Origin of the sequence: Leisingera sp. ANG1, from assembly GCF_000203975.2 — a bacterium.
In the GTDB taxonomy this organism is placed as follows: Bacteria; Pseudomonadota; Alphaproteobacteria; order Rhodobacterales; family Rhodobacteraceae; genus Leisingera.
In genome coordinates this window covers 1-224,029 of record NZ_AFCF02000001.1, presented here as the reverse complement: position 1 = coordinate 224,029, position 224,029 = coordinate 1, and the positions used below count along the sequence as shown (strand labels likewise).

General features: G+C 63.2%; 217 protein-coding genes, 10 tRNA genes and 1 other RNA gene (1 of these 228 cut by a window edge). 111 read left to right on the top strand and 117 right to left on the bottom strand.

Annotated elements, in window-relative coordinates; genetic code table 11:
* On the top strand, positions 1-2,077 hold the 3' portion of the coding sequence (locus GC1_RS01125) for a methyl-accepting chemotaxis protein (RefSeq protein ID WP_052260465.1). The gene continues 128 nt to the left of window position 1, outside the view; only the last 2,077 of its 2,205 coding nucleotides appear in the window; the start codon falls outside the window, past its left edge; its stop codon occupies positions 2,075-2,077.
* A 76-nt stretch (positions 2,078-2,153) separates the two neighbouring features.
* On the opposite strand, the gene aroB is transcribed toward GC1_RS01125, so the two are convergent.
* Both aroB and GC1_RS01115 read right to left on the bottom strand, forming a co-directional pair.
* On the bottom strand, positions 2,154-3,260 hold the full coding sequence (gene aroB / locus GC1_RS01120) for a 3-dehydroquinate synthase (protein WP_029204947.1): 1,107 nt from the start codon (positions 3,258-3,260) through the stop codon (positions 2,154-2,156).
* Complete coding sequence (locus GC1_RS01115; RefSeq protein WP_019297501.1) at positions 3,260-3,850, bottom strand: shikimate kinase; 591 nt, start codon at positions 3,848-3,850, stop codon at positions 3,260-3,262. Before GC1_RS01115 ends, aroB begins: the two co-directional genes overlap by 1 nt.
* An 81-nt stretch (positions 3,851-3,931) precedes the next feature.
* Between GC1_RS01115 and GC1_RS22655 the strand changes: the two genes are divergently transcribed.
* The 7 genes from GC1_RS22655 (at position 3,932) to GC1_RS01085 (ending at position 12,938) form a co-directional block, all read left to right on the top strand.
* On the top strand, positions 3,932-4,081 hold the full coding sequence (locus GC1_RS22655) for a hypothetical protein (protein ID WP_019297500.1): 150 nt from the start codon (positions 3,932-3,934) through the stop codon (positions 4,079-4,081).
* Positions 4,071-5,588: a hypothetical protein gene (locus GC1_RS01110; protein ID WP_019297499.1), complete on the top strand. Its 1,518-nt coding sequence runs from the start codon at positions 4,071-4,073 to the stop codon at positions 5,586-5,588. The genes GC1_RS22655 and GC1_RS01110 overlap by 11 nt, the downstream gene beginning before the upstream one ends.
* A gap of 1 nt (position 5,589) precedes the next feature.
* A complete protein-coding gene (locus tag GC1_RS01105; RefSeq protein ID WP_019297498.1) occupies positions 5,590-6,531 on the top strand; it encodes a site-specific tyrosine recombinase XerD in 942 nt (313 codons plus the stop codon).
* A 77-nt stretch (positions 6,532-6,608) separates the two neighbouring features.
* Positions 6,609-7,919, top strand: a complete 1,311-nt coding sequence (locus tag GC1_RS01100) for an HlyC/CorC family transporter (protein ID WP_019297497.1) — start codon at positions 6,609-6,611, stop codon at positions 7,917-7,919.
* A 13-nt stretch (positions 7,920-7,932) separates the two neighbouring features.
* Positions 7,933-9,567, top strand: a complete 1,635-nt coding sequence (locus GC1_RS01095; RefSeq protein WP_019297496.1) for a membrane protein — start codon at positions 7,933-7,935, stop codon at positions 9,565-9,567.
* A gap of 108 nt (positions 9,568-9,675) precedes the next feature.
* Positions 9,676-12,105: a GcvT family protein gene (locus GC1_RS01090; protein WP_019297495.1), complete on the top strand. Its 2,430-nt coding sequence runs from the start codon at positions 9,676-9,678 to the stop codon at positions 12,103-12,105.
* A gap of 251 nt (positions 12,106-12,356) precedes the next feature.
* A complete protein-coding gene (locus GC1_RS01085; protein ID WP_019297494.1) occupies positions 12,357-12,938 on the top strand; it encodes a nucleotidyltransferase family protein in 582 nt (193 codons plus the stop codon).
* A gap of 95 nt (positions 12,939-13,033) precedes the next feature.
* Here the strand turns inward: GC1_RS01085 and GC1_RS01080 are convergent, their stop codons facing one another.
* From GC1_RS01080 to GC1_RS01035, 10 genes are all read right to left on the bottom strand, one after another.
* Positions 13,034-15,262 carry a Hint domain-containing protein gene (locus GC1_RS01080; RefSeq protein ID WP_019297493.1) on the bottom strand — a complete coding sequence of 743 codons (2,229 nt, stop codon included), beginning with the start codon at positions 15,260-15,262 and terminating at the stop codon, positions 13,034-13,036.
* Positions 15,263-16,047: 785 nt separating this feature from the next.
* Positions 16,048-16,137: transfer RNA gene (locus tag GC1_RS01075), tRNA-Ser, on the bottom strand.
* 80 nt (positions 16,138-16,217) lie between these two features.
* Positions 16,218-16,970 carry an alanyl-tRNA editing protein gene (locus tag GC1_RS01070; protein ID WP_019297492.1) on the bottom strand — a complete coding sequence of 251 codons (753 nt, stop codon included), beginning with the start codon at positions 16,968-16,970 and terminating at the stop codon, positions 16,218-16,220.
* Positions 16,930-19,386 (bottom strand): DUF3772 domain-containing protein, encoded by a 2,457-nt coding sequence (locus GC1_RS01065; RefSeq protein WP_019297491.1) that lies wholly within the window; start codon positions 19,384-19,386, stop codon positions 16,930-16,932. Before GC1_RS01065 ends, GC1_RS01070 begins: the two co-directional genes overlap by 41 nt.
* Positions 19,383-20,417, bottom strand: coding sequence for a cysteine synthase A (locus tag GC1_RS01060; RefSeq protein WP_019297490.1), 1,035 nt, complete (start codon positions 20,415-20,417; stop codon positions 19,383-19,385). Before GC1_RS01060 ends, GC1_RS01065 begins: the two co-directional genes overlap by 4 nt.
* Positions 20,418-20,485: 68 nt before the next feature.
* Positions 20,486-21,610 (bottom strand): NUDIX domain-containing protein, encoded by a 1,125-nt coding sequence (locus GC1_RS01055; protein ID WP_019297489.1) that lies wholly within the window; start codon positions 21,608-21,610, stop codon positions 20,486-20,488.
* Between the two features lie 29 nt (positions 21,611-21,639).
* A complete protein-coding gene (locus GC1_RS01050; RefSeq protein ID WP_019297488.1) occupies positions 21,640-22,080 on the bottom strand; it encodes a TrgA family protein in 441 nt (146 codons plus the stop codon).
* Between the two features lie 30 nt (positions 22,081-22,110).
* A complete protein-coding gene (locus GC1_RS01045) occupies positions 22,111-23,316 on the bottom strand; it encodes an SAM-dependent methyltransferase (protein ID WP_019297487.1) in 1,206 nt (401 codons plus the stop codon).
* Between the two features lie 82 nt (positions 23,317-23,398).
* Positions 23,399-24,823 carry a cryptochrome/photolyase family protein gene (locus GC1_RS01040; protein WP_019297486.1) on the bottom strand — a complete coding sequence of 475 codons (1,425 nt, stop codon included), beginning with the start codon at positions 24,821-24,823 and terminating at the stop codon, positions 23,399-23,401.
* A 24-nt stretch (positions 24,824-24,847) separates the two neighbouring features.
* A complete protein-coding gene (locus GC1_RS01035) occupies positions 24,848-26,071 on the bottom strand; it encodes an aminotransferase class V-fold PLP-dependent enzyme (RefSeq protein WP_019297485.1) in 1,224 nt (407 codons plus the stop codon).
* A 261-nt stretch (positions 26,072-26,332) separates the two neighbouring features.
* On the opposite strand from GC1_RS01035, the gene GC1_RS01030 reads away from it, so the two are divergent.
* On the top strand, positions 26,333-26,713 hold the full coding sequence (locus GC1_RS01030; RefSeq protein ID WP_019297484.1) for a VOC family protein: 381 nt from the start codon (positions 26,333-26,335) through the stop codon (positions 26,711-26,713).
* A 57-nt stretch (positions 26,714-26,770) separates the two neighbouring features.
* Here the strand turns inward: GC1_RS01030 and GC1_RS01025 are convergent, their stop codons facing one another.
* From GC1_RS01025 to GC1_RS01015, 3 genes are all read right to left on the bottom strand, one after another.
* The gene (locus GC1_RS01025; RefSeq protein WP_019297483.1) at positions 26,771-28,411 is read right to left on the bottom strand and encodes a BCCT family transporter; all 1,641 of its coding nucleotides are present in this window, start codon (positions 28,409-28,411) and stop codon (positions 26,771-26,773) included.
* A gap of 292 nt (positions 28,412-28,703) precedes the next feature.
* The gene (acuI, locus tag GC1_RS01020) at positions 28,704-29,696 is read right to left on the bottom strand and encodes an acryloyl-CoA reductase (protein WP_019297482.1); all 993 of its coding nucleotides are present in this window, start codon (positions 29,694-29,696) and stop codon (positions 28,704-28,706) included.
* Positions 29,697-29,796: 100 nt separating this feature from the next.
* A complete protein-coding gene (locus GC1_RS01015; RefSeq protein WP_019297481.1) occupies positions 29,797-30,891 on the bottom strand; it encodes a dimethylsulfoniopropionate demethylase in 1,095 nt (364 codons plus the stop codon).
* Between the two features lie 199 nt (positions 30,892-31,090).
* On the opposite strand from GC1_RS01015, the gene GC1_RS01010 reads away from it, so the two are divergent.
* From GC1_RS01010 to GC1_RS00985, 7 genes are all read left to right on the top strand, one after another.
* Positions 31,091-31,819, top strand: a complete 729-nt coding sequence (locus GC1_RS01010; RefSeq protein ID WP_019297479.1) for a FadR/GntR family transcriptional regulator — start codon at positions 31,091-31,093, stop codon at positions 31,817-31,819.
* Between the two features lie 13 nt (positions 31,820-31,832).
* Positions 31,833-32,084 carry a hypothetical protein gene (locus GC1_RS01005; RefSeq protein ID WP_019297478.1) on the top strand — a complete coding sequence of 84 codons (252 nt, stop codon included), beginning with the start codon at positions 31,833-31,835 and terminating at the stop codon, positions 32,082-32,084.
* Positions 32,085-32,210: 126 nt separating this feature from the next.
* Positions 32,211-32,560: a transfer-messenger RNA gene (gene ssrA / locus GC1_RS22055) on the top strand.
* An 85-nt stretch (positions 32,561-32,645) separates the two neighbouring features.
* Positions 32,646-33,200: a nuclear transport factor 2 family protein gene (locus GC1_RS01000; RefSeq protein WP_237754545.1), complete on the top strand. Its 555-nt coding sequence runs from the start codon at positions 32,646-32,648 to the stop codon at positions 33,198-33,200.
* A gap of 131 nt (positions 33,201-33,331) precedes the next feature.
* A complete protein-coding gene (locus GC1_RS00995) occupies positions 33,332-34,147 on the top strand; it encodes a chromate resistance protein ChrB domain-containing protein (RefSeq protein WP_019297476.1) in 816 nt (271 codons plus the stop codon).
* Positions 34,144-35,415, top strand: a complete 1,272-nt coding sequence (gene chrA / locus GC1_RS00990; protein ID WP_019297475.1) for a chromate efflux transporter — start codon at positions 34,144-34,146, stop codon at positions 35,413-35,415. The genes GC1_RS00995 and chrA overlap by 4 nt, the downstream gene beginning before the upstream one ends.
* Before the next feature lie 118 nt (positions 35,416-35,533).
* On the top strand, positions 35,534-36,010 hold the full coding sequence (locus GC1_RS00985; protein WP_019297474.1) for an SspB family protein: 477 nt from the start codon (positions 35,534-35,536) through the stop codon (positions 36,008-36,010).
* A gap of 74 nt (positions 36,011-36,084) precedes the next feature.
* Here the strand turns inward: GC1_RS00985 and GC1_RS00980 are convergent, their stop codons facing one another.
* Complete coding sequence (locus tag GC1_RS00980; RefSeq protein WP_019297473.1) at positions 36,085-36,657, bottom strand: hypothetical protein; 573 nt, start codon at positions 36,655-36,657, stop codon at positions 36,085-36,087.
* Positions 36,658-36,858: 201 nt separating this feature from the next.
* On the opposite strand from GC1_RS00980, the gene fumC reads away from it, so the two are divergent.
* The 4 genes from fumC to GC1_RS00960 are packed head-to-tail and all read left to right on the top strand — an operon-like array spanning position 36,859 to position 38,895.
* A complete protein-coding gene (fumC, locus tag GC1_RS00975) occupies positions 36,859-38,253 on the top strand; it encodes a class II fumarate hydratase (protein WP_019297472.1) in 1,395 nt (464 codons plus the stop codon).
* Entirely contained in the window at positions 38,253-38,429 is a 177-nt protein-coding gene (locus tag GC1_RS00970) for a DUF4169 family protein (RefSeq protein ID WP_019297471.1), read from the top strand. Before fumC ends, GC1_RS00970 begins: the two co-directional genes overlap by 1 nt.
* Positions 38,426-38,644 carry a ribbon-helix-helix domain-containing protein gene (locus tag GC1_RS00965; protein ID WP_019297470.1) on the top strand — a complete coding sequence of 73 codons (219 nt, stop codon included), beginning with the start codon at positions 38,426-38,428 and terminating at the stop codon, positions 38,642-38,644. Before GC1_RS00970 ends, GC1_RS00965 begins: the two co-directional genes overlap by 4 nt.
* Before the next feature lie 23 nt (positions 38,645-38,667).
* Positions 38,668-38,895 (top strand): hypothetical protein, encoded by a 228-nt coding sequence (locus GC1_RS00960; protein WP_019297469.1) that lies wholly within the window; start codon positions 38,668-38,670, stop codon positions 38,893-38,895.
* 48 nt (positions 38,896-38,943) lie between these two features.
* On the opposite strand, the gene GC1_RS00955 is transcribed toward GC1_RS00960, so the two are convergent.
* The 3 genes from GC1_RS00955 to GC1_RS00945 form a co-directional block, all read right to left on the bottom strand.
* Complete coding sequence (locus tag GC1_RS00955; protein WP_019297468.1) at positions 38,944-40,299, bottom strand: cytochrome P450; 1,356 nt, start codon at positions 40,297-40,299, stop codon at positions 38,944-38,946.
* Positions 40,296-41,564 (bottom strand): hypothetical protein, encoded by a 1,269-nt coding sequence (locus GC1_RS00950; protein ID WP_019297467.1) that lies wholly within the window; start codon positions 41,562-41,564, stop codon positions 40,296-40,298. Before GC1_RS00950 ends, GC1_RS00955 begins: the two co-directional genes overlap by 4 nt.
* A 91-nt stretch (positions 41,565-41,655) precedes the next feature.
* On the bottom strand, positions 41,656-42,408 hold the full coding sequence (locus tag GC1_RS00945) for a cytochrome c biogenesis CcdA family protein (RefSeq protein ID WP_019297466.1): 753 nt from the start codon (positions 42,406-42,408) through the stop codon (positions 41,656-41,658).
* Positions 42,409-42,502: 94 nt separating this feature from the next.
* Between GC1_RS00945 and GC1_RS00940 the strand changes: the two genes are divergently transcribed.
* Positions 42,503-42,736: a sulfurtransferase TusA family protein gene (locus GC1_RS00940; RefSeq protein ID WP_029204941.1), complete on the top strand. Its 234-nt coding sequence runs from the start codon at positions 42,503-42,505 to the stop codon at positions 42,734-42,736.
* A 179-nt stretch (positions 42,737-42,915) separates the two neighbouring features.
* On the opposite strand, the gene GC1_RS00935 is transcribed toward GC1_RS00940, so the two are convergent.
* The 6 genes from GC1_RS00935 to purC form a co-directional block, all read right to left on the bottom strand.
* The gene (locus GC1_RS00935; protein WP_019297464.1) at positions 42,916-45,900 is read right to left on the bottom strand and encodes an Rne/Rng family ribonuclease; all 2,985 of its coding nucleotides are present in this window, start codon (positions 45,898-45,900) and stop codon (positions 42,916-42,918) included.
* Positions 45,901-46,488: 588 nt separating this feature from the next.
* Positions 46,489-47,826: a sigma-54-dependent transcriptional regulator gene (locus GC1_RS00930; RefSeq protein ID WP_019297463.1), complete on the bottom strand. Its 1,338-nt coding sequence runs from the start codon at positions 47,824-47,826 to the stop codon at positions 46,489-46,491.
* A 30-nt stretch (positions 47,827-47,856) separates the two neighbouring features.
* Positions 47,857-49,629: an ATP-binding protein gene (locus GC1_RS00925; RefSeq protein WP_019297462.1), complete on the bottom strand. Its 1,773-nt coding sequence runs from the start codon at positions 49,627-49,629 to the stop codon at positions 47,857-47,859.
* A 36-nt stretch (positions 49,630-49,665) separates the two neighbouring features.
* Complete coding sequence (purQ, locus tag GC1_RS00920) at positions 49,666-50,334, bottom strand: phosphoribosylformylglycinamidine synthase subunit PurQ (protein WP_019297461.1); 669 nt, start codon at positions 50,332-50,334, stop codon at positions 49,666-49,668.
* On the bottom strand, positions 50,334-50,564 hold the full coding sequence (purS, locus tag GC1_RS00915) for a phosphoribosylformylglycinamidine synthase subunit PurS (protein WP_019297460.1): 231 nt from the start codon (positions 50,562-50,564) through the stop codon (positions 50,334-50,336). The genes purQ and purS overlap by 1 nt, the downstream gene beginning before the upstream one ends.
* Positions 50,565-50,665: 101 nt before the next feature.
* Positions 50,666-51,427 carry a phosphoribosylaminoimidazolesuccinocarboxamide synthase gene (gene purC, locus GC1_RS00910; RefSeq protein WP_019297459.1) on the bottom strand — a complete coding sequence of 254 codons (762 nt, stop codon included), beginning with the start codon at positions 51,425-51,427 and terminating at the stop codon, positions 50,666-50,668.
* A gap of 274 nt (positions 51,428-51,701) precedes the next feature.
* On the opposite strand from purC, the gene GC1_RS00905 reads away from it, so the two are divergent.
* Both GC1_RS00905 and bmt read left to right on the top strand, forming a co-directional pair.
* The gene (locus GC1_RS00905) at positions 51,702-52,019 is read left to right on the top strand and encodes a DUF1476 domain-containing protein (protein WP_019297458.1); all 318 of its coding nucleotides are present in this window, start codon (positions 51,702-51,704) and stop codon (positions 52,017-52,019) included.
* 250 nt (positions 52,020-52,269) lie between these two features.
* A complete protein-coding gene (gene bmt, locus GC1_RS00900; protein WP_019297457.1) occupies positions 52,270-53,292 on the top strand; it encodes a betaine--homocysteine S-methyltransferase in 1,023 nt (340 codons plus the stop codon).
* A gap of 77 nt (positions 53,293-53,369) precedes the next feature.
* Here bmt and GC1_RS00895 read toward each other — a convergent pair whose 3' ends face one another.
* On the bottom strand, positions 53,370-53,648 hold the full coding sequence (locus GC1_RS00895; protein ID WP_019297456.1) for an acylphosphatase: 279 nt from the start codon (positions 53,646-53,648) through the stop codon (positions 53,370-53,372).
* 73 nt (positions 53,649-53,721) lie between these two features.
* On the bottom strand, positions 53,722-54,801 hold the full coding sequence (locus GC1_RS00890) for a PA0069 family radical SAM protein (RefSeq protein ID WP_029204940.1): 1,080 nt from the start codon (positions 54,799-54,801) through the stop codon (positions 53,722-53,724).
* A gap of 222 nt (positions 54,802-55,023) precedes the next feature.
* Between GC1_RS00890 and GC1_RS00885 the strand changes: the two genes are divergently transcribed.
* Positions 55,024-55,722 (top strand): corrinoid protein, encoded by a 699-nt coding sequence (locus GC1_RS00885; protein ID WP_019297454.1) that lies wholly within the window; start codon positions 55,024-55,026, stop codon positions 55,720-55,722.
* A gap of 1 nt (position 55,723) precedes the next feature.
* Positions 55,724-56,434 (top strand): DUF1638 domain-containing protein, encoded by a 711-nt coding sequence (locus GC1_RS00880; protein WP_019297453.1) that lies wholly within the window; start codon positions 55,724-55,726, stop codon positions 56,432-56,434.
* A gap of 60 nt (positions 56,435-56,494) precedes the next feature.
* Here GC1_RS00880 and GC1_RS00875 read toward each other — a convergent pair whose 3' ends face one another.
* Positions 56,495-56,905, bottom strand: a complete 411-nt coding sequence (locus tag GC1_RS00875) for a SufE family protein (RefSeq protein WP_019297452.1) — start codon at positions 56,903-56,905, stop codon at positions 56,495-56,497.
* A gap of 134 nt (positions 56,906-57,039) precedes the next feature.
* Here GC1_RS00875 and GC1_RS00870 point away from each other — a divergent pair, with 134 nt between their 5' ends.
* Positions 57,040-57,549 (top strand): hypothetical protein, encoded by a 510-nt coding sequence (locus tag GC1_RS00870; RefSeq protein ID WP_019297451.1) that lies wholly within the window; start codon positions 57,040-57,042, stop codon positions 57,547-57,549.
* A gap of 71 nt (positions 57,550-57,620) precedes the next feature.
* Here the strand turns inward: GC1_RS00870 and rnd are convergent, their stop codons facing one another.
* Positions 57,621-58,778 carry a ribonuclease D gene (gene rnd, locus GC1_RS00865; RefSeq protein ID WP_019297450.1) on the bottom strand — a complete coding sequence of 386 codons (1,158 nt, stop codon included), beginning with the start codon at positions 58,776-58,778 and terminating at the stop codon, positions 57,621-57,623.
* Between the two features lie 231 nt (positions 58,779-59,009).
* On the opposite strand from rnd, the gene GC1_RS00860 reads away from it, so the two are divergent.
* On the top strand, positions 59,010-59,195 hold the full coding sequence (locus GC1_RS00860) for a hypothetical protein (protein WP_019297449.1): 186 nt from the start codon (positions 59,010-59,012) through the stop codon (positions 59,193-59,195).
* On the opposite strand, the gene purN is transcribed toward GC1_RS00860, so the two are convergent.
* From purN to GC1_RS00845, 3 genes are all read right to left on the bottom strand, one after another.
* Positions 59,192-59,788 (bottom strand): phosphoribosylglycinamide formyltransferase, encoded by a 597-nt coding sequence (purN, locus tag GC1_RS00855; RefSeq protein ID WP_019297448.1) that lies wholly within the window; start codon positions 59,786-59,788, stop codon positions 59,192-59,194. The two genes, GC1_RS00860 and purN, sit on opposite strands and share 4 nt — an antisense overlap.
* Entirely contained in the window at positions 59,785-60,831 is a 1,047-nt protein-coding gene (purM, locus tag GC1_RS00850) for a phosphoribosylformylglycinamidine cyclo-ligase (protein WP_029204939.1), read from the bottom strand. Before purM ends, purN begins: the two co-directional genes overlap by 4 nt.
* Positions 60,832-60,955: 124 nt before the next feature.
* Positions 60,956-61,936, bottom strand: coding sequence for an MBL fold metallo-hydrolase (locus GC1_RS00845; RefSeq protein ID WP_019297446.1), 981 nt, complete (start codon positions 61,934-61,936; stop codon positions 60,956-60,958).
* A 119-nt stretch (positions 61,937-62,055) separates the two neighbouring features.
* Here GC1_RS00845 and GC1_RS00840 point away from each other — a divergent pair, with 119 nt between their 5' ends.
* Both GC1_RS00840 and GC1_RS00835 read left to right on the top strand, forming a co-directional pair.
* Complete coding sequence (locus GC1_RS00840) at positions 62,056-62,991, top strand: LysR family transcriptional regulator (RefSeq protein WP_019297445.1); 936 nt, start codon at positions 62,056-62,058, stop codon at positions 62,989-62,991.
* A gap of 37 nt (positions 62,992-63,028) precedes the next feature.
* Positions 63,029-63,104, top strand: a tRNA-Ile gene (locus tag GC1_RS00835).
* A gap of 103 nt (positions 63,105-63,207) precedes the next feature.
* On the opposite strand, the gene GC1_RS00830 is transcribed toward GC1_RS00835, so the two are convergent.
* Together GC1_RS00830 and GC1_RS00825 are read right to left on the bottom strand one after the other, a co-directional pair.
* On the bottom strand, positions 63,208-63,912 hold the full coding sequence (locus GC1_RS00830) for a hypothetical protein (protein ID WP_019297444.1): 705 nt from the start codon (positions 63,910-63,912) through the stop codon (positions 63,208-63,210).
* Positions 63,912-64,175, bottom strand: a complete 264-nt coding sequence (locus GC1_RS00825; RefSeq protein ID WP_019297443.1) for a spike base protein, RCAP_Rcc01079 family — start codon at positions 64,173-64,175, stop codon at positions 63,912-63,914. The genes GC1_RS00830 and GC1_RS00825 overlap by 1 nt, the downstream gene beginning before the upstream one ends.
* Positions 64,176-64,535: 360 nt before the next feature.
* On the opposite strand from GC1_RS00825, the gene GC1_RS00820 reads away from it, so the two are divergent.
* Entirely contained in the window at positions 64,536-65,720 is a 1,185-nt protein-coding gene (locus GC1_RS00820) for a hypothetical protein (protein ID WP_019297442.1), read from the top strand.
* A 108-nt stretch (positions 65,721-65,828) separates the two neighbouring features.
* Here GC1_RS00820 and GC1_RS00815 read toward each other — a convergent pair whose 3' ends face one another.
* Positions 65,829-67,148, bottom strand: a complete 1,320-nt coding sequence (locus GC1_RS00815; protein ID WP_019297441.1) for an ATP-binding protein — start codon at positions 67,146-67,148, stop codon at positions 65,829-65,831.
* A 73-nt stretch (positions 67,149-67,221) separates the two neighbouring features.
* Here GC1_RS00815 and GC1_RS00810 point away from each other — a divergent pair, with 73 nt between their 5' ends.
* From GC1_RS00810 to GC1_RS00795, 4 genes are all read left to right on the top strand, one after another.
* Positions 67,222-68,139, top strand: coding sequence for an MBL fold metallo-hydrolase (locus tag GC1_RS00810; protein ID WP_019297440.1), 918 nt, complete (start codon positions 67,222-67,224; stop codon positions 68,137-68,139).
* A 69-nt stretch (positions 68,140-68,208) separates the two neighbouring features.
* Positions 68,209-68,283: transfer RNA gene (locus GC1_RS00805), tRNA-Asn, on the top strand.
* A gap of 138 nt (positions 68,284-68,421) precedes the next feature.
* A complete protein-coding gene (locus GC1_RS00800; protein ID WP_029205094.1) occupies positions 68,422-69,126 on the top strand; it encodes a GntR family transcriptional regulator in 705 nt (234 codons plus the stop codon).
* A gap of 137 nt (positions 69,127-69,263) precedes the next feature.
* Positions 69,264-69,338 (top strand) — tRNA-Asn (locus tag GC1_RS00795).
* Between the two features lie 150 nt (positions 69,339-69,488).
* Here GC1_RS00795 and dmdD read toward each other — a convergent pair.
* A complete protein-coding gene (dmdD, locus tag GC1_RS00790; RefSeq protein ID WP_019298514.1) occupies positions 69,489-70,295 on the bottom strand; it encodes a methylthioacryloyl-CoA hydratase in 807 nt (268 codons plus the stop codon).
* A 56-nt stretch (positions 70,296-70,351) separates the two neighbouring features.
* On the bottom strand, positions 70,352-72,103 hold the full coding sequence (locus GC1_RS00785; RefSeq protein ID WP_019298515.1) for an acyl-CoA dehydrogenase: 1,752 nt from the start codon (positions 72,101-72,103) through the stop codon (positions 70,352-70,354).
* Positions 72,104-72,215: 112 nt separating this feature from the next.
* On the opposite strand from GC1_RS00785, the gene GC1_RS00780 reads away from it, so the two are divergent.
* Positions 72,216-73,241, top strand: a complete 1,026-nt coding sequence (locus GC1_RS00780) for an AraC family transcriptional regulator (protein ID WP_019298516.1) — start codon at positions 72,216-72,218, stop codon at positions 73,239-73,241.
* Between the two features lie 14 nt (positions 73,242-73,255).
* On the opposite strand, the gene GC1_RS00775 is transcribed toward GC1_RS00780, so the two are convergent.
* On the bottom strand, positions 73,256-74,485 hold the full coding sequence (locus tag GC1_RS00775; RefSeq protein WP_019298517.1) for a cytochrome P450: 1,230 nt from the start codon (positions 74,483-74,485) through the stop codon (positions 73,256-73,258).
* Positions 74,486-74,646: 161 nt separating this feature from the next.
* Between GC1_RS00775 and GC1_RS00770 the strand changes: the two genes are divergently transcribed.
* The 3 genes from GC1_RS00770 to GC1_RS00760 all read left to right on the top strand — a co-directional run bounded on the left by GC1_RS00770 (position 74,647) and on the right by GC1_RS00760 (position 75,805).
* The gene (locus GC1_RS00770; RefSeq protein ID WP_019298518.1) at positions 74,647-74,994 is read left to right on the top strand and encodes a TfoX/Sxy family protein; all 348 of its coding nucleotides are present in this window, start codon (positions 74,647-74,649) and stop codon (positions 74,992-74,994) included.
* A 129-nt stretch (positions 74,995-75,123) separates the two neighbouring features.
* Positions 75,124-75,294 carry a YqaE/Pmp3 family membrane protein gene (locus GC1_RS22050; RefSeq protein ID WP_019298519.1) on the top strand — a complete coding sequence of 57 codons (171 nt, stop codon included), beginning with the start codon at positions 75,124-75,126 and terminating at the stop codon, positions 75,292-75,294.
* A complete protein-coding gene (locus tag GC1_RS00760; RefSeq protein ID WP_019298520.1) occupies positions 75,287-75,805 on the top strand; it encodes a DUF4112 domain-containing protein in 519 nt (172 codons plus the stop codon). The genes GC1_RS22050 and GC1_RS00760 overlap by 8 nt, the downstream gene beginning before the upstream one ends.
* Before the next feature lie 56 nt (positions 75,806-75,861).
* Here GC1_RS00760 and ndk read toward each other — a convergent pair whose 3' ends face one another.
* Complete coding sequence (gene ndk / locus GC1_RS00755) at positions 75,862-76,284, bottom strand: nucleoside-diphosphate kinase (RefSeq protein WP_019298521.1); 423 nt, start codon at positions 76,282-76,284, stop codon at positions 75,862-75,864.
* A 198-nt stretch (positions 76,285-76,482) separates the two neighbouring features.
* Here ndk and GC1_RS00750 point away from each other — a divergent pair, with 198 nt between their 5' ends.
* From GC1_RS00750 to GC1_RS00730, 5 genes are all read left to right on the top strand, one after another.
* Positions 76,483-76,761 carry a hypothetical protein gene (locus GC1_RS00750; protein ID WP_019298522.1) on the top strand — a complete coding sequence of 93 codons (279 nt, stop codon included), beginning with the start codon at positions 76,483-76,485 and terminating at the stop codon, positions 76,759-76,761.
* A gap of 81 nt (positions 76,762-76,842) precedes the next feature.
* Positions 76,843-78,690 (top strand): ABC-F family ATP-binding cassette domain-containing protein, encoded by a 1,848-nt coding sequence (locus GC1_RS00745; protein WP_019298523.1) that lies wholly within the window; start codon positions 76,843-76,845, stop codon positions 78,688-78,690.
* On the top strand, positions 78,687-79,307 hold the full coding sequence (locus GC1_RS00740; protein ID WP_019298524.1) for a MarC family protein: 621 nt from the start codon (positions 78,687-78,689) through the stop codon (positions 79,305-79,307). Before GC1_RS00745 ends, GC1_RS00740 begins: the two co-directional genes overlap by 4 nt.
* Before the next feature lie 44 nt (positions 79,308-79,351).
* Entirely contained in the window at positions 79,352-79,933 is a 582-nt protein-coding gene (locus GC1_RS00735; RefSeq protein ID WP_019298525.1) for a retropepsin-like aspartic protease family protein, read from the top strand.
* A 116-nt stretch (positions 79,934-80,049) separates the two neighbouring features.
* Entirely contained in the window at positions 80,050-80,466 is a 417-nt protein-coding gene (locus GC1_RS00730) for a globin domain-containing protein (protein ID WP_019298526.1), read from the top strand.
* A 33-nt stretch (positions 80,467-80,499) separates the two neighbouring features.
* Here GC1_RS00730 and GC1_RS00725 read toward each other — a convergent pair whose 3' ends face one another.
* From GC1_RS00725 to GC1_RS00715, 3 genes are read right to left on the bottom strand one after another with little or no spacing between them, the layout of a single operon-like run.
* A complete protein-coding gene (locus GC1_RS00725) occupies positions 80,500-81,204 on the bottom strand; it encodes a CHAP domain-containing protein (RefSeq protein WP_443136558.1) in 705 nt (234 codons plus the stop codon).
* A 12-nt stretch (positions 81,205-81,216) separates the two neighbouring features.
* A complete protein-coding gene (locus tag GC1_RS00720) occupies positions 81,217-81,675 on the bottom strand; it encodes a DNA polymerase III subunit chi (RefSeq protein ID WP_019298528.1) in 459 nt (152 codons plus the stop codon).
* A gap of 6 nt (positions 81,676-81,681) precedes the next feature.
* Positions 81,682-83,157, bottom strand: coding sequence for a leucyl aminopeptidase (locus tag GC1_RS00715; RefSeq protein ID WP_019298529.1), 1,476 nt, complete (start codon positions 83,155-83,157; stop codon positions 81,682-81,684).
* Between the two features lie 201 nt (positions 83,158-83,358).
* Here GC1_RS00715 and lptF point away from each other — a divergent pair, with 201 nt between their 5' ends.
* From lptF to GC1_RS00680, 7 genes are all read left to right on the top strand, one after another.
* Positions 83,359-84,486 (top strand): LPS export ABC transporter permease LptF, encoded by a 1,128-nt coding sequence (gene lptF, locus GC1_RS00710; RefSeq protein WP_019298531.1) that lies wholly within the window; start codon positions 83,359-83,361, stop codon positions 84,484-84,486.
* Positions 84,483-85,586, top strand: coding sequence for an LPS export ABC transporter permease LptG (lptG, locus tag GC1_RS00705; protein ID WP_019298532.1), 1,104 nt, complete (start codon positions 84,483-84,485; stop codon positions 85,584-85,586). Before lptF ends, lptG begins: the two co-directional genes overlap by 4 nt.
* The gene (locus tag GC1_RS00700; protein WP_193386804.1) at positions 85,570-87,750 is read left to right on the top strand and encodes an LPS-assembly protein LptD; all 2,181 of its coding nucleotides are present in this window, start codon (positions 85,570-85,572) and stop codon (positions 87,748-87,750) included. The genes lptG and GC1_RS00700 overlap by 17 nt, the downstream gene beginning before the upstream one ends.
* Positions 87,735-88,994, top strand: coding sequence for a peptidylprolyl isomerase (locus tag GC1_RS00695; protein WP_019298534.1), 1,260 nt, complete (start codon positions 87,735-87,737; stop codon positions 88,992-88,994). The genes GC1_RS00700 and GC1_RS00695 overlap by 16 nt, the downstream gene beginning before the upstream one ends.
* Positions 88,991-89,962: a 4-hydroxythreonine-4-phosphate dehydrogenase PdxA gene (gene pdxA, locus GC1_RS00690; RefSeq protein WP_019298535.1), complete on the top strand. Its 972-nt coding sequence runs from the start codon at positions 88,991-88,993 to the stop codon at positions 89,960-89,962. The genes GC1_RS00695 and pdxA overlap by 4 nt, the downstream gene beginning before the upstream one ends.
* An 84-nt stretch (positions 89,963-90,046) precedes the next feature.
* On the top strand, positions 90,047-90,889 hold the full coding sequence (gene rsmA, locus GC1_RS00685; protein ID WP_019298536.1) for a 16S rRNA (adenine(1518)-N(6)/adenine(1519)-N(6))-dimethyltransferase RsmA: 843 nt from the start codon (positions 90,047-90,049) through the stop codon (positions 90,887-90,889).
* A 39-nt stretch (positions 90,890-90,928) separates the two neighbouring features.
* A complete protein-coding gene (locus tag GC1_RS00680) occupies positions 90,929-91,696 on the top strand; it encodes a pyridoxine 5'-phosphate synthase (RefSeq protein WP_019298537.1) in 768 nt (255 codons plus the stop codon).
* Between the two features lie 80 nt (positions 91,697-91,776).
* Here GC1_RS00680 and GC1_RS00675 read toward each other — a convergent pair whose 3' ends face one another.
* The 3 genes from GC1_RS00675 to prfA form a co-directional block, all read right to left on the bottom strand.
* A complete protein-coding gene (locus GC1_RS00675) occupies positions 91,777-92,454 on the bottom strand; it encodes a DUF4167 domain-containing protein (RefSeq protein ID WP_019298538.1) in 678 nt (225 codons plus the stop codon).
* Positions 92,455-92,668: 214 nt separating this feature from the next.
* Positions 92,669-93,520 carry a peptide chain release factor N(5)-glutamine methyltransferase gene (gene prmC / locus GC1_RS00670; RefSeq protein WP_019298539.1) on the bottom strand — a complete coding sequence of 284 codons (852 nt, stop codon included), beginning with the start codon at positions 93,518-93,520 and terminating at the stop codon, positions 92,669-92,671.
* A gap of 2 nt (positions 93,521-93,522) precedes the next feature.
* A complete protein-coding gene (gene prfA, locus GC1_RS00665; protein ID WP_019298540.1) occupies positions 93,523-94,578 on the bottom strand; it encodes a peptide chain release factor 1 in 1,056 nt (351 codons plus the stop codon).
* 60 nt (positions 94,579-94,638) lie between these two features.
* Here prfA and GC1_RS00660 point away from each other — a divergent pair, with 60 nt between their 5' ends.
* Positions 94,639-94,938 carry a hypothetical protein gene (locus tag GC1_RS00660; protein ID WP_019298541.1) on the top strand — a complete coding sequence of 100 codons (300 nt, stop codon included), beginning with the start codon at positions 94,639-94,641 and terminating at the stop codon, positions 94,936-94,938.
* A gap of 210 nt (positions 94,939-95,148) precedes the next feature.
* Here GC1_RS00660 and GC1_RS22290 read toward each other — a convergent pair whose 3' ends face one another.
* The 5 genes from GC1_RS22290 to GC1_RS00640 form a co-directional block, all read right to left on the bottom strand.
* A complete protein-coding gene (locus GC1_RS22290; RefSeq protein WP_152612390.1) occupies positions 95,149-95,553 on the bottom strand; it encodes a hypothetical protein in 405 nt (134 codons plus the stop codon).
* A gap of 329 nt (positions 95,554-95,882) precedes the next feature.
* Positions 95,883-96,311, bottom strand: coding sequence for a DUF1499 domain-containing protein (locus tag GC1_RS00655; protein WP_443136557.1), 429 nt, complete (start codon positions 96,309-96,311; stop codon positions 95,883-95,885).
* Between the two features lie 87 nt (positions 96,312-96,398).
* A complete protein-coding gene (gene speB / locus GC1_RS00650) occupies positions 96,399-97,346 on the bottom strand; it encodes an agmatinase (RefSeq protein ID WP_019298543.1) in 948 nt (315 codons plus the stop codon).
* The gene (gene speB / locus GC1_RS00645) at positions 97,339-98,307 is read right to left on the bottom strand and encodes an agmatinase (RefSeq protein WP_019298544.1); all 969 of its coding nucleotides are present in this window, start codon (positions 98,305-98,307) and stop codon (positions 97,339-97,341) included. Before speB (GC1_RS00645) ends, speB (GC1_RS00650) begins: the two co-directional genes overlap by 8 nt.
* A 75-nt stretch (positions 98,308-98,382) precedes the next feature.
* Positions 98,383-99,549: a M20 aminoacylase family protein gene (locus GC1_RS00640; RefSeq protein ID WP_019298545.1), complete on the bottom strand. Its 1,167-nt coding sequence runs from the start codon at positions 99,547-99,549 to the stop codon at positions 98,383-98,385.
* A 63-nt stretch (positions 99,550-99,612) separates the two neighbouring features.
* Between GC1_RS00640 and mazG the strand changes: the two genes are divergently transcribed.
* On the top strand, positions 99,613-100,428 hold the full coding sequence (mazG, locus tag GC1_RS00635) for a nucleoside triphosphate pyrophosphohydrolase (protein ID WP_019298546.1): 816 nt from the start codon (positions 99,613-99,615) through the stop codon (positions 100,426-100,428).
* A gap of 77 nt (positions 100,429-100,505) precedes the next feature.
* Here mazG and GC1_RS00630 read toward each other — a convergent pair whose 3' ends face one another.
* Positions 100,506-101,060, bottom strand: a complete 555-nt coding sequence (locus GC1_RS00630; protein ID WP_019298547.1) for a hypothetical protein — start codon at positions 101,058-101,060, stop codon at positions 100,506-100,508.
* A gap of 268 nt (positions 101,061-101,328) precedes the next feature.
* Between GC1_RS00630 and GC1_RS00625 the strand changes: the two genes are divergently transcribed.
* On the top strand, positions 101,329-102,270 hold the full coding sequence (locus tag GC1_RS00625; RefSeq protein ID WP_019298548.1) for a nucleoside hydrolase: 942 nt from the start codon (positions 101,329-101,331) through the stop codon (positions 102,268-102,270).
* Positions 102,267-102,716: a GNAT family N-acetyltransferase gene (locus GC1_RS00620; protein ID WP_019298549.1), complete on the top strand. Its 450-nt coding sequence runs from the start codon at positions 102,267-102,269 to the stop codon at positions 102,714-102,716. The genes GC1_RS00625 and GC1_RS00620 overlap by 4 nt, the downstream gene beginning before the upstream one ends.
* A gap of 3 nt (positions 102,717-102,719) precedes the next feature.
* On the opposite strand, the gene GC1_RS22045 is transcribed toward GC1_RS00620, so the two are convergent.
* Positions 102,720-103,271, bottom strand: coding sequence for a GNAT family N-acetyltransferase (locus tag GC1_RS22045; protein WP_237754543.1), 552 nt, complete (start codon positions 103,269-103,271; stop codon positions 102,720-102,722).
* Positions 103,272-103,468: 197 nt separating this feature from the next.
* Between GC1_RS22045 and GC1_RS00610 the strand changes: the two genes are divergently transcribed.
* On the top strand, positions 103,469-103,744 hold the full coding sequence (locus GC1_RS00610) for a glycine zipper 2TM domain-containing protein (RefSeq protein ID WP_019298551.1): 276 nt from the start codon (positions 103,469-103,471) through the stop codon (positions 103,742-103,744).
* A gap of 341 nt (positions 103,745-104,085) precedes the next feature.
* Here GC1_RS00610 and GC1_RS00605 read toward each other — a convergent pair whose 3' ends face one another.
* From GC1_RS00605 to GC1_RS00585, 5 genes are all read right to left on the bottom strand, one after another.
* Positions 104,086-104,616, bottom strand: a complete 531-nt coding sequence (locus tag GC1_RS00605; RefSeq protein ID WP_019298552.1) for an AAA family ATPase — start codon at positions 104,614-104,616, stop codon at positions 104,086-104,088.
* A 169-nt stretch (positions 104,617-104,785) separates the two neighbouring features.
* On the bottom strand, positions 104,786-105,412 hold the full coding sequence (locus tag GC1_RS00600; RefSeq protein ID WP_019298553.1) for a DUF2306 domain-containing protein: 627 nt from the start codon (positions 105,410-105,412) through the stop codon (positions 104,786-104,788).
* 53 nt (positions 105,413-105,465) lie between these two features.
* Positions 105,466-106,740 carry a phosphopyruvate hydratase gene (gene eno, locus GC1_RS00595; RefSeq protein ID WP_019298554.1) on the bottom strand — a complete coding sequence of 425 codons (1,275 nt, stop codon included), beginning with the start codon at positions 106,738-106,740 and terminating at the stop codon, positions 105,466-105,468.
* 173 nt (positions 106,741-106,913) lie between these two features.
* Positions 106,914-107,807: a DMT family transporter gene (locus GC1_RS00590; protein WP_019298555.1), complete on the bottom strand. Its 894-nt coding sequence runs from the start codon at positions 107,805-107,807 to the stop codon at positions 106,914-106,916.
* 195 nt (positions 107,808-108,002) lie between these two features.
* Entirely contained in the window at positions 108,003-108,416 is a 414-nt protein-coding gene (locus GC1_RS00585; protein WP_019298556.1) for a Fur family transcriptional regulator, read from the bottom strand.
* Between the two features lie 352 nt (positions 108,417-108,768).
* Here GC1_RS00585 and GC1_RS00580 point away from each other — a divergent pair, with 352 nt between their 5' ends.
* Complete coding sequence (locus tag GC1_RS00580) at positions 108,769-110,085, top strand: DEAD/DEAH box helicase (RefSeq protein ID WP_029205083.1); 1,317 nt, start codon at positions 108,769-108,771, stop codon at positions 110,083-110,085.
* A gap of 234 nt (positions 110,086-110,319) precedes the next feature.
* Here GC1_RS00580 and GC1_RS00575 read toward each other — a convergent pair whose 3' ends face one another.
* Both GC1_RS00575 and GC1_RS00570 read right to left on the bottom strand, forming a co-directional pair.
* Positions 110,320-111,024, bottom strand: coding sequence for an endonuclease/exonuclease/phosphatase family protein (locus GC1_RS00575; protein WP_019298558.1), 705 nt, complete (start codon positions 111,022-111,024; stop codon positions 110,320-110,322).
* A 156-nt stretch (positions 111,025-111,180) separates the two neighbouring features.
* A complete protein-coding gene (locus GC1_RS00570) occupies positions 111,181-112,599 on the bottom strand; it encodes a protein adenylyltransferase SelO (protein WP_019298559.1) in 1,419 nt (472 codons plus the stop codon).
* Between the two features lie 57 nt (positions 112,600-112,656).
* Between GC1_RS00570 and GC1_RS00565 the strand changes: the two genes are divergently transcribed.
* Both GC1_RS00565 and GC1_RS00560 read left to right on the top strand, forming a co-directional pair.
* Positions 112,657-113,076, top strand: a complete 420-nt coding sequence (locus GC1_RS00565) for a cupin domain-containing protein (RefSeq protein ID WP_019298560.1) — start codon at positions 112,657-112,659, stop codon at positions 113,074-113,076.
* Between the two features lie 44 nt (positions 113,077-113,120).
* The gene (locus GC1_RS00560) at positions 113,121-114,023 is read left to right on the top strand and encodes a fatty acid desaturase (RefSeq protein ID WP_019298561.1); all 903 of its coding nucleotides are present in this window, start codon (positions 113,121-113,123) and stop codon (positions 114,021-114,023) included.
* Between the two features lie 81 nt (positions 114,024-114,104).
* Here the strand turns inward: GC1_RS00560 and GC1_RS00555 are convergent, their stop codons facing one another.
* Complete coding sequence (locus tag GC1_RS00555; RefSeq protein WP_019298562.1) at positions 114,105-115,214, bottom strand: anhydro-N-acetylmuramic acid kinase; 1,110 nt, start codon at positions 115,212-115,214, stop codon at positions 114,105-114,107.
* A gap of 143 nt (positions 115,215-115,357) precedes the next feature.
* Here GC1_RS00555 and tyrS point away from each other — a divergent pair, with 143 nt between their 5' ends.
* A complete protein-coding gene (gene tyrS / locus GC1_RS00550; protein WP_019298563.1) occupies positions 115,358-116,614 on the top strand; it encodes a tyrosine--tRNA ligase in 1,257 nt (418 codons plus the stop codon).
* 297 nt (positions 116,615-116,911) lie between these two features.
* On the opposite strand, the gene GC1_RS22650 is transcribed toward tyrS, so the two are convergent.
* Positions 116,912-117,049: a hypothetical protein gene (locus GC1_RS22650; protein WP_019298564.1), complete on the bottom strand. Its 138-nt coding sequence runs from the start codon at positions 117,047-117,049 to the stop codon at positions 116,912-116,914.
* 46 nt (positions 117,050-117,095) lie between these two features.
* Here GC1_RS22650 and GC1_RS00545 point away from each other — a divergent pair, with 46 nt between their 5' ends.
* Positions 117,096-118,010 (top strand): GNAT family N-acetyltransferase, encoded by a 915-nt coding sequence (locus GC1_RS00545; protein WP_019298565.1) that lies wholly within the window; start codon positions 117,096-117,098, stop codon positions 118,008-118,010.
* A gap of 100 nt (positions 118,011-118,110) precedes the next feature.
* A complete protein-coding gene (locus GC1_RS00540; protein ID WP_019298566.1) occupies positions 118,111-118,866 on the top strand; it encodes a 3-hydroxyacyl-CoA dehydrogenase in 756 nt (251 codons plus the stop codon).
* Positions 118,867-119,107: 241 nt separating this feature from the next.
* On the opposite strand, the gene GC1_RS00535 is transcribed toward GC1_RS00540, so the two are convergent.
* Complete coding sequence (locus tag GC1_RS00535; protein ID WP_019298567.1) at positions 119,108-119,464, bottom strand: winged helix-turn-helix transcriptional regulator; 357 nt, start codon at positions 119,462-119,464, stop codon at positions 119,108-119,110.
* Positions 119,465-119,559: 95 nt separating this feature from the next.
* On the opposite strand from GC1_RS00535, the gene GC1_RS00530 reads away from it, so the two are divergent.
* Together GC1_RS00530 and GC1_RS00525 are read left to right on the top strand one after the other, a co-directional pair.
* Positions 119,560-119,847: a putative quinol monooxygenase gene (locus GC1_RS00530; RefSeq protein ID WP_019298568.1), complete on the top strand. Its 288-nt coding sequence runs from the start codon at positions 119,560-119,562 to the stop codon at positions 119,845-119,847.
* Between the two features lie 150 nt (positions 119,848-119,997).
* Positions 119,998-120,552, top strand: a complete 555-nt coding sequence (locus GC1_RS00525) for a sugar O-acetyltransferase (RefSeq protein WP_019298569.1) — start codon at positions 119,998-120,000, stop codon at positions 120,550-120,552.
* Positions 120,553-120,697: 145 nt separating this feature from the next.
* On the opposite strand, the gene GC1_RS00520 is transcribed toward GC1_RS00525, so the two are convergent.
* The 3 genes from GC1_RS00520 to GC1_RS00510 all read right to left on the bottom strand — a co-directional run bounded on the left by GC1_RS00520 (position 120,698) and on the right by GC1_RS00510 (position 123,854).
* Complete coding sequence (locus tag GC1_RS00520; protein ID WP_082020203.1) at positions 120,698-122,506, bottom strand: ABC-F family ATP-binding cassette domain-containing protein; 1,809 nt, start codon at positions 122,504-122,506, stop codon at positions 120,698-120,700.
* A 69-nt stretch (positions 122,507-122,575) separates the two neighbouring features.
* Positions 122,576-123,316: a GNAT family N-acetyltransferase gene (locus tag GC1_RS00515; RefSeq protein ID WP_019296532.1), complete on the bottom strand. Its 741-nt coding sequence runs from the start codon at positions 123,314-123,316 to the stop codon at positions 122,576-122,578.
* 64 nt (positions 123,317-123,380) lie between these two features.
* Positions 123,381-123,854 carry an outer membrane protein assembly factor BamE gene (locus tag GC1_RS00510; RefSeq protein ID WP_029204843.1) on the bottom strand — a complete coding sequence of 158 codons (474 nt, stop codon included), beginning with the start codon at positions 123,852-123,854 and terminating at the stop codon, positions 123,381-123,383.
* A 101-nt stretch (positions 123,855-123,955) separates the two neighbouring features.
* Between GC1_RS00510 and GC1_RS00505 the strand changes: the two genes are divergently transcribed.
* The 8 genes from GC1_RS00505 to GC1_RS00470 all read left to right on the top strand — a co-directional run bounded on the left by GC1_RS00505 (position 123,956) and on the right by GC1_RS00470 (position 131,155).
* Complete coding sequence (locus GC1_RS00505) at positions 123,956-124,492, top strand: YceD family protein (protein WP_019296534.1); 537 nt, start codon at positions 123,956-123,958, stop codon at positions 124,490-124,492.
* Between the two features lie 224 nt (positions 124,493-124,716).
* Positions 124,717-124,923, top strand: coding sequence for a 50S ribosomal protein L32 (gene rpmF / locus GC1_RS00500; RefSeq protein ID WP_008558107.1), 207 nt, complete (start codon positions 124,717-124,719; stop codon positions 124,921-124,923).
* Positions 124,924-124,960: 37 nt separating this feature from the next.
* The gene (plsX, locus tag GC1_RS00495; protein WP_019296535.1) at positions 124,961-126,073 is read left to right on the top strand and encodes a phosphate acyltransferase PlsX; all 1,113 of its coding nucleotides are present in this window, start codon (positions 124,961-124,963) and stop codon (positions 126,071-126,073) included.
* Between the two features lie 18 nt (positions 126,074-126,091).
* Positions 126,092-127,063, top strand: coding sequence for a beta-ketoacyl-ACP synthase III (locus tag GC1_RS00490; protein WP_019296536.1), 972 nt, complete (start codon positions 126,092-126,094; stop codon positions 127,061-127,063).
* A 101-nt stretch (positions 127,064-127,164) separates the two neighbouring features.
* On the top strand, positions 127,165-127,467 hold the full coding sequence (ihfA, locus tag GC1_RS00485) for an integration host factor subunit alpha (protein WP_008207184.1): 303 nt from the start codon (positions 127,165-127,167) through the stop codon (positions 127,465-127,467).
* Positions 127,468-127,483: 16 nt separating this feature from the next.
* Positions 127,484-129,670, top strand: coding sequence for a MerR family transcriptional regulator (locus GC1_RS22760; protein WP_019296537.1), 2,187 nt, complete (start codon positions 127,484-127,486; stop codon positions 129,668-129,670).
* Positions 129,671-129,860: 190 nt separating this feature from the next.
* A tRNA-Pro gene (locus GC1_RS00475) sits at positions 129,861-129,937 on the top strand.
* A 138-nt stretch (positions 129,938-130,075) separates the two neighbouring features.
* Positions 130,076-131,155: a 2'-deoxycytidine 5'-triphosphate deaminase gene (locus tag GC1_RS00470; protein WP_019296538.1), complete on the top strand. Its 1,080-nt coding sequence runs from the start codon at positions 130,076-130,078 to the stop codon at positions 131,153-131,155.
* Positions 131,156-131,306: 151 nt separating this feature from the next.
* Here GC1_RS00470 and GC1_RS00465 read toward each other — a convergent pair whose 3' ends face one another.
* Complete coding sequence (locus GC1_RS00465) at positions 131,307-131,840, bottom strand: Lrp/AsnC family transcriptional regulator (RefSeq protein WP_036762093.1); 534 nt, start codon at positions 131,838-131,840, stop codon at positions 131,307-131,309.
* 71 nt (positions 131,841-131,911) lie between these two features.
* Here GC1_RS00465 and GC1_RS00460 point away from each other — a divergent pair, with 71 nt between their 5' ends.
* Positions 131,912-133,069, top strand: a complete 1,158-nt coding sequence (locus tag GC1_RS00460) for an MFS transporter (RefSeq protein ID WP_019296540.1) — start codon at positions 131,912-131,914, stop codon at positions 133,067-133,069.
* Here the strand turns inward: GC1_RS00460 and GC1_RS00455 are convergent.
* The 10 genes from GC1_RS00455 to GC1_RS00410 form a co-directional block, all read right to left on the bottom strand.
* The gene (locus GC1_RS00455; RefSeq protein ID WP_019296541.1) at positions 133,062-133,259 is read right to left on the bottom strand and encodes a hypothetical protein; all 198 of its coding nucleotides are present in this window, start codon (positions 133,257-133,259) and stop codon (positions 133,062-133,064) included. The two genes, GC1_RS00460 and GC1_RS00455, sit on opposite strands and share 8 nt — an antisense overlap.
* Before the next feature lie 82 nt (positions 133,260-133,341).
* Positions 133,342-134,019 (bottom strand): SMC-Scp complex subunit ScpB, encoded by a 678-nt coding sequence (gene scpB, locus GC1_RS00450; RefSeq protein ID WP_019296542.1) that lies wholly within the window; start codon positions 134,017-134,019, stop codon positions 133,342-133,344.
* Positions 134,019-134,813 carry a segregation and condensation protein A gene (locus GC1_RS00445; RefSeq protein ID WP_019296543.1) on the bottom strand — a complete coding sequence of 265 codons (795 nt, stop codon included), beginning with the start codon at positions 134,811-134,813 and terminating at the stop codon, positions 134,019-134,021. Before GC1_RS00445 ends, scpB begins: the two co-directional genes overlap by 1 nt.
* Positions 134,806-135,810, bottom strand: coding sequence for a beta-N-acetylhexosaminidase (gene nagZ / locus GC1_RS00440; RefSeq protein ID WP_019296544.1), 1,005 nt, complete (start codon positions 135,808-135,810; stop codon positions 134,806-134,808). Before nagZ ends, GC1_RS00445 begins: the two co-directional genes overlap by 8 nt.
* A 154-nt stretch (positions 135,811-135,964) precedes the next feature.
* Positions 135,965-137,164, bottom strand: a complete 1,200-nt coding sequence (locus GC1_RS00435) for an SPOR domain-containing protein (RefSeq protein WP_019296545.1) — start codon at positions 137,162-137,164, stop codon at positions 135,965-135,967.
* Between the two features lie 118 nt (positions 137,165-137,282).
* Positions 137,283-139,028 (bottom strand): arginine--tRNA ligase, encoded by a 1,746-nt coding sequence (gene argS / locus GC1_RS00430; protein ID WP_019296546.1) that lies wholly within the window; start codon positions 139,026-139,028, stop codon positions 137,283-137,285.
* A gap of 165 nt (positions 139,029-139,193) precedes the next feature.
* The gene (locus GC1_RS00425; RefSeq protein ID WP_019296547.1) at positions 139,194-139,532 is read right to left on the bottom strand and encodes a YciI family protein; all 339 of its coding nucleotides are present in this window, start codon (positions 139,530-139,532) and stop codon (positions 139,194-139,196) included.
* On the bottom strand, positions 139,529-139,828 hold the full coding sequence (locus tag GC1_RS00420) for a YciI family protein (protein ID WP_019296548.1): 300 nt from the start codon (positions 139,826-139,828) through the stop codon (positions 139,529-139,531). Before GC1_RS00420 ends, GC1_RS00425 begins: the two co-directional genes overlap by 4 nt.
* A gap of 144 nt (positions 139,829-139,972) precedes the next feature.
* Positions 139,973-140,365 (bottom strand): GFA family protein, encoded by a 393-nt coding sequence (locus tag GC1_RS00415; protein WP_019296549.1) that lies wholly within the window; start codon positions 140,363-140,365, stop codon positions 139,973-139,975.
* Between the two features lie 399 nt (positions 140,366-140,764).
* Complete coding sequence (locus GC1_RS00410; RefSeq protein ID WP_019296550.1) at positions 140,765-141,916, bottom strand: deoxyguanosinetriphosphate triphosphohydrolase; 1,152 nt, start codon at positions 141,914-141,916, stop codon at positions 140,765-140,767.
* A 91-nt stretch (positions 141,917-142,007) separates the two neighbouring features.
* On the opposite strand from GC1_RS00410, the gene GC1_RS00405 reads away from it, so the two are divergent.
* Positions 142,008-142,331, top strand: a complete 324-nt coding sequence (locus GC1_RS00405) for a HesB/IscA family protein (RefSeq protein WP_019296551.1) — start codon at positions 142,008-142,010, stop codon at positions 142,329-142,331.
* 112 nt (positions 142,332-142,443) lie between these two features.
* On the opposite strand, the gene GC1_RS00400 is transcribed toward GC1_RS00405, so the two are convergent.
* From GC1_RS00400 to GC1_RS00390, 3 genes are all read right to left on the bottom strand, one after another.
* On the bottom strand, positions 142,444-143,361 hold the full coding sequence (locus GC1_RS00400; protein WP_019296736.1) for a DMT family transporter: 918 nt from the start codon (positions 143,359-143,361) through the stop codon (positions 142,444-142,446).
* A complete protein-coding gene (locus tag GC1_RS00395; protein ID WP_019296737.1) occupies positions 143,361-144,422 on the bottom strand; it encodes a DUF6902 family protein in 1,062 nt (353 codons plus the stop codon). The genes GC1_RS00400 and GC1_RS00395 overlap by 1 nt, the downstream gene beginning before the upstream one ends.
* Positions 144,423-144,519: 97 nt before the next feature.
* The gene (locus GC1_RS00390) at positions 144,520-145,188 is read right to left on the bottom strand and encodes a DUF6749 family protein (RefSeq protein WP_036762177.1); all 669 of its coding nucleotides are present in this window, start codon (positions 145,186-145,188) and stop codon (positions 144,520-144,522) included.
* A 361-nt stretch (positions 145,189-145,549) separates the two neighbouring features.
* Here GC1_RS00390 and xth point away from each other — a divergent pair, with 361 nt between their 5' ends.
* Positions 145,550-146,356: an exodeoxyribonuclease III gene (gene xth, locus GC1_RS00385; protein ID WP_019296739.1), complete on the top strand. Its 807-nt coding sequence runs from the start codon at positions 145,550-145,552 to the stop codon at positions 146,354-146,356.
* Positions 146,357-146,464: 108 nt separating this feature from the next.
* On the opposite strand, the gene GC1_RS00380 is transcribed toward xth, so the two are convergent.
* Positions 146,465-147,631, bottom strand: coding sequence for an FAD-dependent monooxygenase (locus tag GC1_RS00380; RefSeq protein WP_019296740.1), 1,167 nt, complete (start codon positions 147,629-147,631; stop codon positions 146,465-146,467).
* 104 nt (positions 147,632-147,735) lie between these two features.
* Positions 147,736-148,158 (bottom strand): RNA polymerase-binding protein DksA, encoded by a 423-nt coding sequence (dksA, locus tag GC1_RS00375; RefSeq protein ID WP_036762180.1) that lies wholly within the window; start codon positions 148,156-148,158, stop codon positions 147,736-147,738.
* Positions 148,159-148,333: 175 nt separating this feature from the next.
* Between dksA and GC1_RS00370 the strand changes: the two genes are divergently transcribed.
* The 4 genes from GC1_RS00370 to GC1_RS00355 all read left to right on the top strand — a co-directional run bounded on the left by GC1_RS00370 (position 148,334) and on the right by GC1_RS00355 (position 152,149).
* A complete protein-coding gene (locus tag GC1_RS00370) occupies positions 148,334-149,173 on the top strand; it encodes an AAA family ATPase (protein ID WP_019296742.1) in 840 nt (279 codons plus the stop codon).
* 194 nt (positions 149,174-149,367) lie between these two features.
* The gene (locus tag GC1_RS00365; protein ID WP_019296743.1) at positions 149,368-150,729 is read left to right on the top strand and encodes a DUF2927 domain-containing protein; all 1,362 of its coding nucleotides are present in this window, start codon (positions 149,368-149,370) and stop codon (positions 150,727-150,729) included.
* Between the two features lie 48 nt (positions 150,730-150,777).
* The gene (locus tag GC1_RS22645) at positions 150,778-150,945 is read left to right on the top strand and encodes a hypothetical protein (protein ID WP_019296744.1); all 168 of its coding nucleotides are present in this window, start codon (positions 150,778-150,780) and stop codon (positions 150,943-150,945) included.
* A gap of 19 nt (positions 150,946-150,964) precedes the next feature.
* Complete coding sequence (locus GC1_RS00355; RefSeq protein ID WP_019296745.1) at positions 150,965-152,149, top strand: vWA domain-containing protein; 1,185 nt, start codon at positions 150,965-150,967, stop codon at positions 152,147-152,149.
* Positions 152,150-152,355: 206 nt separating this feature from the next.
* Here GC1_RS00355 and GC1_RS00350 read toward each other — a convergent pair whose 3' ends face one another.
* Entirely contained in the window at positions 152,356-152,724 is a 369-nt protein-coding gene (locus GC1_RS00350) for a hypothetical protein (protein WP_019296746.1), read from the bottom strand.
* Positions 152,725-152,909: 185 nt separating this feature from the next.
* On the opposite strand from GC1_RS00350, the gene GC1_RS00340 reads away from it, so the two are divergent.
* The 5 genes from GC1_RS00340 to GC1_RS00320 all read left to right on the top strand — a co-directional run bounded on the left by GC1_RS00340 (position 152,910) and on the right by GC1_RS00320 (position 158,125).
* Positions 152,910-154,376, top strand: a complete 1,467-nt coding sequence (locus GC1_RS00340) for an alkaline phosphatase D family protein (protein WP_019296748.1) — start codon at positions 152,910-152,912, stop codon at positions 154,374-154,376.
* A 213-nt stretch (positions 154,377-154,589) separates the two neighbouring features.
* Entirely contained in the window at positions 154,590-155,339 is a 750-nt protein-coding gene (minC, locus tag GC1_RS00335; RefSeq protein WP_019296749.1) for a septum site-determining protein MinC, read from the top strand.
* Complete coding sequence (minD, locus tag GC1_RS00330; RefSeq protein ID WP_019296750.1) at positions 155,339-156,187, top strand: septum site-determining protein MinD; 849 nt, start codon at positions 155,339-155,341, stop codon at positions 156,185-156,187. Before minC ends, minD begins: the two co-directional genes overlap by 1 nt.
* A 2-nt stretch (positions 156,188-156,189) precedes the next feature.
* Positions 156,190-156,453: a cell division topological specificity factor MinE gene (gene minE, locus GC1_RS00325; RefSeq protein WP_019296751.1), complete on the top strand. Its 264-nt coding sequence runs from the start codon at positions 156,190-156,192 to the stop codon at positions 156,451-156,453.
* A gap of 220 nt (positions 156,454-156,673) precedes the next feature.
* On the top strand, positions 156,674-158,125 hold the full coding sequence (locus tag GC1_RS00320; RefSeq protein WP_019296752.1) for an HD-GYP domain-containing protein: 1,452 nt from the start codon (positions 156,674-156,676) through the stop codon (positions 158,123-158,125).
* Here GC1_RS00320 and GC1_RS00315 read toward each other — a convergent pair.
* Both GC1_RS00315 and GC1_RS00310 read right to left on the bottom strand, forming a co-directional pair.
* Entirely contained in the window at positions 158,122-159,294 is a 1,173-nt protein-coding gene (locus GC1_RS00315) for a threonine/serine ThrE exporter family protein (protein WP_019296753.1), read from the bottom strand. The two genes, GC1_RS00320 and GC1_RS00315, sit on opposite strands and share 4 nt — an antisense overlap.
* Before the next feature lie 93 nt (positions 159,295-159,387).
* Positions 159,388-160,332, bottom strand: a complete 945-nt coding sequence (locus tag GC1_RS00310) for a hydrogen peroxide-inducible genes activator (RefSeq protein WP_019296754.1) — start codon at positions 160,330-160,332, stop codon at positions 159,388-159,390.
* A 94-nt stretch (positions 160,333-160,426) separates the two neighbouring features.
* Between GC1_RS00310 and GC1_RS00305 the strand changes: the two genes are divergently transcribed.
* Both GC1_RS00305 and GC1_RS00300 read left to right on the top strand, forming a co-directional pair.
* Entirely contained in the window at positions 160,427-161,389 is a 963-nt protein-coding gene (locus GC1_RS00305; protein ID WP_019296755.1) for a sodium-dependent bicarbonate transport family permease, read from the top strand.
* 57 nt (positions 161,390-161,446) lie between these two features.
* The gene (locus GC1_RS00300; protein WP_019296756.1) at positions 161,447-162,133 is read left to right on the top strand and encodes a M48 family metallopeptidase; all 687 of its coding nucleotides are present in this window, start codon (positions 161,447-161,449) and stop codon (positions 162,131-162,133) included.
* 68 nt (positions 162,134-162,201) lie between these two features.
* On the opposite strand, the gene GC1_RS00295 is transcribed toward GC1_RS00300, so the two are convergent.
* The 4 genes from GC1_RS00295 to GC1_RS00280 form a co-directional block, all read right to left on the bottom strand.
* Positions 162,202-162,615, bottom strand: coding sequence for a hypothetical protein (locus GC1_RS00295; RefSeq protein ID WP_019296757.1), 414 nt, complete (start codon positions 162,613-162,615; stop codon positions 162,202-162,204).
* Between the two features lie 188 nt (positions 162,616-162,803).
* Positions 162,804-163,346, bottom strand: coding sequence for an RSP_2648 family PIN domain-containing protein (locus GC1_RS00290; RefSeq protein WP_019296758.1), 543 nt, complete (start codon positions 163,344-163,346; stop codon positions 162,804-162,806).
* A 5-nt stretch (positions 163,347-163,351) separates the two neighbouring features.
* The gene (locus tag GC1_RS00285) at positions 163,352-164,566 is read right to left on the bottom strand and encodes an RSP_2647 family RNA methyltransferase (RefSeq protein ID WP_019296759.1); all 1,215 of its coding nucleotides are present in this window, start codon (positions 164,564-164,566) and stop codon (positions 163,352-163,354) included.
* Positions 164,567-164,649: 83 nt separating this feature from the next.
* Complete coding sequence (locus tag GC1_RS00280; RefSeq protein WP_029204864.1) at positions 164,650-165,318, bottom strand: DUF6778 family protein; 669 nt, start codon at positions 165,316-165,318, stop codon at positions 164,650-164,652.
* Between the two features lie 245 nt (positions 165,319-165,563).
* Between GC1_RS00280 and GC1_RS00275 the strand changes: the two genes are divergently transcribed.
* Positions 165,564-166,694 carry a hypothetical protein gene (locus GC1_RS00275; RefSeq protein ID WP_019296761.1) on the top strand — a complete coding sequence of 377 codons (1,131 nt, stop codon included), beginning with the start codon at positions 165,564-165,566 and terminating at the stop codon, positions 166,692-166,694.
* A gap of 22 nt (positions 166,695-166,716) precedes the next feature.
* On the opposite strand, the gene GC1_RS00270 is transcribed toward GC1_RS00275, so the two are convergent.
* Together GC1_RS00270 and GC1_RS00265 are read right to left on the bottom strand one after the other, a co-directional pair.
* Positions 166,717-166,989, bottom strand: a complete 273-nt coding sequence (locus GC1_RS00270; RefSeq protein WP_019296762.1) for a hypothetical protein — start codon at positions 166,987-166,989, stop codon at positions 166,717-166,719.
* Positions 166,970-169,777 (bottom strand): glutamine-synthetase adenylyltransferase, encoded by a 2,808-nt coding sequence (locus tag GC1_RS00265; protein WP_019296763.1) that lies wholly within the window; start codon positions 169,775-169,777, stop codon positions 166,970-166,972. Before GC1_RS00265 ends, GC1_RS00270 begins: the two co-directional genes overlap by 20 nt.
* A 476-nt stretch (positions 169,778-170,253) precedes the next feature.
* Between GC1_RS00265 and GC1_RS00260 the strand changes: the two genes are divergently transcribed.
* The 4 genes from GC1_RS00260 (at position 170,254) to GC1_RS00245 (ending at position 172,555) form a co-directional block, all read left to right on the top strand.
* Positions 170,254-170,709, top strand: a complete 456-nt coding sequence (locus GC1_RS00260; RefSeq protein WP_019296764.1) for a DUF2852 domain-containing protein — start codon at positions 170,254-170,256, stop codon at positions 170,707-170,709.
* Positions 170,710-170,785: 76 nt separating this feature from the next.
* Positions 170,786-171,217, top strand: coding sequence for an RDD family protein (locus GC1_RS00255; RefSeq protein ID WP_019296765.1), 432 nt, complete (start codon positions 170,786-170,788; stop codon positions 171,215-171,217).
* Positions 171,218-171,347: 130 nt separating this feature from the next.
* Positions 171,348-172,172 carry an arginyltransferase gene (locus tag GC1_RS00250; protein WP_019296766.1) on the top strand — a complete coding sequence of 275 codons (825 nt, stop codon included), beginning with the start codon at positions 171,348-171,350 and terminating at the stop codon, positions 172,170-172,172.
* Positions 172,172-172,555: a VOC family protein gene (locus GC1_RS00245; RefSeq protein WP_019296767.1), complete on the top strand. Its 384-nt coding sequence runs from the start codon at positions 172,172-172,174 to the stop codon at positions 172,553-172,555. The genes GC1_RS00250 and GC1_RS00245 overlap by 1 nt, the downstream gene beginning before the upstream one ends.
* Positions 172,556-172,706: 151 nt before the next feature.
* Here the strand turns inward: GC1_RS00245 and GC1_RS00240 are convergent, their stop codons facing one another.
* The 3 genes from GC1_RS00240 to GC1_RS00230 all read right to left on the bottom strand — a co-directional run bounded on the left by GC1_RS00240 (position 172,707) and on the right by GC1_RS00230 (position 177,217).
* A complete protein-coding gene (locus tag GC1_RS00240; protein ID WP_019296768.1) occupies positions 172,707-175,061 on the bottom strand; it encodes a TRAP transporter large permease in 2,355 nt (784 codons plus the stop codon).
* A gap of 15 nt (positions 175,062-175,076) precedes the next feature.
* Positions 175,077-176,003 (bottom strand): TRAP transporter small permease subunit, encoded by a 927-nt coding sequence (locus GC1_RS00235; RefSeq protein WP_019296769.1) that lies wholly within the window; start codon positions 176,001-176,003, stop codon positions 175,077-175,079.
* A 131-nt stretch (positions 176,004-176,134) separates the two neighbouring features.
* Positions 176,135-177,217 carry a TRAP transporter substrate-binding protein gene (locus tag GC1_RS00230; protein ID WP_019296770.1) on the bottom strand — a complete coding sequence of 361 codons (1,083 nt, stop codon included), beginning with the start codon at positions 177,215-177,217 and terminating at the stop codon, positions 176,135-176,137.
* A 282-nt stretch (positions 177,218-177,499) separates the two neighbouring features.
* Here GC1_RS00230 and GC1_RS00225 point away from each other — a divergent pair, with 282 nt between their 5' ends.
* From GC1_RS00225 to GC1_RS00215, 3 genes are all read left to right on the top strand, one after another.
* Entirely contained in the window at positions 177,500-178,927 is a 1,428-nt protein-coding gene (locus GC1_RS00225) for a cache domain-containing protein (RefSeq protein ID WP_029204865.1), read from the top strand.
* Positions 178,928-178,983: 56 nt separating this feature from the next.
* On the top strand, positions 178,984-179,628 hold the full coding sequence (locus GC1_RS00220) for a response regulator transcription factor (protein WP_029204866.1): 645 nt from the start codon (positions 178,984-178,986) through the stop codon (positions 179,626-179,628).
* 68 nt (positions 179,629-179,696) lie between these two features.
* Positions 179,697-180,665: a LuxR C-terminal-related transcriptional regulator gene (locus GC1_RS00215; RefSeq protein WP_019296773.1), complete on the top strand. Its 969-nt coding sequence runs from the start codon at positions 179,697-179,699 to the stop codon at positions 180,663-180,665.
* Positions 180,666-180,668: 3 nt separating this feature from the next.
* Here GC1_RS00215 and GC1_RS00210 read toward each other — a convergent pair whose 3' ends face one another.
* Positions 180,669-181,817, bottom strand: a complete 1,149-nt coding sequence (locus GC1_RS00210) for a lytic murein transglycosylase (protein ID WP_019296774.1) — start codon at positions 181,815-181,817, stop codon at positions 180,669-180,671.
* 265 nt (positions 181,818-182,082) lie between these two features.
* On the opposite strand from GC1_RS00210, the gene GC1_RS00205 reads away from it, so the two are divergent.
* The gene (locus tag GC1_RS00205) at positions 182,083-183,072 is read left to right on the top strand and encodes an MBL fold metallo-hydrolase (RefSeq protein ID WP_019296775.1); all 990 of its coding nucleotides are present in this window, start codon (positions 182,083-182,085) and stop codon (positions 183,070-183,072) included.
* 67 nt (positions 183,073-183,139) lie between these two features.
* Here GC1_RS00205 and GC1_RS00200 read toward each other — a convergent pair whose 3' ends face one another.
* Positions 183,140-183,991 carry a HalD/BesD family halogenase gene (locus GC1_RS00200; RefSeq protein ID WP_019296776.1) on the bottom strand — a complete coding sequence of 284 codons (852 nt, stop codon included), beginning with the start codon at positions 183,989-183,991 and terminating at the stop codon, positions 183,140-183,142.
* A 403-nt stretch (positions 183,992-184,394) separates the two neighbouring features.
* Here GC1_RS00200 and GC1_RS00195 point away from each other — a divergent pair, with 403 nt between their 5' ends.
* On the top strand, positions 184,395-186,146 hold the full coding sequence (locus tag GC1_RS00195; RefSeq protein WP_019296777.1) for an acetolactate synthase 3 large subunit: 1,752 nt from the start codon (positions 184,395-184,397) through the stop codon (positions 186,144-186,146).
* 85 nt (positions 186,147-186,231) lie between these two features.
* Positions 186,232-186,792: an acetolactate synthase small subunit gene (ilvN, locus tag GC1_RS00190; protein ID WP_019296778.1), complete on the top strand. Its 561-nt coding sequence runs from the start codon at positions 186,232-186,234 to the stop codon at positions 186,790-186,792.
* Positions 186,793-186,821: 29 nt separating this feature from the next.
* Here ilvN and GC1_RS00185 read toward each other — a convergent pair whose 3' ends face one another.
* Positions 186,822-187,175, bottom strand: coding sequence for a hypothetical protein (locus tag GC1_RS00185; RefSeq protein WP_019296779.1), 354 nt, complete (start codon positions 187,173-187,175; stop codon positions 186,822-186,824).
* Positions 187,176-187,410: 235 nt separating this feature from the next.
* On the opposite strand from GC1_RS00185, the gene GC1_RS00180 reads away from it, so the two are divergent.
* Positions 187,411-188,208, top strand: coding sequence for a helix-turn-helix domain-containing protein (locus GC1_RS00180; protein ID WP_019296780.1), 798 nt, complete (start codon positions 187,411-187,413; stop codon positions 188,206-188,208).
* A 2-nt stretch (positions 188,209-188,210) separates the two neighbouring features.
* Here the strand turns inward: GC1_RS00180 and GC1_RS00175 are convergent, their stop codons facing one another.
* Positions 188,211-188,981 (bottom strand): DUF2189 domain-containing protein, encoded by a 771-nt coding sequence (locus tag GC1_RS00175; protein ID WP_019296781.1) that lies wholly within the window; start codon positions 188,979-188,981, stop codon positions 188,211-188,213.
* A 245-nt stretch (positions 188,982-189,226) separates the two neighbouring features.
* Complete coding sequence (gene prfB, locus GC1_RS00170) at positions 189,227-190,354, bottom strand: peptide chain release factor 2 (RefSeq protein WP_019296782.1); 1,128 nt, start codon at positions 190,352-190,354, stop codon at positions 189,227-189,229.
* Positions 190,355-190,578: 224 nt separating this feature from the next.
* Here prfB and GC1_RS00165 point away from each other — a divergent pair, with 224 nt between their 5' ends.
* Positions 190,579-192,576 carry a Hint domain-containing protein gene (locus GC1_RS00165; RefSeq protein WP_019296783.1) on the top strand — a complete coding sequence of 666 codons (1,998 nt, stop codon included), beginning with the start codon at positions 190,579-190,581 and terminating at the stop codon, positions 192,574-192,576.
* Here the strand turns inward: GC1_RS00165 and GC1_RS00160 are convergent.
* The 3 genes from GC1_RS00160 to GC1_RS00150 form a co-directional block, all read right to left on the bottom strand.
* On the bottom strand, positions 192,570-195,071 hold the full coding sequence (locus tag GC1_RS00160; protein ID WP_019296784.1) for a penicillin-binding protein 1A: 2,502 nt from the start codon (positions 195,069-195,071) through the stop codon (positions 192,570-192,572). The genes GC1_RS00165 and GC1_RS00160 overlap by 7 nt on opposite strands.
* A gap of 166 nt (positions 195,072-195,237) precedes the next feature.
* A complete protein-coding gene (locus GC1_RS00155) occupies positions 195,238-196,464 on the bottom strand; it encodes an N-acetylmuramoyl-L-alanine amidase (protein ID WP_019296785.1) in 1,227 nt (408 codons plus the stop codon).
* A 92-nt stretch (positions 196,465-196,556) separates the two neighbouring features.
* Positions 196,557-197,702, bottom strand: coding sequence for a pyridoxal phosphate-dependent aminotransferase (locus tag GC1_RS00150; protein WP_019296786.1), 1,146 nt, complete (start codon positions 197,700-197,702; stop codon positions 196,557-196,559).
* Between GC1_RS00150 and GC1_RS00145 the strand changes: the two genes are divergently transcribed.
* Positions 197,701-199,080 (top strand): M48 family metalloprotease, encoded by a 1,380-nt coding sequence (locus GC1_RS00145; RefSeq protein ID WP_019296787.1) that lies wholly within the window; start codon positions 197,701-197,703, stop codon positions 199,078-199,080. The two genes, GC1_RS00150 and GC1_RS00145, sit on opposite strands and share 2 nt — an antisense overlap.
* Positions 199,077-199,841 carry a DsbA family protein gene (locus tag GC1_RS00140; RefSeq protein WP_019296788.1) on the top strand — a complete coding sequence of 255 codons (765 nt, stop codon included), beginning with the start codon at positions 199,077-199,079 and terminating at the stop codon, positions 199,839-199,841. Before GC1_RS00145 ends, GC1_RS00140 begins: the two co-directional genes overlap by 4 nt.
* A 90-nt stretch (positions 199,842-199,931) precedes the next feature.
* On the opposite strand, the gene ispG is transcribed toward GC1_RS00140, so the two are convergent.
* The 3 genes from ispG to hemA all read right to left on the bottom strand — a co-directional run bounded on the left by ispG (position 199,932) and on the right by hemA (position 203,738).
* On the bottom strand, positions 199,932-201,053 hold the full coding sequence (gene ispG / locus GC1_RS00135) for a flavodoxin-dependent (E)-4-hydroxy-3-methylbut-2-enyl-diphosphate synthase (RefSeq protein WP_019296789.1): 1,122 nt from the start codon (positions 201,051-201,053) through the stop codon (positions 199,932-199,934).
* 104 nt (positions 201,054-201,157) lie between these two features.
* On the bottom strand, positions 201,158-202,384 hold the full coding sequence (locus GC1_RS00130) for a helix-turn-helix domain-containing protein (protein WP_019296790.1): 1,227 nt from the start codon (positions 202,382-202,384) through the stop codon (positions 201,158-201,160).
* 130 nt (positions 202,385-202,514) lie between these two features.
* Positions 202,515-203,738 carry a 5-aminolevulinate synthase gene (gene hemA / locus GC1_RS00125; protein WP_029204868.1) on the bottom strand — a complete coding sequence of 408 codons (1,224 nt, stop codon included), beginning with the start codon at positions 203,736-203,738 and terminating at the stop codon, positions 202,515-202,517.
* A gap of 400 nt (positions 203,739-204,138) precedes the next feature.
* On the opposite strand from hemA, the gene GC1_RS00120 reads away from it, so the two are divergent.
* The 4 genes from GC1_RS00120 to GC1_RS00105 all read left to right on the top strand — a co-directional run bounded on the left by GC1_RS00120 (position 204,139) and on the right by GC1_RS00105 (position 207,440).
* The gene (locus GC1_RS00120; RefSeq protein ID WP_019296792.1) at positions 204,139-205,530 is read left to right on the top strand and encodes a M20/M25/M40 family metallo-hydrolase; all 1,392 of its coding nucleotides are present in this window, start codon (positions 204,139-204,141) and stop codon (positions 205,528-205,530) included.
* A gap of 212 nt (positions 205,531-205,742) precedes the next feature.
* Positions 205,743-206,621: an alpha/beta fold hydrolase gene (locus tag GC1_RS00115; RefSeq protein ID WP_019296793.1), complete on the top strand. Its 879-nt coding sequence runs from the start codon at positions 205,743-205,745 to the stop codon at positions 206,619-206,621.
* 125 nt (positions 206,622-206,746) lie between these two features.
* Complete coding sequence (locus tag GC1_RS00110) at positions 206,747-206,968, top strand: hypothetical protein (protein WP_019296794.1); 222 nt, start codon at positions 206,747-206,749, stop codon at positions 206,966-206,968.
* A 55-nt stretch (positions 206,969-207,023) separates the two neighbouring features.
* Positions 207,024-207,440 (top strand): nuclear transport factor 2 family protein, encoded by a 417-nt coding sequence (locus tag GC1_RS00105; RefSeq protein WP_019296795.1) that lies wholly within the window; start codon positions 207,024-207,026, stop codon positions 207,438-207,440.
* A 45-nt stretch (positions 207,441-207,485) separates the two neighbouring features.
* On the opposite strand, the gene GC1_RS00100 is transcribed toward GC1_RS00105, so the two are convergent.
* From GC1_RS00100 to GC1_RS00085, 4 genes are all read right to left on the bottom strand, one after another.
* Positions 207,486-207,562: transfer RNA gene (locus GC1_RS00100), tRNA-Asp, on the bottom strand.
* Positions 207,563-207,628: 66 nt separating this feature from the next.
* Positions 207,629-207,705 (bottom strand) — tRNA-Asp (locus GC1_RS00095).
* Between the two features lie 81 nt (positions 207,706-207,786).
* A tRNA-Asp gene (locus GC1_RS00090) sits at positions 207,787-207,863 on the bottom strand.
* A gap of 200 nt (positions 207,864-208,063) precedes the next feature.
* A tRNA-Val gene (locus GC1_RS00085) sits at positions 208,064-208,139 on the bottom strand.
* Positions 208,140-208,377: 238 nt separating this feature from the next.
* On the opposite strand from GC1_RS00085, the gene GC1_RS00080 reads away from it, so the two are divergent.
* On the top strand, positions 208,378-209,082 hold the full coding sequence (locus tag GC1_RS00080) for a hypothetical protein (protein WP_019295884.1): 705 nt from the start codon (positions 208,378-208,380) through the stop codon (positions 209,080-209,082).
* Between the two features lie 32 nt (positions 209,083-209,114).
* On the opposite strand, the gene GC1_RS00075 is transcribed toward GC1_RS00080, so the two are convergent.
* The 4 genes from GC1_RS00075 to GC1_RS00060 form a co-directional block, all read right to left on the bottom strand.
* Positions 209,115-209,684 carry a histidine phosphatase family protein gene (locus tag GC1_RS00075; RefSeq protein ID WP_019295885.1) on the bottom strand — a complete coding sequence of 190 codons (570 nt, stop codon included), beginning with the start codon at positions 209,682-209,684 and terminating at the stop codon, positions 209,115-209,117.
* A gap of 116 nt (positions 209,685-209,800) precedes the next feature.
* Positions 209,801-209,875 (bottom strand) — tRNA-Val (locus tag GC1_RS00070).
* 12 nt (positions 209,876-209,887) lie between these two features.
* Complete coding sequence (locus tag GC1_RS22040) at positions 209,888-210,445, bottom strand: HU family DNA-binding protein (protein ID WP_019295886.1); 558 nt, start codon at positions 210,443-210,445, stop codon at positions 209,888-209,890.
* A 133-nt stretch (positions 210,446-210,578) separates the two neighbouring features.
* Complete coding sequence (locus tag GC1_RS00060; protein WP_019295887.1) at positions 210,579-211,034, bottom strand: Lrp/AsnC family transcriptional regulator; 456 nt, start codon at positions 211,032-211,034, stop codon at positions 210,579-210,581.
* Between the two features lie 133 nt (positions 211,035-211,167).
* Between GC1_RS00060 and GC1_RS00055 the strand changes: the two genes are divergently transcribed.
* On the top strand, positions 211,168-212,223 hold the full coding sequence (locus GC1_RS00055; protein WP_029204783.1) for a Glu/Leu/Phe/Val family dehydrogenase: 1,056 nt from the start codon (positions 211,168-211,170) through the stop codon (positions 212,221-212,223).
* 318 nt (positions 212,224-212,541) lie between these two features.
* On the opposite strand, the gene lon is transcribed toward GC1_RS00055, so the two are convergent.
* The 4 genes from lon to tgt all read right to left on the bottom strand — a co-directional run bounded on the left by lon (position 212,542) and on the right by tgt (position 218,338).
* Positions 212,542-214,953, bottom strand: a complete 2,412-nt coding sequence (gene lon, locus GC1_RS00050) for an endopeptidase La (RefSeq protein ID WP_019295889.1) — start codon at positions 214,951-214,953, stop codon at positions 212,542-212,544.
* Between the two features lie 236 nt (positions 214,954-215,189).
* Complete coding sequence (locus GC1_RS00045) at positions 215,190-215,849, bottom strand: hypothetical protein (protein WP_019295890.1); 660 nt, start codon at positions 215,847-215,849, stop codon at positions 215,190-215,192.
* A gap of 133 nt (positions 215,850-215,982) precedes the next feature.
* Entirely contained in the window at positions 215,983-217,068 is a 1,086-nt protein-coding gene (locus GC1_RS00040) for an alkene reductase (protein WP_019295891.1), read from the bottom strand.
* A 139-nt stretch (positions 217,069-217,207) separates the two neighbouring features.
* Complete coding sequence (gene tgt / locus GC1_RS00035) at positions 217,208-218,338, bottom strand: tRNA guanosine(34) transglycosylase Tgt (protein ID WP_019295892.1); 1,131 nt, start codon at positions 218,336-218,338, stop codon at positions 217,208-217,210.
* Positions 218,339-218,408: 70 nt separating this feature from the next.
* Between tgt and rimK the strand changes: the two genes are divergently transcribed.
* The 3 genes from rimK to GC1_RS00020 all read left to right on the top strand — a co-directional run bounded on the left by rimK (position 218,409) and on the right by GC1_RS00020 (position 221,247).
* Positions 218,409-219,815, top strand: coding sequence for a 30S ribosomal protein S6--L-glutamate ligase (gene rimK / locus GC1_RS00030; RefSeq protein WP_019295893.1), 1,407 nt, complete (start codon positions 218,409-218,411; stop codon positions 219,813-219,815).
* A gap of 266 nt (positions 219,816-220,081) precedes the next feature.
* Positions 220,082-220,972 carry an SPFH domain-containing protein gene (locus GC1_RS00025; protein WP_029204784.1) on the top strand — a complete coding sequence of 297 codons (891 nt, stop codon included), beginning with the start codon at positions 220,082-220,084 and terminating at the stop codon, positions 220,970-220,972.
* Entirely contained in the window at positions 220,972-221,247 is a 276-nt protein-coding gene (locus GC1_RS00020) for an NfeD family protein (protein ID WP_029204785.1), read from the top strand. The genes GC1_RS00025 and GC1_RS00020 overlap by 1 nt, the downstream gene beginning before the upstream one ends.
* 48 nt (positions 221,248-221,295) lie before the next feature.
* On the opposite strand, the gene GC1_RS00015 is transcribed toward GC1_RS00020, so the two are convergent.
* A complete protein-coding gene (locus GC1_RS00015; protein WP_019295896.1) occupies positions 221,296-222,051 on the bottom strand; it encodes an outer membrane protein in 756 nt (251 codons plus the stop codon).
* Between the two features lie 239 nt (positions 222,052-222,290).
* Between GC1_RS00015 and GC1_RS00010 the strand changes: the two genes are divergently transcribed.
* Together GC1_RS00010 and GC1_RS00005 are read left to right on the top strand one after the other, a co-directional pair.
* Positions 222,291-222,653, top strand: a complete 363-nt coding sequence (locus GC1_RS00010; RefSeq protein WP_019295897.1) for an SUF system Fe-S cluster assembly protein — start codon at positions 222,291-222,293, stop codon at positions 222,651-222,653.
* 110 nt (positions 222,654-222,763) lie between these two features.
* A complete protein-coding gene (locus tag GC1_RS00005) occupies positions 222,764-223,987 on the top strand; it encodes a glycerophosphodiester phosphodiesterase family protein (RefSeq protein WP_019295898.1) in 1,224 nt (407 codons plus the stop codon).
* Positions 223,988-224,029 lie beyond the last annotated feature (42 nt).

Below are 224,029 nucleotides of genomic sequence, written 5' to 3'. Positions count from 1 at the left end.
GGACACTACCGAAGCAGGCGAGGTGCTGGAACATATGAGCAGCCTGGTTCACAATCTGCAGCTGGAACGCGGGCTGAGCGCAAGCTACCTTGAAAGTGCCGCCAGCTCCCCGCCGGAGAAGCTGGTCAAGGTGCGCCAGGCGAATGATGCCAAGATGGCCGCCTATCTGGAGGAGATCAGCCTGGTCGACATGGAGCTTCTGCCACCGGAATCCGTTGAGGCGATCGCGTTTGCGAAATCCGAGCTGGCCCGCAAGAAGGACATCCGCCAGAAGATCGACACCCATTCGCTGAAGCTGAAGGCACTGATTTCCTATTACACGGACCTGAACGCAGCGCTGATCCAGACCGGCCTGGCGATGGCCAAGGGCATTGATAATCCCAAGATCTCGCAGGAAGCCGTGGCACTGTCCTTCTTCATGCAGGCAATTGATGCGGCGGGACTGGAACGTGCAGCGGGCGCCGTGGGGTTCAAACACGGCTGGAAACCTCAGGACCGCGAAGAATTCTTTGCCGACCACGAATTGTTCAAGGAACGCCTGCGCGCTTTCAAGAACTTTGCAACCGCAGAGGACAGGGACGCCGTCAAGAATCTGTTCAGCGATCCTGCCATGAAGAAATTCGACGAAATGCGCGAAGCCATCCTGCATGGCAACGGCGGCGAAGGCGTCACGGCTGAGGACTGGTTTGCCGCAGCCACCAAGGCGATCGAGGTGCTGCAGAAAAAGGAAATGCTTCTGATCGAGCACCTGGAACGCGACATGGCGGCCTTTGATGCACACAACAAGCTGATGCTGATCGAGATGGCCATATTTGCGGCCGTCATGCTGGCGGGCGTTCTGCTGCTCAGCCTGGTCATCGCCCGCAACATGACCAAGGGGCTGGCTGTCCTGAACGTGGCGCTGCAAAAGCTCGGCTCCGGCGAGACTGAGGTCGAGGTCCCCGGTGCAGACCGCCGTGATGAGATCGGCGAGGTCGCCCGCAACGTTGTGGACCTGCGCACCGTCACCCAGCGCAAGCAGGAAGAACGCGTGCAGGAAGAGAAGGAGCGCCGCGAGGAGATTCTGACCGTCACCCGCAGCATCGGCGAAGCTCTTGCCGACCTGCAGCACAAGCGGCTGGACAACCCGATCGAGGCGCATTTCCCGGTCGAATTCAAATCTATCCGGATGGATTTCAACGACTCGCTGAATGCGCTGAGCGCTGCGGTCTCCACGATTGCGGAACTCACCAGCAGCGTCGACGAAAGCACCAAGTCGATTGCCGAGGCCTCGATGGACCTGGCCCACCGCACCGAGGCGGAATCGGCCACGCTGGAAAAAACCACCCACGCCATGGGCGAGCTGACCGGCAACGTGCAGCGCTCCGCCGAAAACGCCGGCCGCGCCGAAGAACTTGCAGACAGCGCCCAGAACGGCGTCAAATCCTGCGACGCGGTGGTGAAGGACACCATTACCGCCATGGACAAGCTTCAGGAATCCTCGCAGGAGATTTCCCAGATCACCAAGGTGATCCAGGACATCGCCTTCCAGACCAACCTGCTGGCGCTGAATGCCGGGGTCGAGGCCGCCCGCGCAGGCGAAGCAGGCCGCGGTTTTGCGGTTGTCGCCTCCGAGGTGCGGATGCTGGCACAGCGCTGTGCCGACGCGGTGCAGCAGATCGACGAACTGACTGCGCGCAGCTCCGAACAGGTCAAGAACGGTGCGGAATTGGTGGATCAGGCCGGTCAGGCGATGGCCACCGTGAACCAGCAGGTTGGCGAGATTTCCTCCCTGGTGGTGGAGATCGCCGGCAACATGAAGGAGCAGTCGGCGCAGATGGGCGACGTCAACACCGCCGTGGGCGAGCTGGAGATGATGGCACAGCAAAACGCTGCCATGGCCGAACAGACCACTGCAGCGACGACCTCCTTGTCCGAACAGGCACAGGAACTGCGGGAGCAGGTGACTCAGTTCACTGTCGGAAACGCCACAGCCGCCCTGCCCGCGCCCGCTGCGCATCCGCCCCTCGCCATCGACTTCGATGCGGAGGACGACGGCTGGGACCAGGACATCATCGAAAGCAGCACCGCCGCCTGAGCAGGCATTTGCAGCCATCAAAAAAAAAGGGCAGCCTCAGCGGCTGCCCTTTGACTTTTGCACTCTGTGCCCCGGTTCAGGCACCTGCGCTGCGCAGCACCTCCAGCACCGCGTCCGGCGGCACATCACCGGTCACAAACGCCTCGCCAATGCCGCGCGCCAGGATGAACCGCAGCTGGCCGGCCACCACTTTCTTGTCCTGCCCCATCAAATCCAGCAGAGCCTCTGCCCCGGGCAAGTCGCCCGGAATGTCGGCTAGGTCGGTCTTCATCCCCATCGCCTTCAGATGCGCCCGCACCCGGCTGGGATCCTCCTGCGAGCACAGGCCCAGCTTCGACGACAGCTCAAACGCCAGCGCGCAGCCAATCGCAACGCCCTCGCCATGCAGCAGCCGGTCCGAATAGCCCGTCGCTGCTTCCAGCGCGTGGCAAAAGGTATGACCCAGATTGAGCAGCGCCCGGTCGCCCTGCTCGGTCTCGTCCCGCACCACGATGTCCGCCTTCATCTGAACCGAACGGGCCACCGCCTCGACCCGTGCAGCCACATCGCCTGCGGCCAGCGCAGGCCCGTTCTGTTCCAGCCAGGCAAAGAACGCCGCATCGCCCAGCAGCCCGTATTTCACCACTTCGCCATAGCCGGACAGGAAATCCCGCGCGGTCAGGGTTTCCAGCACCGAGGTATCCGCCAGCACCAGCGACGGCTGATGGAAGGCACCGATCAGGTTCTTGCCCTGCGGCGCGTTGATGCCGGTCTTGCCGCCCACCGAACTGTCGACCTGCGCCAGCAGCGACGTCGGGATCTGCACGAACCGCACCCCCCGGCGCAGTACTGCCGCGGCAAAACCCGCCAGGTCGCCGATCACTCCGCCGCCGAAGGCCACAACCACGTCGCCGCGCTCCACCTTTTGCTCCAGCAGCCATTCCACCGACCGGGTGAACTGCGGCCAGCCCTTGGTCGCCTCTCCCGGCGGCAGCGCCAGCGCGGTCATCTCAACACCCGCAGCCGCCAGCCCGGCACGCAAGGTGTCCAGGTGTTTCTCCGCCACGGTTTCATCCGTCAGCACCGCCACCTGCGGGCGCTTCAGCAGCGGCTTGATCCGCTCCCCCGCCTGCGCCAGCAGGCCGGGACCGATCACCACATCATAGGCGCGTTCGCCCAGCGGCACATGAACCGTGCGCTCCATCAGTTCCACTCCAATACATCAGGGCGTGCCTTCAAGGCGTCCAGCACGCGGTCCACCATGGTCTCGATCGAGGCCTGCCCGTCCGAGACCACCGACACATCGGCCTTGGAATACAGCGGCACCCGCTGGTGATACAGGTTGCTGAGTGTCGCACGCGGGTTGGCAGTGCGCAGCAGCGGCCGGGTATCGCGGTGGCGCACCCGGTTCCACAGCACCTCAAGGTCGGCATTCAGCCAGACCGAGACACCTTTTGAAGTGATCACCTGCCGGTTTTCCTCTGCCAGAAAGGCGCCGCCGCCGGTGGACAGCACGCCGCGCTCCTCCTCCAGCAGCCGCGCGATCACCTGGCGCTCCTTCTGGCGGAAAAACGGCTCGCCGTCGCGGGCGAAAATCTCTGGGATGGTCATGTTGGCGGCAGCTTCGATCTCGTGATCGCTGTCCAGGAAAGGGGCGTTCAGCCGCGCCGCCAGCGCCCGGCCCACGGCGGTCTTGCCCGCCCCCATCATGCCCACCATAACGATGGTCTTCTTCAGTTTCCCCGGCACCGGCGCTGCTGCCTTCTGGCCGCTGATTTGCTCTTTTTCGCTCATTCTTCAGTGAATGACGTGATCTTGCCGAAAAGGGAATATATAACTTGGGCAAAAGAGCAGGAAACAGGCATTGGATGCACTATGGGGCGATTGATTAAGTATTTGGTCTACTTGCTGGTTCTGGCTGCTATCGGGCTGGTGGGCTATGCCTATGTCGGTCCCTGGTTCGGAGCCGATTTCAGCGCGCCCGCCACCGAGGTGCGCAAGCCGGTGGTGCTGAATGCGGATTAAGGCGGCTGCCGCCGGGGTGATGCTGGCAGGCAGCGCGCTTGCCAATGAGCCGCTGGCGGCAATTGACTGGCTGAACCAGCCGCAGCCCAGGGACGCCCTGCCCGGCACCGTGCTGCTGGAGCCGCCTGTTGCGGGCACTGCTGCACTGCCGCGGGTGTCCGTCACCCCGCTGGAAGCTTTGCTGCCGCCGATCGGGCTGGTGCCGGCCGCGGCCACCGGCCTGCCGGCAGACCTGTGGCGCGGCAGCGCGGCCGATGACATCACTCATCTGATCGAAACCGTGCCGGTGCGCGGCAGCCCGGCAATGCAAGCGCTGCTGTTCACCCTGCTGCTGTCCGAGACCCGCCCGCCCGCGGCCACGGGCGACCAGATCCTGCTGGCCCGGCTCGACCGGCTGCTGGCGCTGGGGGCGACGGACCCGTCGCAGGCGCTGGTGGAACACGCAGGCCCCACGGACAGCAAGGACCGTTTCGCCCGCTGGTTCGATGCAACCCTTCTGACCGGCAGCGAGGATGCGTCCTGCGCGGCCCTCACCGCCTCACCGCATCTGTCGGACAGCTATGCCGCCCGGATCTTCTGCGCGGCACGCCGCAGCGACTGGCCCACGGCGGCGCTGATGCTGGAAACCGCCCACGCGCTGGACCTGCTGCCCAAGGAGCAGATGGACCTGCTGGACCGGTACCTGAACCCGGATCTGTTTGAACTGGCACCGCCGCTGCGCCGCCCTGCTGATCCGGACCCGCTGACCTTCCGGCTGTTTGAAACCATTGGCGAGACCATGCCCACGGCACCGCTGCCGCCCGCCTTCGCCGCCGCCGATCTGCGCGACATTGCAGGCTGGAAGGCCCAGCTGGAAGCCGCAGAGCGGCTGGCCCGCGCCGGTGCGCTCAACCCGAACCAGTACCTCGGCCTGTTCAGCGCCCGAAAACCCGCCGCCTCCGGCGGCATCTGGGACCGGGTCTCAGCGGTGCAGCAGCTGGAGAACGACCTGAACGCCGGGAATACGGAAGCTATCGCAAAATCCCTGCCCCGTGCCTGGGACGCGATGCAGGAGGCCGGAACCGAAACCGTCTTTGCCGACATCTTTGCCGAGCAACTGGCACGGGCGAAACTCACAGGCCCGGCTGAGGAGCTGGCCTGGCGCATCCGCCTGCTCTCGCCCGCATATGAGCTTGCCGCCCACGACGCGAAAGCCTCCGGTGCGGCAGACCATTTCCTGGCCGCCCTCGCTCAGGGCCGTCCCGGAGATGCCGCCGCGCCGTCGCCGCTGGCAGAAGCAATCGCGCTGGGGTTTGCCGCGGGCTCATCCGCGCCGCCATCTATCCGCCAACTGCTGGACAACGGCCAGCTGGGCGAGGCGATCCTGCGCAGCATGGTGCTGTTTGCCCAAGGCGCCGACGGCAACCTTGGCGATCTGACCACTGCACTGGCCGCCTTCCGCGCCGTCGGGCTGGAGGACACCGCCCGCCGGGCCGCCCTGCAACTGATGCTTCTGGAGCGCGGCTGACATGGCTGCTCCGCATGACAATTTCCAGTGGATCTCCACCTTCCTCGACGCCCAGGCGGCAGAAACCGGCGCCTCGCAGAACACGCTTTTGGCCTATGGCCGCGACCTCAAGGACCTGACCGCCTGGTTGGAGCACCGCAAGCTCAGTTTCCTAAGCGCCTGCCAGGATGACATTGAGGCCTATCTGATCAACTGCGACGCGCAAGGTTTGGCCCGCTCCACCCGCGCCCGGCGGCTGTCGGCGGTCAAACAGATCTACCGTTTCGCGTTTGAAGAAGGCTGGCGCGAGGACAACCCCGCCATTCAGATCCGCGGCCCGGGGCGGGAAAAGCGCCTGCCCAAAACGCTGGAAGTGATCGAGGTCGACCGCCTGCTGGACGCCGCCCGCCAAACCGGCCGGACTGAAGCCGACCGGTTGCGCAACACCTGCCTGATGGAACTGCTTTACGCCACCGGCATGCGGGTCACGGAACTGGTCTCACTGCCGGTATCCGCCGCCCGCGGCGACCCGCGGATGCTGCTGATCCTGGGCAAGGGCGGCAAGGAACGCATGGTGCCGTTGTCGCCGCCTGCACGCGAAGCACTGGCGCAATGGCTGCTGGTGCGCGACGAGACTGATGCTGAGCGTGAGACCAAGGGCCATCCGCCCTCGCGATTCCTGTTCCCCTCCCGCGGCAAATCCGGCCACCTGACCCGTCACCGTTTCTACCTGCTGATCAAGGAACTTGCGGTGACCGGCGGCATCTCCCCGGACAAGGTGACACCGCACACTCTGCGCCACGCCTTTGCCACACACCTCTTGGCAAACGGCGCCGACCTGCGCGCTATCCAGGCGCTGTTGGGCCACGCCGACATCGCCACAACCGAGATTTACACCCATGTGCTGGACGCCCGGCTGCAGGAACTGGTGCTGGAACACCACCCGCTGGCCAAGCGCAGCTGACCGCAACGCTTGAAGCGGCGGGGCTAAGACCCCATAAATACGGCAAACCTTCAACAGACCGGACATCTGAACCCCTCATGGACACTGCCTCCACCGTTCTCGACAGCGCCTTCTGGACCACTGCCGGGGCCATCGTGCTGCTCCTTGTCTTTTCAGGCTTCTTTTCAGGCTCGGAAACGGCGCTGACCGCCGCGTCGCGCGGCAAGCTGCGCGCCCAGGCCGACAAGGGCTCTCGCGGGGCTCAGCGCGCGCTGGTCATCACCGAAGACAATGAGCGCCTGATCGGTTCGGTCCTGCTGGGCAACAACGTTGTCAACATCCTCGCGGCCTCGCTCGCCACCGCGCTTTTTACCCGGATCTTCGGCGAAGGCGGTGTCGCAATGGCAACGCTGGTAATGACCCTGCTGGTGCTGGTCTTTGCCGAGGTCCTGCCCAAGACCTACGCCATTTCCAACGCCGAGAAGGCCGCCTCGGCGGTGTCGGCGCCGATCAGCCTCCTGGTCATGATCCTTTCGCCGGTCGTGGGCGCGGTGCGGCTGTTCGTGCGCGGCGTGCTGAGCGTCTTCGGCGTGCAGATCGATCCGGACAGCCACATCATGGCTGTGCGCGAGGAAATCGCGGGCGCCCTGCAGCTGGGACATTCCGAAGGCGTGGTCGAAAAGGAAGACCGCGACCGTATCCTGGGCGCGCTTGACCTCTCTGACCGCTTTGTCGAGGAGATCATGCTGCACCGTTCCAATATCGAGATGATCGACGCAGATGCTGAGCCCGAAACCATCCTGGAACAGTGCCTGCACAGCCAGCACACCCGTCTGCCGGTGTTCCGCGGCGAGCAGGAGAACATTATCGGTGTGGTTCACGCAAAGGACCTGTTCCGGGACATGTATGAGCAGGCCGGCGGCGCAGGCGGAGATTCCGACCAGCTGAAATCCTTCGACGTCGCCCAGGTCGCCAAGGCGCCGTATTTCATTCCCGAAACCACCACCCTCGACGAGCAGATGCGCCAATTTCTTCGGATGCGCTCCCACTTCGCGCTGGTGGTGGATGAATACGGCGCCCTGCAGGGCCTGATCACGTTGGAGGACATCCTGGAGGAGATCGTCGGCGAGATCACCGATGAATTCGACCCGGCTGAGGAAAGCGTTGCCAGGAAGACCGCCGACGGCTCCTATCTGGTCGAAGGCGCCACCACCATCCGCGACCTGAACCGGGCCATTGAATGGAACTTGCCGGATGACGAGGCCAATACCGTTGCGGGCCTGGTGATCCACGAGGCGCAGATGATCCCGGTCAAGGGCCAGGTGTTCTCCTTCCACGGCTTCCGGTTCGAAGTCACCGCGCGCGAAGGCAACCGCGTGACCGAGCTGAAGATCCGGCCGCTCTCTTGACGGGAGAACACCGATGACTCGCGCGGCAGTGCTGGCCTGGGGCTGGTTCGACAGCATCGTGCTGGAACTGTTCCGGCAGCTGCGCTGGTCCTTCCTGCCGCCGCTCTTGATCTATTTCGCCTATGGCGCACAGGGTATCAGCACCGTCGCCGCCTCGTTCTACGTCAAGGAATACCTCGACCTTTCCGCCGCCTTTCTGGCCGGGCTGGCGTTCTGGGTCGGGCTGCCCTGGGCGCTGAAAATGCCGCTCGGCCATCTGGTCGACCTGATCTGGCGCTGGAAGTACCTGCTGATCCTCGCGGGCGCCGCGCTGATGGGTGCCAGCTACGCCATTCTGGCTGCAATGGTACTGCACCCGGACATGATGGGCACACTGATGCCGCTCAATGCCTGGTATGTCACCGCCGCCCTGCTCGCGCCCTGCGGTTTCGTGCTGCAGGACGTGGTGGCCGATGCGATGTCGGTAGAGGCTGTGCCGCATGTTGACGCACAAGGCAATCCCTTGCCCGAGGCTGAGACCAAATCCCTGCACACCACCATGCAGACCTTCGGCCGCATCGCGCTGATTGGCGGCTCCAGCGCCGCTGCCGCGTTGAACGTCGCCCTGTTCGACGGTGCCGATGCCCTGCCGCAAGCGGACAAAGGCGCGCTCTACGGTTTTGTCTTCACCCTCGCCCTTTTGATCCCGGTTATTTCGCTGTCCGGCGTGGCGCTGGCGATCTGGCAGAAATGGCGCAAGGCCGCCGCTCTGCGCCGCGAAGGCCTGGCCGAAGCAGAAATCCGCAGCCGCATCGAACTCCCGCGAGAGCCGGTCAGCCCGAACCACTGGTATTTCATTGGCGGCGGCGCCTTTGTCGCGCTGTCGCTCACCGTGGGCCTCGGCGATGTGCCCTACTCGCAGGAAATCGTCTTTGCCGGATCCATGGCCATCGTGCTGTTCCTGATGCGCCAGCTGGTCGCAGTTCTGCCCACCGACCACGCCCGTGCCCTGATCGGCACCGCCATCATCATCTTTGTCTACCGCGCCACGCCCTTGCGCGGCCCCGGCGCCACCTGGTTTGAGATTGACGTGCTGGGCTTTGACCAGCAGTTTCTGTCGGTCCTGTCCCTGATCACCTCGCTGCTGACACTGGCCGGCATGCTGATCTTCCGCCCGCTGATGGCCAGCCGCCCCATCGCCTGGATTGTTGCTTTCCTGGCGATCACCGAGGCCGTCCTCAGCCTGCCCAACATCGCGCTTTATTACGGCGCCCACCACTGGACCGCAGCGATGACCGGCGGCTTGGTCGATGCCCGCTTCATCGCCATTGTCGACACCGCAGTGGAATCGCCGCTGGGCCAGGTCGCGATGATCCCGATGCTCGCCTGGATCGCCCGCAACGCGCCCTCGGGGCTCAAGGCCACCTTCTTTGCGGTTATGGCCTCCTTCACCAACCTGGCGCTTTCGGCCTCCAGCCTCGGCACCAAATACCTGAACGAGATCTTTGTGGTGACCCGCGAAGTCACAGATTCGGCAGGTGCTGTCACAACCCCTGCCGACTATTCACAGCTCGGCATGCTGCTGATCACGGTTGGCGTCATTCTGCTGGCCGCCCCGCTGACGGCAATTTTCCTCATCCAGAACAGCCGCTTCCGCACGTCTGAATAACCCTGGGCGGCGCAGACGGCCTGGAAGCGGCATACCGTGCCGTTTTTCTTCTGGACTACTGTTCACTTCTGTACAGAATGCGGGAAACACCTACTCAGGGAGGCCCACATGAAAACCACCACCCGCGTGGCAGTGATCGGCGGCGGCGTCGTCGGCTGCTCTGTCCTCTACCACCTGACCAAGCTCGGCTGGTCCGATGTCATGCTGATCGAACGCTCGGAGCTGACCAGCGGCTCCACCTGGCACGCGGCGGGCGGTTTCCATACCCTCAACGGCGACACCAACATGGCGGCGCTGCAGGGCTACACCATCAAGCTCTACAAAGAGCTGGAAGAGATCACCGGCATGTCCTGCGGCCTCCATCACGTCGGCGGCGTCACCCTGGCTGAAACCCAGGAACGTTTCGACATGCTGAAGGCGGAGCGCGCCAAGCACCGCTTCATGGGGCTGGAAACCGAAATCGTCTCCCCCGAAGAAATCAAGAAGATCGCCCCCGTCACCAACACCGACGGCATTATCGGCGGCCTCTACGACCCGCTCGACGGCCACCTCGACCCCTCAGGCACCACCCACGCCTACGCCAAAGCCGCGCGCATGGGCGGCGCCACGATCGAGACCCACTGCAAGGTGATCGAGACCAACCAGCGCCCGGACGGCACCTGGGATGTGGTCACCAACAAGGGCACCGTGCACGCCGAACACGTCGTCAACGCTGGCGGCCTCTGGGCGCGCGAGGTCGGCGCCATGGCCGGTGTCTACTTCCCGCTGCACCCGATGGAGCACCAGTATATCGTCACCGACGAGGTGCCGATGATCGCCGAGATCATCGACGGCGGCGGCGAGCATCCGCATGTGATGGACCCGGCCGGCGAAAGCTACCTGCGCCAGGAGGGCCGCGGCCTCTGCATCGGATTCTACGAGCAGCCCTGCAAACCCTGGGCGGTCGATGGCACGCCGTGGGACTTCGGACATGAACTCTTGCCCGATGACTTCGACAAGATCGAGGACAGTATCGCCTTTGCCTACAACCGCTTCCCGGCGCTGGAGGCGGCAGGCGTCAAATCGGTGATCCACGGCCCCTTCACCTTTGCGCCCGACGGCAACCCGCTGGTCGGCCCGGTGCCCGGCATGCGCAACTACTGGTCCGCCTGCGCCGTGATGGCCGGCTTCTCCCAAGGCGGCGGCGTCGGGTTGATGCTGGCCCAGTGGATGGTCGAGGGCGAATGCGAGCGCGACACATTTGCCATGGACTGCGCCCGTTTCGGCGACTGGATCACCCCGGGCTACACACGGCCGAAAGTCATTGAAAACTATCAGAAACGCTTCTCCATCGCCTACCCGAACGAGGAACTTCCCGCCGCCCGCCCGTTCCGCACCACCCCGATGTACGACATCTTTGACGGCATGGGCGCGGTCTGGGGCGCGCAATACGGCATGGAGGTCCCGAACTACTTCGCGACAGGCGACGAGCCGCGGTATGAGACCCCGTCTTTCCGCCGCTCCAACGCCTTTGCGGCCACCGCGCGCGAAGTCAAAGCGGTGCGAGAAAACGTCGGCATCAACGAGGTCCACAACTTCGGCAAATACCTGATCAAAGGCGCTGGCGCCCGCGCCTGGCTCGACCGCATCATGGCGGGCCGGGTGCCGCAGCCGGGCCGCCTGTCGCTGACACCGATGCTGTCCCCCAAGGGTCGCCTCATTGGCGATTTCACCATCTCCTGTCTTGGAAAATCCGGGGCGGAAGAAGAATTCCAGCTTACTGCCTCCTACGGCTCGCAGGCCTACCACATGCGCTGGTTCCTGCAGAACCTGGACGCGGGCGTCAGCCTCGAAAACATCTCCGACACCCGCAACGGTTTCCAGATCGCAGGCCCCAAGGCACGCGAGGTCCTGCAAGCCTGCACCCGCCAAGACATCTCGGACATGCGCTTCATGGATGTCCGCCACCTGACCGTGGGCATGGCCGACTGTATCGTGCAGCGGGTCAGCTATACCGGCGATCTGGGGTATGAGATCTACTGCGACCTGCCCAGCCAGCGCTCCCTGTGGGATGCCCTGTGGTCCGCTGGCCAGCCGCACGGCATGAAACCCTTCGGCATGCGGGCAATGATGTCGCTGCGCCTGGACAAGTTCTTCGGCTCCTGGCTGCGGGAATTCTCCCCCGACTATACAGCGGCGGAAACCGGTCTCGACCGTTTCATCTCCTTCAAGAAAGAGGCGGATTTCATCGGCCGCGCCGCGGCTGAGGCCGAACGCGATGCAGGCCCCGCCCGCCAGCTCTGCGCCTTTGAGGTCGCGGCGGACGACGCCGATGTGGTCGCCTATGAGCCGATCTGGCTCGACGGCGCTGTGGTAGGCTTCTGCACCTCCGGCGGCTATTCACACCACGCGCAGAAATCCATCGCGCTGGGGTTTGTCCCCACGGGGACAGCCAGGGAAAACCTGGAAGTGGAAATCGAAATCCTCGGCAAGATGTACAAGGCCCGCCTCATCACTGAGCCGCTATTCGACGCCGACGGCGCCCGGATGCGCGGCTGAGCCCCAAAAGCATTGAATTCAGGTCAGCCCGCCTGACCTGAATCCACCCCGTTGCCACGGCAGCGCACGCTGACGCCACGAAACCCGCGCAATACATAGGTCAGCGCCGGCACCCGAATGTTTCGCGCGCGAAACATTTGGTCAACCCTGCTGACCTATGCGGCTTTCACTGGCCGCCGCCCTTCTTCTTTGCAAAAATACTCCCGCCGGAGGCATCCGCCATTGCGGCCTAAAACCAAGGACCGGGTTGCATGACTGCCATCGCCATTCTCCTGCTCGCTGCCGGCGCGTCCTCCCGGATGCAAGGCCGCGACAAATTGATGGAAGAGGTGGACGGCCAGCCCCTGCTCACCCTGATGTGCCGCCGCGCCGCGCTGACCGGCCTGCCGGTCTACGTCACTCTGCCAGGCCCATCCCACCCGCGGGCGGCAGCAACTGGCGACGCAACCCAGGTTCCGGTGCCGGACGCGGCAGAAGGCATGTCCGCCTCGATCCGCCGCGGCACCGCCGCGCTGCTGGATGGTACGCAGGCGGTGATGATCCTGCCCGCCGACATGCCGGAGATCACAGCCCAGGACATGCTGCACCTGGCGGCGCATTTCGGCGGCCCCGACAGCCCCGTCCTGCGCGCCACTGCGGAGGACGGAACACCCGGTCACCCGGTGCTGTTCCCGCGGCGCTGTTTCGAGGTGCTGCAGTGCCTGCAGGGCGATCAGGGCGCCCGCAGCATCCTGACGGCAGAGACCGTCCGGACAGTTCCCCTGCCCGGCCGCCACGCACTGACGGATCTCGACACACCGGAAGATTGGGCCGCCTGGCGCCAGCAGCGCTGACACTCCCACAAAAGCAGAGAAGGCAGGGCACAAGACCCTGCCTTCCTGCGCTACGCTCTTACCCGCCGCCTCCCCCAAGACGACAGCTGCACCTTTCAGTGCACAAGCAGATGCGCCTCGTGTTTGCGCAGAGACCGGCGCGCCGCGGTATAGCCTTCACGGCCTTTTTGCGACTTCAGTTCCGGGAACAGCTCGAACAGCTCGTTGCGCTGTGCGTTGTCCAGGCCGCGCAGCGACTGGTCACCAGGCTGGAAGCTCTCGGTCCAGGCACCATCGGACAGCACAACCTCATGCTGGTCGAACATGAAGTGGATATAGGTGATGGCAGAGGTTTCCACGACGTCCACGCCCGCCAGCCCGATCAGGTGCTTGGCCGCAACCAACACTTCGCGGTCCTCGAAATAGAGCGCGGTCTTGTCATTGGCGACCAGCACCCGGTGGTTGGGGCTGACCATCATGTCACGCTCCGGCAGCCCGTTGCCCAGTGCACCCTGACGGATCAGAACCGGCTGCAGATGCGCGGCCCCCTTCATGTCGGCGGCCTCCAGCGAGCGGGCGCCGATCCAGCGGATTTCCTGGATACCGTTGTCGCGGGTGATCACCCGGTCGCCGGCCTGCAGGTCCTCGACCTTGCGCTCGCCCTGCGGGGTTGCAATCAGCGTGCCCGGCGTGAAGCAGGGAATGATCTGCTCAATCTCGCCAAAGGTCATCGTGCCGGTCACGGCGCCATCTTCATCAAGGAAGTTGACGGTGCCTGAGAGGCTGTTGCCATCCGGATCCTCGGTGACATCCGTCAGCTCAAACGGGCCGGAACCGCGCAGGTCCAGGGTGTCGAAGTCGTCCCCGTCAGAGCCGCCGTCAACAATATCGCCTGCAGTGCCGCCGATGAACGTATCGCGGTCGGCGCCGCCAATCAGAGTATCCGCGCCATGGCCGCCGGTGATCACGTCATTGCCGGAGCCGCCGCGCACGATGTCGTCGTCGATGCCTGCGTCGATGGTGTCATTGCCCGAGCCGCCGCGGATGTCATCATCGTCATCCTGGCCAAAGATCACGTCATTGCCTGACCCGCCGTTGATGGTGTCCATACCGTTGGTGGGATCGGGGTCGGCCGGGCGGCCATCGCTGCCGTCGTCGGTAATGTTAAGCCCGTCCGGGAAGGCCGGATCCAAGCCGCCATAGATGGTGTCATCGCCGCCGCTGCCGGTCAGGACATCGGAGCCTTCACCGCCAATCAGAAGGTCATTGTCGGCGCCGCCGTCGATGGTGTCGTCGTCGATGCCGCCGTCGATCACATCCATGCCGGTGCCGCCATCGATCAAGTCGGCGTCATCGCCGGTCGAGATGGTGTCGTTCCCGGCACCGCCGAACACGGTGTCCATGTCATCAAACGGATCTGCATCCGCCGGGATGAACGGGATATCGGGATCGGTGCCGGTGTAACCCGGAAATCCGCGGTCCGGGAGCAGCACGCCGCTGTCCTTGGAGGTGTCGATTACATCGTCGCCGTCGCCCCCGTCCACGGAGTCAGAACCGTCGCCGCCGTCGATGGTGTCATCGCCGCCGCCGCCCAGAATGGTGTCATCGCCCTCGCCGCCGGTCAGGCTGTCGTCACCCGGCACCACAGGATCCTGCGGCTCGGAGGAATAGTCGTAGTGCGCGGTGTCCAGGGTGGTGCCGGAGGTGCCGAGATCAATGATCAGCTTGACGTCATTGAAATCCCGGTCGCCCAGATTGTGCAGATCCTCGAACCCCAGCTGCACGGAGCCGTTCGGGAATTGGTAGATTCCCTTGGTGTGGTCCAGACCATCCGGGTTCAGGTCCGCATTGTCGCCGTAACCCGAGGAGTAGTAGGTGCCATGCGGGCTGACAATACCAACGCCAACCACCGCACCAGCAGGCGCGTCGTAGGTGTAGGTCTCGCCCACGTCTGCACTGGCATTCTGCGACAGCACCACAATGTTGCTGATCGCTCCGGTTGCCGGGTCGATGGTGTAGGCAAAGACCTCATTCTGAAAGGCCGAGCTGGTCGACGAGATCGTGATCTTCACCGGCTCATAGACGCCGGAGACGCCATCGCCGAGGATCAGGTCGTCGCCGCTGCCGCCATCGACGGTATCGCTGCCCGAACCGGCATAGACGCTGTCATTGCCGCTGCCCGCGATGATGACATCATCATCCGGCCCCGCCGACGGGTCGATCGCATCCGCGTTGTCGACCATGTCGCCTTCGGGATCACCGGTATAGGCGCCGTCAATCAGGTCATTGCCTGCGGTGCCTTCTACAATTCCGTCCAGCTCCGGATTCGGATTGTTGTCACTCATTTTCTTCACCCTCTCCTCGCCGGACTGGACCCAAGCCCCATCGTTCGGACCAGCCGGGCACTCACGCGGAATGCCGTTATCAAAACACCAGCCCATGCAGGCAGAGGGCCAGACCGCGCATGCGCTCTGGATTGCGTGCCAAGCAGCACGCAGCCGGTTTTCAGAAGCTTTTCGGATCAGTGGAGTGCGCGCTTCGCGGCACAAAGACTTAAATTAAATTTTAGCAGTCCACCACAGTCCAGCAGCTTGCAGAACGTGCCCCCCCAATGGGCTAAACCATCCATACTTTAGCCTCAGCGGGCCACAAAGCCAAAAAATTGCCTAAAATTCCCCGCATTGCGCCGCTGCGCTTTGAAAATGCGGTCTGAACCGGTCCAGTTTTCCGCCGACTGTTTCCATTTCCCGGGCCAAATTGCTGCCCTTGGGGAAGAAACACGCCTGCAAGGCGCTATAACGGCTGTTTTGGAGGCCCCTGGGTTTCCGAAATCGAAACATGGAGATTTTGAGGCAAGCCATCGGCCCTGTGCCGCATTCTTCCTCATCCGCAGCGGGATTAACGCTAAGTTCACGAACAATCACGGAAATCGCACTGCTTTGTTTCGCGTTTCAGCAAAACATGCCTCCGCGGCACACGAATCAAACAGGTAAAACGGCCAGCTGCTGCAGCCTGGGGCGCAAGAAGATATTGCCGGGGAATTTATTTAAACCGGATACAGTCCGCAAAGCGCAGTGCGCGGGCGCACAGCGTGCGTCGCAGCGCATATCCGGGTGCCATTTTGGGATTATGGCGGAGAGACAGGGATTCGAACCCTGGAGACGGTTTCCCGCCTACACACTTTCCAGGCGTGCGCCTTCGACCACTCGGCCACCTCTCCGTTGAGGGGGCTTTTGAAGGATCAGCCGGGGAATTGCAAGGGCTGAAACTGCAAAAACTTCACTTACCCCCAAAACTTTTTCAGGCCTCCAGATGCAGGTACACGCGGCGGTTCTGTTTGCCCTTTTTCTCAACCTTTCCAAGGCGGATGCGGCCGATTTCGCCGGTGCGCTTCACATGGGTGCCGCCGCAGGGCTGCAAGTCGATCTGTTCGTCTTCCGTGCCGATCCGCACCAGACGCACCTGCCCTGCCCCGCGCGGCGGCGAGACCGACATGGTCTTGACCAGCTGCGGGTTGGCATCCAGTTCGGCGTCGGTGATCCAGTCCTCTGTCACTGCGAGATCGCGGTCGATCAGCGCTTGCAGCTGGTCCTGCAGCGCCTGCTTGTCCTCCGGCGCCTCCGGCATGTTGAAGTCAAGCCGCCCCTTTTCTGCGCCGATCGAGCCGCCAGTCACTTCCAGCGGAATCACCACGGACAGGAGATGCAGCGCCGTGTGGATCCGCATGTGGCCATAGCGGCGGTCCCAGTCGAGCGTCTGGGTCACGGTGGTGCCCACGGCAGGCAGCACCTCCCCTTCATGCGGAACCAGAATAATCGCGCCATCCTCGCCCTTGACCGTGGTTGCGATGGAGCATTGGCCGTCCGCCCACAGGAGCTGGCCGCTGTCGCCGGGCTGGCCGCCGCCGGTGGCATAGAACAAGGTCCGGTCCAAAACGATCCCGCCCTGGTCGGAATGGGCCAGCACCTCCGCCTCGGTCATCCGGGCATAGGCATCCTTGCGGAACAGCGGTTCACTTGTCGGCATCGGCATCTCCATCGGAATCAGCATCATCTCCTGCGTCCTGCTGCAGATCATCCAGATCCGGCTTGGGCGGAGCGGAAGCGGAGGCCGCCGCAGGCTGCCCCGCAGCGGACGGCTTGGACGGCGTCAGCGCCTCTGGATTGCGGATCCAGATGTCGCGCTGCATGAAGGGGATCTCGATCCCCTCCTCCTGGAACCGCTTGGAGATTTCATAGTTCATGTCGGATTTCACCGACAGCACCCAGTTCACATCGCGCAGGATCGCCCGGATTTCGAAATCAATGCTGTCAGCGCCGAAGCCCTGGAACACCACATAGGGCGCCGGATTGAGCAGCACCATCGGATGCGCCTTGGCAATCTCGGTAAGAATGGCCTCGACTTTGCGGGGGTCGGTGCCATAGGCAACGCCGACCGGCACGATCACCCGGCCCACGGTATTGCCGCGGGTGTAATTGGTGACGGTCCCGGAGATCAGGTCCGAGTTCGGCACGATCACGTCAGAGCGGTCAAAGGTCTCAATCCGGGTTGAACGCACGGAAATGTCGCGCACATAGCCCATCAGGCCGCCAACCTCGATCCAGTCGCCCTTGGAAATGGGACGCTCAATCAGCAGGATGATGCCGGAAACGAAGTTCGACACGATGGTCTGCAAGCCGAAACCGATGCCAACCGACAGCGCACCGGCAACGATGGCGAGGGAGGACAGGTCGAGGCCGGCCATGGAAATGGCGATCACCGCCGACAGGAAGATGCCGACATAGCCGAGGCCCGAGGTGATGGCGTTCTGGCCGCCCGGGTCGATCTTGGTCTTGGGCAGCAGTGAGTTGCGCAAGGACCCCTGGATCAGCCGGGTCAGCGCGTAACCGGCGGCAAAGACCACGGCAAAGGTCAGGAAGGCGGTGGGCGATATACGGGTATCACCGATCTGGAAACCTTCAAGGAAGCGCGACCACAGTTCGGTCATATCCGCCACCCGCGCGCCCCAGATCAGCGCCAGAAGCGGCAGTGCCAGAGCGGCCAGCAGGAAACCGATCATCACCGCAAAGAGAGAATCCCGCGCCTCGGACCCCTTGCCCGACAGCCAGCCGTAGAGATCGCCCAGGAACCGCTGGAAAACCAGCAGCGCGGCCAGCAGCGCCAGGGTTGAAACCGCCGGGTAGATCAGCGCCTCGGCGGCATTCACATAGCCAAGCGCAGCCAGCAGCGGTGAAATGAACCCCAGCAGATAAGAGGCGCGGCGCACCAGTGTAAGAATGCGGTTGGCCCCGGCAGCGATGGCGCCATCCTCTTCGGCGTCCGAAGTTTGCTTCTGGCGCCGTTTGGCGCCGATGCGGTGCAGCCGCAGCATCACCAGCGCCGCCGCCGTGATCAGCGGGAAGCTGGCAACTGCATGGACGGAGGTGGGAATGGTTTCGATATTCTCCAGATTCACCAGCGCGTCCTGAAGCACCAGGATCACCGCCAGGATATCCACCATCAGCCGGGTTTCATTGAGCCGCCCCTCCTGCACCGGCACCAGATCATTTTCGAGCCGGCTGGAGAACAGCTGGTTGCCCAGCCAGTGGAACGACAGGATCAGCAGTGCCCAGCCCGGGACGTAATCCAGCAGCAGCGAACCGCGGCTGCCGAGGATGCCCGACAGTTCCACCGCGGCGGCCAGGCAGATGATGCCGATGAAAGGCAGGATGACTTCGAGCAGGGACACGATAAAGCCCCAGACGCCGCGGCCGCTGCTGCCGAACTGGCGCAGGTAATCGCCCGCCGCATGGGCCCAGGGACGTCCGCGCAGCAGCAGAAATGCCGCAATTGCCAGCAGCAGTAGCAGTGCCGGCAGGCTGTTGCTGACCCGCTCGGCGGTGGTGGCGCTGCCGATCCTGGAGGCGGTTTCATTCCAGATGGAGCTGACCGACCGGCTGAGCGTGCGCAGGGCGCCGGGCCAGTGTTCGGGGTTCAGCGGCGAGGGGCCGCGCTCCAGCAGCTTGCGGGTGCGGCGCTCGCGGATGATCTTGTCGATTTCAGAGATCAGGCCGTTGGCGCGGCTGTAGGCCTCCTCGGAAACGATGCGCGGCACTTCGAGGTCGCGCAGCTGTGTTTCCAGCGTGGCACGCAGCCGGGCGATATCTTCCGGCTCGCTCTCGCCCTCTTCCGGCGCCTTGCCAAGGGCGCTGAGCTGTCCCTGAAGCGTCCGGATGCGATCGGCGTTCTTGGTGCGCCCTTCCAGGAACCGCTGGCGGTAGCTGGTCAGCTCCTTGCGCAGCATCTCAAATGCGGCGCTGGAGGCGCGGCTGGCGTCAATCACCTCTTCCGCGCGGCTCGCGGTCTTGAGCCAGTCCTGGTAGTAGGCGCGGGATTCAGCCGTGAACTGGGCCAGCGCAGGCAAAGCGAGGCCGGCCGCAAAGGCCAGCCCCAGCAATGCAGTCCGCAATGCGGTCAGAATGGGTGTCATACGTCCTCAAAAACACCGGGGATCGAGGCGGGCGTGTGGGTCATCCACTCCGGCACCGGCAGGTTCTTTTCACGCAGGAAGTCCGGATTGAACAGCTTCGACTGGTAACGGGTGCCGTAGTCGCACAGCACGGTGACAATGGTCTTGCCCGGTCCCATATCCTTGGCCATGCGCACCGCACCGGCGATGTTGATCGCGGTGGAGCCGCCCAGCACCAGGCCTTCGTCGTGCAGCAGGTCAAAGACGTAAGGCACGGCTTCGGCATCGGAAATCTGATAGCTGAAATCCGGGGTGAAGCCTTCGAGGTTCTTGGTGATCCGGCCCTGGCCGATGCCCTCGGTGATGGAGCTGCCTTCGGAGGCCAGCTCTCCCTTGGTGTAGTAGGAAAAGAGCGCCGCCCCCATCGGGTCGGCCAGTGCGATTTTCACGCCCTTGGGCTGCAGCGCCTCAGCCACGCCCGCGATGGTGCCGCCGGAGCCAACGGCGCTGACGAAACCATCGACCTTACCACCGGTCTGTTCCCAGATTTCCGGGCCGGTGGTTTCCACATGGGCCTGGCGGTTGGCCACGTTGTCGAACTGATTGGCCCAGATCGCGCCGTTCGGTTCGGTCTTGGCCAGTTTTTCCGCCAGACGCTGGGAATAGCGGACGTAGTTGTTGGGGTTCTTGTAGGGCGCCGCGGGCACCTGGACCAGCTGGGCGCCCGCCAGGCGCAGCATGTCCTTCTTTTCCTCGGACTGGGTTTCCGGGATCACAATCACCGTCTTGAAGCCCATCGAAGCGCCGACCAGCGCGAGGCCAATACCGGTGTTGCCGGCGGTGCCTTCGACAATGGTGCCGCCCGGCTTCAGATCACCGCGGGCGATGGCGTCGCGGATGATGTAGAGCGCGGCGCGGTCCTTGACCGACTGGCCCGGGTTCATGAATTCCGCCTTGCCCAGGATCTCGCAGCCGGTCTCTTCGCTGACGCGGTTCAGGCGGATAAGAGGTGTATGGCCGACGGCATCAGCCAGATCGCGTGCAATGCGCATGGTATCCCTTTCGATCGTTCCCCCATGGTGTATCCAAGCGGTCCGTCGATCACAAGGCGGGAAGCGGGTCAGCTATTGCCTTTGCGCAGCCGTTCACGGTGCCGTGACAGCCACAGCGCAGCCGTCATCAGCGGCATGTCCTGATAGGCCTGCGCGTCAATCCCCGCCATCAATTCATCATAACCGAGGATCCGGCTGCGGATATCCTCGCCCTCGCCCGCAACGCCGCCGCCGCCCGAGACATCAGAAAGGTCGGATATACCTATGAAAATATGGATATATTCCGCTAGCGCCCCGCTGGATGGGTAGCCCCGCGCAACGGTTTCCAGATGCTTGACTGTAACGCCCGCCTCCTCCACCGCTTCGCGCACCGCGGTTTCCTCAGCCGTTTCGCCCGGGTCGATCACCCCGGCAACCGGCTCCCACATCCAGGGGTGCGCGTCGCCCATGATGAAGGGCGGTGCGCGGAATTGTTCCACCAGCAGAACCTGGTCACGCACCGGGTCGTAGGGCAATACCACCGCTGCGTGGCCCGCCATGGAGGCGCAGCGGTTCATCACCGGGCTCATGCTGCCATCGAACCGGCGGAATTGAAGGTCCATCTCCTCCGTCGCGAAGAAGTTCAGATAGGCGCGTTTATGGTTGTGCACGATCACGTCGCGGGACAGGTCGTGCTCCCCGTCGCCGGGCCGGGCCTGCCCGGCCAGCCAGGCAGCGGCCCGGCGGCGGACGGAAGGGAAGCAGCGGGCCACCTCTTCGGCGCTCATCCTGCCGTGATAGGCCATGACTTCTTCTGCTGCGCGCAAAGACAGCGCGCCCCACTGAGCCACCCATGCAGCCAGGTCCCAAGGCTCGGCCGTCTGCCACAGGCCAGGCTCTGGAAAATACACCTCCGCCCCGGCAGGTTTGCCATCTGCCAGCTGCACGGTGACAGGCTTCAGGGCATAGCCAAAGCCGCCTTCGTAAAAGTTGAGCGCGTCCAAGTCGGCAGGTGACAGCCCCTGCACCAGAACACCATCCGCGATAGCGCCATCGCGCTCCTCGATTGCGGGAAACGGCTGCCCGGCCACCTGATACACACCGTGACCGGGCAGTTTCGCGGATTGCGCATTCAGGGCGTCCCCGCTGCGGCCCAAAACCAGCTCAAGCAAAGGGATATGGCGCAGCGTGCCAAAGAAAAACAGATCAGCCACGATTAATAACCTATTGTTAGATAAAGATTTCAGCGCCAGCGGCGGGAAGCGTTTTCAGTGGCGAGGCCAGCAAGAACGCCACCGACCACCAGCGGAATCAGCACTGACGGCACAGCGATAACAAAGAAGTATTCCAGCGCAATCACGAAAATGGCCGACAAGGCTTCAAACGGGCCGTCATAGCGGTGCCGCATGGCAAGGCGGAACATTTCCCAGGTGCCCTGAACGAACAGGGCCCACAGCACCATCACTGCCATACCAGTTAGGCCATTGTTGATAGCGGGCACCAGGCCACCCCCTGCCCGCCGGCCCATGAATATCCAGCCGCACAGCAGGCCCAGCAGCACATTCACATGAACGAAATATCCGAAATCCGTGCCCTCGGGCATTTGCGGCATGACCAGGAAGGAAACGAGAAACGCCAGTAAAGCCAGAGACAAAGCGGCAGTCAGGCGGGCTCCGGTGGGCATGTGTGGTCAGGTTCCGTGGCACGAGATCAGTCAGCGATGAGCAACTGTAATCTGCGTCACATCGCAATTTCCAGTCTTAAAGGCAGCCGCGCAGGAAGTGAGGTAAAAGTTCCACATCTTGTGGAAACGCTCATCAAACCCCAGGCCTGCGATCTGCTCCCAGCGGGCATTGAAAGTCTCGTGCCAGCGTCTGAGCGTCAGATCATAGCTGTTGCCGAATTCAATTGACTTCACAACTCCAAGGCCTGCCCTTTCCACCTGACCGCGCAGCACAGCCGGGGATGGCAGCATGCCGCCGGGGAAGATGTGTTTCTGGATGAAATCAACCCCCTTGCGGTAAATCTCCCATCTGCGGTCGGCGACGGTGATGATCTGCAGGGTGGCCTTGCCGCCGGGTTTCAGCCGGTCGCGGATGGCACCGAAGTAAGCAGGCCAGTATTTCTCTCCCACCGCCTCGAACATCTCGATCGAGGCGATGCCGTCGAATTGGCCGCGGCAGTCGCGGTAGTCCTGCAGACGCAGCTCCACCTGGCCGGAAAGCCCGGCTTTTTCAATACGTTGCCGGGCAAACCTTAACTGTTCCTTACTGATTGTCAGGCCGGTCACTTTCAACCCGCGCTCCCTGGCGGCGTATTCGGCAAAGCCGCCCCAGCCGCAGCCGACCTCCAGCACGTGATCGCCGGGCTGCACCCCCATCTGATCCACCAGCGAGGCGTATTTTGCGGTTTGCGCCGCCTCCAGGCTGTCCTGGCCGCTGCGGAACAGGGCGCTGGAATAGGTCATCGTGTCATCCAGCCACAGCCGGTAGAAATCATTGCCCAGGTCATAGTGATAGGAAATGTTCTTCTTCGCCTGGCGCTTGTGGTTGCGGTGCAGCCAGAAGCGGAAACGTTCGTAAGCCCGCGCCAGCCCCTGACCCGGGAACCCGTCATAGACGGTATCCGCGCCCATATGCACCAGGTCCATAAAGGCCTGCAGGTCCGTGGTGCTCCACCAGCCCTCCAGATATGCGTCGGAGAATCCCAGGTCGCCCTCACGGATCAGGCGGGCAAAACAGTCGGGATGGTGGATGATCAGGTCTGCAGCCGGACCTGGGTTCCGGCCCTTGGCGGTGAAAATGCGCCCGTCCGGCAGCTGGATATCCAGCTGCCCAACCTCCATGGCCTTCACTTTGGCAAACACTGCCGGAAAATAGCGCGGCAGGTCTTTCTGGCCCTCAACGGACGTGAGCTTCATTCGCTTCCCCCTGTGCAGGATACGGGCGTGCTACAAGGAAAAAGCTAGGCCGGAGGGGGCTTTGAGGCAAGAAAACTGTGTGTTAGCGGCTGTCACGATTGTCGTGATAAGCCGTGAGCGCGCGGTCCCGGCCAGCCTGCAGGCTGATGATTGGCTCTACCCGCGCCATCTCCGGTGAGAGGTCCCAGGACCGCGGAGCGGCGTCGTAGAAATCCAGCGCGGTTTGCGGAGGCTTGCCCTGGCCTTCGGCAATCCAGCGGCTGGTGTAGGCGCCGGAGGGGTCGAATCTGTCCAGCTGGCCCGACGGGTTGAACACGCGGAAGAAAGGTGCCGCATCGGGGCCGGAGCCAGCTACCCATTGCCAGCCCATGGCGTTGGAGGCCGGGTCCCAGTCCACCAGCGTGTCCGCGAACCACTCCATGCCAATTTTCCACTGCGTCATCAAATGCTTGGTCAGGAAACTTGCGACGATCATGCGGGCGCGGTTGTGCATCTTGCCTGTCACATAGAGCTCCCGCATGGCGGCATCGACAAAGCCGTATCCGGTCTGGCCACGCTGCCAGGCCTGCACTTGCGGCGTAACTTCCTGCGACCAGGGGAAATCCTGCCACTCCTCGCGCCAGCTGGCGGTCAGGATATGCGGCGAGTGGTACATCAGGTGGTAAGCAAACTCGCGCCAGACCACCTCTTTCAGGAAGGTCTCAGCCCCCTGGCTGGCCTGCTCCATCGCTGCCCGGCCCCGGTGCCACAAACGATGCGGGCTGATTTCCCCCCAGGCGAGGTTTTCCGACAGGCCGGAGGTTGCATCCTCACCCGGAAAGTCGCGGCGGTCTTTGTAGGCAGACACCTTGTCTTGCAGGAATTCGTCCAGGCGGTCCTGCGCTGCCGCCTCGCCCACGCGGCAATACCGGGCCACAACCTCGGCGCCGCGGCGCATGGCGGCGCCCATGTTCCATGCAGAGAGGTCATCACTGGCCGGCCATCTGTCCGGCGCGGGCAGTTTACCCGGCGCAGGCAGCAGGCTGTCCACGCCGCGCACCCGCACGGATTTCCAGAACGGGGTGAAGACCTTGTACTTGCCGCCGGTCTTGGTCTCGACGGTCCAGGGTTCGAACAGCAGCCGTCCGCCGTGGGAATTTGCGGTGATGCCCTGCGCCTTCAGCTGCTGTTTGATCTCGGTATCGCGGGTAATGGCCTGCGGATCATAGAGGCGGGACCAATGCACGGCCCCTGCCCCGGTTTCCTCGATCAGATCCCGCAGCACCGTAAGTGCGGCGCCGCGGCGCAGGATCAGGCGGGAACCTGCCTTCTCCAGAACCGTCGCAAAGTGCTCCAGCCCCAGGCCAAGCCGGAACTTGGGGGCGGCGCCCAGCGCCGCCTCCTGTTCGTCGAGGATGTAGACGGGCAGCACCGGGACGCCGCTGTTCACGGCAGCCGTAAGGGCCGGATTGTCTGCCAGGCGGAGGTCCCGCCTGATCCACCAAATGACCGGGGCGCGGCTGCTCATGTCTTCGTCCTTATGCGGTTCCTGTTACAGCACCCGGTCCAAGGCCTCGGTCAGTTTGGCGACCTCTGCCTCGGACGTGTAGTGGGTAAAGCTGATACGCAGCACGCCCTCGCTTGGATCGATGCCCATCGCCTTCAGCGCGCGCACGGCGTAGAAATCGCCGCCGCCTGCCATGATGCCGTGTTCTGCCAGCTGGGCCGCAACCGGCTCTGCTGCACGGCTGAGGGCCAAGGCCACGGTGGGCGCACGGTTTTCGGCGATGGACGGACCCAGCAGGCGCAGATCGTTGCGGTCCTTCACTGCGTCCAGCAGCGGCTGCAGCAGCTTGATTTCATGCGCGCGCATCAGGTCGTGGACAAAGGCACCGGTCTCCGCAGCGCTGCCGCTGTGGCCGTGATGCATCGCCAGCGCCTCGAAATAATCCGCCATACCGGCCGAAGCCGCCACCTGGGCGTGGTCGGGGCCGGCCGGAGTGAAGCGTTTGTAGAGGTCGCCTGCGTTAAAGTAATGCGCCTGGTTCGGCAGCAGCTCGCCCAGCGCCCGGCGGATCACCATGACGCCCTGATGCGGCCCGTAGGTCTTGTAGGAGGAGAACAGGTAGATGTCGGCGCCCAGTTCATCCACGTTCGGCAGCCCGTGCGGCGCATAGGAGACACCATCAACGCAGACAAAGGCACCCGCATCATGGGCCATTGCGGTGATCTCTGCCACCGGGTTGATCTCCCCCACCACGTTGGAGCAATGCGGGAAACAGACCAGGCGGACGTTTTCATCCAAGAGGTTTTCCAGCTGCGCCACATCCAGATGGCCGGTCTGCGGGTCCAGCTGCCATTCGCGGACCTCAATCCCCTCCTCGGCCAGGCGGCGCCAGGGGCCGGTATTGGCCTCATGGTCCTGGTTGGTGACGATGATCGCCTCACCCGGCTTCATCAGTTTGCGGAAGGCCTGCGCCAGCACATAGGTGTTTTGGGTGGTCGAGGGGCCAAAGCTCAGCTCATCCGTAGCGACCCCCATCAGCGCAGCCAGACGGGTGCGGGCTTCGTCCATTTCCTCGCCGCCCAGACGGGACGCCTCATAGGGCGCATAGGGCTGCACCTTGCGCTGGGTGTAGAAACGGGTCAGCCGGTCAATCACATGGCGGCAGGTGTAGGACCCGCCGGCATTTTCAAAGAACGCCTGCCCTTCAAGGCTGGGTTCTGCAAAGGCGGGGAACTGTGCCCGGACGAAATCAATATCCAAAACGCTCATCGCGTGTCTCCTCAATCGCTGCGGTTCAGGGGGCGACCGGCACATGCCAGGGATCACCCCGAACATGGCAGGTCTTCCAGCCGAGCCGCGCTCCCGCACAAGGATTGAGGGATCGCAGGCAGCCCTGCAAGGCGGAAAAGCCATAGCAGGACACGAGGGTCGTAACGTAGCGGCTGAGGTCCGGTCAAGCGGCAAGGCTGATGCCGGAAACTGTCATCAGGGCATGGCAGTCTGGCGGCATCAACTCATGGAGGATACATTATGGCCTTTACTCCCAAAGATTTTCTGGTCTGGGGCGAACTGCCCGTCAGCGACCTGGACGCGGCGGTCACGTTTTACAGCAAGGTGACGGGGGCCGATCTGAGCATCGACAGCAGCGGCCCCAACCCGATTGCGATGTTCAAACCCGCGGATCAAGCCACGGGCGTTGCCTTGCATCTCTACCCCGGCAAACCCGCAGGCGACGGCCGCGGCCCAACTCTGCATCTGACTGCAGAAGGCGAACTGGAAGACGTGATGGAGCGGATCACGGATGCCGGCGGCAAGGTGGTCTCCGAAACCATCGAGATCCCGCCCGGGCGGTTCTTCTATGCCATTGATCCGGACGGCAACTCGCTCGGGTTCTTCAAGTACAATAGCTGACAAAGAGAACACCCCGGCAGGTTTGCCGGGGTGTTCTGTCATTCATGGCAAGCTGCCTCAGCGTGCCTCTGTCTGCAGGCCCCGGAAGATGGCCCAGCACATCAGCAGCAAGACCACTGTGAACGGCAGCCCGGTCGAGATCACCATCGCCTGCAACGCGCCAAGACCGCCGCCGAGCAGCAGCACGATGGCAACGGCACCCTCGAAGATGCACCAGAACACCCGCTGCGGCACCGGCGCGTCGACCTTGCCGCCAGCGGTGATGGTGTCGATCACCAGCGAACCGGAGTCCGACGAGGTCACGAAGAACACCACCACCAGCACGATGCCGACAAAGGAGGTGATGCCGGCCAGCGGCAGCTCACCCAGCATCTTGAACAGTTTGAGTTCAAGCGCCGCGTCCTGCGCCCCGGTGAAGCCGTCAGACAGCACCTGATGAATAGCGGTGCCGCCAAAGACGCTCATCCAAAGGACGCAGACGAGGCTGGGGATCAGCAGCACGCAGATCACAAACTCCCGCACGGTGCGGCCGCGGCTGACGCGGGCGATGAACATGCCCACAAACGGCGACCAGCTGATCCACCAGGCCCAGTAAAAGGCGGTCCAGCCCTGACTGAAGTTCACATCCTCGCGCCCGATCGGGTTGGAGAGTGCCGGCAGATATTCGACATAGGCCATCAGGCTGGCGGCAAAACCTGTCAGGATGGCCATGGTCGGGCCAACCAGCAGCACGAAGATCAGCAACAGGAAGGCCAGCCCCATGTTGATCTCCGACAGCACCTTCACGCCGCCGTCCAGCCCGCGCAGCACCGAGATCAGCGCAACAGCGGTAATAGCGGTAATCAGGATCACCTCGGTGGTGGCGCCGGTCGGCACGCCGAACAGCTCATTCAGGCCTGCGTTGGCCTGGGTCGCACCGAAGCCAAGCGAGGTCGCAAGGCCGAACAGCGTGGCAAAAACCGCCAGGATGTCGATGACGTGGCCAGTCCAGCCCCAGACACGCTCGCCGAAGATCGGGTAAAAGGCAGAGCGGATCGTGAGCGGCAGTCCCTTGTTATAGGTGAACAGAGCCAGGGCCAGCGCCACAATGGCGTATATTGCCCAGGGGTGAAGCCCCCAATGGAAGATCGTCGCGGCCATCCCCAGGCGCACCGCCTCGGCCTCATCCCCCGCTGCAGCACCCAGCGGTGCCCAGTCGGTGCGGGCGCCGCCGCCCTCTGACACGGCAGTTCCGCCGAAAGCGGTGGAGAAATGGCTCATCGGTTCGCTGACGCCATAGAACATGAGGCCAATGCCCATGCCTGCGGCAAACAGCATCGCGAACCAGCCTAGGTAGTTGTAATCCGGTGTGGCCTCATTGCCGCCCAGGCGGACCTTGCCCCAGGGGGAGACGATCAGAAACAGGCAGAACAGGACAAACAGGTCGGCGGCGCCGAAGAAGAACCAGTCAAAACTGCTGGTGACCGCTGGGCGCAGCCAGTTAAAAAAGGCGCCGGCTTGTTCCGGCAGCGCCAGCGCGTAAAACACAAAGGCCACAATGACCAGGCCGGACACCAGGAACACCGGATTGTGGATGTCGACCCCGAACGGGCCGATCTGGGTTTCGATATTGTCCTGGCCGATCTCGTATTCGGTGTCGATGATATCTGCCTCGCCCTCCGGGGCGGGGATACCCTGATTGGTGGTTTCGTCAGCCATTGCGGCCTCCTTCCCAAATTGCTTTGCCGGGCAAACCTCCGTTTGCGCTCTCGGAGGAGGCGGCGCGCCGCCTTGTCCGCGGCAATGAGCGGATAAAGGGCGGCAAATCGGATCATGCCCGGGTATTCAGATTTATTGCGGCCTATGGGCGTCTGCCCGGGCACCGCGGGGCAATGCAGCCCGAAAGACTGCCCGGAAACACCGCAGCCCGATATTGGGGCCGCCCTTACAGAATAAAAAACGCGCGGACATCGCCGCGCGTCTTCCGACAGATGCAAGCTATTATAAGGATTTAGGCGTTCACGTCCACCACCACCCGGCCCTTGACCTGACCCTTGAGGATGTCCGCGCCCAATTGCGGCAAATCGCTGAGGGCCGCGGGCTGGATCATCGCCTCCAGCTTGTCCATCGGCAGGTCGCTGGCGATGCGCTGCCACGCACGGACGCGGTTGTCATAGGGCTGCATGACCGAGTCGATGCCCAAGAGGTTCACGCCGCGCAGCAGGAAGGGGATCACGGTCGCAGGCAGCGCCGCGCCGCCCGCCAGGCCGACCGCAGCCACCGAGGCGCCGTATTTCATCTGCCCCAGCACGCGGGCCAGCATAGCCCCGCCCACCGCGTCTACGCAGCCTGCCCAGGATTCGCTCTCCAGCGGGCGCTTGGTGGTCTCGTTGATCTCCTCCCGCGCAACAATCTGCGTTGCCCCCAGCGATTTCAGGTAGTCTGCGGTTTCCGGACGGCCGGTGACCCCGGCGACCTCATAGCCCAGGTTTGCCAGGATCGCGGTGGCGACAGAGCCGACACCGCCTGCCGCGCCTGTCACCAGCACCGGGCCATGGCCGGGTTCCAGCCCGTGATCCTCCAGCGCCATCACTGCCAGCATGGCGGTAAAGCCCGCGGTGCCCACGGCCATTGCCTGGCGGCTGTTCAAACCTTCGGGCAGCGGCACAAGCCAGTCGGCGCGTACGTTGGCTTTCTGGCTGTAGCCACCCCAATGGGCCTCGCCCACGCGCCAGCCGGTCAGCACAACCTTGTCGCCCGGTTTGTAGCGGTCATCTGAGGACGCTTCGACGGTGCCGGCAAAGTCGATGCCCGGCACATGCGGGTACTTGCGCACCAGCCCGCCGCCCGGCCCGATGCACAGCCCGTCCTTGTAGTTCACGGTGGAGTATTCCACGGCCACGGTCACCTCGCCCTCGGGCAGCTGATCCAGGCTGATCTGCTCCACCGCCGCAGAAGTCTTGCCGCTGTCTTCGTCCTTGTTCACCACCAGTGCATTGAACATCTTGCCATCCTTTCCTGTACCGCGAACCAGATCCAGTGTTCATCTGGCCCAAATTATCCCTGGGGAGCAGCGGCGGGAGCAGCGCCCCCGGCGCTTTGCATCACCGCCAGAACTTCTCCTGAACTGTTGCCGGCAGCATTCCTGCCGGTGTCTCAACTTCCAACGCAGTGCCCGGCGCCCAATGAGACCGGTCCACCATGCCTATCGCGGCGTTCACCTGAAATTCAGGTGAGAAAATGGCCGAGCCGACCTCTCCAACCCGGCGCCCGTCCGCAAAAAGCGGCCAGGCGTCCAGGCAGGGCGGGATCTGCCCGCCGATCACCAGCGGCCGGATCTGACGTTGCGGCCCGTTTGCCGCCTGCTCTGACAGTGCGGACTTGCCAATGTAGTCTTCCGGCGAATTGCAGAACTTGCCCAGCCCGCATTCATACGGCGTGTTTGCGCGGGTCATGTCATTGCCATAGCTCAGCAGCCCGCTCTCGATCCGCTCGATCGCATTGGGGCAGCCCGCCCGCACGTTCAGGTCTTCACCAGCGGCGAACAACGCGTTCCACAGCGGCATCCCCAGATCCGAACCTTCGACATAGACCTCAAAGCCGCCCTGCTTGGACCAGCCGGAGCGCGCCACCACGAGCTCTGCCCCCTGGAAGTCCAGACGCTTGTAGCGGAAGAACCGGATATCGCGCACCGTTTCGCCGAACACGCGGGCCATAAGGTCATCCGCCTTCGGGCCCTGCACCGCCAGGGGTGAGACATCGGGCTCCGTGATCTCCACGTCGAAGCCCTTGGCAATGGCGATCCCCAGCGCAAACTGCAGCAGGTCGCCATCGGCAAGCGACAGCCAGTAATGATCCGCGGCCAGTTTCACCGCCACCGGATCGTTCAGCATGCCGCCGTTGTGATCGACCGTCGGCACATAGTAGCACTGGTCGTCTGCCATCTTGTCCATGTCGCGCGGGCTGATCAGCTTCATCAGACGCAGCGCATCGGGACCTTTAATGCTGACCTGGCGCTCGCAGGCGACATCCCAGACCTGGACATGCTCCTTCAGATGGGCGCAGTCGTATTCCAGGCTGTCAAACACCGTTGCCAGCAGCATGTGGTTGTAGACCGTATAGCCCTTGACGCCCGCGGCCTCGACACCGGGGGAAAAGGGCGTGCGCCGGATGCGGCGGGAGGGGAAGATGCTTGCCATGCTCAAGTCTCCGTTTGAGCGTTTCAGGAAATTGGCGGCGTGCGGCAGAGCCACTGCCGCAAAAGCCTGCGTGCAGAGGATCCAGGCATTGCCCTCCCCCGACTCAAGCCTTAGGTTTTAAATGTCAGACTTTTAAATGTCAGACAAATGATTTCTTGCCCGGACCGCATCCGGGCCGCACTTTGCAAGGACACCGGGTATGCAGATTGACCCAAGCAGTTCCGCCGGTCTGTCGGTTCAGATAGCGCAGGCGATCAAGGATGCCATCATCTCCGGCGACTTGATCGTGGATGAGCGGCTGCCGTCGGAGGCGGAGTTGTCGGATCATTTTCAGGTCTCCCGCCCGACGGTGCGCGAAGCGCTGAAACGGCTGGCGGCGCAATCGCTGATCCGCACCCAGCGCGGGGCGTCCGGCGGTGCCTTTGTGAATCGTATTAGCTTTGAGGATGCTTATGCGCAGCAGGTCACCACATCGACACTGCTGCTGAGTATGAATGAGGTGAGCTTTGATACCGCCTGCGAGGCGCGCTATGCGCTGGAGCGGTCTTGCGCGCCGCTGTCGGCCGCACGCCGCAGCGCTGACCATCTGGCGACAATGCGGGCAGAAATTTTCCGCCAAGGCCAGCCAGGGCTGACGGATGTGGCCTTCTGTGCCTCCGACGTGGCCTTTCACCGGGCGCTGGTGGACGGGGCATGCAATCCGGTATTGTCCTATCAGCTGGCCGGCGCGGTGGAGGCAATGCAACCCCTGATGAACATGATCACCTTCACCGCTCGCGACCGCGCCGTGATCACCGGGCTTCACACCCGGATTGCCAATGCCATCGAGGCGGGCGATGGCGGCGCAGCAGTTGCGGGCCTGCAGGACCTGGAAGATGAAACCCGCGAACTGGCAGCCAATGTCTTTGCGGCCCGGGCAAGGAGGTAAGAGTTTGTTAACCATGAACCGGGAAACTTCCGGCATGGTTAAACCTGGCTCCGCCCTTTCCCCTGATATCTGGCTGCGCGATATCTTCGCCTGCAAGGCGGTGCAGAACGGCGGTGTGGTCCGCCGCAAGCGCCGCGACATTGAACGCTATGCCGGGATGGACGCCTTTCTGACAGAGGTGCGCGCCCGCGGGTTTCAGGCGGTGCAGAACCGCGAGCAGGTCATCATCTTCTGTAACGGCGCCCCGATCCGCAGACTGATTTAGCGCCGCCGTTTCCCGGCGCGGGAAACGGCCAAAAATCCTGCGAGGATTTTCGGGGGCTGCGGTTTCGGCTGACACCAGTTTTCCGCACCGGAAAACTGGCCGGAATCCTCGCAGGATTCCGGTTCTCCCCTTTGCATCCGCGCAGAAGCCGCTTATATGACTCCTGTTCCTTCGGGAACTATGGACATAAACGCGCTCGTAATAAGCGGATCGGACCCGGGGGCGGTACCCGGCGGCTCCACCAAAATCCTTCGTTTGAGGATCATGGGGCCGAAACAGGATCGACGGACGTCTAAAGGGGTTTTGCTTTGTCTCGGCGGGGTGCCACCGTACCGGCCCAAACAGTACAATTGCAAACGACAATCGTGCTCCGGTTGCTCTGGCTGCGTAAGCAGTTCGAGGAATCGAAATCTAAGTCCTTGCGCCTAGCCGCGTAAGGCGGGGTTCGCAGGTACCTGGCAACAGAAACCTGCACTTTACCATTCCCAGGATATTATGCTTGTTTAACGCAACCGGATGCAGCCGCGCCGTAAACCGGACCCGGTCCCCCGAAGGGTGAACATGACCAAAACCGCCAGCACACTCCACGTTTCGCCGCGCCGGGCATCCCCGGCAGACGGCCCTGCCCTGCCTTCTGCAGAGGGATACCCGAACATGGCGGCACCGTTCGACCCGGATGGCTGCACAGACATGCCGCTGACAAGTCTTCTGCATTTCTGGTTCCAGGAAGTCTGGTGCCAAGGAAACCTGGATGCCGTGGACGAAGTAATGACCGCAAACACGGTCATCTCCGGGGCCGTCTCTGCGCTGGCAGTGCCGGAATGCGACTATAGCGAAGTGGTGGCGGCGCTGCGCAATCTCGTGGGGCCCATGAAGGTGGCCTTCACCCATGCAATGGAAACCCGGGACTGGGTATCCATCCGGCTGCTGGTTGACACCAGTGATCCCAAGGATGGAACTGCCTTTCAGATCACCGGGCAGGTCATGGCACGGGTGGCGGACGGAAAGATCGCAGAGCTGCATTCCAACATGGATTATTTCAGGATGTTCGAACAGCTTGGCCAGCTGCCGCCTGAGGCGATGGCGGTTTGCATGACCGGGGAAAGGTTGCGGTAGCCGCAGCCTGCAATTGCTTGACAAGAGGGGCACAAACGCGCTTGTAAGAATGCATGGGGAGAGACGCGAACGCCCCGTGAGGCGACAGCCCAAGGTTCGCATGTTAACCTTGCTCGCGAGGAGACATGCCCATGGCTGCCCCAAATGAAATCACCCCTGCCCAGCTCTTGCGCCTGATCGGCACGCCGAATGCGCCGGTTCTTACGGATATCTGCACCGATGAAGACTTTGCCGAAGACCCCTTTCTGATTCCCGGTTCCTTCCGGCATCCCCATACCGGAATCGAAAGCCTCAAGGCTCGCCTCGGCGGGAGGCCCTGTGTGGTGATCTGCCAGAAAGGCCTGAAACTGTCGCAAGGCGTTGCCGCCTGGCTGCGCAATGACGGGATTGAGGCTGAGTATCTGCAGGGTGGCATGTATGGCTGGCGCGGCCACAAAGGCGCGCCGCGCATTCCCGCCAGCGCCCTGCCCGCGCCGGTTGGCGGCAGCACCCTGTGGGTGACCCGCCACCGTCCCAAGATCGACCGCATCGCCTGCCCCTGGCTGATCCTCCGCTTTGTGGACGCCCAGGCCCGTTTCCTGTTTGTGGCGCCATCAGAAGTTGCTGCCGTGGCAGAACGCTTCGGCGCCACCCCTTTTGATGTTGAGGGCGTTTTCTGGTCGCACAGGAATGAGTTTTGCACCTTTGACACCATGCTGGACGAATTCGGGCTCAGAACCCCGGCGCTTGACACGCTGGCCTGCGTTGTGAGAGGTGCCGACACCAACCGGCATGATCTGGCACCGGAGGCGGCAGGGCTTTTGGCTGTCTCGGTGGGCCTGTCGCGCCAGTACAAAGACGACCACCAGCAGCTAGAGGCAGGCATGACATTGTATGACGCGCTATACCGCTGGGCCCGCGACGGGCGCGGCGAAGGTCATGACTGGCCCGCGGACCGGAAATCATGAGTCAGCCCTCCTGGACGGAGATGTTCCGTGTTTTCGGACGCATTGGCGTGCTCAGCTTTGGCGGCCCAGCGGCCCAGATTGCGGTTATGCACAAGGAACTGGTTGAAGACAGGCCCTGGCTGAGCGAGGAAAGCTTCCTGCGCGGTCTGTCCTTTTGCATGCTGCTGCCAGGGCCGGAGGCGATGCAGCTGGCCACCTATACAGGCTGGCGGATGCGCGGCACCGCCGGCGGGCTGCTGGCGGGCCTTTTGTTCGTGCTGCCAGGGGCGGCCGTTATAGCAGCGCTGGTCTGGCTCTACGCACAATACGGCACCCTGCCCGCGGTTCAGTCTGCGTTTCTAGGCATAAAAGCGGCGGTGGTGGTCATCATTCTCCAGGCGCTTCGCCGCCTTGCAGGAAAGGCGTTGAAACATCCTCTGGATTGGTTTCTGGCGGGTTTCGGGTTTGCAGCGCTGTTCTTGCTGAACCTGCCGTTTCCGCTGGTTGTTCTGACCGCCGGCTGCCTGGGCCTGATGCGCAAGGACGGGAACACGGCGGCACCGTCACCGAACCCGCCTGCACGCAATGGCAGTACCGCACAAACCATCCTGGTGTGGGGCGCATTGTGGCTGCTGCCGCTGATCGCCCTGAGCCTGGGCAGCGCAGCGTTCCTGGCCGACATCGGCTGGTTCTTCTCAAAACTGGCGGTTGTCACCTTTGGCGGGGCCTACGCAGTGCTGGCCTATATCAGCCAGACCGTGGTCAGCCAGTTCGGCTGGATCAGCGCGGGCCAGATGATCGACGCGCTAGGGCTGGCGGAAACCACCCCCGGCCCGCTGATCCTGGTTACCCAGTTCGTTGCCATGCTGTCAGGACTGCAGGCGGGCGGTTCCGGCCTGTTCCTCGCTGCCGGCGCGGTTGCGCTTTGGGCCACCTTCATGCCCTGCTTCCTGTGGATCTTTGCCGCTGCGCCCTATGTGGAGCGCATCGCATCGCACCCGCGGCTGGGGATGGCGCTGAAGGCGGTGACGGCCACGGTGGCCGGTGTCATTCTGAACCTGTCGGTGTGGTTTTTGATCCATGTCGCATTTGCCGAAACAAGAACCTTCGACGCCGGCATCCTGCACATTCCCGCACCTGTCTGGAGCAGCATGAACACCCCGGCCGTGGTGCTGGTTCTGCTTGCCCCGCTCGCGGCCCTGGCAGTGCGCGGCAATATGCTGCTGCTGCTGGCAGTGATGGCAGCGGCAGGCCTGGCCGTTTCCGAATTCCCGTTTGCAATCAGCTGACTGCAGCGCTTCTCCAATCTTCCGCCGCGGCAAAAATATTTGAGCAGCCGACAAGGCTGCTCTTTTGTTTCCAGCAGAATCTCCTATGCTTAACGGCAAATGAACAAAGGGTGACTGCATGTCCCGTGAAATCGACTATGGCAACCTGATGCACTCTGCCATGCGCGGCCTGATCCGGACCGTGCTGCAGGACATCTCCGAGAATGGCTTGCCCGGCAACCATCACTTTTTCATCACCTTCGATACAGCCCATCCGGATGTGGAATTGGCCGATTGGCTGTCGGACCGCTACCCCGGCGAAATGACCGTGGTCATGCAGCATTGGTTCGACAATCTGACCGTGGACGAAGACGGCTTTGCGGTCACTCTGAACTTTGGCGATTCACCCGAGCCGCTCTACATTCCATATGATGCGATCCGGACTTTTGTGGATCCCTCGGTGGAGTTCGGGCTGCGGTTCGAAAGCGCCGACGAAGACGGGGAAGGCTATTCCGCAGAGCCGGACGCAGAGGAAGACCCGCTCAGCGCCGAAGATCAGCCGGAACCCAAGAAAAAGGACGCGGACGTGGTGTCCCTCGACAGTTTCCGCAAATAGACTGCACCTGCGGCCTCCCCCCGATCAAGGCAGCCTGGCAGGCTGCCTTTTTGTTTGCGGGACAAGAACAGATCTCAGTGCCGGGTGAGGAATGTCTGCAGCTGCCGCTTCGGCTCCCCGTTCAGGCGCGATATATAGACCAGATCCAGCCCGCCCTCCGCGAGCGTGCGGTCGTACTGCTGCATCTCGTAATCACCGTTCGGATGTATGAACAGCGAGAACACAGTCAGAGTGTCACCGGTGATCCGCCCCCATACAAAGGGCTCACCTTCCATCGGATCAAGCGGCACCTCGTGGCCGAATACATTCCGCTTCATTGCTGCTGAATAGACACCGTCGCGCCGGGACGTCTGGAATTCAATCTCGTAAGTTTTGGATTTCCTGCTGCCGTCGTCCCGCTCCGTCGTGGAGGTCCATTTGATGGTGAACCCTTTCTTCATCTCGCGGATCACCACGCTCATATCGCGCGGATCGGTGTCGCCGTCAGCCTTGACGATTTCGACACTGCCGGAATACTCGCCTGCAAACTGCGCAATTCCGGCTGCAATCCCCTGCCCTGCTGCAGCCGCGAGAATTCCGCCCGCTAAAAGCAAAGCGGCAAGGGATTTCAATGACATTTCAAGAGACAAGCGGATTGGCACATTCATTTCCTTTCCGGATACGGCAAAACCCGTTTCCCGCAGTTTAAGCATAGCATGTTCGCGGGCAATGGCACGCACGGGATTGCGCCAATTCACCACTATACCTTGCGGCCCTTTTGGCTATGCTGCGCGCAACTGGCCAATTGCGCCCTCGCCCGGCACAGGCTAAACGGCATACAATCGCATACTCAACGGAGAAACAGACGGATGTCCGCAACCCGCACCGAAACCGACAGTTTTGGCCCGCTTGAAGTCCCGGCAGAGAAATACTGGGGCGCGCAGACCCAGCGCTCGATCATGAACTTCCCGATCGGCTGGGAAAAGCAGCCGGTGGCAATCGTGCGCGCGCTTGGCGTGATCAAACAGGCCTGCGCCATGGCCAACAAGGCCTCTGGCAAGCTGGACGCGACAATCGCCGATGCGGTGATCCAGGCCGCGGGCGAGGTGATTGAGGGCAAGTTCGACGACAACTTCCCGCTGGTGGTCTGGCAGACCGGCTCCGGCACCCAGTCCAACATGAACTCCAACGAAGTGATCGCCAACCGCGCAATCGAAATCCTGGGCGGCACCATCGGCTCCAAGGATCCGGTGCACCCGAACGATCACTGCAACATGGGCCAGTCCTCCAACGACACCTTCCCCACCGCCATGCATATCGCCACTGCGATGTCCGTGCGCGACGTGCTGGTGCCGGGCCTCACGAAACTGGCCGACGGGCTGGAGGCCAAGGCGGAAGAGTTCAAGGACATTATCAAGATCGGCCGGACCCACACCCAGGACGCGACCCCGCTGACCCTGGGCCAGGAATTCGGCGGCTATGCGCACCAGATCCGCCAGGGCCTGGCACGGGTCGAGGCGGCAATGCCCGGCATCTATGAACTGGCACAGGGCGGCACCGCTGTCGGCACCGGTCTCAACACCCAGAAAGGCTGGGGAGAGACCGTGGCCGCCAACATGGCAGAAATCACCGGCCTGCCCTTTGTCACCGCCCCCAACAAGTTCGAGGCGCTGGCCGCCCATGACGCCATGGTGTTCCTGTCCGGCGCGCTCGCGACCATTGCGGGCAGCTGCTACAAGATCGCCAACGACATCCGCTTCCTCGGCTCCGGCCCGCGCTCTGGCCTGGGCGAGCTGATCCTGCCGGAAAACGAACCGGGCTCCTCAATCATGCCGGGCAAGGTGAACCCGACCCAGGCAGAGGCACTGACCCAGGTGGCAGCGCATGTGATGGGTAATGACGCGGCGATCAAGTTTGCAGGCTCGCAAGGGCACTTCGAGCTGAACGTCTACAACCCGATGATGTCCTATAATCTGCTGCAGTCGATCCAGCTCTTGGGCGACGCCGCGGACAGCTTTACCGAGCGGATGCTGAACGGCATCCAGGCCAATGAGCCACGCATCGACAAGCTGATGAAGGAGTCGCTGATGCTGGTCACCGCACTGGCGCCCACCATCGGTTATGACAACGCCACCAAGGTCGCCAAAACCGCCCACAAAAACGGCACCACGCTAAAGGAAGAGGCAATTGCGCTCGGCTTCGTGGACGAAGCAACCTTTGACGCCGTGGTTCGCCCCGAGCAGATGATCGGGCCCAAGGACTGATGGGCAAGCCGGTCAATCTGAACCGGTACAGAAAAGAAAAAGCGCGGGCCGAGAAAAAGGCCCGCGCTGACCGGAACGCCGTGACCTTCGGGCGGACCAAGGCAGAGAAAGACCTGGACAAGGCGCGCAATGACCAGGACGCCCAACGCCTGGACGATCACAAGCGCGACGAATGACCGGGCGCCCCAAGAAGCATTCGCTGACCTTGCGCGGGCACCGGACCTCGGTGTCGCTGGAGGATGACTTTTGGGATGCCTTCCGCGAGATCGCCGCACAGGAAGACCGCGCAATCAACGACTTGGCAGCCGAAATTGATGAAACCCGCGGTGAAGACTGCGGTCTGGCCTCCGCGATCCGGCTGTTTGTGCTGCGCCGGTTAAGAGGGCGTTAACCACGATCCCGGAGACTTGCGGGATGACGATGCCCGCTCCTCTTTCAGCAGATGCTTGGCTGCGGCAGCTTTTTCAGTCCCAAGCTGCTGCAAAGGGAGGTGTGGTCCGCCGCAAGAAACGTGACATTGAACGGCTGCTTGGCTGGGACCGTTTCCGGTTCGAGTTGAAACGCCGCGGTTATCACGCCGTGGAGAATGCAGGCCAGGTTGTCATCTTCTGCAATCAGGATGCCGTGCGTATCATTCAGTGACGCAAATTTCTTCGAAGAAATTTGCCAAGAAAATTCGAATTTTCTTGGCTATCTTTTGATCAGCTGTAGCCAGATCCCGTTCTTCGACCGCACGGTCAGATGTGCCACCGGCACCGGCGCTTTGCCCGCCACCGGCTCAATCCGGAACCGGCGCAGGATCATCGACAGGATCAGCGGCCCTTCCACCATGGCGAACCCTGCCCCGGTGCAGACGCGGGAGCCTGCTGAAAACGGGATATAGGCGTCGCGCTGGCATTGCTTGCCGTTCTCCGTTCCCCAGCGGGCAGGATCAAACCCGTCCGGATTGTCCCACAGCCGCTCATGCCGGTGCAGGTGCCAGGGGCTCAGCACCATCTGCGCACCCTTCGGAACCTCACGGTTCCGGAAGCGTTCCGGACAGGCGGCTTCGCGCACCATCATCGGCACCGGCGGGTAGAGCCGCAGGGTTTCCCGGAACACATCGCGGCTGATCTTCAGCTTTGACACCGCTGCAAAACTGTCGTCCTCCAGCGCGGCCGCCTCTTCCGCCACTTTCTCCTGCCAGTCCGGGTACAGCGCCATCAGATACAGCGCCCAAGCCAGGGCCGAAGCGCTGGTTTCATGGCCGGCCAGAAAGAAGATCGCGACCTGGTCCACCATCTCGCCCGCATCAAAGGTGCTGCCGGTATCCGGGTCACGGGTGGTCATGATCTTGGTCGCCAGATCATCCGGCGCTGTTCCTGCCTCGATTGCCGCCATGCGGTCGGACGTCAGCTGTGCAATCAGCGCCCGGATTTCCGCCGCGTTCCGGCGGGTGCCGCCGCGGAAGAACCGCGGCATCCAGCGCGGCAGCGGCACAAAGGCCGCTAGGTTCAGCAAGGGCTGGCTGCGCTGGTAGTCGCGGAAGCGGGTAAAGACCTTCCCCGCCACCTCATGCTCTATCGGGATAGAAAACAGCGTGCGGAAAATCACATCCGCTGCCGCGTGCGAGGTTTCCTCTTCGATCTCCACCGGTCCCTGCCGCCCTTCCAGGCGCGTCACTGCGGCCTCCGCCGCCGCACGCATTGCTGGAAAGGTGTCCTTCAGCCTGCCGCCTTCAAAGGCCGGGTCGATGATCCGCCGCTGCCGCTTCCAGGCCTCGCCATTGGTCAGGAACACCGAATTTCCTAGCAAGGGCTTCAGCCCCTCGGCAATACGGTCCGATTTGGGGAAATCGTCCGGACGCTCTTTCAGCAGCAGCTTCACCAGCTCCGGCTGGTTGACGAGAAAAGAACGGAAGAAGGGCGTGCGGAACTCTGCCATCCAGGCGCGGTAGAGCTTTGCAGGCTGGGCCGAGAGGATGTCCTGGCGGAACAGCCTTATATAGCGCCACAATGACACCCGGTCCGGCCGTGCAGGCGGTTTCGGCGGCAATGCCTGGTTCATTCCGCGGCCACCGACGTGAATTTCGAGACCGGCACGTCAATACGTGACCGGGAGGGCTTACGGTCCCTGTAGCGTTCCGCCAGCGTCAGCGGCCCGGCAGTGATGCGGAAATAATCATAGTCGCCGGGCCGGTCAAAGGCGCAGAGATACTGAAAATGCAGGCGGAAGAAGCGCCAGCGCAACTGCTTCCAGCGCGCCGGGCTGAGGGTTTGGGTAAAGGCTGCCGAGAACACCAGCGGCCAGCGCTTGCCCTCCGGGGCCACACCGCTGACCGCCACCGGATCGCAGAGCGCAAAGGCACAGCCGTCACCGGGCGCGGTGACATCCACCCAGGCCAGCTCCTCGCGCTGGCACAGGTATTTCAGATCGGTTCGCAGCCGCCGTGCCCGCGGCAGGAAAGAGACCATTGGCACCACCTGCCCCAATGTCAGGAACCCCAGGACCGGCCGTTTCTGCGGCAGCCCTTCCCGGACCAGGTCCGCCAGCACTGAAACGCCAAGATGCGCGCCGGAGGAATGGCCGACAACCAGCACTTCATCCAGTCCCCGGTCGTCCAGCGCCTCGCGGATCAAGGTGCGGAATTTGTCCATCCGCGCTTCCATTTCGGGCGGGATGGCGCCCCGCGATGCAGCCGAATGGGCATAGTCATGCATCAGGTAATAGGCAAAGAACTGGCCATCGCGTTTCTTGAACCAGCGCAGCAGCGCATAGCCAGCGCCAAGGCCCAGGGCCCATCCAATGAGTGCGGCCAACGGGCTGCCAAGGCTGGCCAACCCCGCAAGAATGCCAATTGCATGGGCCACGCCCCAGGCCAGCAGCAGCGCCAGAAGCGCCTGCAACAGCAGCATCCCGACCGGGTAGAGCGCCGCGATCACTGGCCCCTTGCGCAACCGCATCAGCCGCCGCAGCGCGCCGGTTGAGGTATAGATCCAGGCAGTCCGCACCAATTGCCAGTAGGTGCCCGGAATCGACGACTCCATGCTGCCGCGCACGATGTCGGACCAGACCAGCACCTCAACGTCCGCCTCGGTCCGCTGCCCGTCCATCTCCGCGGCGACATGCCATCCATAGGGGCCTATGGTCTGTTTCGGAGAGAGCGTCAGGCTGTAGCCGGAAATCCCCGCCTGCGCGGCGCCTTCCTTGCGGTACAGTTCCCGGTAGCGGCGCGGATGAATCGGGTCATAGCCGGGGATGTAGAACACCCGCCGCCTGCGCACCTGCTGGGGATTGGAACCGCTTTGATCCACGCTGACCTGCTCTGCCATTCTGCGGGCAGACTAGCAGCGCAATCCGGCAAGAGTAAGGCCCGGAAGGTTCAAGAAAAAGGGGCCCGAAGGCCCCTCGCATCGTTTGGTCTCAGCCCAGTGCTGCCAGCGCCGGGAACGTTTCCAGCAGCCACCAGGAGAAGGTGGTGAACAAGCCGGTGACCAGCATGATGCCGACAAACAGCAGCAGTCCGCCCATCACTTTTTCGATCAGCCCCATGTGGCGCTTCATTTTGTTCATCAGTGTCATCGACCGGTTGAGGAACATCGCCGCCAGCAGGAAGGGCACCCCCAGCCCCGCGGCATAAACGCCCAGCAGGATGGTGCCGCGGCTGACCGAGGCTTCCGATGCCGCCAGCGACAGGATCGCCCCCAATTGGGGCCCGATGCAGGGCGTCCAGCCAAAGGCAAAGGCCAGACCCAGAACATAGGCGCCGAGCGCCGAACCACCCGACTCGCCCGCTTCCATCCGCGCCTCGCGGTCCAGCAGGGGGATGCGGAATACCGACAGGAAATGCAGGCCGAACACAATCACAACGACGCCTGAGACCTGCGCGAAAAGCTCCTGATTTTTCAGCACAAACGCGCCAAAAGCTGAGGCGGTGAAACCGAGCAGCAGAAACACCGTGGACAGCCCGAGAACAAAGAACAGCGCGGCGATGATTGCCTTGCGGCGCGCGGCGACAGTGCCCTGCATTTCGCCGATGGTGACACCGCTCATATAGGCCAGGTAAGGCGGCACAATCGGCAGCACGCAGGGCGACAGGAAACTGATCACGCCGCCCAGCAGCGCCACCAGCATGGCAGGGAGCAGCCCTGCGTCGATGATCTCGATTCCAAACATGTTCCAACACTTATGCCAGCCGCGGACCAACGTCACGGGGACGGCTGGTCACATCCTTGTGGACAGCATGAAACATCCCGCTTATCTGCACACCATGACCGAGATCAAAGAGACCGTTGACGCAATCGGGCTGCTTTGCCCCCTGCCCGTCCTGAAGGCCCGCAAGCGGCTGAAATCGCTGCAGCCCGGCCAGATTCTGGAACTGCTGGCGGATGACCCTGCAGCCGTGATTGACGTGCCGCATTTCTGCAATGAGGCGGGTCATGAATTTCTTGGCCACAGCACCGGCACCGGCCACCAGATCTATTTGATCCGCAAGGGCGGCTAACCCCGGAGAGAGTTGAGACTTTCCACCGAAGGAACCGGAATTCGGCGCGAATTCCGGCTCGGAAAACGCGTGTTTTCCGGGTCGTTTTCCGCGCCGGAAAACGGCTGCCGCAATCAATAGAGCGCACAAAAAGAAAGGCAGGCCAAACGGCCTGCCTTCCCCAGAATCATATGCCGGCTTCAGCTGCCCATCGACCACCAGCCGCGGCGTTTGGGCTTGGGCGGTGATGCCGGTTCCGGCGCCGCCTCAGCACCGGCCATGGCAGGCTCAGGCTGTTTTTCTTCGACCGCTGGCGCAGGCTCGGCAGCTTCGGTTTCCTCCGTTACTGCCTCTTCCGCAGCGGGTTCTTCCGCAACAGGTTCTTCTGCCGCAGGCTCAGCCTCAGCTTCTTCAGAAACGGCTTCCTCTGGTGTGTCGCCAACAGTCTCTGCAGCAGCCTCTTCCGCCTCAGCAGCGGCTTCTTCGGCAGGGGCGGCTTCAGCTTCCGCCGGAGCCTCTTCAGCGGTTTCCGCCACCGGAGCTTCTGCTTCCTGCGCGGCTGCTTCACCAGCGCCGGCAGTTTCAACAGCCGCAACAGCATCCTCTGCAGCTTCCGTCGGGGCCTCTGCAGCGTCAGCAGCGGATTCCTCACCTGCCGTGGCTTCCGCCTCTGCGGGTTTGGCCTTCGGCTTGCGCGAACGGGTGCGGGTGCGGGAGCGTTTCTTCTCCTTCACCTCTTCCGCCGGGGCTTCCTCGCCTTCAGCAGCAGCCTCAGATGCCTCTGCGGCCTCTTCCTTGGGCTGCTCCTGATCCTCGGATGCCTCTTCACCGGTCTCGCCGGTCTCGCCATTCTGAGACTGCTCGCCATTGCCGCCCTTCCGGCGGCGGCGGCGGCGGCGCTTGCGCTTGGGCTTGTCATCCTGAGATGTGTCTTCAGGCGCTTCCGCTTCGGACACAGCAGCACTCTCTTCCTCGTCCTGCTTGGTCTCTTCCGCGTCCACCTGATCCATGATCGAAGTATCCACAGAAACCACAGGTGCAGTTGCCGCCGGAACGGTACGCGACGCGGTCTTGAACTTCTCCAGCACAAAGTCCGGGCTGACCAGATGCGCGTCGCCTTCGATGCGCACGGACAGGCCATACCGCGCCTCGATCTGGGCGATGTGCTCGCGCTTCTGGTTCATCAGGAAGTTGGCGATGGAGACCGGGCAGCGCACCAGAACTTCGCGCGAACGGCGGCGGGTGCCCTCTTCCTCAATCTGGCGCAGGATCGACAGCGCCATCGAATCGTCGGAGCGGATCAGGCCGGTGCCATGGCAATGCGGGCACGGCGCGGTGGTTGCCTCGATCATGCCGGGACGCAGCCGCTGGCGCGACATTTCCATCAGCCCGAAGCCCGAGATCCGGCCCACCTGAATGCGGGCACGGTCGGTTTTCAGCTTGTCCTTCATGCGCTTTTCGACGGCGGCGTTATTCTTGCGCTCGTCCATGTCGATGAAGTCGATGACGATCAGTCCGGCAAGGTCACGCAGACGCAGCTGGCGCGCCACCTCCTCGGCGGCCTCCAGGTTGGTCTTCAGCGCGGTTTCCTCGATCGAGCCTTCCTTGGTGGCGCGGCCGGAGTTCACGTCGATCGCCACCAGCGCCTCAGTGACGCCGATCACGATGTAGCCGCCGGATTTCAGCTGCACTGTCGGGTTGAACATGCCCGCCAGGTAGCTTTCCACCTGGAAGCGTGCAAACAGCGGCAGCCCGTCCTGGTAGTGCTTCACGTTCTTGGCGTGGGACGGCATGATCATCTTCATGAAGTCCTTGGCGATGCGGTAGCCGCGATCGCCTTCCACCAGAACCTCGTCGATCTCACGGCTGTAGAGGTCGCGGATCGAGCGCTTGATCAGGTCGCCTTCTTCATAGATCTTGGCCGGCGCGATGGATTTCAGCGTCAGCTCGCGGATCTGCTCCCACAGGCGCTGCAGGTATTCGTAGTCGCGCTTGATCTCGGACTTGGTGCGCTTGGCACCGGCGGTGCGCACGATCAGGCCCGCGCCGGTCGGCACGTCCAGTTCGGTGGCGATGTCTTTCAGTTTCTTGCGGTCGGCTGCATTGGTGATCTTGCGGGAGATGCCGCCGCCACGGGCGGTATTGGGCATCAGCACGCAGTAACGGCCGGCCAGCGACAGGTAGGTGGTCAGCGCCGCACCCTTATTGCCGCGCTCTTCCTTGACGACCTGCACCAGCAGCACCTGGCGGACCTTGATTACTTCCTGGATCTTGTAGCGGCGCGGACGCGGTTTGCGCGGCGGACGGATGTCCTCGCTGTCGTCCTCGTCGGCAACCGACTCGATGCTTTCGTCCTTCGAGGTGGCATCAGCGCGGCTGGTTTCGCCGTCGTCGTCGCCATCCTCTTCGCTGTCAGCAGCGCCCTTGGCTGCCTCGGCAGAAGTTTCAGCATCCGCAGAGGCGGTTTCGGCCTCTGTTTCGGAGCCGCTTTCATCGCTGGCCTCAGCTGTGGCGTCTTCAGCCGGAACGTCTTCAGCTGTTTCAGCCGCTGCGGCAGCAGGCTCTTCCGCTTCCGCTGCAGGCGCGGCTTCAGCAGCCTCACCTTCTTCCGGTTCTTCAACCGGGGTCTCGACAACACGCTCCATCGGCGAGGAACCTTCCGGCACCTCGGCCAGCTCTGCCGGGACGTCCGCAGCCTCAGTGCTGTCGGTCAGGTCAATGGTTTCCATGCCGGCGATTTCGCCAGCCGCCGGTTCAGTGGCCTCGACCTCTTTGGTTTCCACCGCATCCTTGGACGATGCCTTGGCTGCCTTGGCAGAGGATTTGGAACGGCGCGAGCGCTTGGGCTTGGCCGGTTTCTCTTCCTCGTCCTCATCACGGGCGCGCATCGCCTCGGCATAGGCGCGCTCTTCCTCCATCAGGGCCTCACGGTCCGCGACGGGGATCTGGTAGTAATCCGGGTGAATCTCGGAAAACGCCAGGAAACCATGGCGGTTTCCGCCATAGTCCACAAAGGCCGCCTGCAGGGACGGTTCTACGCGGGTTACTTTTGCGAGGTAGATGTTGCCAGCAAGCTGGCGTTTGTTTTCGGATTCAAAGTCAAATTCCTCAACCTTGTTTCCATCGACCACCACAACGCGGGTCTCTTCCGCGTGGGTGGCGTCAATAAGCATCTTCTTAGCCATGGGTCCTTGGTGCACCTGCCCTGTGCGCCCGCAAGCCTCCTGCTTCCAGGCGGCCGCGCGCGTTTCGGGTGGTGTCTTGTCAGGGCGATAATGGACGGCGCGGTGCAGCAGGTGGTCCCGGGGGCTGTGCCCGGCCTTCCTGCCTCAGTGCTCTTCGCTCTCGCGCGCGTCATCGCGGTTCTTCTCCGGCAGACGGGGTGTGCCCGTGCCTGCCTTGTTATCCCTGCACCGGCTTGATTTCCGGCTTGGGCGCTAAACTGCCCCCTTGGGTCAAGGGGGCCAATCGGTCTGGCTGCAGCTTTCTCGGATCTTGCCGGACAAAAGCTGAAGCCAGCGAAACTCATCAGAACGGGCGGAACCAAATGCCAGTTTCCAGCCCGTTGCGCCAGCATAAGGCCTGTGGATAGGTAATGACAATGGACATTCGTCACCACGGGGCCTGAAAATGCAAACGGCCTGCCCCTATCAGGCAAGCCGTTAATTTCAGGTTAGTTTTCCCGCGGAGCCGCTGAATTCGGCACGAATTCCAGCTCGGAAAGCACGTGTTTTCCGGGACGTTTCCCGCCCCGGGAAACGGCTGCTGCCAGTTCAGGCCAGATAATCCGAGCGCTGCAGGCCGTATTTCGCCATTTTCTCGTTCAGGGTCCGGCGCGGCAGGCACAGCTCATCCATCACGCTGGCGATCGAGCCCTTGTGGCGGCGCATGGTGTTGTCGATCAGCATCCGCTCAAACGCTTCCACATATTCCTTCAGCGGCTTGCCCTCGGTGGTCATCACCGGCTGCATCTCTTCGTGATCGGACATCAGGAGCGATGCGATGGTGCCGGAGCCGCGGCGCGACTGCAGCACCGCACGTTCGGCGATGTTGATCAGCTGGCGCACGTTGCCCGGCCAGGGCGCCTGCAGCAGCTGCGCGGCCTCCTGGGCGCTCACCTGCGGCGCATCGCAGCCGTACTCCTCGGAAAACTGCTCGCTGAGTCGGGTGAACAGAGTCAGGATATCCTCACCCCGCTGGCGCAGCGGCGGCACGGTGATGCGCAACGCCGCCAGCCGGTAGAACAGATCCGGGCGCAGCGCATCTTCGCAGGTCTTGCCCGCTTCCTGCAGGTTGGAGATCGCGACAATCCGGGTTTCAGCCGGGGTGCCCTGTTCGTTGATCACACTCAGCAGCTTGGCCTGCAGGGTTTCCGACAGCGCGTCGATGTCTTCCAGCACCAGCGTGCCGCCGCGGGCTTCCTCGACAGCGGGCAGCATGCTGTCTTCCGGCAGCATCGGGCCGAACAGGCGCTTGGCCAGCGCCTCTTCCTCCAGTGCGGCACAGGAAATCAGCACGAACTTCTTGCCTGCCCGGCTGCCAACCGCGTGCAGCGCGTGGGCCACCAGCGTCTTGCCAGTACCGGTCTCGCCGTCGATCAGCACATGGCCGTCAGCCTGCCCCAGATCCAGAATATCTTCGCGCAGGCGCTCCATCACCGGGCTTTGGCCGATCAGCTTTTTCATGATCTGGCCGCCGTCGGACAATTCGCGGCGCAGCGCACGGTTGTCGAGCGTCAGGCGGCGGGCGCCGGTTGCGCGCTTGGCCAGCTCCGACATGCGGTCAGGGTTGAAGGGCTTTTCCAGGAAATCGAAAGCGCCGACGCGCATCGCCTCCACCGCCATTGGCACGTCTCCGTGGCCGGTGATCATGATCACCGGCAAAGCGCTGTCGCTGCCCATCAGCTTCTTCAGGAACTGCATCCCGTCCATGCCCGGCATCTTGATGTCAGAGATCACGATGCCCGGGTAATCCGGCCCCAGGACCTTGAGCGCCTCTTCCGCGCTGGAGAAGGTCTCCGTGTCATAGCCTGACAGTGCCAGCCACTGGCTGATCGACTGCCGCATATCCTGTTCGTCGTCCACGATCGCGATTTTCATAGCCTGGGCCATGCGCGTTCACTCCTAATCACTCCGCGCCGCCTATTCGGCAGCTTCGATACCGTCCACCAGGACCGGCAATTGCATTTCAAAGACCGCACCGCCGTTCTGCCCGTTGCGTGCGGTCAGCCGTCCCCCAAGGTCGTTGACGATCCCCGAGGAGATGGCAAGCCCCAATCCAACCCCGTCGCCGGGCTGCTTGGTGGTGTAAAAAGGTTCAAACAGGTTGTCGAAGTCCTTGATACCCATCCCATTGTCACGCACCGACAAGGTTGCCGTCTCACCCGCCGCCAGCAGGATCTCCACCTCTGGGTCGGCCACTGATTTGGTGGCGTCCAACGCATTGCGCAAGAGGTTGACCATCACCTGCTCCAGCCGCATCCGGTCGCCCATCACCATAACAGGTTCTTCCGGCAGGATGCGGGTTATTTTCACATGCCGCTGGCGCAGCTGCGGCTCCATCATCGACAGGCTGGAAGCCAGCGCATCACCCAAGTTTACAGGGCTGAACGCATCGCCGCCCTTGCGCGCATACGACTTGAGCTGGCGCGTGATCGCGCCCATCCGCTCGATCAGATCATCAATGCGCCCGAAGGAGGCCAGCGCCTCGTCCGGGCGGTTCCGGTTCAGCAGCAGCCGGGCGCCGGCCAGATAGGTTTTCATTGCCGCCAGCGGCTGGTTCAGCTCGTGGCTGACAGCCGCGGACATCTCGCCCAAGGCGGCCAGTTTGGAGCTTTGCGCCAGGCTCTGCTCGGCCACAGCGAGGGTCTTTTGCATGCGTTCCCGCTCGGCAATTTCCCGCTGCAGGCGAGCGTTCAATACGCGAAGCTCTGCCGACTCGCGCTGAAAGAGCGCCATCCGCAGCGCCGTCTTGCGGCTGAGAAAGTAGAACGCCAGCGCCAGAAGGATGGCGAATCCCATGATCTCCAGCGCCAGCACCGCATTCACCCGCTCGCGGACAGAGGAATAGGTGGTGAAGGTCGCCATGCGCCAGCCCTGAAACGGCACCCGCGTTTCCAGCCGCATCACCGCCTCGCCCTGCAGGTAGGCATCGGGCGGCAGAGCGGTCCAGTCGGTTGTGGCACGGATTGCCCGCTGAATGGCCCCCTCCGGCGTCTGCAGGGTCAGCGCGTCGGTTTCTTTCAGGCCGCGCCAGCGTGCCTCGGTTGCGAGGATGATGTTGCCGGTGCTGTCGGTGACCAGCACCGCGTCTGAAATCCCCGCCCAGGCGCGTTCGAATTTCTGCAGGTCGACCTCGACCACAATTGCACCCAGCACGCCGGTCGCGTCGATTATCCGCCGCGAATACGTAAAGCGGTAGCCGCCCACCTCGCGCGGGATCACCGAGAACACCGTCGACTTGGCGCGCACCGCATCGACAAAATAGGCCGCGTTGCGGTGACTCTCTCCCAGCCGGTTGCGGTCGGTGGCCGCCACTGTGCGCCCGTCCTGCGCCAGCAGCATGATCGAGGCGGCCCCGATTTCGTCAACAAAGGATATCAGCCGCTGGGTGGACAGGGAGAAGTCGCTGGATTGCAACGCCGAGATCAGCGTCTGGTCGCGCGCCAGCAGCTGCGGCACGATGGCATGCTGGCGCAGCTCGCTCAGCAGGTTGCCGGAATAAAGCGCCAGCCGCAGCTCTGCCCGGTTCCGGGTGCTTTCGGTGAACCGGTGGGTCAGCGCCCGGTTGGTGGTCCAGACCGTGACAGCCGCCACCGCCATGAACAGCACAAGCGCCAGCCGCGCCCGCCAGGAAATCGTGCGGGAACGCGTTCTGGGTTCGGGTTTGCTCAAATCATTTCGCGGCGCGGTCATAGACTTACCCTATGACCGCCGCCGCTTATCCTCAAGTCACGCAGCGGTGACCATTCCCGCCAATGCGCGGAAGACTGCCGCGCCGTCGGTGCCGCCATGGCCCTCGTCCGCCGCCCGTTCCGGGTGCGGCATCATGCCGAGAACACGGCGGTTTTCCGACAGAATGCCCGCGATATCCGCAACAGACCCGTTGGGGTTGTCCTCATAGGTAAAGGCCACCCGGTCCTGGTCCTGCAGTGCCTTCACCGTGTCGGCATCGGCAAAGAAGTTGCCGTCGTGGTGGGCAATCGGCACGCCGATCACATCACCGGCGTTGTAACCTTGGGTAAAGACGCTCTCGGACGTTGTCACCTTCAGGTTCACGGTGCGGCAGATGTACTTCAGCCCCGCATTGCGCAACAGTGCGCCCGGCAGAACGCCGGTTTCGGTCAGGATCTGAAAGCCGTTGCAAACGCCGATGGCATAGCCGCCGCGGTCCGCGTGCGCGATCACCGCCTTGCAGATCGGCGATTGCGCCGCGATGGCGCCGCAGCGCAGGTAATCGCCATAGGAAAACCCGCCCGGCACGCCGACGATGTCCACGCCCTCGGGCAGCGCGCTGTCCTTGTGCCAGACCATCGACACGTCGAAACCGGCCTGTTCAAACGCCACCGCCAGATCGCGGTCGCAGTTCGAACCCGGGAAGACTACTACCGCCGCCTTCATCAGGCCATCTCGATGCTGTAGGATTCGATCACGGTGTTGGCCAGCAGCTTCTCGCACATGGCGGTCACATCGGCCTCGGTGGCGCCTTCGGCCAGATCCAGGTCAATCACCTTGCCCTGACGCACGCCTTCGACCTTGTCAAAGCCCAGAGCGCCAAGCGCGTGGCGCACAGCCTCGCCCTGCGGATCCAGAACCCCGTTCTTCAGCATCACATGCACCCGTGCCTTCATCGCATCATCCCTCAGGTTTTCGATGGCGAAGCCCTGCCGGGCTTCATCTTTCCAAATATACTCAAAGACCCGCGGCGCGGCAGGCGCTGCGGGTCCCTATCTCAGTTCACCAGCGTCGGTTTGCCCGGCGCAGGCGGATTGTTCGGCATCACGCCCAGGCGGCGCGCCACTTCGCTGTAGGCGTCGGTCAGGCTGCCCAGGTCGCGGCGGAACACATCCTTGTCCAGCTTCTGGCCGGTCTTGATATCCCACAGGCGGCAGCTGTCCGGGCTGATCTCATCGGCGATCACCAGGCGCTGGAAGTCGCCCTCGTAAATCCGGCCGATCTCGATCTTGAAGTCGACCAAACGGATGCCCACAGCCAGGAATACACCGGACAGGAAGTCGTTCACGCGCAGCGCCAGGCTCAGGATGTCGTCCATGTCCTGCTGGCTGGCCCAGCCAAAGGCGGCGATGTGCTCTTCGGTGACCAGCGGATCGCCCAGGGCGTCGTCCTTGTAGCAGTATTCCACAACCGGACGCGGCAGCTGGGTGCCCTCGTCAATGCCCAGGCGCTTGGAGATCGAACCGGCCGCATAGTTGCGCACGATCACTTCCAGCGGAATGATTTCGCAGCTGCGCACCAGCTGCTCGCGCATGTTGAGGCGCTTCAGGAAGTGGGTCGGCACGCCGATCTGCGCCAGCCCCAGCATGAAGAACTCGCTTAGGATGTTGTTCAGGACACCCTTGCCCTCGATCACGTCGTGTTTTTCAGCGTTGAAGGCGGTGGCGTCATCCTTGAAGTACTGCACGATGGTGCCGGGCTCGGGGCCCTCATACAAAGTCTTGGCCTTGCCTTCGTAAATCTTCTTGCGACGCGCCATTGGGAACCTTTCGGGTCAATGCCGGGAATCCGGCCCTGCGATGTGCCGCTCTCATAGTGCAAGGGGGCCTCAGCCGCAAGCGTGCTGCACGGCTGAGGTGAACGCCGCCCCTGCCCGCAGAAAGACGTTCCCTTCCCCCGGGGACGCAGCGCAGCCCCCGGAACCTTGCCCACCGCAGCACAAGGGCCTTGCAAGGAACAGTTTTTTCTTGCCCTGCACCGGGATCATGCTCCTATCATACAGAGGGGTGCAACAGGTTAAACGAGGACGCGATATGACGACATTTGACGAGCGTGAGCAGGCCTTTGAAGCGAAGTTCGCGCATGATGAGGAGATGCAGTTCAATGCGCAGGCGCGCTGCAACAAGCTGCTGGGCCTGTGGGCCGCAGAGCTGTTGGGGCTGAGCGGCAAGGATGCAGAGTCCTTTGCCGGAACGGTTGTTGCAGCCGATCTGGAAGAAGCCGGCCACGAAGACGTGGTGCGCAAATTGGAAGGCGAGCTGGAAGGAAAGGCCTCTGCCGATGAAATCCGGGCGAAACGCGCGGAACTGCTGCCGCAGGCCAAGGACCAGATCCTGAGCGAGGCAGACTGAAGCCTGCCAACGGCTGTTTCCGCCATTTTCTTTACTGCCCCTGCGGAACTTTCCGCGCGGTGTGTTGCGAAATTCGTGGCGCCACGCCGCATTCGCCCCTGTGCCTGCGGCTTTGCGGCAGCCGGGCAGCACTCTCATAATGAAGATGAAGAAAATGAAATTGCCCTTGCCCGCCCGGCGTGAGAGAGGGGAAGCAGACCAATTTGCCGCCCGGTCCGCCGGGGCGGCCCGCTGACACGGGACTCAACCGATGACAAACACTTTCAAACAGCTTCTGGAAACAAAAGACGTGCTGCTGGCGGATGGCGCGACCGGCACCAACCTCTTTGCCATGGGCCTGCAGTCCGGCGACGCGCCAGAGCTGTGGAACGTCGATGAACCCAAGAAAATACTGGCGCTTTACCAGGGGTCGGTGGATGCCGGCAGCGACCTGTTCCTGACCAACAGCTTTGGCGGCACCGCCGCGCGCCTGAAACTGCATGACGCGCAGGGCCGGGTGCGCGAGCTGAACCGCATCGCTGCCGAACTGGGCCGTGAGGTTTCCGACAAGGCGGAACGCAAGATCGCCGTTGCCGGCTCCGTCGGCCCAACCGGCGAAATCTTCGAACCGGTCGGCGAGATGTCCCACGCCCTGGCGGTTGAGATGTTCCACGAGCAGGCCGATGCCCTCAAGGAAGGCGGCGCCGATGTGCTGTGGCTGGAAACCATTTCCGCCCCGGAAGAATTCCGCGCCGCAGCGGAGGCTTTCAAGCTGGCGGACATGCCCTGGTGCGGCACCATGAGCTTTGACACCGCGGGCCGCACCATGATGGGGGTGACCTCCTCTGACCTGGCGCAGCTGGTGGAAGAGTTCGAAAATGCGCCTCTGGCCTTTGGCGCCAACTGCGGCACCGGCGCCTCCGACATCCTGCGCACCGTGCTCGGCTTCGCCGCACAAGGCACTGAACGCCCGATTATTTCCAAGGGCAACGCCGGCATTCCGAAATATGTCGACGGCCACATCCATTACGATGGCACCCCGGAACTGATGGGTGAATATGCGGTGATGGCGCGCGACTCCGGTGCCAAGATCATCGGCGGCTGCTGCGGCACCATGCCGGCGCATCTGCGCTCCATGCGCGACGCACTGGACAGCCGCCCCCGCGGCGACGCTCCGGCCCTGGAGAAAATCGTCGAGGTGCTTGGCCCCTTCACCTCTGAAAGCGATGGCACCGGCGAGGATGCGAACGCTGGCGGCGAGCGCCGCGGACGCCGCGGACGCCGCCGCGCCTGACCCTGCAGCAGTCATCGGAATGACGTATGGCGCCGCGTTTTTAAAACGCGGCGCCAAATTTTTCCCGCGGGCCTGGCCTATCCGGTGATACTAAAACCGCTGATCCCCGGGTCCGGATCGGTCCGTTCCGTCAGAACATCCTTGACCGAAGCAGCACCGGGGCCGCGGCCCATGTGGCGCACCATATCCGCGACGCTGTCCGACGGCCCCATCAGCAAGGCCCTGACCGATCCATCAGGTTCATTGCGGACCCAGCCCGTCAGCCCGTGGCGCAGCGCCTCCGCCCGCGCCCAGGTGCGGAAGGCCACGCCTTGCACGCGTCCCGTGACACGCGCTTTCATAGCAACAGTGGTCATTGGGAACCTTCCTTTCCGTCATGAAGGGCCCAAGCATACCACAAAAACGCAGCGCCTGCTGATCAAGAGCCGGTCAGAACAGCGCCAGCTGGTCGCCTGGCTGCGGCGGCCGGGCAAACAGATCGCTGCGCAGCGGTCCAGTCCGCTCCTGCAGGCCCAGCCGCTTGCAGGCGGCCTTGAACCGCTGCGCGATCATCTCGGCATAACGCCCCTCGCCCCGCATCCGGTGGCCCCAGCGCGGGTCATAATCCCGGCCGCCGTGCATCTCGCGCAACCGGGCCATCACCTTGGCGGCCCGGGCCGGCGCATGTTCTGCCAGCCATTCCTGCCACAGTTCCGATACCTCCCGCGGCAGCCGCAGCATGATCCAGCTGGCAGCATCCGCGCCCGCCTCTGCCCCGGCGGCCAGCAGCGCCTCCAGTTCATGATCCGTCAGCCCCGGCACCACAGGCGAAGTCATCACCCGCACCGGCACCCCGGCCTCCGTCAGCCGCCGGATCGCCGCCAGCCGGCGGGCGGGCAGCGGTGCCCGCGGCTCCATCCGGCGGGACAGATCCGGGTCCAGCGTGGTGACGGAAATCCCCACTCTTACCAGCCCCTTGGCCGCCATCGGCGCCAGGATGTCCAGGTCCCGCTCCACCATGGCGCCCTTGGTCACAATGGCCACCGGGTGGTTGAAGTCGCGCAGCACCTCCAGGCACGCGCGCGAAATGCGCAGATCCCGCTCGCACGGCTGATAGGGATCCGTATTGGTGCCAAGCGCAATCGCGGCCACCCTGTAGCGCGGCGCCGACAGTTCCTTGCGCAGAACCGCTGCAGCATTTGGGCGTGCGATCAGCCGGGTCTCAAAATCCATCCCAGGCGACAGCCCCAGATAAGCATGTGTCGGCCGCGCAAAACAGTAGATGCAGCCATGCTCGCAGCCGCGGTAGGGATTGATGGACCGGTCAAACGGCAGATCGGGTGAACGGTTGTAGGTGATCAGCGAGCGCGCCGTCTCGAGACGCACTTCAGTGGGAATCACCGCGTCCGGCACGTCCTGAAACCAACCGTCATCCACATCCTCCCGCGCCATATCGAACCGGCCTGCCGCATTGCTGAGGCTGGCGCGTGTTTTGCGGCGCAAGGTGTGTGGCGTAATTTCCGACGGCATGGACGCAAAATAACCGCCTCAAGAGAACAAATAAAGAACAAATGGGCAAAATCGAAGATTTCCATGTGGAATCTTCATTATTCTTGCGCCGGAATTGTCTCTATACGTCGGTTAGAAACGCGGCAATGTCGCAAATAATGCAGTTCGCAAACAGCATTCTGTCACAAAAGCCTCAGAAATAGGCCAACACCGGGGATTCCCCCGTCAGCAAGGATTAGGCGCATGTCGGACGAAGAAGACATCATCCTCTCGGAACTCGATGACGAGGAACTTGTTCAGCAGATGTTTGACGACCTCTATGATGGTCTCAAAGAGGAAATCGAAGAAGGCGTGAACATCCTTCTCGAGCGCAAATGGACGCCCTACGACATCCTGACCAAGGCACTGGTTGGCGGCATGACCATCGTCGGCGCAGACTTCCGCGACGGCATCCTGTTCGTTCCCGAAGTGCTGCTGGCGGCAAACGCGATGAAGGGCGGCATGGCCATCCTGAAGCCGCTGCTGGCCGAAACCGGCGCCCCGCGCGTTGGCTCCATGGTCATCGGCACCGTCAAGGGCGACATCCACGACATCGGCAAGAACCTGGTGTCCATGATGATGGAAGGCGCCGGCTTCGAAGTTGTCGACATCGGCATCAACAACCCGGTCGAGAACTACCTGGAATCGCTGGAAGAGCATAAGCCGGACATCCTCGGCATGTCGGCTCTGCTGACCACCACCATGCCCTACATGAAGGTGGTAATTGACACCATGGTCGAGCAAGGGCTGCGCGACGACTACATCGTGCTGGTTGGCGGCGCGCCGCTGAACGAAGAGTTCGGCAAGGCAATCGGCGCCGACGGCTACTGCCGTGACGCAGCCGTGGCCGTGGAAATGGCCAAGGACTTCGTTGCGCGCAAGCACAACTCGATGAGCGCCTGATTTGGCACGCAAAGGACGTGCAGCCCGCTTGACAGAGCGGGCTGCCTTCCGCCCCCCCACCGGGCGGACGCTTGAGGAAAGCTCCCTCACCGAACAGGGCCTGGCCGCGCCCGAAAAGAAATCCGGCCGCATCCTGCTGATCGCCTGCGGCGCGCTGGCGCGCGAGATCCTTGCCATCAAGGACGCAAACGGCATGGATCACATCGACCTCACCTGCCTGCCTGCCAAACTGCACCTCTACCCGGAACAGATCGTTGACGCCGTTGACGGCGCCGTGGCCAAGCATTCAGCGGTCTATGACAAGATCTTCGTGGTTTATGCCGACTGCGGCACCGGCGGCGCGCTGGAGCGAAAATGCGCGGAGCTGGGCGTTGAGATGGTCGCAGGCCCGCATTGCTATTCCTTCTTTGAGGGTAATGAGACTTTTGCCCGCCACTCGGAAGAAGGAGAAATCACAGCCTTTTACCTCACCGATTTTCTGGTCAAGCAGTTCGACGCCTTTGTCTGGCGCCCGATGGGCCTGGACAAGAACCCGGAGCTGCGGGACATGGTGTTCGGCAATTACACCAAACTGGTCTATCAGTCGCAGATCAGCGATCCAAAACTGGTGGAAAAGGCCCGCGAATGCGCAGACCGGATGGGCCTGGCGTTTGAACACCGCCACACCGGTTATGGCGATCTGGAAACCGCCATGACAAACTGGGCCCGGTAGCCCTCTTCATCTTTCCAGCAATACTCCGGGGAGCGCGAGGGGCCGGCCCCTCGCCCCGCTTCAGGCCTGCGCCATCGCTGTTTCGCGGACCCGCTCGATCATCGCCCGCAGACCGTTGGACCGTTGCGAGGACAGGTGTTCATTCAGCCCCAGCCGCCCCAGCTCTGCCTTGGCATCCACTGCCGCGACTTCGGCCACCGGCAGCCCGTTGTAGAGGCAGCGCAGCACCGCAATCAGGCCGCGTACAATCATCGCGTCACTGTCGCCGTCGAACCGGAACTCACCGCCCTCGATGGTGGCATGCAGCCACACCTGGCTGGCACAGCCGTCGACCTTGGTCGCAGGCACCTTCAGCGCATCGTCCAGCGGTTCCATCGCCTTGCCGAGGTCGATCACATGGCGGTAGCGGTCCTCCCAGTCCTCCATGAACTCGAAGTCTTCCACGATCTCTTCAAAGGCGGCAGTGGCCATCGTCCGTCTATCCTCAAAACCCGCATCCGGTGCAGATCAGCACCTAAGCCCCTGCCCGCCCCTTTTCAACCGCTTTTCAAGCTGCAGCCAATCGGGTAATCCGTTGCAAAGACATTTTGAATGGGCGGGGACAGATGCATAAACCATTGGCTCTTACTTTGGCCTGCGCGCTGGTGCTTTCGGCGTGCGGCTGGCGGGATTCACGGCTGAACCCCTCCAACTGGTTTGGCAGCTCGGAACCGGCAGAGGTGGAAGTGGCGGAGAACGTCAATCCGCTGCTGCCGCAGGACAGCAATGCGCGCGGCATTTTTGCCAAGAAACCGCCCGAGGACAAAAGCGTCCTGATCAGCCGGATCGACAGCCTGGAGATTGAGCGGACCAGCACGGGCGCTATCATCCACGCTACCGGCGTCGCTGCGCGCCAGGGCGCATTTGACGTTGAACTGCGGCGGGTTGACGGCACCGAGGAAGGTGTCCTGACCTACGACTTCCGGATCGTGTATCCGGAACAGCCGACAATCACCGGCAGCGAGTTCAGCCGCACTCTGCACGCCGCCCGGACCCTGTCGAACCAGGACCTGCAGGAGATCCGCCTGGTGCGGGTGAACGGCGAGACAAACGCGCGGGAAAGCCGCCGCCGCTAGCCCTACCCCAAAGAAGAAAACGCCCGCAGATGCGGGCGTTTTCTTTTGGGTTTTTACACTTGGCCGGGCAGTCAGAGTTCAACCACCTTCACGTCCTGCCCCTTGGCAGCCAGGCCGATCTTGCCTTCGCACAGCCGCAGCGCATCGGCGCCGAAGACCTCGCGCCGCCAGCCGCTGAGCGCCGGCACATCGCGCAGACCCGCGGCAATCGCATCCAGATCCGCGCTCGGCGCGATCAGCTTGGCAGCAACGCCTTCGGCTTCTGTCTTGGCCTTAAGCAGCACCCGCAGCAGATCCGCCAGCGCCGGGTTCACCTGCAGCTTCTCCTTGCTGCGGTCCATCTTCGGGTGCTTCTCTGCCGGGCAGGCAACGCCCTTGGCCACGGCCTCCAGAATACCCTCGGCAATCGCGCCCTTGCGCGCCTCGCGCAGCAGCAGCCGGGAGCCGCCAAGATCCCCCGGATTGCGCGGCTTGGTTGAGGCCAGCTCGACCAGCGCATCATCCTTGAACACCCGGTTGCGCGGCACGTTGTTGGACTGCGCATAGGTCTCGCGGAAGGCTGCCAGCTCACGCACAACGGCCAGGAATTTACCGGAATTGGTGCGGGTTTTCACCCGTTTCCAGGCGTCCTGGGGCTGAATGTCATAGGTCGCAGGATCGGTCAGCACCTGCAGCTCCTCGGTCACCCAATGGGCGCGGCCGCTTTTGTCCAATTCCGCAGCAAGGAATTCATAAATCTTGCGCAGATGGGTCACATCCGCCAGCGCATAGGTTTTCTGCGCCTCGCTTAAGGGACGGCGCGACCAGTCGGTAAAGCGCGAGGTCTTGTCCAGCCCCTGCTTGACGATCTTGCGCACCAGCGTCTCATAGCCGGCCTGCTCGCCAAAGCCGCAGACCATCGCCGCAACCTGGGTGTCGAACAGCGGCTTCGGAAAGACCTGCGCGTCGACCCAGAAGATCTCCAGATCCTGGCGCGCGGCGTGGAACACTTTGACCACATTCTCGTTGCGGAACAGCTCATACAGCGGCTCCAGCGAGATGCCGTCGGCCAGCGGATCAACCAGAACCGCGTCGTTCTCCCCATCCCCGGCAAAGGCCAGCTGGATCAGACAGAGCTTGGAATAATAGGTCCGTTCGCGCAGAAACTCGGTATCCACCGTGACATAGGCGTGCTGCGCTGCAGCTTCGCAGAAGGCCTGCAGTTCTTCGGTAGAGGTCAGAGTTTTCATCAATTACGGCTTTTTCATTATCAGTAAGACCGGGCCGTGATACGCGCTTGTCCCGGCCAATGCAAACAGGTGCGAGGCCGGGCAAAGATTTCTGCCAGCGGTGCTGTGGCCGCCAGCACACGGGCGCCACATAAGTTCACATCTTGTGATGCTACCCTTTTCAAACATTCATTTTCATTATGAATGCCGTGCTCCTAGATTGGGGATACACCCGTCACAGGAGGACTAACGATGACCATACTTGATCTTTCCCCCGCCAAAACCGGTGGTTTCACGCTGTCCCGAGGATTGATTCCGGTGCTTGCGGCAGCATTGCTGCTGGTGCTGATCGGCCTGCCCGCACTGATGGCGCCGGAACAGCAAGTCGAACAGCTGGACTGGCGCGGAAACAGCGCGGCCGTGCAGGAAACCCGTTAAGGCAGCAGAACCGGCGTCTTGTCGCCCGCGGCAAAGCGGCGCAGCACCGCCGGATAGAGCTTGTGCTCCTGCTCCAGCACCCGCGCGGCCAGCGCGTCCGGCGTGTCACCTGCCAGCACCGGCACCCGCGCCTGACCCAGAATGGGGCCCTCATCCAGCAGCGGTGTTACCTCATGAACGGTGCAGCCATGCTCTGCGTCGCCCGCTTCCAGCGCGCGCGCATGAGTGTGCAGCCCTTTGTATTTCGGCAGCAAGGAGGGGTGGATGTTCAGCATCCGCCCCTCGAATTGCGAGACGAACCCGGCGGTCAGCACCCGCATGAAACCGGCCAGGCAGACGATGTCCGCACCGGCCTCAAAAATCGGCTTAACCAGCTCAGTCTCAAAGGCTTCCCGGTCGCCCTTGAACGGGCGATGGTCCACCACTGCGGTTGCGACACCAGCAGCAGCGGCCTTGACCAGCCCGCCGGCATCGGCGTTGTTGGACAGAACCAGGCAGGGCTGCGCCGGATGATCGCCGGTCATGCTCTCGAGCAGCGACACCATGTTGGAGCCGCCGCCGGAAATCAGAATGGCAACCCGTTTGTGGCTCACAGCAGCTTGCCCGAATAGCGCATGCCGGCGCCTGCGGTGACGGTGCCCAGGCGGGCGACGGTCTCGCCTTCCGCTTCCAGAACTTTAACCAGCTCGTCAGCGCGGTCCGCGGAAACGGACAGGATCATGCCGATGCCGCAGTTGAAGGTTTTCAGCATCTCCGCTTCGGCAATGCCGCCGGTTTCCTCCATCCATTTGAACACGGGCGGCAGGTCCCAGGCGTTCAGGTCGATATCGGCGCCCAGATCCTCGGGCAGCACCCGCGGCAGGTTCTCAGTCAACCCGCCGCCGGTGATATGGGCCAGCGCATGCACGCCCCCTGCCCGCACTGCGGCCAGGCACTGCTTCACATACAGACGTGTCGGGGTCAGCAGCGCCGCGCCCAAGGAGCCCTCGCCGAACGGGCAGTCCGCGTCCCAGCCCAGGCCGGAAACGTCAACCAGCTTGCGCACCAGCGAATAGCCGTTGGAGTGCACGCCGTCAGACGCCAGCCCCAGCAGCACGTCGCCCTCAGCCACGCCCTCAGGCAGCGCGGTGCCGCGCTCCATGGCGCCCACGGCAAAGCCCGCGAGGTCAAAATCTCCTTCCGGGTACATGCCCGGCATTTCCGCGGTCTCGCCGCCGATCAGCGCGCAGCCGGAGCGCACGCACCCCTCGGCGATGCCTTCGATGATGCGGGCAGCGACGTCGGTTTCCAGCTTGCCGGTTGCAAAATAGTCGAGGAAGAACAGCGGCTCAGCGCCCTGGCAGACCAGGTCATTGACGCACATCGCCACCAGGTCGATGCCAACACCGTCCACCACACCGGTGTCGATGGCGATCCGCAGTTTGGTGCCGACACCATCGGTGGCGCCAACCAGGATCGGATCGTTGTAGCCTGCAGCCTTCAGATCAAACAGCGCGCCGAACCCGCCCAGCCCGCTGGCCACGCCGGGGCGGTTTGTGCGCTTGGCGGCCGGCTTGATCCGGTCAACCAGGGCGTTGCCCGCATCAATGTCCACACCTGCATCTGCATAGGTCAGGCCGTTCTTGCCGCTGGTCATCATTTGGCTCCTTCAAATCGGTTGCGCAGCCTTTAGCGCAAGGCGCATCAGAAGGGAACTAGGGAATCTGCTGCGCCAGCCCCGACAGCGCAGCAGAGCGGTTTTCACCACAGGAATGCCGGTCTCAAATCCCGAATTGCCAAGGCGCCGCCTGATAAGCAAAGGCATCTCCCTGCCGCAGCACCCGGCCCAACGCGGGGAAGTCCAGATGCGCGCCGGTAACCAGCAGATTGTCTGCCGCCGCCCGGTCCATCATCTTGCGCCGGGTCTGGGCGGTCTGCGCCGGATCGGTGTCAAAGGCGATGGTCCAGTCCGGCAGCGCAAACTGCAGCGCGGCGCTGTGAATCAGATCGCCCCAGAACAGCAGCCCCTCGCCGCCCGCATCCAGCATGAACCCGGTGTGGCCCGGCGTATGGCCCGGCAGCTCCACCGCGGTGAAACCGGGCGCAGCCTCGCCCTCCCCCTGCAGCAGTTGCAGGCGGTTGGAATATGGCGCGACTGAGCGGCGGGCCATGTCAAAGAAGCCGCGGTTCCCCTCGGGCACTCCGGCCATGATGGCATCGTCATGCCAGAAGTCCCATTCCCGCTGCGCCACGACCAGTTCCGCATTGGCAAAGGCTGCGGCACCGTCCGGCGTGATCAGCCCGCCAGAATGATCCGGGTGGATATGCGTCAAAAGTACAGTATCAATAATTTCCGGCGCAACGCCTGCCGCTGCTAGTCCGGCGCCCAGCGCCCCCAGGCCCGGCCCCATCAATTGCGCCGTGCCGGTGTCGATCAGCAGCTTCTTCCCGCCGCGCTCCACCAGGTAGCCATTGACCGGGATCTGAAGGGCATCGTTCTGCAGCCGGTGCAGCCCCTGTGCCAGCACCGCTTCTGCCTTAGCAGCATCGTAGTCATTGAACAACTGGGTTCCCAGCGGCAGATGGCCATCCAGCAGCACCGTAATCCTGGCATCCCCAAGGCTGAACGGGTGGATGACAGGGCCAGCCGCCGCTGAACCCTCAGCCGCCCAAGCCCAATTGCTGCCAGCGAGCCCGCTTGCCAGTGCCGCCGCCGGAGCCGCTGCCAGCCCGCTCAGAAATGCCCTGCGATTGATTGTCATAAGAAACTCCAATATCTGTTTCAGGAAATATTCCCGTGCACCGGACTTAAGGCCGCATTTTCGCAGCTTACAGCCCGGCAGAACCGATAACGGCTATTAGCAACTCGTATAGGCATGCCATGGACAAGCTGGCCCTGCTGGAGACATTCATTATCGCCCTCGATGAAGGCAGCCTGAACCGCACTGCCCAGCGCCGCGGTATTACCCAGTCTGCAGTCAGCCAGCAGATCAAGCAACTGGAGGCGCTGATGGGCCAGCAGTTGCTGCACCGCACCGCCAAGGGCATTCACGCCACCCGCGCGGGCGACCTGGTTTTCAGCCATGCGCAGACCCTGCTGTCCGGCTACAACCGCATGACAGCCGAAGTGGACGCGCTGGAAGGCAGCGTCTCCGGCACCTTCCGGATCAGCGTGAACTCCTTTCTCGGGCGCAGTGTGATCGGGCCGATGCTGCTGGACCTGAACCGAGAGCACCCGGATCTGAACATCGTGATGCGGCTGGAGGACCGGCTGGTCGATGTCGTGCGCGAGGGGTTCGACCTGGCGATCCGCACCGGGCGGCTGGGCGACACCGACGGCTTCGGGCGCAAGATCTCCACCCTGGAAACGGTTCTGTTTGCCACCCCGGACTATCTGGACCGCGAAGGCAGGCCACAAACGCCGGAGGAGCTGAAACGGCTCAAGTTCATTCAGCACCACGAGGATCAGACCCGCGGGTTCTTTCCATTGCGCCGCGGCGGTCAGGAGTATCCTGCGCCGGTGCAGGTCGGCTTCACCGCCGACGATCCGGACCTTATCATGCATGCCGTCAGCAGCGGATCGGGGTATACCCGTGCACCCCGCTTCATGGTCGAAGAACAACTGGCCAGCGGTGAATATGAGCAGGTTCTGCCCGGATATGAGGCGCCATTAAAAGACGTGTTTGCTGTCTATCCCTCGCGCCGCACGCCGGACCGGCGCCGGGATTTGACTATAGAGCAAACAGTTGCCCGGCTGGAATCCCTGCTCGGGGCCCAGAGCACGGAAACGCCCTTGGCCTCTGCAATCACCGCTTGACCTTCTCCGCTTCATTTCCTAACCACATTTTCATGGCGGGCCTGTAGCTCAACGGTTAGAGCAGAGCGCTCATAACGCTTTGGTTGCAGGTTCGAATCCTGCCGGGCCTACCACGTCATCCGCCTGCAGCCTCTCTGTACCCGGTACAGTTTTCACCCCTAATCCGCGGCAGGCGGCAGCCTCGCTGGCCGGCATCGGCAGCACATCCCGAAACGCCTACCCAATGCCCCAACCCTCTTTCAAATAGCGGACATTGCGGCCGGCTGCTTCTGCATCCAGTGTTTCCGAATAAGCCAGCACCTCGCACACGGGCCCGCGCCACGCCCGGTTGATCCCATTGTTGCGCCCACCAATGGCAGCCAGCGCAAAAGGGGTTGCGGATTTGATATGCACGACCGACAGCGGCAACGGCAGCAATGTGGTGGTTGCTGCACCGCCGTTCAGATGGATTGTCATCCCCGGCGGCAGAGAGGGTGTGAAAACGCCAGGGTTGCCCTCATGGCCCATAACGCGGTTGGCGCTGCTGGCATCAAGACCTGCGAGATCGGTGATCAGCGTGTTATATGTGTCAAACGCCCCCCGCGTGCCATCGGCATAGGCCATGACTGCAAACACTTCCTTGACGAGCGCATCCGCTGCAAGCGCCAATCCGCTGGCATTTGCCGCATCCGGCCAGACCAGCGCCGGGCGCCCGCCGGCCAAAGGTTCTGAAGCCGCGTACACCGGTCCCCCGCCGGACAGCTTGCCGAGGCTGGCGCCGCCGGGAACAAGGTTGCCGACGGCAGTGACCTCCTCCCCTGCCCCGCGTGTGATGGTTCCTGCCGCCTTGGCACTGTACCACCCGATCAGGCCCGCACTGGCAGGGCGGGTTGTGCCCCCCTGCAGTGCCGTGCCGGTAACGGATAACCCCAGCCCAAGCATCAGTACCACCCCGCGACAGATGCCGTTGTGCCGGTTGCTTCGATGCCAACCGCCGAGAACCCGATGGTTTCTCCGGCCGTGACCGCATATGTCATCACTGTTCCAGCCTCATCGCGCATGGCAAGATCGCCGGAGGCCAGCACCCGCAGGACCCTGGGTCTGACAGGCAGGTCAACTCCGTCCTGCGGAGTAATGGACAGATGGTGGGTGGCCGGGCTTTCCAGCCCGCGGCGGAAACTGGTGAATGGATCAATCTGAGGCATGTGGTAACTCCCAGGCAGGTTGCGCTCATGGACTGCTTCCCCTGAACCAGAGAGATACACAGAAAAAACGAAGATACGGAAAACCGGGCGTGCGCTGATTGGTGGCCCGGCGCAACACCCTGCGTCCAGTTTGGGGAGCGCAGCCTGATGCATCGGGCCAGGCGGCGCCAAGCCATAGAAACTTGCAGGATCACGCCATTCTCAGGCCGCCTTCACCCGGCTGTAAGCTTTTTGCTTTCATAATCCCCGCCGTCCGGTAGGGTGGCTTCAGAGCAGGGCAAATTACTTGTTCCGTAGCGATTTCGATACTGTTTTCAGGCGCCGCCCCCGCCGCAAGATTATTTAAGAGGCATCAGGAATATGGCGACAGAAAAGCTCACCATCATCAAAGCTGACGTGAAAAATGAGGTCACCAAGAAGGTGAAGCCCAAATTTGTTCAGCTCGGCAACATGAACTTCACCGCCACCGTCGAGGTCGACAAGAGCGTTGCCAAGGAACTCGACACCGACGCCCGCTTTGTCGCCAAGCTGTATGATGATGCCACCAAAGAATACAAAAAGCTGCTGAACGAATGCTGCCTTCGGGTGGATGCAGCGAACAACCTGGGCTCGGTGATGCCGCTGAGCGACAAGGAATGCAAAGAGCTGGACGCCGATATCAAGAAGATCTTTGCCAAATATGAAAAGTCGATTGAGCAGGTCGCGACCAAGCATTTCGACAAGTGGAAACAGGCCAACAAGGACCGGAAGAAATACCGCATCAAAGTGGTCAGTGCGATTGTGCTCGGCAGCGCCTGTGCGATCGGCTCAACCGCCTCGCTGGCGGCTGGTGCGGTGACCGGCGGTGTGTCCATTGCCGCCAGTATCTACGGCATTGCGCAAAGCATCGTTTCAGTGGCGCGCGCGGTGCAGAAAGTGACCTCCGACATCGTCAAGATCCACGGTGAGCTGGAGAAGGCGCTGAAACAGCTGGTTTCGGCCTATGAAAAACAGTCCAAGGCCAAGGTGAAGGCCAAGGAGATCGGCAAGGAGTTTCTGGCTGATTTTCTGATGATCGAAACCGCAGGTTTCAACCGGGTCGACAAGCATCTGGAAACCTACAAGGCCAAGCTCAAGAACATCGACCTGGAAATCGCCGCACTGGGCAAGGAACTGAACAAGCTTCTCGACAAGCAGAGCAAGCTCGACAAGGAGATCGAGAAGAAGCTGGGCAAGATGGCCAAGGACCGGGGCTACAAGAGCAAGAAGCTGGACGGGCTGTTTGCTGCAATGGAAGCCACCCGCAAGGAAACCGCCAAGCTGATCAAGAGCATCGAAGCCTATCACGTCAGCATCAAGCCGGCCGAGAAGTTCCGCGACAACTCGCAAAAGGCCGTCGATGCCCTGCGCCACAAGGACCCGGTCTGGGCCAAATGGGTGATCTGGGTCGGCAGCCTGGGCCTCAGCACCGCGGTGACCAGCATTGCCTCCGGCGGCGAGAACCTGGTCAAGGCTGCTTCGGCGATTGAGACCGGCTTTAATACCCTATCCAAGGAGTTGGCCTGACGGCCAGCTGCGCGGCTGATGCCAGGAGCACCGGCCTGAAAAAGCCAAGAGATAACGATGCTGGCGGTCCCGTTTGCGGCCGCCAGATCTGTTTCTGCACGGGCCGTTTCAGCGGGCGATGACGATATCCGCCTTGAGCCCGCCCAGATCGGCACTTTCGCCCAGCCGCAGGGTGCCGCCGTGGGCGCGTGCGGTATCCGCCACGATCGCCAGCCCCAGCCCGACTCCAGAGCCCCGGTTCTGATTGCGCGCCGGATCCAGCCGGGTGAAAGGCCGCACCGCGTCGCCGCGCTGTTCTGCCGGGATGCCTGGCCCGTCGTCCTCAACCCTGATCCGCATGGATTTGTCGGTCACCGCAACGGAAACCCTTGCGCAGGAGCCATAGCGAACCGCATTGGAAATCAGGTTGGATACCGCCCGCTGCATCGGCTGGCGGCGCAGCATCACCTCCCCCTCGCCGGTCATCTCGCCCAATGTCACCTGCTGCTCCTGGCGCTGCCAATCGCTGATGATCCCGCGCACCAGCTCTTGCGGGTCCACCGGCTCTGGCTCGCTGACCGCCGCGCCGCGGGAGAAATCCAGGAACGCGTCCAGCAGCGCCTGCATTTCGTCGACGTCGCGCAGCATCGGGGCTGCATCCTCCTCGTCCAGCATCGCCAGTTCCAGCTTCATCCGGGTCAGCGGCGTGCGCAGATCATGGCTCACCCCGGACAGCATCAGGGTGCGCTGCTCAATCTGGCGTTCAATGCGGGCACGCATGTCCAGAAAGGCGCTGCCCGCGGCCCGCACCTCTGTCGCGCCGGAGGGTGAGTACGGCATTGCCCGGCCGCGCCCGAATGCCTCTGCCGCGTTGGCCAGCCGTTTGATCGGACGCAGCTGGTTGCGCATGTAGAGGAAGGAGATCATCATCATGAAAAAGCCGAACAGCAGCATTGTGACAATCAACTGGTGCGGCGCTGCGGCAGTCAGCCTGCGGCGGTCAAAGCTCAACTCCATCAGCCCGTGTGAAGTGCCGAAATAGATCTGCACCATCCGGTCCGGCAGGAACCGCGCCGCCAGAAACCCGGGAAAGGTCTTTTGCATCTCCTCGCGCACCACCCGGCCGGAAAACTCGATCAGGCTGAATTCATCCTCCGGCAGCGGCGCACCGGGCGGCAGAAACCGTGCCTGCATCTGCAAGGGCTGCAGCGCAGGTGCGATCTGGGCCAATGCCGTTTCCTGATCCGGTGCTGCGTCCGCGATCTGGCGCAGCAGCTCCATCTCGCGCTGGATGGTTGCGGTCATCTGCACCGTCACGTCCTCCAGGTCGCGCTTGATGAACACAACAGAGATCACGATCTGCAGCGCCACGATCGGCACCACCAGGATCAGGGCCGCCCGGGCATAAAGGCTGCGCGGCATATATCGTTTGAGCCATTGGAAGAACATGGGCTAAGCCTATAGGGCGCCGGGGAAAGAGGGAAGATTGCCCGGGCCGGGAAATCATCAATGAGGCAGCACCATGCAGGCACCGGACGACTTCAACCCGCAACCCGGACTGGCCGAGGAGCTGGAGCCGGGTCTGCGCCGCATCCTGGCGCCGAATCCGTCGCCGATGACCTACCGCGGCACCAACACCTATCTCTTGGGCACCGGCGGTCTGGCGGTGATCGACCCGGGGCCGGAGTCTGACGCGCACCTTGCCGCTATCCTTGCGGCAGTGCAGCCCGGCCAGCAGATCACCCATATCATTGTCACCCACAGCCATTTGGACCATTCGCCGCTGGCCCGCGGCCTGAGTCAGGCCACCGGCGCGCCGGTCTATGCCTTTGGCGGGCCGCAGGCAGGCCGCAGCGCCGTCATGTCTCGTTTGGCAAAGGAAGGGCTGGCAGGCGGCGGCGAGGGCATCGACAGGCAATTCGCCCCCGATATCACGGTGGGTGATGCAGAGGTCATCAGCGGCGACGGCTGGGATTTGGAAGTGATCCACACCCCCGGCCACCTGGGCAACCACATAGCCCTGGCCTGGAACGACGCCTGCTTTACCGCTGATCATGTCATGGGCTGGGCCAGTTCGCTGGTGTCGCCGCCGGATGGCGACCTGACCGATTTCATGGCGTCCAGCCGCCGCCTGCGGCAGCGCAGCTGGCGGGTCTTTCATGCGGGCCACGGAGCGCCCATTCATAATCCGCAAGAACGGCTCGACTGGCTGATTGCCCACAGGGAATCGCGCGAAACCGCCATTCTGGCTGCTTTGGCCCAAGCGCCGGCCACCGCCCGCAGCCTGGCGGAGCAAATATACACCGGCACCCCGCCTGCCTTGCTGAAGGCCGCGGAGCGCAACGTCTTTGCCCATCTGGTGGACCTCACAGGCCGTGGCATGGCAGAGCCTCAAGGCGCCCTGTCAGCATCGTCAGTCTTTGAGATTTCGAAGGGCTGAATTTTTTCAAAAAAGTGCCCGCTGCCCTCTGGACGCCCATTTACGGGAACGCTATACGGCACGGACCGTTCCGGCGTAGCTCAGCGGTAGAGCAGTTGACTGTTAATCAATTGGTCGTAGGTTCGATCCCTACCGCCGGAGCCATAATAAGCCCTCAAGCCTCAACCGCTTGAGGGCTTTTTTGCATTTACAGACTCCAGCTGCTGCCCTTCGGCGGTTGCACGCTTTCCAAGCTCATTATGTCTATATATATAAGCAATAAGAAAATTTATTGGAGGCAGCATGGCCGCACCCCGTGCAAACATGAGCTACCGCGATATCAAGCAGGTCGTGCTGGACCGGATTCACAACAAGATCTGGGCGCCGGACAGCCTGCTGCCCAGCGAAACCGACCTCGCCGAAGAATTTTCAAGCACCCGCACAACCGTCAACAGGGCGCTGCGGGAGCTGGCGGAAGAGGGCTACCTGGAGCGCAAGCGCAAAGCCGGCACCAGAGTCCTGAATTCACCGGTCAGAAAAGCACAGTTTGCGATTCCGCTGGTCCGCGATGAGATCTCGGAAACAGGGGCAGAATACCGGTATGCTCTTGTCGAGCGCGCGGTCATGCCTGCGCCGGGCTGGCTGTCGGCCAGGATGAACATCCCGCAAGGCCGCGAAGTGCTGCACCTCAGATGCATGCATTATGCCGACAACACGCCGTTTCAGTATGAAGTCCGCTGGATCGTGCCCGACAGCATTCCAGAGGTTCTGGAGGCGGATTTCTCCCGCTCCGGCCCCAATGACTGGCTTGTGCAAAAGGTGCCATTCACCAATCTGGAGCTGAGTTTTCTGGCCACCAAGGCCGACCAGTCCGTTGCCGAATTTCTCGACACCCAGGCCGGCGATCCGATCTTTACTGCCGAACGCATTACATGGCTGCGCGGCGAGCCGGTGACGCTGGCCAAGCTGTTCTTTGCACCGGGGTACAGGATGACAACCCACCTTTGAAATGGAAACAAATGGGGGACCGGCATCGCCCTCGCGGCGTCCGCCGGAGCGACGCCAGGCGCAGCGAAAAAAATTGCTGCCGGATGAGAATTTCCTCTGGACGCCGCAGGCCGGAAATCCTATACGACGCCACATGTTCCGGCGTAGCTCAGCGGTAGAGCAGTTGACTGTTAATCAATTGGTCGTAGGTTCGATCCCTACCGCCGGAGCCAAAGAATTCAAGGGCTTAGCGATCACTCGCTAGGCCCTTTTCTTTTGCGCTTCAAACAGGCCGGGCAGCCGCCGCACTGGCTGGAGCCCCGGGAACAATGCTTTTTGGCGCCGCCAGGCTGCCCCTGCCACTGGCGGCGCGCATCGAAGAATTAGCTGTTGGGACGCACCCGGGCAGCGGTCTTGTTGGCAAAGGCCTCCAGCCGTTCCCGGGCTGCGGGCTGGGTGTTCACCACGCCCGCCACCACTGCTTCGGCATAAGCCGCATCCATGCCGGACATATTGTTCAGATGGCTGATTGCCGAACAGATCGCATAGTTGGTCAGCGGCAGATTTTCGGCAATCTTGTCCGCAAGCTCCAGCGCTTTGTCGAAGCTGGAACCTTCGGTGATGTATTGCGCCAGGCCTAGATCGACGGCCTCCTGCCCCTGATAGACGCGGCCGGTCAGAATCATGTCGATCATCCGGTATTTCCCGATCATATCAGAGACCCGGATGGTGGCGCCGCCGCCAGTGAAGATACCGCGCTGGCCCTCGGGAAGCGCGAAATAGGTGCTCTGGTCAATTACCCGGATATGGGCGGCGCTGGCAAGTTCCAGCCCGCCGCCGACAACCGCGCCCTGCAGCGCGGCGATAACCGGAACGCCGCCGTATTCCATCTTGTTGAAGGCTTCATGCCAGCGCAGGCACACATGCATGAAATCGTCAGGGCTGCGGTCAGCCTTCCAATGCTCGACCAGATCGAGCCCTGCGCAGAAGTGGTCGCCCTTGCCTGCCAGCACCACAGCCTTCACGCCGTTGCGGTGGGCATTGCTGAAGAAGGTCACCAGTTCTTCGATTGTTGCGGTATCCAGCGCGTTGCGCTTGGTGGGGCGGTTCAGCCGGACGATGCTGACGCCATTGTCTTGCTGTTCGATTTCAAGGTTTTCATAAGATTGCGTATTTGCCGCTTGGGTCATGGAGTTGGCCCTTTCTTAGTTTTCCAGCACAGAGCCGTGCCGCTAGTGTTAAGTATTCAAAAGTTGACTGCGGCATCGCCCAGGCTGGTACTGCCTTCGGTGATACGCAAGTGTTCGGCGCCGCATTCCACCAGGATGTGCTGCGCATAGAAGACTGCCGTGGCGATTTTCTGTGCCATGAAGGCCGTGTTCTCGTTCTGCTCCAGCTTGGTGCTGGCCGCCAGGACGGACCGGCCCAGCTGCCAGGCGGCGGCGAGGTTGCCGGTCAGCATCAGGAACGGCACGCTGCCGCCATAGGCCGCGTTGGGGTCCTTGCCGGCAGTCTCCAGCAGCCAGGCCAAACTGACCTCAAACATCTGGCGCGCCTCACTCAGCCGTTTTGCCACGGCCTGCGCCTGGGCATTGCCACCCTGCAGCGATTGTTCGGTTTCCTGCACCAGCCCTGCAAAGCGGCGGGCAGTTGCGCCGCCGTCGCGCAGCACCTTGCGGCCCAGAAGGTCGTTGGCCTGGATAGCCGTTGTGCCCTCATAGATCGGCAGGATCCGCGCATCGCGGTAGAACTGGGCAACACCGGTCTCCTCGATGAAGCCCATGCCGCCGTGCACCTGCACCCCAAGGGAAGTGACTTCCAGAGACCGCTCGGTGCAGAAGGCCTTGACCAGCGGCACCAGGAATTCGGCCATTTCCTCAGCGTCGGAACTGCCCTGCTTGGCCATATCCAGCCAGCCCGCAGTGGCAATCGCCAGCGCCCGGCCGCCTTCGGTCAGCGCCCGCATCCGCAGCAGCATCCGCTGCACGTCCGGGTGGCGGATGATCGGCGCGGCATCTTTGGTGCTGCCATCCACCGGGCGGCTTTGCACGCGGTCCTGTGCGTACTGCAGCGCATGCTGACAGGCGCGTTCCGACACAGCAACACCCTGCACACCCACGGCAAAGCGGGCGGCGCGCATCATCACGAACATATACTCCAGCCCGCGGTTCTCCTCGCCGACCAGGAAACCGGTCGCGCCATCGTATTCCAGCACGGCGGTCGGGCTGGCACGAACGCCCAGCTTGTGTTCCAGGCTAACACAGGTGACTGCGTTGCGGCCGCCCAGCGTGCCGTCTTCCTCCACCAGGAACTTGGGCACAATGAACAGGCTGAGCCCCTTGGGGCCAGCCGGCGCATTCGGGGTTCGGGCCAGCACCAGGTGAATGATGTTCTCCGTCAGCCCGTGCTCACCATAGGTGATGAAGATCTTGGTGCCGGACACCGCAAAAGTGCCGTCCGCCGTCGGTTCCGCCTTGCAGCGCACCCGCCCCAGATCGCTGCCTGCTTGCGGCTCGGTCAGGTTCATGGTGCCGGACCATTGTCCGGAGATCATCCGCTCCAGGTATTTCTGTTTCTGCGCATCCGATCCGGTCAGCAGCAGCGCCTCCACCGCGCCATCGGTCAGCAGCGGGCACAGGCCAAAGCTGAGGTCCGAAGCATTCAAAATCTCGGTCGCAGCCGCTGCAGCCGCCCGCGGCAGGCCCATGCCGCCGAACTTCTCCGGATGCGGCAGGCTTTGCCAGCCCATCTCTGCAAATTGCTCATAGGCCTGGGAGTAGGGCTCAGGCAGCACAGCCTCTGCCCCCTTCAGCCGCGCTCCGGCCTCATCCCCGACCCGCGACAGCGGTGCTATGACGTCTGAGCAGAAGCGCCCAAGCCCGTCCAGCGCTGCCTCCATGTCCGCGAGGTCGATGCCGCCGGTTGAGGCCCCTTCCGGCTCGGGTGGCAGGTGTTCAATGTTGAACATGATGTCGCGAATGGGCGCCTGGTAGGTCATTTCCGTGGCTCCGGATTATTGTTCCTTCATGCCAGATACGCGTTGCAATGGTGCTATTCCACGTTCATTACAGACAAAATCCTTTCAAAAAGTGACAAGAAACGCATTCACGATGCAGATCCCGCCGCCAGATTCCTCCAGCCTTGCAACAGTGTCACCGCAGTTTGCCGGAGACTGGCTGCACGCGCTGCGCAAATGCAGCGAGGAAGGACAACTGGCGACTTTCCTGCAACGGGCCGGGCTGCATCTGGCGGAGGGGCAACTGACCCATCGGGTCACGCTGGATCAGATCGTACGGCTTTATCAGATTGCCGCAGTTGAAACCGGGGACGAGATGACGGGCCTCTGGAGCCGGCCGGTAAGGCCCAGGGCCTTGCAGCATCTGCTGACAACCGTGCGCGAAGCCAGCACGCTGCCCGCCGCCTTGCACCGGTTTTCCACGTTCTGGAACCTGCTGCTGGACGACTACCGGGTCGACCTGACAGAAGATACCACCAGCACCGGCCTGCAACTGGTGCCCCAAGGCAGCCAGCCTGCGCAGCGGTTCGGGCACATGCTGATCCTGAAACTGGCGCACGGGCTGCTGTCGTGGCTTGCTGGATATGAAGTGCCGGTCCGCGCTGTGCAGTTCGCCTTTGAACGCCCCGCGTTTGCCCAGGACTATGCGGTCATCTTCCCTGCCCCTGTCAGCTTTGGTGCGCGGTGGTCCGCGATCGACTTCGACACCGGCTCCGCTGGATTGCCCGGCCACCGCAGCAATGCAGAACTGAACGACTTTCTGGCCCGGGCGCCTCGCGACTGGATTTTCACCGGGTTCCGCGAACACACCCAGTCGCTGAAAGTACGGGAATTCCTGTACCGGAGCAGCTGGGAGAATTGTCATCTTGCGGACGCAGCAAGAGCGCTAAGCGTCACCCCGCGCACGCTGATGCGGCGGCTGGAGACAGAGGACACCTCCTTTCAGGCCATCAAGGACGGGCTGCGGCGCGATCTGGCAATACGCGACCTGCAATCCGGCCTGAAAAGCATCGAGGAAATCTCGCAGGACACCGGGTTTTCCTCCGCCGCCAACTTTCACCGCGCCTTCCGCCGCTGGACCGGCGCACCGCCAAGCGCCTACAGGTCAGCGGCAATCTGAGTGCAGCCGTCCCCTCACCCCAGCGCCGCGGGCAAGCGCGCATAGCCGCGAAACCGGATCCGTCCGCCCGGCACTCTCCCGGGCAATATGCGGTAGTCCGGAAACCGGCGCAGCAGGCGCTCGATGGCAATCTTGCCCTCCAGCCGGGCCAGCGTCAGCCCGACACAGACATGCGGACCGCCAGCAAAGGCCAGATGCCGGTTCGGTGTACGGGCAATGTCAAATTCCGCAGGGTTTTCAAACGCGCCCGGATCGCGGTTCGCCGCCCCGATCACCAGATGCAGGTTGGTCCCAGCAGGCACCCGGATACTGCCGATCTCCGCCTCTGCGGTAGTTTCCCTATTGCCCAGCTGGTTCGGAGAGCGGAACCGCAGTACCTCCTCCACCGCGGGCTTTATCAGCTCCGGTTCTTCCAGCAAGCGCCGCCGTTGCTCTGGATGGTCGTTCAGCAGCGCCAGCCCGTTGCCGATCAGGTTCGTGGTGGTCTCATGACCTGCATTCAGGATGAAAATGCAATTCTGGATCAGCTCGACCTCACTAAGGGTCCCGTCTGCCCCCTCGCCCCGGATCAGCCGGGTCAGCACGTCGGTCTCAATGTCGCCCGGTCTGGCCCGCCGCCGTGCGATCAGGTCTTGCAGGTAGTCCTTGAATTCCTCCACTGCGCGGTGCCCCGCCGCCAGTTGGGCCTCGCTCAGCGCAGGCTCCAGCGCGCCGAGGATCGCCAGCGACCAATCCCGCAAGGGCGCCCGTTCCTCCAGTGGAACATCCAGCAGATTGCCGATGATCTGGATCGGAATGGAGGCAGCGAAATCCCCTATCAGATCCACCTCGCCGCTTCCCGCCATAGAGTTCAGCAAATGGTCGACGGTCTCAATCAGCCCCGGCTCCATCCTGGAAATCGCCCGCGGTGTCAGGGCAGAGGTCATGATCTTGCGCACCCGCGTGTGCAAGGGCGGGTCGGAGAACACAAGCGAGGTGGTGTGATGCTCAAACAGCGGCGAACCCGCGCCGTATTTGGGTGCAAAGACGCGTTTTTTGTCCGAGGAAAACAAAGTGGTATCACGGTAAATCCTGTCCAGATCCGCATGGCGGCAGACCAGCAAGGACCCGTCCGGCTGCGGCAGCACCGGGGCATCGTGCAACAAGGCATCGTAGTAGGGGAAGGGATCCGCAATAAACCCCTCTGGCGGGTTCGCCAGGTCAAATCCCTCAACGCTCACAGGCCTGTACGCTGCATTGCTCATCCTTCGCCCTCCTGCCGGTTGCTCCGGTAGCGTTTCCGCAGCAAATGAGACTGTCAATCACCCATTCCGGCGCGGAACCCAGCGTCAAAGTGCCGGATAACAATGACAACGATGCAAGATTTCCGCGTGACAACAGAAGATCGCGCAGATAGAAACAAACCATGAACACAGCCATCTCCTCCATCCGCAACCTCGGCCCCGCCTACGAGGAAGCCTGCCACCGCGCAGGTATCACCTCCGCCGAAGAGCTGCGCGCGATTGGTGCCGATGCAGCTTATGCCAAGCTGTTGCAAACCGGCACCCGGCCGCATTTCATCGGCTACTACGTGCTGGTGATGGCCTTGCAGGGGCGGCCCTGGAATGACTGCAAGGGAAAAGAAAAAGAAGAGCTGCGCAAACGCTTTGATGCGATCAAGGCAGAGACGCGCCCGCAGCACAGCTCCAAACTGCTGGCGGAACTGGACGCCATCGGCGTGCGTGCAACGCCTGCGGATTTGAAGACGCTCTAACCCCCCGGGCGGGGCCAGGGTCAGGTGATTGCAAGGCCGCGAAAAACCAGCCAGCTGGCAAGACTGCAACCTTTTCCAGTGCTGCAGCGTTGTGTCTCCAAGGACAGTCGCAACCAAGGGAGATCCGGCATGGACCTGATCCGCATCATTTTCGCAGTCATTTTGCCGCCGCTGGGCGTGTTCCTGCAGGTGGGCCTGGGCAAGCATTTCTGGCTGAACATTCTGCTCACGCTTCTTGGCTACATCCCCGGCATCGTTCACGCGGTCTGGATTATTGCAAGGACGCCGCGCCATGCCTGAACTGCCGGAATATCAGCAAAAGCGGTTGCTGAAACTTGAGCGCCTTGCCCATCGTATGGACCGCGCCTTCCGCGTTCCGGTTATTGGGGTGAGGATAGGCTGGGACAGCATCGCAGGCCTGGTGCCAGGCATCGGCGACGCGTTTGCCCTGCTGCCTGCCGGCTACCTCCTCTACTCCGGATACCGCATGGGCGCCTCCGCCCCGGTGCTGGCCCGGATGGCCGCCAACTCAGGCATCGACGCGCTGATCGGCGCGGTGCCGCTGCTGGGTGACCTGTTTGATGCGGCCTGGAAGTCCAACACCCGTAATGCAGCGCTGCTCCGCCAGCACCTCGAGGACCGGGCAGGCAGGCGTGAACCATTGCCGAAACGCCTGGGACGGAGAAAGTTTTCCAGCCTGAGCGCTCCGCGGGAGCTGCGGGCGTCCCCGGCCTACGCCGCCAGACCGGCCCGGCAACAAAATCAGCCGGGGATCCGCCAGCACCCGCTGGGCAGGCCGTTTTCACAATAAAAGAAGGGCTGCAACCCGGAGGTTGCAGCCCTTCTAGATCCGGATAAGCCTGTGGCTTAGCCGACCAGCTCGAGGCCGGAGAAGAAGTAGGCGATTTCAACCGCTGCGGTTTCCGGTGCGTCGGAACCGTGAACGGAGTTTTCACCAACCGATTCAGCGAACTCAGCGCGGATGGTGCCGGCCGCGGCGTCTGCCGGGTTGGTGGCGCCCATGACTTCGCGGTTCTTCGCGATGGCATTCTCGCCTTCCAGAACCTGTGCAACGATCGGCGCGGAAGCCATGAATTCGCACAGTTCGTCGTAGAACGGACGCTCGGCGTGCACCTTGTAGAACTCGCCCGCTTGCGCTTTGGTCAGGTGGATGCGCTTCTGCGCCACGACGCGCAGGCCAGCTTCTTCAAACTTGGCGTTGATTGCGCCGGTCAGGTTACGGCGGGTTGCATCGGGCTTGATGATCGAGAAAGTGCGTTCCAGTGCCATGTGGCAGACTCCTGTGCTGAAAAGCCGGACGTCATGCCCGGCCCGTTACGAATTGCCGCCCCGATAGCATGGCTCTGTGACAGGATAAAGAGGGGATTGCGCAGCTTTGACGCAGCTGCTGCTTCGGGGTTGCAATTATCTGATTGTTTTTGTCAGATACCACAGCGCGAACAGGGTTGAAACTTGAAACAAGGTTGAATGATGAAACCTGCATTTGCTCTGATCGCCTGCCTCGCAGCCGCCCCGGCAGTTGCCGCTGAAACTGCCATGTCAATGACATACGGCCTTTTCGAAACTGCTATCGCCCACACGGATCTGGACAGCTGTCCGGCGCAGCTCGCCAAACCGGACACCTTCTGCCGCGCCACCCTGCGCCATGACGAGATCCACGTCTTTGCTTTCAGCCGTGATGGTGAGAGCCCGCTGGTTGGATTTGCATCCTACTCCTTCGATGAACTGGCCCGGCATCTGAAATAGCAGCTCATGATGGGGCTGCCAGCCGCCGCCAGCTCCCCACCCCCATTGACAACACCGCAGCACTGCCGCAGTGCTCGGTTCATGTTACGTATCAGCGATATTTCCTATGCGGTCGAAGGCCGCCTCCTGTTCGATGGCGCCAGCGCCACGATCCCCACCGGACACAAAGTCGGATTGGTCGGCCGCAATGGCACCGGCAAGACAACGCTGTTCCGGCTGATCCGCAATGAGCTGTCGCTGGAATCCGGCAGCATTTCCCTGCCCAGCCGGGCGCGGATCGGCGGGGTGGCACAGGAAGCCCCCGCCTCGGACGTGTCGCTGATCGACACGGTGCTGGCGGCCGATACCGAACGTGCCGAGCTGATGGCGGAGGCGGAAACCGCACAGGATCCGGGGCGGATCGCGGAAATCCAAACCCGCCTTGCGGACATTGACGCCTGGTCGGCCGAGGCCCGTGCTGCCTCCATCCTCAAAGGGCTCGGGTTTGACTACGAGGCCCAGCAGCGCCCCTGCTCCGACTTCTCAGGCGGCTGGCGGATGCGCGTCGCCTTGGCGTCGGTGTTGTTCTCCCAGCCCGATCTGCTGCTGCTGGACGAACCGACCAACTATCTGGACCTCGAAGGCGCACTGTGGCTTGAGGCCTATCTGGTGAAATACCCGCACACGGTGATCATCATCAGCCACGACCGTGAACTGCTGAACCGCTCAGTGAACGGCATTCTGCACCTCGAAGACCTTGGCCTGACATTCTATTCCGGCAACTATGACCAATTCGCCCGCCAGCGCGCCGCCAACCGCGCCAATCAGGCCGCCTTGGCCAAGAAACAGGACGCCCGCCGCGCCCACCTGCAGGCCTTTGTGGACCGGTTCAAGGCCAAGGCCAGCAAGGCAAAACAGGCGCAAAGCCGGGTGAAGATGCTGGAGAAGATGGAAACCATCCGCGCGCCCGAAGACGCCGCACGCACCGTGTTCACCTTCCCCGAACCGGAGGAGCTGTCGCCGCCGATCATCGCCACCGAGGGGGCATCGGTCGGCTATGACGGCACCACGATCCTCAGCCGGCTGGATCTGCGCATCGACCAGGACGACCGCATCGCGCTGCTGGGTAAAAACGGCGAGGGCAAATCCACCCTCTCCAAGATGCTTTCGGGGCGCCTGGACGTGATGACGGGACGGATGACCCAGTCCAGCAAACTGCGGATCGGCTTTTTCGCCCAGCACCAGGTGGATGAGCTGCACATCGACGAAACACCGCTGCAGCATCTGCAGCGCGAACGCCCCGACGAGGGCCAGGCCCGGCTGCGCGCCCGGCTGGCCGGTTTTGGCCTTGGCGCGGATCAGGCTGATACCGCGGTGGGCCGTCTCTCCGGCGGCCAGAAAGCACGCCTGTCGCTGCTGCTGGCCACCCTGCCCGCGCCGCATCTGCTGATCCTTGACGAACCGACCAACCACCTGGACATCGAAAGCCGCGAGGCTTTGGTTGAGGCGCTGACAGCCTACTCCGGCGCAGTTATTCTGGTCAGCCACGACATGCACCTTCTCAGCCTGGTGGCGGACCGCCTGTGGCTCGTGTCCGGCGGCACTGTGAAGCCGTTTGAGGGCGACCTGCCCGCCTACCGCGACCTGCTGCTGACACGCGACAAACCAGCGGGCAAACCCAAGGCAGACAAGCCCAAGCGCCCTTCCCGCGACGCTATCCTGGCCCTGCGCGCCGAGGTCCGCAAAGGTGAGGCACGGCTCGAAAAAGTCAGCGAGATGCGGGACAAGCTGGCCCAGAAGCTGGCAGACCCCGCGCTGTACGAAGAAGGCCGCAAGGATGAGGCTGTTGTCTGGCAGCGCAAATATGCCGAAGTGATGGAAGCCCAGGACCGCGCCGAGGATCTTTGGATGAAGGCAGTTGAGAAACTGGAAAAAGCCGAGGCACAATGATCGACACTGCATTTCTGATCACCTCTTTTGTTACCTTGTTCGTCATCGTCGACCCGATCGGCCTGACACCGGTTTTCATTGCCCTGACCCAGGGCATGTCCTCCTCCCGCCGCCGCTCCATAGCACTGCGGGCAACAATTACGGCTGCGGTCCTGCTGGCGATCTTTGCTGGATTTGGCGAAGCAGTGCTGGGTTTCATCGGCATTTCAATGCCCGCTTTCCGGGTGGCTGGCGGCGTCCTGCTGTTCCTGACCGCCCTCGACATGCTGTTCGAACGCCGCAACAAGCGGCGCGAGGACCGCAGCGAGGAAGATGACTTCGACGATCCTTCCGTCTTTCCTCTGGCAATCCCGTTGATGGCTGGCCCCGGCTCCATCGCCACGGTGATCCTGCTGACCGGCCAGCAGCCCGGTTTCGCGGGCTTCGCCATGGTCATGGGCGTGGTGATCGCGGTTCTGGCGATCCTCTTGGTGATGTGCCTGTTCTCCGGCCTGTTCGAACGGATGCTGGGCAAGACCGGGATCACTGTTGTCACCCGGCTTCTGGGCATGCTGCTGGCGGCACTTTCGGTGCAGTTCGTTCTGGACGGCCTGCGCGACTTCGGTTTCGCCGGCTAGTATAACGTCCCGCAGCACCTACATTATATCCAGGAGGTGAGCGCATGGGCGAATATGAAATCGGACGGTTTATCTATCTGATCATCCTTCTGGTTGCAGTCGGGTCATGGGTCTTTGTCCAGAACCGCCAAAGCATCGGCAAGACGCTGCAGATGTTTGCCGTCTGGGGCTTTATTTTCCTTGGCGTGATCGCCTCATACGGGCTGTGGGAGGACATCCGGCAGACCGTCCGGCCGCAGCAAAGCGTGGCGATGGATGCCGGCCGGGTCGAGGTGCCGCGCTCTCCTGACGGCCATTACTACCTGACGCTTGAAGTGAACGGCGCGCCAGTCGAGTTTCTGGTCGATACCGGCGCCAGCCAGGTGGTGCTGAATGAGCGCGACGCGCAAAGCGCAGGCATTGATACCGGCAACCTCGCCTATCTCGGCCGTGCCAGCACCGCCAATGGCGAAGTGCGCACCGCCTCTGTCTGGGTGGATGAGATTTCGCTGGGCGGCATCACCGACACGGATCTGCGCGTTTGGGTCAATCAGGGCGAACTGGATCAATCTTTGCTGGGCATGGGCTACCTGCAGCGCTGGTCCAGCATCGAGATCCGCAATGGTGCGCTGGTACTGACACGCTAACCGCCGCGTGCCACGCATCCCTGTCGTGTGCAATGTATTGAGGCGGATCAAGGAACTGCGTCTGCATGACCCTTAGATTGGAAGCCAGAAAACCAATCAGAGAGGAGCAAGCCGCCGTGACAGATGACGAGCTCAAGCAACTGCAGCAAAGCTACACCAAGCTGAAGGAAGAAACCGGCAGATCGCCAGCCTATTTCTATGACGCGCTGTTCCGGCATGCGCCTGAGTTGCGCAAGCTGTTCCGCGAAGACCTGGAAGGCCAGGGCATGAAATTCATGACCACACTGGGCGTGATTATTGCCAGGCTGAATGATGAGAGCGCCGTTGCCCCGCAATTTCAGCAGCTCGGCAAAACACATGCGTCTCTAGGCGTCCTCACTGACCATTTCGCCCCAATGGAAGAGGCGCTGATCGACACCCTGCGCCATGCGCTCGGCAAGGAAATGACCCTTGAGCTGGAGGCGATGTGGCGTACGGCCTTCAAGGAAATTTCCGTCAAGATGATCGAACGCGGCGAAATTCCGGGTCACTGACCCGCGCAACTGAACTGCACCACGGCAGCGGCGTTACCCGTTGCCGGGTTCAGCCGTGATGAAACCTTTGACGGGGTAGACCCGTCCGAACGCGCCCGGGTTGCTTTCCAGCCGGACCGCGGACCAGTCATTCTTTTCCGACACATCAACCACCGCCATGCCGAGCGAGATTCTGTTGCGGTGCCAGTTGGCGTGATTGACCCGGATCCTGCGCGCATCCTCAACCTTGGAAACCACCGCGACATGCCCCAACGGGTTGGAGCGGGTGGCGCTGAACGCCATCACGGCACCTGGTTCCGGCTGCTTGCTGCGATTGTATTGCCCCGTTGCCTGTGCCCACCAGGTTTTTGCGTTGCCGAAAATTTCAATCCCGCTGGCATTGCGGGCAAAGGGCACACACCAGACACGGCGGCCCTTGGACTGGAGGTACTGAACTTCCTGAACCGCATACTCCAGCCGCGCGGCCTCAGCCTCTGCCCGGCTGACGGATCCATTCTGAACATCGCCGCAATTGGCCAGAAAAAGAAGGCCTGCGCCGGCAATAGGAAGCAGCCGCAGCCGCTTGACCACCTGTCGAAAAATCATCTGTCCCCCAGTGTCCTGGCCTGTTTCCGGTTGACCGGAATTTTGTGCTGGAAGGGATAATGGGCGCGTGACGAAAAATCGAGAAATTGTTGCCCTTGCGAAACATTTCACACAAGCTATCGGCAAAATTCCGCCGACACCGGGGTGCGACAAACGGATATCCGCCTATTTCTCGGCCTTTTTTTCCCAGCGGCCGCTTTCCTCGGACCAGTACTGGGCGGAACAGCCCGCATCCGTCAGGGCCTTCCACTGGGTGCGCGCGTGCTGAACGGCCTCGGGATCGGTACCGTCAAACAGGATGCAGACCCGGTTCAGCGCCTGCACTTCTTCGGCACTGACAGCGGCGCCATCCACCGCCATCACGCACTCCGGATTGTTGGCCGCCTCAGGGCCCGCCGTCAGCAGGATGGGCTGCAGCGCGTCATGGGGGCCGCCCGCCAGGCCATGAGCCCGGAAACTCTCTTCGGGCCCCTGCCACAGGCGGTCATCCAGCCAGGCCATACGCTCCGGATCGCGCCCGCGCACCGCAATGCGCCAGCCCGCCCCGCGCGCCTTGTCAAGAAGGACCGGCAGGGTCTCCTCCAGCGGCCTTTGCGTCAGATGGTAGAAAAAAGCGGCTCCCATAACGGCTTATTCCGCCTCGAACTTATCCGCGACCAGCCGGTTCAACGCCATCACCCCCCAGCCGGTGGCCCCCTTGGGCGCATAGTCCGTGTCCTTGCTGACCGATGCCACGCCGGCGATATCCAGATGGATCCAGGGCATATCGTCTTTGATGAACCGCTGTAGGAACTGCGCCGCAGTAATGGAGCCCGCAGGGCGGCCGCCAACGTTCTTCATGTCGGCAATGCGAGATTTAAGCTGCTCGTCATAGGCCTTGCCCAGCGGCATCCGCCAAGCGCCCTCGTCCTCAGACTTGGCAGCCTTCAGGAAGGCATTGCACAGGTCATCATCATTGGAGAAGACACCGGCGTTTTCATGCCCCAGCCCGATGATGATCGCGCCTGTCAGGGTTGCCAGATCAATTACACCTGCGGGCTTGAACCGCTCCTGCGCGTACCACAGGACATCACACAGCACCAAGCGCCCCTCGGCGTCCGTGTTGATGATTTCGACGGTGTCACCCTTCATGGATTTCACCACATCACCCGGGCGGGTGGCGTTGCCGGAGGGCATGTTTTCCACCAGGCCGACCAAGCCAACGACGTTTGCCTTGGCTTTGCGCAGCGCCAGTGCACGCATGGCGCCTGCGACGACACCGGCACCGCCCATGTCCATAGTCATCTCTTCCATGCCTGCCGCGGGCTTCAGGGAAATGCCGCCGGTGTCGAATACCACGCCCTTGCCGACCAGCGCCAGCGGTGCGGCATCCTTGGCGCCGCCCCTCCACTGCATAACCGCAACCTTGGAGGGGCTGTCGGAGCCTTGCCCGACGCTCAGCAGCGTGCGCATGCCCAGTTTTTCCAGGTCAGCCTCTTCCAGGATCTCGACCTCCAGGCCAATGTCCTTCATGTCTTCGATGCGGCGGGCAAATTCCGTGGTTGTCAGCACATTTGCGGGCTCATTGACCAGATCACGGGTCATATGAACGCCTTCAGCTACCGCCAGCAACGGCGCGCAGGCGGCTTCCAGATCCGCCGGAGCCTTGGAGGCGACCACCACTTCGCCTTCGGCCTTGTCGTCCTTCGGCGACTTGTGATTGTCGAAGGCATAGTCCCGCAGGGCCATACCCATTGTCAGATCCGCGGCTTTGTTCATGCTGCCAGCCATGACGGTCAACCGCTTGCCAGTAGCCCCCTTGACCAGCTTGGCGCCCGCCTGCCGCGCCTCCACCGGCGTCAGCTTGCGCGGCAGCACCAGCACGTCCAGCGCCTCGGCCTTCATGCCTGCGGGCCAGTTCAGTGAAATGACATCACCTGCCTTGGCCTTTTTGAACCCTTCGGAATCGATCAGCCGGGCAATGGCGCCCTTGGCCATCCGGTTGGCGCTGCGCGCGGCCTGATCCATGCTGCCTTCAGGGGTCACCAAGACCGCCACCCGGCCGGTCATCTCAGCCATTGCCTTGGGGTCGTATTCGGCAAAACGGATCGGGGTAAGGCTGCTCATTCTTGCGCGCTCCTGCTGAAAATCGTTTGGTTCTTGGCTCCAGAGGTATCCTGCAGAGCGGCGGTTGGAAAGACCCGGTTGCGCTGGCCGGCACCTGCGGTCCGCCGCCGATTGCCGGACGGGGCGAGAATGCAGTTTTCCCCGCCAATCAAATCCACTAAGGTCCGGCAAAATAACAATGGCAAGGTCTGGGGGGATCGGGTGTCACGCTACGACAGATATGTGCTGTCACAGTATCTGCTCTTCTTTGGCTTCTTTGCCTTGATTCTGGTGGCCGTATTCTGGGTCAACCGGGCTGTTGTCCTGTTCGACACGCTAATCGGCAACGGCCAGTCGGCGCTGGTGTTCCTGGAGTTCACTGCGCTCACCCTGCCGAACCTGATCCGCATGGTGCTGCCGATTGCCGCCTTTGGCGCTGCGGTCTGGGTCACCAACCGGCTGAACAGCGAAAGCGAACTCACCGTGCTGCGCGCCACCGGCACCAGCCCCTGGCAAATGGCGCGCCCGGCGCTGGCGTTCGGCGTCATCACCGCGCTGATGATGTCGGCACTGACCCACTACCTGCTGCCCGCCTCGATCAGCCAGCTTGAGGTGCGCGAAAGCGAGGTATCCCGCAACATCACCGCCAAGCTGCTGAGCGAGGGCGACTTTCTTCACCCTGCCGATGGCGTGACCTTCTACATCCGCCAGATCGACCCCGATGGCACCTTGAACGATGTATTCCTGTCGGACCGCCGCGATCCGGAGATGACGGTAACCTATACCGGCGCCCGTGCCTTTTTGGTGCGAGACGGCGCCAGCGCGCATCTGATCATGGTGGAGGGGATGGCGCAGCGGCTGGACCACAAAACACAGCGGCTTTCGACCACTTTCTTCTCAGATTTTTCCTACGATATCAGCTCACTCGCCCGCAAAGCTGAGAACCCGGCCCGCAATATCCGCGCCATTCCCAGCCTCGAGCTGATGACCAGCACCGCAGCGGTTACCAAAAGCGACGGCTATTCCGCCGGTGCTCAGGCCGAAGAGCTTCACCTGCGCTTTGCCCGCGCCCTGGTCTGCATCGCGGTGACGCTGATCGGCTTCTCCGCACTGATGCTGGGCACTTTCTCGCGCTTCGGGGTCTGGCGCCAAGCCTTCCTTGCCTTCGTCGTGCTGATCTTCATTGAAGGCCTGCGCGGCGTGGTCTCCGAACCGGTGCTGCAAGACCCCAGTTTGTGGCCGCTGATCTACCTGCCCACTCTGTTGGGGTTTGCAGTGGCACTGGTCTTTCTGATCCTGTCGGCCCGCCCGAAACGCATTCGTGGCCGGGCACCGGAGGCCGCGGCATGAAGCTGGACATTTACTACGCGCGCCGTTTTCTGCAGTGGTTCATGGTGATCGTTGCTGTCCTGATGACTTTGGTGGTGCTGATCGACCTGAACGAGCAGGTCCGCCGGTTCGAAGCGGTTGACCTCAGCCTTGCCCAGCTGGTTGGCCTGACGCTGCTGAACATTCCGGCAGCACTTAGCGAGTTTCTTCCGCTGATCATGATCCTCAGTACTATCGTGCTGTTTGTCGGCCTTGCCCGCAGCAGCGAGCTGGTGGTCACCCGTGCCATTGGCCGCTCCGGCATCCGGGCGCTTGCGGCGCCAGTGCTGATGGCCGCCGTAATCGGCGGCCTTGCGGTCACCATGCTGAACCCGATCGCAGCCGCCACTGCCAACCGCTATCAGGATCTGGCTGAGACGTACCACAACGGCGGCCCCTCGGCGCTGTCTCTCAGCGGTGAAGGTTTGTGGCTGCGCCAGGGCGGGCTGCGCGGCCAATCGGTTATTCATGCCAAGGGGTACAGCGGCGATGCCGCCGACATAACCCTGTTTAACGTGTCGATCCACGCCTACTCCAACGCCGGTGGTCCGGTCCGCCGCATCGTTGCCGACAGTGCGCGGCTGGACGGCACCAAATGGGTTCTGACCAATGCCAAGGCCTGGCCGCTGACGGCTGGCATCAACCCCGAAACCGGCGCCGCGCAGCATGACGAACTGCAACTGCCGACAACGCTGACAACCGACCGCATCCGGGACACACTGGGCACAGCCAGCGGCATCTCGATCTACGATCTGCCCTCCACCATTCGCGAGCTGTCCGCAGCAGGCTTCACCACCAAACGCTATGAAGTCCGCCTTCAGGCTGAATTGGCCCGGCCGCTGTTCCTGATCGCCATGGTGCTGGTCGGCGCGTCCTTCACCATGCGGCATGCCCGGTTTGGCGGCACCGGCCTTGCAGTGCTGATGGCCGTGCTGTTGGGATTCGGGCTTTATTTCATCCGCAATTTCGCGCAAATCCTTGGCGAGAACGGGCAAATACCGGTGGCCCTTGCCGCCTGGGCTCCCCCTGCCGCTGCGATACTATTGACCTTAGGACTGCTTCTCCATGCCGAAGACGGGTAATTTGCGCCGCGCCCTGCTGCTTTCTGCCGTGCTGCCCTGGCTGGTGCTGTCCCCCCCTGCCCTGCAGGCCCAGACTGCCGTGCCGCCGGATCCGGCCCAGCCCGCGATGCTGGTTGCAGACCAGGTTTTCATCACCCCGGACCGCACCCTCGTGGCCGAAGGCAATGTCGAAGCATTTCAGGGCAACATCCGGCTCCGCGCCAAGAAGATCACCTTTGACCAGACCACAGGCACGCTGCAGATCGAAGGTCCGATCCGCATCGACCAGGACGGTGACATTACGATCCTGGCCAATGCCGCCGAGCTGGACCAGGATTTGCGCAATGGCCTCCTGACTGGGGCCCGCATGGTGTTCCAGCAGCAGCTGCAGCTGGCCTCGCTGCAGATGACACGGGTCAGCGGCCGCTATACGCAGCTTTACAAGACGGCTGTCACCTCCTGCCATGTCTGCGACGACGGCCGCCCGCCGCTTTGGCAGATCCGGGCAGAACGGGTGACCCACGACCAGCAGGAACGGCAGCTGTATTTCGAAAGTGCCCAGCTGCGGGTGCTGGATGTGCCAGTATTTTACTTCCCGGCAATCCGCCTGCCGGATCCTTCGCTGGAAAGGGCCAGCGGTTTTCTGGTTCCTTCGGTGCGCTCCACTTCGAACCTCGGAACCGGGCTTAAAATTCCCTACTTTTTCACCCTCGGTCCGCACAAGGATCTGACCGTGGCGCCTTATATCTCGTCCAGAACGCGAACACTGGACTTGCGCTACCGCCAAGCCTTCCGTCGCGGCCGGATCGAGTTCAATGGCGCCTACACCCGGGACGATCTGTATCCGGATCAGGACCGCGGCTATATCTTCGGCGAAGGCCAGTTCGACTTGCCGCGCGACTACCGCTTCACCTTCGACGTCAAAGCGGTCTCAGATGATGCCTATCTCGAAGACTACGGCCTGCCGGACCTTGACCGCCTGCGCTCGCGGGCAGAGCTTGCCCGGATCCGCCGCGACAGCCTGTTCCGCACGTCGCTGACCCACTACAAGACCCTGCGTGACAGCGAAGTCCAAAGCGATATCCCTTCCGGCATCGCAGAGGCCTTTTACCAGAAGCGGTATTTCCCTGCCCTGACCGGCGGTGAAATGCGCCTTACACTTCAAGGCCACGGCCATCACCGCAGCTCCAGCATTGAGGCCACCGCGACCGACGCCAACGGCCGCGACCTTGCGCGGCTTTCGGCTGACCTCAGCTGGCACCGGACCTGGAAATTCGGCTACGGCATTCTGGCAGAGGCGGAGCTTGGCGCCGCGGCGGATGCTTTCCGGGCCTATGATGACGCCTTTTTCACAGAGGATGTCACCCGTCTGACCCCCCGCGGAGCGATGACCTTCCGTTTGCCGATGACCCGGCGTGAAGCCAGCGGCGCGACCCAGTACCTGGAACCGATCCTGCAGCTGGGCTGGCGCGATGAAGGCGGCGGTGATGTCGTTAGTGAAGAAAGCCGGTTCGTCGAATTCGATCAGGGCAACCTGCTGTCACTGTCCCGCTTTCCGTCGACCGATGCGCGTGAGGACGGGTTCACCCTGGTCTATGGCACCAACTGGGCGCGCTATTCCCCGAACGGCTGGCAGGCTTATGCCACGATCGGCCAGGTCCTGCGCAGCGAGGACGACACCCGTTTCACCAAAAGCTCAGGCCTTAGCGGCACTTCTTCCGACCTTCTGCTGGCGGGGCAGATCAAATTCGGCGACGGGCTGGCCCTCTCCAGCCGCGGGCTGCTGAACGGCTCGCTGAACTTCTCCAAGGCCGAAGTCCGCGGCGAGTGGCACACACACCGCTCCAGCCTGTCCGGCACCTACTTGTGGCTGGGCACCGATCCGGACGAGGACCGGGTAGAGGAAAGTTCGGAAATCTGGGTCGACGGGCGCTATGATATCAACCCCAGCTGGTCCGCCAGCGCCCGGCTGCGCTATGACATTGCCGGCGCCCGCGCCACTCGCGCAGGCCTCGGCGTGGCCTATCAGAATGAATGCGTAACGGTCGACCTTTCGGTCAACCGGCGCTATACCTCAACAACAAGTGTTGAGCCGACAACGGATTTCGGCTTTACCATCTCCCTCAGCGGTTTCTCCGTGAAGAGCGGCAACAAACAGTACAGGCGGTCATGCAGCAAGACGTGAATACCCGGTTCCCGGCTCCCTTCTTTTCCCGTGCTCTCAAATCCGCAGCCGCGCTGGCGCTGGCCGCGGGTCTTTCGCTGACCGGCCTGCCGGCAGCGGCGCAGAACCTCTTTGCCCCCGCAATTACAGTGAATGACGAGGTCATCACCCGCTACGAGCTGGAGCAGCGCGCCCGCTTTCAGTCGGCACTGCGGGTGCCGGGCGACCCGCTGGAAACGGCCCGCGAGGAGTTGATCAATGACCGGCTCAAGCTGGACGTGCTGAAGCAGGCAGGGATTGAACTGTCCGATGAGGATGTCACCGCCGGCATGGAAGAACTGGCGGGCCGCGCCAACCTGTCGCTGAATGAGTTCCTGACAGCCTTGCAGCAGCAGGGTGTTGCGCCGCAGACGCTGCGCGACTTCACTGAGGTCGGACTGGGCTGGCGTGAATACACCCGCGCCCGTTTCCTGTCCCGGGCCCGCCCCACTCCGGAAGAGATCGACCGCGCTATGGGCAGCGCAGGCACCGGCAGCGTCCAGGTGCTGCTGAGCGAGTTCATTGTCCCGATCAACGAGCAGAACGCTGCCCAGGTCGAGGAGTTGATCGAACAGGTGGCAAGGCTCAAGAGCTATGACAGCTTTTCTGCAGCTGCCGCTCAATACTCTGCCGCGGCCAGCCGCAACGAAGGCGGCCGCCTGCCCTGGATGCCGCTGACCAAACTGCCGCCGCAACTGCAGGAAGTCGTGCTGGCCCTGAAACCGGGCGAAATTTCAGAACCTCTGCCGCTGCAGAACGCCGTGGCGCTGTTCCAGATGCGCGGCGTCCGCGAGGTCGAAGGCGCCGCACCGCGTTACACCGCAATTGAATACGCCGCCTACTACCTGCCAGGCGGGCGCACACCCGAAGGGCTGGCAGCCGCGCAGAAGGTTGTGAACAATGTCGACACCTGCGAGGACTTCTATGGCCTCGCTCAGGGCCAGGATCCCTCTGTGCTGGAGATCCAAAGCCTGCCGCCTGCCGACATTCCCCGCGACATCGCGCTGGAACTGGCCAAGCTTGATCCCAGCGAGACCTCGACTGCGCTGACCCGCAACAACGGCCAGACCCTGATGGTGCTGATGCTGTGCGGCCGCACTGCCGACCTTGGCGAAGGCGCCAACCGCGAAACCGTGGCTAACGCGCTTACCGCGCAGCGGATGACTTCGCTGACCGACAGCTTCCTGGAACAACTGCGGTCGGATGCGCGGATTGATATCAAATGAGCCTGTCCGGGCCTATTGCCCTCAGCTGCGGCGAGCCCGCAGGCATCGGCCCGGAAATCGCCGTCAAGGCTTGGCAGGCGCTGCGGGATAGCTGCCCGTTCTTCTGGATCGGTGACCCGCGCCACCTGCCCGCCGGCACGCCCGTCCAGGAAATCACCTCCCCGTCCGAGGCCGCTGCAGCCAGTGCCGGCAGCTTTCCGGTTCTGCCCAAGGCCTTCGGCGGCAGTGCTGCCAAAGGCACCGCGGACCCGGCCAATGCTGCAGGCGTCATCCAATCCATTGAGACCGCGGTGAAGCTGGTCCAGAGTGGTGAAGCCGCCGCCGTTTGCACAGCCCCCATTCACAAGAAGGCACTGATCGACGGCGCAGGCTTTGCCTATCCCGGGCACACCGAATTCCTCGCCGCTTTGGCGGGCCGCAGCCGGGTGGTGATGATGCTCGCCAGCGAGCAGTTGCGGGTGGTGCCGGCAACCATCCACATCGCCTTGTCGGACGTGCCCGCCTTGCTGACCCCGGAAACGTTGCGTGAAACGATCGAGATCACAGCTGCCGGCCTGCAAAGCCAGTTCGGTATTGCCTCCCCGCGCATCGCTGTCGCGGGCCTCAACCCGCACGCAGGCGAAGGCGGCGCCATGGGCCGCGAGGAACTGGACTGGATCAACGGTCTGATCGCGCAGTTGCAAAGTGAGGGCCTGAACGTCACCGGCCCCCATCCGGCCGACACCATGTTCCACGCCGCCGCCCGCTCCCGCTATGACGCGGCGGTCTGCATGTATCACGATCAGGCATTGATCCCGATCAAGACGCTGGATTTCGACCGCGGCGTCAATGTGACTCTGGGGCTGCCCTTTATCCGCACTTCACCAGATCACGGCACCGCATTCGACATCGCGGGCACCGGACAGGCCAACCCCTCCAGTCTGATTGAGGCGCTGAAGCTGGCGCAGGCCATGGCCGCCAGCACTTGATTCTTCCCGTTACCGGAAATATCCCCGCCGGAGGCATGAAAATTTTGGCGCGCGCCGTGCGCCCAGTCCCAAGGTCCAGATGATATGAGCGCTATCGACAGCCTGCCCCCCTTGCGCGAAGTGATCGCCACGCATCAGCTGTCGGCCCGCAAGTCGCTGGGCCAGAACTTTTTGCTGGATCTGAACCTCACCGCCAAGATCGCGCGGCAGGCCGGCGATCTGACCGGCTGCGACGTGCTGGAAATCGGCCCCGGCCCCGGTGGCCTGACCCGCGGATTACTGGCCGAAGGAGCCCGCCGCGTGCTGGCGGTCGAGAAGGACCAGCGCTGCCTGCCCGCCCTGCAGGAGATCGCAGAGGCGTATCCAGGCCGCTTTGACGTGATCAACGGCGACGCGCTGGAGATCGACCCGCTTGAGCACCTCACCCCGCCGATCCGCATCGCCGCAAACCTGCCCTACAACGTCGGCACCGAACTGCTGGTGCGCTGGCTGACGCCCAAGGACTGGCCGCCGTTCTGGCAGAGCCTCACCTTGATGTTCCAGCGCGAGGTTGCCGAGCGCATCGTGGCGCAGCCCGGCTCCAAGGCCTATGGCCGTCTGGCGATCCTGGCGCAGTGGCGGGCGGATGCGCGTATCGTGCTATCGCTCCCGCCAGGCGCCTTCACCCCCCCGCCCAAGGTCTCCAGCGCCGTCGTGCATCTGGACGCCCTGCCCGAGCCGCGCTTCCCGGCGGATGCCGCCATCCTGTCGCGGGTCGTGGCGGCCGCCTTCAACCAGCGCCGCAAGATGCTGCGCGCCTCGCTCAAGGGCATCTCACCTGATATCGATGCACATCTGACCGCGGCCGGGATCCCGCCCACCGAGCGCGCCGAACAGGTGAGCCTCGAGGCCTTCTGCACCTTGGCGCGCGAAGTCGCCAAGGCCTAACCCTCTTTTCCAGATATACTGCCGGAGCCCGATTTTCAGATGACCCAAGCCGTTGCCGCGCGCCCGACCCTCCTGTCTGTGAACGTCAATGCGGTCGCCTACCTGCGCAACAGACGCGAAGTGCCCTGGCCGGACCTGATCGACATCTCCCGCGCTATCCTGCAGGCCGGTGCCCACGGCATCACCGTGCACCCGCGCCCGGATGAGCGGCACATCCGCTTTTCCGATTTGCCTGCCCTGTCCCGCCTGATCGCCGAGGAGTTCCCCCAGGCCGAGTTCAACATCGAGGGATACCCAACCAGGCATTTCATCGACCTGGTGCTGGAAAACAAACCCCATCAAGTAACGCTGGTCCCTGACACACCGGAGCAATCCACCTCCGACCATGGCTGGGATTTTGCCGCCGATGGCGAGATGCTCCTGCCCATCGCGGAGGAGTTCAAGGCGGCCGGAATCCGGGTCTCCTATTTTGTGGACGCAAACCCCGCTGATCCGGCGCTCGCGCAGCAGGCAGGCGCCGACCGGATCGAATTCTACACTGGCCCCTACGCGGACCAGACTGACCCCGATGCGACCATCCGCGAATTGGAAATGATCCGGGATACCGCGAACGAGGCCCGCGCCCTTGGCGGTCTGATGATGAATGCAGGCCACGACCTGACCGTCGAGAATCTGCCCGGCCTGCGCCAGGCCATTCCCGATCTGGCCGAAGTCTCTATCGGCCATGGCCTAACAGCAGATGCGCTGATGCTGGGCTTCCCGGAGGCCGTCCGCCGCTACCTGCGGGTGCTGGGCCACGACGCCTGAACAGCCAGCCGAAAATTCCGCAAAAGAAAACCCCCGAAGCACTCAGCTTCGGGGGTTTTGCTTTTCTGACCGCTACCGAATTACTCGGCAGCTTCCGCAGGGCCATCCTCGGCCTTCGGCTTCGGTTTGGCGCGCGGGCGGCCTGGTTTCTTCGGCGCCGGGGCGTCACCGCCCTCGCCTGCCGCCTCTGCCCCCTCAGCCTTGGCTGCGGGCTTGCGGGTGCGGGGTTTGCGGGCCGGCGCCTTCTTCGGCGCAGCCTCTTCAGCCCCCTCAGCCGGTGCCGCACTCTGGCTCTCCGGCGTTTCAACCAACCCGCTGTCCTGGCCATTGCCATTGTCGCCGCGCGGGTCAATCACCTCGGGCTGCGGCGCGCTGGCCGGGTCGCTGTCTGCCGCGGCAGAGGCCGCAGCCTCGCGCTCCTGGCGTTCCAGCCGCTCCGCCCGCTCGCGGTCGCGCTCTGCCTGGCGCTCGCGGTTCTGGCGTTCCTGTTCCTCGCGGCGCGCTTCGATCTCGCGCTGCGCCTCGTTCAGCATCCGCAGGTAATGCTCTGCATGCTGCTGGAAATTTTCTGCTGCAACGCGGTCATTGCTCAGCTGCGCATCGCGGGCCAGCTGATTGTACTTGTCGATGATCTGCTGCGGGGTTCCGCGCACCTTGCCTTCGGGACCGGAGCTGTCGAACACCCGGTTGACCACATTGGCGCCATTCGGGCGGTTCCGGTTCGACTTGGAGCGTGAACGTGATTTGGACGATCTCATATGCCTATCATAAGCCTTGAGTTAATGCGCCGTTGACCCTATGCAGCGCGCCTCAGCGCCGGATCGTTAGCTTTTTTGGGCTTGATGCCGCGGGAATGCTCGAGAAGCGTTCACCTCTATACGGCTCATCTTGAGTAACCATGTTCCGAAGCCCCAGACAAGGGGGCCAAAAGGATTTTCTGTGTTTTTTCGACCGAATCTGCGGAATTTCGCGCTAAAATCCGCGATTTGAGGAGGAATGCGCCCGCACCACCCGGTCGCGCCCGTCCAGGTCCTGCAGCACTGCAATGCCGCTGAACCCGGCAGTTTCCAGCAGCGCGCTGACCGCCTGGCCCTGGGTTGGGCCGATTTCAAGCAGTATCCGGCCGCCCTCTGCCAGATGCGCCGCCGCCTTTGCAGCTATCTGCCGGTAGGCGCCCAATCCGTCGCCGCCATCGGTCAAAGCGATGCCTGGCTCATGCCCGCGCACCTCCGCGGATAGCCCCTCCATCTCCTCCAGCGCGATATAAGGCGGGTTCGACACGATCAGGTCAAACTGCCCCTCGACCTTTTCGAACCAGTCCGATTGCTGGATATCGGCGCGCGCCTCGACCCGGTGCAGAACCGCGTTGGCGCTGGCCTGCAGGCAGGCTGCCTCGCTGATGTCCACCCCCAGACCGGTGGCCTCTTGCCGTTCCGCCAGCAGGGTCACCAGAATGCAGCCGGAGCCGACACCCAGGTCCAGCACCCGCGCGTAAGGTTCCGCCAGCGCTGCCTCGATCAGAATCTCGGTCTCCGGCCGCGGGTCCAGAACATCCCGCGAGACCTTGAACCGGCGCCCGTAAAACTCCCGCTCGCCGATCAGATGCGAAACCGGCACCCGCACCGCCCGCAGTGAAATCAGCTGCTCATAGCGTTCGGCGATTTCCGGCGCCAATTCCTCCGGTGCGATCAGCGTCACCCGGCTGGCCTCGATGCGCGCGGCATGCGCCAGCAGCACCCGCGCATCGCGTGCCGGATCCTGCACCCCCGCAGCCCGGAGCTTGGCTGTTGCTGCTGCCATTGCCTGTGCCGCGGTTTCTGCCATGCTCACTGCCCCATCTCGGCCAGAAGCCGCGCCTGATTGTCCGCGGTCAGCGCGTCGATGATCTCCTCCAGATCGCCGCCCATCACCTGGTCCAGCTTGTAAAGCGTCAGGTTGATACGGTGGTCGGTCATGCGCCCCTGAGGGAAGTTATAGGTGCGGATGCGTTCGGACCGGTCGCCGGAGCCGACCTGGCTCGCGCGGTCGGCTGAGCGTTCGCTGTCGATCCGCTGGCGTTCCAGATCATAGAGCCGCGTCTTCAGCACCTGCATGGCAATCTCGCGGTTCCGGTGCTGGGACTTCTCCGAAGAGGTCACAATCAGGCCGGTCGGCAGGTGGGTGATCCGCACGGCAGAGTCGGTGGTATTCACGTGCTGCCCGCCGGCCCCCGACGCGCGCATGGTATCAATGCGGATGTCATTGGGGTCGATATGAATGTCCACATCCTCCGCCTCCGGCAGCACCGCCACGGTGGCCGCTGATGTATGGATACGCCCGCCGCTTTCGGTCGTTGGCACCCGCTGCACCCGGTGCACCCCGGATTCATACTTCAGCCGTGCAAAGACGTTTTCACCCTTGATATGGGCGACCACTTCCTTGATGCCGCCCAATTCGGTCACCTGCTCCTCGATGATGTCGAACTTCCAGCCCTGCCCCTCGGCATAACGCTGGTACATCCGCAACAGATCGCCGGCAAACAGCGCCGCCTCGTCACCGCCGGTCCCTGGGCGGATTTCCAGCATCGCCGGACGGCTATCGGCGGCATCTTTGGGCAGCAAGGCAAGCTGCAGCGCGTGCTCAGCCTCCGGGATCGCGGCCTTCAGCTCCGGGATCTCCTCGGCAGCCAAGTCCTTCATGTCCGGGTCCGCCAGCATCGCTTCCGCCTCTTCCAGATCGCTCAGCAGCTTACGGTAGGCCGTCACCTGTTCCACCACCGGGCGCAGGTCGGAGTATTCCTTAGCCAGCGCGGCAATATCCCCGCCCCCGGCGCCATCCGCCATCGCGGCTTCAAGATACTGAAACCGCTGCAGGATCTGTTCCAGCCGTTCTTCGGGAACCATGAGCGCGCCTATTGTTGTTCATGTTTTGGCCAAGTGACCCCCATGTGATATGCTAGAGCCATGCGACATGCCAGAGCCCTTATTGCCACAATCCTTCTCACCCTGCCCGGCCTGGGGCTGGCGGATGTGAAGGGTCCGGGCGGCAAGACCATCGACTGCTACTGCACTGACAAATCCGGCTCCCGCGTGGAGCTGGGAGAGCTGCGCTGCCTGCAAGTGGACGGCCGCATGTTCATGGCGCAATGCCAGATGTCCCTGAACGTGCCGATGTGGCGCGAGGTGCAAAGCAGCTGCCTGTCGGCGTCGCTGGGGGATGAGCCCGGTTCTTCAGCAGCTCCGTCAGAGCTCCCGAAGATCTAAGCCGCAGTCGCAGCCGCTGGGGTGCAATCTCTGCTGTACGGTGAAAGCACCTTTGCCGCGAGCAGCTGCGCGGACATTCTCTCCTCCACAGGGTCTGCAACCGCGCTTGGAGCAGCAAGGTTGCCCAAGACGGGTTTGAAGGTCGAAGACCAGTATCCGTGACCTTGCTTTGCGCGCGCTGCACTTCACCCTCAATTGACACCAGCCCGATCAATCCACAAAGGGAGTAGAACCGTCCCACCCTGCACTGTTGCCTGCCGGCGTCGCGACCGGCGCGGCTGGGGTGGTCTGGGCGGCCACAACATAGTTCTGACCTGCGTCTGCAGCAGCCACGCTATATTCTCCAGATGCGCAAGCGCCTGAAAAAATCTTGTAGTCAGGGGCAGTTGGCAACACTCTGACACTGAAGCCCGTAACAGGACCGCCGCCGCATATCTGATTGACGGCATAGGTGTTGATATCCTGTACCGTCCAGCCTGAACCCGCACTTCCGCTGAAACGGCCATTCCCGTCGTTGTCGAATTGCAGCTCATTGCTGGCAGGCGCTCCACCGCAGGCAGCAAACAGCGCGCAACAAGCAAGAGACAGCACGGGTTTCGTGAATCTAGGCGTCATGAAATTCTCTCCATTTTCAAGTCGGCACTGTTGCTCAGCGCCTAAAAATCTTTTCTGAACAAGGCCATGCAGACCACAATCAACAATCACAGAACCGGGTCAAGGGTGGTGCAGCCACCGCGCCAGCGCGGCTTGCCCTTGACGCGGCAGCAACCAATACAATCAGAGAACCGCGCCTTCAGGGGCAAACCTGCCCCTGAAGTGCTTCTCTGCAAATCCAATGGCTCATCGGCCAATGGCCGATGAGCCTGCGCCGCGCTTTGCGCGGCGCCCGGCCCAACTGTAACGGGTTTTTTCCAAAAGCCCGCGAACAGGCAGGAGCGCCCGCTTTACTCTCCGGCTGTAACAGCCTGCGGAGCCTCCTCCATCTCCGCCAGCCAGGTGTTGATCCGTTCCTTGTTAGCGCCGAGGTCAGACCGGCCGAACCGCAGCCTTGCATAGACTTTCAGCAGATCGCCGTCCTGCGCCGCGGTGGTGTAATCGGGAAAGCCCAGCACCTGGGTGCGGGTAATATAGGTCACCATGCCGTCGTCCGGGCCGCCCGCCAGCACGCTCGTGCGCGGCGCGTGGCTGGCAATACGGTGGAACCGCTCCAGCCCGTCCGGCCCGGTCCGGATCACCCGGAACACGCCGCCGCGGAATTCCTTATCCTCGCTCAGCTCCGGCTGGGTGTTCCAGTCCAGCGGATCGCTCGGCGCCAGCCGGACGAACCCCAGTCCGGCAACTATCGCGGCCAGCAGCAGCCAGCCCAGCAGCATCAGCCGCCTCAACGCGGTTTCAAGGTCACCCCTTGCCTCCTCCTCACACGCGGTCCTCCCCCGGCCTTCTGTGTGAGGCCGGACCGCTTATCTCGTTGCCACGCCCGGCAGCACGCACAACAGCTCATAGAGCAGGTTGGCGCCCACCAGGGCAGTGTTGCCCGACGGGTCATAAGGCGGCGACACCTCTACAAGGTCGCAGCCCACGATGTTGACCCCCTTCAGGGACCGGATCAGTTCCAGCGCCTGCGGCGTGGTCAGCCCGCCGATTTCCGGCGTGCCGGTGCCCGGCGCATAGGCCGGGTCAAGACTATCGATATCATAGGTGACATAGACCGGCCTATTGCCGATATCGCGGCGAATTTCCGCACCCATCTGGTGCAGCGAGCGGTTCCACAGCTCCTGCGCCGGGAAGTGCTGGAACCCCCAGCCCTGCGCCTCGGAAAAATCGGTGGCGGCATAACCGGTGCCGCGGATGCCAATCTGATAGGTCTTGTCCGGGACGATCAGCCCTTCCTCATAGGCGCGGCGGAACACAGTGCCATGGGTCTCCCGCTCCCCGAACATCTCGTCGTTCACATCCGCATGGGCATCCACATGCACCAGTGCGACAGGGCCGTATTTCTTGGCAATCGCGCGCAGAATCGGCAAGGTAATCGAATGGTCACCGCCCATTGCCACCGGAACCACCCCGCCCGTCAGGATCGCGTCGTAGCTGTCTTCAATAATGCGCAGCGATTCCGGCAGCGAAAACGTATTGATCGCCAGATCGCCGATATCGGCGATGTTCAGGCTGTCAAAGGGCGCTGCGCCCGTCGCCATGTTGTAGGGCCGCAGCATCGCGCTTTCCGCGCGGATCTGCTTTGGTCCGAACCGGGTGCCCGACCGCCAGGAGGTGCCGATATCCATCGGAACCCCCAGCACTGCCACATCCAAACCGTCCAGCGAGGTCGCCTGCGGCAGCCGCATAAAGGTGTTCGGCCCGGAAAACCGCGCCAGGTCATTGCCGCTGATCGGCTGATTGAAGTCAGTCATTGTCTCTCATGTTCCAGCCAAGAAGGCAGATAATTTCCGTCGCTGCGTGTGCCCCGGCAATAGCAGTTGCGCCGGTTGTGTCAAAGGGCGGAGAGACCTCCACCACGTCACCGCCCTTGATATTGATGCCGGCAATCTCCCGCAGGATGCGCGAGGCCTGCGCGGACGTGAGGCCGCCCCAGACCGGCGTGCCGGTGCCGGGCGCAAAGGCCGGGTCAAGACAGTCGATATCAAAGGTCAGATAAACCGGCCGGTCCCCCAAGATGTCCTTGATCCGCCGCGCGGTTTCCACCGGCCCAATCTCATGCACCGTGGGCGCGTCTATGATATTGACCCCCGGCGTGTCGTCATTGGTGGTACGGATCCCCACCTGCACGGACGTGGCCGGATCCACGATCCCTGTCTTCACGGCCTTGTAGAACATGGTGCCATGATCGACCCGGTCCATGTTGTCATCCGCCCAAGTGTCCGTATGGGCATCGAACTGCAGCAGCGAAATCGGGCCGTACTTCTCCGCATAGGCTTTCAGGATCGGAAAACTGATGTAGTGATCCCCGCCCAGCACCACAGACGCCGTATCCGCCGCCAGAATGCCGCGGATATGCTCCGTCAGCGCTGCGGGAAACTCAGGCACGTTGGCATGATCAAAGGCCAGGTCGCCGTAATCGGCAATCGCCAGGGTGCTCAGCGGCTTGTACGGCCAGCCATAAGGCTCATCCGGCGCCTGCATCGAGGACGCCTCACGGATGGCCCGCGGTCCCAGACGGGTGCCGGAACGGTTGGTGACGGCCTGGTCAAACGGCACGCCAGTCACCGCGATGTCCACGCCTGTCAGGTCCTTGGTATACTTCCGGCGCAGAAAGGACGTCGCCCCGCCAAAGGTGATTTCCGGACTCAGCCCCTTCAAATCCTCGCGGGTGAAGGCGTGATCGACAATGCGTTTTGCATCTTCCAGTGCCATGGCGGATTGTTCCTGTTTATGCTGACCTTTTGATCAAATACAGGCCCAGCGGGCCATTGTCATTACTCAGCGCCTCTAGCCGTTCAGAGGCTGCGCGCGTTCCACCAGCCGGGCAAAGAAGGACGCCCCTACCGGTGCAATTGCGTCATTGAAATCATACTTCGGATGGTGCAGCCCGGCGCTGTCGCCCTGCCCCAGGAAGAGGTAAGAGCCAGGCCGTGCCTGCAGCATATAGGCGAAATCCTCTGCCCCCATCTCGCGTCCGCCGTCAGCCTCTACATTGGCATCGCCGGAAATCTCCTTGGCAACTTCCACCGCAAAGGTGGTCTTTTCTGCGTCGTTGAACGTGGCCGGATAGCCGATCTCATAGTCAAGCTCCGCCTCGACGCCGTAACTCGCCGCCTGCCCGGCAACGATTTCCTTCATCCGCCGCATCACCATTTTCTGCACGTCCGGGTTAAAGGTGCGCACAGTGCCGTTGATATAGGCGGTGTCCGGGATCACGTTGTCGACGGTGCCGGTGTGGATTTGGGTGACAGAGACCACCAGATCCTCCAGCGTGTGATGGTTGCGGCTGACGATGGTCTGGATCGCCTGCGCCATGCCGCAGGCCGCCATCACCGGATCGCGGGTCTCATGCGGCATCGCCCCGTGGCCGCCTTTGCCCTGGATATGGATGTGGAAGGTATCAACTGCCGCCATCAGCGCGCCCGGGGTGGTCAGGAAATGCCCCTCCGGCAGGCCCGGCGCATTGTGCAGCGCATAGACCTCGCCGATATCAAACCGCTCCATGATGCCCTCCTCGACCATGATGCGGGCACCGCCAATCGCTTCCTCCGCGGGCTGGAAGATCAGTGCAACCCGGCCTTTGAAATTGCGCGTCTCCGCCAGGTATTTCGCCGCGCCCAGCAGCATCGTTGTATGGCCGTCATGGCCGCAGGCATGCATGTTGCCCGCATGGCCAGAGGCATACTCCGCCCCGGTTTCCTCCGGGATGGGCAGCGCATCCATATCGGCGCGCAAGCCAATCGTCGGCCCCTCGCCCTGCCCGTTGATGATCGCCACCATGCCGGTCTGTGCGATGCCCTCGTGCAGCTCGTCCACACCGAACTCCCGCAGCCGCTCCGCCACAAAGGCGGCGGTCTTGGGCAGGTCCAGCGCCAATTCCGGGATCTGGTGCAGATGCCGCCGCCAGGCCTTCATCTCCTCGGCGTAATCGGCAATACGGTTCACAACGGGCATCGGGGTGGACTCCTGCTCCAGACTCGGGATGATGCATCTGACACCGGAAAAAGAGCAGCCGCAATGCAAGAAACAGACCTGATCCACGACCATACCGCCGGTATCGAGCGCCTTCTGGAAATCATGGCGCGTCTGCGCGACCCGCAAACCGGCTGCCCCTGGGATATCGAACAGGATTTCGCCACCATCGCCCCCTACACCATTGAAGAGGCGTATGAAGTTGCCGATGCCATCGAACGCAAGGCCTGGGACGAACTGAAGGGCGAGCTCGGCGATCTGCTGTTCCAATCCGTCTTCCATGCCCAAATGGCGCAGGAAGCCGGGCATTTCACTTTTCAGGACGTGGTCCGGACCATGTCGGACAAAATGGTCTCCCGCCACCCGCATGTGTTCGGCGATGAAAGCCGCGAGAAATCCGCCGAGCAGCAGACGCAGGACTGGGAGGCAATCAAGGCCGCAGAACGCGCTGGAAAGGCGCAGAAAGGCACACTGGATGGTGTCGCCGTCGGCCTGCCCGCCCTGCTGCGCGCCTACAAGCTGCAGAAACGCGCCGCCCGGGTTGGCTTTGATTGGCCCTCGGCTGACAATGTCATCGCCAAGATCACCGAGGAATGCGCCGAGCTGGTTGAGGCCCGCGACACCCTCTCCCACTCTGAGGTGGAAGAAGAATTCGGCGATCTGTTGTTCGTGATGGCCAACCTGGGCCGCCACCTCGGCGTTGAACCCGAAGCCGCGCTGCGCGCAGCCAACGCCAAATTCACCCGCCGTTTCGAGGGCGTCGAGGCCAAGCTCGCCGCCCGCGGCAAACGGCCTGAGGACAGTGACCTGGAGGAAATGGATGCGCTCTGGGACGCGGTAAAGGCCGACGAGCGCGCCTGAACGCGCCCAGATCTTTCATCTTTCCCCAAATACTCGAATCCCGGCGGCAGCGCCGCCGGGTCCCTGGGTCCGCTGATTCAGACCAGGTTGGCCTTTTTCAAGGACGATGAAATCGCCTTGTAGTCCTCAAGGATCTTTTCCTTCTTCGCCAGCTCTTTCCACAGCTTCTCGGCGGTTTTCTTATCGTCGACGGCGACGTTCACCATCACTTCCTTCAGCTTCTTCACGTCAGTGATACCCAGCAGCTTGGCCGCCTTCTTAGGATCGCCCATTCCGTTTTCAGCCACGTATTTTTTGTATTCGTCGCCGCCAGTGAACCCCATCACATCCTTGTTCAGCATCTTCACGACCTCTTCCTTGCCGGTCGCGATGATCTTCTTCCAGTCGGCGTGCTTGAAGTCGCCTTTGTCGGCCAGCGCCTTGGCTGCCAGATGCGTCTTGGAGGTGATGTTGACCGGTTCCTTGCCCTTCTTCTGGTCCATGTAGCGGGTCCACAGCGATTCCGCGTTGCCCTTGTTCTGGGTGAACATGAACTCGTTCAGGCAATAGCGCCGCTTGCAGTAATCCATGTAAGCGGCGGTCATCTTCTTGTCTTTCAGGATATCGCCAACAACCTTGGGCTCTTTGGGCATGTCTTGTTTTCCCCATGCAAATCAATGTGTTTCCGGCCAACCAATGCCGTACCAATAAAGCCCACAATGCGGGCCGAGAAATCATCGCCTGCGCCTGCGAACCATCCCGTCCGTGACGCCGCGTCAGGCAACTATAGAAAGCAAACGCGGGCGCAGCAAACTTCCGTCGCAGAAAATCCCGTGAAATTTGCGCGGACCTGCACAGCAGCGGTTCAATCCCGGTGAAACTGCGCGTAGTCTCCCGGTTCACGATCCCGCGGAGACCGCCATGAGCGCCAGAAAAATCATCATCGACACCGATCCCGGCCAGGACGATGCCGTCGCCATCCTGCTGGCACTGGCCAGCCCGGAAGAGCTCGACCTGCTCGGCATCAGCTGCGTGGCCGGCAATGTGCCGTTGGAGCTCACCAGTAAGAACGCCCGTATCGTCTGCGAGGCCGCGGGCCGTACCGATGTGCCTATCTATGCAGGCAGCAAGGCGCCGCTCGCCCGCCCGCTGATCACTGCCGAACACGTGCACGGCCAGACCGGCCTGGACGGCCCTGCCCTATGGGAGCCGCAGATGCCGCTGGCCGAGGGGAACGGCGTCGATTTCATCATCGAAACCCTGCGCCGCCACGAACCCGGCACTGTCACGCTCTGCACTCTTGGGCCGCTGACCAATGTTGCCGCCGCCTTCAACACCGCCCCGGACATCATCGACCGGGTGCAGGAGATCGTGATGATGGGCGGCGCCTATTTCGAGGTCGGAAACATCACTCCAGCCGCGGAATTCAACATCTACGTCGACCCGGAAGCTGCTGAAATCGTGTTCAGATCCGGCGCGCCGCTCACGGTGATGCCGCTGGATGTCACGCATAAGGTGCTGGCCACCAAGCCGCGCGTCGAGGCGATCCGCGCGCTTGATACCCGGGTTGGCCATTTCACTGCGGAGATGCTGGATTTCTTCGAGCGCTTCGATGTGGAGAAATACGGCTCAGAAGGCGGCCCGCTGCACGACCCCTGCGTCATCGCCTGGCTGCTGCAGCCAGAGCTGTTTTCCGGCCGTCATGTGAACGTCGAGATCGAAACCAGTTCGGACCTCACCCTCGGTATGACCGTCGCCGACTGGTGGGGCGTTGCAAACCGCAAGCCCAATGCCCTTTTCATCGGTGATGCTGACGCGGACGGCTTCTTCACCCTTCTGACCGAAAGGCTCGCCCGCCTATGAGCGCCGCACTGCATCTCGCCAAACCGGAACATCTGGAAACCGTGCTGGCACTGGTTGCCGCCTTCCATGCCGAATCCGGGCTGGAAAGCAGCGACGAGCACCGCCGCGCCGGAATCGAGCCGCTATTGAACGGCCACCCTTATGGCGCCGTCTACCTGATCGGCCCCACCCGCGCGCCGATAGGTTACATCGTCATCACTTTCGGCTGGTCCGTGGAATTCGGCGGCATGGACGGTTTCGTGGATGAGCTCTATATCCGCCCCGCCGTGCGCGGCCGCGGCATCGCCACTGAAGTGCTGACCGAGCTGCCGAAATCGCTGGCAACGGCCGGCATGCGCGCCCTGCATCTGGAGGTCGACCGGGAAAACGAGACCGCGCAAAGGCTGTATTTGCGCACCCGGTTTCAACCGCGCAAGAACTACATCCTGATGAGCAAGAGCCTCTAGCGTTTACAGCAGGCAGCGCAGCCGCGGGCCGACCTCCTGAAACCCGCTCCGTTTGTAAAATGCCAAGGTCCGCGCCCAGGCCGGCTGATCCGGAGCCCCGACCTCCAATCGCTTCCAGCCGTGCTGGCGCCCATGCTCGGATGCCGCGGCAACCAGTGCCGCGGCCACGCCCTTTGAACGCCAGTCCGGTTCCACATAAAGCTCGGTGATCTCGCCAAACCGCCCGCCCGCATAGACTGCTGCGCATTCATTGAGCATGAGCAGCCCAACCTGCCGCCCAGCGGTGGCCGCAACAAAACCGGCAACAGAGCCGGTTCGCAGCACTTCTTCCGCAACAGGCAGCAACTGGTCAGACTGCACGGCCTCGCCACCGCTAAGCTCCTCCAGCAATGCAGCAATGAATCGCGATGCAACAGCAGCCTCGCCTGGAACAAGCTGGCGAACTTCAATGCTGGTGCCGTTCAAAGGATTTCCCCCAATACATGCCAATAATATGATCAAATTAACCCCAGCTGGCCACCCGTGTCTATTACAAAGGCCACGCGGCTGTTTCACTGAAAATCCCGGCACGTCACGGCGGGCTTTCCACCCCTCCCCGGCAAAAGCCCGCCGCTGTGCGCCCCCCTCCGGCAGTTTTGCGCTGCTGTCCCCAAAGCGCGCATTTATGCGGAACCATCCTCCTGAGGCCGGCGTTATAGTCCCGTCTGCGGCCTGAAACATGGCCACCCTGGACCTGAAAATGGAGATATCAAATGACTTTCCGCTGGATCCCTGCACTTGCAAGTTCCGCTGTACTGGGCCTCGGGGCCTGTACCAATCTGACCCCGGAACAGCGCACCGTTGCCGGTGTGGCAGGCGGTGCCGCAGCCGGCCTAATCGCAGCTGACGCGCTCAAGGCAGACGACGACTGGCGCCTGATCGCAGCGCTCGGCGGCGCCGCCGCAGGCACGCTGGTTGCGCAGAACAACCAGACCCGGCAGTGCGCATATTCCCGCGGCGACGGCACCTATTACACCGCCCCGTGCTAAGAATTCACGATCTGGCGCCCTCCCCCCGGCCAGGGCGCCAGATCTCCCGATGCAGCCTGCGGTCAAGCCGCATCCCTGGCATCAGCGTATTTCACCGCCAAGATTCAGCCGCTGGACCGGATCGTCCGGTGACGCGGCCTGGCCGCTGAATGGGTAGGTTCCCGGTCCGCTGCATCCCAGAAGGGTCGAAAGAACTGCACAGATTGCCACTGTGCGCAAAGCCCGCATCGTCATGGCTTGCTCCCCTTTCCCGCGGCTGCATTGCGCCGCGTAAGAACAGGCTACATGACGCCAGCGTGAGCGTCTGTGATCCGGGCCACATATGCCGAAATGGGGATTTCTTACGTCTCTGCCAGCTCTGCGGCCAAGGCACGGCCCAGCTGCTCAGCGTCGAATTCCAGGCCGCACGGCACAGAAATCAGCCGCCCCGCCTGCAGAGGGTAGCCGGCTTCGAGTACTTGAAGCCACTTCAGAACATCACCCCGGCTGCTCAGGTCTTCAAGACGCCTTTTGGCTGAGCCGAACCTTTCCGCAGCAACTTCGGCACTGCAGGCGCAATGCACCTCCACCAAGGTCTCATACTGCTGCAACCAGCCAGCTGGCGTTCCGAAACCAGCCGCCCCTACGCGCGGCTGCCACTGAGCCACCAGAACACAGTGGCTGAGCGCTTCAGCGGCGGTTTGAAACAGGCGGTCGCATTCCTGCTCCAGCCGCCTGCGCTGCTCCGGCGTGGCATCAGCCGCGCGCACAGACAAGGCTTCCAGGAAGTCATCCCTGTCCAGACAGGGCCAGCTCAGTTGCCGCGCCAAGACATGCCCAAGTGCGGATTTCCCGCTACCGGGCAAACCTGTCAGGATAATTGCCGCTTTCATCTTTTCAGCTCAGTTTTGCCTGCACCAGATTTACCATCATTCGGCAATACCCGCATAGGGTTTCTCAGAGAAACGAAAACTCGCGGAAACTTGCCGCCTCGCCCAGCCGAATAGCCAGCAAACTACCTCTTACTTAAGGAGAGACTGAGTATGGGTCAGAGGTAAATCATCAAAACCTCAACGCCTTATGGAAAACGCCCGCACGCGCCTCCAGGACAAGAAGAACAGCCAGATTTGTCACCAAACCCACCGCCGATGCTGCGGTAAAACTCTGTTCAAAGGGGACAGAAAGCAACTGATTTGCCAGTTCAATGTAAACCCGCGCAGTGGAGACCGTCAGTCCAAGGGCAAAAGCCAGCCGCATCAAACGCATGTGCATTCCGAATTTCCGCAGGCGAGCAAAACGGTATGCGAAAGCCATAGCCGCCATCAAGCTGATGCAAATTGCGAAAGTAACTGCCTGTGTCAGAACCCCGCCAAGCGCCGGGAAGACCATCACCATATGCATTACGCCAAGGCTTGAAATCACCCCGCTTAGAATGAACACTTGGCCCAGCGCCCGGTGAGCCTTGGGAAAACGCCTTCGGACCACGGGGGAAAACTGAAGGGGGCCAATCAGAAAGAACACGATACCAGGAATTAGGTGGACAGCTGACGCCAGTGGGTGATCAGCATAGCGCTGGTCCACAAGAGGCAACCCGTCATGAGTCTGAAACAGGAAAAGCAAACGGTCAAAACTGTCCCGCAGAACCGGCCAGCTCAACAGATAGAGAAATACGGTATCAAATCGGAACATCTATGTGTGGTTCAAAATGAGAAGCCCCGCCGGAGAGGCGGGGCTTCGCAATCTTACTTCAGGATCGAGCGGCCTGCGTATTCTGCCACTTCACCCAGCGCCTCCTCGATACGGATCAGTTGGTTGTACTTGGCAAGCCGGTCAGAGCGCGCCAGCGAACCGGTTTTGATCTGGCCGCAGTTGGTGGCAACCGCGAGGTCGGCAATGGTGGCGTCCTCGGTCTCGCCGGAGCGGTGCGACATCACGTTGGTGTAACGCGCGCGATGGGCCATATCGACAGCCTTCAGGGTCTCGGTCAGGGAGCCGATCTGGTTCACCTTCACCAGCATCGAGTTCGCCACGCCGCGCTCGATGCCCTCAGCCAGACGCGCCGGGTTGGTCACGAACAGATCGTCGCCCACCAGTTGCACGGAATTGCCGATCTTGTCGGTCAGCAGCTTCCAGCCGTCCCAGTCGTCCTCGGACATGCCGTCTTCGATGGAGATAATCGGGTAGTCATTGACAAGTGCGGCCAGATAGTCAGCGTTTTCTTCGCTGGACAGCGACTTGCCCTCGCCCGCCAGCACGTATTTGCCGTCCTTGTAGTATTCGGTCGCGGCGCAATCGAGCGCCAGGTAGATCTCTTCACCGGGCTTGTAGCCGGCTTTCTCGATCGACTTCAGGATGAAGTCCAGCGCCTCGCGGGAGGAGCCGATGTTGGGGGCAAAGCCGCCCTCGTCGCCGATCCCGGTCGACAGCCCCGCCGCCGACAGCTCTTTCTTCAGGGTGTGGAACACTTCAGAGCCCATGCGCACCGCGTCGCGGATGTTTTCCGCGGCCACCGGCATGATCATGAATTCCTGAATATCGATCGGGTTGTCGGCATGCTCGCCGCCGTTGATGATGTTCATCATCGGCACCGGCAGAACCCGGGCCGAGGTGCCGCCGATATAACGGTAGAGCGGCTGGGTGGTGAAATCGGCCGCGGCCTTGGCCACCGCCATCGACACGCCCAGAATGGCGTTGGCGCCCAGGCGGCCCTTGTTCTCGGTGCCGTCCAGTTCGATCATCGCCTGATCGACCGCAACTTGCTCGGTAGCATCAAAGCCGACCAGCTCCTCGGCGATCTCGCCGTTCACCGCGGCCACCGCTTCCAGCACGCCTTTGCCCATGTAACGGGACTTGTCACCGTCGCGCTTCTCCACCGCCTCATAGGCACCGGTCGAGGCACCCGAGGGCACGGCTGCACGGCCCATGGTGCCGTCTTCCAGGATCACGTCGACCTCAACCGTCGGGTTGCCCCGGCTGTCGAGGATCTCACGGGCGTGAATGTCGATAATGGTGCTCATCTGTCCATCCTTGGTTTGGCCTGAAAGCGGCGCGTTTTGCTGCCAGCGTCATACCAGCCGCTGCAGGAAAGTAAACCGGGATCGTTATCGCTAACACGCATAAAAGCGGCAGGTTAGGGCTAACAAGGCGCTGTTTGCGCCAACAGGGCAGAGGAATTTCGCCAGCCGGGACGTCAGGCCGCAGCCGCCGCCGCACGGCGGGCCCGCCGTGCCAGCCGTTGCTCGCGCACAAAGGTGTAAAGCCCCGACCCGATGATCAGCGCCGCCCCGGTCATGGTCAGCGCATCGGGCCGCTCGCCAAAAACCAGAACGCCCGCCAGGATCGAGAACAGCAGCCGGGTATAGCGGAACGGTGTCACCGCCGAGGCATCCCCCACCCGCATCGCCGTGACAATGCCGTAATAGCCCAAGACCCCGAACAGAACGCCGCCTGCCATCATCAGGTATTCATTCTGCTCCATCACCTGCGCCTCACCGGGGGTGAAGGCCAACAGCAGCAGGCCCGCAGGAATGACTGCCAAAAACGCCTGGAAACTGACGACGGTAGAGGGAACGGCGCTGTCCATCACCCGGGTCATCAGATCCCGCGTGGCGACGCCCAGCACCGCTATCACCACCAAGAGCGCCGCAGGCTCAAAACTGTCCAGACCCGGCCGGATGATCAGCAGCACCCCGGCAAAGCCAACGCAGATCGCCAGCCAGCGCCGCCAGCCGACCTGTTCACCCAGAAACAGCGCAGCGCCCATTGTGATCACCAGCGGCGTCGCCTGGAAAACGGCGGCCACAACCGAGATATCAACCAGCGCCAGCGCCGAAGCAAAGCCCATCGCCGACACCGCCTCTGTCCCCGCGCGCAGCACGGGGCGCAGACGCCAGGACCGCGGCGCAAACAGTTTGTGGCCCTGCATCTTTGCCATCACCGCAAAGACCAGCCCGCTGCCAATACCAAGGCAGATCAGGATCTGCCCAACCGGCAAAGTGCCTGACAGCTGTTTGATGAACATGTCTTCAAGCGTGAAGAACGCCATAGAGGCGATGACCAGAAGAATGCCGTGCAGGTTGTTCATTTTCGCGCGTCCCGTAATGCGGACCGGCAGCACGCCGGACCATCCGGGCAAATGACATCAGCACAAGGTGCCGGACAACTCCGTTTCCGACCCCGGCCCATGACAAGACGTGAGCACACACATCAATATTTGTGATAAGCCGAACACCAGCTACCCGCACAACCGGGCTTTGGGCTGGAAAACACCCCCGCTAGCCTACTCCGCCTTGCGCGGCACTCCGTAGAGCTCAAGCCGGTGCCCGCGCAGCTCATAGCCCAGCTTGCGGGCGATCCGCTCCTGCAGCTCCTCAATCTCCGGATCGCAGAACTCGATCACCTCGCCGGTGTTCATGTCGATCAGATGGTCATGATGCTCGCGCTCGGCGTCCTCGTAGCGCGCGCGCCCGTCGCCGAACTCCAGCCGCTCCAGAATGCCCGCCTCCTCGAACAGCTTGACCGTGCGGTAAACCGTGGCAATCGAAATCCCGGCGTCTTTTGCGCTGGCGCGGGCGTACAGCTCCTCGACATCCGGGTGATCATCGCTGTCCTGCAGCACCTGGGCAATCACCCGGCGCTGGCCGGTCATGCGGAGCCCCTTGGCTTCGCATCGGGCGATAATCGTCTTTTGCATATCTTCCTCGCGGTTTTCTGGTCTTCCTCTTTAGCGGATGCGTTCTGCGGCGAAAACAGGCTTTTCAACCGTATCAATGGTTGACAAACAGCTTATCCACAGCCATTTGGCACCCAGGCATCCCTCCCTGCCGCGTGAGCAGAGGCCATTGACCGGACGCGCAACCTGCGCACAAACCACAGTTCCGGGGTCTAGTGATATGCCGCCATTCCCAAAATCACGCGTGGGGATTGCAGAGGCCAGCGGCCTGGCATCCGGCCAGCGCGCGCCCGAGGTCCCTGCCCCGCAAGACACCGCTGCCATGCAGCGGACTCCGGCCCGTGCAGACTGCAGGGCCGTGAAAGGACGATACGTGACTGAATTTTCGACCATGGGGCTGCCTGAAAAGCTCCTCGCGCGCCTCAAGGACATGGGTCTGAACGACCCCACCCCGATCCAGGCGCGCGCCATTCCCCATGCCCTCAATGGCAAGGACGTGCTGGGCCTCGCGCAGACCGGCACCGGCAAAACCGCTGCTTTCGGCGTGCCGCTGATCGCGCAAATGATGCAATACGGCCGCAAGCCCGCCGCGATGACCGTGCGCGGCCTGGTTCTGGCACCGACCCGCGAACTGGCCAACCAGATCGCCGACACGCTGAAGGGCCTCACTGAAGGCACCCCGATGAAAGTCGGCCTGGTGGTCGGCGGCGTCTCCATCAATCCGCAGATCGCCCGCATCGCCAAGGGCACCGACATCCTGGTTGCCACTCCGGGCCGCCTGATCGACATCCTCGACCGCGGCGCGCTGGACCTGGCTTCCTGCGACTTCCTGGTGCTCGACGAAGCCGACCAGATGCTGGATCTGGGCTTCATCCACACCCTGCGCAAGATCGCTGCTCTGATCCCCGCGGAACGCCAGACCATGCTGTTCTCGGCCACCATGCCCAAGCAGATGAACGAGATCGCCAACTCCTACCTGCAAAGCCCCGTCCGAATCGAGGTTTCACCTCCGGGCAAGGCCGCCGACAAGATCACCCAGTCGGTGCATTTCATCGCCAAGGCCGCCAAGCTTGACCTGCTGAAGGAACTGCTGAACGAACACAAGGATGAGCGCACCCTGGTCTTCGGCCGCACCAAATGGGGCATGGAGAAGCTGATGAAGACGCTGGACAAGGCAGGTTTTGCCGCGGCGTCCATCCATGGCAACAAATCCCAAGGCCAGCGCGAACGCGCCCTGGCGGCCTTCAAGGCGGGCGAGATCAAGGTGCTGGTTGCTACCGATGTGGCGGCCCGCGGCCTCGACATTCCGGATGTGAAATACGTCTACAACTATGAACTGCCCAACGTGCCCGACGCTTATGTGCACCGCATCGGCCGCACCGCGCGTGCGGGCAAGGACGGCCAGGCAATTGCGCTGTGCGCCCCGGATGAGATGGAAGAGCTGAAGGCGATCCAGAAAGTGATGAAAATCACCATCCCCACCGCCTCCGGCCGCGCCTGGGAAGCGATGCCTGATCCGGCAGCCCCCGCGGGCAAGCCCGGTGGCCGTCCCAACGGGCGCCGCGGCGGCGGCAAACCCGGCGGCCAGCGCCGCCGTGGCGGCAGCGGCGGCGGCAACAGCCAGGGCAAACCCCAGGGCAGCAAGCCCGGCAACGCCCAGCGCCGCGGCCAGAAACAGCGCGCGCGCTAAGCCTTCCCCGCCAGCGCCGGGTCAAGGGTCCCGCAGGGACCGCGCGGCACGCGCGGCTTGCCCTTGACGCGGCGCTGGCGGAAAACACACTTGAAATGGCGCTTAAGGGCACACCTGCCCTTAAGCGCCTCTCAGCAGAAAATACTCCGCGCTGCGCAGCAGCGCCCGGCCCAAGCCTGACGGTAAATTGCCCAGGCAATTTCCCTGGAAAGGCGCGGGAGCTCCCTCGCTTCGCTAGACCGCCCGCAGATCCGCCCAGACCGGCAGATGGTCAGAGGCGATATGCGCGGGCCTTTTGCCATGCACCCCATGCGCCACCGCCGTCAGCCGCTTGCAATGGGCGATCCTATCCAGCGCGCCCAGCGGCCTGAGCGCTGGAAAACTCGGTTTCGGCGGCAGAAAATTCAGCGCCGGGGCGATATGCTCCAGCACCGCCCCGCGCGACCATTCGTTGAAATCCCCTGCCAGAACCACCGCGGCGTCATCGCGTTTCGCGGCCCGCGCCAGCGCATGCATCTGCTCGCGCCGGGCCCTGCCTGTCAGCCCCAGATGCGCGCCGATCACCCGCACCGGGCCCAGCGCCGTGTCCAGCTCCGCCCAGACCGCCCCGCGCGGCTCAAGCCCGGGCAGCGCGATATGCCCCTTTGCCCGCAGCTGCACCCCATTCCGGTACAGCACCGCATTGCCATGCCAGCCCAAGGACCCCGCACCGCCGAGATCCGCGGCCCTCCAGCCGGTCTCCTCGACCAGGAAATGCGGCAGCGCCGCCGGGCGCGGCGGCAATCGCTTATCCGCCTCCTGCAGCACCGCCACATCCGCCTTCAACCCGGCCAGCACCTGCAGAATACGCTCCGGCCGCCGGCGCAGGTCCAGGCCGACGCATTTCTGGATGTTGTAGGTGGCAATCCGCAGCGTGTCCGGCGGGGGTCTTTGTGGCATCTGCTTGTCCCGGGTCTCAATCGGAGTGTGGGGCAGGACGCCATCCAAGCACAACCGGCATCACGCCGCAGAAGGTTAAAAAGGGGGGCTGCCTCCCCCTCTTGAGCCTGCAGCTCACTTCACCCCCGCGGGTATTTTCAATCAGAAAGGAGCAGATCAGGTGCCGCAGAAGGTTGCCTGCACCACTTCTTCGGGCAGCGGCGGACGCTGCAGATCACTATGCTCCGGCTGGTCCTCGTAAGGGTTGGCCAGCACTGTGTTCAGCCGGTGGAACAGCGCATAGTCGCCTGCCACCGCACCGGCAATCATCTCCTCGATCCTATGGTTGCGTGGAATGAAGGCAGGGTTCGCCGCACGCATGACCGCCTGCGGGTCCGGTTCGTCTTCCAGCCGCGCCTGCCAGTCCTCCGCCCAGGCATCAAAAGCTGCCGGATCGGTGAACTGATCCCGCGCCGTGCCATCCGCCAGAGCGCGGAAGGTATTGGTGAAATCACTCTGGTTCTCCGCCATCCGACCCAGCAGAGAGGTGACCAGTTCCAGGTCCGCGTCCCGCTCCGTGGTGATCCCCAGCTTGGCCCGGAACCGCCGCAGCCAGGCCGCCTCTGTCAGTGCGGGCATCGCATGCACGATCTCCGTTGCTTGCTCGACACCTGCCTGCGGGTCGTCCATCTGCTGGATCAGCGCGGTTGCCAGCTGCGCCAGATTCCAGACCGCAATCGTGGGCTGGTTGGCATAGGCATAGCGCCGCCCCCGGTCGATCGAAGAAAACACCGTATGCGGGTGGTACACATCCATGAAGGCGCAAGGCCCGTAGTCGATGGTCTCGCCGGAGATCGAGAAATTATCGGTGTTCATCACCCCGTGGATAAAGCCCACGGACATCCATGCAGAAATCAGCTCGGCCTGCGCATCACGCACCGCGCTGAGCAGCCCCATCGGGCCATCAGCCTCCGGGTAGTGGCGGGCAATGGCATAGTCTATCAGCTGCCTGAGGCTCGCCTTGTCGCCGCGTGCCGCAAATACCTGAAACGTTCCCACCCGCAGATGGCTTGCCGCCACCCGGGTTAGCACCGCGCCGGGCAGGCCGCCCTCGCGCCATACGGTCTCGCCGGTCTCCACGGCCGCCAGCGCCCGCGTGGTCGGGATGCCAAGCGCATGCATCGCCTCGCTCACCACATATTCGCGCAGCACCGGCCCCAGCCAAGCGCGCCCGTCCCCGTTGCGGGAGTACGGCGTTCGCCCCGCCCCCTTCAGCTGAATGTCCCGGCGCTGGCCGTCCGTCCCTACCGTCTCCCCCAGCAGGATCGCGCGCCCGTCGCCCAGCTGCGGATTGTAGGTGCCGAACTGATGTCCGGAATATAGCTGCGCCAGCGGATCGGCCCCCTCCGGCACCTGATTGCCGCTGAACACCTCTGCCATCTCCACCGCCTCACCGGGCGTGATCGCCATGATCCGCGCCAGATCCTCGTTAAACGCAACCAGCCTGGGCGCCTTCACTGCCTGCGGCGGCAGTTTGGAGTAGAACTGCCCCGGCAGGGCAGCATAGGTGTTGTCAAAGGGGATCATGAGTGTCATGGCCCAAACATATGACTGGAATAGAGATTTACCAGCACCAAAGCGGGGAGAGCAGCAATGGACGCAGACCGGATCATCGAGCACCTGGGCCTGCAGCAGCATCCGGAGGGCGGCTGGTACAAGGAAACCTGGCGTGCGGAAAATGAAGGCCGCCCCACAGGCACCTGTATTTACTTTCTTTTGAAGGCTGGCGAGAGCAGCCACTGGCACCGCGTCGACGCCACCGAAATCTGGCTGTACCACGCCGGCGCGCCGCTGGTGCTGTCAATGGCTGCGACAGATGAAGGCCCGGTGCAGGACCACCTGCTGACCCCGGACCTGACCAAAGGCGCACCGCAGCTGATCGTGCCCACGGGCCACTGGCAGGCCGCCGGCACCACCGGCGCGTTCACACTGGCCAGCTGCACCGTTTCGCCGGGATTCGAGTTTGAAGGCTTCGAACTGGCCGCCCCCGGTTTTGACATCCCGCGCAGCTGATCCGCCCCTTGCAGCGAATCGCCGGTCTGGACAAGACTGTCCATATGTCTGCAGAACCGGATCACACGCGTCTCATCAAATCGCTGCCGCCACAGACCAAGGCTACCCTGACGGCCCGGTCTGACGCGGCGGGGCTGCGGCATCTGGCGCTGTATCTGGCGGCGCTCGGCGCCTGCTCAACCGGCATTGCGCTGCAAGTGCCCCTCTGGCCGCTTCTGATGCTGCCGCAGGGGGTGCTTCTGGTCTTCTTGTTCACCCTGTCTCATGAGTGCACCCATAAAACCCCGTTCCGAAGCGGCTGGATGAATGAGGCCGCAGGTCATTTCTGCGCCGTCGCCATCGCCCTGCCCTTTGTCTGGTTCCGCTACTTCCACCTGGCGCATCACAAATACACCAACGATCCTCAGCGCGACCCGGAGCTGGAACACGGAGGGCGGCCGGAGACCTTCGCTCAATGGCTGAAATACCTGAGCGGCTGGGGCTACTGGCGCGGCATGGCGGCAACTCTCTTGCGCAACGCTTTTGGCACCATCACCGCGCCCTACCTGCCGGAACGCCGCCACGCGGCCATGCGGCTGGAGGCGCGCCTGCTGCTGGCGATCTACTCCACCGCGCTGCTGAGCCTGCTGGTCTCGCCGATGGTTCTGTGGCTGTGGGTTGTGCCGCTGCTGATCGGCCAGCCTGCCTTACGCGCCTACCTGCTGGCGGAACACGGTCTCTGCCCCCCGGTGGCGAACATGCTTGAAAACTCCCGCACCACTTTCACCAACCGGCTGGTGCGGTTTGTGGCCTGGAACATGCCTTATCACGCAGAGCACCACTCTTTCCCGAATGTGCCCTTTCACCAGCTGCCCGCCTTTCACGCCATCACCCGCGCGCATTTGAAGTCGACGTCAGACGGGTACGGCGAGTTCACGGCGGGCTACCTCCGCCAGCTCTCCCGCTGATCCGCCGCCAGAGGCCGCACAAATTTCTTCAAAGAAATTTGCCAAGAAACTTCGAAGTTTCTTGTCCGCCCGGTCACAACCTTACGCCCCCGGCACGCTTACCACACCGCCGCCGACACAGGCGCTGACACCGGTGGTGCCAGGCGCCGATGTCGGCATTCCCCGCGCCACCCGCACCGCCAGATGGGCAAAGGCCTGCGCCTCCAGCATGTCACCGTCCAGCCCTGCGTCCTCCACCGGCTTTACCGGACAATCGAGCGACACCCGCAGCATCTCCATCAGCACCGGGTTGTGCCGCCCGCCGCCGGTGACAAGCACCACCTCCGGCGGCTCAGGGCAATGTTCCATGCCCTGCGCCACGGCGGCGGCGCACATGGCGATCAGGGTGGCAGCCGCATCGGCATCGCTCAGTTCATTGACCAGTCCGACCATCTCGGCAAAATCGTTCCGGTCCAGCGACTTGGGCGGCATTCTTGCGAAATAGGGCTCGGCCAGGAACAGCTCCAGCGCACCTGTTTCCACGGTGCCGGACCGCGCCACCTTGCCGTCCGCATCCCAGGGAATGCCCAACCGTTCCTGTACCAGATCATTGACCGGCGCATTGGCCGGGCCGGTGTCAAAGGCCAAGAGCGCACCCGGCTGCTCGGGCCTGTCAAACCGCGGATCCACATAGGTGAGGTTGCCAACCCCGCCCAGATTCAGGAAGCACAAGGGCCGCTCAGCGCCGATATACTTGGCGCAGGCAAAGTGGAAGAACGGCGCCAGCGGCGCGCCCTCGCCCCCCATGGCCACGTCATCAGTGCGGAAGTCCCAGACCACAGGCTTGCCCAGCGTTTCGGCCAATGCTGCACCGTCACCCACCTGCAATGTGCCTTGCAGCCGCGGCGCATGGGCCAGGGTCTGGCCGTGAAAGCCGATGATCTCCACATCACCGAACTCCGCCAGCGCCGCCGCATGGGCCGCATCGCAAACCTCTGCCGCGGCGTCCACTTCCGGCCCGGCCCATTTGCCCAGCCCCGCCCGCAGCACGCTGCGCTCTGCGGCGGAATACTCGCGGTAGCTGCTCTCGCCGAATGCGTGAATGCGCGCGCCGTCGGTCACCACAACCGCCGCATCCACCCCGTCCAGCGAGGTGCCGCTCATCGCGCCCAGCGCCCTGACCGCACCCGTTTTTGCAATGGCCCTGCTCATGGCCTGCCCCCATCCTTCTGGATCCGGGCCGTACCGCCCGTTGCAGGGGATACTACAGCGCATAATTTGCCGGGAAAACAGGTTCCAACCGGCGCCAATGCGATTTATAGGGCATGGTGCAAAACCATAGACCGAGGCATGTTATGACCTACACACCGAAATCGGATTTCGTCGCAGTCATGATGGAACGCGGGTTCCTCGCGGACTGCACCGATTATCAGGGCCTGGACGACGCCCTGCTGCAAGGTGTGCGCCCGGCCTATATCGGCTTTGACGCGACAGCGAAATCGCTGCACGTCGGCTCGCTCATTCAGATCATGATGCTGCGCTGGTTCCAGAAGACCGGCCACCAGCCGATCACCCTGATGGGCGGCGGCACCACCAAGGTGGGCGACCCCTCCTTCCGCGCCGATGAGCGCCCGCTGCTGACCGAAGCACAGATCGACGACAATATCGCTGGCATCAAGAAGGTGTTTTCCGCCTACATCGACTATGAAACCGACGCCCCGAACAAGGCGCTGATGCTGAACAACGCCGAATGGCTGGACGGGCTGAACTACCTGGAATTCCTGCGCGACATCGGCCGCCATTTCTCGGTGAACCGGATGCTGTCGTTCGAGAGCGTCAAATCCCGCCTCGACCGCGAGCAGTCGCTCAGCTTCCTCGAATTCAACTACATGATCCTGCAGGCCTATGACTTCATGGAGCTGAACAACCGCTACGGCTGCATCCTGCAGATGGGCGGCTCGGACCAGTGGGGCAATATCGTCAACGGCATCGACCTGACGCGCCGCACCATCGAACATGAGGTCTATGGCCTCACCTCGCCGCTGCTGACCACCTCCGACGGTAAGAAGATGGGCAAGACCGCCGAAGGCGCGATCTGGCTCAACGCCGACATGCGCAGCCCTTATGAGTTCTGGCAGTTCTGGCGCAACACCACCGACGCCGACGTGGGCCGGTTCCTGAAGCTCTACACGGAGCTGCCGGTGGAGGAATGCGAGCGCATCGGCGCTCTGCAAGGCTCCGAGATCAACGAGGGCAAGGTGATCCTCGCCAATGAGGTGACCACCCTCCTGCACGGCGCCGAAGCTGCCGCGGCGGCAGAAGCCACCGCGCGAGAAGTGTTTGAGAAGGGCGGTGTCGGCGACGACCTGCCCACACTCTCGCTGTCCCCTGCGGACCTGGGCGACGGCATCTCGATCGTGCAGCTGATCGTGAAATCCGGTCTCGCCAAATCCGGCAAGGACGCCAAGCGGCTGATCTCCGAGAATGGCGCCCGGATCGACGACCAGCCGCTGACCGACGCAGGCCTGATGATCGACGCAGGCGCGCTGTCCTCGCCAATCAAGCTGAGCGCCGGCAAGAAACGCCACGCGCTGGTCAAGCTGGGCGGCTGATCCATCTGGATATGAGAAGGAAAAGGGAGCCCTTGCGCTCCCTTTTTTCTTGCCCGCAGATGCTCCCACCCGTTCCAGCCCCGTCAAAGACGGGTCCTCAAGGTTGGGCCGGGCGCCGCTTGGCGACGCACCAGCACATCCTCGCAACGCCTCCCTCAAGCCAGCCCCGGGTCAAGGGCCGCGCATGCGGCCGGGCGCAGCACGGTTCACCCTTGAGGCGGGGAAGGCCAGGATACACTCAAAAAGGCGCTTAAGGGCAGACCTGACCTTAAACGCCTCTCAGCAAATCATCCTGCCTCAGAAAAACAGCGCTTCCACCAGCGTCAGCACTAAAAACACCGGCACAGACAGGGTGATCGCAATCAGCAGCGCCGCTACCTTGGTCATCCGCGGGGCGGCTGCCGCCTGCCCCATGATCTGTTTTGCTTTCTTCATGCCTGAAATTAACCATGATTTAGGTTTCCAGCGCGTTAATAACCCCATGTTCGACAGCGCCCCCGATCCCGATCTGCCCGCAGCAGCTACCGCCCGCCCCCAACCCCGCGCGCTCCAGCAATCGCCGGAGTTCGCCCGCGCGCTGATGGCCTGCGGCCAGGAGCCACTGACGCTGGACGGCACACTTGTGCTGCGCCGCCGCTTCCCCGGCGGGCTGAAGCTGGCAATGGTGAACCGGGCTGACCTTTCCAGTCCAGCCCCGCTAATGTCCGCCCTGCGTTCAGACGGACTCGCCCGCACCCCGCTGATCCTGTCGCCCGAATCCCCGGCGCCGCATCTTGCCCGCCTCGGCGCCGTGCCGCTGGCCACGCCAGCCCATGCCGCGCTCTGGGACCTGACAGGCGATGCAGAGCAGCGCCGCGCCGCCCTGCATCAGAAATGGCGCAACCGGCTGAAGCACGGAGAAGCGCAAAACCTCCGCCTCACCCGCCAGAACCTGCCGCATGACGTGCGCCACTGGCTGTTCCAGGCCGACGCGGCACAGCAAACACAGCGCGGCTACCGCAGCTGGCCCATTGGCCTCACCCTCGCCTATACCCGCGAAAACAAGGGCCAGGCAAAACTCTTCCAGGCGTTTGAGGGCAAGGAAGCGGTTGCCGCCATCCTGATCCTGACCCACGGCAGCACCGCCACCTACCACATCGCCCACACCACCGCGCGCGGCAAACAGCTCAGCGCCCATCCCCTCCTATTGTGGGAGGCCGCCAATTGGCTCGCCGCCAAGGGCATCTGCCGGCTCGACCTCGGCCTCATCAATACCGAGGACGCCCCAGGCCTTGCCCGCTTCAAACTCGGCACCGGCGCCCATCTGCACCGTCTGGGCGGCACCTGGGGTCTCTGGCCGCCGCTGGGCCGCCTCCTGCGCCCGCTGGCCTTGCTCGACCGGCAGCAAATGGCCTGACAGGTTTCTCGTAAGTCCGCGACGTCCCGTCCCGCTGGACAGGTGCCCAGCCTCTCCATTATATGAACACATGTTCAGATAACCGGGAGGAGCCCCGCTCATGAAACTTGCAGACACCGCAGCCGTCGTCACCGGCGGCGCCTCCGGCCTGGGTGAGGCCACCGCGCGCTACTTCGCCGAACAAGGCGCCCAGGTCACCATCCTCGACCGCAACGCCGAACGCGGTGCCCAAGTGGCAGAGGAAATCGGCGGCCACTTTGCCCAGACCGACGTGACCAGCGAGGAGTCGGTTTCCGCTGCCATCGCCCATGCGGCAGAGAAGATGGGCAAGATCACCGCCTGCGTGAACTGCGCGGGCATCGCCATCGGCGCCAAGACCGTGGGCAAGGAGGGCGCGCACCCCTTGGATGCCTACAAGCGCACCATCGACATCAACCTGGTCGGCACCTTCAACGTCGCCCGCCTCGCCGCTGTCGAGATCGCCAAGAACGCGCCCGATGCGGACAACGCCCGCGGCGTAATCATCAACACCGCCTCCATCGCGGCATTTGACGGGCAAAAGGGTCAGGCCGCCTATGCCGCCTCCAAGGGCGGGGTTGCCGGCATGTGCCTGCCAATGGCCCGCGATCTCGCGTCCTCCGGCATCCGGGTGATGACCATTGCGCCCGGCATCTTCATGACCCCGATGCTGGCCGGCCTGCCGGAAGAGGTGCAGCAGCAGCTGGCCGCCGACGTTCCCAACCCCGCCCGCCTGGGCGACCCGCGCGAATACGGCCGTCTCGCCGGCTTCATCGTCGAGATGGGCTACCTCAACGGCGAGGTCATCCGCATAGACGGCGCCCTGCGCATGCGCTGACCTCTGCTGCTGATTCCGGGTCAAGGACGGCGCAGCCGCCGTGCGCAGCACGGTTCATCCTTGATGCGCAAGCAGCGGCAAACACACTCGATACCGCGCCTTCAGGGCAAACCTGCCCCTGAAGCGCTTCTCAGCAAAACCTTCAGCGTTGCGCAGCAACGAACGGCCCACGACCGCACAAAGGCGCCTTGGCGCAGCCAGGGCACCTACGGCCGCGGGAGTTTCTTGCCAAGCCGCTGCCTTAGCTCCCCGGCCCGGCACCCCAGGCCGCCAGCGCCTCGATCACCGGGCGCAGCGCCTGTCCCTTGCCGGTCAGGCTGTATTCCACCCGCGGCGGCACCTCGGCATAGACCTTGCGGTGCACGATGCCATCCGCCTCCAGCTCCCGCAGCTGCTTGGTCAGGCTGCGCTGCGTCACATCCCCCAGCGCCCGCGCCAGGGCATTGAACCGCAAGGTGCCGGGCAGCAGGTGATAGACGATCAGCCCCTTCCACTTGCCGGAGATCTGCTCCAGCGCCGCCTCAACCGGGCAGCCGCCGCTGCAATCGTAAGTCTCGAACCGTGCGGCCCGGCTTTCGCCCTGATCTACAGTATCCATTTTGTACCTACCCTCACAAAATGTGCGTTCTTGCGCAGAATACACCGTGCAGCCATATCCCGTCCCGTCACATCCCTCAAGAACAGGAGGCCCAAATGGCCCTGACAATTCTCGCCCAGATTACCGCCCAGCCCGGCAAGGAAGCCCTGGTCAAAGCTGAACTCGAAAAGCTGGTGCCCATCACCCGCGCTGAGGACGGCTGCATCCGCTATGACCTGCACCAGGACAATCAGACGCCCGGTTTTTTCGTGTTCTACGAAACCTGGGAATCGCGGGAGCTGTGGCAGCAGCACATGAACGCACCGCATCTGGCCGCCTATATGGCGGCAACCGAGGGTGCAGTCGCCGCCTTCACCCTGAATGAGATGACCCAAACCGCCTGAGCTGCTGCCCGCCGGGCACCGCACCAGCGGTGCCCGGCCCAAGGCCGCACAAGGGCGCCTTGGCAAAGCCAGGGCGCCTGCGGGCGCGGGAGCACACCCGCAATTGACAATCGATGCCGCCCGCCCTTCACTCCGGGTCAGGAGGCGCCGATGAACAAATCCGAACGGCAGAAAATGCAGGCAGGGGAATGGTACTGTTGCCTGGACAGCGAACTCTCCGCGTTGCGCCACCAGGCCCGGGTTGCGGTGCATCAGCACAACAGCGCACTGCCTGACCCGGCTGAGAACCTCAGCCCGCCGCTCGCCAACCTCTTCACCGCCCACGGTGAAAACTGCCTGATCGAGGCGCCGTTTCACTGCGCCTACGGCATCAACATCCGGCTAGGCAACAACGTCTACATGAACGCGGGCTGCACCATTCTGGACACCGCCCCCGTCAGCATCGGCGATGGCACTATGCTGGGTCCGAACGTGCAGATCTACTGCGCCCAGCACCATAAAGACAGGGAGTTGCGGGCCACGGGGCTGGAGATCGCCCTTCCCGTCACCCTTGGCGCAGATGTCTGGATCGGCGGCGGCGCGATCATCCTGCCGGGCGTCACCATCGGCGACGGCGCCATCGTCGGCGCGGGCGCCGTGGTGACCAAAGATGTCGCCGCGGACCAGACCGTCACCGGCAATCCCGCCCGCCTCCGGCAGGGGTAATCAAAGGGTAAATCCAGCGCCCGCCGCCTTCACCCGCGATTCAACTTTCTTAATACTTTCCAAATCATTACGGCAGCATCCTTGACCAAATGTTTCGCGCGCGAAACATTTGGTCAGGCGTACTGACCTAACTGGGGAACCGGCCTCAGGCCCCAGCCTTCTCCTCCAGCTCCAGCCATTCCTCTTCGGCTGCAGCCAGTTTTTCCTGCCGCTCCACCAGCGCCTCGGTGGCCTTCTTGAACTTGACCGGCTCGCGGGTGAACAGCTCGGGATCGCTCATCAGCTCCTGCAGCTTGCCGATCTCCGCTTCCAGCCGTTCGATCTCCGCAGGCAGCGCCTCCAGCCGGTGCTTCTCCTTGAAGCTGAGCCCGTCCTTGGGCTGGCTCTCCTGCTTGGGCTTCGCCTTTGCAGGCTTCACCTTCTCCGCTTTCTCAGAAACCTCCAGCGGCCCGCGCTGCGCGATGTAATCGCTCCAGCCGCCGGCATAGGCCGTGGCCCGCCCATTGCCTTCCATCGCAATGGTGGTGGTTGCCACCCGGTCCAGGAAATCCCGGTCGTGGCTGACCAAAAGCACAGTACCGTCGTAGTTGTCCAACAGCTCCTGCAGCAAGTCCAGCGTCTCCACATCCAGATCGTTGGTCGGTTCGTCCAAAACCAGCAGGTTCGAGGACCGCGCCATCAGCCGCGCCAGCAACAGCCGCGCCTTCTCGCCGCCCGACAGCGACCGAACCGGCGCCCGCGCCTGGCGCTCGTCGAACAGGAACTCCTTCAGGTAGCCCACCACATGCTTGGGCTGGCCGCGCACCATCACTTGATCAGCCTTGCCGGATATGCCCAGCAGCGGATCGGCCGTCAGGTTCTCCCAAAGGGTCGAATCGCCGTCCAGCTGGTCACGGGTCTGGTCGAACAGGGCGATCTCCAGATTGGTGCCCAGCTTCACAGAACCCGCATCCGGGTTTTCCATCCCCAGCAGCATCTTCAGCAGCGTAGTTTTCCCCGCGCCATTGGGGCCGACAAAGGCCACCCGGTCGCCGCGCTGCACTTTCAGTGAGAAATCCCTGACGATCTCCTTGCCGCCAAACGCCTTGCTCAGACCTTCGGCCTCAATCACCTTGCGGCCCGACTTCGGCCCGGCCTCCAGCGCCATCTCAGCCGCACCCTGGCGCTTAATCTGGCCCGCGCGTTCCGCCTTCAGATCCTGCAGCGCCCGCACCCGGCCCATGTTGCGCTTGCGCCGGGCAGAAATGCCCTCGACCGCCCAGCGGCTTTCCGACTTGATCAGCCGGTTCAGCTTGTGGCGCTGCATGTCCTCGTCTTCCCAGGTCTTGTCGCGCCAGGCCTCGAAATGCTCAAACCCCTTTTCCTGGCGGCGCACCTCGCCGCGGTCCACCCACAGGGTGGCGCGGGTCAGCGCCCGCAGAAACGCCCGGTCGTGGGAGATCAGCACAAAGGCCGCGCGGGTGCCTTTGAGCTCATTCTCCAGCCAGGTGATCGCCTCGATATCCAGATGGTTGGTCGGCTCGTCCAGCAGCATCAGGTCCGGCGCTTCGGCCATCAGCTTGGCCAGCGCCGCGCGCCGCCGCTCGCCGCCGGAGGCAGTTTCCACCGGCCTTGCGGGATCAAATTTCAGCCCCTCGCCCGCGCGTTCCACCTTGTACATTTCGCCGGGGTCCAACTCGCTGGCGGCAAAATCGCCTAAGGTAGCGAACCCCTCCATCTTCGGGTCCTGCTCCATGTAGCCGACGGATTTGCCCGGCGGCACCACGATGTCGCCCTGATCGGCTTCAACAATCCCCGCCATCACCTTCATCAGCGTGGATTTTCCCGAGCCGTTGCGGCCCACCAGCGCCACCCGGTCGCCGGGCTGCACCACCAGATCAAGGTTCGAAAAAACCGGATCACCCCCGAAGGTGAGGGAAATGCCGGACATCTGCAAAAGAGGAATACGTGCCATGCCAGCCAGCTACCCCGGCGGCCAAATCCCGTCAACGCTCCCCGTTCATCTTTCCTGAAATACTCATAATCACCCGGCCACTGCCCGCAGCAGCCGCTTGCGGGCGTCAGGAATTGCGCCGGTCTCAAGGCCGGTGAAGACATGCAGCGTGTTCATCTGCCGGTCCACCACCGCATGACCGCTGACCCAGCCGCCCATCGCCAAATAGGCCCGCAGCAAGGGCGGCATCGCCTGCAGTGCCTTCTTCGCATCTGCCGTCCGCGGCGACTCCACGGAAAAACGCACCACCTCAGGCGCCCTTTCAGCCGGGCGCCACTGCGCAGGCGCCAGATACCGCTGCCGCAGCAATTCAAAGGCATCCTTGTAGGGCTCGGCCGAGGTGCCCGCAAAGGAGGAGCAGCCAAACAGCATCTGCACCCCCTGCCCGTCTACAAGGCCCGTCAATGCCCCCCAGGCGATACGCAGGATGTCGGGATCCTGCCATTCCGGGTGCGTGCAAAAGCGGCCCAGCTCCGCCATCCGCCCCGCAAAGTTTTGGAGCGCAGAAAGATCATAGAATTGCGCCGAATAGCTTTGCTCCAGCACTGCGCCGCCCTCCAGCAGCAGCAGCCGGAAACAGCAGACCAGCGCGCCGCTGGCCTTTTCCTCCACCAGAACATGGGTGCACCGGCTGTCAAAGGGGTCGCTGTCGGCGGCGGCGGTCCGGAAACACAGTGTCCGCAGCGCCTGTGCCGCCGCCACATCATCGGCACCCGCAGCAAGCCGGGCACGGTAGCGCCCCTTGCTCAGCAATATCTCAGGTTCCGCCACGGCGGCCTCCAGCTTTCCGGCTCAGCCCATAACATATGCGCTGTGACAGAGCAGTGAAGCCGGCTTATTCGTTGTTCAGCAGCTGACCGGGGCCAAAGTTGCCCAGGTTGCCCAAGAGCTGGCGCAGGAAGGTGTTGTCCTGCACACCGGAGCTGGTCACCCGGCGCTCCAGCGGCACCACCTTACCATCCTCCAGGCTGTAACGCTCGATTGCCTGCACCACGCCCGAAGTGTCGAAACTGATCGCCACCAGATCGCGTGCCACCGGCTCGGGCGCCTTGGCCCCGTAGTGGCGGAACCGGGTGGCGACATAATAGTAGCCGCTGTCGTTCAGCACGCCGGTCGAGGACGGGATGCCGATGGTTTCCGCCACCGAATCCCGTGTGTCGATGCCCGGCACCACTTCGGCCAGCTGATGCGGCGACGGCACATAGCCGTGCTTGCGGTAGACGGACGTGCAGGCCGCCAGTGCCAGCCCTGCCGCCGCAAATACTGCGCCGCGCAAAACGGCCTTGAAGTGAAATGCCTTTGCAACCATGACTGCCCCCCAGCCTGCCGCCATGACCGGCGGCTTGAATACGTCTTTTAACCCGATTACCTAATGACCGCCTCCGGTTCAAGAAACGAAAGTCCCCGAATATGTCTGACAGCACCGCTTTGCGGGTCGCGGACCTGCCTCAGAACACCCCGACTGCCTTTGAAATCATCCCGGACAAGGACACCCTGACCGCGCTTGCGGCGGAAATGGGGGTGAACGCAGTGCGCAAACTGCGCTTCACCGGTGAAATCAAGGCGATGGGCAAGAAGGACTGGAAACTGATCGGCCGCCTGGGCGCCACCGTGGTGCAGGATTGCGTGGTGACGCTGGAGCCGGTCACCACCCGGATCGAGGAACAGGTGGAGATCACCTACCTGGCCCGCGTTGAGACCCCGGAAGGTGCCGAGGTCGAAATGCCCGAAGATGACAGCATCGAACCGCTGGGCACACACATCGACCCGGCTGCCGTGATGGCAGAGGCGCTGGCACTGCATATCCCCGCCTATCCGCGCAAGGACGGCGCAGAACTCGGCGAAGCCGTTTATGCCGAGGATGGCGTGCAGCCGATGCGGGACGAGGACACCAAGCCCTTCGCCGGTCTTGCCGCGCTGCGCGGCCAGCTGAAAGATGAGGACTGAGGGCAGAATTTTTGCAGCGCAGAAAATCGCCTCTGGCGCCGCCCTTCTGCCTGCCGTAAAAAACAGCTTGCGCCAGCGGAGATTCGCAGTATTTTCGCGCGCTCATCGGAATTTTTGGTTGGACAATGCTTGGGCAGACGCCTAAACGCACGTCAGACTGATCGAACAGAATGCAATCGCGCCGCGGGGATGGCCCCAAGGCCCAAACAGACAAAGGTTGAGACATGGCCGTCCAACAGAACAAAGTATCCAAATCGCGCCGCAACAACCGCCGCGCGCACGATGCACTGGTTGCTGCGAACCCGAACGAATGCGGCAACTGCGGCGAGCTGAAGCGCCCGCACCACGTATGCCCCTCCTGCGGCCATTACGACGACAAGGAAATCGTCGCAGCGGCTGACGAGATCGAGATCGACGAGGACGCGGCGTAAGCCACGGACAGGATCCTGATGCCAGGCAGGCTTTCGCATGACGGGTAAACCCGATCAAAATCAGGCAAAAGCCGGCCGCATCACTATTTCTGTTGACGCCATGGGCGGAGACGCCGGCCCCGCAGTTGTGGTGGCCGGCATTGCCATGTCTGCAGAAAAGAACCCGGAAATCGGGTTTATCCTGCACGGGCCCGCGGATCAGCTGACACCGCTGGTTGCCAAGAAGCGCGCCCTGAAAGGCCGCGTCGAGATCCGCGATGTCCGCGATGTGGTCACCATGGAGGATAAACCCTCCCAGGTGATGCGCAACGGCAAGGGCACCTCGATGTGGTCGGCGCTGGATGCGGTCAAGAACGGCGAGGCCTCGGGCGCCGTCTCCTGCGGCAACACCGGCGCGCTGATGGCGCTGTCGATGCTGCGCCTGCGCAAGCTGCCGGGCGTCAACCGGCCCGCCATTGCGATCCTCTGGCCCTCGCTGAACCCGCAAGGCTTCAACGTGATGCTGGATGTCGGCGCCGACGTGAAGGCGGATGCAGAGGATCTGCTGCAATTTGCCCTGATGGGCACGTCTTACGTGCGCAACTCGATGGACATCATCCGCCCCCGCGTGGGCTTGCTGAATGTCGGCACCGAAGAACACAAGGGCCGCGCCGAGCTGAAGGAGGCCTACGGGCTTATCTCAGACCAAGCCGGGCAGGCGAATTACGAGTTTGTCGGCTTTGTCGAGGGCAGCGACATTCCCGGCGATATTGCCGATGTGATCGTGACCGATGGTTTCACCGGCAATGTGGCAATCAAGACCGGCGAAGGCACCGCCAGCCTGATGCGCACCGCATTGCGCGAGGCGTTCGGGTACTCGTTCCTGTCCAAGATTGCCGCGGTTCTGGCGATGACCTCGCTGAAACGGCTGTCCAAGCGGATGGACCCGCGCCGCGTCAACGGCGGCGTGTTCCTGGGCCTCAACGGCACGGTGGTGAAATCCCACGGCGGCGCTGATGCCACGGGCGTCTCCGCTGCAGTCAAGCTGGCGTTCCGGCTGGCACAGCACGGATTCGCCGAAAAGCTGGCCGCGCGGGTTGCATCTGCCGGCCTGCATACCCAAGATAATACTGCCCCCCGCGAGATGCGGGCGGCCACCGAAAAAGACTGAAAATAGGCAGGCAGACGGATGACGCGACGCGCGGTAGTTGTTGGCACAGGACACTATCTCCCCGAACGGGTGGTTGAAAACGCGGAATTCGAAGCCACGCTGGACACAACGGACGAATGGATCCGCAGCCGCTCCGGCATCGAACGCCGCCATTTTGCCGCTGAGGGAGAGACCACATCGGATATGGCCGCCAAGGCAGCTGAACGCGCTTTGGCGGACGCGGGGCTGACCGCGGATGATGTGGATGCCATTGTTGTGGCCACCTCCACCCCCGACCTCACCTTCCCTTCCGCCGCCACCATGGTGCAATCCAAGCTGGGCATGACAAAAGGCTTTGCCTTTGACGTGCAGGCGGTCTGCGCGGGCTTTGTCTATGCGCTCAGCAATGCCAGCGCTCTGATCGCTTCGGGCCAGGCAAACCGGGTGATGGTGATCGGCGCAGAGACCTTCAGCCGGATCATGGACTGGACCGACCGCGGCACCTGTGTGCTGTTCGGCGACGGTGCCGGGGCGCTGCTGCTGGAAGCGCAGGAACAGCCCGGCACCAATGCGGACCGCGGCATCCTGGCGACCGACCTCAACTCCGACGGCCGCTACAAGGACCTGCTGTACGTGGATGGCGGGGTGTCGACTCAGTCCACCGGCCATCTGCGGATGCAGGGCAACCAGGTGTTCCGCCACGCGGTCGAAAAACTCGCCTCCACCGCCAACACCGCGCTGGACCGTGCTGGCCTGTCGGCAGCGGATGTCGACTGGATCGTGCCGCATCAGGCCAACATCCGCATCATCCAGGGCACAGCCAAGAAAATGGGCCTCAGCATGGACAACGTGGTGGTTACCGTGCAGGATCACGGCAATACCTCCGCCGCCTCCATCCCGCTGGCCCTGTCGGTCGGCAAGGAACGCGGCCAGATCAAGGAAGGCGATCTGATCGTGACTGAGGCCATCGGCGGCGGCCTGGCCTGGGGAGCAGTTGTGCTGCGCTGGTAACCGCGCAGCTCTAATTTCCGCCCGAATACCCCGGTGCAATTCATTGATATTGACAGGGAAATTCCCTCCGCCCTATGCTTTGGCAAACAACGGGGATTGGTATGGGCGAAAAAACACTGACAAGAATGGATTTGAGTGAAGCTGTTTTCCGGGAAGTCGGCCTGTCGCGCAACGAAAGCGCACAGCTGGTAGAAAGCATGCTGCAGCATATGTCGGATGCCCTGGTGCGCGGTGAACAGGTTAAGATTTCCTCGTTCGGCACCTTCAGCGTAAGGGACAAGTCGGCCCGGGTCGGGCGCAACCCGAAGACGGGCGAAGAAGTGCCGATCCAGCCGCGCCGCGTGCTGACCTTCCGGCCCTCCCACCTGATGAAAGACCGCGTGGCAGACGGCAACCGTAAGTAACGGGACCAATTAAGCCATGTCGAAATCACCGGACGCCTTCCGCACCATCAGTGAAGTTGCGGATTGGCTGGACGTGCAGGCGCATGTTCTGCGCTTCTGGGAGAGCAAGTTCACCCAGGTAAAACCTGTAAAGCGCGCCGGCGGGCGGCGCTATTACCGGCCTGCGGATATGCAGCTGCTGGGCGGGATCAGGAAACTGCTGCACGTCGACGGATTGTCGATCAAGGAAGTGCAGGCACTGCTGCGCGAGCAGGGCGTGGCCCATGTCGCCAGCCTGTCGCATCCGCTGGACGGCGAGGAAGAGCCTGCTGTTGAGGCGCCGCCGCCCGCGGACAAGCTGGGCGATGACTGGGATCAGTCGCTGGAGCAAAGCGCCGAGGCCGCGTCCGAAGCCCCCCCCGAAGACAGCAATGTGGTTGGTTTCCCGCAAGCCTCCGGTGCAGACGCTGCCCCTCCGGCCTCCGCATCCCCGGAGCCAGCCCCCGCTTCCCCGCGGCCCGAAGCTGCCGCTGCGCCGCAAATGCAGATGGATCTGGCTCCACCCGCAGCGGGAGGCAGCACTGCCCCCTCCGGCGGGACGCCAGCGGCCCCCGCAGGGGAGCCATCCGGCGCAGAGGCAGAGCCGCCTGCAATCGCAGCAACAGGTTTGGCCCCCCAGGACGGCGCCTCGGAGGCCCCCGAAACGCCTGCGCCTGCAACTTCTGCACCGTTTGAGGATCAACCTGAGCCATCGCTGCCAGCGTCTGAAGCAGCCCCGGAACCGCTGTCCGGTGCAGCGGACGCTGTGATGCCCGATGAGGCATCTGCATCTCAGGTTCAGACACAGGAAACCGCTGCGGCAGCCGCTCTGCATGAGGGTGATTCCGCACCGGAACAGCCGGCCGAGCCCACCGGCCAGGCACCGCAGGATCTTTTTGCGGATCAGGCCGCCGCAGAGCCGGCCGCCATTGAAGAGAATTCGCCGGCCCCGGAGCTGACGGAGGCCGCCGCGGACCCTGACCCCGCGCCTGAAACGGCTGACGGGACAGAGGAGCTGCAGGAAACCTTTGCAGGCGCACCCGCTCCTGCGGAGGAAGCGCTTGCGGCCGCGCCGGAAGCCGCGGAAGCAACTTTGGAAACCGCGCCAGAGGCTGCCGCAGGGACCACCCCCGAATCTCAGCCCTCACCGCTGGAAGAGATCGCCCCCCTGACCGGACAGGAACATCTGCCCGAACCGGAGGAAGAGGCGGAAACCATTTCCACAGAGGATCCTGCCGCGGCCGAGACACCACCTGCGGCTGCGCAACAGCTGCACGAGGATGCGCAGGAAACTGGCCAGGAAGTGGCAGCAGACCCAGCCCCCGATACGGCACCTGCTCCGCTGGAGGATATCGCGCCGCTGAGCGGTCAGGAGCACCTGGACGTGGCGGAATCAGCCCCCGCTGAGGACCTGGCCGCGGAACCGCAAAACTTCGCGCAGGACAGCACTGCCGCCGGAGTGCCCGCAGCCGCCGGACTGTCTGCAGCAGAAGAAATGCAGGACGCCGTTCAGAACCCCGAACCGGAAGCCGCTTCCGCTGCGGCTGAGTTCACAGAGGAGGTTGCCCCCGCAGTTGAACCCGTGGCGGAGCCGGAGCCTCAGGCAGAGCCCGAGCCCGCAGAAGACACGCTGGTTGCAGCTGCAGGACTGCAGCCCGAGGAGCCGCTGGACTTCGCCGTTTCCGCAGAAGAGTCCGTGCAAGCAGCGCCAGAGCCGGAGGAAGATCAGCCCTCTGATCCCGCCGCAGCCTTCCCGCCGCATGATCTGGACGAAGCTGCCCGTCAGGTGGACGCGCTGGAATTCGCGACCGGCTTCAACGGCGGCGGGGACGACGCGCAGGACGACGGCGAAGCGGAGGTTCTTGCGGAAGCCGGACAAGATGCCCAGCCGGATGTGTTCGCGGAAGCAGAGCCGGATATGCAGGCAGATGCCCTGACCGATGCAGAGACGGAGCCTGCGCTGGCAGAGAGTGCGGCACAGCAGACAGAGGCACTAACGGAACCTGAACCGGCGGACATGTCCGAACAGCAGCCTGCGGCAGACGAAGAAACCGCCGTCCCTGCCCCGGTGCAGCCCGGCATCCTGACGCTTCTGGCCGAAACCCGCAGCCTGCCGCCGCAGTCTTTGGCGGGCATTGCCGCCTGCGCCGATGAACTGCGCGCTTTTGTTCAGAACAGGCCCTGAAGCCGGAATTCGGCGCGAATTCCGGCCCGGAAATCACGTGATTTCCGAGCCGTTTCCCGCGCCGGGAAACGGATGCCGTCTGTGTCTGCCCCGGCAACTGCTTCTGGCTGCTGAATTTCTTCGCGGGGCTGCAAAAAATCTTGCTGCCCCCTCTTGCCCCTGCTGCGAAAACGGTTAGAAGGCTTTGCAACGGGCTATGGCGCAGCCTGGTAGCGCGTCCGTCTGGGGGACGGAAGGTCGCAGGTTCGAGTCCTGCTAGCCCGACCATATGAAAAACGCCCGGGTGTTCACGCACCCGGGCGTTTTCGTATCCAGCGCAAGGCTTTGCCAGTTGCGAACTGGGATTGCGAACCGGCCCCGTTTGGGCCAGCATCGCCGCAAAGCCGGCGCGGAGGGGGACAGGACATGACAGGCGTATTGCCCAGCCAGACCATCGAAACAATGCTGGAACGCGGGGAGATCACCGTCAGTACACCGCTGGTGGAGGGCCAGGTGCAGCCCGCCAGCCTCGACTTGCGCCTCGGCAATGTGGCCTACCGGGTGCGGGCGTCGTTTCTGGCCGGCCAGGGCCGCAGCGTTTCCGACCGGCTGACCGAATTCGAGATGCACCGGATCGACCTGAGCAACGGCGCGGTGCTGGAGAAGGGCTGCGTCTACGTGGTGCCGCTGATGGAAGGGCTGGCGCTGCCGGATGATGTCTCTGCCGTCGCCAACGCCAAAAGCTCCACCGGGCGGCTGGACCTCCTGACCCGCACCATCACCGACGGCGGCGAGGAGTTTGACCGCATCAAGCCCGGCTACACCGGCCCGCTTTACGCAGAAATCTGCCCCCGCTCCTTTTCGGTGCTGGTGCGCCCCGGCATGCGACTCAACCAAATCCGGTTCCGCACTGGCCAGGCGGTGCTGTCGGACGCGGAATTGAAGATGCTGCACGCCGGCTCGCCGCTGGTGGATGGCGAGGCTGTGATCGAGGACGGCCTTGGCTTCTCCGTCGATCTGAAGCTGCCCGGCACCGATCTGGTCGGCTACCGCGCTAAACCGCACACCGGCGTCATCGACCTGGACCGGATCGGCGAGTACGACCCGCAGGAATACTGGGAAGAGGTGCGCACCAAGGATGGCCGCATCATCCTGGACCCTGGTGCGTTTTATATTCTGGTGAGCCGCGAGGCGGTGCATATCCCGCCCGCCTATGCGGCGGAGATGGCCCCCTATCTGGCGATGGTGGGTGAATTCCGGGTGCATTACGCCGGTTTCTTCGACCCCGGGTTCGGCCATGACGCCGCCGGCGGCACCGGCTCCCGCGGGGTGCTGGAAGTGCGCTGCCACGAGGCGCCGTTTGTGCTGGAGCACGGCCAAGTGGTTGGCCGCCTGGTCTATGAGAAGATGGCCGAGGTGCCGGAGCAGCTCTATGGTGCGGGCATTGCCTCCAACTATCAGGGCCAGGGGCTGAAACTGTCGAAGCATTTCAAGACGCCGGAGTAATCATCTGCAGCTAACGGCTGCGCCCGGCCCGGCGGGGCAGGAAGCGAAGCGCTCGCCCGTTTTGCCGGAGGCAAACCTCCGGTTTGACGGGGGCCGGACGGGCGCTGCCCGGCCTTCGGCCAGGCGATAGATCAGTTACTTCACCGCGCCCTCAACGCTTGATATATAAATCCTCTTCCAGCTCCGCGCTGACCCCGGCCTGCACGGTGCGCTCCAGATGGGTGGAGAGCGTCATATAGGTGCGGGTTCCGCGCACCCCCTCGACGTCATAGATGCGGGCCAAGAGCCCCTCCAGCGCATGCGGCGAGGCCACCCGCACCTTGAGGATCAGGCAGGTGTCGCCGGTGGCAGTGTGAATCTCCTCCACCTCCGGCCAGGCTTCCAGCGACATAAGTTCTGCCGTCTTTCCCCAGCCGACCGTGTCCACATGGATGAAGGCCAGCATCGGCTTGCCCACAGCAGGCCCGTCCAGCTGCGCCACCGTCGCCCGGATCGCGCCAGAGGCCCTGAGCCGCTTCACCCGCTCATGCACCGCGGGCGCCGAGAGGCCCACTTCCTGGCCGATGGCGGCGTAGGAGAGCGTCGCATCGACGCTCAGCGCGCCTAATATTTTTCGGTCCAATGCGTCCAAAACACGGGCGGCCCCGCCGTTTCTCCGAACCTCATCTGTTTTTTCCCTGACCATCTTCGCCCGCCCTTCACAGAACACCATTCAGCATATAGCAAAGATATCTGAACATTCTTCAAGGTAAACCCATGCGAACCCCGATTCTGATCCTGATGAGCGCCATTGGCGTGATTGGCGCCAACTCCCTGCTGCTGTCGCCGGTGGTGACGGCGGTCAGCCAGACGCTGAACGCCGCCACGGCAGAGGTGATGCGGGCAGCCAGCGCCTATGGGCTGGGGGTTGCCGCCGCAGCCTTGCTGCTGGCACCGCTCGGGGACCGGATCGGCGCCGGGCGGCTGATGCGTGCTGCCCTCCTGCTGCTTGGGGCCGGGCTGGGCGCCAGCGCCGCAGCACCGGATGTCTGGACACTGATGGCAGCGCAGGCGGTCTGCGGGCTGGCGGCGGGGGCCGCCCTGCCCTCGATCTACACGCTGGCAATGGTGATAGCCCCCAAGGGACGCGAAGCGCAGGTGCTGGGCTACGTGCTGGCGGGCTGGACCGTGTCGATGGTGCTGGGTGTCAGCGTCAGCGCCTGGGCCACCGATCTCGCGGGCTGGCGCGCGGTCTATGGCACGCTGGCGGGCGTGGCGCTGCTGCTGTGGGGCGCTTCGGCCCAAATGCGCGCCGCGGGCAGCCCCAGCGGCCAGGCCACTTCGCCATTGACAGCACTGCGGGTGCCGGGGATCGCACGCGGCCTTTTGGCAACCGCGCTGCTGATGATGGGGTTTTACAGCAGCTATTTCTTCACCGGTGCCCATATCACCCAAACGCTTGGCCTCAGCACCACCCAAGCAGGCCTGCTGCCGCTGTTCTACGGCATCGGCTTTGGCCTTGCGGTGCTGCTGGATCCGCTCTTGGACCGCTTGGGGCTGGCCCGCGCCACAGCGCCGGTACTGCTGGCGGTCACAGCCAGCTACCTCATGATGATGGCGGTGGCACCGCTTTACCTGCTGCTGTTGGGGGCGGCCCTGATCTGGGGCATGTTCCAGCATCTTGCCCTCAACCTGCTGGTGGCGCGCCTTACGGCGCTGGAGCCTGCGCAGCGCGGCGCCATCATGGGGCTTTACAGCACCGTCACCTATCTCTGCGTCTTTGCGGCGCCTTTCGCGGGCGGGCTGCTGTTTGCAGGCTGGGGTTTGGCGGGCTGCCTGATGCTGTCTGCGCTGCTGGCGCTCAGCGGCGCGGCTGAGGCGTTTGGCCTCCGGCGAAAGCCCGGCGGTGCGCTGCCCGCTAGTTCCGCTACTTGACCTTGGGAATGCGTGACCTTGCATTGCGGAATTTGCGCTGCGGGCTGGGGCCGGCTCCGAACCCCGGTGCCGGCCCTTTGCTCTTGCCGAGCCGCTGCGCACCGTGTTGCGCCGCGCGGCGCAGCCCGGCATTAACCGCGCGCCCGATCAGGCGGCGCAGCACCATGCGGATAATCCAGTTCGCATTCATGGCCTCAGTCCTCTGCCTTCGCTTGCCTGCCACCGTAGAAGAGTAATGCGGCAATTTCCGGGCGCTCGAGGCCACGGAGGCGTCACTCCTCGAACAGTTCCGCCTGTTCTTCCGCCTCGTCGTCCTCGTCGCCGCCCTGACCCAGCGGCAGGCTTCCCGGCGGCGGCCGGTTCTCCAGCAGGCCCGCGGCGCGCAGTTCCTTGAGGCCCGGCAGGTCGCGGGCGCTTTCCAGTCCGAAATGGTCCAGGAAATCCGGCGTCACCACAAAGGTCACCGGCCGGCCCGGTGTCATCCGGCGGCGGCCGAGGCGGATCCAATCCATCTCCATCAGTTGGTCGATGGTGCCGCGCGACACCGACACACCGCGGATTTCCTCGATCTCCGTCCGTGTCACCGGCTGGTGATAGGCGACAATGGCCAGGGTTTCGATGGCGGCACGACTCAGCTTGCGCAGCTCGGTGGTTTCCTTCTGCATCAGGAAGCCAAGGTCCGGAGCGGTGCGGATCGCCCAGGCATCACCCAGGCGCACGACGCGCACACCACGCCCCTCATAGCGCTTGCGCAGATGCTCCAGCGCCTCGCGCGGGTTGCAGCCGGGCGGCATGCGGCCTTCCAGGTCGCGTAAGGTAACGGGCTCGGCGCTGGCAAACAGCACCGCCTCCACCATCCGCTCCTGCTCTGCCATGGGCGGTGCGTCAAACAGGGTGTCGTTCTCGGTCCGGCCAGAGCTGCTGGCCGCGTCCATGATCTGATCTTCCATCAGGTATCCTCGTCGAGGCTGCGCAGCTGAATGGGCGCAAATGTTTCGCTCTGCCGCAGCTCTGCCTTGCCTTCCTTGACCAGCTGCAGCGAGGCGGCAAAGGTCGCCGCAGTCGCTGAACGGCGCTTGACCGGATCGCTGTGCCAACCGTCCGGCAGATAGCTGATCAGGTCGGTCCAGTCGCCAGTGAAACCCAGCAAATGCCGCATGCGGTCCAGCGCCTCCTCCATGGTGAAGACCGAGTCGCGGTCCATCACGAAGGGGCGGAAATCCTCCTTGGTGCGGATGCGGGCATAGGCCTGCATCAGATCCAAGAGGTTGGCGGTATAGGTCACGGTCTTGATCCGGGCGACGTTCTCTTCCTCGCCGCGGGCAAAGAAGTCGCGGCCCAGCCGGTCGCGCCCCATCAGCCGTGCGGCGGCGTCGCGCATCGCCTGAAGGCGCTCCAGCTGAAATGCCAGGTGGGCGGCCAATTCCTCGCCCGACGGGCCCTCTTCCTCCGGATCGGGGGGCAGCAGCAGACGGGATTTCAGGAACGCCAGCCAGGCCGCCATCACCAGATAGTCGGCGGCCAGCTCAATACGCAGTTCCTTGGCCTTCTCGACAAAAGCCAGGTACTGTTTTGCCAGCTCCAGCACCGAGATCTTGCGCAAATCGACTTTCTGCGTGCGCGACAGCGTCAGCAGCAGGTCGAGCGGGCCTTCGAACCCGTCCACGTCCACGATCAGGGCCTCGGCCGCCAGCCGTTCCTCTACGCTCGTGTCCGCTTCTGAAAAAAGTGTCTGCTCAGCCATACACCTGCCCGCCCATGAGGGCGGCAAGTTCTCTTTCAGCGCTCATAATGTCAAGGGCAACAGGCGCGCGGCGGGCCTCCAGCGCGCGCTCTGCGCGGGTCTGTGCCGCTTCGCTCATGGTGCCTGCGGCCTCAGCCACGGCGATCCGTTCCTCCAGCGAGGCATTGCACAGCAGCACCACATCGCAGCCTGCCTCGATCGAGGCGTGGGCGTTGCCGGCCAGCGAGCCTTTCAGCGCTTTCATCGAGATATCGTCGGTCATAATCAGCCCGTCAAAGCCGATGCGTTCCCGAATGAGCCGCATCATCACCGGCGAGGTTGTGGCCGGGCGGTCGTCATAGGCGTCATAGACCAGATGCGCGGTCATCCCCAGCGGCAGGTCATTGAGTGCCGCAAAGGCGGCAAAATCGCCTTCCTCCAGCATTTCCGGGTGGCTGGCCACATGCGGCAGGTCCAGGTGGCTGTCGGCGGTGGCGCGGCCGTGGCCGGGGATGTGTTTCAGCACCGGCAGCACGCCGCCGTCCAGATGCGCGGTGGCCACCGCACGGGCAATCCGCGCCACGGTTGCGGCACTGGTGCCATAACACCGGTTGCGCAGGAATTCGTGAGTCTCCGCATAGGCGATGTCAGCGATCGGGGCGCAATTGCTGTCGATGCCCAGGGTGTGCAGCTCATGCGCAATCAGACGGTAGCGCAGATACATGGCACGGACGGCATCCTCGCCGGCCAGCTGCACATGCTCCAGCGGCGGGCGCCAGTTGCGCGCCAGCGGCTTGCGCAGCCTTTGCACCCGGCCGCCCTCCTGATCGATGGTGATCGGGCAATTGCGGCCCACCGCCTCGCGGAAGTCGTTGCACAGGGCCTGGATCTGCTCAACGTCTTCCAGATTGCGGGCAAACAGGATGAAGCCGAAGGGATCCGCATCACGGAAGAACGCCTTTTCATCTGCACTCAGCCGCAGGCCCTCGGCATCAAGGATCGTGGCTCCGTAGGTCATGATTGCCCCCTGGTGTTCGCGCTCCCCCAGTCAGTGACAAAAAGGGCTGCGCCCGGCCCGGCGGGGAGGGTGCAAAGCGCCCGCCCCGTGGGGGGCAGGACGGGCGCTGCCCGGCCTCGCGGCCGGGCGGAACATTAGTCTGCCGTCTGTACTGTTACCGGGTGGTTACCGGAATGCAATCCGCATTGCCGGCCACCAGCGCCGAGCAGAACCGGCGCGCATCCGACAGCCCGTCAAAGCCCATCGCCCGCAGCCGGTAAAAGGTGCGGCCGCCGCTTTCGGCGCGCTGGATCACCCGCTGCTTGGTTTCCAGATACTCCGGGAAACGGGCGCTGATGCGGTCCCATTCGGCGCGCGCCACCTCGGGGCTTTCATAGGCGCCCAGCTGCGCCAGACGGGTGCCGGCCGCCAGGGTTGCCGGGTCCACATCCACGGTTCCGGCACGCGCTGCCGGCGCGGCAGCGGCCGGAGCCGGGCTGAACCGTGCGGGCCGGGCCGAGGGCCGCAGCGAGACCTTGACGCCGGGCGCATTCAGCAGCGCCGGAGAAACCGTGGCAGCGGCCAGCGCAGGCTGCAGCGGTTCCGGCTGCACAATTGCAGGCGCCGCCGCCGAGGCAGGCACCGCCGCGGAAACATCCTCGGCCTCGCGCGCAAGCTCCGCCACCAGCGCATCGATATCGCCGTTCTGGAAGGACGCCACTGCCTCCTCGCTGACACCTGTCTCGGCGCCAAGGGCTGCTGGGGCCTCCGGTTCTGCCGGGGCGGCGGGCACGTCCGCAACCGGCGCGGCCTCTGCCGCCAGTTCCGGCAGCGGTTTGTCGTCTTCTGTAAGCTCAATGGCAGAGGGCGCCAGCGTCAGCCGATCGGCGGGCGCCTCGGCGCTGCCGCGGGCGGCCACTGCGTTCACGGCCAGCCCCTGATGGTCGGCTTGGCTGCCACCCGGGTTTGCGGGCTGTTCACGCATCGGGCCTTCGGCGGCACGCACCACCGGCACACCGCTGACGTCGCGCATCACCAGCTTGTAGCCCCAGAAGCCGACGCCCGCGACCAGCGCGATGGAGGCCACCGCGCCCAGAATGCTCAAGGATTTGGAGAACCGTGCCCGCAGCCCCGCAGGCGCCGCGGCATAGGCCGCGTACTCATCCGCGCCGTAGCCCTGCCCCTCTGGCTGGTAGCCATAGGCCGGATCTTCATAGCCATAGGCTGGTTCAGCGCCAGGCCCGGTATACTGCTGCCCTGCATAGGTCTGATCGGAGTACTGCTGCCCATAAGAGCCGCCAGTTGCGGTGTCCTGCTGCCGGCCATCGCCCTGTGAATAGGCGTGCCCCTGGCCCGCCTGCGCAAAATACGCCATTGTCCGCCTCACTGCTCGGTTCGGCAGCACCTGAACCGGTGCTGCACCCCAAGTCTCTTGAACTGCCTCAGTCCGGCGGAATGTGTGATTTATTCCCTCAGGGGGCAGGCCCCTTTGGTTATCGCATCTCTTCTGCCGGTTTCACGCCAAGAATACCAAGACCTGCGGAAATGACAACGGAAACGGCCCGCGCCAGTGCCAAATTCGCATGTGTTGCCGATTGGCTGCTCTCCTTAACAAAGCGTAAATCCTCATTGGATTTGCCGAGGTGATAGAGCCCGTGCAGCTCAGACGCGAGATCGTAGAGATAGAAGGCCACCCGGTGCGGTTCATGGGTGCGGGCGGCGATTTCCACCTGGCGCGGCCATTCGGCCAGCTTCTTGGCCACCGCCAGCTGCGCCGGATCGGCGATCAGGCTGAGGTCGGCAGCGTTCAGGGTGGTGTCATCCGCGGCAATGCCCTGCTCCTCCGCCTTGCGCAGGGTCGAGCAGATCCGCGCATTGGCGTATTGCACATAGAACACCGGGTTGTCCTTGGACTGCTCCAGCGCCTTGTCGAGGTCGAAGTCGAAGCCCTGGTCGTTCTTGCGGGTGAGCAGCATGAAGCGGGTGACGTCGGCGCCCACTGCATCCACCACATCGCGCAGGGTGACAAAGGTCCCTGCCCGCTTGGACATCTTGAATTCCTGGCCGTCCTTGAACAGCTTGACCAGCTGGCACAGCTTGATGTCCAGCGGCACCTTGCCGTCGGAGAGCGCCGAAACCGCTGCCTTCATGCGTTTAACGTAGCCGCCGTGGTCGGCGCCGAAGATGTCGATCAGCTCGTCAAAGCCGCGCTCCACCTTGTCGAAGTGATAGGCGATATCCGGCGCGAAATAGGTCCAGGAGCCGTCGGATTTCTTCACCGCCCGGTCCACATCGTCACCATGATCGGTGGATTTGAACAGGGTCTGCTCGCGCGGCTCCCAATCGTCGGGCTTCTTGCCCTTCGGCGGCTCCAGCACGCCCTGATAGATCAGCCCCTTGGATTCCAGGCTGGCCAGCGCCGCCTCGATCTTGCCGGTGCCATAGAGCGACTTCTCGGAGTAGAACTTGTCCATCTTGATGCCGAGCTGGGCCAGGTCCTCGCGGATCAGCTCCATCATCGCATCGGTGGAGAATTCACGCACTTCCGCCAGCCAGACATCCTCGCCCTTGCCGACATAGGCATCGCCCACCTTATCCTTCAGCGCCTGACCGACGGGGACCAGGTAGTCGCCCGGATAGGTGCCGTCGGCAAAGGCCACTTCCTGACCGTGCGCCTCCAGGTAGCGCAGGTAGACTGAGCGTGCCAGCACATCGACCTGGCCGCCGCCGTCGTTGATGTAGTATTCGCGGGTGACGTCATAGCCGGCATAGGCCAGCAGCGCCGCCAGCGCGTCGCCGAACACCGCGCCGCGGGTGTGGCCCACATGCAGCGGACCGGTCGGGTTGGCAGAGACATACTCCACATTAACGCGCTTGTCCGCGCCCATGTCCGAGCGGCCGAAATCCGTGCCTGCGTCCAGGACTGACTTCAGAACCGCCTGCCAGACGCCGGGGGCCAGCCGCAGGTTGAGGAAGCCAGGGCCTGCCACCTCAGCCGAGGTGATCCGCTCATCCGCGGCCAGCTTGGCGGCCAGCGCCTCGGCAATGTCGCGCGGCTTCATCTTGGCGGGCTTGGCCAGCACCATCGCCGCATTTGTTGCCATGTCGCCATGAGCGGCATCACGCGGCGGCTCCACCGCCACATTGGCAAAATCGAGCCCCTCGGGCAGCGCGCCTTCGCCGGTCATGGCGGTCAGGCTGTCAATCACAAGCGTGCGGATATCGGTAAAGAGGTTCATGTCTGGCGTCCCAACTGTTCAGCACTGCGGATACCGGGGGCCGCCGGAAGGGTCAACAGGATTGCAAGAGCAGCCTGGGGCCTCAGGCAGGCGGCACCGGAAAATTCGAATTTTCCGGCCAATTTTCTTACTGAAGAAAATTGCGCCGCTGCCGCGGTGCGCGGCTTACAGAACCGCGGTGCGGTCTTCCAGGATCTTGCCCCAGGTGAATATCTCGTAGGAGCGGAAGGCGGGCACGTAAAACGGATCGCCATGGATCAGGTGCTCCACCTCGATCCGGTCCTCGGCCTCGACAATCCACAGGGCGCCGCAGAAATCGCCGTCGATGTCCGGTTTCAGCCCGCCGCCGATGCGCAGTTCCGGATGATCCTCGACATAGGCCACATGGGCATCGCGCCGGGCCTTGTCCGCCCGGATATCCATCATCGCAGGCGCATCGCGGAACAGCACGGCCCAGCGGGTCAGAGCGGGCGCGGATTTGCGGGCTTCACGGGCGGCGGTCATGAAAACATCCCCTGGATGGCGGAGGCGGTGCCCCATTCGGTGATTTTATACGTGCGCAAGGAGGCCACGTAATACGGGTCCTGCAGGATCAGCCGCTCCACATCCTGGCGGGTTTCGGCCTCGACATTCCAGATCGCGCCGGGGAAGTCCTGCATCGGCCGCATCGCCAGCGCGCCGCCGATCTGCAACTCAGGCCGTGCGCGCACAAAGGCAATATGCGCCTCGCGCCGCTTCTTGTCGCTGCGCACCCGGTCCATTTCGGGCTTGTCCGTGAATGTGACGGTCCAGCGTGCCATGGCTTTCCCCTCGTTATGCCTCCCCTCGCGGATAACGCCGATGCCCCGCGGCATCATAGGGCCAGATCATAGCACGGCTTACGGCCAATTTGGGAAACCGCATAGCAGGCAAGGCGGGCAGCCGCCCACCCTGCGCTGCCATGCCTAGGCCGGATGCCCCTGCGACTGCTTTGCCCCGTCACAGATTTCATACCAGCCGGGTTTCTCGCCCACGAACTCATGAAAGCTGTTCGACACCTCCAGCACCCCGTCCAGCGCATTTGCTGCGATCGGGAAGCTCTCCTCCTCCGACAGGATCTCGCCCAGAGAGCTGCCGCAGATCCGGCAGAAGCAGCGGCCGTATTTATAGGGCGGCGCAGGCAGATACAGCGCCACCTCCTCCTTGCCTGCAATCCAGCGCAAATCGGCCTTTTTCACAAAGACGATGGTGCTGGCCCCGGCCTTGCGGCAGCGGGAGCAATGGCAGGTGCCCATCAGCGCAGGCTGCGCCAGCAATTCAAATCTGACAGCGCCGCAGCAGCAGCTTCCCTCAATCATTCCGGCAATCCTTCTGTACATTTAAATTCAATAAGAACATTACGGGAACATCCAGCACGGTACAAGCCGCCACAGGGCGTTGCGCAAACACTGTCAGCACCGCACGCCCCGCTTTCCGGACCTTAACCGGAATATGCGACAGTCACCCCCGCTGCAGCACAAGGCGCGGGTCTGGCACCCCGCGCAAACAGGAGACCAGGACCCCCAAGACCACCTCCACAAAAGGTGCAGGGGCGTTTGAACGATAAAGCTTTTGACCGGACCCGGGGCGCGCTGGCGTTACGGCCCTTTCCTCCGCCCCCGTTGGCGGCGCCGCCATCTTTACACCGCCCCATTGAAAGGCACGCAGACAGGACATACCCAGATAGAAGAACAGAAAACGGCAGCAGCCCGAAGCCCTTACACCTCGACCTTTACCCCGATCAGCCGCTCATGCAGCTGCAGGGCAAAGCGGTCGGTCATGCCGGCGATGTAATCCGACACGATCCGCGCCAGCGCGGTGCGGTCCTGTGCGGCCGCAATCTCCGCGTGCCAGCGCTCCGGCATGTCCTGCGGATTGTCCAGAAAATAGGGAAACAGCGCCTCCACCACCTTGGCAACTTTGGCCCGCTTCTCCATCACAGAGGGCGCCCGGTACATGCGGGTGAACAGAAAGGCGCGGATTTCCTTCAGGTCGCGCCACAGCGAATCGGAGAATTTCACCACCGGATGGCCCAGACCGCGGACCTCCTCGACGCTTTGCACGCCGGATTCCGCAAGCAAGTGCTGGGCCGTGTTGATCACATCCTCCACCATGAACCCAAAGAACCGCCGCAGCGCCTCATGCCGGCGGCGGTTGGGATCAAGGCCGGGGTATTTCCGGTCCACCGCGCCATAGGCCCTGTCCAAGAGCGGCAGCCGCGCCAAGTCACCGTCGGTAAACAGCCCGGCCCGCAGCGCATCATGCAGGTCGTGGTTGTTATATGCGATGTCATCGGACAGCGCCGCCACCTGCGCCTCGGCGCTGGCATGGGTGTGCAGTTCCAGGTCGATGGCGGCATTGCATTCGGCCAGCGCCCAGGGCAGCTCCCCCACCACAGGGCCATTGTGTTTGGCAATCGCTTCAAGGGTTTCCCAGGTCAGGTTCAAGCCGTCAAACTCGGCGTAGTGGCGCTCCAGGCAGGTCACGATACGGATCGCCTGGGCATTGTGGTCAAAGCCGCCATAAGGCGCCATCAGCGCATGCAGCGCATCCTCGCCAGTGTGGCCGAACGGCGTGTGTCCCAGGTCATGCGCCAGCGCCACTGCCTCGGTCAGCTCCTGGTTCAGCCCTAGCGCGCCGGCAATGGTGCGGCCCACCTGCCCGACCTCGATCGAATGGGTCAGACGTGTGCGGTAATTGTCGCCCTCATGCTCCACGAACACCTGGGTCTTGTGTTTCAGCCGCCGGAAGGCGCTGGCGTGGATAATCCGGTCGCGGTCGCGCTGGTAGGGGGAACGAAAGGAGCTCTCCTCCTCCGGCACCTGCCGCCCGCGGCTGCGGTCCGGCATCGTGGCATAAGGCGCATGCATATGAAATCTTTTCCCTTACAAATCTTGCCGCCTGAATTGCACCTTTCTATATAAAGCTTTGCGCTGCAACCTACGCCCGTGGAGAAAGCTGATGAACCTGCCCCCCAAAGTCACAGACCGCGCCTTTGCCCGGCTGGCCGAGATCGGCGCCGCGGACCAGGGCCAGGCGCTGCGTGTCGCGGTGGAAGGCGGCGGCTGCTCCGGCTTCCAGTACGAGATTGCTCTGGATGAGGCAAAGGACGACGATCTGGTGCTCGAAGGCCAGGGCGAAAAAGTTGTCGTCGACAGTGTTTCCCTGCCGTTCCTTGAAAACGCGGTGATCGACTTCACCGAGGAATTGATCGGCGCGCGGTTTACCATCGAAAACCCCAACGCCACCTCCAGCTGCGGCTGCGGCACCTCGTTCTCCATGTAATCCCGCCGTTTACCGGCGCGGAAAACGGCCCGGAAAACAGATGTTTTCCGAGCCGGAATTATCGCATAATTCCGGCGCCCCTCGCGGGGCGCGGCACCCTCTCAGCCAGATGTCACGGATCCGTCTGCAGCCGCCCGGCACTGCGCAGCCGCGGCATCGCGGGTGCGAACTGGTCCCAGACCAGATAGAGGCCGGAGGCAATAACGATGGCGCCGCCCAAGTAAGTGGAGGCCGGCGGAAACTCCCCAAAGAACACCGCGCCGATCACTGCCATCCAGATGAACTGCAGATTCATCAGCGGCGTCACGGCGTAGGAGGCCAGCAGACGCAGCGCCACCACCAGGAGCCAGCGCGCACCGAACAGCAGGAACGCATAGGCTGCCGCCCAAGCAACATCCGCCAGCGGCATCGGCACCCAGACAAATGGCAGCGCCAGCAGCATCGCACCGCACAGCGTCAGGTTCGGATAAAACACCTGCGCCAGCGCGTTGCTTTCATAACGGCCGATAAACCGTGCAATGGTCATGGAAAACGTGCCGGACACCACCGCCGCGAAAGCCACGAAATGACCAGTTGCGGAATGGCTGCCGTCACCGCCATGGGGCAGCAGGAACAGCACCCCGGCAAAGCCAGCCAGCAGCGCAATCCAGGCCGCCGGGCGCACCGGCTCCTTCAGCACAAGGCCGGACATCGCCCCCGCCAAAAGCGGCATCAGTCCGATGAAGACAAACACTTCGGCAAAGGGCAGCAGGCGGAACGCATAGAAAAAACAGACAGCGGCAATCAGCGTCGCCACAGAGCGCAGCGCCATCGCCCGCGGGCAGCGGGTGCGGAAGCCGCCGCGCAGCCGGGGGAGCCGGTCCGCCAGCAGGCAGAATCCGACCACCATGGCCCCTGACAGCGCGTAAAGCTGCGCCGCCGCATACTGGCCCGCCAAAAGTTTCGTGATCCCGTCAGCAGAGGCGATCAGACCAGTATAGGCCACCACCAGCATGGCCCCGCCCAGAGCCTGGTTGCGCGAACAGCCCATCACGCTGCCCCCGCGCTGCCCGCCCGGGCAAATCCTTCAAAGAAATGGGCAAAGCCGGCGCAGCTGCGTTCCGCCGCGCTCAGCAGCCCGTGTTCTTCCTCGTTCAGCATGGCCTCGGTGCGCCGCTTGACGGCACTCCAGCCTGACTGGGCCATTCCGGCCTCGAATACTGCTTCTGAAAGGCTTCTCAAGATACTTCCTCCCCGCACAGCTGACACATGCACGCCCCCCGCGGGAACCGCCTGCCGGAAGGGTTTTCGCCCAGACAGGATCATGAGCCAGTTAACAACAAAATACTCGTGATAAGAATCATGAAGTCCAGAAAATTCTCGCTCTGATAGAGTAAAGGCGGATACATGCCTGTCAAGCCAGCCCTCCCAGGCGGCGGGCGGCTGCTGGCCGGCATAGCGCAACGCAATGCAGATTTCGGCAAGCAAATCAGCGTTCTGGTCGAGGAAGGCCACCAGCCCCGCAAACTCGAGACTGGTCAGCGCCGCCTGCGACAGCTGCGGGTCGCGGCGGCCGTATTCCGACAGGTAAAAGACGATGTGGGTCAGCTCGTAAGCGGCTTTTTTGTTTGGAATGGCAAAGGTTTCCGGGCGCGAGATGAAAGCGCGCAGCCGGTCGTCCAACCCGTCGTCCTGCAGGATCTCACCGCGGCGCGCCAGCAGGCGGCGGGCTTCGGCGCGCTGCAGGTCGGACAGCTCTGCCTGCGCCAGCCCTTCGGCGCGGATCCATGCGGCCAGCTGCGCGCCGGTCTCCCCGGGATGACCCAAGTCTTCCAGATCCAAGCAGATCGACAGGATGAAGCGGTAATACTGGCGGAAGAAACTGATATGCCGCGCCGCACCGTCGTAGAACCCCTGCAAGGGCGCCAGGGCCTCAGCGGCAACATCGGCTCTGGTGCATTCCAGAATATTCAACAGCTCGGCGTTTTCCTTGAGCCAGAACACGTCCTCCTGCGGGCGCCGTTGCGCGGCGAAGCCGCCAATCAGCGCAGCCTGAGCATCCGCCCGGGACTGGCGGGCGGATGGTGAGAAGAACGGGATGATCTGGGCCATGGAAACCTCCTGCGGGTGTGAGCGGCGCGGCAAGGGCGGCCCCGGATGCGGGACCGCCGATGGTCAGGGGCCGGGAGGGAGGCCGGCCCCGGTCCGGTCAGCTGCCCGAGGAAAACAGCCGGGTCGCGTCGCCGTCGCTGGTGCGGGCCTCAGCCGCCGGTGCGGAGCCGGAGGAGAACAGATGCGTCCCCTCGCCCGCGCCCGCCTCTGCAGTGGCGGCCGGAGCGGAGCCGGAGGAGAACATTTCCACCCCCTCGCCCGCGCCGGTTCCGGCCTGTGCCGCGGGGGCCGAGCCTGACGAGAACATTTCCGTCAGATCGCCGGAGGCGGTTTCATTTCCCATTGCCGGGGCGGAGCCAGAAGAAAACAGTTCAGTCAAATTGCCGGAAGCAACCTCAGATTGATTTAAGGGTGCAGACCCGGAAGAAAACATCTGCACCAAATCCCCCGCTGAGGTGTCAGCGCGGGCGGCAGGGGCGGAGCCAGAGGAGAACATCTCCACCAGATCGCCAGCCGCGGTTTCGCTGCAGGCCGACGGCGCCGAACCGCTGGAGAACAGCCCGGTTTCCCCGCCTGCCCAGCTCTCTGCCGTCTGCGGCATGGAGCCCGAGGAGAACAGCGAAACGCCTTCCCCTACTGACAGACCCGCATTGAGTTCAGGCGCGGAGCCGGAGGAGAACATCTCTGTTGCATCGCCCTCGAACAGGCTGGCGCCAGTGGCATGGCGGGTTGCGTGGATGGTCTGGATTTTACGCTGAGCAGTCATTTTGGAACCCCATTCGTTAAGGACAAAAGGCTCCTTGACGCTGGCACGGGCGCCGCGCAGCGCAAACATAAAATGCAATTTCACATTGTATTTTGTAGTTTCATTTACTTTAACTTCAACCCGCTATTTTTTGCGCAATTTCAGTTATTTCAATTCATCCACAGGTTATTCACCGTGTTATTCACACGCATATTATTGCAAAATAAAGAAACTCAACCTGAGGGGTATTTTTCACCTGTGCAAAACGCCAGTGAGTCGCAGCGCCAAAGGTGATTCGCGAATCGCGCATCGGGCTTGCCCCGGGACGCTGATTCAGCGATAGATCGGCCCCGAATAAAGAATTCTGCGCCGGAGGCAAGCCATGAAAATCGCCACTTTTAACATCAATGGCATCAAGGCCCGGGCGCAGGCGCTGCCGGACTGGCTGGATGAGGCGCAGCCCGATGTGGTGCTGCTGCAGGAAATCAAGTCAGTGGATGAGGCCTTCCCGCGCGAGATCTTCGAGGAGCGCGGCTACAACGTCGAAACCCACGGCCAGAAGAGCTTCAATGGCGTGGCAATCCTGTCCAAGCTGCCGCTGGAGGATGTGAGCCGCGGCCTGCCCGGCGACGACAGCGACGAACAGGCGCGCTGGATCGAGGCCACCGTGGTGGGCAAGCAGGCGATCCGGATCTGCGGCCTGTATCTGCCGAATGGCAACCCGGTGGAGCTGGAGGCAGACGGCAGCCCGGTGGCGGGCGGCAAATACGCCTACAAGCTGGCCTGGATGGAGCGGCTGAAGACCCGCGCCGCGGCGCTGATGGCCGAAGAGATGCCCGCGCTGATGGCCGGGGACTACAATATCATCCCGCAGGCCGAGGACGCCAAGCGCCCGGAGGCCTGGCGCGAGGACGCTCTGCACCGTCCGGAAAGCCGTGCGGCGTTTCAGCGGATCGTCAACCTGGGCTTCACCGAGGCGTTCCGGGCGCGGCACCAGGGGCCGGGGCATTATTCCTTTTGGGATTACCAGGCCGGCGCCTGGAACCGCGACGACGGCATCCGCATCGACCATTTCCTGCTCACGCCGCAGGCCGCTGACCTGCTGCGGGACTGCCAGATCGACAAGGATGTGCGGGGCCGCGAAAAGCCGTCCGACCATGTTCCGGTCTGGGTCGACCTGGACATCTGAACACAACCCGCGCCGCGCGTCAGCGCGGCGCCACGCCCAACGGGAGCGGTTCATTTTCAATGAAACCGCGACGGGCGGGAGCCTCCCCCGCCCAGCCCCCGGCCTGATTCAGGCGGTGACGTCGTGGCGGTAGATCCAGTCGAACTGGCTGACCATGCGGTCCGGGGCAAAGCGGCCGCCCAGTTTCAGCACCTGGTGCGCAGGCCAGCTGAGCGGCGCGCGCAGATGGTATTTCCAGGCGTTGTTGCTGGCGGCCTGCACCACCTTCTCTGCCCGCGCGCGGCGGCGCTCCTGGTACATCATCAGGCCGGATTTCAGCCCCGCTGCCTCTTGCAGGGAACGTGCCAGCACCCAGGCATCCTCCAGCGCCAGATTGGCGCCTTGCGCCATAAAAGGCAGCGTCGGATGCGCGGCGTCGCCAAGAATGGCGGTGTTTTCGCCAAACCAGTGCTCTGCCACCGGATGGCGGAACAGCCCCCACAGCAGCACCTCCTCCACCGCCTCCAAGAGCGCCGCAGCATTGCCGCCGAAACCGCGGAAGGCGGCGCGCAGGTTGGCGGGGTCGTCCTTGAGGTTCCAGCCTTCCTCAGCCCAGGCCCGGCGCTCCTGCACCGCGACCAGGTTCATCAGGCTGCCATCGCGCAAAGGGTAAGCCACCAGGTGCCGCCCCGGCCCCATGAACACCTGCGCCTCCGGCGGCAGGTTCAGGTGGTTGGGCACCGTGGCGCGCCAGGCGACCTGGCCGGTGAAGGCGGGTTTGCGCTCGCCGTTCAATGCCACCCGGGTTTTCGAATGCAGCCCGTCGGCCCCGACCACAAGATCGCCGCCGCACTGGGCACCGTTCACCAGGTGAACGGCCGGCTGCGGACCCGGTTCGATGCGCTCTGCCTTTTGCAGCAGCCGCACCTGCACGCCCTCGCGGCGGGCGGCGCCGGCCAGGATGCCGATGAGGTCGGAGCGGTGCACGAAGTAATAGGGCAGCCCGGCGGCGTATTCGTCCAGATCCAGCCGCAGCACCTGTTTGCCGCGGCGGTGGCCGCGCAGTACCACGGCGCGCGCGCGCTGCGAGCACCAGGCCAGATCATCCGCCAGCCCCAGCGCCTTCAGCACCTGCACGCCATTGGGGGTGATCTGCAGGCCTGCGCCCACCTCGGAGATCGCCTCGGCCTGTTCCAGCACGGTGACGGACGCCCCGAAGCGGCGCAGCGACAGCGCTGCCGCGAGACCGCCGATGCCGGCGCCGATGACGGTTATTTTCAGGCCTTTGAGGTCCATGGGGCTCCCGCAGATTCTCCGCCTGCCCCCAATGAAACAAAAAACGCCGGAGCAAAAGGCCCCGGCGTCAATGTTTGTCGCGTTTTTGCCGCCAAAATCAGCGGTTAATCGTCGCGGTGGACCTTTTCGCGGCGCTCGTGGCGCTCCTGCGCTTCCAGGCTCATGGTTGCAATCGGACGCGCATCCAGGCGTTTCAGCGAGATCGGATCGCCGGTCACTTCGCAGTAGCCGTATTCGCCCTCGTCGATGCGGCGCAGGGCCGAGTCGATCTTGGCGACCAGCTTGCGCTGGCGGTCGCGGGTGCGCAGCTCCAGCGCGCGGTCGGTCTCTTCGCTGGCGCGGTCGGCGACATCTGGAATATTGCGGGTGCTGTCCTGCAGCCCCTCAATCGTGTCGCGGCTGTCTGCCAGCAGATCCTGCTTCCATTCCAATAGTTTGCGTCGGAAATACTCAAGTTGCCGTTCGTTCATGAACGGCTCATCTTCGGCCGGTCGGTAGTCGTCCGGCAGAAACACTTCTTGCTTCATTTCGGCTCCTTCGGTCTGGCCCATCATGCTGGTCATAAACTATACCTCAACACTTTGGATCCCCCTCTGCCGCAGCGTTTATCCCTATCGGACAGGAATGTCACTACACAATAGTGGCGCTGTTTGGTTAAAACCGTGATAACAAGACGGCAACCACGGCTGAGACGGGAAAGATATGCGATTTCAGGGCACTAAGGAATATGTTGCAACCGACGACCTGAAGGTTGCGGTAAATGCGGCGGTGACGCTGGAGCGGCCGCTGCTGGTCAAGGGTGAACCCGGCACCGGCAAAACCGAGCTGGCCAAGCAGGTTGCAGAAGCGCTGGGGCTGCGGATGATCGAGTGGAACGTGAAGTCCACCACCCGTGCCCAGCAAGGTCTCTATGAATACGATGCCGTCAGCCGCCTGCGCGACAGCCAGCTGGGCGAAGAACGCGTGCATGACGTGAAGAACTACATCCGCAAGGGCAAGCTGTGGGAAGCGTTTGAGGCGGACGAGAAGGTCGTGCTGCTGATTGACGAAATCGACAAGGCTGACATCGAGTTTCCGAACGACCTCTTGCAGGAGCTCGACAAGATGGAGTTCCACGTCTACGAGACCGGCGAGACGATCAAGGCGAAGCACCGCCCGATCATGATCATCACCTCCAACAACGAGAAAGAGCTGCCCGACGCCTTCCTGCGCCGCTGTTTCTTCCACTACATCCGCTTCCCGGATGCGGAAACGATGAAGAAAATCGTCGAGGTGCATCACCCGGGCATCAAGGAGGCGCTGCTGACCGCGGCGCTGACGCAGTTCTATGAGATCCGCGAGACGCAAGGCTTGAAGAAGAAGCCCTCGACCTCTGAGGTGATCGACTGGCTGAAACTGCTGCTGGCCGAGGACCTGAGCCGGGAGGACATTGCGCGGGACGGCGCCAATGCCCTGCCCAAGCTGCACGGGGCGCTCTTGAAGAACGAGCAGGACGTGCATCTGTTCGAACGCCTGGCCTTTATGGCGCGCGGGCGGCGCTGAGGGCACGGCCTGATGCCACAGGCAGCGGGCGCTTTGCCCGGCGTCTGCCTGTTTCGCTTCAAATTGCTGATGCATTCCCCTATCAGAGGAAACAGGGCCGGGCTGAGACAGCCGGGCCAGCAGGAGACGCCTGAGTGCCCGCGGACGCAACTATCAAGCCGGAAACGAAGCCCCGCAGCGGCGGGTGCAGCCTTATGAAGGCGGCTGCAGGTGTTCTGGCAGCGCTTGCCCTTGCCGCCTGCACGGCCCCCGTGCCCCGTGTCGAGGCCCCGACCCGCGCCGCTGCCGCGACGCTGGCGCTGCCGCCGGTCAAGGTGTTCACCACACCGCGCCCGCAAGCTCCGCAGCGCGCCAACGCGGAAATCGCCCGCGACTTCCTGGATTTGCATTTCCAGCTGGAGGGCGGCAGCACCCTGCCCCAGTTCACCCGGTTCGAGACCCAGATCACCCTGCGCGTGACCGGCACGCCCTCCCCCGGCTTCACCCGCGAGCTGAACGCGCTGCTGGCCAGATTGCGCACTGAAGCCGGAATTCCCATCCGCCGGGTCGCTGGCGAGGCGGCCAGCATCACCATTCAGATGGTGTCCCGGAACGAGATCCGCCGGGCGCTGCCCAAAGCGGCCTGTTTCGTGGTGCCCAATGTCTCCTCGCTGGCGGAATACCGGCGCAACCGGCGCAGCCCGCGCACCAACTGGGCCTTGCTGCGCGAGCGGGACCGGCTGGCGGTGTTCATTCCGAATGACACCAGCCCGCAGGAAGTGCGCGACTGCCTGCATGAGGAGCTCGCCCAGGCGATCGGGCCGCTGAATGACCTCTACCGGCTGCCGGACTCGGTGTTCAACGACGACAACATGCACGCGGTGCTGACCGGGTTCGATATGCTGATCCTGCGGGCGACCTACGCGCCGGAGCTGAAAACCGGCATGAGCCGGGAGCAGGTTGCCGCCCGGCTGCCTGTCATCCTGGCCCGGCTGAACCCGCGCGGTGCACGGGCCGCTGCGCCCGGTTTGCCGGACACGCCGCGGGCCTGGGCAGCGGCCTACGAGCAGGCGCTGGGGCCGCAGGCCTCCCTGCGGGAGCGGCTGCGCGCCGCCAACAGGGCGGCAGAGATCGCCCGCGACCTGGGCTGGAGCGACCACCGCCGGGCGCTGAGCCACTATACGCTGGGCCGGATGCTGCACATCCGCGAGCCGGAGCTGGCACTGCGGCATTTCCTGACCGCGCAGGATTTTCTGCAGCAGCTGCCCGGCACCGGCATCCACCAAGCCAAGGTCGCGGTGCAGCTGGCGGCCTATGACGTTGCAACCGGCAACGGCGCCTTGGCCTTGGCCCGGCTGAAGCCTGCGGTGACTGCCGCAGCCGCGCATGAAAACGCTGCCCTGCTGTCAACGCTGCTGATGCTGCAAGCGGAGGCGCTGGAGCTGGAGGGCCGCCAGGTGGAAGCGCGCCGGGTCAGGCTGGACAGCCTGGGTTGGGCGCGATACGGCTTTGGCCCGGACTGGGTGGTCGAGGCCCGGCTGGAGGAAGTCGCCGCGCTGCGCCCCACCGGCTCCTGATACGGCCCGCAAGAAACTGACCCTGAAAGACAACAGACGGATAGAACCATGATCGTAATCATCGGCGTTCTGCTGGGCGGCCTGATTGGCGCCCTGAAGGCCCGCAAACGTGGCGGCAACACCCTGGACATGCTGCAATACGGGGCTGTCTATGCCATTATCTTTGGTATTCTGGGGCTGCTGGCAACCATCCTGACCCACCGGGTGCTGGCGTAACTGCTGACAGAGGCCCGCGATGTTCCAGCCCTTCTTTGAAAACCTGCGCAAGGCGTCCATTCCGGTCAGCTTGCGCGAGTATCTGACCTTCCTGGAAGGCATGAAGGCGGGGCTTGCGACCTATGACATAGAGGCCTTCTACTTCCTCGCCCGTGCGGCGATGGTGAAGGATGAGCGCAACATCGACAAGTTCGACCGCGCCTTTGCCGCCACCTTTGAAGGCTTGGAGGCGATCCCTGCTGATGCCGTGATGGAGGCGGTGGACATTCCCGAGGAATGGCTGCGCAAGATGGCCGAGAAGCATCTGAGCGCGGAGGAAAAGGCCGAGATCGAGGCGCTTGGCGGCTTCGACAAGCTGATGGAGACGCTGAAGGAGCGGCTGAAGGAACAGCAGGGCCGCCATCAGGGCGGCAACAAGTGGATCGGGACAGCGGGCACCTCGCCCTTTGGCGCCTATGGCTACAACCCCGAAGGCGTGCGCATCGGCCAGGACAAGAGCCGCCATCAGCGCGCGGTCAAGGTCTGGGACAAGCGCGAGTTCAAGAACCTCGACGGCGATGTGGAACTGGGCACCCGCAACATCAAGGTCGCCCTGAAGCGGCTGCGCCGCTGGGTGCGTGAGGGCGCGCAGGAGGAACTGGATCTGGACGGCACCATCCGTTCCACTGCTGAGCACGGCTATCTGGACGTGAAAACCCGGCCTGAGCGGCACAATGCGGTGAAGGTCTTGCTGTTTCTTGACGTGGGCGGCTCGATGGATCCGCATATCCAGGTGGTGGAGGAGCTGTTCTCTGCCGCCCGCGCCGAGTTCAAGCACCTGGAATACTACTACTTCCACAATTGCCTCTATGAGGGCGTCTGGCGCGATAACAAGCGCCGCTGGAACGAGAAGACCCCGACCCATGAGGTGCTGCGCACCTACGGGCCGGATTACAAATGCATCTTTGTGGGCGATGCCTCGATGTCGCCTTACGAGATCGCCTACCCCGGCGGTGCCAATGAGCATTGGAACGAGGAAGCGGGCCAGGTCTGGCTGCAGCGCGCGCGGGAGGCCTGGACGTCGAACCTGTGGATCAACCCGGTGCCGGAGAAATACTGGGACTACACCCATTCGATCGGCATGATCCGTGAGATTTTCGAAAACCGGATGGTGCCGATGACCCTGGACGGCCTGGAACGCGGCATGCGGGAGCTGAGCCGCTAGGTCATTTCCCCAAACCCGGCAGCCCTCCCGCGCCTGCAGGTGCTGCGGCTGATGCCGCACCCCCTTGCAGCCTTGGGTATGGCATCCTGCCCTGCGGGCAGGATGCGCGCCGGAGCCGCGGCTCCGGCGCCGGGCCCAACCGGGCGGCGGGCATGCCGCATGCACGCTGGACGGGCGGGAGGGCCGCGCTGGTGTTTGACCTGGCGCTAACCGCCCGCCAGCCCCCAAGCGCCCAGAGCGGCCACAGGCACAAACAGCCACCCTTGCGGCAGCAGGCCATAACCCGCCCGGCGCAGCGGCGGCAGAAGCAGGCCAACCATCGCCATCATCGCGGCCATTGCAGTTCCGGCCAGCGCCAGCCCGTCATATCCGCGGGCGCCGAGGAACAGGAACAGCGCCATCAGTGCCAGGCAGCCGGTGACCAGATGCCAGCACAAGAGCGTGGTCTCGCGCACCACATCCGGCAGCTGCCGGTCCTGCGCCAGGGGACGGGCGCATTCACGGCCTCCCACAAAGGCATGAACAATCATCCACAGGGCGGCCAGAAGGGCGGCGGCCAGAAAACTCCATTGCATGTCAAATCTCCTGAAAAATCCGCGCCTTCAGGCGGGCCGGAGGCGGCTGGGCAATATGCGGGCAGTCAGACCACACCCGCCCAGGAAGCGCCACCGGCAATTCTGCCGCAGACCCGGACGACCCCAGAAAGTCATGCCGCCAGCGGTTGATTGCGCCGCCGCCCGCACCTAGGTGCTGTGACGGCATGAGCAGCAGCACCCGTACAACAGGCCCGATAACAGGCCCGGCAACAGGCCGAATAACCGGCCCGATCCTGATCCTTGATGATCTGCGCGATGGCCGGATGCATCTGGCCGCCTTGTTCATCGCGCCCAAAGGCGCGGCTCTGCCGCCAGTTCAATTGGACGGTGGTGAAGCGCAGCCCGCACCGCTGGCGGAGTACAGCACCCATACGGTGCTGCGGGCGCGGTTCAGCCTGCCGGCGGACTGCCCTTCCGCCTACCAGTGGAACGGCACGCGCTATGAGCTGGCAGGCGGTTTTGGCGGCGATCTGCGGATCGCCTATGCCGCCTGCAACGGCGAGGAGCATGGTGACCTGGACCGCGACGGGGCCGAGCGCAACGCCATGTGGGCGCGGATGGGCGCGGAGCATGCGGAACACCCCTTCTCGCTGCTGCTGCATGGCGGTGACCAAGTCTATGCGGATGAGGTGACAGACGGCCATCCCTTGAGCCAAGATTGGCCGGACCGCATTCCCCGCGATCCCGCGCGCGCGGACCTGGCGAATCTGATGCACCACCTGCGCGAGCGTTTCCTGCAGCGCTACTTGGCAGTCTACACCGCACCGGAGTTTGCCTGGATCGCAGCGCGAGTGCCGTCGCTGATGCAGTGGGACGATCATGACATCTGCGACGGCTGGGGGTCCTTGCGCCGTTCGCGCACCTATTCCCCTGTCGGCCAGACGCTGTTTTCCGCTGCACGGGAGGCGGCGCTGCTGTTTCAGCACGGTTGCTGCGATGGGGACCTGCCTGCCCGTTTTGCCGATCCCGAAGGCAGCCACCTGGGCTGGTGCATCGAAGCGCCGGGGCTGCGGCTGCTGGCGCCCGATCTGCGCTCCGAACGCAGCCGACGGCGGGTGATGGCGCGGGGCGGCTGGTGGTTGATGAAAGCAGCGGCAGAGAAACGCTTTGCCGGGCGCAGCCTGATCCTGTCCAGCGTGCCGCTGCTGGGGCCGCGGTTGTCGCTGCTGGAATTCCTGATGGTGCTGATCCCGCGGATGCAGAAATACGAGGACGACCTGCGCGACCAGTGGCAAAGCCGGGCGCACCGGGCCTCATGGCGGCGGATGCTGCGGCTGCTGCGGGACATGGCAGCGCAAGAAGGGCATGAGGTCACCGCGATTTCCGGCGAGATCCACCTGGCCGCACGGGGCGAGATGGCGCTTGGCGGCGGCAAGGTTTTGCACCAGCTGGTGGCCTCCGGCATTTCCCACCGGGCACCGCCCAAGGCCTGGGCGAAGGCGCTGGGGCTGCTCTCGTGGCTGGGCGATGCGCCCCTGCCCGGCCACCCGATCCGCATTCGCAGAATCCCCGGTCAGGCCGGGCGGTATGCAGCGGAGCGCAACTATCTGGTGCTGGAACGCCGGGGCGCAGACTGGTCCGCCAGCTGGGAGCTGGAGACCTCGGGCCGGTCCTCACCGCTGGCCCTGTAGACCCGGACAGCGGCAGCTGGCGGCAGCGGGAACGGCAACCCTTTTCTGCTCAACCGCAGATGGATTGCCTGCGGAAATCCGCCGCTCTGGCACAGCGCAGGCGCTTGTCCGCCGAACCCGCCCTGCCATGGTTGAACGGCGTATCCCGCAAGAGCTACCCAAGGGAAAAAGGCGCGGCAGCAAAACCCGCCCATCCCCGAGCAGGAGCATCGCGTGAGCGTGCCGCATCAAGACATAAAACCCCGTGGCAGCGCGCCTGCCGCCAGCGTGAAGCCGTTCCAGATCCGCGGGCGCTATTTTACTGCTGTTGCCCTGCGCCCCGAGGACGGGCCGCTGGATCAGGCGTTTTATGCCGCCTTGGACGCGCAGCTGCGCTGGAGCCCGCATTTCTTTGACGGTGCACCGCTGATTCTGGATCTGGCGCAGGCGCCGGGGCTGAACCGGCCTGCTGAACTGCGGGCGCTGGCTGACAGCCTGCGCAGCCGCGACCTGGCGGTGTTCGGGGTGCAGAACGCCACCCCCGCCCAGGCCGCTGCTGCAGAGGACGCCGGGCTGATCACGCTGGCCAGCGGCAAGGATGCGCCGCTGAACACTGGCCCCGGCACCCGCCGTGAAATCCCCAAGAAACTGCGCCCGCCGGAAAATGTAGTGGTCACCCGGCCGGTGCGTTCCGGCCAGACGGTGGTGGCCGAGGGCGGCGATCTGGTGGTGGTTGGCCCCGTCAGCTCCGGCGCGGAACTGATCGCGCGCGGCAATATCCATGTCTACGGCCTGCTTCGGGGCCGTGCCATGGCCGGAGCCGAAGGCGATGAGAGCGCCCGCATCTTCTGCCAGCGGCTGGACGCGGAGCTGCTGGCGGTGGCGGGCCTTTACCGGACGAACGAGAATTTGGAGCCGGAGCTATTGAACCGCGCAGCACAGGTTTTCCTGCGCGATGGCCGGCTGTGTGTGGAGGCACTGTAATGAGCAAGGACCTGACATTGGAAGAACCGCTGGGCAAGGTGATCGTTGTCACCTCGGGCAAGGGCGGCGTCGGCAAGACCACAACCTCGGCGGCGGTGGGCGCAGAGCTGGCGCGGCGCGGGCATAAGACTGTGGTGATCGATTTCGACGTGGGCTTGCGCAACCTGGACATGATCATGGGCTGCGAGCGCCGGGTGGTGTTCGACTTCATCAATGTCATTCAGGGCGACGCCAAGCTGAAGCAGGCGCTGATCCGCGACCGGCGCCTGGAGAACCTGGCGGTGCTGCCGACCTCGCAAACCCGCGACAAGGACGCGCTGACCAAGGCGGGCGTCGAGACCGTTCTGGATGAACTGCGCAAGGAGTTCGACTACATCATCTGCGACAGCCCGGCAGGGATCGAGCGCGGCGCCCAGATGGCGATGCACTTCGCCGATGAAGCCATTGTGGTGACCAACCCCGAAGTGTCCTCGGTTCGCGACAGCGACCGGGTGCTGGGGCTCCTGAACAGCATCACCGACCGGGCCGGCAAGACCGGCGCCGAGCCGGTGAAGGCGCAGGTGCTGATCACCCGCCACGACAAGTCCCGCGTCGACAGCGGCGAGATGATGACGGTGGAGGACGTGCTGGAGGTGCTGGCGGTGCCGCTCTTGGGGATCATCCCCGAAAGCAAGGCGGTGCTGCGCGCCTCCAACCTCGGCGTGCCGGTGGTGCTGGATGATCCGTCTGCGGCAGCGGCCGCATATGAGGATGCGGTGGGCCGGCTGATCGGCGAGCAAATCGAGATGCGGATTGCCGCCGACCCGCGCCGCGGGCTGCTGCAGCGGCTGTTCCGGCGGGCGGTGTAAGAATGTTCGGATTTTCCCTCCGCCCCCGCAAGGCCTCGGCCAGCACCGCCAAGGAACGGCTGCAGATCCTGCTGGCGCATGAGCGCAGCGGCAGCGGCGGCGCCCGCCCCGACTGCCTGCCGCAATTGCAGCGCGAGATCCTGGACGTGATCCGCCGCCACATGCAGATCGGCGACGAGGCGATCGACATCCGCATGGAGCGCGGTGACGAGTTGTCGAGTCTGGAGATCAACATAGAGTTCCCGGGAAAACTGGGTGTGAACTAAGGCCGGGGCCCCTGGGGCGGTGCTGCCCGCCCCGGAAATCCTGGCAAGGGCGGCCTTCCTGCGGCCCTCAAAATCAGAACATGGGGCTGCCTATCCGGCGGCCCTGGAAATTTTACGAAAATCCGGCGCAGAATCCCCACCCCTATCCTGCGCCGGGTCAGGGCAGGTTAACCCTGCCCGTGTTGTCATGGGCCTTCCGCACTTGCCCTGCAGAAGGCCCATGACACATTACACTTCTCCCTACAGTCCCGGTCAGGCCGGCACCGCCGCGCCGCAGGACATCCTGCGGCTTGGTGAACTGCTGGGCGCGCTCAGCCATGCGCTGGACCTGACAGAAGGCCAGCCCAAGGGCCATTGCGTGCGCTGCTGCTGGATCGGCATGCAGGTGGCGGCAGAGCTGGGGCTGGCGCCGCAAGCGCGCTCCGATCTCTATTTCACCCTCTTGATGAAGGATCTGGGCTGCAGTTCCAACGCCGCCCGCATCTGCCAGCTGTATATGGCCGATGATCTTTCCTTCAAACGCAGCTTCAAGACCGTCAGCGGTGTACGCCAGGGGCTGGCGTTCCTTTGGCGCAATACTGCGGCCAATGCGGCGCCCTGGACCCGGCTGAAGACGCTGAAGCAAGTGCTGGCAAAGAACACTGAAATTGCCGGAGAGCTGATTGAGACCCGCTGCAACCGCGGCGCGGCGATTGCCCGGCAGATGCGGTTCTCGGAGGATGTGGCGGAGGGTATCGCCTGCCTGGATGAGCATTGGGACGGCGGCGGTCAGCCGCTGGGCCTGAAGGGCGAGGCGATCCCGCTGTTCGCGCGCATTGCGCTGATGGCGCAGGTGGCGGACGTCTTTGCCACCGATCTGGGGGCGGAGGCCGCCGCGGAGGAGCTGGAGCGGCGCGCAGGCAGCTGGTTCGACCCGGATCTGGTGCCGGTCTTCACCGCGGTGCTCCGGCGGCCGCGGTTCCTGCCTGACCTGCAGGACCCCGGGCTGGAGGCGGAAGTCTTTGCCACCCCGCAGGCGCAGCACATCCATGCCGTTGACGAGGAGTACCTGGATGAGATCGCCCGCGCGTTCTCGCTGGTGATCGACGCCAAGAGCCCCTTTACCCACGGCCATTCGCAGCGGGTGGCGCGCTATACCGGCATGATCTGTGACCAATTAGAGTACACGCCGGAACGGCGCCGCTGGATGGTGCGCGGGGCGCTGTTGCATGACATCGGCAAGCTGGGGATCTCCAACACCATTCTGGACAAGCCCGGCAAGATGACGGACGAGGAATTTGCCCTGATGAAGCGGCACCCGGTGCTGGGACATGAGGTACTGAGCCGGATACATGCCTTCCGCGAATTGGCGGATGTGAGCGCGGCGCATCACGAGCGGCTGGACGGCAAGGGTTACCCCTATGGCCTGGACGCCAGCCGCCTGACCCAGGAAATGCGGGTGATGGCGGTGGCCGATATCTTTGATGCGCTGACCGCCGACCGCCCCTACCGCGCGGCGCTGCCGCTGGAGAAGACCTATGCCATCATGGATGACTTGGCAGGCCCCGGCATCGATCCCGACTGTTACGCTGCGCTGCAGGATGCGGTGACCGCCAGCGGCTGGCCCTCTGCCTCTGACGCGCCCCTGACTGGCGGTGAATGGGAACTGCCGGCGGCTGAGCGCAGCGCCTAGCTGGCGAGGTTGCGGTTCTTCTGTGAATAAAGCGCCAGTGCCGTCACCTGCCCCGCCACGATGGCGGAGAACATGAGAAGCGCCGACAGGCCGATGCTGGCATCCGCCATCAACGTCTCGTTGAACAGCGACTGTGTTGCGCTCATCAGCACCCGGCTGCCGGGGACCAGAATGAGGATGCCCTGCACGATGTAGATGGCGCCGGTCAGGTTCAGCGTCTTGGCGAGCCAGGTGCCGTAAAGGGTGATGCACATGGCGGTGACCCAGGTGCCGACGATCCAGCCGCCGCCGAAGCCGAGGTAGAGCGGTCCCCACATGCCCAGCACAGTGACCGGCAGCGCCCGCAGGATATCAGCCAACCGGGCATTGAAGATCACGCCGATGGAAAACGACAGTGCAGGCAGTGCCAGAAAGGGCATCCACCACAAGACCTCGTTCACGTTCTCCACATGCGGCGTTGCCCCCCAGAGCGCGGAGCCGATGCTGACGCCGATATAAATGCCAATAAACAGCTTCATCAGCACGAAGATCGACTGGGCGAACAGGCTGGAGCCGGAGATCACGTCGTTAAAGGCGAGGCATTCCAGCGAGTTGGCAATCGACAGCCCCGGCACGAACAGCACGATGGCGGCAATGCAGGTGCCCCAGACCGGCACCTCCACCCCCATGCTGCTGACCAGCGATACGGTGAGACCGGCGACCAGCGCCGACAGGAATTCGACCAGGATCACCCGGTCGCCGCGGCAGAACAGCTGGCAGAGCCAGACCAGGAATCCCAGCACCGCCGAGAGCGCAATGGTGGTTAGCGCGCTGCCGATCAGGGTCAGGAAGGCGGGCGGGATGGCGATATTGGCAAGCATGATCAGCCAGCCGGGATAGCGGCCCGGTTCCTCGATCCCCGGGTCCTCCACCGCGTTGATGCGGATGATGGTGCGCGCCAGCAGGCTGAGGTTGATCTGGGCCGGGTCCAGGCGGCGGATGATGAACTGGTTGTCCTCGTCCGGGAACTGGCAGGAGATCGAGGTGGGGGTGGCCTGCACAATCACGTTGATGCCCTGTTTGCGGGCATAGAACTGCAGGTATTTCTCGATCTTGTAGGGCGCACAGCCGCTGCGGTGCAGGGTCTCGCCGGTGTCAGCGATATTGCGGAGCTGTGAGAGCGGTGCCATGTGCCGGAAGCCGTTGTTATCTGGTGTCTTTGGGAAGGCACCCCATACTGGATGCGGGGCGGTGCAGCGAGTGCGGTTTTTGCATGGCTGCTATCACTGGATGTCAGGGCTGGCGTCAGGCTCCGCTGCGCCAGTACTGAGGCCGAAACTGCGCGCCACATCCAGAAGCGCGGCGCTGACGAACCCGGTGCCGGTCTGGCTTTCCTCCCCTGCCCGCTGCAACAGCGCGATGTCGCGGCTGGCGCCCTCGGCAGCAAGCGGGCGGAAGATCACCTCGCTGTGGCCTTTCGGCTGGCGCAGGGTGTAAAGCTCCGGCAGCACCGCGACGCCGGCGCCGGAGGCCGCCATCAGGCGGATTGAATCGAGGCTGGTGCCCTCATAGTCGTCAGCCACCACCCCGCCGAAGCCGGAGGCCAGCGCATAAACGATACGCGACAGCCGGTGGCCGCTGTCCAGGGTCAGAAAATTGCGTCCCCTCAAGGACTTGCCATCCACAGGACCGGCCTGCTCCGCCAGCGGATCGTCCAGTGCGGCAGCGATCCACAGGCGTTCGTTGAACAGCCTGACCTGGTGGGTGTTGGGGTGATCCTCTGGCGTGGAAATGATCATGTCGAAGCGTCCCGCCTTCAGCCCCTGCTCCAGGTCGCGGGTGTTTTCCTCGCGCACGATGACGCGCAGGCTGGGCTGGGTGCGGTGGATGGCGCTGACCGCTTTGGGCAGCAGATAGGGTCCGATCGAGGGCAAGACCCCCAGCCGCAGCCGCCCGCCGAACGGTACGCCGCCGGTGACGGCTGCGCGCAGGTCGTCGACCTCTCCCAGTATCCGCTGCGACCGGCGGATCACCTCTGCCCCCATTGCGGTGGGCTGGGCGCCGGCGCGGCCGCGTTTGAACAGCCGGGTGCCCAGATCCTCCTCCACCGCGGAAATCTGCGCCGAAAGGCTGGGCTGGCTGACGTTCAGCGCCTCCGCGGCCAGGCCGAACTGGCCGAGCCGGGCCACGGCGACAATGTACTCGAGCTGACGCAGGGTTGGGCGCATAATATAGCCTGATCCTATGTGAAACTTAGAAACAATATATTGGAACTATGCTGCAGTGCAATTCATGAGGGCAAAAAACGGAATGGAGAGACAGATGCCCACCGCCCTCGAAACGCTGGCCAGCAGTTTGCTGGTGCCCACGATCCTGTTCTTTGCCCTTGGCCTGATTGCAGCCTTTGCCCGCAGCGACCTTTCGATCCCCGAAGGCGCAGCCAAGTTCATGTCGCTTTACCTGCTGCTGGCGATCGGCTTCAAGGGCGGCGCCAGCCTGGCCGAGCACGGGCTGAGCCCGGATCTGTTTGCCACCATCCTGGCGGGGGTGGCGCTGTCGTTCCTTCTGCCGTTCCTTGCCTTTGCGCTGCTTAAGGTCTTGACCCGGCTCGACCCGCTGAACGCGGCGGCGGTGGCCGGGCATTACGGCTCGATCTCCATCGTGACCTTTGTCACCGCAACCAGCCTCTTGGAGCTGACCGGGGTGGTCTATGACGGCTACATGGTGGCGGTGGCCGCGGCGATGGAGGTGCCTGCGATCCTGTCGGCGCTGTGGCTGGCACATAGCACCGGCAGCAACGGCGAGCGGCCGGAGGGGTTCTGGCGCGAGCTGCTGGCCAATGGCTCGGTTGTGCTGCTTTTGGGTGCCTTTGCGATCGGTGCGATCACCGGCGGCAAGGGGATGGAGCTGATTGCCCCCTTCATCGTCACCCCTTTTACCGGCATCCTGTGCCTGTTCCTGCTGGACATGGGCCTGTCGGCGGGCCGCAGCCTGATCAAGAACCGGGAGATGCTGTCGCCGGGGCTGTTTGTCTTTGGTGCGGCGATGCCGGTCATTGGCGCGCTGCTGGCCTATGGCGCGGGCTGGGTGGTCGGACTGGGAAGCGGCAGCCTGTTCCTCTTGATGGTGCTGGCGGCCTCGGCCTCATACATCGCGGTGCCTGCGGCGATGAAGATCGCCCTGCCCAAGGCGGAATCGGGCATTTACCTGACGCTGTCGCTGGGGGTGACCTTCCCGTTCAACATCACGGTTGGGCTGCCGCTGTACTACTGGCTGGCGTCCTGAAGCTTCGGGCGGGCGGCACGCCTTGCGCTGCCGCCCGTTCCGGCCCATATCTGAGGCATGCTGCGCCTCTTGCCCATACTGCTGGCCGTTGCCTATGGCCTTGTGATGTACCGGATTTCGATCTGGCGCACCCACCGGGAGCTGGACCAGCGCTCAACCGAGCTGGCTGACCCCAAGCTGAAGCAGCTGACCGACCGGCTGGCGGCGGCTCTGAACGTGGCCCGCATCCCGGTGCATATCTACGAGGTCGACCCGGTGAACGGGCTGGCAGCGCCGGACGGGCGGATCTTCATCACCCGCGGGTTTTACCGCAAGTACCAGAACGGTGATGTCAGCGCCGAGGAGATGGCCTCCGTCATTGCCCATGAGCTGGGCCATGTGGCGCTGGGGCACGCGAAGAAGCGGATGATCGACTTCTCCGGCCAGAATGCGCTGCGCACTGCGCTGATGATGATCCTGGGCCGCTATATCCCCTTTATCGGGCCGTGGATTGCCGGGGTGCTGACCGGACTGCTGGCGGCGCGGCTGTCGCGCGGGGATGAGTATGAGGCCGATGAATACGCCGCGGCGCTGCTGACCAAGGCGGGCATTGGCCTGGAACCCCAGAAAAGCCTGTTTGCGAAGCTTGAGGAACTGACCCAGCAACGCGCCGGCATGGCGCCTGCCTGGCTGATGAGCCACCCCAAAACCGAAGAGCGCATCGCGGCGCTGGAGCGGCTGGAAGACAAATGGGCCAAGGGCTGAGGCCGCAGCGGATTTGAGGGGCCGGCCCCTCAAACTCCCCGGAGTATTTCAGAAAAGATGAAACGGCGTTACTGAACGTCGTATTCCTGCTTGAACCCTTCGAGCGTGCCGCCTGCCACCAGGTGATCCAGGAAAATCTGCCGCTGATATCCATAGAGCGCGTTCAGGAAGGCCGCTTCCTCCGGCGTCATTTCCCGGCGGGTATAGCCTTGTGCCTCCAGGCATTTGTCCACCGCGCGCCGGGCGCCGTTGGCGCGGATGTGATCCTCGTTCGAGGCGACGATCACCGGGCCGATAATCAGCCCGCCCAACAGCACGCCGGCCACATAACTGCCGGTAACCGCATTCTTACCGCCCTTGGGGGCAACGGGAGCGCACTGGCGGACGGCCTCATGCGCTTCGGAGATGGACTTACCCGGCTGAGCAGGGACAGAAGGCACCGGCGTCTTGGCGCAGGCGGACAGCCCAAGCACCGCCGCCATGGCCAGTCCGGAGAGGGCACGGGACGGAGAACGGGGGGGCAGTGCGGTGCGGCAAGGTTTGGCTGGCATTTCTGGTCCCTGAAAAATGTTTTAAATAACAGGCTTTTCCGTTTGATAAACGGGAACCGCAGCAGCGGCCAAGCGGAAAGCTGGAAGAATGCCGTGCAAATTTGCAGGCTGTGGTTCTGTTACCGCGCCAGCGCCTTGGCCAGCCGCGGCAGGCGGGCTTTTTTCAGCAGCGGGCGGATCTCCCAGCTGCCGCCGGACAGCCGGTTGGCCTCGGCCAGAACCTCTGCCCCCAGCGCCTCCATGCCTGAGCTGTCCTGCAGCCAGAAGCCATAGAGCAGCTCGTCCGGGCCGAGGCGGTCCAGGCCTTCCTCTGCCAATGTGTGGCGCGGGAAGTCCTTGTTATTGACCGTGACGATGGCGTCGGCGTGGCCTGCTATGGCAGCGGCCAGCACATGGGTGTCTGCGCTGTCGGGCAGCCAGAGACGCGCCTCAACCCCTGGTGCCGGAGCGACCTCCGCCTTGGGCCAGCCCGCGCGGATCAGAGCAATCTCTGCTTTGGCCTGGGCCGCGCCTGCGGGGCCGAGTTTAAGCGCCGCGCGCTCCCACTCCCCCAGGATGCGGGCAGACCAGAGCGGGGTGAAATGGCCTAGCTTGGCCGCGCCCAGCAGCATCTCCCGCATCACCGTGGGATACAGGACGCAAGTGTCGAGGAGCAGCTTCACCCGCGTCAGTCCAGCCGGAAGAAGACGGCCTTCAGGTAGCCGCTTTCGGCCAGCTGCGGCAATTGCGGGTGGTCGGGGCCTGCATATCCGGTATGGATGAGCGCCGCCCGGCGGCCGCCCTTGCCGATGCCGCGGGCCGAGGCGTTGCGAAAGCGGGTGAGGTCGGCGGCATGCGAGCAGGAACAGAGGCCCAGGTAGCCGCCGGGTTTCACCAAGGGTGCTGCCAGTTTAGCGACACGTTCATAGGCGCGCAGGCCGGCCTCCAGCGCCTGTTTCGAGGGTGCAAAAGCGGGCGGGTCGCAGATGACGACGTCGAAGGTTTCGCCCTCCTGCCCCAGCGCCGCCAGCACGTCGAAGGCATCGCCTTGGCGGGCGCTGAACTTGTCCTTGAACCCGGCGGCGTCCGCGCCCTGGGCGGCCAGTTCCAGCGCCGCGGCGGAGCCGTCAACGCAGGTGGCCTGCCCTGCCCCGCCTGCCAGCATCGCCAGGCCAAAGCCGCCGACGTGGGAAAACACATCCAGCACCTTGGCGCCGGGCGCAGTGAGGCGGGCGGCAAAGGCGTGGTTTTCGCGCTGGTCGAAGAACAGCCCGGTTTTCTGGCCGCCGGTGAGATCCGCCATATAGGTGGCGCCATTCATCTGCACAGGCACCGGCGCTGCGGGAGCCTCGCCCAGCAGGGTCTGGTTCACGTCATCCAGACCTTCCAGCCCGCGGGTGCGGCCGGAGGCGTTTTTCAGGATCACTTCGGCGCCGGTCACTTCTGCGAGGGCAGCGGTGAGCATATCCAGATGCGCTTCTGCCCAGGCGGCGTTGGGCTGCACCACGCAAGCCGCGCCGAAGCGGTCGATCACCACGCCTGGCAGGCCATCGGATTCGGCATGCACCAGCCGGTAGAAGGGCGCATCATAGAGCCGTTGGCGCATCTCCAGCGCACGGGTGAGGCGAGCGGCGAACCACGCCTGGTCAATTTCCGCCTCCGGGTCGCGGTCGAGCATCCGGGCGATGATCTTGCTTTCAGGATTGACCGAGACCAGCCCCAGCGGGCGCTGCGCCTCATCCTCCAGCACCGCCAGGGTGCCGGGAGCCAGCTTGCGGGTGCGGCGGTCGGTCACCAGTTCATTGGCATAAACCCAGGGAAACCCGTGCCGGATGGCGCGGGCGTTGGACTTGGGCTTCATTTTAACGCGGGGGCGCTGGAGCGCATCGGAGGAGGCTGTCATAGGGCTCTCTTATCCCTTAGCCCCGAACAGGAAAAGGGGCCGCGTGGCCCCTCTCCTCAGAACTTTCGCTCGTCGCGCCGGCGTTACTGCAGGGCCTGCAGCAGGCCCAAGCGGGGGTTCTTGTAGCTGCCGGGTTTGATCAGCTCCTGGCGGATCACGTTGGACAAATGGCCGGTGATGCGGACCTTCTGGGTTTGGCCGCGCGCCATGGCTTCCAGTGCGCGGGCGCCGCCAAATGCCTTGAGGTCAGCCTCGATCACCTTTTCAGGCCGCAGCAGGGCGCCGGTGGCCGGGTCCGTCAGCCGCATCTTGAAGGTGATGGCGTGAATGCCGCCAGTGGTGTAGCGCGCCTTCTGCGTCAGCGCGTGGAAGCGTTGCACCTCGACACTGAGGTGCGCCTTGATCGGGCCGTTCAGGGTGGCGGTGCCGCGTTCCATCGCGGCCTGCACGATCGCCTGCACTTGTGTGTAGCGGTCGCCATGAGGATCCTCGCGCCATACGATGTCGCCCTTGGGCAGATAGCTGTTGGATTCCGAGACCTTGAGACTGCGCGGCACCGACACGGTAACACGGCTGACGCGCAGAGCCGGAACCGGGTCCGCCTGCGGCAGTGTCTCATACCCGTCAGGCACGCTGATAGCGGCGTCGGGCATAGGCTCAAACGGGAGGTTCCGGGATGGCAGATCCACCTGTGCACAGGCAGAAACCGCCAGCCCGAGGGCACCAAGTGCAAGACTGCGAATGATCTTCATGGGTCAGCTCCTTGCCGTATAAAGCCGCCGCCGGGTGAGGGTCCGGAGGGCGGGGTCAATGGCAAGGTGCCGGTCAATCCGGGCAGAATTGGGACAATTTACGTCCAATTTAGCGAAAAATTAACGAATGTTGACGCTCCGTTTACTGTCGGCATCAGCAAGGCAGAAACCCGATGTGCGCCCAGCCGCTGCTGCCGGTTCGGTGCGGCCCGAAGCTGTGGTATGCTTGAGGGCCGGAGGCTACCATGACTCTATCTGCAAGACTTCTAATCGGCACGACAAAAGGCGCCTTTGTTCTGACACCGGACGGCAAGGGCTGGAGCGTCTCCGGCCCGCACTGCGACGGCTGGTGCATCAATCATGTGATCGGTGATCCGGACAGCGGCATGGTGTGGGCGGGCGGCGGCGGCGACTGGCCCGGCGCAGGGGTCTGGCGCTCTGCAGATGGCGAGGCCTGGGAGCTGAGCAAACTGTCCAATGGCCAGATTGATGAGTGGGCGGCCTCGGACCCGGAAACAGCGGCGTTTTTCAATTGGGAGCCAGTGGAGGTGCCTTTTGAGGATCTCAAGGCCGTGTGGTCGCTGCACCACGCGCATGGGGTTTTATACGCAGGCACCAATCCGGCCACGCTTCTATCCAGCAGGGATGGCGGCAAAACGTGGGAAAGGAATGCGGCGCTCGACGGCCATCCGTCGCGCGAGAGCTGGAGCCCCGGTGCGGCGGGGCTGGTTCTGCACACGTTGCTGAGCGATCCGGGCCATGCGGCCAAGCTGTGGCTTGGCATCTCAGCCGCCGGGGTCTTTGCCACAGAGGATGGCGGCAACAGCTGGGAGCGGCGCAACCGCCTGTCCAACGACACGCTCTGCACGGAACATCATCACCCGGCAGCACCGCGCAACGGCGAGACCGGCCATTGCGTGCACAATTTGCAGCGCGGCCCGGGCGATCTGCTCTATCAGCAGAACCATCACGGCACCTACCGCAGCACCGATGGCGGCCGCACCTGGAGCGATATCACCGCCGGTCTGCCCTCCACCTTCGGTTTTCCCATTGCGGTGCATCCGCAGGATCCGGATACCATCTGGGTGCTGCCGCTGAACGGTGATGCCGCCGGGCGGTTTCCGCCGGATGCCTCGGCGGCGGTTTGGAAGTCCACCGATGGCGGCGAGGCCTGGAAGGCCAAACGTGACGGGCTGCCGCAGGGCGCGTGTTTCTTTACCGTGCTGCGCCAGGCGATGGCGACCGATGCAGCGGCGGGCGTCTATTTCGGAACCAACTCGGGCTCAGTCTTTGCCAGTTTTGACGAGGGCGAAAGCTGGTCGGAAATCGCCCGGCACCTGCCCACGATTCTGTCTGTTGAGACACTGACCCGCTGACAGCGGTCTGCCGCCCTGCCCCTTACCTCTCGCGCGAGCGCCAGCCGCCGCGGCGGCGCGGTTTTTCCGCGCCTTGCAGCCCGTCGCGCAGCACCGCGGTCATCGGATGCTGCGGATGCGCATTGCCATAGAGATCCAGCAGCGCCTGAATATCCGTGCGGCTGTCGCGGGCAGCGTCCATGCCCAGCGCCCAGTCAAAGAAGATGCTGCGGCATTGGGAATCGCTGATGCCCTCGATCCGGTAGGCCTCGTAGATCAGACCGCGCGGGTCCTGTTCAGTGCTGCCCTTCTTCATCCGCCGCTTCCCTTTCCAAGGTTTTGCCAATCAGCGCAGCGCAGCGGCTGTAGCGGTCTTGCAGTTCCTGTTCCAGCGCCTCCAGATGGTCAAATCCGGTGGTGCGGCAGAGGAACTGCGCCCCGCCCTCCCCCATGGTTTCGGCATCAATGGCCTTGCCGGAGAGCAGCCGCGCTGCGCATTGCACTGACCAGAATAGACGGTAACCATCCGTCAGGTATTCTGCATCCGCGTCATTCAGCCATCCGGCAGCGACAGCACCCTGAAGACCTGAGGCCACATCGCGGGCGGCGGAGGCGGATGTGAGCGTGCCGGCCTGTGACAGCAATTCGATATCCATCATCCGCCCCGGCCCGTTCTTGGCATCCCAGACGCCTGCGGGTGTCTTGGCGGCAGCGAGCCGTTCGCGCATCTGCGCCACCTCGCGAAGAACCTTGCCGCTGTCGCGCGGCTCTGACAGGAAGTCTGTGCGGAAAGCTTCGATTTCGGCGGTCAGCGTGCTATCGCCAGCAATGGTGCGGGCCCGGGTCAGGGCCAGATGCTCCCATACCCAGGCCTCGTTCTGCTGGTACTGGGTGAAACCCGCAAAACTGACAGCGACAGGGCCTTGGGTTCCGGACGGGCGCAAGCGCATGTCGACCTCGTAAAGGCGGCCCTGCGCCATCGGTGCAGACAGCGCGGTGACAAAGGCCTGCGTGAGGCGCGCGAAATAGGGGCGCGTTGCCAGCGGGCGCTTGCCGTCGGACATTTCCACGCCCTGGGGATCGTAGATCACGATCAGGTCGAGGTCGGACTGCGAATTGATCTGCCCTGCCCCCATCGAGCCCATCGCCAGAACGGCAGCACCGCGGCCCGGCTGGGGACCGTGCTTTTTCGAGAAATGCGCAAGCACTTCCGGCGCAATGCCTGCAATCACCACCTCTGCCAGTTCTGCATACTGGGCGCCGGCCTGATGGCCGTCGATCAATCCGCGCAGATGATGCACGCCAATGCGGAAATGCCACTCCTTGCACCAGCGCCGGGTGGCGTCGAGCCGCGCCTCATAGTCGTCTTCCTGCTGCAGCCGCGTCCTCAGCTCCGCCCGCAGCGTCGTCGCTCCCGGCCAGGGATCAAAGAAGGAGCCGCCGATCACCGCGTCAAAAACGCCGGAGTTGCGGGACAGGAAAGCGGCCAGATCGCTTGAGGTACCGGCGATATCGATCAGCAGATCGATCAGCTGCGGATTGGCGCCAAACAGCGAGAACAGTTGCACCCCCGCGGGCAGTCCGGCCAGGAAGCCGTCCAGTGCCAGCAGGGTTTCCGCCGGTTTGGCGGTCTTGGCCACCCGGGCCAGAAGTTCCGGCTTCAGGCTTTCGAAAATACGCGCGCCGCGCGAGGAGCGCAGCGCCGGATAGGTGGGCCAGCGGGCGATGACGGCGCCGTCCAGTTCGGCAGTGTCCTCTGGCAGGGCCACAGGCCGCGGCGCCGCGCCGGGAGAGAAGAACCCCTCAGTCAGCTCATGCACCTCCTCCAGGCGGGTCCTGATCTCCGCCTGCAATTGTGCCGGGTCCAGGTCCATCAGGCAGGCGATGCGGGCGATGCCGTCCTCCGACTTGGGCATCTTGTGGGTCTGGGCGTCATGCACCATCTGGATCCGGTGCTCGACCTCGCGGTGGGCACGGTAATGGGCGCTGAGGGTCTCAGCGGCGTCCTGCGGCACCCAGCCCTTACCCGCCAGCGCCGCCAGACCTTCGACGGTGCCGCGCAGGCGCAGGTCTTCGTCACGCCCGCCAGCGATCAGCTGGCGTGTCTGGGTAAAGAACTCGATCTCGCGGATGCCGCCGCGGCCCAGCTTCATGTCGTGGCCCGGAACGTTCAGGGCGCCGCCGGTGCCCTTGTTCTCGCGGATGCGCAGGCGGATGTCATGGGCGTCCTGGATCGCGGCAAAATCCAGATGCCGCCGCCAGACGAAGGGGCGCAGAGTGTTCAGGAAGCGTTCCCCCGCGGCGATGTCGCCTGCGCAGGGGCGCGCCTTGATATAGGCGGCGCGCTCCCAGGTGCGGCCCAGGCTTTCGTAATAGCGTTCCGCCGCCTCCATCGCCAGGCACACGGGGGTCACCGCCGGGTCCGGGCGCAGCCGCAGGTCGGTGCGGAACACATAGCCATCACCCGTGCGGTCGCTGAGCGCGGCGCACATGTTCTTAGTCGCGCGCACCATGCCCTGGCGCGCCTCGTAGAAATCATCCGGGTCGAAGCGGGTTTCGTCGAACAGGCAGATGAGGTCGATGTCGGAGCTGTAGTTCAGCTCATGCGCGCCCATCTTGCCCATGGCCAGGATACTCATGCCGCCGGCGGTTTCCACGTCGTCCTGCGTGAGGCCGGGCAGCTTCTTGCGGCGGATCAGATTGGCAATCTCCGCCTTGATCGCAACGTCTGCACACAGCGCCCCGAAATCGGTGAGCGCCCCGGTTACCTGCTCGAGGCTCCAGCCGCCCGAGAGGTCGCAAAGCGCAGTCAGCAGCGCCAGCCGCCGCTTGGCCTGGCGCAGCCCCGGTTTCAGCTGCGCAGCTTCCAGCGCGCGGCAATCCGCAAAAACCTGCTGTACTGCGGCTTCCGGATCGTGCAGCGCCTGAGGCAGCCAGCCTGCCTCCCGGTCCGTCAGCTCCTTCAGGTACGGGCTGGACCCGCAGGCCCCGGCGACCAGGTCTGCCAAATCGCCTGAAAGCGCGGGTACCAGCGCGCGCGCCTCGGCGCCAAGCTCCGGATCGTAAGGGCGGGGGATGCGGGAAATCGTCAGCTCAGTCGTCATGGAAACGACACTGTTCCGCAGGCAGGATGCCGTCAATGGGTGAATTGCCGCGCTGCCGCATAGGTTTACCTTGGGTCAGGAATACCCGAATAGGTTAAAATCGAATTTTAAAGTAATGTTAACGTTACGGTTATGCTCCCGTTGCGGAGCCGTTTCGAAGTAAAGAGTGTTTTGTTCCCTGGGGATGCCCGGATTGGTCTGACGGTTTTTGGACAGGTTCCGCCAGCAGCAGTTTCTTAGGCGCAGTTTCCCTTGACCTGGTATCGCAACCGGAGTGTAACCGCGCATCTTCCCCAACAATGTTTGCGCGCGCGGCCGGGTCGCGCTCCTCTTCACTGTAGCAATTGCAGGTCTCTGCCTTCTGCCTCCGAAAAAATGTGAAAAAGATTTACATGGGGACTTGAAAGCCCGCGGGCGGCTTCCGATATGCAATCATGTGAAAGGGATTTACATTCACCGAAACCTGGAGGACCCCGATGACGAGTTTCACCCCGACCGCCCCTGCCGCCCCGGTACAGGGCTGGTTTTCCCGCAGCGAAGCCTGGCTGGACAGCAAGGGCAAAGGCGCCTGGATCGCCGCCATGGTCCTGGGTTTCGTGTTTTTCTGGCCCGTTGGCCTGGCCCTTCTCTTCTACATGATCTGGAGCAAACGCATGTTCAGCAAATCCTCCTGCCGCCACCGAAAGTCCTGGGCACGTCACGGTTACTCGGCGATGAAACCCTCCGGCAACAGCGCCTTTGACGCCTACAAGGCCGACACGCTGCGCCGCCTGGAACAGGAACAGCATGATTTTGAGGCCTTCCTGCAGCGCTTGCGCGAAGCCAAGGACAAGGCAGAGTTCGACGAATTCATGGACGAACGCGCCCGCACCGCCGCCAGCGAGGACCTGGAGGACGAGGATGAAGACCGGGGCGAGCCCAAGCGCCACTGATCCAAGCCCCCTCCGGCTGCCCCGCCCACCCGTCTGGGCGGGGCTTCCTAGTGACCATTCAGCAAAGGACCCATGTATGACCGCCCTGCCCGATCCTGACTACCAGGCAGAATTCTATGCGTCTGTTCCCGCCAAGCGGCTGATCGCCTGGATCGTCGACAGCATCCTGATTTTTGCACTCAGCGCCGGTGCCGTGGTGCTGACCGCCTTCACCGGGCTTTTCATCTGGCCGCTTCTGTATCTGGCCGTTGGTTTTGCCTACCGCACCGTGACCATCGCCAACGGGTCCGCCACCTGGGGCATGCGTTTTGCGGGTATCGAGCTGCGCGACGGCGAAGGCCGCCGCATGGACAGCGGCATGGCTGCGCTGCACACCGCGGGCTACACTCTGTCGCTGGCGCTGCCGGTGCTGCAGGTGATCTCGGTGATCCTGATGCTGACCTCCACGCGCGGCCAAGGCCTGACCGACCATTTCCTCGGCACCGTGATGCTGAACCGTCGGGTTTGAATGAAACCGGCAAGACAGCGTTAAACCATTTTCCACAAGACCGCTTGGCGCACCGGAACCGCGTTGCTATCATCCTTGGGACCGCAGGCGATCTGTTCCGCCTGTTCCGCGAAACTGCTGACGGGTTCCGATGCGCCATACTCTTCCGATTGCCCCGCAGTTCTATGTGACTGCGCCGCAGCCCTGCCCCTATCTGGAGGGCCGGATGGAGCGCAAGCTGTTCACCGCGCTGCAGGGCGACGGAGTGGATCAACTGAACAACAGCCTCAGCCAGCAAGGGTTCCGCCGCTCGCAGAATGTGCTGTACCGGCCGTCCTGTTCGGAATGCTCGGCCTGCCTGTCGGCCCGGATCGACGTTGCAGCCTTCCGCCCCAGCCGCAGCCAGAAGCGCACCCTGAAGCGCAATGCGCATCTTGAACGGCGCGCCACCTCACCCTGGGCGACCGAGGATCAGTTTGCCCTGTTCCGCAGCTATCTTGACAGCCGCCACGCCGATGGCGGCATGGCTGATATGGACGTCTTTGAGTACGCCGCAATGATCGAGGAAACCCCGGTGCGCAGCCGGGTGGTGGAATATGCGGCACCCGGCAGCAGCGAACTGACCGCGGTGTCGCTGACCGATGTGCTGGAGGACGGGCTGAGCATGGTCTATTCCTTCTACGCCCCGGACCGGCCTCAGGACTCGCTCGGCACCTTCATGATCCTGGATCACATCAAGATCGCGCAGGAGGCGGGGCTGCCCTATGTGTACTTGGGCTACTGGGTGCCCGGCAGCCAGAAGATGGGCTACAAGGCCAAGTTCTCCGGTCTGGAGATCTATCACCAGAGCGAATGGAAAAAGATGAGTGACCCGACGCAGTTCGAGACGGCCAGCCACCCGCTGTCGACCGATCCGATTGCCGAGCAGGTTGCAAATATCCAGCTGCCTGAACAGCCGATTCACAAGAAACGCTGATGCAATTCCTCCATGCCGTTTCGCTGGTGGTGGCGGATTACGACGCCGCCATCGCCTTTTACTGCACCCAGCTGGGCTGGCAGCTGGCAGAGGATATTGACCAGGGCCGCAAGCGCTGGGTCCGCATCCTGCCGCCTGGGGCCGAACAGGGAAGCCTGATTTTGGCCCGCGCTGAAGGGGCTGAGCAGGAGGCCGTGATCGGCAACCAGTTCGGCGGCCGCGTCGGGCTGTTCCTGGCGACGGATGATTTTGCCCGCGACCATGCCGCGATGCTGGCCAAGGGGGTGATCTTCGAGGAAGAGCCGCGGCATGAGCCCTATGGCACCGTCGCCGTGTGGCGCGATCCTTTCGGCAACCGCTGGGACCTGCTGCAGTTCACCTGAGGGCCGCGCCGCCTCCTTTTTCATCTTTCCGCAAATACTCCGGGGTGAATGCGCGCCGCGCGCGCAGAGGGGCAGCGCCCCTGCCCGTTCCGAACATGCAAAAGGGGCCCGCTCGGGGCCCCTTTTCCGTTTCTTGTCTTTGATGCCCGGATCAGTTCGGGATCAGCGCCGGTACGATGGTCACGATCGACGGGAACATCCACAGGATTCCGATGCCCACCACCTGGATCAGCACAAACGGCACGATCCCGCGGTAGATATGGGCCGTTGTAACCTCTTTCGGCGCCACCCCGCGCAGGTAGAACAGCGCAAAACCGAAGGGTGGTGTCAGAAACGACGTCTGCAGGTTCACCGCCACCATAATGGTCACCCACTTGGGGTCGAACGAGCCGCCGTAGATCACCGGACCGACGATCGGGATCACGATGTAGATGATCTCCAGGAAGTCCAGCACGAAGCCCAGGAAGAACAAGACCAGCATCACGATCAGGAAGACCGTCATCTCGTTGTCGAAGCTCTTCAGGAACTGCTGGATGTAGTGTTCACCGCCAAAGGAGATCACCACCAGGTTCAAGAGCTGAGAGCCGATCAGGATGGTGAAGACCATGGAGGTCACCTTGGCGGTTTCCCGCACCACAGGGGTCAGCACGCCGGAGCGGAACAGAACCCAGCAGCCGTAAAGCAGCCCGAACAGCGCATAGAGATACATCGCATAGGCTGCAAAGAAGGCGATCCAGCTCTCGACTGAGACGCCGCCCTGGTTCACCCGCAGGTCGAAGTTCATGCCGATCAGGATGCACAGCATGACGGCAAAGGTCGACCAGATGATGATCTTGCCCGATTTGCCTTCATCCTGCAGCTTGCGGTAGGCCGCCAGCATGATGGCGCCGCCTGCCCCCAGCGCCGCAGCCGGCGTCGGGTTGGTGATGCCGCCCAGGATCGACCCAAGCACCGCAACAATCAGCACCAGCGGCGGGAATACCACCCGGATCAGATCGTTTTTGGCGCAGCGGGCCGCGGCCTCGCGGCAGCCGTAGAGCGCCAGCAACAGCGGCAGCGCGATCCACAGCACCGTCACCCCGGCAGAGGTCGTCGGTGCAATCGCCACCAGATCCACCAGTGCAATCAGCAGGATGCCGATGGAACCCAGGATCAGCGGCTTGGCATCGCGCGACGGCGCCACACCCCGGCCAAAGGCCAGCACCAGGCCCAGCAGAACCATGATCACGGTGATGCCGGTGCCGATCGGCGCGGCGGACGCGATCTTGGCGTCGCGGGCGGCGGTGATTTCCTCTTCGCTCAGCCGCTTGGCCAGGGCCACGCCGCCAGCCTCGTTGATGGCCTTCTGCTCTTCGACAGCTGCATCCCATGCTTCCTGCCCGTGCAGCTCAATCATCGAGGCCTTGCATTCCGCGCCGACAGAGGTGCGCAGCGAAGCTGTTTCACCAGCATCCGAGAAGGTGGACACGACAATGTTCTGGCTGCCGATCACGTTGAAGCTGTTCAGCAGGATCGCGCCGCCGATCAAAGCCGCAGGCACGCCCAGGAACCAGATCAGCCCTTCATTGCGGGTGATCACCTCACCGGTGCCGCCCTCAATGTTCACCGCAGGCGCCTTATGCGGGTTCAGCAGCGCATAGCCGAAGGCGTAGGTGGCATAGAGGATCGCCAGCAGGATGCCCGGCAGCAGTGCCGCCTGGAACAAGGTGCCGACCGAGACGACCGCCGGTTCGCCCAGGTAGGTGAGCGCATCGGAGCAGCCTGCCTCCATTGCGCGGGTTTCCTGCGCGGTGGAGTAGAGGTCGCCCGCCAGCGTACCCAAAAGAACGATCACGATGGACGGCGGAATGATCTGGCCGAGGGTGCCAGAAGCAGCAATTACGCCGGTCGCCAGTTCTGGCGAGTAATTGTTGCGCAGCATGGTGGGCAGGGCCAATAGGCCCATGGTCACCACAGTAGCGCCGACGATGCCGGTGGAGGCCGCAAGGAATGCACCCACAACCACAATCGACACTGCCAGACCGCCGGGCAGCGGCCCGAAGACGCGCGCCATGGTGGTCAGCAGGTCGTTGGCGATCTTGGAGCGTTCCAGGGTGATGCCCATCAGCACGAACATCAGCACCGCCAGCAGGGTTTCAATCGACGCGCCCGCCAAAACCCGCTCATTCATCCGGTTGACGATGAAGGAGACGTTGCGGTCCAGCGCCACTTCCCAGCCCTGGGTGAACACCGGTTCGGCCAGCCTGGGCAAATCCGGGTAGCGGAAAACGGATATCTTATCGGGCCTGATGCCCGATCCCACCAGATCCCGGTAGGCCTGCGACGAGGTGTCGATGGCCTGGTGGATCAGGATGCCCGCGCTGTCCAGCGCAGCGATGATCCCGAAGGAGATGATCCCGGCACCGCCGATGGCAAAAGCCACCGGGAAGCCGGAGAGAATGCCCCCGAAGAGGCAGAAGAATACGATGAGCAGGCCGATCTCGACGCCATCAAGTCCAAATAGCATGTTTCCGACGTCCCTTTAGTGCGTGCCTTCGTAGGCTTCTTCACCCTCTCCAAGGCTGTCCTTGTCGAGGTATTTGTTTTCGCTGCCCTGCCCTTCGACGAACTCCAGGAAGGAGCGGTAGAAGAAGGCGATGGCGTGCAGGAACACCAGGCCTGCAAACAGCACCAGCAGGATCTTGAACAGGAAGTAGGCGTTGAACCCGTTAGGGCTGAAGCCGATGGTCTCCACGTTCCAGCGCAGCGCGCGGGATTTCATCACCAGCCGGTCAAGCGTGTCCGAGGCCGAGGGTTTCGGCACGATCAGATGGCGCCACAGGAAGAACCAGCCGTACATCCAGGTCAGCACTGCGGCGGGCATCATGAACAAAAGCGAGCCGAGCATGTCGACGACCTTCTTGGCGCGGAAGCTGATGCCGGAATAGATCAGGTCCACCCGCACATGACCGCCCTGCACGAAGGTGTAGGTCACACAAAGGCAGACCACCAAGGCATTGTAGAACTTCAACTCTTCGGCAAACCAGCTGATGTCCTGGCTGAACGGAATGCCAAAGCCAAAGCTGATGTCGGGCCGCGCAAACACCCGCTGCATGAAGACGATGATGATCTGTTGAAGCACCATCAGGAGGCCCGCCCAGGCAAAGAAGCGGCCGACGGTGTTGGCCAGCCCCTCCAGCCCGCGGACCATGCCCCACATGAAGCCGCGGAAGTAAATTCCGATGGCGGTCAGCACAAGGAAGGCGGTGAAGACGACAAAGAAAAACTCGACCGAACCGCCATAGTAGACGAAGCGCATGATCGAGGCCTTGTCGGACCAGTCGAGCCAGAGCTGCGGATGGGTGATGGCATAGCCGAAATTGTAAAAGGCGCCGGCGATATTCTGGACCAGCCAGAGCAATCCGCCCGCTATGGCGCCGAAGAAGGTGAGGCCACTCTCTTCCTGCATGTTTCCCCCGGGGGTCTTTGCTGCGGCGGGTCAGGCGCGCGGCCGTTTGGCCGGCCAAAGTCCCGCGTCACGCAACTGGAAAAGGATCCCCCGCCGCAGGCGGAGGATCCGGTTGATGCCGGTCAGGCGGATCAGCCCAGGACGCGGTCGCGCTGAACGCGGTAGGCGCCTTCGGATTTGGTAATCCAGCCGGAGGAGGCTTTCATCGAAGCTTCAACGCTGTTGCGGATTTTTGCAAACAGCTCGTCGCCCATGAACTCGTCCAGGGTTTCCTTGGTCGCGGAGCCGAAGGCATCCCAGACGCTGTCGGGGAATTCCAGGGTCTTCACGCCGCCGGACTGCAGGCGCTGCAGCGCTGCACCGTTGTTGTTCATGAATTGCGCCAGGCTCCACTGGTGGCCGGCAGCCGATGCCATCTCGATGATCTTCTGATGCGCAGGCGACAGGCCTTCGAACACTTCGCGGTTGGTGGCAACCGACAGCGCCGCGCCCGGCTCGTGGAAGCCGGCGGTGTAGTAGGTCTTGGTGATTTCCTGGAAACCAGCCTTCTCATCCGCCCAGGGGCCGATCCACTCGGTGCCGTCGATCGCGCCGGAGGACAGCGCCTGATACACTTCGGAGCCCGGGATGTTCTGCACGGAGGCGCCCAGTTTGCCCAGCGCCTTGCCGCCCAGGCCCGGCATCCGGAACTTGAGGCCATTGAAGTCTTCGGGGCCTTTGATTTCCTTGTTGAACCAGCCGCCGGCCTGCGGGCCGGTGTTGCCGCCGATGAAGGACTTGAGGCCGAAGATCTGGCCCAGCTCGTCATGCAGCGCGTGGCCGTCGCCGTGGTAGTACCAGTTCACCAGTTCCTGCGGGGTCATGCCGAACGGCACGGCGGTGAAATAGGCATAGCCCGGATGCTGGCTGACGAAGTAATAATCAGCGGCGTGGTACATGTCGGCCTGGCCCGCGGTCACGGCGTCGAACACTTCGAACGCGCCAACCAGCTCGCCTGCGGCCTTGACGTCGATGGTCAGGCTGCCGTCGGACATGGCGGTGATGGTGTCGGCAACGTACTGCGCCGAGTCATGCACGCCTGCCAGACCGCGGCCCCAGGTGGTAACCATGGTCAGGGTGCGGTTGCCCTGGGCATAGGCCGGTGCCGCCAGGGTGCTGGCTGCTGCTGCGGACCCGCCCAGCGCGGATGTTTTCAAGAAAGAACGGCGATCCATTAATTATTCCTCCCATTATCAATTCGGATTGCCCCAGGTCCCCCCAAGGCGGATCGGTTCGAGTGCGGTCAGCCTAGCGGCGGTGAATTTTATGTGAATACCTAGTACTGCGTAGAACGGAACGTTTTTGCCGGTAATTGCAGCAAATCGCATGCATTTCATGCGCGATGTGAAAACTTGCCGCTCATCCATAAAGTGCAAACCACACCTGCCCCTTTGATTCCTCTGGGCGGCTGCGCAATGATTCGGTACACGATTCTGACCCATTCCAGCGGAGTGCTCATGCGCCTGTTCCGTTCTTTGCTGCGCCCCGACTATGCGCAGAAACTATCGCTGCTGATGACCCTGCCCCTGATCGTGGCAGGCACTGCGATTGCGCTGGTGGTGGGTTATCAGTCCCGTGCCCTGGCCGAACGCGAAATTCAGGCGCTGGAAATGCAGCTGCTGGAGGCCAAGAAGGCGGAACTGCGCAACTACGTGACCCAGGCCCGCAACGGCTTTGCCCATATCTACGGCCTGGCGGCGCCGGATGATGCGGCGGCCAAGGAGCAGGTCACCCAGATCCTGAGCGCGATGATCTATGGCAAGGACGGTTTTTTCTTCGTCTACGACTATGACGGCACCAACCTGGTGAGCCCGCGGCAGACCGAATACATCAACCGCAATTGGGCCGGGCTGCGGGACAGCGCCGGCGTGCCGGTGGTGGACGAGTTCATCCGCCTCGCACGTGACGGGGCGGGCTGGCACAGTTTCACCTGGGAAAAGCCCTCCACCGGTGAGGAGGCGCAGATGATCGCCTATGTGCTGGGCCTGCAGGACTGGCAATGGGCCATCGGCACCGGCGTCTTCATCGACGATGTGCTGGCCACTGTGGCCGCGTCGCGGGCAGAGGTGGAGGCGCGGGTGCGGCGCACGTTCTTGTATATCGGTGCGATCACGCTGATTTCGCTGGCTTTGGTCTTTGCTTCAGGCATGTTCCTGAACATCCGCGAGCGGCGGCTGGCGGATGCCAAGCTGAAGGAGCTGACCCAGCGGGTTTTCGACGCCCAGGAGGAAGAGCGCGGACGGGTTGCGCGGGAGTTGCACGACGGCATCAGCCAGCTGTTGGTCGGGGTGCGCTATGCGCTGGACAACACAAGCCGGCGCTTGTCACGCGGCGACAGTGAGGCGGCCCAGGCACCGCTGGAAAAGGGCACCGACAACCTGCTGACGGCGATTACCGAGGTGCGCCGGATCAGCCGTGACCTGCGCCCGGGGGTGCTGGACGACCTTGGCCTGGGACCCGCGCTGAAGGCGCTAACAGACGATTTCGCTGCCCGCACGGGGATTGAGACCGAGTTTTCCACCGTGGTGTTCCGCAACCGGCTGGACCAGGATTCCAAGATTGCGCTCTACCGCATCGCCCAGGAGGCGCTGACCAATATCGAGCGCCATGCAGAAGCCACCAAGGTGAGCATCGACCTGCGCGGCCACACCCGCGGCGCCACCATGCGGATCTCCGACAACGGCCGCGGCCTGCCACCGCGAGATGCCCGTACCGGGCCTGGGATCGGCCTGCGCAACATGCAGGAACGGATCGAGCAGCTTGACGGCACCTTGCGCATTCTGTCATCACGGGGCACCCAGAGCGGTACCGTGATCGAGGCCAGCCTGCCCCTGAGCCACCTGCTGCCGCCTGGCGAGGAAGGCGCACCTGCGCAACTGCCGTAACTTGGGGGCGGCTGCAGCGGCCTTGGGAAACATCAACAACTGCCGTTGGGGGGATGATGGCTGATCCGGTGAAAGTTCTGATCGTGGATGACCATCCGATGGTGGCCGAAGGCATCCAGTCGATCCTGGAAAGCTATGACGATATCGAAGTTGTCGGCTCCCTGACCGACGGGCGTGACGCCGTGGAGCAGATGGGCAGGCTGGCGCCTGACGTGGTGCTGATGGACCTCAACATGCCCAAGCTCGGCGGCCTGAGCGCCACCGAGATCATCCTGGAACAGCACCCCGGCACCCGCATCCTGATCCTGTCGATGCATGACAGCGCCGAATATATTTCCACCGCGCTCAGCCACGGCGCCATGGGCTATGTGCTGAAGGATGTGCCGACCGACGAGATCAAGCAGGCGATCGACGCAGTGATGCAGGGCAAGACCTATCTATGCACCGGCGCGGCCGGATCCCTGAAGCCGAAGGACGGCGACATCCGCGAGGCGCTGACAGGGCGCGAGCAGACCATTCTTTTGGAGCTGGCACAGGGAAAGTCCAACAAAGAAGTCGCGCAAACGCTTGATATCTCAGTTCGAACTGTCGAGACACACCGCAAGAACATCAAGCGCAAACTGGGCATTTCCTCCACCGCCGGCCTCACCCGCTATGCGCTGGAGCATGGCGTGCTGCAGGGCACCGGCGCCGGGTTCTGAACGCCATCTAGAATTTCCTTTGTGATCCGCAGCCCCTGCCCTAGCCTTGCGCGTCAAGGAGCTGCGCCATGACCACAGACAAGCCCGCAATCCCCCCGCAGACCCAGGCCAAATGGCAGCGGGTGGTGGATCTGGTGGCAGAACTGACCGATGTGCCTGCCGCGCTGATCATGGCAACGGTCGATCTGGACCACCGGGTCAAGGTTTCCAACACTTCAGAGAACAACCCCTATTATCCGGGCCGCAAATACCATCTGAACGAAAAGCTCTATTGCTTTGGCGTCTTTGAGAACGACGGTGAACTGGTGGTCGAGGACGCCCAGTGCGAACCGCGCTGGCAGGACAACGAGGACATGGAGCACGCCATGTCCTTTTACATCGGTTATCCGATCAAATGGCCGGACGGGGAGATTTACGGCACCATCTGCGTGCTCGACACCCGGCGCAACAAACGCGCGCTGATGTTCCGCAAAGGGCTGCAGGAGTTCTGCCGGGTGGTCGAGGGTGATCTGGCACTGCTGCTGGAGGTGGCCCAGCGAAAGCAGGCACAGGCAGAACTGCGCGAGACGGTGCGGGCGCGGGAGGACACCATCAAGCGCCGCACTAAGGCGCTGGAGGAAGCCAACACCGCACTGCGGGTGCTGATCGACAACGTGGAGGCATCGCGCCACGAGAGCGAGCAGCAGATCGTGCAGCAAATCAAGGGAATGGTGCTGCCCTATGTGGCCAAGCTCAGGCATCTGGATGCGGGGCGCGAGCTGCAGAGCGCCTATCTGATGATGATCGAGGACAATCTGAAGAACATTACCTCGGCGCTCTCGTCCAAGCTGGCACAGACGCTGGAGCAGCTGACGCCAGCGGAGACCGAGATCATGCAGCTGATCATGATGGGCCGCACCACCAAGGAGATCGCCGCCACCCTGGGGCGCGAAACCAGCACCATTGATTTCCACCGCAACAACATCCGCCAGAAACTGGGTCTCAGCCGGCGCGAGAACCTGCGCCAGCATCTGATTTCGCTGAGTTCGGCAGAGTAGCCGCTAGTTCAGACTACTGAGCAGTGCCTGCGACGGGTCGCCGGTTGCCGGCAGGCCGCGGCTGGACTGGTAAGCGCTGATCGCCGCGCGGCTTTTCGGCCCAAGCACGCCATCGGCGCCGCCGGTGTCAAAACCGCGCGCGGTCAGGCGTTTCTGCAGCAGGATGCGATCATCCTTGGTGAGCCCGTATTTGTCCGGCGGGAAGCTGGCGCGCAGCGGGGCGCCGCCGGCAATGCGGTCGGCCAGATGGCCCACACCAATCGCATAGGCATCCGAATTGTTGTAGCGCTTGATCGCATTGAAGTTGCTTGTGACGGTGAACACCGGCCCGCCCGGTTGCGGCTGCAGGCTGCGGCCCGAAGGGGTGCCCGGCGCACCGGCCTCGCCGCCCCATTTCAGGCCGCGGGTCCAGCCGTTCCGTTGCAGATACGCGGCAGTGGAGGCAAGCGCGTCGGTCGGATCCTCCGACCAGATGTCGCGGCGGCCGTCGCCGGTGAAATCCACCGCAAAGGCCTGATAAGAGGTCGGAATGAACTGGGTATGCCCCATGGCACCGGCCCAGCTGCCGGTCATGCGGGCTGGCGTGATGTCGCCGTTCTGCAGGATCTTCAGCGCCGCCAGCAGCTGTTTTTCAAAGAACGCTCCGCGCCGCCCGTCATAGGCCAGCGTCGAGGTGGCGGAAATCACCGGAACGTTGCCGCGGCGCTCGCCAAAGAAGCTCTCCAGCCCCCAGATCGCACAAATAATTTCCGCATCAACTCCATAGCTGCGCTCCAGCGTGCGCAGCGTGGACTGGTGGCGGGAAAAGGCGGCGCGGCCCTTGGCAAGGCGCTCGTCCGAGACGGCGATAGAGAGGTAATCCTCCAGCGAGCGTTTGAATTCGGTCTGGTTGCGGTCGCGCTTGACCACGCCGGGCAGATACCCTGCCCCGCGGAAGGCGGCGCGCAGGGTGGATTGGGAAATGCCGCGGGCTTCTGCCCGTGTTCGAAAGGCGGCGACCCAAGCGTCATAACCCGCGTTTGGCACCGGCCGCAGGTCTGCAGGCAGGCCGGAGGTGCCGCTGTGACCGCTGCCTGCCGGTACCGTGCTGCTGCAGGCGCCCAGCCCCAAGGCTGCCAGGCCAAATCCGAAATGACGCCGTGTGATGTTCATGCTCTCTGCCCGCTCCAATAGGTGATTAGCTGCCCGGCTCCGTCCGGATCCTTTGAAAACAGGCTGCCAGAAACCAGCAGGTGCGCCAAGGCCCGGATTTCCTCCACAGCAAGGACCCGCCGCTGGTACATTTGCCCAAATTATGGGGATTGGCCCCATATTACCCCCACAATCTTCCGGGGCACCCCTTAGTGCCGTTGATGCCTAGCCTGTTTGCATCGCTGCGCCAAAGCGGCGGCCAGACAACAACAGGGAGACGGAACCAATGGATGAGCAAAAGAAGGACTTGAAACCGGCCAGGCTTGATGGCCGCAAGGATGACCTGGCCCCCGGCCTGTCCCGGCGCAGTTTCTTTGCTGCAGCGGGCGCGGCAGGCGTCGGAACAGCCGCCAGCCTGCTGGGCAGCACCAGCGCACATGCGCAATCAACCGACTGGCTGCAGCCCGGCAACAACAACCATGTGATCGATCTGCAGAACATGTCTGCCTTTGCGGATGGCGAGGTGAAGATCGATTTCTACGGCCATTGCGCTCTCAAGATCACCTCGCCCGGCGGCGCCTCCATCCTGTTCGATCCGTGGCGGGACGATCCCTCCGGTGCCTGGGGGCTTTGGTTCAAGCAGAAATTCCCGGAAACGCTGGTGGATATCACCATGTCCACCCACACCCATTTCGACCATGACGCCATCGACCGCCCGCAATCAACCATGGTGCTGGACCGGATGGTCGGCAGTTTCGAATTCGCGGATCTCAAGATCACTGGCTATGCCGACAAGCACGCCTGCGTCGCGCCGGGCTGGTACCCCTGGACCAACGCGCTGGCGGAATTCGGGGTTGAGGCCTGCCCGCCCAACAACCCGGGCCACATGGACATGGTGACCTATGTGGTGGAGACCGGCGGCATCCGCACCCTGATTTGGGGCGATAACCGGCCCGACCCGGCAGACGGGTTCTGGGATGCCATCGGGCGCATCGACGTGCTGACCCTGCCGGTCGACGGTTCCGAGCACATCCTGTCCTATGAGCAGGCCAACGCGCTGGTGGAACGTATCCAGCCCAAGGTGGTGATCCCTACCCACTACCTGTCGGAGACCACCACCTATACGTTGTCGACGCTGCAGCCCGCCGACACCTGGGTAAAGGACCAGAAAAGCTTCAAAATGCTGGACGGCGCCTCTCTGTCGCTGGCGGCGGCGGATGTGCAGGGGATGGACAAGGAGTTTCTGTATTTCGGGCATAACGCGCTGACGGAGTAATCCTCGGCATTGCCGCAACATTGTTGTGCCCGTCCGGGCGCCCTCCCCCCCGGGGCGCCCGTTTTTGTCAGTCCCGCAGCGCGTCTGCACGCAGTCCTTCGCGCTCGTAGTGGCGCGGCAGCACCCGGCCATAAAGCTGCCTGGTGCGCTCCACCCCGCCGCACATGCCCTCAGTCTCGACAAAGGAGAAGATGCCGACGTAGCGCCTGCGCGGGCCTTCGACCGGGGCTACCCTGTGCAATGAATAGCGGCCGCGGAAGATCTGCAGATCGCCCGGCTGCAGCACCAGCCTGCGCACCAGGGGCGAGCCGCCCGCCAGCACCCGCGCCACACCGTCGTAGTTTTCATCCGTGGGCGTGCGCAGCATTGGCGCGTACTCGAAATCGCCGCCTGTCTCGCCGTTCTGGATCGCCAGTGTCACCGTGTAGTTGTTGGTATCAAAATGCCAGGGGAAGCCGTCGCCCTCCTCGACCATGTTGATGATCACGTCCGCCAAAGGGTCGTCATAGCGGAAGAAACGGCCCTCCGGCTCGCCCAATGCCTCGCGGATGAAGGGCATGAAGCCGGGAAATTCATAGATTGTCCGCAGCGGACTGGCGGCGCCGAAATTGTCCGCTGGAATGAAGGCGTTGGAGCGGTCATAGAATTGGCGCACCGGATGGTCTTCCGGCAGTGCCGGGTCGTCTTTGGAGAAATATGCGTTGGTGCGGCTGAACGACTTATGCCCCTGATCCGCCACGCTATCTGCCTCTGCTGCCAGCCGGGCGATGCCGTCTTCATGCACAAATCCCGGCAGCACCGCGCAGCCGTCAGCCTCCAGCTCGCTTTGCACGTCCGCCATCATCCGCGCATAGGCAGGCGAGCCGGGCCGGTCGATGGGATACCGGCCCAGATCCACCAGTTCTGCAAGTTCAGCCATTGTATGTCCTTCCCTGTCGCCTCTTTTAAGGTGAGCTTGCCTGCTGCGGTTTGGCCGATCTGGCACAAACGGGACATCCCGGTGCCGGTTTTGAACGAATCCGCACGGAAAACCGCACCCGTTTTCGCGGAAATTTCGCCGCACCCCCGCCTGCAAGCAAGAAAATGTCCCTGAACCGGTGTTTTTTGACAGCTTTCGCGGTTGACGCCCCTGTCCGGCAGACATAATGTCGCCCGCAACGCAAGAAGGAGCCTGTGGCAGTGACCACCCTAGTCGTAATCGTAGGAACCAAGCGCATGGGCCGGTAACGGTAGACCATAATCGAACCCATGCGCCTCCGACCTGAAATCGGGGGCTTTTTTTATGCGTAACGGACGATGCCGCCAATTGGAGCAAAAAGCAGATGACACGTGAAATGACCGGCGCAAAGATGGTTGTCCAAGCCCTGAAGGATCAGGGTGTGGACGTAGTCTTCGGATACCCAGGCGGCGCCGTGCTGCCGATCTATGACGAGATCTTTCTGCAGAATGACATTCGTCACGTGCTGGTCCGCCATGAGCAAGGCGCGGTCCACGCCGCCGAAGGCTATGCCCGCTCCACCGGCAAGCCCGGCGTTGTGCTGGTGACGTCCGGTCCCGGTGCCACCAATGCGGTCACCGGCCTGACGGACGCGTTGCTCGACTCGATCCCGATCGTGGTTCTGACAGGCCAGGTCCCGACCTTCATGATCGGCTCCGACGCCTTTCAGGAGGCGGATACCGTCGGCATCACCCGCCCCTGCACCAAGCACAACTGGCTGGTCAAGGACACCGATGCGCTGGCCGGCACCCTGCACGAGGCATTCCACGTCGCCAAATCCGGCCGCCCCGGCCCGGTTCTGGTCGACATCCCCAAGGACGTGCAGTTCGCCAATGGCAAGTATCAGGGCCCGAAGCCGTCGGCCTCGCATTACCAGCCCCAGGTCAAAGGCGATATGGAAGAGATCACCGAGCTGGTCGAGGCCATCGAAAAGGCCAAGCGCCCGGTGTTCTATACCGGCGGCGGCGTCATCAACTCCGGCTCTGCAGCGAGCCAGTTGCTGCGTGAGCTGGTCGATGCCACCGGCATTCCAATCACCTCCACCCTGATGGGGCTGGGCGCTTATCCGGCCTCCGGCAAGAACTGGCTGGGAATGCTGGGCATGCACGGGCTTTACGAGGCCAACATGGCGATGCACGGCTGCGACCTGATGATCAACATCGGTGCGCGGTTTGACGACCGGATCACCGGCCGCATCGACGCCTTCAGCCCGAAATCGAAGAAGGCCCATATCGACATCGACCCCTCCTCGATCAACAAGGTGATCCGGGTCGACATTCCGATTGTCGGCGATGTGGCCCATGTGCTGGAGGACCTGCTGAAGGTCTGGAAGTCGCGCGGCCGCAAGGTGAACCGCGAGGCGCTGGACAAGTGGCACAAGCAGATCAACGAATGGCGCGCGGTGAACTGCCTGTCCTTCAAGAACTCGGAAAAGACCATCAAGCCGCAATACGCGCTGCAGCGCCTGGAGGAGCTGACCAAAGGCCGTGACCGTTACGTCACCACCGAGGTCGGGCAGCACCAGATGTGGGCGGCGCAATACCTGGGCTTTGAGGATCCGAACCGCTGGATGACCTCAGGCGGGCTTGGCACCATGGGTTATGGCTTCCCGGCCTCGATCGGCGCCCAGATGGCGCATCCGGACGCGCTGGTGATCAACGTCGCGGGCGAGGCATCGTGGCTGATGAACATGCAGGAAATGGGCACCGCTGTGCAGTACCGCCTGCCGGTGAAGCAGTTCATCCTCAATAACGAGCGCCTGGGCATGGTGCGCCAGTGGCAGGAGCTGCTGCACGGCGAACGCTACAGCCACTCCTGGTCCGAGGCACTGCCTGATTTCGTGAAGCTCGCAGAGGCCTTCGGCGCCAAGGGCATCTGCGTCAGCGATCCCAAAGACCTGGATGATGCGATCATGGAAATGATCGATTATGACGGGCCGGTGATCTTCGACTGCCTGGTCGAGAAGCACGAGAACTGCTTCCCGATGATCCCGTCGGGCAAGGCGCATAACGAGATGCTCTTGGGCGAGGCTGAGACGCAGGGCGTCATCCAGGCCGGCGGCGCAGTGCTGGTGTAACCGCGGCGGCGCCGCAAATTTCTTCGAAGAAATTTGCCAGGAAATTCGAATTTCCTGGCACCGACATACGAGAGGAAGACCACGAATGTCTGCCCTGCATATCAAAAAAGGCTCCAACCGCCACTCCGCCTACAACCTGCGCCCGACGTTTTCGGACGTGCAGGAGCGCCACACCATTGCGGTGCTGGTGGAAAACGAACCCGGCGTTCTGGCCCGGGTGATCGGCCTGTTTTCGGGCCGCGGCTACAACATTGAAAGCCTCACCGTGGCCGAGGTGGACCATACCGGCCACCTATCGCGCATCACCATTGTCACCACCGGCACCCCGCAGGTGATCGAGCAGATCAAGGCACAGCTAGGCCGGATCGTGTCGGTCCGCGACGTGCATGACCTGACGGTCGAAGGCGCCGCAGTGGAGCGCGAACTGGCAATCCTGAAAGTGGCAGGCGAAGGCGACAAACGCGTCGAGGCGCTGCGGCTGGCGGATATCTTCCGCGCCAACGTGGTCGACAGTACCCTGAACAGCTTTGTCTTTGAAATCACCGGTGCGCCGGAAAAGATCGATGCCTTTGCCGATCTGATGCGCCCTCTGGGTCTGGCCGAGATTGCCCGCACCGGCGTTGCCGCCCTTCTGCGCGGCAACTGACCCTGTCCCCGGCCCGTTAAGGGCCGGCGTTATCCTTGAACGTTGCGAAGCGGTGCGGAAACGCGCCGCTTTTCTGCTGCCTGCAGCGGGAAGGGAACAACCTTCTGCTCCTGGCAATCGGGCTCCGCCTTCTCACCGCATTCCGCTGTTGCGCTCAGCCGGTCGGCCAAATCAGGGCTGCCCTGCTCCACGACAACAGACAGATTTTCTGCAATTCGAATATTACCACTCAGGATCATGTCAAACTCAACCCAATCACCCGGGTTCAGCTCTGGAAAGCCTGCGTCAGCCTTGTTTGTGAAAAAAGCAAGGTCCCCTTGATCGTCGCACCATATAACGGCTTTGGTCAGGGGGGCGTCACTCCATAAAATGACTCCAATCATACCAGTCCTCGTATTGCCGCCCCCCAATTCTGAACCAATTAAGCTGACGCCAACATGACAAAAATCGGGTTGGGCTATTGCATTTTGTGTCAGTTCAATTAGCCTTCTGACGTGAATTAGCGACACCCCTGACGCAGGTAGGCGGCACAGACCGGTCCGGTGATGCCGAAAACTGGCATAAGCCTTCGGTAAAAGGGGAAAATTCTACGTAAAAGCCGGACAGTCAGGACCCCGAATGAACAGCCAGAACCGCTCTCCAGCTGACTTAAGGAACATGTTTGGCGCCAACTTGCGTCAACTGGCGCGGCAATACCGGTCGATTTCTGAATTGTCGCGGCAGCTGGGGATCAACCGCACCCAATTCAACCGGTACCTGTCCGGTGAAAGTTTCCCGCGCCCTGATGTTCTGGACCGAATTTGCCGTTTCTTTGAGGTTGACGCCCGCATTCTGCTTGACCCTGTCGAAACTCTTTCCAAGGCTGGCCAGGTTGTAAATGGCGCCTTTCTGGCTGACTTTCTGGGCCACGGCGTACAGCAGCTGACTGAAGAGTTTTTCCCTTCCGGATTTTACCGTTTCACCCGCCGCAGCTTCATCAATGAAGAGAAGTTCGTGATCGGCTTGGTCTATGTGTTCCGCGAGGCCGGTGTCACCTATATCAAAGGGTTCGAAGCCAAAGAGGCAATGCTCAGCCAGGGCCTGCCGGCCAGCCCCGGCGTGCGGGAGTTCCGCGGCTATATCAGCGGCCACGAGGACGGCGTCGCCTTTGTCATCGCCCGCCGAAAGGCGATGACCTATTCCTTCAATTACCTGGCGCGGGTTGCCTCGCTGCAGAACAACTTCTGGTCAGGCTACGTCGCCCGCACCGTCCGCGAAAGCGGCACCGGCGAGCGGGTGACGCGGATGGTCTATGAGCATCTGGGCCGCGACACGGCCCAGGTTCTGGCCGCCGCCCGCAGCGCCGGATTTGCCGATGAAGACGCCCTGCTGCCCTTTCACCGGCGCCTTCTCAACACCACTCAACCTTTCCACTGACGCTAACTGGCGTCTGTCAGCCTGTAGATGTGCCAGGTGGCGTGGCCCAGCAGCGGCAACACCAGAAACAGACCCAGGAACCACGGCAGCAACGCCGCAAAGGTCAGAACCGCGATCATTCCGGCCCAGATCATCATCACCACAAAATTCTGCTGCACATACTGAAAGCTGATAATCATCGCGGTGACGAAATCCACCTCGCGGTCCAGCAGCAGCGGCAGTGCAATCACCGTGATCATGTAAAGCAGCAATGCAAACAGCGCCCCGACTACAGTGCCGACGGCCAGCATGATCAGCCCGTTGGCAGTCAGGAACACTTCCGCTGAGGTGGAAATATTGGTCATGGTGGCAGTCCCCAGGAACAGGGCAAAGATCATATGGCCGAGAAAGAACCAGAACAGGAAAACCACCACGATGATGGCGCAGATCGACGGCAGCTGGCGGCGGCTTTGCTGCACCACGACACCCAAAATCCGGCCAACTGCGATTCCCCTGCCCTGTTCCAGCCGGTGCGACACCTCATAAAGGCCAACCGCGGCAAAGGGGCCGATCAGCGGGAACCCGATGGCTGCCAGCACCAGCCAGTATGTGGTGCCGGTACGCACGGTGATCCAGGCCATCAGCCAGCCAGCCAGCACATAGACCGAAGCAAAGAACAGCCCGTAAAGCGGTTTCCTTCGGAAATCCGCCCAGCCCCGGCGCAGCGCTTCAAACAGCATTTGCACTGTGACCGGCTGCAGCGGCGGCACACCAAAGGGTTTTTCGGGTGTCATCGCGGTACTCCTCCCCTCCGGCAGGCCCTGTTTTCTGTCCGGTCGCGGATGGCCTGCATCCTTTTCAAAAGCGGCATCAAAAATGCTTCATTTGAGCCTAGCCGCGAAATCCGCAGAATAAAATGCCTTACAGATGCATGATTTAGCGGCACCTGCCTGAAGCAGAAACTGCACAAAGAAAAAGGGCAGCCCATGCAGGCTGCCCCTTCAGAAACAGTCAGATGCCCTGTCCAGTAAGTGCCGGATCAGTCCTCAGCCTGCGCGTCCGCGCGGCTTTTACCGGCGACATTCAACGCCAGGGTGGCAGCCATGAAACCGTCCAGATCGCCGTCGAGCACCCCCTTGGTGTCAGAGGTCTCATGCTGGGTGCGCAGATCCTTTACCATCTGGTAGGGCTGCAGCACGTAAGACCGGATCTGGTTGCCCCAGCCGGCATCGCCCTTGGCCTCATGCGCCTCGTTAATGGCAGCGTTACGGCGGTCCAGCTCCTGCTGGTAGAGGCGCGATTTCAGCGCCTTCATGGCGATGTCACGGTTCTGGTGCTGGGATTTCTCAGACGAGGTCACCACGATGCCGGTCGGGATGTGGGTGATCCGCACCGCCGAGTCGGTGGTGTTGACGTGCTGGCCGCCGGCACCGGAGGAGCGGTAGGTGTCAACCCGGATATCAGAAGGGTTCACCTCGATCTCGATATTGTCGTCCACCACCGGGTAGACCCAGACGGAGCTGAACGAGGTGTGACGCTTGGCCGCCGAGTCATAGGGCGAAATCCGCACCAGCCGGTGCACGCCGCTTTCGGATTTCAGCCAGCCATAGGCGTTGTGGCCGGAAATCTTGTAGGCGGCGGATTTGATGCCCGCCTCGTCACCTGCGCTTTCGGACTGCAGCTCGACCTTGTAGCCCTTCTTCTCAGCCCAGCGCACATACATCCGCGCCAGCATCGAGGCCCAGTCGCAGCTTTCGGTGCCGCCTGCACCCGCGTTGATTTCCAGGAAAGTGTCGTTGGCATCCGCCTCGCCGTCCAGCAGCGCTTCCAGCTCTTTCTCGGCAGCCTTGCCCTTGAGCGCCGCCAGAGCTTCCTCAGCGTCCTTGACGACATCAGCATCGTCTTCCATCTCGCCCAGTTCAATCAGCTCGATGTTGTCGGACAAATCCTGCTGGATGCCCTTGTAGGTCGCGATGGAATCCACCAGCGCCTGGCGCTCGCGCATCAGCTTCTGCGCCGCGTCCGGATCGTCCCAAAGATTGGGATCCTCAACGCGCGCATTGAATTCCTCCAGCCGGTATTCGGCGGTTTCCCAGTTCATCCGCTGGGCCAGCAGCTCCAGCGATTTCTCGATGTCTGCGACGATATTCTGGGTTTCCGCGCGCATGGGAGGTCCTTGCAATCTGAGATCAGGACTGCGTGATAAACCACCCTTGCGCCGCGGGCAAGCGGCGAGGCCACACAGGCATTCCCCGGCCGTTGCAGAAAATTCAGATAAAATGCTGCACGTTATCTGCCTGCCGAAATACCCGGCATTAACAGGGCCTGCTTGACAGTGGGCTTTCGAACGCGCGTGCCGCCGGCTCGCGGTGTATTTGGGGAATTGGGGCCATGCCCAGCGGATATCTTGTCCAGCTTGGAGACGGATCGCTTGATCACGGCGATACGATCACGTCCACCTATGCCTCTTTTACAACCGACCAAAACCTGGGAGCCGGCAACTGGAGCTGGACCGGCTCGCACGGCGGCACCCCTTACACCAACGAGCTGGAGCCAGGTGTTTATTATCTGGCCACAGACGGAAACGTCTACTTCGTTCCGGACTACGGCCCGCCGGATACGTTCAGTTCGGCTTCCGCCGACAACCCGCCCGCCTATTCCGACACTGACGGCGCGGTGGAGGGCACCAGTGGCGCAGACACCATCGACAGCAGCTACACCGATGCCGACGGCGACCAGATCGACAACGGCAATGGCGGCGGCGCCTCCGGCAACCAGGATACGGTCGAGGCCGGGGCTGGCGACGATACTGTGGATGCCGGCGCCGACAATGACATGGTGTTCGGCGGTGAAGGCGGCGACAGTCTGGCAGGCGGCAGCGGCGATGACACGATCTATGGCGACAGCAGCAGCGAAGCGGGCCTGACAGACTCCGACCAAAGCATCACCGACGCCAATGTCACCGACACCAGCAGCGGTTTCACCGTCACGGCTAAGACCGTTGCAGGCAATACCAGTGCTGCCAACATCGACTACTACGATGGCGGCTATGGCGTGGCCGGTGCGATTTCCGACTCTGACAGCGGGGTTGACGCCCAGATCGGATATGACAAAGCCTCAGGCGTGTCAGAGGAACTGATCGTCGACTTCGACCAGGATACCGACGATGTCAGCGTCACCTTTAAGCATCTTTATTCCCAGTCGAACGGCGAAGAGGGCCACTGGGCCATCTACAAGGACGGCGTTCTGGTCGCCCAAGGGGATTTCACTGAGGATGTTGCGGGCTCTGGCACCGGCACCATCGACATCAGTGGCTATGGCGACTTCGACCAACTGGTGCTGTCCGCCAACCTGCAGACCGATGGCACCGACGGCTCCGACTACATGGTCACCGACATCACCTTTGCGGTGCCCCCGGAAGTGCCCGCGGACGGGGATGACAGCATCGACGGCGGCGACGGCGATGACGTGATTTATGGCCAGGGCGGCGATGACACGATATCCGGTGGTAGCGGTGCCGATACGCTGGACGGCGGCGCGGGCGACGACAGCATAATTGCTGGCGAAGGGGATTCTGCCAGCGGCGGCGCAGGTGACGACTATTTCACAATCGTGTCCGACGAAGCCTTCGTCACCGGCGACATCACCATAACTGGCGGCGATGACGGTGAAACCACTGGCGACACGCTGGACTTCAACGGCCAGCTGGACAAGGGCACGCTGGTCATTACTGATGACACCGGCGGCAGCAAGACCGGCAGCGCCACCTTGCTGGACGGCAGTACCGTCTACTTTTCCGGCATCGAAAACATCATCTGCTTTACCGCAGGCACCCGTATCGCCACGTCTGGGGGCCTGCGCGCCATCGAAACCCTGCGTCCCGGCGATCTGGTGATGACCCGCGACAACGGCCTGCAGCCAGTGCGCTGGATCAGCCAGTCAACGGTGCCCGCGACGGGCAACTTGGCTCCGATCCGCATCAAGGCGGGCCAGTTCGGGGCGGAGCGCGACCTGCTGGTCTCACCGCAGCACCGGATGCTGTTCAGTGGGTCCCAGGCCAGCCTGCTGTTTGGTGAGAGCGAGGTGCTGGTCTCCGCCGTGCATATGCTCAATGACCGCTCCATCCGGCGGGAGCCAGGCGGCACCGTGACCTATGTTCATGTGCTGTTTGGCCAGCACGAGATCATCTATGCCGAGGGCGCCGCCTCCGAGAGCTTCCACCCAGGGGTTCAGGCGGTCTCAGCGCTGGAAGAACCGGTGCGCGAGGAACTGTTCTGCATCATGCCCGACCTGCGCTGGCACAGCGGCGAAGGCGGGCGCACCGCCCGCCTCTGCGCCTCCCGCTGCGAGGCGGCATTGCTGCTGCCGCCCAGTCCGCTGGATCAGTAAAGCCCTCCGGAACTGACTGTGCCGAAGGTCGCTTTTGGTCCCAGCACCGCAGTGCCGCCGCTGGAGGTGGTGACCTGGCGGCCGGATTGCTGAACTTCCTCGATCAGCGGCAGGTTCGACCCCATCGCAAAGCCGCCGTCATAGGTCAGGCCGAAGATCGGTTCAGCCCCGTCGCGGAAATACTCCGCCACCACATAGGCACCAGAGGCGCCGTCAGGCAGCCGCGCGCCGGTGTAGCGGTCGATCTTGATGAAATGGCCGCCTTCCGGCACCTCGAACGGGCCGCCGCCGAATTTTTCGGTCGCCTTCTTCATGAACTGCTGGAACACCGGGCCGCACATGGTGCCGCCATAGGCGCCGCGTCCCATCGGGCGGGGCTGGTCAAAGCCCATGTAGCAGCCTGCCACGATGTTGGATGTGAAGCCGACAAACCAGACATCACGGGAATCGTTGGTGGTGCCGGTCTTGCCCGCGGTGGGCACCGGAAGGTTGATCACGCTCGATGCGGTGCCGCGGTCAACCACGCCCTTCATCATCGAGGTGAGCTGATAGGCGGTGATCGGGTCCATCACCTGTTCGCGGTCGGTGACAATGCGCGGGGCCTGACCGGGCGCCAGCGCGGGATCGGAGCAGTCGACGCAGTCACGGTCATCGTGACGGTAGATGGTCTTGCCGAAACGGTCCTGCACCCGGTCCACCAGCGTCGGCTGCACCCGCTCGCCGCCGTTGGCGAACATCGCATAGGCCGCCACCATCTTATAAAGCGTGGTTTCCTCCGCCCCGAGAGAGTTGGCCAGGAACGGCCCCATATTGTCATAGACGCCAAAGCGTTCTGCATAGCCCGCCACAACCGGCATCCCGACCTCCTGCGCCAGGCGGATGGTCATCAGGTTCCGGCTCATCTCGATGCCGGTGCGCAAGGGCGTCGGACCGTAGAACTTGTTGGTGGAGTTCTTCGGCCGCCACAGGCCCTGCGGCGTGTTGATCTCGATCGGGGCGTCGACGACGATGGTCGCCGGGCTGTAGCCGCTGTCCAGTGCCGCGGCATAGACAAACGGCTTGAAACTGGAACCCGGCTGGCGCATCGCCTGGGTGGCACGGTTGAACACCGAATGCTGGTAAGAGAAGCCGCCCTGCATCGCCAGAACCCGGCCGGAGTTCACGTCCATCGCAACAAAGCCGCCCTGGACCTCAGGCACCTGCCGCAGCGACCAGTGGCTGAAGGCATCGTCCTTCTTCTCGGCGCGGACCAGCACAACGTCGCCGCGGGTGAAGTTGTCAGCAAAGCTGCCTTTCATCCATTTGATGTCGGAGCGCGGGACGGAACCTGTGCCTTCACTGTGTTCGACACCAACGGTCAGGGACTTGTCGCCGACCTCCAGCACCACTGCCGGATACCAGCGCCCGCCCAGCACAATATCGCGGGAGACATTGGCGTTTGCCAGCGCTGCACGCCAAGTGGGTTCGTCCTTCAGCTGCTCTTCTTCCAGCTTGACGCCGGTGCCGCGCCAGATGCCGCGGGAACGGTCGTATTTCTCCAGCCCGCCGCGCATCGCGAGCGCCGCCTCGGCCTGCATGTCATGGTCGATGGTCGCGCGCACGGTAAAGCCGCCGGTGAAAAACTCACCCTCCCCGAAGTCCTCTGTCAGCTGGCGGCGGATTTCATCGGTAAAGTAATCGCGCGGCGGCAGCGTGGTGCGGAAGCCCTCGAAATCGCCGTTCTGGACCGAGCGCAGCGGCTGCGCCACCTCCACGTCATAAACATCCTTGGAGATATAGCCGTTCTCGCGCATCTCCCGCAGCACATAGTTGCGCCGCGCCAGCAGACGCTCCTTCTGGCGCACCGGGTGGTAATCCGACGGCGCCTTGGGCATCGAGGCCAGCGTCGCCGCCTCATGCGGTTCCAGCTCACCCAGGGTCTTGTTGAAATAGGTCTGCGCCGCCGCGGTCACGCCATAGGAGTTCTGGCCGAGGAAAATCTCGTTCAGGTACAGCTCCAGAATGCGTTCCTTGTCGAGCGTTTCCTCCAGCCGGGTGGCGAGGATGATCTCCTTGATCTTGCGCTCGGCCCGGCGATCGCCGGACAACAGGAAGTTCTTCATCACCTGCTGGGTAATGGTGGAGGCACCGCGCACGTTCTGCCCGCGCGAGCGCACCGCCTCGATCGCCGCTGCGGCGATACCGCGCGCGTCATAACCGGAATGGCTGTAGAAGTTCTTGTCTTCCGCCGAGATAAAGGCCTGTTTCACCAGATCCGGGATCTCATGCGACGGGGTGAACAGGCGGCGTTCCTTGGCGAATTCGTCAATCAGGTGCCCCTCGCCCGAATAGATCCGGCTGATCGTCGGCGGCTGGTACTGGGCCAGCGATTCATGGCTCGGCAGGTCGCGCCCATAGATCCAGAACACCGCCCCAATGGTCAGCGCCACCATCGCCACGCCAAGGGTGATGGTGCTGAAGATGGAGCCGAAGAAAGAGAATATGAACCTGAGCACGGATGTTGGCCTTTCACGCGGGGTGCCGCCTATATAGGGACGGCAAGCGTCCACGTCAAAACGGGAAACAGGGGATAGGCGCCGGGGAAGGTGGGAAAATCCTAGCAGATTTCACCGCACCCGGCCCCGTTTTGCGGATGGTCCGCTGATTCCGGCGCAAATATGCCTACTGCCGCACCAGCGCCCGGCGGGCATCATCTTCGATGCGCCAGGCAATCAGCCCGTTCAGAATACCGCGGGCTGCATTGGCACGCCATTCCGCGTCCACCAGATTCTTCAGGTCGCGCTTGCTGGACAAAAAGCCGATCTCGACCAGGACGGAGGGGATGTCAGCAGATTTCAGCACCGAAAACCCGGCAGAGCGCAACGGCCGGTTGTTGATCGGCTGGCCCTGCGCCCGCAGCCCGTCAATCAGCGCCGCCGCCAGCGCGTCGCTGCGCGGCTGGGTTTCCTGCCGGGCCAAATCCAGCATCACAGCCGTCACGCCGTCGTCCGCTTGGCTAAGGTCGGTGCCGGACAAGAGATCACCACGCAGATGCCGCTCCGCCAGTTTGGCTGAAGCCGCGTCCGAGGCCTCCTTGGACAGGGTATAAACGGTCGAGCCGTGGGCGCGGCCCTCGGAAATCGTATCCGCATGCAGCGAAATGAACACGTCCGCGCCCGCCTGATGCGCCATTGCGATGCGCCGCTCCAGCGAGACAAAATAATCGTCATCGCGGGTCATCTGCACGGTGAACTGGCCCGACCGCACCAGCGCCTCGCCCAGTTCGCGGGCGAATTGCAGCATCAGGTGTTTTTCAACCACATGCTCCGTTTCCGCCCCCGGATCAATACCGCCGTGGCCCGGATCCAGCATCACTAAAAGCGGTGCGTTTTCGTCCGGTTCAGCCCTGCCATTCAGTGCTTCCGGTGCGGGCAGATCCCAGCGCGGATCCTGCGGTGCCCCGGCACTGTCGGCGAACTCCTCTGCCGTAACCGGTTCCAACGCAACCGACAGCCTCGCTGCCGCTGTCACCTGATCCACAGTCAACGCAGCACTGGCCACTTTCATCGGTTCCGCAAGCTGCAGCACCAGACGCGACCAGCCGGGAACATAAGTGCCGAATTGCGCCGCGGTGACCTGATCCCCCTGCAGCAGCTTCTCTGCCGTCAACCCGGTCCAGTCGACCTCTTGGAAATCCAGAACCAAACGCGGCGGTTCCGTCAGGGTGAAAAGCCGGTACGGCACCCCCTGGCTGAGACCCAGCGTGATCTCTGCCCCCGGCCCGGCATCGCGCACCTGGCTGGCCCCGGCATCAATGCGCGCCAGCCCGCTGAAGCCGCTGCCGCCTTGCGCCCAGGCGCCTGCTGCCAGTGCCCAGATCAACGCGGTGAGTGTGATCAGTCTGCCCATATCTGCCTCATGCCTGGCCCTCCGGCCTTTTGGCCGGCAGACTAGGCAATTTGCGCGTCATTGGAAATCCGCCTTCTGCGTCTATCCGCGGGTTAATCCCGCGACGCCATGAACAGCGCCAGCCTTGCCAGGCCTTCCTCGATATCCGCGGTGGAGCGCGCATAGGAGAACCGCAGCGTGGTGGCGCCGCGGACGGGATCGAAATCCAGACCCGGGGTCACAGCAACACCCGCCTTTTCAAGGATTTCCGCGGCAAAGCTGCGGCTGTCATCGGTTAGGTCCGACACATCGGCATAGACATAAAACGCCCCGTCCGGCGGCGCGATTTTGGTGAAACCGGCCTTCGGCAGCCCGTCCAGCATCAACTGGCGGTTCTTGGCGTAGACGGCCAGGTTTTCCCGCATCTCGTCTTCGCAATCGAGTGCGGCCAGCGCCGCCACCTGGCTGGCGTGCGGCGCGCAGATGAACATGTTCTGGGCGATCCGTTCGACCACGCGCACATGATCCTCCGGCACCACCATCCAGCCGACCCGCCAACCGGTCATCGAAAAGAACTTGGAGAAGGAATTGATGACATAACACTCGTCGGTCAGCTCCAGCGCCGTGACTGCCTTCGCCTCGTATTCCAGCCCGTGATAGATCTCGTCGGAGATAAAGCTGGCGCCTTCTTCCCTGGCCGCATCGATCAGCGCCCCCATCGCCGCACGGTCCAGCATGGTGCCGGTCGGATTGGCGGGCGAGGCAACCATCAGGCCGGACAGCTTTTGCCCCTTGAGGTCCGCCGCGACCGGCTGCAGCCGGTTTTCCGGTGCGGTCTGGATGTCCACCGGCACCAGCCCCAGCGCCTTCAGGATCTGCCTGTAGGAGGGATAGCCCGGCGCGCCGATGCCCACGCGGTCGCCGCTGTCGAACAAAGCGGTGAAGCTGAGCAGAAAAGCGCCGGAGGAACCCGGCGTCACGATCACCCGCTCTGGGTTCAGATCGACATTGTACCACTCCCCATAGAGCTGCGCGATCCGCTTGCGCAGGGCTGGCAGGCCCAGAGCAACCGTGTAGCCCAAGGCATTGTTTTCCAACGCATTCCCCAGCGCCTTCAGCGCCCCCGAGGGCGCCCCGGTCGACGGCTGGCCCACCTCCATGTGGATGATGTGGCGGCCTGCCTCCTCAGCCTTGCGGGCAGCCTCCATCACATCCATCACAATGAAGGGATCGACCTCGGACCGGGTTGAGTTTCGCATGCTAATCTCCCAATGTGCGCGCATGAGTTTTGACCGTTTCTTCCGGCTGGCGTCAATCCCGGCTCTTCTGGTTTGCACGCTTGTCCAATTTGCAGCGGCGGCGCAGGCGGCGTCTATCTCGCTGCTGCGCGATCCGGATATCGAATACGGGCTGAACCGGCTCGCGGCCCCGGTTCTGCGCGCCGCGGGTTTGAACGCAAACCGGGTTCGCATCTTGCTGGTCAACGACTCGTCCTTCAACGCATTCGTCCTGGATTCTCGAACGATATTTGTGAATTACGGCCTGATCCTCAAGGTCACCTCACCGGAAATGCTGCAAGCCGTGCTAGCCCATGAGGCGGCCCATATCACCAACGGCCACCTGTCACGGCGGATGCAGAACCTGCGCTCTGCCAATAGCGCGGCAGGGCTTGGCTTGGCACTGGCCGCACTTGCGGCAGCGGCCGGCGGCGGAGATGCGGCGGCGGGCATTGCCATCGGCACTCAAAGCTCGGCCTTCCGCAGCTTCCTGGCCCACACACGGGCAGAGGAAAGCAGCGCCGACCGTTCCGCCGCTGACTACCTGAACCGGGCAGGCATCAGCCCGCAGGGACTGGTCGATCTGCACCGCGCCTTTGCAGGCCAGGAAGTGCTGAGTGCAGGTACCCAGGATCCCTACACCCGCTCCCACCCCCTCAGCCGCGACCGTATGCGGGCCGCGCAGGCCTATCTGGCCGCCTATGGCGACAAGGGCCAGACCAGCCCGGACGCGCAATACTGGTTCGCCCGGGTCCGCGGCAAGCTGTCGGCCTTTACCCGCGCGCCGAAATGGACCCTGCGCCGAGTGCGCGAGGAGCAGTACAAGGACGTCCGCCTGACGCGCGAGGCCGCCGCCTATCACCGGCAGAGAAACCTGAAAAAGTCGCTGAAGGCGGTAAACGGCGCGCTGGCTGCACGGCCTTCCGATCCATTCTATTACGAACTCAAGGGCCAGATCCTGATCGAGAACCGCCAGTGGTCCGCGGCACTAGCCGCCTATGGCAAGGCCGTCAGCCTTGCCCCCAAGGACCCGCTGATCCTGACCGGCTACGGCCGCGCACAGCTGGCCGCGGGCCAGCCCAAAGCGGCACTGAAATCCATGGAACGCGCCCGCGCCATCGACTTCCGCAATACAGTGCTGCTGCGCGACATGTCGCTGGCCTATGCCAAAACCGGACAAAACGGCATGGCCGCCCTGGTCACTGCCGAACGCTATGCCTTGCAAGGGCGTCTGAATGACGCCGGCATTCACGCCAAACGGGCCACCGCCCTGCTGCCAGCCGGATCCCCCGCCGCCCGGCGGGCGCAGGATGTGCTGGTGGCCTATGAACAAGCTCAGAAGAGAAAGAGACGCAAATGACCCTTTTCACCCGCACCGCCACAGCCGCGGCTACTGCCCTGGCCCTCCTGGGCGCGCCGGCGCAGGCCTTTGACATCAGCTCAATGTCGGAGACGGAACGCGAGGCCTTCGGCAAGGAAGTTCGCGAATACATCCTGGCAAACCCGGAACTGATCCTGGAGGCCGTCGACCTTCTGGAGCAGCGCCAGCAGCAGGCCGAAGCCGCCCGCGATGACACGCTGGTTGCCGACAACCTGGCGGAGCTGCAGAACGACGGATATTCCTGGGTCGGCGGCAACCCGGACGGCGACATTACCCTGGTCGAATTCATGGACTACCGCTGCGGCTACTGCCGCAAGGCCGCCCCGGAAGTGGCCAAGCTGCTGGAAAGCGATGGTAATATCCGCCTGGTGATCAAGGAACTGCCGATCCTGGGCGACGCTTCCGTTCTGTCCGCACGCTTTGCCGTCGCAACCAAACAGGTGGCAGGCGATGATGCCTACAAGGATGTGCATGACGCGCTGATCGAATTCGGAGGTGAGCCGAACGAGGTCGCCCTGCGCCGCCTGGCAGACGGCCTGTCGCTGGATGCTGAGGCAATTTTTGCCAAGATGGACAGCGAAGAGGTGACCGCAGAGCTGCGCCAGACCCGTGCGCTGGCACAGAAGATGGCAATCTCCGGCACCCCGACCTTTGTGCTGGGCACCGAGCTTCTGCGCGGCTACCTGCCCGCCGATCAGATGGAGCTGATGGTGGCGGAAATCCGCGAGCAGCAGAGCTGACAGGTTAAGTTGAACCGGCTGGGCCGGGGCTCTGCCCCGGACCCCGGAGTATTATTGCAAAGAAGAAGCATAGCTGGCGTTTGAAACGCCCTACTCAGCCGCCTCTTGGGCCGCCTCGATCTGGGCAGCCTTTTTCTCGACCTCTTCGACGATGTGGTCGACCATCTGCTCGTTGGACATCTTGTGGCTGGCCTTGCCCGCCAAATAGACCATGCCGGAGCCCGCGCCGCCGCCGGTGAAACCGACATCGGTCATCAGCGCCTCGCCGGGGCCGTTCACCACGCAGCCGATGATCGACAGGCTCATCGGCGTGTGGATATGGGCCAGCCGTTCCTCCAGTGTTTCCACCGTCTTGATCACGTCAAACCCCTGCCGCGCGCAGCTGGGGCAAGAGATGATGTTGACGCCGCGATGGCGCAGGCCGAGAGACTTGAGAATCTCGAAACCTACCTTCACCTCCTCCACCGGATCGGCAGAGAGGCTGACGCGCAGGGTGTCGCCGATGCCCATCCAAAGAAGCTGGCCCAGGCCGATCGCCGATTTGATGGTGCCGGAAACAAAACCGCCGGCCTCAGTCACGCCAAGATGAATGGGCGCGTCGGTGGCTTCCGCCAGCTGCTGGTAGGCGGCGGCCGTCATGAAGACGTCGGAGGCTTTCACCGAGATCTTGAACTCATGGAAGTCATGATCCTGCAGGATGCGAATATGGTCGAGACCGCTCTCCACCATCGCCTCCGGGCAAGGCTCGCCGTATTTGTCCAGCAAGTGCTTTTCCAGAGACCCGGCATTCACCCCGATGCGGATCGAGCAATTGTGGTCGCGCGCCGCCTTGATCACTTCAGCCACGCGCTTTTCGTCACCGATATTGCCCGGGTTGATGCGCAGGCAGGCAGCCCCGGCCTCGGCGGCCTCGATACCGCGTTTGTAGTGGAAATGGATGTCGGCGACGATCGGCACCGGGCTTTCGCGCACAATTTCCTTCAGCGCCTTTGACGATGCCTCATCCGGCACCGAGATCCGCACCAGATCAGCGCCCGCCTCTGCCGCGGCCTGGACCTGCGCGACCGTTGCCGCGACGTCGGTGGTCAGCGTATTGGTCATGGTCTGCACCGCGATCGGGGCGTCGCCGCCGACGGGCACGTTACCCACATGGATCTGGCGGCTCTTGCGGCGCTCGATATGGCGCCAGGGGCGGATGTGATTGATCGACATTGCGGCTGGTGTCCCGGCTGGATCCTGTTGCGGTCTAGATACGTGCAGACGCCCGGCGCTGCAATGGCGGCACCGGGCGTCTTTTGCGAATTCCTGCGCGGGCGTTATTCTTGCGGAGGCTGTTCGGCCTGCAGTTGCGCAACCAGAGTGGCCAACGCCTCATTGCTGCCGTCCTGCAGATCCGCCAGTTCAAACCGGCCGGTGATCGCGTCCATCGACAGCTCGACATTCTTGGTGACCTGGCCGCGCTCGCCGACCGGGCCGAAGTGCTGGCCATTGACGGCGAAGTAGATGGCGCTGCTTTCACCGGTGCGCAGTTTCGGCGCGTCCTCGGTCGCCGGCACCTGGAACCGCTGGCCCGCGTCCATGATGGTTTCCAGGATCACGCTGCCGTCCGCCGCGGTGACCTGCACCCAGGAGGGGCGTACCGCAACCATTTCGACACCCGGCGAAACTGCGGCCAGAACCTGGGGCACCTGCGGTCCCTGCTCACCCTGCTGCAGCGGCCCGGCGCCGTCAAACGGCAGGCTGGCCTCCGCCAGGCTGATCGTGGGCACATCCGGCGCCGCAAAATTGCCCAGTGTCGACGGGTCAATGGTGGAAATCGGTGCGTCGCGCGCTACCAGCACCGGCACATCCAGCGCCTGCGGACGGTACAGCCGGTCCAACGCCTCAGCTGCGGGGTCCTGGCTGCCCTCGGCAACCTCCAGCACCGCACTGCTGAGCGGGTCGAGATCCGCCAGCACTGCCGGGGTCTGATCCACCGGTGCAAACTGCACCTGCTGCACCTCTTTCAGGACGGCCCAGCCGCCATAGGTAATGCCGCCAATCAGGCCGGCCAGCACCATCAGCGAACCGACGGCACGCAGCTCAATCTGGCTGAGGATGCTGCTGGGCGCGGGAATGAACGGAGTATTCGGCGAGGCAAAGGCATCGCCGCCCAGGCCCTTGGACGCAGGCGCCGGCGCTTTGCCGGACTTGCTGCGGCTGGAAGCCTCTGCCGACATGCCATGGGCTACAGAAAAGCCGCTTTCCTTGCAGAAATCCTGGAACGCCTGCTCGGCATCCATGTTCAGATAGCGCGCATAGGACCGCACATAACCGGCGATGAAGCCGGGTGTGTCAAACGCGGAAGGATCGGAGTTTTCAATGGCAGCGATATAGGAGGCCTTGATCCGCAACTCGCGCTGGACGTCGAGCAGCGATTTGCCCATCGTCGCCCGCTCGCCGCGCATCACGTCGCCAAGCTTCAGCTCGAAATCGTCAAAACCCTTCGGCTCTGCCGTTCCGCCATGCTCATCTTGCTTGCGCTGGGTGAAGCGCCCGATCATGCCTGCCGTCCCATAATATGCCTGCCGCCATCGTTTCTGTACGGTGAAAGAATCACATTTGCGACTCAGATCCGTTCATTGATTAGCAACAGCGTAACACACTCGGCGTTAATTTACACTGATCAGTAGGTTACCCGGCAAGTTCGGCACGATTCAGCGCACAATGCGACCACAATGCGTCCATTGCATGGACCAGCGCATCGATCTCCTTGGGGCCGTGCACCGGCGACGGCGTGAAGCGCAGCCGTTCGGTGCCGCGCGGCACGGTGGGGAAGTTGATCGGCTGCACGTAGATGCCGTAATCCTCCAGCAGGTGATCGGACAGCACCTTGGTATGGACCGGGTTGCCGACAATCACCGGCACGATGTGGCTGCCGTGGTCGATGATCGGCAGGCCCAGGCCTTTCAGCCTCAATTTCAGCACCTTGGCCTGATCCTGATGCTTGTCGCGCAGGTCCTGCGCGCCCTTCAGATAGGCGACGGAAGCGGCCGCCCCTGCTGCAACAGAAGGCGCCAGCGAGGTGGTGAAGATAAAGCCCGGCGCATAGGAGCGGATGGCATCGCACATCTTGGCCGAGGCGGCGATATAGCCGCCCATCACACCATAGGCCTTGGCCAGGGTGCCATTGATGATATCGATGCGGTGGGCCAGGCGGTCGCGCTCTGTGACGCCGCCGCCGCGCGGGCCGTACATGCCAACCGCATGCACCTCGTCGATATAGGTCAATGCGCCGAATTCATCCGCCAGGTCGCAGATTTCGGCAATCGGGCCAAAGTCGCCGTCCATCGAATAGACCGATTCGAAAGCGATCAGCTTGGGCGCCTTGGGGTCGTCGGCCTCCAGCAGTTCGCGCAGGTGGGCCACATCGTTGTGGCGGAAGATGCGCTTGGCGCCGCCGTTGCGGCGCACGCCCTCGATCATGGAGGCGTGGTTCAGCGCGTCGGAATAGATGATCAGCCCCGGGAACAGCTTGGGCAGCGTGCTCAGTGTCGCGTCATTGGCGATATATGCGGAGGTGAACAGCAGCGAGGCTTCCTTGCCATGCAGGTCGGCCAGCTCCGCCTCCAGCTGCTTGTGATAGACTGTGGTGCCGGAGATGTTGCGGGTCCCGCCAGAGCCTGCACCGGTAGCATCGATGGCATCATGCATCGCATCCAGCACCACCGGGTTCTGCCCCATGCCCAGATAATCGTTGCCGCACCAGACAGTGATGTCCTGCTTGCTGCCATCGGGCCGGTTCCACACCGCGTGCGGGAAATGGCCCTTCTTACGTTCGATGTCGATGAAGGTCCGGTAACGGCCCTCTTCGTGAAGGCTGGCAATCGCTGCGTCCAGTTTCGCGGTATAGTCCACCGGCATCTCCATAGCTAATTGTGCTCTTGCGGAGCACGCGGGCTGTGTAAAGGGCACGGGTCTTCTGACGATTAGGCCACAATCACGTTCGCGACTGGTTACCTGAGGCAGTCCCTTCGATCAACTGAATACGCGCCGCCACGGGTGCGCAACATTGATGCAGGTCAAATAGAACTTAAACAATAACCAGGCAAGGACAGCTGCGGCCAACCTTTGGCCGTTTGCGTCGTATCTGTTTCCCATTTTTCCATATAATGCACCGGATCGGAAACCTCAGCAGCAGAAAATGCCCTGAAAATCCAGCGCTGAGGCCTCTGGCCCCTCCCCAGCCGCGCTGCTAGGGTCCGCGGCAAATTGGCCCAAATTCCAGGGCCTGCCCGGACAAACAGGAGAGCAATAGATGGCACTGAATGACGTTCTGGACCGGATCGACGCAGAGCTGGACGCCGCAACCGAACGGCTGATGGAGCTGTTGCGGATCCAGTCGATTTCCACCGACCCGGCCTACAAGGCGGAATGCGACAAGGCTGCCGACTGGCTGGTCGCCGATCTGAACTCCATCGGCATCAAGGCGGAAAAACGCGCGACCCCGGGCCACCCGATGGTGGTCGGCCATGTGGGCGAGGAGAACGCGGACGCGCCGCATGTGCTGTTCTACGGCCATTATGATGTGCAGCCGGTCGACCCACTGAACCTCTGGAACACACCGCCGTTTGAGCCGCAGCTGGAGGAAACCCCGAACGGCACCGTGATCCGCGGCCGCGGATCGTCGGACGACAAGGGCCAGCTGATGACCTTTGTCGAGGCCTGCCGCGCCTGGAAAGCCGTCAACGGCTCCCTGCCCTGCCGCATCACCTTCTTCTTCGAGGGTGAAGAGGAGAGCGGCTCCCCCTCGCTCATTCCCTTCATGGAAGCCAACGCCGACGAGCTGAAGGCCGACATCGCGCTGATCTGCGACACTTCGATGGTGTCGCGCGGGGTGCCGTCGATCTCCTCCCAGCTGCGCGGCATGCTCAAGGATGAGTTCACTCTCGTTGGCCCGCGCATCGACCTGCACTCCGGCCACTACGGAGGCCCCGGCCTGAACCCCCTGCGCGAGCTCAGCCGCATCGTTGCCTCCTTCTATGACGAAGAGACCGGCAAGGTCGCCGTCGACGGCTTCTATGAAGGTGTGCATGAGGTGCCCGAGGACCAGCTGCGCCAGTGGGAAGGCTGCGGCTTTGACGAAAAGGACTACCTCGACAACGCCGGCTACACCCAGGCGCACGGCGAAAAGGACCGCTCGGTGCTGGAACAGCAATGGGCCCGCCCGACGCTGGAGGTGAACGGCCTCTGGGGCGGCTACAACGGCGCGGGTTCCAAGACCGTGATCCCGTCGGAGGCGCACTGCAAGATCACCTGCCGCCTGGTCGGCGACATGGACCCGGACGTTCTGCGGGTGAAGATCCGCAAACATGTGGAGGCGCAGCTGAAACCCGACTGCAAGGTGGTCTGGGACAACGATCTCGAAGGCTCCAAGGCGTCAGTCATGGACATCACCCGTCCCGAATTCACCGCCGCCCGCGCCGCCCTGTCGGACGAATGGCAGCGCGAAGCGGTGTTCTGCGGCATGGGCGGCTCGATCCCGATCGCGGGTTTCTTCAAGTCGATCCTGGGCATGGAATCGATGCTGGCCGGTTTCGCCAATGACGACGACGCCATCCACTCGCCCAACGAGAAGTATGACCTGAACAGCTTCCACAAGGGCATCCGCTCCTGGGCCCGCATCCTGGACGCGCTGACGCAGAAATAAGCAGCCGCAGGGCGGACAAATCGTCCGCCCTGCCACCGGCCCCGCAAGGAGGGGCATTCTCCCGCCCGTCATCGGCGCTCTGACGAGCGCTTCTTCGATGCCGCGCCAAGGCGCGGGAGCCCTCCCCTTTCTCCCGAACGCAGCGGCAGGCTTGATCTGGAACGCCGCTCTGGCTCCAATGCGCGTGCGCCCGTCAGCCAAGGGAGAGACCCATGCCAGCCGCTATCGAGACCGGCACACGTCAGGTGAACGGCCAGCAGATCGCCTATACAAGACGCGGCAATGGCCCGCCGCTTCTGCTGCTGCACGGTTTCCCGCAAACCAAAGAAATGTGGGAACACACCATCCCCGGCCTTGCCCGCAATTACACCGTGGTGACCGCCGACCTGCGCGGCTATGGCGCCAGCTCCAAGCCTGAAGGCGTGGAAGCGATGAGCTTCCGCAACATGGCCGCTGACCAGCTGGCGCTGATGCAGGCGCTGGGATATCCGCGCTTTCACCTGGCGGGCCACGACCGCGGCGGCCGAACTGCCCACCGGCTGGCGCTGGACGCCCCCGAAGCCGTCGCAAGCCTCACCGTGATGGACATTACCCCGACACACCTGCTGCTGGATCAGCTGACTCAGCAGGTCGCCCGCGCCTATTACCACTGGTTCTTCCTGGCCCAGCCCACGCCGCTGCCGGAACGGATGATCGGCGCCGACCCGCAGGCCTATTTCGAAAGCTGTCTTTTAGGCTGGGGCGGTGCATCACTAACGGACTTCCCGCCTGATGCATTAGCCGCCTACCGCCGTGCCTGGGCAGATCCGGCCTGCGTCCATGCCATGTGCAACGACTACCGCGCCGCAATCGAGTTGGATTTCCATGACGATGCCCGCGATCTGGACCGCCAGGTTCAATGTCCGGCGCTGGTGCTTTACGGCGCCGACGGCGCCATGGCGCAGGCCTACGACGTCGCCGCCACTTGGGCGCCCCGGCTGCAGAACATGGTGGCCCGCGGTGTACCCGGCGGGCACTTCTTCATCGACAGCGCCCCGGCTGAGACCGCCGCTGCGCTGCTCAGCTTTCTCAGCCCGCTGCCGCCGCCTTGACCCGTTAGAAAATCCGCCACTGCCAGCGGCTTTGATGTTCGTTTTACGCACCAGGTTAAGACTTGCTTATCGCTCTTGCCCTAACCTTGCGGAAACACCTGATCGAATTGCACACGGAGGCAGATATGACACAAAGCAGGTTCAACCGCCCGCCGGGGTTCGAGGGCAACCAGACCGACCCGGAGGAAAGCTACCGTGCCGGTTATCAGCACGGTACAAGGGTGCTGCTGCGCTATCTGGAATCCAATCCCAAGCCCGATCTTGACCGGCTCAAGAAATGGGTCGATGCGGAGCTGACCGGCTGGCGCCACGACACAGAGGCGGCACCGAACCCGCCTGCTATCTGACCGCTCCGCCGCCATACCGCTTGCCCGCCCCGCTTCCGGCGGTCAGGCTGGTTTCATGACACAAACGATTCTGACCGGCGGCCCGCGGCTGGCCGAGTTCGTCGCCTTGGAAACCAAGGTCTGGGAGGCGCTGGTTGCCGGTGACCCCGAGGCCGATGGGCAGATGCTGACCGAGGACTTCCTGGGCGTCTACCCCAGTGGCTTCTCGGACAAATCAGGCCATTGCGATCAGCTGCAAAACGGACCGGTGATGGCGGGCTACCGCCTCAGAGATGCACAACTGCGCATCATCAGCCCGGATGCCGTGCTGCTCAGCTACCGAGCGGCCTATCTCCCCGCCGGCACCACGGCATGGAAATCGATGCTGATTTCGTCCCTGTGGGAAAAAAGCGCAGCAGGCTGGCGCAACAGCTTCAGCCAGGACACCCCCGAAGTCACAGCGGCCCCGGGAAGCCCACCGGAACACGGATGACACACGCTGGACGCGTCTCTAATTCCTTAAAACTGAGGAAGAAAGTGGCGCGGTTGACGGGGCTCGAACCCGCGACCCCCGGCGTGACAGGCCGGTACTCTAACCAACTGAGCTACAACCGCGCATGGGCCTTTCGGCTATGGTCCCCTCCGGGGCGGACCCTGATACGCCAGGGCGGCGGGCGAAAGTGGCGCGGTTGACGGGGCTCGAACCCGCGACCCCCGGCGTGACAGGCCGGTACTCTAACCAACTGAGCTACAACCGCATTTTCGCCTTGCGGCGGATCGTCTCCGATCCAGTCCCCTCCGGGGCGGTCCCTGTTCGGCCCCGGGAAGGGGCGCAGCAGTGGCGCGGTTGACGGGGCTCGAACCCGCGACCCCCGGCGTGACAGGCCGGTACTCTAACCAACTGAGCTACAACCGCCCGCTGCACATTCGAGCATCGCTGCCGAATGTTGGGCTGTAATATTCTCCGCCCGGTGACCCGTCAAGCGGTGTTTTGCCTTTTTCAGAACTTTCCCGGAAAAAAATGGCAACCCCCGGATACCACACTGAAACATCATGAAAAACTCAACCGCAGCAAACACTTGCGCGGGAGATTTCTTTTTCTTCTTAGGAGGAGAATGGTGGGTCGTGAGAGGCTCGAACTCCCGACATCTTCGGTGTAAACGAAGCGCTCTACCAACTGAGCTAACGACCCGTTGAGCGGGGATTTAGACAATGGCGCCGGACTGCGCAAGGGGGCGGGCAGAAGTTTTTTTCACTTTCCGGCGCCATCTGTCCCGGACGATGCAGGGCAGCGGGGCAACACTTCACCGCAGCCAGAGGGCAGCAGGTTCAAGCCATTTGCCAAGCGGCGGCGCGAAGGGATAGCAATCTGCGCAACCGGCCCGGAAAAAGCAGAGGCCGGAAGTGATTACACGACCGGAGCAGTATCCATGAAACGCCTTTTCAGCGCAGCCTGCGCAGCCGCAGCCCTGGCCGGCAGCCTGCAAGCCGCGGAAATCACCGGCGGCAGCTTTGACCTGTCCACCTCGGCCTTTGCCGATGACACCGATTATGCCCGCACCGCCGTTGGCGGCGCCGTGGAACTGGGCTTCTCCCGCAGCTTCTCCACCCAGCTCGACTTGTTTTACGCCGATTTCAACCTGACGGACCTGGAAGGCGCAAATGCCACCCTGCACGGCATCGCCCATGTCAGCAGCACCACCTCGCTGGGCTTGTTTTACGGTATCGAGGAAACCGGCCGGGATGAGTATGACTTCTACGGCATCGAGGCCGGGCATGAATTCGGGTTTGCCGATGCCGAGTTCTACCTGGGTGAAGGCGACGACGGCGCGATTTCCGGCACCATCGCCGGTGTTGCCTTCCGCAGGGATGTGAACAGCCAGTTCACCGTCGGCGCAGGCCTCGACCACCTGGATCTGGGCAATATCGAACTCACCAGGATCGCCGCCAGCGCGCAGTATGACGTCGGCAAAGGCGCCAAGTTCTACGGCGAACTTGGCTCATTGAATGCCGAAGCGCAGAACCTGTCCGGCAACGAGGCTTTTGTCGGCATCGGCCTCAAATGGGATTTCGGCGCCAACCGCGGCACCACCTTCGGCCGCCGCGGCCTGGTGAACAAGCTGCCGGGTCTCTGACCCGGCAAGGGCCGCCGCTCAAGCGGCCCGCGTTACTCCAGGACCGTTTCCGTCCCGTTTTCCAGCACATAGACGCAGCCCTGCCCGTTCGGCAGCGCCGCCATCCGGTCGCGCGTCAGGCCGCAAACAATACCGCGCATCACCTGCCCCAAGAGCCCATGCGCCACCACCACCGACGGGCCGGTCAGCGACTGCATGAAATCGAGGATGCGAGCATGGAAACTGCCGTATCCCTCACCGCCCGGCGCTTCGCAGAACAGATCCAGATTGCGCGGATTGGCGCCATGGATGCCCGGATATTCTGCCTCCACTTCCTCCAGCGTCATGCCCTGAAACGCCCCGGCATATGCCTCGGCCAGCCGCGGGTCGGTTACAAAAGGCGCACCGCCGAGGGCTATATCCGCGGTTTGCTGCGCCCGTCCCAGCGGAGAGGCATAACAGGCCGGATTCTGCGCCATAACCGGCGCCATCAGCACGGCTTGGCGGCGGGCGTGCTCCACCCCCAGGGCTGTCAGCGGTGATTCCAGCTGCCCCTGGATACGGCGCTCTGCATTCCATTCGGTCTGCCCGTGCCGCAGCAGCCAGATTTTCGGAAACTGCATGATATGCCCCCTGCCCGGTTTTTTTTCAGGCAAAGAGGTAACGCCGCAAAGCCGCCAGTGAAACCCCGGAAAAGCAAAAGGCGCTCAACCGTTTCAGGGAGCGCCTTTCAAAATGATGGTGGGTGATAAGAGATTTGAACTCCTGACATCTTCGATGTGAACGAAGCGCTCTACCACTGAGCTAATCACCCGTGAGGCGGCTTTTAGCCTTCCACCGCAGGCTCCGCAAGAGGGTCATTGGAAGAATTTTCACCTCCCCCGGCATTTTCTTCAGGCGTGGCGGTTTGCGGTTCTGAGGCCGCCAAGGGCTGGCGCAGTTTGCAGACAAACACGGTGCCATTGCTGCGTTCCTGGCTGCGGTTGATGCGCAGTTTGCCAAAGGGCTTCAGGTTCAGCTCGCGCCCCTCGGCCACCGCCTCCCCCAGCAGCGCCAGAACCGCCTCAACCACGGGCTTGGCGTCCTTCTTCTTGACGCCGGACCGTTCGACCGCCTTTTCAATCAATTCCTTTTTTGCCAGCTCAGGAGCAGACACCACCGGCGCGGCGGCCGCAACAACCACCGTTGGCGGCGCAGCCTGCGCCTCTGCTGCAGAAACTGCTTTCGGCTCCGGTGCCGTGCGGGACTGCGGTTCAGCAGCCGCCGGTTCCGCGCCGGAGACCTTTGCGGCTCCTGCCGTCAGCGTGCCCGTCTTGCGTGCCGCTGGTTTGCGCGTGCCGCTTTTGCGCGCGGATGTGCTGGTTTTTCTGGTTGCTCGTGCCATCTGATGCCCCGTTTGCCTGTCGTTATCCGCCCGCTTTGCCTCTTGCCTGCGGCCCTGAGGAGCACAGCGGACGGGCAGACGGGCCTGTTTTGTGCCTTCACCCTAACACACCTGCCCCGCAGCCGTGAACCGGTCAGCAGGACGGCAGCGCGTCGCGTTGTATCATTGTCCTGAGGGTAAAGCTGGACCGGGTGTTGCGGATGCCGGGCACCCGCATCAGCCGGTCCTCCAGAAAGCGGTCGAAATCCGGCAGATCCTCCGCCACCACCCGCAGCAGGATATCGCGGGTGCCGGTCATCAGGTAGCACTCCATCACCTGATCGAACTTGCGCACCGCCTTCTCAAAGGCCTGCAGCGCGTCGGTGGATTGCCGTTCTAGCTCCACCGCCACAAAAATCGTCACAGGCAGCCCCAGCTTGGCCTGATCCACCCGCGCCGAATAGCCGCTGATCACGCCGCTTTCCTCCAGGTTGCCGACCCGGCGCGCGCAGGGGGTGGGCGACAGGCCAACCATCTCCGACAATTCTGATATCTTCAGCCGGCCGTTGCGCTGAAGCGCGGCGACAATCTTGCGGTCTATCGAATCCATAGGGGTTTCCTCTAATCCAGCCTCACATTTCAGAGTTTACCGCCAACCGCACCCGCCTTAACAGACCTCTTTTGGTGAAAACCGGCGCGCGCGGGAGGATATGATTGGCGAAAGTTTTGCAGGAGCTATCCAGATGACAGTGACCGCCGTGGCCTCCGCCACCCATGAAGAGATTTACCGCGTCGAGGAGCCCTCGGTTGGCCTCCTGGGCTTTATCGCTGTGCATTCCACCCAGCTGGGCCCGGCGGCCGGCGGGCTGCGCATGCGCCCCTATGCCAGCGAAGACGAAGCCCTGACCGACGTCAAACGCCTGAGCGAAGGCATGACCTACAAGAACGCGGCGGCGGGCCTGACCCTGGGCGGCGGCAAGGCGGTGATCATCGGCGATCCGGCCAAGGACAAGTCGCCGGAGCTGCTGCGCGCCTTTGCCCGCGCCATCGAGGGCCTGGACGGCCGCTATATCACCGCCGAGGACATGGGCATGAGCCCGGCGGACATGGCCATCCTGGCAGAGGAAACCCGCTTCGTGGCTGGTCTGGCCGACGGCGAGTTTGCCAGCGGCGACCCCTCCCCGATCACCGCGCGCGGCATCTTCAATGCGATCCGCACCACCCGCGCCCTCAAGCACGGCAGCCGCGACCTGGACGGCGTCACCGTGTCGGTGCAGGGCCTGGGCCACGTCGGCTGGTACCTCTGCCAGTTCCTGCACGAGGCAGGCGCCAAGCTGGTTGTCACCGACATCGACGAGTCCCGTGTCGAGCAGGCAATTGCCGACTTCGGTGCCAAGGCGGTGCCGCTGGCAGAGATCTATAGCGCCGAGGCAGACGTTTTTGCCCCCTGCGCCATCGGCGGCATCCTGAACGCTGAAACCATCCCGCAGCTTAAGGCGGACATCGTGGCAGGCGGCGCCAACAACCAGCTGGCCACGGCGGAAGACGGCGCCGCGCTGCACGCCCGCGGCATCCTCTATGCGCCCGATTTCGTGGCCAATGGCGGCGGCATCATCAACGTCGCGACCGAGATCCAGCGGATCAAGGACCGCGAGGGCTTTGTTACCGAGAAGCTGCAGGCGCTGGATGAAACCATGGCGGCAATCCTGGCCCAGGCCAAGTCGGCGGATGTCAGCCCGGCAGAAATGGCCATTGCCACCGTCCAGGCCAAGATGGAACAGGCCAGCAAGGCCGCCTGAGCTTTTCTGTCAGCAGCCCTGCGGGCGCACTCCCGCAGCCGCAAAGCGTCCGGCCTGTAGCCGGGCACCATCCGGATTTTGGGCCCGGCGGCCTGCCCCATGCGGGGCAGGCCGGGCGCCGCACCGCAGGTGCGGCGCCATGCCCAACCGCTGCGGCGGCGCTGAAAGCGCTGCCGGCAGCGGGCGGGAGCACCTGCTCCACTCGCTGCCACACAAAACCATACGCCCCGGAAAGAAGGGCCAGAACGGAAGAGAAAACTAAAAAGGGCGGCCCCCTCGGACCGCCCTTTTCTTTTACTTACTTGCGTGAACCGCGGATCAGTGCGCCGTTGCGCCTGCCCCGTCGCCGGAGCCTTTCAGCGCCGCCTTGGCCGCAGCCGCCTCTTCGGCCTCCTCATCCCATTCAATGGGTTCGGGCTTGGAGACCAGCGCGTGTTCCAGAACCTCGGACACATGGGACACCGGAATGATTTCCAGCCCCTCCTTCACGTTGTCCGGGATCTCCGGCAGGTCCTTTTCGTTCTCCTGCGGGATCAGCACCGTCTTGATGCCGCCGCGCAGCGCCGCCAGCAGCTTCTCCTTGAGGCCGCCAATGGCGCTGGCATTGCCGCGCAGGGTGACCTCGCCGGTCATCGCAATATCCTTGCGCACCGGGATGCCGGTCAGCACCGACACAATCGCGGTCACCATCGCCAGACCGGCGCTCGGGCCATCCTTCGGCGTTGCGCCGTCCGGCACGTGCACGTGGATATCCAGCCGGTCGAACTGCGGCGGCTTGATGCCGATCTGCGGGCTGACCGAGCGCACATAGCTCGACGCCGCCTCAATCGATTCCTTCATCACGTCGCCCAGCTTGCCGGTGGTCTTCATCCGGCCCTTGCCGGGCAGCCGCAGCGCCTCGATCGACAACAGCTCACCGCCGACAGAAGTATAGGCCAAACCGGTGACAACACCCACCTGGTCCTCCAGCTCAGCCAGACCATAGCGGAACTTCTTGACGCCCAGGAAATCATCCAGATTGTCCGCCGTAACGGTCACGCTTTCGGCTTCTTTCTTGACGATCTTGGTCAGCGACTTCCGTGCCACCTTGGCGATCTCGCGCTCCAGGTTCCGCACGCCGGCCTCGCGGGTGTAGGTGCGGATCATCTCGGTCACCGCGTCGTCGGTCAGCTCGAACTCCTTGGCCTTCAGGCCGTGGTTCTTCACCTGCTTGGAAATCAGGTGCTGCTTGGCGATCTCGCGCTTCTCGTCCTCGGTGTAACCCGACAGCGGAATGATCTCCATCCGGTCCAGCAGCGGCCCGGGCATGTTGTAGCTGTTCGAGGTGGTCAGGAACATCACGTTCGACAGGTCGTATTCCACCTCCAGGTAGTGATCCATGAAGGTGTTGTTCTGTTCCGGATCCAGCACCTCCAGCATGGCGCTCGCCGGGTCGCCGCGGAAATCCTGACCCATCTTGTCGATTTCATCGAGCAGGATCAGCGGGTTGGTGGTCTTGGCCTTCTTCAGCGCCTGGATGATCTTGCCGGGCATCGAGCCGATGTACGTGCGGCGGTGGCCGCGGATCTCGGACTCGTCGCGCACACCGCCCAGCGAAATGCGGATGAACTCGCGGCCGGTGGCTTTGGCCACGGATTTACCCAGCGACGTTTTACCCACACCCGGAGGGCCGACGAGGCAGAGGATCGGCCCCTTCAGCTTGGCCGAGCGCTGCTGCACCGCCAGATACTCGACGATCCGCTCCTTGACCTTCTCCAGGCCATAGTGATCCGCATCCAGGATCTCCTGCGCGCGGTTCAGGTCTTTCTTGACGCGGGACTTGTTACCCCACGGGATCGACAGCATCCAGTCGAGGTAGTTGCGCACCACGGTGGCTTCCGCCGACATCGGCGACATGTTCTTGAGCTTCTTCAGCTCCGCATCGGCCTTCTCGCGCGCCTCTTTCGACAGTTTGGTGGCGGCGATCTTCTCTTCCAGCTCGGCGATTTCGCCGGCACCTTCCTCACCGTCGCCCAGCTCCTTCTGAATAGCCTTCATCTGCTCATTCAGATAGTACTCGCGCTGGGTCTTCTCCATCTGGGATTTGACGCGGGTCTTGATCTTCTTCTCGACCTGCAGGACCGACATTTCGCCCTGCATCAGGCCATAGACCTTCTCCAGCCGCTCGCTGACAGAGAGCGTCTCCAAGAGTTCCTGCTTGCGGTCCACTTCGATGCCCAGATGGCCTGCCACCAGGTCGGCCAGCTTGGCCGGCTCCGCGGTTTCGCCGACGGCAGACAGCGCCTCTTCGGGGATGTTCTTGCGGACCTTGGCGTAACGCTCGAACTCGTCGCCCACGGTGCGCACCAGCGCCTCGGTGGTGGTGACGTCACCCGGGATCTCGCTCAGCTCCTCGGCCTTGGCCTCGAAGAAATTGTCGTTTTCCAGGAACTCGGTGATCTTCACACGGCTCTGCCCCTCGACCAGCACCTTGACGGTGCCATCGGGCAGTTTCAGCAGCTGCAGCACATTGGCCAGCACGCCGACGGTATAGATGCTATCGGTTTCGGGATCGTCCTCGGAGGGGTCGATCTGGCTCGACAGCAGGATCTGCTTGTCGTCGGCCATCACCTCTTCCAGGGCGCGCACCGATTTTTCCCGGCCCACGAACAGCGGCACGATCATGTGGGGGAAGACCACGATGTCGCGCAGCGGCAGGACTGGGTAGGAGGAATTGAGTGGCTCTTGCATACTCGGTCCTTTGGTTAGGCAAGACGGCCCGGCCCCGGTATTGGCAGCTTTGGCCCGTCTCCTCATTGGATGTCTTTACTTGGTGGGGCGGCTCTGGATTTTCAACCGCGCATCCTCAAGGCTGGGGCTCACCTTGCCCGCTGCGCGCCGGGACCACAAGGGCGCAAATGCAGGAAGGGTGAGCAAATGATGAAGGCCTTTCGAGGCTTCCCTGTGGATAACTCCGCAAGGGCCTGTCAGCGCCGCATCAATGTAATCAGACCGCGCTCCAGCCGCCCGCCCGGCCCGGTTTCCCGGTAGGTTCCGCTCATCCGGCCCTGGTCGATCAGAAACAGCCGGATGTCCTGCCGCAGCACCTCTCCGGTCCCACTGTCGCGTTCCGCCTGCAGGTTCAGCCGCAACAGCTGGTCCGCACCGCAGGGCAGCGCGCCCAGCGCCAGTTCATCCAGAAAGACCTCCGTGCCGTCAGGCAGGTCACCGCGGCCCACGCTTTCGGCCCTCAGCCCCGTGCCGGGCTTCAGCGGCGCCCGGTCCTCGACCCCGATGGGCAGAAACCCCAAGGCGGCGGAATCCGCCACCAGCCGCCCGTTGCGGAATCCCAGCCGCAGCACCTCGCCGCTGCGCTGCGGCAACGCCACCATTTCGATGCGCCCGCCCGCTGTCAGCGAGATTTCACCCGGCCCTTTCTGCACGACCCACTGCCCGCGCAAGGCCTGCGAGCCGCCCTTGATCAAATCGTCAATGGAGATACGGCAGCCATCCAGCGGCGGCGCCTTGAAAAAGCTTGAGGCTTCCGCCAGGGAACCCGGCGCCGCGTTGCTCTGCTCAGTCTGCGCTTCAGCCGCCGGAGAAGCGCCCAGCAGGGCCGCAACGGCCAGCGCACGCCAAATAGTCATCGCCATCCTCCGCGTTTTGGCGCGAGGATAGCGGATCAGGTCTTCATAACAGGTGAACGCGGGCGCATGGCCCGCTATCTGCGACCGGGCGTGTGCTGCCCGGCCGCAAACCCCTGGTCTGAAGGTCCGGGGGCTACTCGGCCGCCACCTGCTCCAGCACCGGGTAATCGGTATAACCTTCATCTCCGCCGCCATAGAAGGTTTCCGGGTTGCCTTCGTTCAGGGGTGCGTCCGCTGCCAGCCGGTCAACCAGGTCCGGGTTGGAGATGAAGGGGCGTCCAAAGGCCACGAGGTCGGCTTCTCCGGATGCCGTCCGCGCCAGCGCAGTTGCACGGTCGTAGCCGTTGTTGGCCATGTAGGTGCCTGTATAGATTTTCCGCAAAGCTTCGAAATCACCCTCACGGGCGCCGCCGGGGTTCCCTTCGACCATGTGCAGGTAGGCCAGACCATAGCTGTTCAGACGCTGGATCAGCGGCGTGTAAAGCCCCACGGGATCGCTGTCCGACACATCGTTGAAGGTGGCAAAGGGTGACAGGCGCAGGCCAATGCGGCCGGCGTCCCAAACCGTCAGTAGCCCGTCAAGAATCTCGAAAACAATCCGGGCGCGGTTTTCCGGGGAACCGCCATAGGCATCGGTGCGGGTGTTCACCCCGTCCTTCAGAAACTGCTCCAGCAGATAGCCGTTGGCCGCATGCAGTTCGATCCCGTCGAAACCTGCGTCCTTGGCGTATTTTGCAGCCTGCACGTAATCGGCTACCACCCGCTGGATGCCTTCAGCGCTCAGCGCCTGCGGCTTGGCGGTCGGCTCAAAACCATTATGGGTGAACGTCTGGGCTTCTGCAGCGGCATCCGTGGAAGACACAGCATGGGTGCCTCCGGGCAGCAGCGAGTCATGCGTGATCCGCCCGACATGCCACAGCTGAATGACAATCTTGCCGCCCTTCGCATGGACCGCATCAGTGACCTTGCGCCAGGCCGCGGCCTGCGCCGCCGTGTGGATGCCCGGGGTCTGGATATAGCCTTTGCCCTCGGGGCTGATCTGGCTGCCCTCGGTGATGATCAGGCCGGCACCCGCCCGCTGGGCATAGTACTCCACATGCCGGTCCAGAACCTCGCCGGTCTGGTCGTCAGCCCGGTTTCGGGTCAGCGGCGCCATGACGATACGGTTTTTCAGCTCGATTGCACCAGCAGTGCTGGCGGAAAACAATTCTTGGCTCACGGGGATTTCCCTCCGGTCAAAGTTTCCAGCAACAGGAACGTTGCCGGAAAGACCTGAGCATTCCGCTCCGCGCGTTCAAGCAGGGGCCGGCCAGAACAGCTGCTCACCTGCGCACAGCAGACTGTTCAATCGCGCGGCTTTACAACCGCTCAATATCGCCCTGCCCGCGGGTGTCGTGGAAGTCCTTCTGCCAGGCCTCAAACGTTCCGGCAGCAATCGCCTCCCTCATGCCCTGCATAATCTCCTGGAAGTAATGCAGGTTGTGCCAGGTCAACAGCATGCCCGAGATCATCTCGTTGGAGCGGAACACATGGTGCAGATAGGCCCGCGAATAGTTGCTGCACGCCGGGCAGGAACACTGCTCGTCCAGCGGCCGCGGGTCGTCCTGGTGCCGGGCGTTCTTGATGTTCACGACGCCGTAACGGGTGAATGCCTGCCCCGTGCGCCCGGAGCGTGACGGCAGCACACAGTCCATCATGTCGATGCCGCGGGCAACAGCGCCGACGATATCGTCGGGCTTGCCCACACCCATCAGATAGCGCGGCTTGTCCTCGGGCAGGAAACCGGGAGCATAATCGAGGCACTCAAACATCGCCTCCTGCCCCTCGCCCACAGCCAGACCGCCAACCGCGTAGCCTTCGAATCCGATCTTCTTCAGAGCCTCGGCGCTTTCCTCGCGCAGGTCCTGCTCCAGCCCGCCCTGCATGATGCCGAACAGCGCATGACCCGGACGGTCGCCGAACGCCTCGCGCGACCGCTCCGCCCAGCGCATCGACAGCCGCATCGACTCGGCAATCCGGTCGCGGTCCGCCGGCAGCGCCGGGCATTCGTCGAAACACATCACGATGTCAGACCCCAGCAGCCGCTGGATCTCCATCGAGCGTTCCGGCGTCAGCTCATGCTTTGAGCCGTCAACGTGGGATTTAAAGGTCACGCCCTTCTCGGTCAGCTTCCTGAGCCCTGCCAGCGACATCACCTGAAAGCCGCCGCTGTCGGTCAGGATCGGGCGCTCCCAGTTCATGAACTTGTGCAGCCCCCCCAAACGGTCGATCCGCTCAGCCGTCGGGCGCAGCATCAGGTGGTAGGTATTGCCCAGCAGGATGTCGGCCCCGGTCGCACGCACGCTCTCCGGCATCATCGCCTTCACGGTCGCGGCAGTGCCAACCGGCATGAAAGCAGGCGTGCGGATCTCGCCGCGCGGCGTATTGATGACACCTGTGCGCGCCTTGCCGTCGGTTGCCTTCAGTTCGAAGTTGAAAAGCTCTGCCATCTCGTATTCCTGCCGTTACACTCAAACCGGCATCCCGGTGATTCACCCCTAATGCCAAGGAGCCAAGCTCATGTCCACAGCCGACCCTGCACCGCAACTGAAACTCGGCTGGGAGGAATGGGTCAGCCTGCCGGACCTCGGCCTGCCTGCCCTGCGGGTCAAGGTCGACACCGGCGCCCGCACCTCGTCGCTGCATGCCACGGGGATCGAAACCTTCGGCCCGGCAAGCGCCCCCAAGGTGCGTTTCATGGTGCACCCCATTCCCGGCCAGTACGATCTGGAAATCCCCTGCTCTGCCCTGATCAAGGACCGGCGCGAGGTGACATCGTCAAACGGCGAAAGCGAGATGCGCTTTGTGATCGAAACCCCGATGGAGATCGGCGGCGAGTCCTGGCCGGTGGAACTGACGCTGACCGACCGGCGCGGCATGGCCAAGCACATGCTGCTGGGCCGCCAGGCGCTGACCGAGAACGTCACCGTGGTTCCCGGTGAGCGCATGTGCCAGTCGGCACTGGACTATTCCGTCTACGCCTCGGCCAACATCCGCAAATCCGCGCCCAAGCGCGCCCTGCGCATCGCTGTGCTCAGCCGCGAGGACAATTACTCCACCCGCCGCCTGGTGGAAGAGGGCGAAAGCAGCGGCCACACGGTGGAGGTGATCAATACCACACGCTGCTACATGGCGCTGAACGCGCTGGCACCGGAAATCCACTATGACGGCAAACGCCTGCCCCGCTATGACGCGGTGATCCCGCGCATCGGCGCTTCTGTCACCCAATACGGCACCGCGCTCCTGCGCCAGTTCGAAACGCTGGGCACCTTCTGCGTCAACGGCTCCGAAGGCATCACCGCCAGCCGCGACAAGCTGCACGCGCACCAGATCCTGGCCCGCCACAAGATCGGCATGCCCGCCACCGCATTCGCCGCCTCGCCCAAGGACACCGGCAGCCTGATCCAGATCGTCGGCGGCGCGCCCCTGATCGTGAAGCTGCTGGAAAGCACCCAAGGCAAAGGCGTGGTGCTGGCGGAAACCAAGAAAGCCGCCGAAAGCGTCATCACCGCATTCCGCGGGCTCAAGGCCAACTTCCTGGTGCAGCAGTTCGTCAAGGAAGCCGCGGGCGTCGACATCCGCTGCTTCGTCGTCGGCTCCAAGGTGGTCGCGTCGATGAAACGTTCGGGGGCAGAGGGCGACTTCCGCTCCAACCTGCACCTGGGCGGCAGCGCCGAAACGGTGCGCATCAGCAAGGAAGAACGCGCCACCGCCGTGCGCGCTGCCCGCGCCTTTGGTCTCAACGTGGCGGGCGTCGACCTGCTGCGCTCGGAAACCGGCCCCAAGGTGCTGGAGGTGAACTCCTCCCCCGGGCTGGAGGGGATCGAGAAGACCTCGTCCAAAAACATCGCCGCTCTCATCTACGGCGAAATCGAAGACCGGGTCCGCCCCACCCCGATGCGGCGGCTGAAACCGACCAGCAACTGAAACCGCAAATAACCCGGCAACAGTCACCGGGCGGCAAGCCTGTCCGGGCTTGCCAGCCTGCGCCAGCCCGCGTCATATACGCCTGAAACTCTTGAAACCAGCGCTGTCAGAACCCATTTGTATACCATTGCACACAACGGGGCATATCATTGAACAAGGCCAAGACTTCCGGCGCACAGCCCCTGCCCGGCGGGCCGCCTGATCCGGCGGCGCAAACCGCGCCCGCCGCCCCTGCGGCCCCTGCTGAACAACCAAAGGAATTTTACATGAACGAAGACCTGATCCTCGACCTCCTGTCCGGCAACCTGCTGTATCTGCTGGGTGCTATCCTGCTGATCATCGTGATCCTCAAAGGGGTCAAGATCGTGCCGCAGTCGGAGAAATACGTGGTCGAGCGTTTTGGCCGCCTGCATTCGGTGCTGGGGCCGGGCATCAACTTCATCGTGCCCTTCCTGGATGTGGCCCGCCACAAGATCTCGATCCTGGAACGCCAGCTGCCCAATGCCACCCAGGATGCGATCACCAAGGACAACGTGCTGGTGCAGATCGACACCTCTGTCTTCTACCGCATCCTTGAGCCGGAAAAGACCGTCTACCGGATCCGCGACGTCGATGGCGCCATTGCCACCACCGTGGCTGGCATCGTGCGCGCTGAGATCGGCAAGATGGATCTGGATGAGGTGCAGTCGAACCGCGCCCAGCTGATCTCCCGCATTCAGGAAAGCGTCGAAAGCGCGGTGGATGACTGGGGCATCGAAGTGACCCGCGCCGAGATCCTCGACGTGAACCTGGATCAGGCCACCCGCGACGCCATGCTGCAGCAGCTGAACGCCGAACGCGCCCGCCGCGCCGAGGTCACCAAGGCCGAGGGCCAGAAACGCGCCGTCGAGCTGCAGGCCGATGCGGAGCTTTACGCGGCTGAACAAACCGCCAAGGCCCGCCGCATCCAGGCCGAGGCCGAGGCCTACGCGACCGAAGTTGTTGCCAAGGCGATTGCTGAAAACGGGCTGGAGGCGGCGCAGTACCAGGTCGCCCTGAAACAGGTGGAGTCGCTGACCGCGCTCGGCAAGGGCGAAGGCAAGCAGACCATCGTCGTTCCCGCCCACGCGCTGGAGGCCTTTGGCAACGCCTTCAACCTGCTGAAAGGAGCCAAATGATGGACGCCCCCTTCTGGGCCTTGTGGTGGGTCTGGGGCGCCGGCGCGCTGGCGCTGGCGATCCTCGAGGTGCTGGCACCGGGCTTTGTCTTCCTCGGCTTTGCCATCGGCGCCGCGGTGGTGTCCCTATTGCTGCTGGCCGGTGCGGGCTTCGGCCTGCCGCCGCTGCTGTTGATCTTCGCCGTGCTGTCGCTGGCGGCCTGGCTGGTGATGCGCAAGTTCTTCGCCTTGCCCAAGGGCCAGGTGAAGACCTTCAATCACGATATCAACGATTGAACCTGTTGCCGGGGCGCCAAACGCGCGCCCCGCGCCTGTTCCGGGCTGTCAGAATCTGAACCCCACCCCCGCCAGCAGGCTGTGCGTCACCGCATCATGGCGGAAAAAGCCTGGGGTGCCGCGGGTGCCTTCCTGATACTCCACGCCCAGACCGCGGTACATGACGTAGATCGAGGCCCGGTCCCAGCGGTCGTAAATCACCCCGCCCATGGCTGACCAGCTTTCATCGGAACTGCCGCCGAAACCGATATCCCCCTCCAGCATCAGGCTGAGGTCATCCGACAGGCGGCGCTGCCAGCGAAAGCCTGCAACCGGATCGGTCCAGTCGGCGCCGCGCCGCACCATGCCGCCGGGCAGGCTGGCCGTCACATCCACATCCCAGTGGCGAACGCCGCCGAACAGTTCGAACTGGTCCAATCCGCGCTCGAACCGGTAGGTCATCACCGCCTCGCCCAGATTCTGGTCATAACGCACCGATGCCGGTCCCATTGCGGTGGCCCCGTCCGCATCGGCATCCAGTATCGAATAGCGCAGCCGGAACCCGAAGTTGCTGCTGTGAAACCCCTCGAACTGCAGCATGCCCCCAGCCCGCAGCTGGTCAAATGCATCACCGGCATCAATCTCCACATCGCCGCCGGCGAGACCCAGTTCTGTAGTGCTGTCGATGGAGGGCGCCAGGACAAAGGGCGTCAGCTGCCACTGCCAGCTGCCCTCGGTCCGGGCAGGCGTGGCAGCAGCCAATACCGCAGCCGCCGCCAGCATAATGCGTGCGAAAACGCGGTGAAGTGCAGACAGCTCAGGCATGGCTCCTCCCCGGACCCGCCCAGACTGGATCACGACCGGCAATCGGATACCGGTCCGCTGCAGCCTGGCAGCCTTCACAAAATCATTATGGGGAACCACAACTTAGCGCGAATCCGGGTGCAAATCAAATATTCACATCGCAAGAGTCGCAGATCATCGGCGTCTTGGCGCCTGCCGCCTCTGGACGCCGGGGCGCTTATTTCCTATATAAACCGTCGGAATATAGAACCGGGATCCTCATGACCAACCCTGCCGAACCGCTCGAAGGCGCCCCGCTGATCGCGCCCTCCTCCGTCAGCCACCCGCTGTACGAGGCCATCGTCGACGCCTGCCGCACCGTCTATGACCCGGAAATCCCGGTGAACATCTACGAATTGGGCCTGATCTACACCATCGACATCACGGACGAGAATGACGTGAAGATCATCATGACCCTGACCGCGCCGGGCTGCCCGGTGGCAGGTGAGATGCCGGGCTGGCTGATTGATGCCGTCTCCCCGGTCGACGGCGTCAAGAGCGTTGATGTCGAACTCACCTGGGAACCGCCCTGGGGCATGGAGATGATGTCCGACGAGGCGCGCCTCGAACTGGGCTTCATGTAACCCCGCTCCAGTTGTCATGGAAGTTTGATGCGCCCGTCATGCGGGCGCAATCCGGTTGTTACATATGCGCGGCACGCTCTGCGCAAATTTGACCAACCGGAGAAAAATTCATGCGCCTCGCCCTGACTTCGGCAGCCGCCCTGCTTGTGTCCACCGCCGCCCTGGCCGGCAATCCGCCAGTGGCAGCGGATGCGGGCCTCAGCTACGGCCCCCGCCCCGCCTATCTGATCTCCAAGCTGCCCGAGGGCGCGCTGAAAGAGAAGCTGCAGTCCTGCCTGGGCCAGACGCCGCAGCGCACGGATTTCTCCATCGGCCACCGCGGCGCACCGCTGATGTTCCCCGAACACACCGCCGAATCCAACATCGCCGCCTCGCAGATGGGTGCCGGCATCCTGGAATGCGATGTCACCTTCACCAAGGATCTGGAACTGGTCTGCCGCCACGCCCAGAACGACCTGCACACCACCACCAACATCCTGACCTCGGATCTAGCGGACACCTGCGTCACCGCCTTTACCCCGGCCGACGGCGAAACACCCGCCGCTGCCGAGTGCCGCACCTCCGAAATAACCCTGGCCGAATTCCGCAGCCTGCAGCCCAAGATGGACAGCGCCGACAAGACGGCCCTGACCGCCGAGGCCTACCAGGGCGGCACCGCCGACTGGCGCTCCACCCTGTTTGCCGGTGACGCAACCAGCATGACCCACGCGGAATCGATCACCCTGTTCAAATCGCTTGGCGCTAAATTTACCCCGGAGCTGAAGAGCCCGGCAGTCGAGATGCCCTTCAACGGCTTCTCCCAGGCCGACTACGCGCAGAAGCTGATCGACGAATACAAGGCCGCCGGCATCCCGGCCACCGACGTCTGGGCGCAAAGCTTCAACCTGAATGACGTGCTCTACTGGATTGAAAACGAGCCTGAATTCGGCAAGCAGGCGGTGTTTTTGGACGCCAGCTATGACCTCGAAGGCTTCGACCACAACAACCCGGCGACCTTCCCGCACGACTTTGCCGCGCTGCACGCCAAAGGCGTCAACTACATCGCCCCGCCGATGTGGATGCTGGTCACCTCTGAAGACGGCAAAATCGTCCCCTCCGCCTACGCCAAGGCCGCCAAGGCAGCCGGCCTCAAGCTGATCACCTGGACCCTGGAACGCTCCGGCCCGCTGGCCACGGGCGGCGGCTGGTACTTCCAATCGGTCTCTGACCTCACCACCGACGACAGCATGTACTACCAGCTGCTGGATGTCCTGGCCCAGGACGTGGGGGTCGAGGGCGTGTTCTCCGACTGGCCCGCCACCACCACCTACTACGCGAACTGCATGGGGCTCTGACGCCCGTCCCTCCCCAAAAGACGGACACCCCCATCACCGGCC

Bases quoted from the DNA above. Each gene is read 5' to 3' on its own strand.
- aroB (WP_029204947.1), bottom strand. From the start codon at position 3,260: ATGGAGCGCACGGTTCATGTGCCGCTGGGCGAACGCGCCTATGATGTG.
- GC1_RS01115 (WP_019297501.1), bottom strand. From the start codon at position 3,850: ATGAGCGAAAAAGAGCAAATCAGCGGCCAGAAGGCAGCAGCGCCGGTG.
- GC1_RS22655 (WP_019297500.1), top strand. From the start codon at position 3,932: ATGGGGCGATTGATTAAGTATTTGGTCTACTTGCTGGTTCTGGCTGCT.
- GC1_RS01110 (WP_019297499.1), top strand. From the start codon at position 4,071: ATGCGGATTAAGGCGGCTGCCGCCGGGGTGATGCTGGCAGGCAGCGCG.
- GC1_RS01105 (WP_019297498.1), top strand. From the start codon at position 5,590: ATGGCTGCTCCGCATGACAATTTCCAGTGGATCTCCACCTTCCTCGAC.
- GC1_RS01100 (WP_019297497.1), top strand. From the start codon at position 6,609: ATGGACACTGCCTCCACCGTTCTCGACAGCGCCTTCTGGACCACTGCC.
- GC1_RS01095 (WP_019297496.1), top strand. From the start codon at position 7,933: ATGACTCGCGCGGCAGTGCTGGCCTGGGGCTGGTTCGACAGCATCGTG.
- GC1_RS01090 (WP_019297495.1), top strand. From the start codon at position 9,676: ATGAAAACCACCACCCGCGTGGCAGTGATCGGCGGCGGCGTCGTCGGC.
- GC1_RS01085 (WP_019297494.1), top strand. From the start codon at position 12,357: ATGACTGCCATCGCCATTCTCCTGCTCGCTGCCGGCGCGTCCTCCCGG.
- GC1_RS01080 (WP_019297493.1), bottom strand. From the start codon at position 15,262: ATGAGTGACAACAATCCGAATCCGGAGCTGGACGGAATTGTAGAAGGC.
- GC1_RS01070 (WP_019297492.1), bottom strand. From the start codon at position 16,970: ATGATGCTGATTCCGATGGAGATGCCGATGCCGACAAGTGAACCGCTG.
- GC1_RS01065 (WP_019297491.1), bottom strand. From the start codon at position 19,386: ATGACACCCATTCTGACCGCATTGCGGACTGCATTGCTGGGGCTGGCC.
- GC1_RS01060 (WP_019297490.1), bottom strand. From the start codon at position 20,417: ATGCGCATTGCACGCGATCTGGCTGATGCCGTCGGCCATACACCTCTT.
- GC1_RS01050 (WP_019297488.1), bottom strand. From the start codon at position 22,080: ATGCCCACCGGAGCCCGCCTGACTGCCGCTTTGTCTCTGGCTTTACTG.
- GC1_RS01045 (WP_019297487.1), bottom strand. From the start codon at position 23,316: ATGAAGCTCACGTCCGTTGAGGGCCAGAAAGACCTGCCGCGCTATTTT.
- GC1_RS01040 (WP_019297486.1), bottom strand. From the start codon at position 24,823: ATGAGCAGCCGCGCCCCGGTCATTTGGTGGATCAGGCGGGACCTCCGC.
- GC1_RS01035 (WP_019297485.1), bottom strand. From the start codon at position 26,071: ATGAGCGTTTTGGATATTGATTTCGTCCGGGCACAGTTCCCCGCCTTT.
- GC1_RS01030 (WP_019297484.1), top strand. From the start codon at position 26,333: ATGGCCTTTACTCCCAAAGATTTTCTGGTCTGGGGCGAACTGCCCGTC.
- GC1_RS01025 (WP_019297483.1), bottom strand. From the start codon at position 28,411: ATGGCTGACGAAACCACCAATCAGGGTATCCCCGCCCCGGAGGGCGAG.
- acuI (WP_019297482.1), bottom strand. From the start codon at position 29,696: ATGTTCAATGCACTGGTGGTGAACAAGGACGAAGACAGCGGCAAGACT.
- GC1_RS01015 (WP_019297481.1), bottom strand. From the start codon at position 30,891: ATGGCAAGCATCTTCCCCTCCCGCCGCATCCGGCGCACGCCCTTTTCC.
- GC1_RS01010 (WP_019297479.1), top strand. From the start codon at position 31,091: ATGCAGATTGACCCAAGCAGTTCCGCCGGTCTGTCGGTTCAGATAGCG.
- GC1_RS01005 (WP_019297478.1), top strand. From the start codon at position 31,833: ATGAACCGGGAAACTTCCGGCATGGTTAAACCTGGCTCCGCCCTTTCC.
- GC1_RS01000 (WP_237754545.1), top strand. From the start codon at position 32,646: ATGACCAAAACCGCCAGCACACTCCACGTTTCGCCGCGCCGGGCATCC.
- GC1_RS00995 (WP_019297476.1), top strand. From the start codon at position 33,332: ATGGCTGCCCCAAATGAAATCACCCCTGCCCAGCTCTTGCGCCTGATC.
- chrA (WP_019297475.1), top strand. From the start codon at position 34,144: ATGAGTCAGCCCTCCTGGACGGAGATGTTCCGTGTTTTCGGACGCATT.
- GC1_RS00985 (WP_019297474.1), top strand. From the start codon at position 35,534: ATGTCCCGTGAAATCGACTATGGCAACCTGATGCACTCTGCCATGCGC.
- GC1_RS00980 (WP_019297473.1), bottom strand. From the start codon at position 36,657: ATGAATGTGCCAATCCGCTTGTCTCTTGAAATGTCATTGAAATCCCTT.
- fumC (WP_019297472.1), top strand. From the start codon at position 36,859: ATGTCCGCAACCCGCACCGAAACCGACAGTTTTGGCCCGCTTGAAGTC.
- GC1_RS00970 (WP_019297471.1), top strand. From the start codon at position 38,253: ATGGGCAAGCCGGTCAATCTGAACCGGTACAGAAAAGAAAAAGCGCGG.
- GC1_RS00965 (WP_019297470.1), top strand. From the start codon at position 38,426: ATGACCGGGCGCCCCAAGAAGCATTCGCTGACCTTGCGCGGGCACCGG.
- GC1_RS00960 (WP_019297469.1), top strand. From the start codon at position 38,668: ATGACGATGCCCGCTCCTCTTTCAGCAGATGCTTGGCTGCGGCAGCTT.
- GC1_RS00955 (WP_019297468.1), bottom strand. From the start codon at position 40,299: ATGAACCAGGCATTGCCGCCGAAACCGCCTGCACGGCCGGACCGGGTG.
- GC1_RS00950 (WP_019297467.1), bottom strand. From the start codon at position 41,564: ATGGCAGAGCAGGTCAGCGTGGATCAAAGCGGTTCCAATCCCCAGCAG.
- GC1_RS00945 (WP_019297466.1), bottom strand. From the start codon at position 42,408: ATGTTTGGAATCGAGATCATCGACGCAGGGCTGCTCCCTGCCATGCTG.
- GC1_RS00940 (WP_029204941.1), top strand. From the start codon at position 42,503: ATGACCGAGATCAAAGAGACCGTTGACGCAATCGGGCTGCTTTGCCCC.
- GC1_RS00935 (WP_019297464.1), bottom strand. From the start codon at position 45,900: ATGGCTAAGAAGATGCTTATTGACGCCACCCACGCGGAAGAGACCCGC.
- GC1_RS00930 (WP_019297463.1), bottom strand. From the start codon at position 47,826: ATGGCCCAGGCTATGAAAATCGCGATCGTGGACGACGAACAGGATATG.
- GC1_RS00925 (WP_019297462.1), bottom strand. From the start codon at position 49,629: ATGACCGCGCCGCGAAATGATTTGAGCAAACCCGAACCCAGAACGCGT.
- purQ (WP_019297461.1), bottom strand. From the start codon at position 50,334: ATGAAGGCGGCGGTAGTAGTCTTCCCGGGTTCGAACTGCGACCGCGAT.
- purS (WP_019297460.1), bottom strand. From the start codon at position 50,564: ATGAAGGCACGGGTGCATGTGATGCTGAAGAACGGGGTTCTGGATCCG.
- purC (WP_019297459.1), bottom strand. From the start codon at position 51,427: ATGGCGCGTCGCAAGAAGATTTACGAAGGCAAGGCCAAGACTTTGTAT.
- GC1_RS00905 (WP_019297458.1), top strand. From the start codon at position 51,702: ATGACGACATTTGACGAGCGTGAGCAGGCCTTTGAAGCGAAGTTCGCG.
- bmt (WP_019297457.1), top strand. From the start codon at position 52,270: ATGACAAACACTTTCAAACAGCTTCTGGAAACAAAAGACGTGCTGCTG.
- GC1_RS00895 (WP_019297456.1), bottom strand. From the start codon at position 53,648: ATGACCACTGTTGCTATGAAAGCGCGTGTCACGGGACGCGTGCAAGGC.
- GC1_RS00890 (WP_029204940.1), bottom strand. From the start codon at position 54,801: ATGCCGTCGGAAATTACGCCACACACCTTGCGCCGCAAAACACGCGCC.
- GC1_RS00885 (WP_019297454.1), top strand. From the start codon at position 55,024: ATGTCGGACGAAGAAGACATCATCCTCTCGGAACTCGATGACGAGGAA.
- GC1_RS00875 (WP_019297452.1), bottom strand. From the start codon at position 56,905: ATGGCCACTGCCGCCTTTGAAGAGATCGTGGAAGACTTCGAGTTCATG.
- GC1_RS00870 (WP_019297451.1), top strand. From the start codon at position 57,040: ATGCATAAACCATTGGCTCTTACTTTGGCCTGCGCGCTGGTGCTTTCG.
- rnd (WP_019297450.1), bottom strand. From the start codon at position 58,778: ATGAAAACTCTGACCTCTACCGAAGAACTGCAGGCCTTCTGCGAAGCT.
- GC1_RS00860 (WP_019297449.1), top strand. From the start codon at position 59,010: ATGACCATACTTGATCTTTCCCCCGCCAAAACCGGTGGTTTCACGCTG.
- purM (WP_029204939.1), bottom strand. From the start codon at position 60,831: ATGACCAGCGGCAAGAACGGCCTGACCTATGCAGATGCAGGTGTGGAC.
- GC1_RS00845 (WP_019297446.1), bottom strand. From the start codon at position 61,936: ATGACAATCAATCGCAGGGCATTTCTGAGCGGGCTGGCAGCGGCTCCG.
- GC1_RS00840 (WP_019297445.1), top strand. From the start codon at position 62,056: ATGGACAAGCTGGCCCTGCTGGAGACATTCATTATCGCCCTCGATGAA.
- GC1_RS00830 (WP_019297444.1), bottom strand. From the start codon at position 63,912: ATGCTTGGGCTGGGGTTATCCGTTACCGGCACGGCACTGCAGGGGGGC.
- GC1_RS00825 (WP_019297443.1), bottom strand. From the start codon at position 64,175: ATGCCTCAGATTGATCCATTCACCAGTTTCCGCCGCGGGCTGGAAAGC.
- GC1_RS00820 (WP_019297442.1), top strand. From the start codon at position 64,536: ATGGCGACAGAAAAGCTCACCATCATCAAAGCTGACGTGAAAAATGAG.
- GC1_RS00815 (WP_019297441.1), bottom strand. From the start codon at position 67,148: ATGTTCTTCCAATGGCTCAAACGATATATGCCGCGCAGCCTTTATGCC.
- GC1_RS00810 (WP_019297440.1), top strand. From the start codon at position 67,222: ATGCAGGCACCGGACGACTTCAACCCGCAACCCGGACTGGCCGAGGAG.
- GC1_RS00800 (WP_029205094.1), top strand. From the start codon at position 68,422: ATGGCCGCACCCCGTGCAAACATGAGCTACCGCGATATCAAGCAGGTC.
- dmdD (WP_019298514.1), bottom strand. From the start codon at position 70,295: ATGACCCAAGCGGCAAATACGCAATCTTATGAAAACCTTGAAATCGAA.
- GC1_RS00785 (WP_019298515.1), bottom strand. From the start codon at position 72,103: ATGACCTACCAGGCGCCCATTCGCGACATCATGTTCAACATTGAACAC.
- GC1_RS00780 (WP_019298516.1), top strand. From the start codon at position 72,216: ATGCAGATCCCGCCGCCAGATTCCTCCAGCCTTGCAACAGTGTCACCG.
- GC1_RS00775 (WP_019298517.1), bottom strand. From the start codon at position 74,485: ATGAGCAATGCAGCGTACAGGCCTGTGAGCGTTGAGGGATTTGACCTG.
- GC1_RS00770 (WP_019298518.1), top strand. From the start codon at position 74,647: ATGAACACAGCCATCTCCTCCATCCGCAACCTCGGCCCCGCCTACGAG.
- GC1_RS22050 (WP_019298519.1), top strand. From the start codon at position 75,124: ATGGACCTGATCCGCATCATTTTCGCAGTCATTTTGCCGCCGCTGGGC.
- GC1_RS00760 (WP_019298520.1), top strand. From the start codon at position 75,287: ATGCCTGAACTGCCGGAATATCAGCAAAAGCGGTTGCTGAAACTTGAG.
- ndk (WP_019298521.1), bottom strand. From the start codon at position 76,284: ATGGCACTGGAACGCACTTTCTCGATCATCAAGCCCGATGCAACCCGC.
- GC1_RS00750 (WP_019298522.1), top strand. From the start codon at position 76,483: ATGATGAAACCTGCATTTGCTCTGATCGCCTGCCTCGCAGCCGCCCCG.
- GC1_RS00745 (WP_019298523.1), top strand. From the start codon at position 76,843: ATGTTACGTATCAGCGATATTTCCTATGCGGTCGAAGGCCGCCTCCTG.
- GC1_RS00740 (WP_019298524.1), top strand. From the start codon at position 78,687: ATGATCGACACTGCATTTCTGATCACCTCTTTTGTTACCTTGTTCGTC.
- GC1_RS00735 (WP_019298525.1), top strand. From the start codon at position 79,352: ATGGGCGAATATGAAATCGGACGGTTTATCTATCTGATCATCCTTCTG.
- GC1_RS00720 (WP_019298528.1), bottom strand. From the start codon at position 81,675: ATGGGAGCCGCTTTTTTCTACCATCTGACGCAAAGGCCGCTGGAGGAG.
- GC1_RS00715 (WP_019298529.1), bottom strand. From the start codon at position 83,157: ATGAGCAGCCTTACCCCGATCCGTTTTGCCGAATACGACCCCAAGGCA.
- lptG (WP_019298532.1), top strand. From the start codon at position 84,483: ATGAAGCTGGACATTTACTACGCGCGCCGTTTTCTGCAGTGGTTCATG.
- GC1_RS00700 (WP_193386804.1), top strand. From the start codon at position 85,570: ATGCCGAAGACGGGTAATTTGCGCCGCGCCCTGCTGCTTTCTGCCGTG.
- GC1_RS00695 (WP_019298534.1), top strand. From the start codon at position 87,735: ATGCAGCAAGACGTGAATACCCGGTTCCCGGCTCCCTTCTTTTCCCGT.
- pdxA (WP_019298535.1), top strand. From the start codon at position 88,991: ATGAGCCTGTCCGGGCCTATTGCCCTCAGCTGCGGCGAGCCCGCAGGC.
- rsmA (WP_019298536.1), top strand. From the start codon at position 90,047: ATGAGCGCTATCGACAGCCTGCCCCCCTTGCGCGAAGTGATCGCCACG.
- GC1_RS00680 (WP_019298537.1), top strand. From the start codon at position 90,929: ATGACCCAAGCCGTTGCCGCGCGCCCGACCCTCCTGTCTGTGAACGTC.
- GC1_RS00675 (WP_019298538.1), bottom strand. From the start codon at position 92,454: ATGAGATCGTCCAAATCACGTTCACGCTCCAAGTCGAACCGGAACCGC.
- prmC (WP_019298539.1), bottom strand. From the start codon at position 93,520: ATGGCAGAAACCGCGGCACAGGCAATGGCAGCAGCAACAGCCAAGCTC.
- prfA (WP_019298540.1), bottom strand. From the start codon at position 94,578: ATGGTTCCCGAAGAACGGCTGGAACAGATCCTGCAGCGGTTTCAGTAT.
- GC1_RS00660 (WP_019298541.1), top strand. From the start codon at position 94,639: ATGCGACATGCCAGAGCCCTTATTGCCACAATCCTTCTCACCCTGCCC.
- GC1_RS22290 (WP_152612390.1), bottom strand. From the start codon at position 95,553: ATGACGCCTAGATTCACGAAACCCGTGCTGTCTCTTGCTTGTTGCGCG.
- GC1_RS00655 (WP_443136557.1), bottom strand. From the start codon at position 96,311: ATGCTGCTGGGCTGGCTGCTGCTGGCCGCGATAGTTGCCGGACTGGGG.
- speB (WP_019298543.1), bottom strand. From the start codon at position 97,346: ATGACTGACTTCAATCAGCCGATCAGCGGCAATGACCTGGCGCGGTTT.
- speB (WP_019298544.1), bottom strand. From the start codon at position 98,307: ATGGCACTGGAAGATGCAAAACGCATTGTCGATCACGCCTTCACCCGC.
- GC1_RS00640 (WP_019298545.1), bottom strand. From the start codon at position 99,549: ATGCCCGTTGTGAACCGTATTGCCGATTACGCCGAGGAGATGAAGGCC.
- mazG (WP_019298546.1), top strand. From the start codon at position 99,613: ATGCAAGAAACAGACCTGATCCACGACCATACCGCCGGTATCGAGCGC.
- GC1_RS00630 (WP_019298547.1), bottom strand. From the start codon at position 101,060: ATGCCCAAAGAGCCCAAGGTTGTTGGCGATATCCTGAAAGACAAGAAG.
- GC1_RS00625 (WP_019298548.1), top strand. From the start codon at position 101,329: ATGAGCGCCAGAAAAATCATCATCGACACCGATCCCGGCCAGGACGAT.
- GC1_RS00620 (WP_019298549.1), top strand. From the start codon at position 102,267: ATGAGCGCCGCACTGCATCTCGCCAAACCGGAACATCTGGAAACCGTG.
- GC1_RS00610 (WP_019298551.1), top strand. From the start codon at position 103,469: ATGACTTTCCGCTGGATCCCTGCACTTGCAAGTTCCGCTGTACTGGGC.
- GC1_RS00605 (WP_019298552.1), bottom strand. From the start codon at position 104,616: ATGAAAGCGGCAATTATCCTGACAGGTTTGCCCGGTAGCGGGAAATCC.
- GC1_RS00600 (WP_019298553.1), bottom strand. From the start codon at position 105,412: ATGTTCCGATTTGATACCGTATTTCTCTATCTGTTGAGCTGGCCGGTT.
- eno (WP_019298554.1), bottom strand. From the start codon at position 106,740: ATGAGCACCATTATCGACATTCACGCCCGTGAGATCCTCGACAGCCGG.
- GC1_RS00590 (WP_019298555.1), bottom strand. From the start codon at position 107,807: ATGAACAACCTGCACGGCATTCTTCTGGTCATCGCCTCTATGGCGTTC.
- GC1_RS00585 (WP_019298556.1), bottom strand. From the start codon at position 108,416: ATGCAAAAGACGATTATCGCCCGATGCGAAGCCAAGGGGCTCCGCATG.
- GC1_RS00575 (WP_019298558.1), bottom strand. From the start codon at position 111,024: ATGCCACAAAGACCCCCGCCGGACACGCTGCGGATTGCCACCTACAAC.
- GC1_RS00570 (WP_019298559.1), bottom strand. From the start codon at position 112,599: ATGACACTCATGATCCCCTTTGACAACACCTATGCTGCCCTGCCGGGG.
- GC1_RS00565 (WP_019298560.1), top strand. From the start codon at position 112,657: ATGGACGCAGACCGGATCATCGAGCACCTGGGCCTGCAGCAGCATCCG.
- GC1_RS00560 (WP_019298561.1), top strand. From the start codon at position 113,121: ATGTCTGCAGAACCGGATCACACGCGTCTCATCAAATCGCTGCCGCCA.
- GC1_RS00555 (WP_019298562.1), bottom strand. From the start codon at position 115,214: ATGAGCAGGGCCATTGCAAAAACGGGTGCGGTCAGGGCGCTGGGCGCG.
- tyrS (WP_019298563.1), top strand. From the start codon at position 115,358: ATGACCTACACACCGAAATCGGATTTCGTCGCAGTCATGATGGAACGC.
- GC1_RS22650 (WP_019298564.1), bottom strand. From the start codon at position 117,049: ATGAAGAAAGCAAAACAGATCATGGGGCAGGCGGCAGCCGCCCCGCGG.
- GC1_RS00545 (WP_019298565.1), top strand. From the start codon at position 117,096: ATGTTCGACAGCGCCCCCGATCCCGATCTGCCCGCAGCAGCTACCGCC.
- GC1_RS00540 (WP_019298566.1), top strand. From the start codon at position 118,111: ATGAAACTTGCAGACACCGCAGCCGTCGTCACCGGCGGCGCCTCCGGC.
- GC1_RS00535 (WP_019298567.1), bottom strand. From the start codon at position 119,464: ATGGATACTGTAGATCAGGGCGAAAGCCGGGCCGCACGGTTCGAGACT.
- GC1_RS00530 (WP_019298568.1), top strand. From the start codon at position 119,560: ATGGCCCTGACAATTCTCGCCCAGATTACCGCCCAGCCCGGCAAGGAA.
- GC1_RS00525 (WP_019298569.1), top strand. From the start codon at position 119,998: ATGAACAAATCCGAACGGCAGAAAATGCAGGCAGGGGAATGGTACTGT.
- GC1_RS00520 (WP_082020203.1), bottom strand. From the start codon at position 122,506: ATGGCACGTATTCCTCTTTTGCAGATGTCCGGCATTTCCCTCACCTTC.
- GC1_RS00510 (WP_029204843.1), bottom strand. From the start codon at position 123,854: ATGGTTGCAAAGGCATTTCACTTCAAGGCCGTTTTGCGCGGCGCAGTA.
- GC1_RS00505 (WP_019296534.1), top strand. From the start codon at position 123,956: ATGTCTGACAGCACCGCTTTGCGGGTCGCGGACCTGCCTCAGAACACC.
- rpmF (WP_008558107.1), top strand. From the start codon at position 124,717: ATGGCCGTCCAACAGAACAAAGTATCCAAATCGCGCCGCAACAACCGC.
- plsX (WP_019296535.1), top strand. From the start codon at position 124,961: ATGACGGGTAAACCCGATCAAAATCAGGCAAAAGCCGGCCGCATCACT.
- GC1_RS00490 (WP_019296536.1), top strand. From the start codon at position 126,092: ATGACGCGACGCGCGGTAGTTGTTGGCACAGGACACTATCTCCCCGAA.
- ihfA (WP_008207184.1), top strand. From the start codon at position 127,165: ATGGGCGAAAAAACACTGACAAGAATGGATTTGAGTGAAGCTGTTTTC.
- GC1_RS22760 (WP_019296537.1), top strand. From the start codon at position 127,484: ATGTCGAAATCACCGGACGCCTTCCGCACCATCAGTGAAGTTGCGGAT.
- GC1_RS00470 (WP_019296538.1), top strand. From the start codon at position 130,076: ATGACAGGCGTATTGCCCAGCCAGACCATCGAAACAATGCTGGAACGC.
- GC1_RS00465 (WP_036762093.1), bottom strand. From the start codon at position 131,840: ATGGTCAGGGAAAAAACAGATGAGGTTCGGAGAAACGGCGGGGCCGCC.
- GC1_RS00460 (WP_019296540.1), top strand. From the start codon at position 131,912: ATGCGAACCCCGATTCTGATCCTGATGAGCGCCATTGGCGTGATTGGC.
- GC1_RS00455 (WP_019296541.1), bottom strand. From the start codon at position 133,259: ATGAATGCGAACTGGATTATCCGCATGGTGCTGCGCCGCCTGATCGGG.
- scpB (WP_019296542.1), bottom strand. From the start codon at position 134,019: ATGGAAGATCAGATCATGGACGCGGCCAGCAGCTCTGGCCGGACCGAG.
- GC1_RS00445 (WP_019296543.1), bottom strand. From the start codon at position 134,813: ATGGCTGAGCAGACACTTTTTTCAGAAGCGGACACGAGCGTAGAGGAA.
- nagZ (WP_019296544.1), bottom strand. From the start codon at position 135,810: ATGACCTACGGAGCCACGATCCTTGATGCCGAGGGCCTGCGGCTGAGT.
- GC1_RS00435 (WP_019296545.1), bottom strand. From the start codon at position 137,164: ATGGCGTATTTTGCGCAGGCGGGCCAGGGGCACGCCTATTCACAGGGC.
- argS (WP_019296546.1), bottom strand. From the start codon at position 139,028: ATGAACCTCTTTACCGATATCCGCACGCTTGTGATTGACAGCCTGACC.
- GC1_RS00425 (WP_019296547.1), bottom strand. From the start codon at position 139,532: ATGACCGCCGCCCGTGAAGCCCGCAAATCCGCGCCCGCTCTGACCCGC.
- GC1_RS00420 (WP_019296548.1), bottom strand. From the start codon at position 139,828: ATGGCACGCTGGACCGTCACATTCACGGACAAGCCCGAAATGGACCGG.
- GC1_RS00415 (WP_019296549.1), bottom strand. From the start codon at position 140,365: ATGATTGAGGGAAGCTGCTGCTGCGGCGCTGTCAGATTTGAATTGCTG.
- GC1_RS00410 (WP_019296550.1), bottom strand. From the start codon at position 141,916: ATGCATGCGCCTTATGCCACGATGCCGGACCGCAGCCGCGGGCGGCAG.
- GC1_RS00405 (WP_019296551.1), top strand. From the start codon at position 142,008: ATGAACCTGCCCCCCAAAGTCACAGACCGCGCCTTTGCCCGGCTGGCC.
- GC1_RS00400 (WP_019296736.1), bottom strand. From the start codon at position 143,361: ATGGGCTGTTCGCGCAACCAGGCTCTGGGCGGGGCCATGCTGGTGGTG.
- GC1_RS00395 (WP_019296737.1), bottom strand. From the start codon at position 144,422: ATGGCCCAGATCATCCCGTTCTTCTCACCATCCGCCCGCCAGTCCCGG.
- GC1_RS00390 (WP_036762177.1), bottom strand. From the start codon at position 145,188: ATGACTGCTCAGCGTAAAATCCAGACCATCCACGCAACCCGCCATGCC.
- xth (WP_019296739.1), top strand. From the start codon at position 145,550: ATGAAAATCGCCACTTTTAACATCAATGGCATCAAGGCCCGGGCGCAG.
- GC1_RS00380 (WP_019296740.1), bottom strand. From the start codon at position 147,631: ATGGACCTCAAAGGCCTGAAAATAACCGTCATCGGCGCCGGCATCGGC.
- dksA (WP_036762180.1), bottom strand. From the start codon at position 148,158: ATGAAGCAAGAAGTGTTTCTGCCGGACGACTACCGACCGGCCGAAGAT.
- GC1_RS00370 (WP_019296742.1), top strand. From the start codon at position 148,334: ATGCGATTTCAGGGCACTAAGGAATATGTTGCAACCGACGACCTGAAG.
- GC1_RS00365 (WP_019296743.1), top strand. From the start codon at position 149,368: ATGAAGGCGGCTGCAGGTGTTCTGGCAGCGCTTGCCCTTGCCGCCTGC.
- GC1_RS22645 (WP_019296744.1), top strand. From the start codon at position 150,778: ATGATCGTAATCATCGGCGTTCTGCTGGGCGGCCTGATTGGCGCCCTG.
- GC1_RS00355 (WP_019296745.1), top strand. From the start codon at position 150,965: ATGTTCCAGCCCTTCTTTGAAAACCTGCGCAAGGCGTCCATTCCGGTC.
- GC1_RS00350 (WP_019296746.1), bottom strand. From the start codon at position 152,724: ATGCAATGGAGTTTTCTGGCCGCCGCCCTTCTGGCCGCCCTGTGGATG.
- GC1_RS00340 (WP_019296748.1), top strand. From the start codon at position 152,910: ATGAGCAGCAGCACCCGTACAACAGGCCCGATAACAGGCCCGGCAACA.
- minD (WP_019296750.1), top strand. From the start codon at position 155,339: ATGAGCAAGGACCTGACATTGGAAGAACCGCTGGGCAAGGTGATCGTT.
- minE (WP_019296751.1), top strand. From the start codon at position 156,190: ATGTTCGGATTTTCCCTCCGCCCCCGCAAGGCCTCGGCCAGCACCGCC.
- GC1_RS00320 (WP_019296752.1), top strand. From the start codon at position 156,674: ATGACACATTACACTTCTCCCTACAGTCCCGGTCAGGCCGGCACCGCC.
- GC1_RS00315 (WP_019296753.1), bottom strand. From the start codon at position 159,294: ATGGCACCGCTCTCACAGCTCCGCAATATCGCTGACACCGGCGAGACC.
- GC1_RS00310 (WP_019296754.1), bottom strand. From the start codon at position 160,332: ATGCGCCCAACCCTGCGTCAGCTCGAGTACATTGTCGCCGTGGCCCGG.
- GC1_RS00305 (WP_019296755.1), top strand. From the start codon at position 160,427: ATGCCCACCGCCCTCGAAACGCTGGCCAGCAGTTTGCTGGTGCCCACG.
- GC1_RS00300 (WP_019296756.1), top strand. From the start codon at position 161,447: ATGCTGCGCCTCTTGCCCATACTGCTGGCCGTTGCCTATGGCCTTGTG.
- GC1_RS00295 (WP_019296757.1), bottom strand. From the start codon at position 162,615: ATGGCGGCGGTGCTTGGGCTGTCCGCCTGCGCCAAGACGCCGGTGCCT.
- GC1_RS00285 (WP_019296759.1), bottom strand. From the start codon at position 164,566: ATGACAGCCTCCTCCGATGCGCTCCAGCGCCCCCGCGTTAAAATGAAG.
- GC1_RS00280 (WP_029204864.1), bottom strand. From the start codon at position 165,318: ATGAAGATCATTCGCAGTCTTGCACTTGGTGCCCTCGGGCTGGCGGTT.
- GC1_RS00275 (WP_019296761.1), top strand. From the start codon at position 165,564: ATGACTCTATCTGCAAGACTTCTAATCGGCACGACAAAAGGCGCCTTT.
- GC1_RS00270 (WP_019296762.1), bottom strand. From the start codon at position 166,989: ATGAAGAAGGGCAGCACTGAACAGGACCCGCGCGGTCTGATCTACGAG.
- GC1_RS00265 (WP_019296763.1), bottom strand. From the start codon at position 169,777: ATGACGACTGAGCTGACGATTTCCCGCATCCCCCGCCCTTACGATCCG.
- GC1_RS00260 (WP_019296764.1), top strand. From the start codon at position 170,254: ATGACGAGTTTCACCCCGACCGCCCCTGCCGCCCCGGTACAGGGCTGG.
- GC1_RS00255 (WP_019296765.1), top strand. From the start codon at position 170,786: ATGACCGCCCTGCCCGATCCTGACTACCAGGCAGAATTCTATGCGTCT.
- GC1_RS00250 (WP_019296766.1), top strand. From the start codon at position 171,348: ATGCGCCATACTCTTCCGATTGCCCCGCAGTTCTATGTGACTGCGCCG.
- GC1_RS00245 (WP_019296767.1), top strand. From the start codon at position 172,172: ATGCAATTCCTCCATGCCGTTTCGCTGGTGGTGGCGGATTACGACGCC.
- GC1_RS00240 (WP_019296768.1), bottom strand. From the start codon at position 175,061: ATGCTATTTGGACTTGATGGCGTCGAGATCGGCCTGCTCATCGTATTC.
- GC1_RS00235 (WP_019296769.1), bottom strand. From the start codon at position 176,003: ATGCAGGAAGAGAGTGGCCTCACCTTCTTCGGCGCCATAGCGGGCGGA.
- GC1_RS00230 (WP_019296770.1), bottom strand. From the start codon at position 177,217: ATGGATCGCCGTTCTTTCTTGAAAACATCCGCGCTGGGCGGGTCCGCA.
- GC1_RS00225 (WP_029204865.1), top strand. From the start codon at position 177,500: ATGCGCCTGTTCCGTTCTTTGCTGCGCCCCGACTATGCGCAGAAACTA.
- GC1_RS00220 (WP_029204866.1), top strand. From the start codon at position 178,984: ATGGCTGATCCGGTGAAAGTTCTGATCGTGGATGACCATCCGATGGTG.
- GC1_RS00215 (WP_019296773.1), top strand. From the start codon at position 179,697: ATGACCACAGACAAGCCCGCAATCCCCCCGCAGACCCAGGCCAAATGG.
- GC1_RS00210 (WP_019296774.1), bottom strand. From the start codon at position 181,817: ATGAACATCACACGGCGTCATTTCGGATTTGGCCTGGCAGCCTTGGGG.
- GC1_RS00205 (WP_019296775.1), top strand. From the start codon at position 182,083: ATGGATGAGCAAAAGAAGGACTTGAAACCGGCCAGGCTTGATGGCCGC.
- GC1_RS00200 (WP_019296776.1), bottom strand. From the start codon at position 183,991: ATGGCTGAACTTGCAGAACTGGTGGATCTGGGCCGGTATCCCATCGAC.
- GC1_RS00195 (WP_019296777.1), top strand. From the start codon at position 184,395: ATGACACGTGAAATGACCGGCGCAAAGATGGTTGTCCAAGCCCTGAAG.
- ilvN (WP_019296778.1), top strand. From the start codon at position 186,232: ATGTCTGCCCTGCATATCAAAAAAGGCTCCAACCGCCACTCCGCCTAC.
- GC1_RS00185 (WP_019296779.1), bottom strand. From the start codon at position 187,175: ATGATTGGAGTCATTTTATGGAGTGACGCCCCCCTGACCAAAGCCGTT.
- GC1_RS00180 (WP_019296780.1), top strand. From the start codon at position 187,411: ATGAACAGCCAGAACCGCTCTCCAGCTGACTTAAGGAACATGTTTGGC.
- GC1_RS00175 (WP_019296781.1), bottom strand. From the start codon at position 188,981: ATGACACCCGAAAAACCCTTTGGTGTGCCGCCGCTGCAGCCGGTCACA.
- prfB (WP_019296782.1), bottom strand. From the start codon at position 190,354: ATGCGCGCGGAAACCCAGAATATCGTCGCAGACATCGAGAAATCGCTG.
- GC1_RS00165 (WP_019296783.1), top strand. From the start codon at position 190,579: ATGCCCAGCGGATATCTTGTCCAGCTTGGAGACGGATCGCTTGATCAC.
- GC1_RS00155 (WP_019296785.1), bottom strand. From the start codon at position 196,464: ATGGGCAGACTGATCACACTCACCGCGTTGATCTGGGCACTGGCAGCA.
- GC1_RS00145 (WP_019296787.1), top strand. From the start codon at position 197,701: ATGCTAATCTCCCAATGTGCGCGCATGAGTTTTGACCGTTTCTTCCGG.
- GC1_RS00150 (WP_019296786.1), bottom strand. From the start codon at position 197,702: ATGCGAAACTCAACCCGGTCCGAGGTCGATCCCTTCATTGTGATGGAT.
- GC1_RS00140 (WP_019296788.1), top strand. From the start codon at position 199,077: ATGACCCTTTTCACCCGCACCGCCACAGCCGCGGCTACTGCCCTGGCC.
- ispG (WP_019296789.1), bottom strand. From the start codon at position 201,053: ATGTCGATCAATCACATCCGCCCCTGGCGCCATATCGAGCGCCGCAAG.
- GC1_RS00130 (WP_019296790.1), bottom strand. From the start codon at position 202,384: ATGATCGGGCGCTTCACCCAGCGCAAGCAAGATGAGCATGGCGGAACG.
- GC1_RS00120 (WP_019296792.1), top strand. From the start codon at position 204,139: ATGGCACTGAATGACGTTCTGGACCGGATCGACGCAGAGCTGGACGCC.
- GC1_RS00115 (WP_019296793.1), top strand. From the start codon at position 205,743: ATGCCAGCCGCTATCGAGACCGGCACACGTCAGGTGAACGGCCAGCAG.
- GC1_RS00110 (WP_019296794.1), top strand. From the start codon at position 206,747: ATGACACAAAGCAGGTTCAACCGCCCGCCGGGGTTCGAGGGCAACCAG.
- GC1_RS00105 (WP_019296795.1), top strand. From the start codon at position 207,024: ATGACACAAACGATTCTGACCGGCGGCCCGCGGCTGGCCGAGTTCGTC.
- GC1_RS00080 (WP_019295884.1), top strand. From the start codon at position 208,378: ATGAAACGCCTTTTCAGCGCAGCCTGCGCAGCCGCAGCCCTGGCCGGC.
- GC1_RS00075 (WP_019295885.1), bottom strand. From the start codon at position 209,684: ATGCAGTTTCCGAAAATCTGGCTGCTGCGGCACGGGCAGACCGAATGG.
- GC1_RS22040 (WP_019295886.1), bottom strand. From the start codon at position 210,445: ATGGCACGAGCAACCAGAAAAACCAGCACATCCGCGCGCAAAAGCGGC.
- GC1_RS00060 (WP_019295887.1), bottom strand. From the start codon at position 211,034: ATGGATTCGATAGACCGCAAGATTGTCGCCGCGCTTCAGCGCAACGGC.
- GC1_RS00055 (WP_029204783.1), top strand. From the start codon at position 211,168: ATGACAGTGACCGCCGTGGCCTCCGCCACCCATGAAGAGATTTACCGC.
- lon (WP_019295889.1), bottom strand. From the start codon at position 214,953: ATGCAAGAGCCACTCAATTCCTCCTACCCAGTCCTGCCGCTGCGCGAC.
- GC1_RS00045 (WP_019295890.1), bottom strand. From the start codon at position 215,849: ATGACTATTTGGCGTGCGCTGGCCGTTGCGGCCCTGCTGGGCGCTTCT.
- tgt (WP_019295892.1), bottom strand. From the start codon at position 218,338: ATGGCAGAGCTTTTCAACTTCGAACTGAAGGCAACCGACGGCAAGGCG.
- rimK (WP_019295893.1), top strand. From the start codon at position 218,409: ATGTCCACAGCCGACCCTGCACCGCAACTGAAACTCGGCTGGGAGGAA.
- GC1_RS00025 (WP_029204784.1), top strand. From the start codon at position 220,082: ATGAACGAAGACCTGATCCTCGACCTCCTGTCCGGCAACCTGCTGTAT.
- GC1_RS00020 (WP_029204785.1), top strand. From the start codon at position 220,972: ATGGACGCCCCCTTCTGGGCCTTGTGGTGGGTCTGGGGCGCCGGCGCG.
- GC1_RS00015 (WP_019295896.1), bottom strand. From the start codon at position 222,051: ATGCCTGAGCTGTCTGCACTTCACCGCGTTTTCGCACGCATTATGCTG.
- GC1_RS00010 (WP_019295897.1), top strand. From the start codon at position 222,291: ATGACCAACCCTGCCGAACCGCTCGAAGGCGCCCCGCTGATCGCGCCC.
- GC1_RS00005 (WP_019295898.1), top strand. From the start codon at position 222,764: ATGCGCCTCGCCCTGACTTCGGCAGCCGCCCTGCTTGTGTCCACCGCC.